This is a genomic window from Gordonia sp. NPDC003950, from assembly GCF_053605205.1.
In genome coordinates this window covers 114,228-301,151 of the sequence record NZ_JBSGIT010000002.1, presented here as the reverse complement: position 1 = coordinate 301,151, position 186,924 = coordinate 114,228, and the positions used below count along the sequence as shown (strand labels likewise).

Sequence of the window (186,924 nt, the reverse complement as noted above, 5' to 3'; positions counted from 1 at the left end):
TGCCGGATGCTCCGGGTCAAACGAGTGCTATCCCAGCGACCGCTACCAGTACTGAACCTGCCACACCGTAGACGATCCAGTAAGACCCATTAGGTTCGATCAGGCTGGGGTATTCGTTGATCCGGTTGAACCACGACATGATGTCCGCGTCGGGATCACCGTCGTGCTTCTCGGTGCGGTCGGTGTTCACGTGGCCGGTGCCCGGATGCACGCCCAGCCGGCCGGAGTTCCCCGGACTGTAGAACCAGAACTCTCCGAATGCGCTGCGCACCAACGGGAGTACCAGCGAACCGGTGGGCCAACCCGGCACCGTCACACCGCTGCAGATCGACCTCGCTCATCGTCGCGGCGCGGTCGGTGACGGGGTAGCGATCCAACTGGCCGAGCCACCGTTCGAATACCGCTCTCGTCTGCTCGACGGGGTGCTCTGGCTCATGAAACCTCCGCGGGTGTCGGCCTGTCGGGGTGAGTGACGGTGCGACGATAAACGCGCCCGGCGCGGCGGGTCGGGCCGCACGACGCCGACCGAATGACGGCGATCCCGGCTCTGCGGGTCCGTCGGGCCCTTTTGTGAGCGGTGTCATTCGGTAATCTCACGTGTGACATCGATCGGCAGGGAAAGGCGCATGACCCCATCACCGAGTTCCGCCGACGGGCCGCATACGCGGCCCCCTTTCGACGGCTTGCGGTGGTCGAATGCGCGACGCCGATACGCCGCCCGGGTCTGGGGAGTGGCCGGCGAGCCGACTGCGGCCGAGTGGGAGCAATTGGGGATCGACGGACGCCGGCGCCTGGCCCGCCGGGCGGTGGCCGTCTCGGTGGCCGCGATCGTCGGCAGCAACGCACTGATCGGTCTGGAGACCTTTCTTCTCGTCCAACTCGCCTACAACGGTGGACTGCTGACCGTGGACGCCACGATTGGTGCGCCCAACTTCCCGGCGATCGTGACCGCGATCGCGGTGTCGATCGTGGTGAATGTGGTTCTGGGTGTAGTGCTGCTCCGCCCGCAGATCGCCTGGTTTGTCGGCGGAGAGGTCGCCGATCACGCCAGACGCCTTGCCGTGCAACGTATCCCGATGATGCAAGTGATCGGGACGAGCGTCGCATGGGCAGCCTCGCTGCTGTGTCACGTGCTCCTGGCGGCGCGTACGCTCACCGTGTCGACACTCGTCGGGGTCACGGTGGCGTTCTTTCTGGCCGGCATGTCGAGTGCGTGTCTGACGTACCTGTTCGCCGAACGGGCGGCCCGCCCGCTGATGATGGTAGCCCTGGCCTCCGACCCCACCTCGCGTGTGGTGCACGGTGTCCGGGAGCGGATGTTCGCGGTGTGGGCGATCAGCTCGGCGGTCCCGATGATCGGCCTGATCATCCTCAACATCGGCCGGCGGATACATCTGCTGCCCGCTGTGGTCGGGGATGTCGACTGGGCATCGGTGGTGCTGGCGATCGTGGGCCTGGCCGCCGGAGCCCGGATCATCGCACTCGTCGGGCAGTCGTTGATCGATCCGCTCACCGAGTTGCGCGACGCGGTCGAGAAGGTCGATCAGGGCGAATTCGATGTCCACGTCGACGTCTACGACTCCTCGGAGCTCGGGGTGCTGCAGCACGGATTCAACGAGATGGTGGCCGGCCTCGATGAACGTGAGCGCATGCGAGAGCTGTTCGCCCGGCACGTGGGTGACACGGTGGCCGAGCTGGCCATCGAGAACGGGATGGGTCTGCACGGCACCAACACCGAGGTCGGGGTGCTGCTCGTCGACATCATCGGCTCCACCACGATCGCCCAGGAACGCTGTCCGCAGGACACCGCGGCGCTGCTCAACGAATTCTTCGAGATTGTCGCGCAGGTCGTCGACCATCACGCCGGCTTCGTCAACAAGTTCGAGGGGGATGCGGCCCTGGCCGTGTTCGGCGCCCCCGTCGCCATCGACAATCCGGCGGGCGCGGCGCTGGCCGCCGCCTGCGACCTTGCAGCGGGGCTGACCGAAGCACTCGATGTTCGGTGGGGGATCGGGGTGTCGTTCGGGATGGTGTTCGCCGGAAACATCGGCGCCGAACGCCGTTACGAGTACACCGTCATCGGCGACCCGGTCAACGAATGCGCCCGACTGTCGGAGATGGCCAAGACCAGTCGGGTACCGGTGCTGGCCAGCGGGCCCGCGGTGACCGCTGCGGGCGACGAAACGCAGAGGTGGACGCTGCTGGACCGGCGCGTGATGCGCGGCCGCAGCGAACCCACCGAGATCTTCGCGCCCGCCGATCTGGTCGCCCGGAACGCGCCGTCGATGGGCGAGATGTTGTCGGGTTTGTTGCGTCCGACCAAGTGGCTGGGATCGGCCGGACTATTGCGCCTGCGCTGACCCGGCCCGTCCGACGCCTACGCTGGGCGACGAACGTCACGTTCGTCCACGAAGGGACTCGCATATGAGCGGATGGTCAACCGCAGACATCCCGGATCAGTCCGGCAAGACCTACATCGTCACCGGTGCCAACAGTGGACTCGGCGCCGAGACCACCAAGGCCCTCGTGGCCGCCGGCGCGAGCGTCGTCATGGCGTGCCGTAACACCACCAAGGCCGATGCGATCGCCGCCGGACTCGGCAACCGCGTGCGCGTCGCGTCCCTGGACCTCGCCGACCTCGCGTCGGTGCGGGCCTTCGCCGACGCGGCGCCCGCCGCCGACGTGCTGATCAACAACGCCGGTGTGATGGCGCTGCCGTTACGGCGCACCGCCGACGGTTTCGAGATGCAGATGGGCACCAACCATCTCGGACACTTCGCGCTGACCGGGCTGCTGCTGCCGAAGATCTCCGAGCGGGTGGTGACGTTGTCGTCGGGCCTGCATCAACTCGGGCGCATCGACCTCGGCGATCTGGACTGGCGGTCGCGCCGGTACAAGCGGTGGCAGGCGTACGGCGATTCGAAGATGGCCAACCTGATGTTCGGGATGGACCTCGCCGACCGTTTCGACGCCGCCGACGACGGCCGACTGTCGCTCATCGCCCACCCCGGATACGCCGCGACCGAACTGCAGGGGCACACCGAATCGCTGATGGATCAGGTGATGAAGGTGGGCAATCTGTTCGCGCAGTCGGCGGCGTCGGGAGCCCTGCCGACCCTGTACGCCGCCACCTCGCCCGACGTGGTGAACGGCACCTTCTACGGACCGACGGCGCTCTTCGGGATGCGTGGGGCGCCGGGGGTGTCGTCATACTCCGGGCGCGCGAACGATCGGGCCATCCGGGACGGGCTCTGGGCCGCGTCGGAGAAGCTCACCGGGGTCACCTTCGCCGTCTGAGGGGCGCTGCGCCGAAGCACTTGACCACGCCGTCACCAGACCCCGGGTGGCCGGAACTGCACACTGATGCGGGCACCGGCGCCCGGGCTCTTGGGAACCGCGTGTTCCCACGTGCGTTGGCAGCTGCCGCCCATGACGAGCAGGTCTCCGGAACTCATCACGAAACGCAACGATGCGCCGCCTCCGCGCGGACGCAGCGTCAGTGCACGCGGTGAGCCCAGCGAGAGGATCGCCACCATCGTGTCGTGGCTCGCCCCACGTCCGATCCGATCACCGTGCCAGGCAACCGAATCCGAACCGTCGCGGTAAAGGCACAGTCCGGCGGTGGCGAAGCCCTCTGGGAGTTCGTCGCGGTAGTGGCCGGTCAACGTCAAACGACATTGGGCGAGAAGAGGATCGGGGAGCGGTTCGTCGGCCCGGTAGGTGGCCAGCAGACGTGGGACGTCGACCACCCGGTCATACATCCGACGTCGCTCGGCGCGCCAGGCGGCCTTCTCCCGCAGTGCATCGAACAGGGGTTCCGAACCGGTGATCCAGCCGGGACGCACGTCCACCCACGCGCCGTCGGTGAGTTCGCGGCGGGTCACTCCGGTGGCCACGGCCCCGATCTGCGGCGTGGTATCGGTGAGGTCGAAGATCGAACCCTGCATGCCGACGGTCATTCGTCCAGCGTAGCGTCGATCGAAAGAATGTTCTAGATGCGACCGCGGCATGACGCGGGCCGGCCAATACCTGTGTGCGTGGGTTCGCCCACATTCCCGATCCGGCCTGGCTGTCGCGAAGAAAGTGGAGTAAACATTGTCAAGTGTTAGTCACTCACACTTTCGTGGGTGGCGGCCGTCGCGGAGAACTCCCCGGCGGCCGAGACTCGTCCGCACACACCGCCCGTTCGCTCGTCTTTCGAGGACTCCCTGATGGCATCCATACTCTTCCGGCTCGGCCGGTTCTCCTTCCGGCACAAGTGGTGGGTGATCGCCACCTGGCTGATCCTGCTCGTCGTGGTCGCTGGATCGGTCGGCCTGCTCAAGCCGAAGTTCGCGCAGGATTTCGATCTGCCGGGAACCGACTCCGGGACGGCGACCAGCCAGCTGCAGGAGTACTTCCCCAAGGTCATGGAGCAGCAGTCGCAGGGGTCGGCGACGGTCGTGGTGTACGCCGCCGACGGTCTCGACGCGCATGCCGAACAGCTGCAGAAGCTGGCCACCGACCTGCGTGGGCTCTCCGACATCGCCGATCCGCAGGCCGTGGTCAGCCCGCTCGCGGTGGCCCAGGCGAAACCGGAGATGGCCGCGTCGGTGATCGGCGACAACGGTCATGTCGGACTCATCTCGGTGCAGGTGACCACCAACATCCAGGATCTGACGGTTGATCAGAAACAGCAGCTGATCGACGTGCTGGAGAAGAACCGGGCCGGTGGACTGCAGGTGGAGGCCACCGGGTCGCTCATGCAGGTTATGGAACAGGGTGGCACCGCCGAGCTCATCGGCTTCGCCGTCGCCTTCGTGGTGATGATCGTGGCCTTCGGGGCCCTGGTGGCGGCCTTCATCCCACTGATCACCGGCGTCGTCGGGGTCGCGTTGACGATGATGCTGGTGACGTTGTCGGCGGAGTTCATGACCGTCAACCAGACCGCCACCGGCATCGTCACGATGCTGGGTATCGCGGTTTCCATCGACTACGCGCTGTTCATCGTGTCGCGGTTCCGGACCGAACGGCACCGCGGTGGTGACCCGGCCGATGCCGCCGGACGTGCGGTGGGCACGGCCGGCACCGCGGTGGTCTTCGCCGGTCTGACCGTGGTGATCGCGGTCGTGGCCCTGACCGTCGTCGGCATCCCCCTGATCACCCAGATGGGTGCCGGTGCGGCGGTCGCGGTGATCATCGCGGTCCTCGCGGCGCTCACCCTGATCCCGGCGCTACTCGGAGCCACCGGACGGTTCGCCTTCACCCCGAAGATCCCGTGGATCAGGCACGCCGAGGAATCGACGACCGCCGACACCAACGGCGTGCGCTTCGGTAAGCAGGTGGTCAAGCGGCCGCTGCCGTTCATCATCGTCGGACTCGCCGTCCTGGTCCTCGCGGCGATCCCGGTGGGCAAGCTCGAGCTCGGCATGGACCTGTCCAACGCCGACGAGGCGCGCGCATCGGCGTTGCTGCAGAAGGGCTTCGGCGAGGGCATCAACGGGCCGCTGCTGGTGATCCTGCACGACGACGACGGGCAGGTCGCCACCGCGGCCGACGAGGCCGTCGCACACATCAAGACGCTGCCCGGTGTGGCCAACGCGGCGTCGCTGGCCTGGACGGGCAACGGCACCGGTGCCAACCCGAACGTCGGTGCCAACACGGCGTTGATCATGGTCACGCCCACCAGTGCGCCGTCGGATCAGGCGACGCACGACCTGATGGAGACGATCCGTGACTACGGGCCGCAGGTCGACAAGGCCGGCGTCGAGATGCACGTCGGCGGGCAGACCGCGATCATGTCGGACCTCTCGGCGAAGCTCGACAAGGCGCTCATCCCGTATCTCATCGTGGTGGTGGGGCTGGCATTCCTGATCATGATCGGTGTCTTCCGATCGATCTGGGTGCCGCTGGTGGGCACCGTCGGATTCATCTTCTCGGTGCTGGCGACCTTCGGTGTCACCGTCGCGATCTTCCAGGAGGGTTACCTCGGGATCATCTCCGACACCCGCCCGACACTGTCGTTCCTGCCGATCTTCCTGATCGGCGTGGTCTTCGGTCTCGCGATGGACTACCAGGTGTTCCTGGTGACCCGGATGCGCGAGGAGTACGTCCACGGCATGAGTGCCAAGGACGCGATCATCGCCGGCTACCGGCACGGTGCGCGAGTGGTGACGTCCGCCGCGATCATCATGATCAGTGTCTTCGCCTCCTTCATGCTCGCCCCGGACACCACCTCCAAGATGCTCGGATTCGCCCTGGCCATCGCGGTGTTCTTCGACGCCTTCATCATCCGGATGACCGTGGTGCCCGCAGTGATCGCGTTGCTCGGCGATCGCGCCTGGAGTCTGCCGAAGTGGTTGGACAAGGTGGTGTTCGACTTCGACATCGAGGGCGGGGCCGTCCGCGATCGGGGTGTGCCCTCCGCCGAGGATGAGAAGGCTCTGACGACGGCGCCATGATCGACCTGCCGGATACGGTGGCGCCCACCGTTCGCCCTGCCGGGCTGCGTGAGAAGCACAAGCAGCGCACCCGGCAGGCGATCCGGGATGCGGCCATGCGCCTGTTCGCGGCGCAGGGATACACGCAGACCACCGTCCAGCAGATCGCGCGCGAGGCTCAGATCTCCCACACGACCTTCTTCCGGTACTTCGCCTCGAAGGAACAGGTGGTCATCTCCGACGGGCTCGACGATGAACGCGACGCCGCCGCGGCGGCCATTCCGAAGGAACTCGGGCACTTCGACCTGCTCCGTGCGTTGATCACCGCGCAAGGGCGGATCGCCCTCGAGGATCCGTGGGCATCGAATCCGCAGCGGTTGCAGCTCATCCGGTCCGAACCGGCGCTACGGACGGCTTATCGGATCGAGGCGGATGCGTCGATCTCTCAGGGTGCCGCGTACTTCGCCGCGTATCTGGATGTGCCGGTGGATGATCCGTGTCTGCGGGTGTTCATCGCCGCCACCAGCGGGGTGATGTTCCACATCGCCGAATCCGTCGTGGACCCGAGCGACGGCGACGTTCTGGGCACCCTGCTCGACGCCGTCGATCTACTGGAACAAGGACTACCGCTCGATCGCGGCCGATAGTGTTGGTCCGCGGCGACGACGCGGCGGGGAAGGATGTGCATCGTGGGACGTTTGAGTGGCAAGGTCGCCTTCATCACCGGTGTGGCGCGCGGTCAGGGACGCGCGCATGCGGTTCGGCTGGCGAGTGAAGGCGCCCAGATCATCGGGGTCGATCTGGCCGGACCGCTGCCCGGGGTTCCCTATGACTCGGCGACGCCCGAGGATCTCGCCGAAACCGCCCGGCTGGTCGAAGAACAAGGCGCCACAGCCCTTCTGGCGCAATGTGATGTGCGTGATCTCGAGGGTATGACCGCAGCCGTGACACGGGGCGTCGAGGCACTCGGCGGCCTCGACATCGTGGTGGCCAACGCCGGCGTCTGTATCCCCGAGACGTGGGATGAGGTGACCCCCAACAGCTTTCGCGACACCATCGACATCAACGTCATCGGCGTGTGGAACACCGTGACCACCACCGCCAATCACCTCATCTCGCGCGGCGGCGGGTCGATCGTCATCATCAGCTCCCTGGCCGGAAAGAAGCTGCAGCCGTTCATGGTTCACTACACCACCAGCAAGCATGCGCTGGTCGGGATGGCCCGGGCATTCGCCGCCGAGCTCGGCGCCCACGACATCCGGGTCAACACGGTGCACCCGGGGGCGGTCGCCACCCCGATGGGTTCGGGTCAGATGGTCGCGCGCATCGAGCAGACCAATGCGGCCAACCCGCGGCTGGCGGGCATGGGCATGACCTTTGTCAATCAGTTCGTGGCCGAGGCGGAGGAGATCTCGAACGCGGTGGCGTTCCTGGCCTCCGATGAATCGAAGTTCATCACCGCCGAATCGATCTCCGTCGATGGTGGGGCGCAACACTTCTGATCCTGCCGCGGATTCATCGGCGACGCACCTCGGTCGGTGCCGCGCTCAGTGTCGCGATCGCCGCGTCGATGGTGGCGCAAGCCGCATCGGCGTCGACGCGGGCCAGTGAGAGCGCGGCGATGCTCGCCGCCACCGTCATCCGGGTCAGGCGATCCCACGTGGTGGCGTCGGCGTCGGGCAGATGAGCCTGCACGCCACGTGCGATCGCCGTCGACAATTCCCGGTGATAGGCGGCGACGACCTGCGCGACGGCGTCATCGCCGCCGATGTTGCCGGCCGCGGTGGTGAGCAGGAGGCAACCGGCCGGTGCCGCGCCGTCGCGGTCGATGACGGCGATCGCATCGCCCAGGCCGCGCAGGTAGTCGATCACGGCGTCACCGTCGACCTTCTCGACGGTCATCGGTCGCAGCCGGGGGCGCACGATGGTGTCGAGATAGTCGGTCACCGCGGCGTCGAACAGGCCGCGCATGTTGCCGAACGCGTGGTAGATGCTGGATCGTCCGACCCCGGTGGCCGCCTCCACGTCGGCCACGGATACGGCGTCGAAACCTTTGCGCCAGAATAGGTCACGCGCGTCGCTGACAAGCCTGCCGCGATCGTGGGTCACTGCGCGGCCCATGGCCTCCTCGATTCCCTGTTGACAATTTGTGCAACGATCATTCTAGTATAGTACTGGAACGTTCGGTTCACAAAGGAGTTGCCGTGGGTATCGTCGCCATCGTGTTCGCCGCTCTGGCGGCCGCCCTGCACGTCTACATCTGGGTGCTGGAGTCGTGGCGCTGGACTCACCCGTCGACCCGCGCCACATTCGGCACCACCGCCGACGAGGCGGTCGCGACCCGCGAGATGGCCTTCATCAGGGCTTCTACAACCTCTTCCTGGCGTTGATCGCCGGGATCGGTGCGGTGACCTGGTTCGTCGACGAGGCCGTCGGCGCCGCGTTGATCTACGCCGGGGCCGGATCGATGCTCGCCGCGGGTCTCGTGCTGCTGATCTCCTCGCCGGACAAGGCGCGGGCAGCCATCACCCAGTCGGCGCTTCCGCTGATCGCGGTGGTCGCCCTGAGTATCGCGCTTCTCTCATCGGTGAACTGACATCATTTCCGCTGAATCAAGGAGGATTTCATGACCGTCACCAGCACGCAGGTTCAACTCGTGTCGCGACCCGTCGGCTGGCCCACCGCCGACGACTTCCGTGTGGCGACAATCGAACTCGACGACCTCGCCGCGGGTGAGGTGCGCGTCGCCAACGAGTTCGTCAGCGTCGATCCGTACATGCGCGGCCGGATGATCGACACCCGAAGCTACATCCCGCCCTTCGCGCTGGGGGAGACGATGACCGGCGGTGCGGTCGGCCGGGTGAGCGAGTCGCGCGCCGACGACCTCCCGGTCGGCACATTGGTCAGCCACCAACTGGGGTGGCGCGACGTGGCACAAGCCCCCGCAACGGCTTTCACCCGGTTGCCGGAGCCGCCCGATGGTGTGGCCTCCTCGGCGTATCTGGGCATCTTCGGGTTGACCGGACTCACCGCCTACGTCGGGCTCACCGAGATCGCGAAGCTGAAAGACGGTGACGTGGTGTTCATCTCCGGCGCCGCGGGCGCGGTGGGTACCGCCGCCGGACAGATCGCCCGACTCCTCGGCGCGAAGGCGGTGATCGGTTCCGCGGGCGGGCCGGCCAAGGTTGATCTGCTGACCTCCCGCTACGGTTACGATTCGGCGCTGGACTACAAGGCCGGTTCGGTGCGAAAGCAGTTGCGGGAGCTGGCCACCGACGGTATCGACGTGTACTTCGACAATGTGGGCGGCGAGCACCTCGAGGCCGCGCTCGACGTCTTCAACGACGGTGGGCGCGCGGCCCTGTGCGGTGCGATCTCGGCCTACAACGCCACCGAGGCGCAGCCCGGCCCCCGCAACATGAGCAACATCATCACCCGCGGACTGACCCTGCGAGGTTTCACCCTCGGGCACTACCTCGGCTTCGCCGCGGAGTTCAACGAGAAGATGTCGCAGTGGTATGCGGGCGGCGACATCGTCTTCGACGAGACCGTGGTGGACGGGGTGGACCATGCCGTCGACGCCTTCCTCGGCATGATGCGCGGGGAGAACATCGGCAAGATGGTCGTGCGTGTCTGAGATGTGTTCAGAGACGCCGTAACCGGTCGGCGGCCTCGGCAATCACGTCGTCGCGTTTGGCGAAGGCGAAGCGCACCATGTGATTCCACGGGTCCTTGTGATCGGCGAACACACTGACCGGCACGGCGGCCACCCCGATCCGCTCGGGCAGCGACCGGCAGAAGTCCTCGCCGTCGGAGTATCCGAGCGGGCGCGGATCGGCGCACACGAAATAGGTTGCCTCGCTGCGGTGCACGGCGAACCCGGCATCGGAGAGCGCCCGGGACAACAGGTCCCGTTTGTTCTGGAGTTCGCCGGCGCTGCGGGCGACCCATGCCATCTCCTGCTCGAGTGCCACCGCGACGGCGGGCTGGAACGGTCCCGAACCCACGTAGGTCATGAACTGTTTGGCCGCACGCGCGGCGGCGACCAGTTCGCGCGGACCGCTGATCCAGCCGACCTTCCAGCCGGTGCAGTTGAATGTCTTTGCCGCACTCGATATCCGGAGGGTGCGCTCGCGCATCCCGGGCAGTGTGGCCAGTGGCGTGTGGGTGCGTCCGTCGAACAGCAGATGTTCGTACACCTCGTCGGTCACCGCGATCACGTCGTGCTCGACGCACAGGCGCGCGATCTCGGCGAGGTCGTCGTCGGAGAGCACGGTCCCGGTGGGATTGTGCGGCGAGTTCACCAGGATCAGGGCGGTGTCGGGTCCGAACGCGGCGGCCAGCCCGTCGCGGTCGAGGCGGAACCCGTCGCCGTCGGGGATCAATGGCACGGTGCGGCGTACACCGCCGGCCATCGCGACGGTCGCGGCATACGAGTCGTAATACGGCTCGATCATGATCACCTCACGGCCGGGTTCGGTCAGCCCGACGACCGCGCTCGCGATGGCCTCGGTGGCGCCGACGGTGATCAGCACCTCGGTGTCGGGGTCGTAGTCGAGGCCGTAATGTTCGCGCTGGTGGCCGGCCACGGCGTGGCGCAGGTTCGGGACCCCGATCCCCGGCGGGTACTGGTTCTGGCCGGTCGAGATGGCGTCCCGGGCCGCCTCGAGCATCGCCTCGGGTCCGTCGGTGTCCGGGAAACCCTGACCCAGGTTCACCGCGTCGTGACGCAGTGCCAGTGCCGACATCTCGGCGAAGATCGTGGCGGAGAACGGGCGCAGACGCGTGACGGTGGCCGGAGAAGGAGGCATGGGTTCAGGCTGTCACACCCCGGTCGGGTGAATTCCGACGATTGCCTCGGTTGTCCGGAGTAACCTCCCCGGCATGGGAACGCAAGTGAGTCAGATCACATCTGCATGGGCTCGGCGTCTCGGCGTCGCATGCGCCTGCCTGGCCTTCGGCCTGCTCACCGCCTGCAGCACCTCGGTCAGCGTCGGCAGCGACACCGTCGACTCGGCCGACGACGTCAACGTTGGCGAGTGCGTGTCCGTCGCAGACAGTTCCGACGGCAAGGTCGAGGCCACCAAGACCGACTGCGAGACCACCGAGTCCTTTGCCTTCTACGTGGCGTCGACGACCGCGACCACGTCGGAATGCCCGGGTCAGGAGTCCAGACTGACGTTCGAGGAGGGCGACCAACAGCTGTGTCTCACGCCGAACATGGCGCAGGGCAAGTGCTACGAGGTGCCCTCGGGCGGCGCCGGGTCGTTGACCGACTTCAAGGCCGTCGACTGTGGCGCGACGGCGGCCGACGGCACCGCCGTGGTCGAGGTCGTCACCCGCTCCAACAGCACGGTGACCTGCGATGCGAGTCTGACCGCCCTGGAGTTCACCGAACCTCAACCGCTCGGCTACTGCCTTCGGGTGAGCTGAACGACCGACGCCGTCCAAGCGTTTGTCAAGTGCGCGACAAGCCACGACGACGACCGTGTCGGCAGCACACCACCGCTGCCGAAAGGACCCGCCATGTTCACCACCGATCGCCACGACCACGACCACAACCACGACCCCGAAGTCGAGGGCCGGCCCGCCCGGCCACTGTTGCGGCTCGCCTACAACGGTGCCGTCATCATCGGCTGCCTCGGGTTCATGCTCGTCGCTGCATGCAGCGTCAGCCTCGGCACCGACGCCATCGAATCCCCGAACGACATCGAAGTCGGCGAATGCTTGTCGATCGGTGCCGACGACGAGCAGGGCAAGGTGAACGCCGCCAAGGTCGACTGCGAACGCACCGATGGGCTGACGTTCTACGCCGCGTCGACGGTGGCCGCCGAATCCGGTTGCGACGCCGCCAACACCTCCACCCTCACCTTCGGTGAGAATCGCGAGAGTCTCTGCCTGACACCGAACTTCACTGAGGGACGGTGCTATCAGATCCCGATCGGCGGCGACCTCGTCGACTACCGCGAGGTGACCTGCGATGCGCAGGCCGCCGAGCAAACGGTGGTGGCGCGCGCCGTCGAGCGTGGCGACGCGTCGATCACCTGCGACGCCGACGACACGATGTGGTCATTCGCCCGGCCGCAATCGGTGGGCTACTGCCTGAGGACTGTCGTCTGATCCGGGGAAAGCGCAGGGAGCAGGTAAGGTTACGGACCTGACGTGCCGCCGGTGTCGAGGAGGGCTGAGGTGGTCTACACACCGGGTGATGCCTTCGCCGGGTACACGATCGAGCGGCTCGTGGGCCGCGGCGGCATGGGTGAGGTCTATCTGGCCCGCCACCCCAAACTGCCCCGCAAGGAGGCCGTCAAGATCCTGCCGGCCGATCTCAGCCGGGATCCGATGTTCCGGCAGCGTTTCATCCGGGAGGCCGAGTTGGCCTCCAGCATGGTGCATCCGGCGATCGTCACGATCTACAACTCCGGTGAGGACGACGGCCACCTGTGGCTGGCGATGGAGTTCATCGACGGCGTCGACGGCAGTGAACTGCTGCGTCGTCACCCCCGAGGTCTCGACCCCGCACTGGTGTCGGTGATCGCCATGTCGGTGGCGTCGGCGTTGGATGCGGCGCACGCCCGCGGCCTGCTGCACCGGGATGTGAAACCGGCCAACATCCTGGTGCAGGGCGCCGACGGCGCGGGTGCCACACGCGTCGGCCGGCAGCCGCCGCGGGTGCTGCTCGCGGACTTCGGGATCGCCAAGTCGACCGCCGACGTCACCAACCTGACCTCGGCGAACATGTTTCTCGGGACGGTGGCCTACGTCGCTCCCGAGCAACTCCTCGGTACCGAGGTCGACGGGCGGGCCGACCAGTACAGTCTCGCCGCCACCCTGTTCCAGTTGCTCTGCGGGGTCCCGCCGTTCGAGGGCAGTACCCAGACCAGTGTGATCGCCGCGCACCTGAATTCCGATCCGCCTGCGCTCTCCGGGCTGCGGCCGGGAACCTCGAGCGCCGTCGACGAGGTGTTGCGGCGCGGACTCGGCAAGACCGCCGACGAGCGGTATCCGTCGTGTGGCGATCTCGCCGCCGACCTCGATCGGGCCTTGCGCGGCGCCCAGTCGGGACCACCGCAGGCGGGGCCGCCGCCGGGTCCCACGGAGGTCATCCCGGCACGGGCGTCGGTACCGCCGCCGTATGCGCAGCCGATCCCGTCCTCACCGGTTCCGCCGGCGCCCGCGGGCCCGTACACCGGAGCGTCGTATCCCGGCGCCGCGGCGCCCGGTTCGGTTCCGCCGTACGGCCCGCCCAGTGCGCCGCTGTCGGTGGGGTCGTATCCGAGTCAGCCGGGCGGCACCGGCGGTTATCCGCTGCCGCCGGCACCTCGACGCGGATCGTCGTCGAAGACCGCGTTGGCGGTCGTCGGTGCCCTGCTGGTGCTGGGCCTGGTGATCGGCGCCGGTGTCTGGGTGGCGAATCTGCTGTCCGGGTCGGATTCGGGCACCTCGACCGCCGCCGGCAACTCGGTCACCACCACGGCGGTCGCGGGTACGCCCACCTCCACGCCGTTCACCCGCCCGCCGGTGACCGAGCAGCCGACGCAGATCTCCGGTCCCGGCCAGATCGCGGTCGGTGATTGTGTGCAGATCGGTCGGCAGCCCGACTCCGCCGGCAATGTCGACACCAGTCGCGTCGATTGCGCCACGTCGGCGATGACGTTCTACGCCGCCGAATTCGTCGCCGCCTCCGCGGAGTGCCCCAACGACCACAACGCCAGTCTGTCCTTCGGTGGGACCGCCCAAAAGCTCTGTCTGGCACCCAATTTCACGCCAGGGCAGTGCTACCAGATCCCCAGTTCGGGTGGTTCACTCGCCGACTACCACGAGTTGAGTTGCGGTGCGGCCGCGGCGGCGGGAACGGTCGCATTCCGGATCACCAACCGGTCGACGAGCGCGGTGAGCTGCGCGACGGGGGAGTTGCGGTGGATCTTCGCCCAGCCCGAATCCCTGGGGTACTGCCTGACCCAGGAATCCGGTTCCTGATCTGAGGTTCGCCCTCGACGGACCGTTCTCGGAGGCCGGGGCCGTCAGCCCGCCGATTCCTCGCCGATGGTGGGTCCGAGCAGGTCGTCGGCATCGGTGATGCGGTAGGCGTACCCCTGTTCGGCGAGGAACCGCTGACGGTGCGCGGCGTAGTCGGCGTCGAGGGTGTCGCGGGAGACCACCGAGTAGAAGTGCGCCTGTCCGCCATCGGCCTTGGGACGTAACAGCCGGCCGAGGCGCTGCGCCTCCTCCTGCCGGGAACCGAACGTGCCCGACACCTGAACCGCCACCGACGCCTCGGGGAGATCGATGGAGAAATTGGCGACCTTGCTGACCACGAGCGTCTGGATCTCACCGGACCGGAAGCGGTCGAACAGGATCTCGCGTTCCTTGTTCTTGGTCGCTCCCTGGATCACCGGGGCGTCGAGTTCACGGCCGAGTTCCTCGAGCTGATCGATGTACGCGCCGATCACCAGCGTCTGGGATTCGCTGTGGCGGGCCAAGATCGACCGCACCACGTTGACCTTGGTGTGGGCGGTCGAACAGAGCTTGTATTTCTCCTCCGCCTCGGCAACCGCATACTGCAGGCGTTCCTCGTCGGTGAGGGTCACCCGCACCTCGATGCACTCGGCCGGCGCGATCCAGCCCTGCGCCTCGATGTCCTTCCACGGCGCGTCGTACCGCTTGGGGCCGATGAGGGAGAAGACATCTCCCTCGCGGCCGTCCTCGCGGACCAGCGTCGCGGTCAGGCCCAGACGGCGACGGGACTGCAGATCGGCGGTCATCCGGAACACCGGAGCGGGCAGCAGATGCACCTCGTCGTAGATGATCAGGCCCCAGTCCCGGGAATCGAACAGATCGAGATTCTTGTACTCGCCCTTGGATTTCCGGGTCATCACCTGGTAGGTCGCGATCGTCACCGGCCGGATCTCCTTGCGCTCACCCGAGTATTCACCGATCTCGTCCTCGGTCAGCGTGGTGCGGGCGATGAGTTCGCGTTTCCACTGGCGGCCGGCCACGGTGTTGGTGACCAGGATCAGGGTGGTCGCGCCCGCCTTGGCCATCGCCGCCGCGCCGACCATCGTCTTACCGGCACCGCACGGCAGCACGACGACACCCGAACCACCCGCCCAGAACGAGTCCGCGGCCATCTCCTGATAGTCGCGCAGATGCCAGTCGCCCTGATCGAGTGCGATCGGATGAGCCTCACCATCGACGTAACCGGCGAGGTCCTCGGCCGGCCAGCCGACCTTCAGCAGCACCTGCTTGAGGCGTCCCCGCTCCGACGGATGCACCACGACGGTGTCGTCGTCGATGCGGGCGCCGAGCATCGGCGCGACCTTCTTGTTGCGCAGGATCTCCTCGAGGACCGCGCGGTCGAGGCTGACCAACGTCAGGCCGTGGACCGGACTCTTGACCAACTGCAGCCGACCGAACCGGCCCATCGTGTCGACGATGTCCATCAGCAGCGGCTGCGGGACCGCATACCGGGAGTAGGTGACCAGGGCGTCGACGACCTGCTCGGCGTCGTGCCCGGCCGCCCGCGCGTTCCACAGCGCGAGTGGGGTCACCCGATAGGTGTGGACGTGCTCGGGTGCACGTTCGAGTTCGGCAAACGGGGCGATCGCACCACGAGCCGCCGCGGCGTCGGGGTGGTCGACCTCGAGCAGCAGCGTTTTGTCGGATTGCACGATCAGGGGTCCATCAGTCACCCGATCCATTGTCCAGATCGGTGCAAGTCCCGTCGAGCCAGACCCCGCACGGCCGTTGACAGCGCTCTGTACCTCGCTGACAGCGCTTGCCGGGACGTTGACAGCGCCCAGCCGACCGCAGTCAACGTGGGTGAGGGCGCTGTCAACGTGGGTGAGGGCGCTGTCAACGTCGACGGTGGGTGCGCCCTCACCCCTTGACGCAGACCACCTGACGCAGGTGCGCCACCACCTCGACGAGGTCGGTCTGCGCGGCGATCACGTCGTCGATGTCCTTGTACGCGGCCGGGATCTCGTCGACGACGCCCGAATCCTTGCGGGATTCGACACCCCGGGTCTGGGCGACGAGGTCGTCGGCGGTGAACTGTCGACGTGCCTGCGACCGGCTCATCCGACGCCCCGCACCATGCGACGCCGAGTAGAACGACTGCTCCGAACCCAACCCCCGCACCACGTAGGAGCCGGTACCCATCGATCCCGGGATGAGACCGAGGTCGCCGGCGCCGGCGCGGATCGCTCCCTTGCGGGTCACCAGCAACTCCAGACCGTCGATGTGCTCGGTGGCCACGTAGTTGTGGTGGCAGCTGATCGGCTCGTCGAATCGGACGACGCGGTCGGCGAAGCTCTGCCGGACCGCCTCGCACACCAGTGCCAGCATCACCCGGCGATTGCGTGCCGCGTACTCCTGCGCCCAGTCGAGGTCACGACGGTAGGCGTCCATCTCCGCGGTCCCTGTCAGGAACACGGCGAGATCACGGTCGGGCAGCTCCGCGTTGTGCGGCAGGGCGGCCGCCACCGTCATATGCCGTTCGGCGAGTTCCTTGCCGATGTTGCGGGACCCGGAGTGAAGCATGATCCACACCTGCTGCTCGTCGTCGAGACAGATCTCGATGAAGTGGTTGCCGCCACCGAGTGACCCCATCTGACGCTGCGCGCGGGTGTCGAGCTGCCGAACCCCACGATGCAGGCCGGCGAAGCGCTCCCAGAAGCTGTCCCAGCCGCCGCCGAGGCGGTGGCGGACCACGTTGACCGGCTCCGCATGACCCCGGAATCCGACCGGCACCTTGGCCTCGATCGCCGAACGCAACCCGGACAGATCGTCGGGCAGGTCCGAAGCGGTCAGGTCCGTGCGCACGGCGGCCATGCCGCAACCGATGTCGACGCCGACCGCGGCCGGGCACACCGCATCACGCATGGCGATCACCGATCCGACGGTCGCGCCCTTCCCGACGTGCACGTCGGGCATCACACGGACCCCGTACACCCAGGGCAGCGTCGAGACCCGGCGCAGCTGATTGCGCGCCTGATGCTCGATCGACTCCTCGTCGGCCCACATGAGGGTCGATGCGGTGGTGCCCGAAAGGGATACGGGGAACTGCGGTTCCATGGCTTCTTCCATTGCTCGTGTCTGTTGCCCAGGAGGTTTCCGGGGCGTGGCAAAGGTACGTGCGAATCCCGGCGAGGGCGAACCATTTTCGGACCGGGACGCCGGAAACCGGACACCCCGACGTGGGCTACGTGTCGAGCAGTTCGACACTGGTGATGCGGTGCAACGAGAACCGTTGTTCGTCATCGGTGCCGTCCTCGACGCCGATCAGCTGGCCCGAACCCAAGGCCTGCGGGGTGACGACGTGTTGACTGGCCGACCCGTGTGCGTCGACGTAGCCGACCCGCAGTCTGCGATGGGCGCGTAGCGCCAATTGGATGAGGGCCGTGGCGGTTTCACCGTTTCCGCCGGCCCGTACCGACGCCGACGCCGACGCCGGGCGTGCGGTCGCGGCCCGATCGCCGGATCGGACACGGCCGATCACCGCCAATACCTGGTCGTCGTTCAGCGCGGACCGCCGCGGCGGGATGGCGTGACGTCGTGCGCGGGTGACGGGGACCCGGCTGCCGCGTTCACGCATGTCCACCAACTCGCCCGAGGAATCCTCCCCGCTGGGCGCGAACCCGGCAGCACGCAAGGAGTCGAGCACGTCGCGGATCTCGCTGGGGGACACCGCAACCGTCGGTGCGAGCGCCCGCATCGACAGGTGCGCGGCGGCCTCGCTGCGCAACACGGCGGCCAGGGTGGCCGCATCCTCGCAGCGAATGAACGACGAGGCGATGCCGACGCGCAACTGTCCGTGCCGACGGGCCACGTCCTCGATCAGATATGTCAGTGATTGTGGTACTGGCGTACGGGAGTGTGTGGTGAACATCGCGATGAGTTCGCTGCTGGAGCGACCGGCGTCGAGGGCGCGCCGCACACTCACCTCGCTGACGCGGTATACCGATGCGGCGCCGCCGGATTCGAGATCGGCCACCATCTCGACCTGTTCGGCGAGTTCCGGGGTCATCGGGCCGGGGACGGTGATCGTGAGGTCGGCCTGGGTGAGGAAGTGATCCACCGGTTCCGGCAGTGCCGTGCGCATCGCGGCGACGATCGGTGCGTCGTCGGCGCCGGCATCGGCCTCGAGGATCGCGCGTCCGACCGAACTCAGGGCGTGGTGGGCGACGAGTCCCATCTCGCGCGCTTCCCGAAGCGTGTGTTCGACGACATGAGAACCCAAGCGCCGCATCTGATGTGGGTGTTGCCAGGCCAACAGGGAGACCAGGCCGGCCACCGACACCGGTGCCGCCGCCGGGCTCAGGGACATCGCGGAGAGGATGGTGCGCCGTTGGGCGGGTGCGTGGGCGTCGTAGTTGTCACCCGACAGTGCCGGGATCGCGGTGCCGTCGCGGTCGGGCTCGCCGACCTGCCAGGCGCGTCGCGGCATGGTCAGCCAGGCCTCGACGAGCGTGTACCACTGGCGTTCTCGTGGTTGGTGCAGCCAGGTGTCGACGGTGGTGGTCGGCGCGAACACGTGCTCACCGGTGTCGCCCGGCGGTGGCGGATCGGGGAATCCCGCGTCGATCAGTCGTGCATGTCCGAGGATCTCGATGAGCAACGCCACCCGCTGCTGATCGAGACCGGTGGCCTTGGTCAGGCGGCGCAGTTCCCGTACCCCGAGCGCGCCCGACCGCAGCACCGCCGCGGGTGTGGCGCCGAGGATCCGCAGCAGGGTTGTCGTATGCCGGATGGCCTCGAGTGCCTCGCCGCCGGCAGCCGCATCGACGTCGCGGGCGGAGAAGCGACGTGAGCCGGAGTCGTCCTCGGGCCGCGGGCGACTCAGATCGTCGGTCCGCAGTGGGGGCTCGTCGCGCAGCAGTTGGCCGAGTTGAGGTGGGAGCTCGACGGTCTGATGATCGATGCGGGCGAGCATGCCGTCGGCGATGAGACGGGCGACCGGCGCGGCGGGATCGGCGTCGGGAGCGGCATCACGGCTGCGTCCGAGCGCGGGACCACGCGACAGTGCGCCGAGCAATTCCCGCTCCCGTTCGTCGAGCGCGGCGAGCCGCTGCGCGAGTTCGGCCGGTGCGAGCGTCGCCGACGGGCCGGTGAGGTGCAAACCGCGCCACGGCATTGCGGATGCGGCGTGCGCCCCGATGTGCAGCGCATCGTCGGGTCCCCAGATCAGCGCGAGCCGTCGCAGCTGATCGACGCGCACCTCGACCTCGTCGGCATCGGCGCGGTCGGCGAGCGCGGACCGGATGGTCGGCAGCGATACCGTGTCTGACTCCGGGGGGCCGTGCTCGATCAGCGACTCCAGGACGGCGAGGCCGAGTAGATCCAGGCTCTCACCCGCCAGGGCCACCGACGCCGGGGACAGTGCGCGTTGGGCGAGCACCTGTGTGCCCTGCGGTGGGGGTGAGGCGAGATCCGGCCGCAGCGTGATGAGATCGGCCAGCTGCGCATCCGAACGCGACGCCAGGTCATCGGCGAGTGCACTCGCGCGACTGTCCGGACTCATTCGACCGATTCTACCGAGCGGGTCTTCCGATCGGGATCAGCCCGGGCCAGGGGCACGTTCTACGACGTGGTGATGTTGACTCGGAACGGAGTGGCGACGACGTTGTTCTCCCCGCTCGCCCCGTTGCCGACCTGACCGGCGACGTTATAACCCCAGCAATAGACGTCGGTGGTGTCGACCCGCGCGCACGTCGTACCCGAGTTGGTGGATACGGAGTCCACGGCACCGGCCAGGGTGACCTGCTTTGGTGCCGACGAATCCGACGTCGAACCGTCACCGAGCTGCTTGTCGGAATTGTCGCCCCAGCACCGCAACTCGGCACCGGCGACTGCGCAGGAGGTACCCCAGTCGGTGGCGACATCGGTGACATCGGTCAGTCCGACCACCTCGGTCGGGGTCTGTCGTGCGGCGGTGGTTCCGTCGCCGATCTGACCGTACGCGTTGTCTCCCCAGCAATAGGCCTTGCCCGCCGCGGCCGCACATGCGGTCTGCGGGTATGTCGACCCGGTCCCGCTCTGCTTGTAGGTGCCGATCGCGATGTCGGTGGCGTCGGTGAGGGAGAGCTTCACCGGAGAGGGCTGGCGGCTCGTCGAGCCGTTGCCGATCTGCCCGCTGTCGTTGTTGCCCCAGCAGTACACGGCGCCGTCGGCGATCGCGCAGGTGGTGCCGCGTGCGGTGGTCACGTCGGTGGCTGTTCCGGTCACCCCGGTGACCTTGGTGGGTGTCGTGGAGTCCGTGGTGCCGCCGGTACCGAGCTGGCCTTGATCGTTGTCGCCCCAGCAGTACACGTCGCCGGCCGAGATCGCGCAGGTTGATCCGAATCCGGTGGAGATGGCGGTGACGTCGCTCAGCGTGGAGATCTTCTTCGGCGTCTCACTGGAATCGGTGCTGCCGTCGCCGATCTGACCGTAGTTGTTGGCGCCCCAGCAGTAGGCCTGCCGGTCGGAGACCGCGCAGGCGGTGGTGACGTACTTGTCGTCGGTGTTGACGTAGTTGCCGATGCTGACCGAGGTGACCGGTGTCAGATTCACCGCGACCGGCGTGGTGGTATCGGTCGACGTCCCGTTGCCCAACTGGCCGTTGGCGTTGTTGCCCCAGCAGTGCAGCGCCTCGTTGGTGACAGCGCATGTCGTATTACCGGATGTGGCAACGGTATTGGGCTGCGCGACGACTGCCGCGGGCTCATCGCTGCCACCGAACAGGCCGGTGGCGAAACCGATTCCGACCACCGCCACGACGACGACCACGAGCGCCGCGGCGATTGCCCCGATGATCAGACCCGTGCGCTTCTTCTTCGGCGGAACCGTACCCGGCTGCGACGGGTAGCCCCCACCGCCGAGCAGTGAATTCGGTTGCGCCGGATTGTATCCGGGCGGAGGTGTGCCACCACCGAATCCGGCTGTCGCCGGGGTGGTTGCCGAGGGCGGAGCGCCGAAGGGCACCGACGGATTCGGCTGCGACGTGTAGGGCATCCCCAGGTTCGGCTGGCCCACACCGGGATACGACGGAGCCGAGGGCGGCGGGGTCGGAGCGATCGGGGCGTGCCCGGGGACGGTGGCGCCGACGGGGGAGAACCCGGCCGGGGTCGGCTGTGACGGTGGCCGGGTCTGGTGTCCGGAACCGTAGGACGGTGGGTTGGTGACGCCGGTCGGCCCGGCGCTCAGACCCGGGCCCGGGCTGGGACGGGCGTCGAGCGCCTGCTTCAGCGCGGCGGCAAAGGCGCGGCAGTTCGGGTAGCGGTCGGCGGGATTCTTGGCCAGCGCCTTGTGCAGCACCGGGTCGAAGGCGGCGAGATCCGGCCGCAGCGAGCTGATCGGCGGGATCGGTTTGGTCAAGTGCGCCATCACCAGCGCCGACGGCGTCGTCGTGGTGAACGGGGCCTGGCCGGTCAGGAGTTGAAAGACGGTGCACGCCAACGAGTATTGATCCGACATCGCGGTTGCGTCATGACCCTCGATGACCTCGGGTGCGCAATAGGCCAGGGTCCCGATGAAGGCGCTGGTGGCCGTCAGCGACGTGGAGTTGACCAGCTTGGCGATACCGAAGTCGAGGACGGTGACCCGCTCGACATCGCCGGTCGACGGATCCCGACTGACGATGATGTTGGCGGGTTTCACGTCTCGATGGATCACGCGGTGCCGGTGCGCGTAGTCGAGGGCATCGGCGACCTGCGCCGTCACCGCGACGACGTCGGCCGGCGAGGTCGGGCCGCTGCTGAGATCGCGTCCGTCGAGGTAGCTCATGGTGAACCACGGCGTGCCCTCGTCGTTGATCCCGTACTGATGGATCGAGATGATGCTGGGGTGATCCAGCGACGCGGTGGTGCGAGCCTCGTTGGTGAATCGCTTCTGGAAGTCGGGATCGTGGGCGCCGGCCAACGAGATGACCTTGAGTGCCTCTTTCCGGAGCAGGTGCGGATTCTCGACGAGGTACACCTCACCCATCCCGCCCGATCCCAGCAGCGAGATCACCTTGTATCCGGCGACCTGTGAACCTGGACTGAGCGGCACGTCTAACCCCTTCGACTGTCTCCGGACGATGGTGTGTGACCTTACCGAAGTGCCCTCCGAATTGGTCGTCTTATCATTCGAACGGTGGGTGGGTGACCGGTCGAAGTCGGTGTCGTCGGCCACCCGGTGCGAGCTCGATCACGTGGGGGCGGCGATGGCATGGCACAATACATCCGTGGCTGAGAGCACTTCGAAGAAGCATTACGTCGACAACGGCTGGCCGAAGGCGGCCGAGGGCGACGGACCCGAGCACGCGGTCTCCGAATTCGCGGCCGAACTCGCCGGTGCGTTGTCGCCGTTCGGCGACGTGGAGTTCCCGTTGCCGGCCGACGAGGTCCACTACATCAATCCCAAGACCGTCATCAACCGCTGACACGCGGTGACCGACGTCGATCCGGACGTATCGCGGACCGCAGACCGACTCTCACACGTCGATGACTCCGGCACGGCGCGGATGGTCGACGTCGGCGACAAACCGCGTACCCGTCGCCGGGCGGTCGCCGGTGGGACCTTCCGCACGACCCGTCGAGTGATCGAGTTGCTCACGTCCTCGTCGCTGCCGAAGGGTGACGTCCTGGCCACCGCACGCATCGCCGGGATCATGGCCGCCAAGCGCACCGACTCCCTCATCCCGCTGTGTCACCAGCTCGCCCTGTCGTCGGTCGACGTGGACTTCGAGATCGGTGAGGACACCGTCGACGTCACCGCCACGGTGACCACCGCCGGACCGACCGGTGTCGAAATGGAAGCGCTCACCGCCGTCGCGGTCAGCGGACTCACCTTGCACGACATGGTCAAGGCCGTCGACCGGCATGCCCAGATGGACGCGATCCGGCTACTGGCCAAATCCGGTGGCCGCTCGGGCGACTGGACACGAGATGCCACCGGAGACACCGGCACCCGAGACACCGGCAGCAACGACCCGGCGATCGGTCGATGACAGGTCAGCGGGTGGCGCGCGTCGTGGTGGCCTCCACGCGGGCGGCCAACGGTGTCTACACCGACCGCACCGGACCGTTGATCTCCGCCTGGCTGGCCGATCGCGGCATCACCGTCGACGAGGTCGACGTGGTGGTCGACGGGCCCGCCGTCGGCGATGCGATCCGCGCCGGCATCTACGCCGAGGTGGATCTGGTCGTCACCACCGGGGGTACCGGGCTCTCACCCACCGACCGCACTCCCGAACAGACCCGGCCAGTGCTCGACGTCGAGTTGCCGGGGCTGGCGGACGCCATCCGCACGGCGGGCCTGCCCGAGGTGCCGACGGCGATTCTCTCGCGCGGTATCGCCGGCGTGGCCGGCCGGACCCTGGTGATCAATCTTCCCGGCTCCACCGGGGGCGTCCGGGATGGCCTGGACGTCCTGGGCACCGTCCTCGACCACGCGCTCGACCAGATCCGGGGCGGGGATCACTAGATGGCGCAGATCGTGCGCGCCGAGATCTCCGAGGCCCCGATCGGTCTTGCCGATCACGAGGCGCTGGTCACCGACGCCGCGGCGGGAGCGGCGGGAGCCGTGGTGGGATTCGTCGGCGCGGTCCGCGATCACGACGGTGGCAACGGCGTGACCCGGCTGTCCTATTCGGCCCACCCGAGTGCCGCGCAGGTGCTGCGCCGCGTCGTCGCGGAGGTCGCCGAGGATGCCGACGGGGTTCGGGCGGTGGCCGTCTCGCACCGGATCGGCGACCTGGCCGTGGGTGATGTCGCCTTCGTCGTCGCGGTCGCCGCCGATCACCGTGGTCCGGCATTCGCTCTGTGCGCTCGGCTCGTCGACGAGGTGAAGGCCCAACTCCCGGTATGGAAGCACCAGTTCTTCACCGACGGTCGCGACGAATGGGTTGGGTCGGCCTGAGTGGTGACACGAGCATGAAAAGGCCCCCGCACGGCGCGAAGCAGCATGCGGGGGCTCTTTGCTCAGGGGCCTTTATCAGGCTCAGGGGAGATTCGGGATCTGGCCCTGGTGCTCGTTGAACAGCTTCAGCTGATCCGGGGTGAGCTGGTAGCCACTGTTCTGGGCGGCATCGAGCAGAGCCAGCAGGCTCGGGTCGGTGGTCTTGTCGCGGAGCGTGGTGAGGGCGTCGTCGGTGCTCGTGGCGCCACTGCTGCCGGTGCTCGGCGCCGACGGTGCCGGGACGGCGGGCAGGCTCGGGGTGGTGGTCGGAGCGGTGCGCGGGGTGGCGCCCGACAGCCCGGTGCCACAGGTCGGCCATGCGCCGGGACCCTGGCTGGCCAGGACGCGCTCGGCGACGACGATCTGCTGCTCACGGGTGGCCTGGTTGGCGCTCGGTGCGAACTCGCCGCCACCGTGGCCGGACCAGGTGCTCGGGCTGAACTGCAGCCCGCCCTGGTAGCCGTTGCCGGTGTTGATGGCCCAGTTGCCGCCCGACTCGCACTGGGCGACCTGATCCCATTCGGCGTCGGTGGCCGCGTGTGCGGAACCGGTGCCCAGGAGGGCCGCGCCGCCGCCGAGGACGGCTCCGGTCAGTGCGACCTTCGCGAAGGTCTTGGTGGCAGTGGTGGTCGTCGGCTTGCGATGACGTCCGGACATGAGTGTGTTACCTCTCTCCACGCGCCTGCGAAGTCAGCTGTCGGGTTCGAGCGAGAGGTGCTCGGTCGCGTCGGCCGTAGCCGTCGGACTTAACCCCAAGAACGTCGTTGACGTCCGTTCTTCCGTGCGGAAGGGTGGGTCCCCCGTCCTCGTTCCCAGATGTTGCTCGTCATTCCACCGGTGGAACGAGGCTCGGCGCGACCGGTGAAAGTTGTGTGTCTTGGTTGCTGTGCTGTGACCTTCTTGGAAGGACGCTTCGTACAGTACGGCCTCGACGCCGACGAATCACACCTTCTTCCACAACGGTTTTCGTGTCTGCGAGTGGGACTTTCGGCCCCATTCGATCGTCGCCGCAGTTCACGGGCATGATGCCCTTCTCGTGTCCATCTCGTTATCGGCTCGTTATGTGATTAAGCTCACAGGGGCGTGGCGGCGTTTCAGCCCCCGGCGAAGGGCGGCAGGACGTCGACGGTGCGCGTCGCGCCGAGGTCTCGACCGCGGTCGCACACCGCGACCTCGTCCCAGAGATACGACGACCGATCCAACACATGCCGCAGGGCCGGATTGTCGGCTGCCAGAATGTGTTCCAGCTCACCGAGGGTGATCTCGTCGGGGACGTCGACGACGTCTGTTTCCCGGCCCGCGGCGGCCCGCGCGGCCGCGAAATAGCGGATCGTCAGACGCACCGATCAGCCCCCGATCGCCGACATCGGACGCGTGGGCTGACGGAAGTCGCCGGAGTTGACCGAGTGCCCGGCACGTTTGGCCCAGGTGTTCTCGCGCCACAGCCGGGCGATCGCGGCGTCGACGTCGGCGCCGCCGCCACGCAGGACCGGCAGCAGAGAGGTCTCGGTCTCGGCGAACAGGCAGTTGCGCAGAGCGCCGTCGGCGGTGAGGCGGGTGCGGTCGCAGTCGCCGCAGAACGGGCGGGTGACCGAGGCGATGACGCCGACCCGCGCGGGACGACCCGCGGCGTCGGTGTGGCCGGCGACCAGCCATGTCTGGGCGGGCGCACCGGCGCGCGGTACGTCGTCGGGCGTCAGCCGCGCGACGTGGCGCAGCGCCTCGAGGATCTCCACCGCGGTCACCATCGCCGAGCGATCCCAGCGATGATCGGCGTCCAGCGGCATCTGCTCGATCACCCGCAACTGATATCCCTCACGCAGACAGAACCCGAACAGCGCCGCGAGTCCACCGAGATCGCTTCGGTCCGGGACGACGGCGTTGACCTTGACGGGATCGAGTCCGGCCGCGCGGGCGGCCGCGAGTCCCTCGAGGACGTCACCGAGACGATCGCGCCGGGTGATCTCGGCGAATCGGGCCGGGTCGATGGTGTCCAGCGACACGTTCACCCGGGTCAGCCCGGCCTCGGTGAGTCCCTGCACCCGACGGGACAGGCCGAGGCCGTTGGTGGTCATCGCGATCCCGGGACGTTCCGGCAGCCGGGACACCCGGGCGATGATCTCCTCGAGATCCCGGCGCAGCAGTGGTTCACCGCCGGTGAAGCGGATCGTCCGGATCCCCAGGTCACGGACCGCGACGGTCAGGACACGAACGAACTCGTCGGTGCTCAGCACCGCGTCGGTCGGTAACCAGTCGAGACCGTCGGCGGGCATGCAATAGGTGCAGCGCAGATTGCAGCGGTCGGTCACCGAGACCCGCAGGTCGGTGGCCACCCGGCCGAAGGTGTCCCGCAGCGGGCCGTCGACCGGTGCCGGGGCGCGCGACGCCGGGATCAGCGACGGCAGCGGCAGTCCGAGGTCGACGGCGGTCATCAGCGGTCCCGGGTTTCGATGACGTCGGCCCGGGTCGCCAGGGCGCGAAAGGTGCTCGCGTGGAAGACGAGTGGTTCGACGCTGGGGTCGGCCTGCAACTGTTCGATGCGCAGCAGGACGAGGATGTGGTCGCCGGCGGGGATCTCCTGCTCGATACTGCAGGACAGGTGGGCAGCCGCGCCGGGGATGAACAGGGAGCCGTCGCCGGCGGCGAGGGGATCGATGTCGTTGAATCGGTGTGCCGCGGGACCGGCGAGCTGACGACACTGCCGCGATTGATCGTGGGCGAACACGCTGACACCGAGCATGTGGGCGTCGCGCAGCCGCGGCCACGTCGTCGAGGTGTTCTGGACGCAGACACTCACCAGCGGGGGATCGATGGAGACGGCGGTGAAGGCGCTCGCCGCCATCCCCACCGGCTCGGTGCCGTGATGATGACTGCAGACCGCCACCACACCGGACGGGAAGCAACTGAAGGCGCGTTTGAGCGCGCCTTCGTCGGAGGCCGGTGACAGATCGGGCCGACGATCGATCATCGCCGGGACCGGGTCGTAGGATGCCGACACCGCGTCACCGGGTCCGTCGACCCGAGCGCAGCGCGTAGACCAGGCCGAGGAGGAAACCCAGCGGTGCGCACATGGTCAGCAGGTAGACGGCGGTCGGTGCGGTGTCACCGTCGGTGACCAGCGGCGTGACGAACAACGCGACGATGGCCAACAGTCCGATCGCGAAGACCACGCCGGCCACCGCCAGCAGGCGCGAGGAACGATTCTGATCCATAGCCTTCCACGGTAGAGCACGTCGGTGGCCCGACGGGTGGTCAGAAACCGCTTGGCCCAGTGTTTAGAATGGTGGATACCAGGCGCGGAAAGGCTCAAGTCGTGTGTCTCCGCGCCTTTTATTGTGACCGATTTCGACCATCAGATGAGGGTGAGCACAGTGCCGAGCGGCAAGGTGAAGTGGTACGACGCCGAGAAGGGCTTCGGTTTTCTCGCGCAGGAGGACGGCGAGGACGTGTACGTCCGCTCGTCGGCACTCCCGGAGGGTGTCGATGCGCTCAAGCCCGGTCAGCGCGTGGAGTTCGGCATGGCCGCCGGACGCCGCGGCCCGCAGGCACTGACCGTCACCGTCCTCGAACCGGCGCCGTCGGTGGCGAAGAACACCCGCGACCGTGATCGCGAGGCCGCGCGTAAAGAGGTCAAGCGCCACAGCCCCGACGAGCTGCACGGCATGGTCGCCGACCTGATCACCCTGCTCGAGGGCAAGGTGCAGCCGGACCTGCGCAAGGGACGGTATCCCGATCGCAAGACCGCGCAACGTATTTCCGAGGTTGTGCGGGCGGTCGCCCGGGAACTCGACCGCTAGGCCACGCCGGGTCGTCGTTCACGCGGGTCGTCCATGCCGACGCGGCACCCGCGCGCTCACGCGCGCTGTGCAATGACCACGCGAGGGTGGGCGTGCCGCGCGGGCGAGCACGACCCGCGTGAACGACGCCGACGCCGCGTCAGCGGATCTGCGGCACGTCGGCCGGTAAGGTGTCGACGGTGAGCACCCCGCGAGCGAAGCTGGTGGTCCCGTCGTCGGAGGCCACCACCGACGCCGCGGTGATGGTGATGCCCAACAGGATGTGCTGGGGCTCGGTCTGCAGCGGCACGGTGAACGTGGTGCCCGACGCGAACGGCGACTCGTTCTCGGCCAGACCCTCGGGGGTCCAGTAGAGCGTGGTCAGATTCCACGGCCCCTCGGCGATCTCGCTGGATACCGACAACAGGATCGTCTGGCCCGTCGCGATGGGGAGGTGCGGGGTCTCTCGTTGCGGGCTGAGCAGTGGCGGGTCACATTCCTTGAGGTAGACGTCGCACCACTTGACCGGTTCGACGGTGTGCAGTTCGTCGCCGACGGCGAGCTGCAGATACGCCTCGTCCTTGTGTGAGGTACCGGTCGCGGCGAGGATCCCCACCGTCGTCCCGACCACCGCCACGAACACCACGACGACCGCGAGGACGATCGCGATGGCCTTCTTGTCACCGGAGTTGAGCACGCTCTAGTGATATCCCATCCGCTTGGTCGAGGCGTCACCCGGTCCGGAGGGGTACCGCGTCGTGGGTGCCTCGGAGCCCGGCTGTCCCGGTTTCGGTGCCGAGGGGTTGGGGTGCGGGTTCGGCTGGTGTGGCGTCGATGCGTGGGGGTTCTGGGGCCGCGGGTTCTGGGACTGTGGGTTCTGGTGCTGTGGGTTCGGGGTCGCACCGAAGGGCATGGTCGGTGCCGCCTGCTCGGGACGTTCGCCACCGAGCCCGGGCACCAGCGACCGGCCGCGGTCGGTCATGACGGTCTGGATGAGCCCGAGACCGAGCAGCACCGACACCACCGTGAAACCGATCCACAGGGTCGTCGGCAGCAGTACACCCAGCGCGGCGCCGAGCACCCAGCACAGCTGCAACACGGTCTCCGACCGGCCGAACGCCGACGCCCGCGATTCCTCCGGAAGGTCGTCCTGGATGGACGAATCCAGACACACCTTGCCGATCGCGCTGGTCCCGGAGGCGACGAATGCGGTGAGGACGGCGAGGAGGATGTTGCCGAAGATGGCGGCCAGCACGGCCATCGTGAAGCAGGCGGCCGTCGCATAGACGACGATCTTCGCCGGGTTCTTCAGCTCGAGCCGGGTGCCGGCACCGTTGCCGATCATGTTGCCGACGCCCGCCGCGGCACCAACCGCTCCGAGCATCGCCAGTTGCCGCCAGTCGGAGTGCACACCTTGCTGGGCCTTGGCGTAGAAGGCGATGTAGAGCGTCAGGAAGCCGGTCAGGATGCGGATGGTGCCGTTCCCCCAGAGCGCGGCGACCACCCGCCGGCCCAGCGGCTGGCGCATCTTGGCGGCGATGGCCTTCGCGCCGCCCCGCACACTGCCGCGGGTCGAGGTGTGCGAGTCGGGTGCGTGATAGGTCAGCGTCGTCGGGATCTCACCCTCGGTGACCTCCACCCACGACGGAATCCGCATGCACAGGTAGGCGCCGATCGCGGCGACGATCGCCAGCCACAGCATCGCGCCCGGGAGGTGGAAGGGCAGCACCTTGGCGAGCAGCAGCTCGAACAGGGCGGCCACCGCGCCGCCGATCATCGTGCCGCCGATGAGGCCGAAGGTGGTCAATCGCGAGTTGACCCTCGGCAGGTCGATGGACGGTGGCACCACACGGGGCGTCACCGCCGATTTGAGCACCCCGAACGATTTCGACAGGACCAGCAGCCCGAGCGCACACGGATACAGCACCCACGGGTCGTAGGTGAGCTGCTGTGCCGCGACGTCCCACGACACATTCGCCATGATCAGCAGCGCGAGCACCACACGCGCCGCGAACGTCGCGGCCATCGCGACCCGCCGTCCGTGCTGGAGGCGGTCGAGGGCCGGCCCGATCAGCGGGGCGATCAGGGCGAAGGGCGCGATGGTCAGGGCCAGGTAGAGCGCGACGCTGACCTTGGACTCGGCGGTGGCGGCGGAGAAGAACAACGTATTCGCCAGGGCGACGGCCATGGCGGCGTCGACGGTGAAGTTGGCGATCACCGGCAGGGTGAGGGCGGTCAACCCGGACCGGTCGGCGCCGTCGGCGGTGGCGGCCCGGTGGATCTTGCCGATTCCCTTGGCCGTCAGTTGCCTGCTGCGCATGGCGGCGACGCGGGCAACGGTGATCTTCTTGGGGATCTGCGCTTGCTCGGGGTCGGTGGGCAGTGCCGCGGTCGAGCCCGACGGGCGGTGCGAGGTCTCCTGGGGATCGGTGGGAGCGTCGTGGAGCGGCGGCAGATGCGGATTGTGGGTCCGTGGCGGCAGGTACGCCTCACCGCGGTTTCCGCCCGGCGGGTTACCGTGCGGACCGGCGCCGTTGCCGCCGCGGCGACGCGGACCGTCGGCGGGGTAGTTGGCCGCACCGGGATGGTCGACGGGGTTGCGTCGGGTACGCGCAGCGGGCTGCGGGGTGTCGTTCCCCCCAGGCGCGGTGGCGTTGTCCTTCGGCGTCCGTCCGATCACGCGTCAATTGTTCCTCATCGGTGGCCGGGCCCGCCGCATGCCGTCATCCGGTGGTGTCGTGGGCGACCTTGTGTGCCTCGACGTGGGCGAGTGAGGCACACTGGAACGGTGACTGGAGTAGTGGACGGGCCGCGGTTGCTCGACGCCGTGGACATCGCCCGGGGCGCGCTCATCGATGATGGACACGAGCCGGGGGCGCATCGTGCGGCGGTGGCGGAAGGGGAGTGGGCGGCTGCCCACTATTTCGACGCCGACCTGGTCGGATACCGCGGTTGGCAGTGGTGCGTGGTGGTGGCGGGGGCTCCCGGTGCCGACACGGTGACCGTCAGCGAAGTGGTGCTGCTGCCGGGCGAGGGCGCGCTGCTGGCGCCGGAATGGGTGCCGTGGAATGAGCGGGTCGCCGCCGGTGACCTGTCCGCGGGTGACCTGCTGGCCGCCGACGCCGACGATGTGCGACTGGTCCCGGGGTATGTGGACACCGCCGACGGTGTGGACCTCGCCGACGGTGCCGATCCCGATCAGGTCGCCGAGGTCGCCGGCGAACTCGGTCTGGGCCGCGAACGTGTGCTGAGCCGGGAAGGTCGTGACGAGGCCGCCACACGGTGGTACGAGGGCGACCGCGGTCCCGATTCCGAGATGGCGCAGGCGGCACCGTACGCGTGCTGCACCTGCGGTTTCTACATCCCGCTGTCGGGGACGCTGCGGGTGGCGTTCGGTGCCTGCGCCAACGCGTACGCCGCCGACGCCCAGGTGGTTTCCGCCGAATTCGGTTGCGGGGCACATTCGTCGGTCGTCGCGCCCTCCGGTGAGGGATCACCGGCCTACGACGCCTTCGATGACGGGGTTCTCGAGATCGTCGCGGTCGGTGCGGGAACCGGCGCCCAGGCGGACCCGTCGTCCTGAACCGAGACGAGAGTGGTGCCGGCGATCGCGGCGCCGCCGCCGACGATCCCTTCGCGACGGCGTCCCTGCGCGCGGCGACCCTCGCCGCGTGGCGTGATTCGCCGACCCGGATGGCCGAGGACCGCGCCGCCGAGGCGGACCTCGCCACCGTCGGATACCGGGATCGGCTGTTCGTCGAACTGATCGCCAACGCCGCCGACGCGGCCGGGGCCGTCGGGGTCGGCGGTGTCGTCGGCGTCTGGGCCGACGATGACGGTGCCCTGCATGTGGCCAATACCGGTGCGCCGCTGACGGATTCGGGTGTGCGATCGTTGCTGGCACTGCGCGTCTCGGCGAAGGGCGATGCCCACGATCCCGATGTGATCGGGCGGTTCGGTGTCGGGTTCACCGCGACCGCCACCGTCGCCGATCGGATCGAGATCCGGTCGCGGAGTGGATCGGTCGTCTTCGACCGGGAGCGTGCGGCGAATGCCGCAGCAGCGGGCATCGAGACCGCCGCCGTCCCGGTCCTGCGCCTGGCCTGGCCCACCGATGTCGCGCCGGCACAACCCTTCGACACCGAGGTCGTCCTGCATCTGCGACCCGACGTCGACGTCGGAAAACTCCTCGAATCCGCCGCTGATCAGGCGCCCGGGCTCCTGCTCGCGCTGGCCGGTGTCGATCGGATCACGGTGGCCGACAACGATGTCGAGATCGAACGCACCGCTGTGCCGGAAACCGATCCGGCCATCGGGTCGACGATGCGCAGACTGGTGATCACCCGGACGGCCGGCCCGGAGACCCGGACACCACAGGTCTGGACGGAGGTCGCCCGCCCGCCGTCGCGATGGCTCATTTCGCGTCGCGCCGACGGGGAGTCGGTCGAGCCGATCGCCCGCGACGTGCTGTGGGCGCCCACGCCCACCGAGATCGAGTTGTCGCTGCCGTGCCGGTTGATCGCCGACCTGCCGCTCACCCCGGACCGTCGGCACCTCCACCCGGATGCCGACATATCCTCGGCCGCAGTCGGATACACCGATGTGATGCGCTGTATCGCCGGTGCGGAACGGTTGTCGCTGGTGCCCTCCGCGCACCGGGCACGCGGACGTGTCGACGCGCAGTTGATCGAGGCGGTACTCGACGAACTCCGGGTGACGTCGTGGCTGCCCGGCATCGACGAGTCATCGCTGGTGCCTGCGCGTGCCGTGGTGCTGATCGGCCTCACCGATGCCCTCGCGGAACTGCTGGGTGACGCATTCGCCGATCTGGTGTCCCCGGAACTGTCTCTGGCGCAGCATCTTGCGTTGCTCGAGTCGCTCGGCGTCGAACGGCTGGGTCTGGCCGGTCTGGCGGAACGCTTGGCCGGCCTCGAGCGTGAACCACGCTGGTGGGGACGGCTCTACGAGGCGCTCGCACCGTTGGTGGCCACCCCGCTCGACGTCGAAGAACTTGCCGCACTGCCGGTTCCACGCGCCGATGGCCGGACGAACTTCGGTGTGCGCGGCCTGTTCTCGGCCGGTGCGGTGAGTATCCCGCTGCGCTGGATTCACACCATCGCGCCCGACGCCGACCACCCCCTGCTGCTGCGTGTCGGCGCGCAGCCGCTCTCGATCCCGGAGGCACTCGCCGATCCGGCGCTGCGAGCCCTCGTCGAGGCGGCCGTCGACCTCGCCGACAGCGGCGAGGATGACGACGAGGTCACCGGTCTCGCCGAGGAGGTGCTCGCCCTGCTCGCCGCCGATCCGGACGTCCCGACCCCGGAGTGGTTGTCCCGGATTCCGTTGCGCGACAGCGAGGGAGAGTTCCGCAGTGCCGACGAGATGGTGCTCGCGGACTCGCCGCTGCTGGCCGTGCTGGTCGAGGATCATCCGTTCTCGCTCGTCGCCGACGAGATGGTGGGACGTTTCGGCGTCGGGACGCTGCGCAGGCTCGGCGTCGGCTGGGGGTTCGCCGTGGTGCGTGACGACCTTCCGACCGGTCCCGATCACGAGCTACCCGACGAGGAACAGTGGTGGGACACACTCTCCGCTGCACCCGAGTCGATCTGTGCGGTAAGAGATCTCGATCTCGTGGATCCCGACAAGTGGCTGGCGGCACTCACCCTGCTGGCCACCGACCCCGACATCGCCGCAACGCTCGACGACCGGGCCGGTTACACCGCCTGGTGGCTGCGGAACTTCGCCGAGATCGACGGACTGCTCCTCGGTGAGTACCGGGCACCCTCCGACACGTCGCTCGACGGTGTCCTCGATCAGTTGGATCATCCGCACGCCGACGCCTTCGCCGCCGCGGTGGCGTCGCTGCCGCCCGCGTCCTCTGACGAGGCATCGCTGCTGATCACCCGGGTGGGCGATCCGCGACGGCAGGTCAGCCCCGGCGTGGCGCGCGGGGTGTATGCCGCCGTCGTGGACGCCTGCCGCGCCGGTGCGGTGGACTGGCGCGACGTCGCCGAACCCGAGGGGGTCCGGGCGGCATCAGGTGCCGCGACCGGATCGGCGATCCTCGATGCCCCGTGGTGGGCGCAGGCAATCGACCCGGACGACCTCGTCGTCGGACCGGCCGATGCCGACGGTGCCTCCCTGCTGGCCGATATCCTCGACCTCCCCACGGTCGGGGAGGCCTTCTCCGCCCGCGTCGACGATGAGGGGCGACCGGCCACCGGGTCGTCGACGGCGGCGGTGCTGTTCACCGCGGAGACCGGCCGCGCACTCCTCGGACAGGTCCGGGTACACGATGAGCTGTGGATCACGCTGTCGCGCAACGGGACCGATCACAAGATAACCGTGCGGGTGCGCTGGTGGGTCGATGATCGGGGTATCACCCATCTCGGCGTCGGGCGCTGATCAGCGGGCGTCGATACCGGTGGTGAGAATGGCCGCCAGCTGCCGGTAGGCCTGCGCGTCGTCGAGACCGGTGGTGGCCGCGACCTCGCGGCGCTGGATGCGGCTCATCATCGAGGCGGCCAGATCGGCGGCGAAAGCGGCGTTGACATCCCGGAACTCACCGGAGGTGACGCCGGCATCGATCAGCTCGCGGACCCGGGACGCCGCGGCGGCGGTGTTGCGTTCGTAGAGTTCGCGGGTCGGTGTGAAGGCGTGCAGATCCGCCATGAACCTCGGCGATGCGGGCGTGAGGGCATCGCCGACCGCGATCAGGTAGGTGATCACCGCGTCCCGCGCCGACGACGCCTGAGCGACCTTCTCCTCGACGGAATCGGTTGCGGTACGGAAGAAATGGGCCACGGTCTTGGTGACCAGCTGCTCCTTGCTGTCGGCAAGGGTGTAGAGCGTCGACTTCGAACAGGTCAGCCGGGCGGCGAGATCGGCCACCGACAGGTGCGCGAACCCTTCGTCGAGCACCAGGGTGAGGAGCGCGTCGAACAGGGCACTGCGACGTCGGGTCGCGAAGTCGGTGGCGGCGGGGCGGGGCATGCTGCCTCCTCTTCGTCGACGGGGTTGATGCCTCTCGTCCGAGAATAGTACTGTCAGGCGTACTTGAGTACTATTTGTGAGCCCGAGAGGTGATGACATGGCGGTGGACCGGCTACTTCCCGACGACGATGCCCGCGACCTGATCGCCCTGACCCGCGACATCGCCGATAAGCGACTGGCGCCGATTGTCGACGATCACGAGAAGCGGGAGGCCTACCCCGACGGCCTGTTCGCGGAGCTGGGGGAGGCGGGCCTGCTCGGATTGCCGTATCCGGTGGAGTGGGACGGCGGTGGGCAACCGTATGAGGTCTACCTGCAGGTGCTCGAGGAACTCGCGGCCCGGTGGGCGGCGGTGGCCGTGGCGGTCAGTGTGCACGGCCTCGCCGCGCATCCGCTGTTCACCTTCGGCACCGAGGAACAGAAGCAGCGCTGGCTGCCGGATCTGTTGAACGGCAGACTGATCGGCGCCTACAGCCTCAGCGAACCGCAGGCGGGCTCCGATGCCGCGGCACTCGTGTGCCGGGCCCGACCCGCCGATGGTGGCTACCGGGTGACCGGCACGAAATCGTGGATCACCCACGGCGGGATCGCCGATGTGTACAACGTCTTCGTCCGCACGGGTGAGGGGTCCAAGGGCATCTCGTGTCTGCTGGTCGCCCGCGACACCGACGGGCTGAGCTTCGGCAAGCCCGAGGAGAAGATGGGTCTGCACGCCGTGCCGACGACGTCGGCGACCTACGACGACGCGTTGGTGCCCGCCGACCGGCTGCTCGGGGTCGAAGGTCAGGGTCTGCCGATCGCGTTCTCCGCACTCGATTCCGGCCGGCTCGGTATCGCCGCGTGTGCGACGGGGCTGGCGCAGTCGGCGCTGGATGCCGCGGTCGAGTACGCGCAGGAGCGGACCACGTTCGGCCGCAAGATCATCGACCATCAGGGCCTGGGATTCCTGTTGGCCGACATGGCCGCCGCAGTTGACTCGGCGCGCGCCACCTACCTCGACGCGGCGCGCCGGCGCGATGCCGGACAACAGTATTCGCGTGCCGCAGCCACCGCGAAGCTCGTCGCCACCGATGCCGCGATGAAGGTGACCACCGACGCCGTGCAGGTGCTCGGCGGCAACGGCTACACGCGTGACTTCCGAGTGGAACGCTACATGCGGGAGGCGAAGATCACCCAGATCTTCGAGGGCACCAACCAGATTCAGCGCCTGGTGATCAGCCGGTCACTGGCCACCGCGTGAGTCGCCTACGGTGAGGGCATGACCGCACCCCTGGCCTTCGGCGAACTCCGGATCGATGACGGCGTGACGGAATGGATGGTGCAGGGGCGTTCTGAGCCCTGGATAGGCGTCGCGCACACCATCACCTTCTTCGGCAACTCGCTCACCATGACCGTGATCTCCGCCGTCGTGGTGGCGTTGCTCGCGTTTCGCCGTCACTACGCCGAGGCCGTTCTGCTGGGCGTCGGCGCGCTGATGGGATCGGTGGTGATGGTCGCGCTCAAACATCTCTTCGCCCGGACCCGTCCGCCCGTCGACGACCGTCTCCTGCACATCGAGAGCTACTCGTTTCCCTCCGGCCACGCGATGATGTCGATGATTGTCTACTGCCTCCTCGCGGTGGTCGCCTACCGGACCATTCCGTGGGTACGCGATCACCCCTGGATCATGCTCGCGGCACCGATCCTGTCGTTCGCGATCGGCGTCACACGCGTGTATCTCGGTGTTCATTGGACCACCGACGTCCTGGCCGGCTGGGTGTGCGGCGCACTGTGGGTACTGCTCTGCGTGTGGTTGTCCACCAGGGTGACGTTACGGCCGTCGACCTCCCGGACGTGAACCACCCAGATTGATCCACTCGGACGATGGGCACGGACATCGACGATGCGATTAACTGGGTCGATGTCGGATTCGGATTGGCCGCCGGGACAGCCTGAGCCGGGGCGCAACGACTCGACCGAATTCATCCCGCGACCCGCGCCACCCACCAACATGGCCCCGATGCCACAGTCGCAGCGGCCCCCGGATCCGACGACTCCACCGCCTCCGGTCGGCAACTACGAACCGACCATGGCGCGCCCGATCCCCACGGGTGGCTTTCCGGCGCAGGATCAGTACCCGCAACCCGGCCAGTACCCGCAACCCGGCCAGTACCCGCAACCCGGCCAATACCCGCAGTCCGGCCAATACCCGCAGTCCGGCACCGGGTTCTACGGGTATCCGCCGCAGCCGCCGGGATCACCGGCGCCGCAGATGCCACCCCAGCCACGACGCCGCCGTATCTGGCCGTGGGCGATCGCCGGCGTCGCCCTGCTGTGCGTGGTCGGTCTGGTGGTCGGTGGCGTCATCCGCTGGGTGGCGGGCGACGACAATGACGCCGAACGCCAAGCACTGCTGCCGGGGCAACTCACCGGCGCCTACCCCAGCGCGCCGAGTGCGGCGTGGACGGTCAACGCCTCCGACGCGGGTGGGGAGCAGTTCCTGTCGGTCGATCCGAGCCGGTCCGCTTACGGCACCGTCGGCGCGGTCAGCGACGGGACCCACCTGGTGACGATGGTCGGGTCGACATCGTCGAGCGAGGGTCGGCGGGTGGTGGGAATCAACCCGGCCACCGGTGAACACTGGACCGCGGCCCGCGCCGTCACAGGATGCGCGGATGCGATCGTCGGCGGCCAGATCGCCTGCTACGACGAGAGTACGGTGACCTTCTTCGACGCGGCGACCGGACGGGTCACCGCCACCGCACCCAGTTCCGCTTCCACCTCGTACGAGATCGCCCTCAACGGCGACGCCGCCTACCTCCGGGACTTCGGCGGCGGGAGTGGAAGCATGCGGATCAGCAAGATCTCCCGGCAGGGACAGGCCGAGTGGACCAAGGCGTACACGCTGACCGACGGCGCGCCGGGCGGCGACTCCTCGTCGTTCACGGCGACGCCCGCGCTGGTGGCGAGTGCGCAGACCTCCCTGGTGGTGGTCTCGGCGGTCGACGGCCGCGAGATCCTCAACCGACCCGGATTCTCCACCCTCGAATCACTCCCGGACGGATCCATCGCGGCGGTGTCCGGAACCGGCTCGGGCGGGACGTTCCAGGCGGGCCCGGTCGTGGTGGTGCGCCCCGACGGCACCGTCGTCGAGATCCCCGGAAGGGCGGTGGCGGCCGCGACGGTGGTCACCCCGGAGCAGCGAGATCACCTGCTGGTGGCCGGCAAGTGGACCTCGGCGAGCACGGCCCAGAGTTCTTGGGCCACGTCGCTTTCCGGGGAAAGCTACGAACTGAGCGCCGCCGAGGTGATCGTCGCGGACAACCGCGAGATCCTCACGCGGGTGGGGCAGCAGATCGTCGCGAGCGATACCGCGACCGGCCGCCAGGTCTGGACCGCCGAACTCGGCACCGGATCGGGTTACCAGAACACCGGCGTCACCGACGGCGCCCGGCTCATCGCCGGCGATTCCGCGTCCGGACTCCAGGCGTTGAATCTGACGGACGGGTCGTCCGCGTGGAGCCTGCCGTCATCGGCGCTCGGCGCGACGTCGAATATGGCACCCCGGGTGTTCGCGGTCGGGAAGAGTTTGGTGACCCTGACCAGCACCACCATCACCGGCTTCGCCCCCACCGGCGGCGACGCCACCGTCCCGGGTGCGCCGACCACGAAGGCCCCGGCCCCGGAAGGTTCGGTGACGCACTGTAGATCGGCTCCGACGTTCACACCGGAGAAGTTCCGGACCACCTCCGCCGGGCTGGTGGCGACGATGAAGGTGGTGGCGACGTGTCCCGACGGAGACGTGATGTCCGGTGCAGCGACCCGCATTTCGATCTCGGACGCCGGAAAGCTGGTGGCGTCGGGGTTGTTTGATTTCTCCCGTGCCCCGACGGCCATCCCGTCGAGTGATGACGACGCGAGCATCACGATGGACCTGACCTATCCGCCGGGGTCGTTCTATCGGACGCCGGACACGCTCGGTCAGGCAAATGGCACCGCGAGCGGCCAGTTCACCGTCGACTGCGACCCGGGTGCGCAGACCACCAACCAGCTACCCGCGCCGCAGTCGGGGTCGACGGCGCCCCCGATCACCGCGACCGGCCCGGCCGTACCCGCAGGCACCGACATTGTCGCCACCACGGGCGACGCGTTGCGGGCGCAGGCGGACTCCGACCGCGCCTTCATCCTCGCGAACCTCAACAATCGGTGGGTCGCGCAACTCAGTTCCAAACGACCGGGCCTGTACGCGGACGGCAAGACGTGGGACAACCAGGCGATCCTGGACGAATTCCTGGGTCTGCGGCTCCGATTCAACGACGTCCGTCTGCTCTATTCGACCGAATGGAGCGTGTTCAGTCAGCCGGGGTGGTGGGTCACGGTGGCCGCGCTGACGTTCCCCGGACCCGATCAGGCCAACGCGTGGTGTTCGGCGCAGGGCTTCGACGGCGATCACTGCTTCGCCAAGCTCGTGTCGACGACGGCGCCGGCCGACGGTTCCACGCGCTACCGCTGAGCGCCCCGGACAGCAGTCACCCTCAGAGGGTTGCGTGACAGAGCTCACCCCGCTACGGTCAAGTTTCATATTTGATACACGGATGACTTCTCGGGAGGGTCGAAGTGGATGGTGTGACGGTGGCGGGAATCGTGGTCGGGGCGGTTCTCGCCATCGGCATCCTCGGAGTCCTCGGGCTCCTCGTGGCGCGCGCGATGGCGAAGCGTCCCGATCGGGCGAAGTTGCGGAATGTGCCGGTGGCCGAACTCGATTCCTTCTTCGCCTCGCAGGCGAGCTTTGGTACCTCGGTGGAGGTGACCACCGCGCTGTCGCGGCCCGAGGTGTGGCAGCGACTGACCGAGAGCCCCTACCTGTCCGCGCTGCCGCTGTTCACCGGCCCCGTATGGAACGCCGGCCGTGCCGGGGTGTCGGCCGGGGATTGGTGCACCGCGTCGGGCACCTTCGTGTCGGCCGAGCTCCGCGTCGTCGAATCCGTTGCGGGCGAACGGCTGTCCCTCGTGGGTTCGGGTGTCTCGATTCCGCTGGCGGTACGTGACGCGGCCGAGCGGTTCACCATCGCCGACGGTCCGCGAGCAGGGACGCTGACGGTCCGGTGGGAGGTCGGCGGCTCACCGAAGTGGATCGGCTTCCTGCCCTGGCGTTGGGGCGCATCGTTCGCCAAGCCGGTGCTGTCGGGTGGGCTGAGTCACGTCCTCCAACTCGAATCCGCGGGCCAGACGGCCTGAGAACTCGCGGCCGACTCGGCTACGGCTGGTAGTCGGCCACCCGCTCGGGGATCACGAGCGACGGAAGCATTAGGCGCAGTTGACTTTCGGTGTACGCATCGATGGTCAGATGTGGCGCGAAGTGCCAGTGTTTGAGCGCCCAGCCGTGGGCCAGCATCATCAGATCGAAGACCACGAGGTCGGCGTCGACGTCGGCACGGATGAGTCCGGCCGCGACGCCGGATTCGATGGCGTCCCGCATCGGAGCCGATGTCTCGACCTCGAGTTGTTTGATCGCCTCGCGGCCGTCGGCGTCGAGGGTCCGGCTCTCCCGATAGGTCAGGACGACGGCGTCGCGGTTCTCGTCGACGATCTGTAGGTACTGCCGGAAGCCCGCGATGAGTTGACGCACCGGATCGTCACCTGCGACGTCCATCGCCGGTTGCAGGCGGTCGCGGAACTTCTCCAGGATGTCGACGATCGCGGCGAGCAGGATGTCCTCCTTGCCGCCGAAATACTTGTAGAACAGTCCGACGCTGACGCCCGCCTCCTCGGCGAGGGCCTGCATCGACATCTGGTGAAAACCGGTGCGCTCCATGACCGCCACCGCGGCGTCGAGAAGTTGCCGCTGGCGTGAGGACACCCGGACCGCCCGCACCGCATCCTCGACCGCGGTGTCGGCCACCGATCGGGCCGCGGCTGTCTTGGCCATCCGTGTCTCCTCTGCTGGTTGGGCCGGTGAATCGTCGTTCACAGTGTATGCGACGACGACGAACGCCTCAGATGCCGAGGTCCTTGGCGATGATCGTCTTCATGATCTCGGTGGTGCCACCGTAGATCGTCTGGATGCGGGCGTCGACGAACGCTTGCGACACTGCGTATTCGCGCATGTAGCCGTAGCCGCCGTGCAACTGCAGGCAGCGATTGGCGGTGCGGAACTGCAGTTCGGTGGCCCACCACTTGAGTTTCGCCGCCCGTGCCGCGGTCAGCTCACCCGTCACGTGCTCGGCGATGCAGTCGTCGAGAGAGGTTCGGGCGATGTCGAGTTCGGTGGCGATCTCGGCGAGCACGAACTGGGTGTTCTGGAAGGAGCTGATCGGCGAACCGAAGGCGGTGCGCTCCTTGACATAGTCCATCGTTCGGGCGAAGACACCCTCCGCGGCCGCGACCGCTCCGATGGCCAGACTCAACCGCTCCTGCGGAAGATTGTGCACGAGTTGGTAAAAGCCCTGCCCCTCCTCGCCGAGCCGATTGGCCACCGGCACACGCATGTCGGTGAAGCTCAACTCGCTGGTGTCCTGCGCGTGCAGACCGATCTTGTCGAGGTTGCGGCCGCGTTCGAAGCCCGGCGTGTCGGCCTCGACGACGAGCAGGGTGAGCCCCTTGTGCTTGTCCGGGCTGGTGCGGGTGGCCACCACGAACAGATCACCGTTGCGGCCGTTGGAGATGAAGGTCTTCGACCCGTTGACGACGTAGTCGTCGCCGTCGCGGACCGCGGAGGTGCGGATGCCGGTGAGGTCGCTGCCGGTGCCGGGTTCGGTCATCGCGATGCCCAGCACCGTCTCACCCGACACGACGCCGGGCAGCCACCGCGCCTTCTGCTCGTCGGTGGTCATCTCCACCAGGTACGGCAGCACCACGTCGTTCTGCAGCGAGAAGGAGATGGCTTCCGCTGCGGCACCGGTTTTCGCGGTTTCCTCGATGACGATGGCGTTGTATCGGAAGTCGTCGACGCCGGGTCCGCCGAACTCTTCGGCCACCGGGAATCCGAGCAGGCCGTTCTTGCCGGCCTCGGTGAACATGCTGCGATCCCACAGGCCCGCGGACTCCCAGTCCTCGTGGTGCGGCGTGATCTGTTCGGCGACGAACCGTGCGACGGTCTCGCGGAAGTGCTTGTGCTCGATGTCGTGGGTGAGGGATGTCATGGTGGGTCTCCTGGGATAGGGGGTCTCGATACGCCCCTTGTTCCTCGGGGCTACTCGACCGGCGGGGGTAGGCGCCGGCTCAGCGGAAGGCGTTCTCGCCGGTGAAGGCCTGGCCGAGGACGAGTTGATGCATTTCCGGGGTGCCCTCGTAGGTGAGCACCGATTCCAGGTTCACCATGTGCCGGATCACCGGGTACTCCAGCGAGATGCCGTTGCCGCCCAAGATGGTTCGTGCCGTGCGGCAGATCTTGATGGCTTCCCGGGTGTTGTTCAGCTTGCCGAAGCTCACCTGGTCCGGGCGCAGGCCGACGGTATCCTTGAGACGACCGAGATGCAGGGCGAGCAACTGGCCCTTCTGCAGTTCCAGTGCCATGTCGGCGATCTTGGCCTGCGTCAGTTGGAACCCGGCGAGGGGCTTGCCGAATTGCGTTCGCTGCGCGGCGTAGTCGACGGCTGCCTGCCATGCGGTGCGTGCCGCACCGATGGAGCCCCAGATGATGCCGTAGCGGGCTTCGGTGAGGCTGGACAGGGGTGCCTTGATGCCCTTGCCCTTGTGCAGGTTGTCGTCGCCGGGCATCAGTGCATCGGCGGGCAGGCGCACATTGTCCAGGACGATTTCGCCGGTGGTCGAGGCTCGCAGGGACAACTTGTGCTTGATCTCCGGTGTCGAGACCCCCGGCGTGTCGGTCGGCACGATGAATCCGCGGACGCCCACCTCGCCGTCGCCGAGATCGGTCTTGGCCCAGACGACGGCGACGTCGGCGATGGGCGAGTTGGTGATCCACATCTTCCGGCCGTCGAGAATCCAGTCGCCGCCGTCGCGGCGCGCACGTGTCTTCATCGCCGCGGGATCGCTACCGGCATCGGGTTCGGTGAGGCCGAAGCATCCGATCGTGGTGCCCTCGGCCATCGACGGCAGCCACCGGTTCTTCTGTTCCTCACTGCCGTTGTTGTAGATGGAGAACATCGCCAGCGAGCCCTGCACCGACACCATCGAGCGGATACCGGAGTCGCAGGCCTCGAGTTCGAGACTGGCGAGACCGTAGTGCACCGATGATGCTCCGCCGCAACCATATCCATCGAGGTGCATGCCGAGGACGCCGAGCTGGCCGAACTCCTTGAAGAGGTCACGGGCGCCGGGGATGCCGCCGGCCTCGAACCAGTCGGCGATGTGCGGGGTGACGTGTTCGGCGAGGAAGCCGCGGACCGAATCACGCACCGCGAGTTCGTCGTCGGAGTAGCCGAGGTCGAGGTTGAGGGGATCGATCGCGGAGAACTTGGGTGCGGAGGTGGTGGCGCTCATCGGGTGGCTCCTGTCGAGGATGAGAGTGCGGAGTCGGGGGAGGTGAACTGGCCGGCGGCCATCTCGGTGGCCGCGGATTCGGTTGCCTTGTAGTGCAGCTTCTTTCCGGTGGCAGAGACGGGGAGGGATTCGATGACCCGGTAGGCGCGGGGCCGCTTGAACTGCGAGAGCATCGGATGGGTGCGGCAGTAGGCGTCGAGTTCCTCGGGTGTGGGGTGAGCGCCTTCGACCGGCACGACATAGGCGACGACGAGTCGGCCCCACCGGTCGTCGGGGACGCCGACGACAAGGGAATCGGCGACCTGCGGGTGGCCGTTGAGGGCTTCCTCGACCTGCACCGGGTGCACGTTCTCGCCGCCGGAGATCAGCATGTCGTCCTTGCGGCCGACGATGGTGACGAATTCGTCGGCATCCCAGGTGGCCAGATCGCCGATATGCAGCCAGCTGCCGTTGTACTTCGCCTTCTCCTGAAGGGGAGAATCGTAATAGGCGGCAGCGCACTTGGGTGAGCGGATGATGACCTCACCCACCTCGGAGCCGTCGCGGGCGACCATCTCGTCGGGATCGGCGAGGTGACCGTCGTCGTGCACCACGACCACCCGGACATCGTCGTCGATGCAGGCGCGGCCGGCGGTGCCGGCGTGATCGGGCAGGTCGGTGGGTCGCAGAAAGGTGTTCCAGAATCCCTCGGTGGAACCGTAACCGTTGAAGATCCGCGGGGTGAGGATGTTCTGATAGTGCAGTGCGGCTTCACGTTCCAGTGGTGCGCCCATGGTGACGATACCCCGCAGGCTCGACAGGTCGCGAGGCTTGGCCTGCTGCGCGGTGGCGAGCATGGCGAGGTTCGTCGGGGCGCCGATCAGGAAGGTCAGCTGGTACTTCTCCACCCAGTCGAGCACCACCTCGGGGTCGAAGGCGCGCATCGGCACCAGCGAGGAGCCCAGGTAGAAGGTGGGATTGGGTCCGGCGCAATACAGTCCGCCGCGGTGGAACCACGGGGTCATGTTGAGGGTGCGGTCCTCCGGCGAGAGCGGGAAGGCCATGATCACGTCGTGTGCGGAGAAGATCTCGATGGCGCTGTTCATCGGCACGGCCTTGGGCATGCCGGTGGTGCCCGAGGTGTAGAGCCGCGTGGTCTCGTCGAAGACGCCTCTGTCCGATTGCGGCACAGCCGAATCCGAGGGTAGGTCATCGAAGCGGATGGAGACGGGTCCGTCCACCAGTGACCCGGTGCCGACGCCCACCAGGATCTCCGGTGTGTGGTCGGCCAGTGCGATCGCCTCGGTCACCATGGTGGTGTAGTCGGTGTCGTAGATGTACACCTTGGGGCGGCTGACGTCGAGGATGACGGCGGTCTCGCCGGCGGCGAGCCGGAAGTTCACCGGAGATCCGACCGCGCCGGCGACCTGGGTGGCGAGGTAGAGTTGCGCGAACTCCGGGCCGTTGAGCAGTTGGTAGGCGACGACGTCACCGGTGTTCACGCCTACCGCGGCCAGTCCCGCCGCCACCGTGTCGACGTCGGCGCCGAGTTGCGCGTAGGTCCAGGTGGTCTCGGTCACCGGGTCGATCATCGCGATCGCGTTCGCGTAGCGGGAGACGTTGCGGCGGAAGCCGTTCAGATAGGTGAACTCGTTCTCGAAGAACGAGCGGTAGGCGTGTGCGTCGTAGACGTAACTCATGGCGGATCTCCAGTGATCTCTCGGGTGACCGTTGGCCTAGCCGGCCATGGTGAGTCCGCCGCTGACGCTGATCACCTGTCCGGTGATGAACGACGCTGCGGGGGAGGCGAAGAACAGGACGGGTGCGGCGACCTCGTCGGGGCGGGCGAGGCGGCGGAACGGGATCGCCTTGACGAGAGCGGCCTTGAGCTTCTCGTCCTGCGCCTGGAACAGCGGGGTGTCGGTGGGGCCGGGGCAGACCGCGTTGACGGTGATCTGGTAGCGGGCCATCTCACGCGCGAGGGACTTCGACAGTGCGATGACGCCGCCCTTGGCGCCGGCGTAGATCGACTCACCCGAGCTGCCGACGCGTCCGGCGTCGGAGGCCAGGTTGATCACGCGGCCACCCTGCCAGTCCTCGACCTTGGATGCCTCGACCATGCCGGGCAGGAAGGCGCTGGCCATGTGCACTGGGCCGAGGTAGTTGATGGCGACGACCTTTTCGGCGAATTCCGGTGTGGCGTTGAGGAACTGGTCGGTGCGGTCCCAGCCGGCGGCGTTGACCAGGATGTCGGGCACACCCACCTCGGCGTTGACGGCGTCACGCAGGGCGTCGACCTGGGTGCGGTCGGAGACATCGACGCTCATCGGGACGATGTTGGTGTTCTCGGCGGCGGTCTGCTTGGCGGCGTCAAGGTTGAGGTCGGCGGCGATGACCGTAGTGCCCTGTTCGGCGAACGCGAGGGCGATGGCCTTGCCGATGCCGGATGCGGCTCCGGTGACGACGGCGATGTTGTTGCTGCTCATGGTTTCTCCGGTGTGGTGAGGTGGGATCGGGGCTCAGGCGCCGACGTACTTGTTGAATTCGGGCATCCGCTTCTCGGCGAATGCGGCGGCACCTTCGAGGCCCTCGGGGGAGTGGGTGAACAGATCCAGCGAGCTCATCGCGAGATTGGACAGGCCGGCCTGGTGGTCGGTGTCGGCGTTGAAGCTCTGCTTGAGGAAGCGGATGGCGGTGGGGCTCTTCTCGGCGATCTCGGCGGCGACCTTCTTGGCCTCGTCGAGCAGGTCGGCGGCGGGGACGACCCAGTTGACCAGGCCCCAACGCTCGGCGGTCTCGGCGTCGTACTGGCGGCACAGGTACCAGATCTCGCGGGCCCGCTTCTCGCCGACGATGCGGGCGAGGAAGGCCGAGCCGAATCCGGCGTCGTAGGAGCCGACCTTGGGGCCGGACTGGCCGAAGCGGGCGGTGTCGGCGGCGATGGTCAGGTCGCACAGCACGTGCAGCACGTGGCCGCCGCCGATGGCCAGGCCGTTGACCGCCGCGATGACCGGCTTGGGGATGTCGCGGATGGTCTTGTGCAGGTTTCCGATCTCGAACATGCCGCTTTCGGACGGGCCGTAGTCACCGGTCTCGGCGCGCTGCTTGACGTCGCCGCCGGTGCAGAAGGCCTTCTCGCCGGCGCCGGTGAGGATCACCGCTTGGACGTTCTTGTCGGCCCAGGCGCGACGGAAGGCGTTGATCATCTCCTCGACGGTCTTGGCGCGGAAGGCGTTGTAGCGCTGCGGCCGGTTCATCGTGATGATCGCGGTCGGTCCCTCGACGGTGTAGTCGATGTCTTCGTAGTTCATCTCGGTGCTCCCTGTGTTCGGTCCCTGATCGCCGGGCGGTGATCAGCACTTCATGGTGAATGAACGTACATTCACTCCGACGGCGTGTCAAGGGTCACATCGAGTATTTGGAGAGGGTAGGCGTAGAAACCCACCTGCCGCCGACCGGCTGTTCATGTGCTCCTGGGGATATCGTTCGAGTGATATCGGCGGTGGTTAGGTGTGGCCATGACCATTGCCGAGTTCGAGCGAGGTGTGGCCGCCGGAGAGCGAGCCGATCAGGTCAGGGAGCAATACAGCGCCGCTGGTGTGAGGAGCGGGTTGGTGCATTCCTGGCAATCGCTCGGAGGCACCATCCGGATGTCGATCATGTTCGCCGGCGTCGATCGCGGAATCCGCAACATGGATGCCACGCCACCTCGACATCGTCGACGCGATCGCCGCCGGCGATGCCGGCAAGGCTGCGAAAACCGATGCGGAGCGTATGGACGCTGCGGCGAATACTTTGATTGCGTGACCGGGAGCGGCCGACCGCTGTCGGCGGATCGCGCCACCCGGTCACTCGGTGAGCGGTAACGCCGCGTGCCGCAGAAACCGATCGACGAGTTCGCGGCAATCGGCCGCCGACTCGTCGATCCGCGCGGCAACGGCGGCGGCCATCGCAGCGCGGTCGACGTCGCCGGAATCGTGATGGCTGCGACGGATGAACCCCTGATACCAGGAGGTCAGCACCTCGGGAGTGACCTCCGGATGAAACTGAACCCCGAGGTGTGGGCCCGAGACGAAGGCCTGAACACCTGCGTCATTGGTGGCGATCACATCGACGCCGTCGGGCACGGTGATGGTGTCGATGTGGGATTCGAGCCACGGTCCGGGGCCGATGAGATCGGGACGGGTGCTCTCGACCTCGACGAAACCGTGTTCGGGGTGTGTGCTGCGGGCCACCGACCCGCCGAGTGCGATCGCCAGCATCTGCGCGCCGAAGCACACCCCGAGGGTGGGTACTCCCTGATCGACGGTGTCCGACATCAGTTGTCGCGCATCGTCGATCCAGGGCAGGGTGTCGTCGAAGGCGGATTCGGGTGAGCCGGTGACCAGCACGGCGTCGAAGTCGGAAGGATCGGGGCTCGGCTTCGGTGCATCACAATCGAAGCAATGGATGGCTACGTCGTAGCCATGCTCGGTGAACGCCGGAAGCAGTGTCCCCAAAAGGGATTCGCGATAGTCCGATCGGAGCGCGAACTCCACCACCAGCAGTCGATGCGGCATGGACCGTCCCCTTCAGTATCCCGATGACTCTGCCGATCCTAACCGCCACCGTTCAGATCGTGTTCACCAACTCGGTCAGGTGCGCGGCCACCGTGGTGGGCGCGTCGAGTGTGAGTAGCACTGCGGCGCCGCCGATCTCGCGATAGCCGGCGTGAGGAAGAAGGTCGGCCAGGGCGCGTCCGTGCGTGGTGGGCATCACCTTGTTGTCCGGCGACCAGACAACCACGGCGTTCCCGTCGAACCCCGACAGTGCCTCGGTGTCACGGATCAAACTCGCCGGGTCGAAATCGGTTGACGCGTACTTCGCAAGATCGCGGGCGATACCGGGAATGGTCAAGACCGGATCGGTCCACCTGCGGGCGAGGTCGTTGTCGAGGGGGCGGGCCGTCATCCAGCCAAACACCATCGGTGTCCGCCGGAACAGGGAACTACGAATCTGGCGAGCCGCGAGGGTGAGCCCGCCGGGTAGCCGGGCGGCGATGGATGCCATTCGTCCGGGCAATCCCGGAGGAAAGTTGTCGAAGGCCTCGCACGGCAGGATCATCATCGAGCCCACGCGATCGTCGCGACCGATCGCGGTCAGGAAAAGCGCACCGCCCCAATCGGTGTGGACGACCGTGACGTCGTGGAGATCAAGAGCGTCGAGGAAGTCGGCGACCAGATGGACGAGTCCGGTCAGCGACAGATCGGCGTCTGTGTTCATCGGAATCCGGTGGGCGCCGAGCGGTAGTACCGGGCGGAGGTAGTGGAACCCGTCGGGCAGGAGTGGCATCACCGGATCCCATAGGGCTCCGTCCATGAACAACCCATGCAACAGCACGACGGGATGGCCTGCGCCCTGGTCGAGGTACTCGATGGTTCCCGCCGGGAGGTCGACGCGGCGGCGTGTGGTCGTGGTGGGCATCCGGCCTCCCATGGGTGATGGAGTGATTGCTCTAGAGTAACCACTCTGGAGCGTGTGGTCTAGAGTGAGATCATGCGAAATGACGAGCGGATCACCGTAGCGATGGGTGAGTCGCTGCGACGCAACGGTTACGCCGGAACCCCGATCAGCCAGGTGATCGCCGCGTCCGGGATGCCGAATGGGTCGCTCTATCACCACTTTCCGGGTGGCAAGCGCGAACTGGCCGGCGTGGCACTCCGGCGAATGGGCGCCGCCTACGGCGAACTCGTCGGTGGGCTGCTCGCCGAGGGCGACGATCTACCCGCGACGATCGAGGCCGCCTTCACCGCGGCGGCCGACGACATCGAGCGGTCCGACTGGATCAACATGTGCCCGGTCGGCACGGTCGCGGGGGAGACCGCGGACTCCGAACCCGCGTTGCGTGAGGTCGCGGCCGCGATCTTCGGTACCTGGATCGACGGGGCGACGGCTCTCTTCGCGTCGCGGGGCCTCGCCGACGCCGAAGCCCGCGCCTTGGCCTTTGCCGTGATCTCGGCGCTCGAGGGCGCCTTCGTTCTCGCGCGAACGCTGCGCTCCGGCGAACCACTGATCGCGGCGGGCCGCGCGATGGGTGCGGCGGCCCGCGAGAGGCTCGACGCTCACCGCCGCTGAAAGTGTTGGGCGAGTACGAAAGTGGGGAGGAGTAGTTCGTACCCCGGGTATGTGGTCATCCATGGGAAACTGTTGGGGGACGAACCTGCCGGTGGGGGAGGAATTCTCAGGGAAACCGTGGTCCGCCTCCAGATCCGAACGGCCGCGACACTGCTGAGGCGGCCTTCCGGTCGCATGTCGGGCGCGGCGACCCGCGAACCCGGGGGCGCGCGATAGCGTGACCACCATGGCGCAACGAGCAGAACCGGACTGGGTGCAGCACGTCATCTGGTGGCAGATCTATCCCCTGGGGTTCACCGGCGCCCATCCCGATCCCCACGGTCACGACGAGCACCGACTGCTGCGGATCCTCGGATGGCTCGACCACGCCATCGAATTGGGCTGTTCCGGGATCAAGTTGGGCCCGATCTTCGCCGCGGAGAGCCACGGTTACGACACCGTCGACCACTTCCGGATCGACCCGCGGCTCGGCACCGACGACGACTTCGACCGACTCGTCGCCGAGGCCCACGGTCGCGGACTGAAGATCCAACTCGACGGCGTGTTCAACCACGTCGGCCGCGGTCATCCGCTCGCCGCGGCGGCACTGCGGGACGGGCCGGACAGTGACGCCGCGCGGCGCCTGCGTACCACCGGCAGCGGTGACGACCGGCGATTCGTGCCCTTCGAGGGCCACGACATCCTCGTCACCCTCAATCACGACGACGACGAGGTCCGCCGCATCACCGTCGACGTCATGCGGCACTGGCTGGACCGCGGTGCCGACGCCTGGCGCCTGGATGCCGCTTACGCGGTACCGACCCGATTCTGGGCGCAGGTGCTTCCCGAGGTGCGCACCTCTCATCCGGACGTCTGGTTCGAGGCCGAGGTCATCCACGGCGACTATGCCGGGTTCGTCGCCGACAGCACCGCCGACACCGTCACCCAGTACGAACTGTGGAAAGCAATCTGGTCGGCCATCAACGACCGCAATCTCTTCGAACTCGCCTGGGCCATGACCCGCCACAGCGAGATGCTCGAGGCCTTCGTGCCGGCCACCTTCATCGGCAATCACGACGTCACCCGCATCGCCAGCCAGATCGCCGATGCGCGCCACCTCGACCACGCGATCGTGCTGCTCGCTGTCCTCGGTGGGACACCGTCGGTGTACGCGGGCGACGAATACGGCTTCACCGGCGTCAAGGACGAACGAGTCGGCGGAGACGACGAGGTCCGGCCGCCATTCCCATCGACCCCCGGCGAACTCGAGTACCCGGACGAACGGATCTACCGACTTCACCAGCGGCTCATCGGATTTCGCCGACGCTATCCGTGGCTACACCGGGCCACCACCGAACAGCTCACGCTGGCCAATGAGCATGCCACCTGGGCGGTGACCGCCGACGGACAGCGTCTGGAGTTCACCCTCAACCTCGGCGACCAACCCGTCGGCATCGACTCCGCGTCATTGCTCGACTCCGACGACGCCACCCGCGACACACCCGGGTCCGTCGCACCGCACGGATGGGCGATCTGCGGGGGCTGAGAGGCGCGATGCGCAGGCGCGTGTCAGTCCAGCCCGCGCTGCGCCGTGCGATCCCCACGACGGGACGCGGCGCGCTGGATCAGGAAAATCGACGTCCCGAGCACGCCCACACCCAGACCCACCAGGCAGACGGCGAGCGTCCGTCCACCGCCCCACCCGGTGACACCGACGACGATGGCTGCGATCAGCCACGCGGTCATCCCGACCGCGATCACCGGTTCGGGCGCACGCAACGATCGCGGCAGTTCGGGAACGTCGGCTGCATCGGACATGTGCTCAGGGTAACTTTCGGGTGTGTCCACCGAATCGTCGAGTGAGCCGAACCCGCCGGACCTGAGCAAGTCAGACCTGAACACGCCCGCGCCACCACAGGGCGAATCGGGATCGCCGGCCCCGAACCCGCCGACCAACGTCATCGACCGCTTCTTCAAGATCAGCGAACGTGGATCGACGATGACCCGCGAGATGCGTGGCGGTCTTGTCACCTTCTTCACGATGGCCTACATCGTGATCCTCAACCCGATCATCATCGGTGGCATCCCGGGTGAGCCGCACAACGCCGACGTCCTCGGCAATGTGCTCCCGCTCGCACAGGTCGCCGCCGTCACCGCGCTTGTCGCCGGCGTCATGTCGATCATCTTCGGTCTGGTCGCCAACTACCCGTTCGCCATCGCCACCGGTCTCGGCATCAACAGCCTGCTCGCGGTGACCATCGCGCCGGAGGTGACGTGGCCCGAGGCGATGGGCCTGGTCGTCATCGACGGCATCATCATTGTGGCGCTCGCGGTCACCGGCTTCCGGACCGCGGTGTTCAATGCCGTTCCCGCGGAACTGAAAGCGGCGATCGCCGCCGGCATCGGCTGCTTCATCGCCTTCGTCGGATTCGTCGACGCGGGCTTCGTCAAACGCATTCCCGACGCCGCCGGCACCACGGTGCCGGTGCAACTGGGCTTCGGCAACTCGATCACCACCGTGCCGACCCTGATCTTCGTGATCGGTGTCCTGCTCATGGGGGTGCTGGTGGTCCGGCGCGTACCCGGCGGCCTGCTGATCGGCATCGTCGTCACCGCCATCGTGTCCATCATCCTGGAGTCGGTCCTCGATCTCGGTTCGAGCGCGACCAACCCCGACGGCTGGGGATTGTCGGTGCCGGCGATCCCCGATTCCTTCGGTGGCCTGCCGAATCTGGGTCTCGTGGGTGACGTCGACCTGTTCGGGGCGTTCACCCGTATCGGTGTCCTCGCCGCCTGCGTGTTCGTCTTCGCGCTGGTCCTGTCGAACTTCTTCGACGCGATGGGCACCATGACCGGACTCGGCAAGGAAGCCGGCCTCGCCGACGAGAAGGGCAACCTGCCCGGCATCGGCAAGGCGCTCGTCGTCGAGGGCACCGGTGCGATCGCCGGCGGTGTCGCCTCCTCGTCGTCGAACACGGTGTTCGTGGAGTCCGCCTCCGGTATCGCCGAGGGCGCCCGCACCGGTCTTGCCAACATCGTCACCGGCGTGCTGTTCCTGATCGCGATGTTCCTCACCCCGATCTACGAGGTGATCCCCAGTGAGGCGGTCGCACCGGCACTGGTCATCGTCGGTGGCCTGATGATCGCGCAGGTCCGCAGCATCGACTTCACCAACTTCGCGATCGCCCTGCCGACCTTCCTGACCATCGTGACGATGCCGTTCACCTACTCGATCGCCAACGGCATCGGCGTGGGCTTCATCAGCTGGGTGGTGATGGCCACCGCGGCAGGTAAGGCGCGGACCATCCATCCGCTGATGTGGCTCGTCGCGATCGTGTTCGTCGCCTACTTCGCCCGGCAACCGATCTCTGACTGGATCGGATGATCACACAGAAAGTATGAGACGCGATTCGGCGTGGTCCGGACGATGGACAATACGGCCGAGGAAGCTGCGAGGAGCCTGAATAGAATCTAATATTCAGCCCGTGGAAGCAACTTTGCCGAGCGATGAACGTCTCGCCGGATCGCTGGCCCTGGCCATCGTCCGAATGGCACGTCGGCTGCGTCTGCGCCGCGACCACGAACTCGTGTCGCTGACCCAGCTGTCGGCGCTCAACACCCTCTATCAGGAGGGCTCGATGTCGCCGGGCGCACTCGCGGCCGCCGAACGCGTCAAACCCCCGTCGATGACACGGGTCATCGCCTCCCTTGCCGACCTGGGAATGGTGCGCCGCGAGGCGCACCCGACCGACGGCCGGCAGGCGATCGTCACGCTCGCATCGGCCGGTGAGAAGGTCATCACCGACGAGGTGGCCGCCCGCAAGGCCTGGCTCAACGGTCGTCTCGACGAACTCTCCGACGACGAACGCGCGACCCTGTGCGCCGCGATCCCGGTGCTGGAGAAGATCATCGTCAACGACATCTGACCTCCGGCGGACGTCAGAAGAAGGTGCCGGCGAACGGTGCCCGTCCGGTGGCGAAGGACTGCTCGAGCGCCGTCAACGTCTCCGGGGAATCGGTCCACAACCGGTCGGCGGCAGCAAACTCCCGCGCCGGGATCCCGCCGAGGTAGATGCTCGACAGCACCGAGATATCAAGTCGCACAGTCGGTTTCTCGTCGGTACGAATCACCGCGGCCGCGCCGCTTCGAACACTGACCGCGAACACCCCGCCGCGGTCGACAAACGCGTCGGTGACCTCGATGACGACATCGAGATCGGCGGCATAGCGACGCGCCGACAGTGCCGCCGGCACATCGAGGATGCGCAGCCACATGGTGTCGGCGATGCCGGTGACCTCCGCCGACCGCAGGTCGACCAGCTTGTACGGCAGCGGATCGTCGGTGGGGATCGAGGCGGTCAGCGACGGCACCAGATCGAGGGAGATGAGCACGCGCCACAGTTCGGTGTGCGCGTCATCGGTGACCGCGACGACCTCCGACACCTCCGCACGCACCTCGCCGTCGGCGACACCCTTGAGGATGCGATAGGAGGCATATCCGTCCTGGTGGAGCAGATAGTGCAGGCCGCTGGCCGCCGGTGCCCGCTCGGAGTCGCGATCGGCGAGGATCGGCGCCCACCACTGTGTGGTGCGGCCCAGGGCGCCCGGCCGGGTGGCACACCAGCGGTCGTGGATGTCGGCGACCGCCGCGGCGACCTCGTCGGGCCGGGCGAATCGCACGCCGGTGCGCTTCGGTGCCGCGGCCCGCATCCGGGGTGATCCGCCGACGTGAATCCGGTGGGCGAACGTCGCCGGACCGAATCCGTAGCGTTCGTAGATGGTGCCCTCCGACGCGGTCAGGATGGCGAAGACCTGCCCTTCGTCGAGCCATTGCGTGAAGAGCTCGGTGATCATCCGGCGCAGGATGCCGCGTCGACGATGCGTCGCGGCCACCGACACCCACGACAGGCCGGCCGCATCTGACCGCGCGCCCCCGGGCAGCGTCATGGTCATCCGATAGAACATCGACACACCCACCAGAGGATCCCCGGGTGTGTCGTCGTCGCGCACGACGACGATGTCGGCGTCGGATACCTTGCCGCGCAAGTCATTTCGCTCGTCATCGGGGAGCGGATTGCGCATCGCGAATGCGCGGGCGTCGGCGTCGATGATGTCGTCCCAGTCGTCATCGGTCGCCCGGGCCAACCTCAGTCCGTCGATGGTCGTATCTGCGCTGCTCACGCCATCCACCGTGTCACATCGTGGTCGCCGTGGTGCACATCGGCCCACATCGTTTGGCGATGATCCCGCCGACGAAGGGTTTTGGCAGACTGGACTGCCGTGTCCGATGCACCCGTGACCTCCGTACGTGCACCCGGCGATGGGCCGCTGCCGGTGCGTGTCGTCGACATCGAGGATCCCGACGATCCGCGTGTCGACGATTTCCGCGACCTCAGTTCGGCCGACCGCCGTCCCGACCTACCCGCGATGCCCGGGGGTGGCCGGGGCCGCGGTCTGGTGATCGCCGAGGGCGTGTTCGTCGCGCAGCGGATGATCGCGTCCCGGTTCGCGCCGCACGCCTTTCTCGGGGTGGGTAGACGTCTGGACGAGCTGGTCGGCCACATCCGCGTCGACCCGGACGCACCGGTCCCGTTCTATCGCGTCGGCGCGGAGGTGATGGCGCAGATCGTCGGCTTCCACCTCAACCGCGGTGTGCTCGGCGTGGCGCGGCGGCCCGCGGCACTCGGCGTCGACGAGGTCCTCGCCTCGTCACGGACCGTGGTGATCCTCGAGGGCGTCAACGATCACGAGAACATCGGTGCCATCTTCCGCAACGCCGCCGGACTCGGCGTCGACGCGGTGCTCTTCGGTGCGGGCTGCGCCGACCCGCTCTACCGGCGCAGCGTGCGGGTGTCAATGGGACATGTCCTGCTGGTTCCGTTCGCCCACGTGGATGGCTGGCCTGCCGATCTCGACATCGTCCACGATCGCGGCTTCACCACCGTCGCCCTGACCCCCGATGCCGAGGCCGTCCCGCTCGCCGAGGTCGTCGATGCACCACGGGTGGCGTTCCTGGTCGGGGCGGAGGGACCCGGGCTGAGCGCGGCGACGATGCAGGCCACGACCCGCACCGCCCGGATCCCGATGAGCCGCGGAACCGATTCGCTGAACGTGGCCACGGCCGCGGCCATCGCCTTCTATGAACGGGCCCGATCGGGCACGATGGACGCGTGAGCGAACCCGAGCCACCCGCATGGACCATCTACGCGCGCGAACCCGAGCGGGTCGTGGCCGGGTCGAGTTCCGGCGCCGATCTGGAGGGCTGGCGGCACACCGAGTCGACGCCGTGGGTGCTGGGGCTGATCGTCAGTGCGTTCGGTGTCGCATTCGGGGCGGTGCTGATGCTGGGTCTCTACGCCCTGATCGGATCGTTCGCCCGATGGGCAGGATTGGTCGCGGTGTTCATCGTCGGTCCGGCGATCGGCTGGACACTGTGGGACTTCCGCTTCCGCCCGGTGTGGCGCTGGATCGTCTGGGGATCGCTGACCGGTCTGTTGGCCGGGATCGGCTCGGCGGTGGCGCTGTTCGTGCTGGGACGCTGAGCCGCCGGGCAGCCGGCCCGTCAGTCCTTCCCGAAACCGAAGTAGCGGGCCAGTCGACCACGACGACGTGGCTCCACCGGCAACCCGGTGTCGGGATCGAAGTCGGCCGGTCCGGCCTCGGTGGTCGGTTCGGTACGCGCGGATGCCGAGTGATAGCGCGCCAGATCGTCGGGCGTCGGTTGGTAGTCGGCCGGGTGGATCGCGAAACCGGTCACCGGGATCAGTGACGGATCGGTGTCGGTCGGTGCGAGCGGGTGGGTGAACCGGAATCCGAGCCAGGCGCGGTTGGCGTCCTCGGCCATCTGCTGCGGATGGAACGGCAGCGCGAGGGGATCGGGTGCGGCGCCCTCGGCGTAGCGAAGCGGGCGCTCACCGGCCCAGAAGGGCCGTTCGAACGGCTCCGGCAGGCCCTGATCGTCGAAGAGGTCGACCGGGGTCGCCGAGAACGACCGCTTCAAGGTCCCGTTCTCCCACCGCGCGAACGTCCCGGTACCGGTTTCCGGGTCGGTGGAGAGCAGGACCGCAGCCGCGCTGGGCTGGATACCGGCGATGGTGCGGGTGAGGTCGGTCGGCCGTTCGGTGGCGAACAGTGAGCAGGAGATCACGCTCAGCGGGCCGTAGTGGCCGGCATAGACGTGCGAGTCGTCGGCCGTCATCGCCGAAGCCAGATCCGTGTCGATTACCGGGAGCAGCGTCGCATCGCCATAGAGGGCCGTTGCCAGGCGCCCCGCCGCGGTGACGTCGTTGACGATGCCGGCGCGGATCATCGCGGCCGGATCGTCGGTGTCGATGAACCACAGTGTGACAGCGCGCGCCGACATCGTCCCCCTCTAGTTGTTCGGATGGCTTCGGACGCCGAGGAGGACGTCCTCCCAGGCGGGTACCGCTGGTTTCCGCGACTTACGGCGCCGCGGCGCATCCACCGGGGTGGGGGCCGGTGGCGCCGGTTCCGGTTCGGGTGCCTCGTGGGCGCCGGTGTGGGTGATTGCGGTGTCCGCGGACTCGGTGTTGCCGCCGGCCGTCTCATCGGTCTCGGTGCGGTAGGTCTCGTTGCGGTCGATTTCGGTGTGATCGATCTCGACGACCTCTGCCTCGACGATCTCCGGTTCGCGCGACACCTCGGGACCCGTGGATTCACCCGTCCCGGCCTCGTGACCCGACGCCTCGAAGTCGAGTGCGTAGGTGCCGAATTGGTCGAACGGTGCACGTTGCGGATCGCGCCGGGTGGTCTGTTCGCCGATGAGGGAGTCGGCGTCAAAGGTGACCTGCTCACGCCCGGTGTCGTCGAAGTCGACGGTGGGCGCGATCGGCGGTGCGGCCACCGGGGTGAGTCGGCGCCGCGGTTCGATGAGTTCGGGGTGGGTGAGTTCCTCGGCGAGATCATCGAGGGGTTCGGCGGTACCGCCGTGCGAACCGGGCAGGTAACGCCAGTGCGCGCGGTGCTCGGAGTGCCCGACATGCCAGGACACCTGCACCGCCCAGTAGCCGTCCTCACCCTTCCAAGCGTCCCAGGAGACCTCGTGCGGGTTCTGTGCGAACGCGACCAACGACTCGGCGACGACCTCGCCGAGCGTGGCCGCAGCCGGACCGTCGTGGCGGATCGGGTGGGACTGCCCGGCGAGTTCGGCGGCACGGGAACGTTCGAGCAGCACGGGATGGGCGAAGCGCTCGATCTTGTCGACGCCGACCCCGGCGATCGCGGCGACCTCGGCGACGGTTGCGCCGGCGCGGATCCGTGATTGGATCTCGCGAGGTCGCAACGTGCTGGTCATCTCGATCTCTATCTGACCGAGTCGGGAGAGGTCGCCACGTGCGGCGGCTCGCAGCCGTTCGTCCGCGGCAATCGTGAACTTCTCACCCGACTCGGCATCCTGGCAGATGACCTGGGAGCCGTCGGCGCCGACGCCGACCACTCGGAGCTCGCGCATCTGCTCCTCCTCTGGTTGACCACGAGTGCGGGCATTGGAGCCAGGGTAGACCACCGCGACACGCGCACACCGCGGGACACGCGGGATATTCGCAGTTCAGCTTGACAGCGCTCACCTGCGCACTGACAGCGCCCGATCAGTCCTCAGAGGTGTTCGACGACGTAGTCGATGCTCTCGGTCAGTTTGCTGATGTCGTCGGGATCGATCGCCGGGAACATGCCGATGCGGAGCTGGTTGCGCCCGAGCTTCCGGTACGGCTCGGTGTCGACCACCCCGTTGGCGCGCAGGGCCTTGGCGACCGCGGCGGCGTCGACGTCGTCGCTGAAGTCGATGGTGCCGACCACCTGGCTGCGCAACGCCGGATCAGTGACGAAAGGTGTTGCGAATTCCGACTTTTCGGCCCAGTCGTACAGCCGCGAGCTGGAGTCGGCGGTCCGCGCGACGCACCAGTCGAGCCCGCCGTTGCCGAGCATCCACTGGATCTGGTTGTCCAGCAACAACAGGGTGGCCAGCGCCGGGGTGTTGTAGGTCTGGTTCTTGCGGCTGTTGTCCACCGCGGTGGGCAGCGACAGGAACTCGGGGCACCAGCGATCGGTCTGAGCGATGCGCTCGATCCGCTCGATGGCCTGCGGGCTCATCAGTGCGAGCCAGATCCCGCCGTCTGCGGCGAAGCACTTCTGCGGTGCGAAGTAGTAGACGTCGGTGTCGGCGGCGTTCACCGGCAGTCCGCCGGCGCCGGAGGTCGCATCGATCGCGATGAGAGCGTCATCAGCGCCCTCGGGCCGCAGCACCCGGACCGCCACGCCGGTCGAGGTCTCGTTGTGAGCCCAGCCGATGAGGTCGACGCCACCGAAGTCGTCGGCGGTCAGGGCGGCCGGGTCGGGTGCGGTACCCGGATCGGTGGAGATGACCGCGGGGGAGTCCAGGAAGGGTGCCTTCTTGGCGACGGTGGCGAACTTGGAGCTGAACTCGCCATAGGTCAAATGCAGCGAGCGGCGCTTGATCAGGCCGAATGCGGCGGCATCCCAGAAAGCGGTGGTGCCGCCGTTGGACAGCACGACCTCATATCCCTCGGGCAGGGAGAAGAGTTGGGCGAGTCCGTCGCGGACCGAACCGACGACGTTCTTCACCGGCGCCTGGCGGTGGCTGGTGCCGAAGACCGACGCGCCGACATCGACGAGGGACTGCAACTGTTCGGGGCGCACCTTGGACGGGCCGCATCCGAAGCGCCCGTCGGCGGGCAGCAGGTCGGCGGGAATGGTGATCGGGGTGGCGGCGTCGCTCATGGGCGCAATTCTAGGGATGTGGCGGTGGCCACTGCGGGTCACCCCTGGTCTGAACGCGCGATCACGCGGCCCGCGTCCCATCCGGGTGCGTGGCATCCCGCGGGTGGGAGCGGTGGATCGATGCCTGCGGTGACGAGCAGCCAGGCGGCGACCGAGTTCGAATTCCACATCTGGGTGGTGCCGGGTGCCCGACGGCCCCAGGTGAAGGCCGGTACCCGCGCCGTGGCGTCGATGATCCGTTGCGCGGTGCGGTCGTCACCGGGGATCGGGCACCGCGCCAGTTCGGCGGCCAGGTCAGGAATGAGACCGTCACGCCAGCAACGGATCTCGTACCGGAAATAGCGAGACCGGCCCAGCAACCGGAGTCCGACGGGGCCGGTGACCCGCACACCACGATCGCCCGGCGGTGCTCCCCACACCGGCGCCTGCTCGATGATGTACCGCGAGCCGGCGGTGACGACGGTGAGTGCGGCGTGCACCGGTTGCGCGGGCCGCTCGTGGCGGGTCCGGGCGGAGACCGATTCGTAGACGCGCCCACATCGGGCCACGACCCGACCACCCGCGCCCAGCGGTATCCAATGCAGTGTGACGCTCATTGTCGACTCCTCATCCATGGGGCGCCGTTCGCAGTAATACTGACCGATGACCCGGTGCCCGACGAACCCGGTGCCCGACGCCGTTCTCGCCCCGAGAGGAACCACATCATGACCGATGCGGTCGATCACATTGTCGACGTGGCAGGCCTGACCAAGCACTTCGGTCATTTCCGGGCGCTCGACGGCCTGGATCTCCGCGTCCGCGCCGGTGAGGTTGCAGGTTTCCTCGGGCCCAATGGTTCGGGGAAGTCCACCACGATCCGGGTGCTGCTGGGTGTGTACCGCCGCGACGGCGGCACCGTGCGCGTCTTCGGCCTCGACCCGCACTCCGATGCGGTCGCCATCCATCGTCGACTGGCGTATGTGCCCGGCGACGTCAACCTCTGGCCGCAGCTGACCGGTGGTGAATGCATCGACGTGCTGCTCTCGTTGCGTGGTGTCCGCGTCGACAGTGGGATGCGGAAGACCGATCTGATCGAGCGTTTCGAACTCGATCCGACGAAGAAGGCGTCCACCTACTCCAAGGGAAACCGGCAGAAGGTCGCGCTGATCGCCGCCTTGGCCGCCGACGCCGAACTGCTCATCCTCGACGAGCCGACCTCCGGGCTCGATCCCCTGATGACCCATCAGTTCACCGAGTGCGTGCGGGAACGCGCCGCTGCCGGGTCGGCCGTGCTGATGTCGAGCCACGTCCTCGCCGAGGTCGAGCAACTCTGCGACACGGTGACCATCATCCGCGATGGCGCGACGGTGCAGGCGGGCACCCTGACCGAACTTCGTCATCTGCGCCGTTCCCGCGTCACCGCGGTGATCGACGGCACCGCAACGGATCTCGCGGATGTCGCCGGCGTGCACGACTTCGCGGTTCGCGACGACGAGGTCACCTTCACCGTCGACGACACCGGCCTGGCCGCGGTGACGCGGGCGCTCGCGTCGCACGACGTGCGGTCGCTGTCGGTCGCCCCACCGAGCCTGGAGGAATTGTTCCTCCACGCCTACGGCGAGGAGGTGTGACGCCGATGACCGCCGCCACCTCGTCGCACACACGCCGGGCCGACTCCCGAACCTCGGTCACCGCAAGGCATTTCAGCGGCTACCGACTGCTGCTGCGGCTCGCCGTCCGGCGTGAGCGGATCATTGCCCCGGTCACCGTGGTCATCTTCGTGGTCCTGGACCTCGCGACCGCGGCCTCGATCGCATCGGCGTACCCGACGGCGGAGAAACGCCGCGAACTCGCCGCCGGCCCCGGCGCCAACTCCGCCTTCCGCTTCCTGCTCGGTGACACGATCCACCTCGACGCGACGGCGTCGGCGGTGGTGTGGCGCGCCGGGCTGTTCATGATCGCCGCGGTCGGGGTGTGCGCCGTGTTGATGGTCGTGCGCGGCACCCGGAAGGAGGAGGAGCTCGGGCGCGTCGAGCTCATCCGCGCCGGCGTCGTCGGTCCGCTGGCGCCGCTTGCTGCTGCGGCGACGGTCGCCGCTGCGTTCAGTGTTGTTGTGGGACTGGCGATGTCGTTGGTGCTCATCCCGTTCGGCGGGGGTGGCGTGGCGTTGCTGGTGGTTTTTGCGCAGTACGCCGGCACCGGTCTGGCCGCGGTCGGGCTGGGGATGCTCACCGCGCAGGTGGCGGCGACGAGTCACATCGCCAATCTCGTCGGATCGGCGATAGTGGTCCTCGGCTACCTGCTGCGCGGTGTCCCCGACGCGACGGGAGGCTGGGCCTGGCTGCGGTGGGTGTCGCCGGTGGGCTGGGCCGAGCTGGCCGATCCCTTCGGCGCGGACAACCTCGTGCCGTTCATGGCGTCGCTGGGTCTGCTCGTTCTCGGTGCCGGATCGGCGGCCTGGGTGTCGATGCGCCGTGACCTCGGCGGCGGAATCATCGCGCCACGGGCCGGGCCCGAGGGCACCGCACGGATTCCGACGGTGGAGGCACTCGCCGCGCGCCTATCCGCCCCGCTCCTGCGGTCATGGGCGGCCGGACTGGCGACCTACGCGCTCATCGTCGGATTCATGCAACCGTCGGTGGAACAGCTCGCCGAGGGAAACGACCTCATCCAGCAGGTCCTCACGGCACAACCCGGTGACATCGGGCTCGGCACCGTCTTCGCGGTCACGATGTTGTCGGTGCTGGGCGTCGTCGCGAGTGCCTGGGTGGTCAATCTCGCCGAACGTCTCCGCGCCGAGGAAGCCGGCTCCCGCACCGAGGTGATCCTCGCGACGCCGACGTCACGAGGCCGGTACTTCCTGGCCTACGCCGCGGTCGCCGCGCTGGGGCTCGTCGTCGTGATCGCCGTCGCCGCCGCGGGCATGGTGATCGGCAACGGCATCGCCGGGGGCGGCTGGGTGACACCCACCGTGCACATCGCGCAGACCGCGGCGGTGCTGCTGCCCGCGGCACTCGTCATCGGTGCGCTGGTCCTCGCCCTGTACGCGTTCCGGCCTGTGCTGGTGCACCTGGGGTGGCCGATCGTGGTCGCCGCGCTGTTCCTCGGCCCGCTGTCGGGAATGTTTGAGCTGCCCCAGTGGGTGTGCGACATCTCGCCGTTCACCCACGTGCCGCTCGTGCCGGTGGAACCGATGCGATGGCTGCCGATCGTGGTGATGGCGCTCGTATCGGCAGCCATCGTGGCCGGTGGATGGTCTCGGTTCCGGTGGCGCGACGTGGGGTGAAGCGTCAGCCGACGAGGCTGTCCTTGACCTCGAGCGCCTTGTCCTTGGCCTCGATACCCAGCCGTGCAACCACGGCGGCCCGGGCAGCCGGGTCGAGTTCGTCGATGGTGTCGGCGATCTTGTCGGTTGCCGCGTCGACGATGGTCTTCTCGCGCTTCAAGAAGACCGCCACCGCGATCACGAGGCCCAAACCGAGGACGATGAGGGCGATCTTGACGTTCTTCGACATGAGTGAAGGTCCTTCCAATCGTGGGGGGTCACGGCCATCGTGTCCTGAGTTCAGCATGCCCTATCCGGCGGCGGGAGAGGTGGAGGTGCGATTTCGTGACACGCGCCGACCATTTCGGGGACGTGTTGGCATACCGGTCACTCTCCGCTGTCGGGTTGTTGCCGGCCGCATCGTCAAGATCGGGACCGGATGCCGACGAGTTTGTGACATCCGAACAATCGGGGCGTGCAGTCATGATCCACTCATAGAGGTTCGATGTATTGGTCGACAGGACCGGGAATCCTGAATTCCCGATGATTCCTGCCGCACCACGATCGAACCTTTTCTCGTGCTCACAAGGAGTGCGAGTACGGGAGAAATCCCAGGATAACTGGTCCTGGGCAATGTCGTCATCGTGGCAGTTCGATGACCCGTATTGCCGCATCATGTCTCAATTTGAGATGAGTCCGGGTATAGGAACAAAGGTCCCGAGTAAATGGACAATTTTGTGACACCGCGTCTATCATTTGGACCATGGGAAATTCGATGCCGGCCGATGCTCGGACGGTTATCCGCAACGTCAAGGTATTCGATGACATTCGTGATGGTCTCGTCGAGAATGCCGATGTCATCGTCGACGGTTCACATATCGGCGCGGTGTCGACCTCACCCGTCGGGGACGCTCCCGGTCACGGCACCGTAGAGATCGACGGAGGGGGCCGATTCCTCAATCCGGGCATGACCGATGCCCACGTCCATCTCATGGGCAATGCGAGCAACTATCTCGACTTCACCATGCGCGCAACGGGTTTGCTGTTCGTCGACGGTTCCCGATCAGTGATCTCTCCGTCTTCGCCGACGCGGACAAGAACATTCCGCTGATCATGAAAGACATTGTCGCCGTTAAGAACTCGCTCTGAATCGACGCCACATCCCAGCAGTAGTACATCTCAGAAAATCAGCGAGCAGCGCCCGGCGCGGCCGCCATGCCGAAATGGAGACACTGACGTGACGATCTCCGAAGGGGACGATGCGGTCACCGGACCGATCGATACCCGATCACTCGGGACCGACGTCCCCACACCCGCGGGTCAGGATGAACCCATCATCGTGGCCGAGGGTATCGGGGTGAAGGCCTCGTGGGGCCACATCTACGGCCCCGTCGACGTCACCGTCCGACCGGGAGGTGTCACGCTGCTGGTCGGTTCCGGTGGTCGTGGCCGGACCGCGTTGTTGCTCACCCTGGCCGGACGGATGAAGCCGACGTCGGGGCGCCTCACTGCGTTCGGGCGCACCAACAAGGCCCACCACCTGTTCTCGCAGGCGGCCGTCGCCGACATCGACGAGGTCGACGAGATCGAGCAGACCATTCGCGTCCACGATGTGGTGACCGAACAGATCCGTTGGGCCGCACCGTGGTACAAGTGGGTGCCGCAATCCCGGCAGGATGATCTCGAGCGGATCTGCCGCCCGATCTTCGGTGAGTACTCACTGCCGTCGATGGACGCCTACGTCGAGGAACTTCCGGAGCTGACCGCTGCACTGTTCCGGATCGCGGTGGCCAACATCCGGCGGCCACCGCTGCTGGTGGTGGGCGGGGTCGATCGACTGACCCGCGTCGACAGCGCCCACAAATTGTTGCAGCGACTCGTCGAAGTGGGTCGCGACCAGACCGTGATCACCGCCGACGTCAACGGCGGCTTCCAGGATCTGCCGCTGCGCGATGTGATCAACGTCGACAACCTCACCGACGACGAATTCGTCCGTCTCGACCCCTCAGAACGGATCTGACCATGCTTGCCGCATTCTCGCCGGGCAGCGATTTCAAACGGTATTACCGGGGTCGCATGCCTCGCCTCGCGCTTCTCGTCATCATCCTCATGCCCCTGATGTACGGTGCGCTCTACCTGTGGGCGTTCTGGAATCCCTTTGACGCGGTGAACAAGTTGCCGGTCGCACTGGTCAACTCCGATCAGGGTGCCACCGTCGAGGGGCAACCACTCAAGGCGGGCGATCAGGTGGTCTCGGGGCTGATCGACTCCAAACAGCTCGATCTGCACGTCGTGTCCGAGGAGGAGGCCGCCCGCGGCGTCGCCGACGGCAAGTACTACTTCTCGATCACTCTGCCGGAGAACTTCAGTTCGTCGCTCGCATCGCCGACGAGCGGAGATGCGCATTCCGCACAGCTCATCTTCACCTACAACGATGCGACCAACTACCTCGCGACGGTGATGGGTCAGGACGCCGCGCTGCAGGTCGTCGAGCAGGTCGGCGCGCAGGTGGGGCAGCAGACCTTCGACATCGTCCTCAACGACGTCACCAAGTTGCTGCCCAAGCTCAAGCAGGTGCAGAGCGGCGTCAACCAGCTCAACACCGGTATGAAGCAGGCCAACACCGGCGCCCATGAGCTCTCGACCAATCTGGTGACGGCGAAGAACGGTGCCGCCGAACTCGCCGGCGGCCTCGGCGAACTCAACACGGCCGTCGACTCGGCGACCACCCCGTTGCTCAATGCCCTCAACGGACAGGGCGGGCTGAGTCCCGCCGAACTGGGTGCGCTCACCAACCGGCTGGCATCCAACACCACTGCGGCAACCGATGCTCTCAACAGTGCGGCCTCGACCCAGTCGCAGGCCTCGACCGCGCTCACCTCGGTGATCAACCAGTTGCGCCAGAGCGGCGACCCCAACGCGGCGGCCCTGGCGAATGCGCTGGCGCCCGTGCAGAGCTTTGTCAGTACCCAGGGGCTCGGACCCGACGCGACGACACAACTGGCACAGGTGCGGACCGACGCCAACGTGCTCAACGCCCAGTTATCCAATCCGCAGAGCACCTTGCGCACCGCACTCGATCTGTTCCAGAGCGGTCAGTTGCGCAGTGACGTACAGGCGGCGCGGGCTGCGGCCGGGGAACTCAGTTCCGGCGCAAACCAACTGAGCACCGGACTGGTGGAGCTGAGCGACGGCGCCAACCAACTCGCGGACGGCACCACGCAATTGGCCACCGGCACACAACAACTCGCGACCGGTGTCGACGAGGGGGTCAAGGCGGTGCCGTCCTGGTCGCAGGAGCAGAAAGATGCCCTGGCGAAGACCCTGGGACAACCGGTGGCGCTCAAGGAGGTCACCCTCAACGAGGCCAAGACCTTCGGCACCGGGTTCACGCCGTTCTTCTTCGGCCTCGCCCTGTTCGTCGGATCGATCATCGTGTGGATGCTCTTCAAGCCACTGCAACCGCGCCCGATCGCCCAGGGACTCAACTCGTTCCGTGTGGTGCTGGCCTCCTATGCGCCGGCCTTCTTCGTCGGGTTCCTGCAGGCGAGCATCCTCTACCTGGTGGTCGTGTTCGCCATCGGTCTGCGGCCGACGCATCCGATAGCGACGTTCGCCTTCATGTTGCTGATGGTTGCGATGTTCCAGGCGATGATCCAGATGTTCAACGCCGTCTTCGACGTCGCGGTGGGACGTGTGGTGACGCTTGCCTTCCTGATGATCATGTTGACCTCGGCGGGTGGAATCTATCCGGTGCCCACCACCACCAAACCGTTCCAATACATCCACTGGGTGGATCCGATGACCTACACCGTCACCGGTTTGAGACAGCTGACGGTGGGCGGGGTCGATGACAGATTCTGGTGGGCGCTGCTCGTCGTGATCTCGATGACCGTCGTCTTCCTCGCGATCTCCACACTGGCCGCGCGAAGAAACAGGCAATACAACATGGATCGCCTCTATCCGCCGGTCGAGGTATAGGGAGGTCCGCGACGACACGACCGATCACTGTCCGACATCCGACCATCGACCCGCTCGACACGTCTGACCCCATATCTGGAAGGAAAGAGCAATGACCGCACAGCACACCAATGCGCGGACCACCACCAACGAGACCGAATCCCTGACCCTGAATCCGGTGTTCGTTCGTCCGGGTGAGTCGACGGAGTACCCGAAGTTCACCATTCCGGACGGAATGAGCCTGCCGGAGACGGCGTATCAGATCGTTCATGACGAGGCGATGCTCGACGGCAACGCCCGGCTGAATCTGGCGACGTTCGTGTCGACGTGGATGGACCCCGAGGCGCGTCAGCTGTACTCGGAAACCTACGACAAGAACATGATCGACAAGGACGAGTACCCCCAGACCGCCGCCATCGAGGATCGGTGCTGGAAGATCATCGCCGACCTCTGGCATGTGCCGGATGTGGACAACTCCATCGGCACGTCGACGATCGGGTCGTCGGAGGCGGCAATGCTGGGTGGGCTTGCGCTCAAGCGGCATTGGCAGGCGCGCCGCAAGGCCGAGGGCAAGCCGATCGACAAGCCGAACCTGGTCCTCTCCACCGCCGTCCAGGTGTGCTGGGAGAAGTTCCTCAACTACTTCGAGGTCGAACCCCGCTGGGTGCCCGTCTCCGAGGATCATTTCGTGTTCGACGGACACGAACTCGAGAAGTACGTGGACGAGAACACGATTGGCGTCGTCGCCATCCTCGGTGTCACCTTCAACGGCCTGTACGAGCCGGTCAAGCAGATCGCGGAGAAGCTCGACGAGATTCAGGAGAAGACCGGACTCGACGTCAAGATCCACGTCGACGGGGCGTCGGGCGCGATGGTGGCACCGTTCTGCCAGCCCGACCTGGAATGGGATTTCCGGGTCGATCGGGTCGTGTCGATCAACACCTCCGGACACAAGTACGGCCTCGTCTATCCCGGCCTGGGATGGATCGTGTGGCGCAACACCGACGCGCTGCCGGAGAGCATGGTGTTCCACTGCAGCTACCTGGGCGGCAACATGCCGACCCTGGCGTTGAACTTCTCGCGCCCCGGCGCGCAGGTGCTGTTGCAGTACTACAACTTCCTGCGGTTGGGACGTGACGGATACCGGGCGATCCAGCAGGGGTCGATCGATGTGGCGACGTTCCTGTCGTCGGAGATCGCCAAGCTCGGGCCGTTCGATCTGGTCAGCCACGGCGACACGATCCCGGTGTTCGCCTGGAAGCTGAAGGACGGCTACACCGACAAGTGGAATCTGTACGACCTGTCGGATCGCTTGCGGCTCAAGGGCTGGCTGGTACCGGCGTATCCGATGGCCGACGGTCTGGCCGACTGGACCCTGCAGCGCATCGTCGTGCGTGCAGGACTCAGCCACGATCTGGCCGTCGCGTTGCTGCGCGATCTGGAGGGCGAGGTCGCCTTCCTCGACAAGCTCGAATCGCCGTTGCCGCGCGAGGGCACCGGGTCGCACTTCCACCACTGAGTTCGGTATCCGGAGTTCTCCTCCACCGAGTTCTCCACCACCGAGTTCCCGCCGGTTCCCCGGGCATATGTCCGGGGGACCGGCACCGAAACGGAGCAAGCAACAACACGAAGGAGTGCGGGGCGACATGACCACGACGACGGAGATTGCCCGCTGGCGGCGAGCCGTCCTGGTGCCGACACTGACCAAGCAGTGTTCAGGATTCATGATCGGGTCCAGCCTGTTCGCGCTCGGATCGGCGCCGTGGATCGGTCTGTGGATGGGCGCGGCCAACGCGAACATCTGCTTCTTCATCGGCGCATGGTTTTTCACCACCGCCGGTCTCATCCAGCTGTTGCTCAGCGGTGCCGTGACGGTTCCGGTCTCCTACGCGCCGGGCACCATGGTCCGGGCCGAATGGTTGGCCGCATCCACCCAATTCTTCGGAACCCTGATGTTCAACGTGAGTACCTCGGCCGCGCTCACCGCACATACGCTCGCCTCCCAGAAGCACCTTGTGTGGTCCCCGGACGCCGGCGGGTCGGTGGCCTTCCTCATCAGCGGAGTGTTCGCCATCGTGGCCTACACCCGGGTCAACACCTTCTGGAATCCGTCCGATGTCGGATGGTGGTCTTCGCAGATCAACTTCATCGGTTGCGTGGCCTTCGGTGTGTCGGCGGTGGGTGCCTACATCACCCCGGGTGGCGCCACCGTCGACGCCGTGCTCGCCAACTGGGGAACCTTCATCGGCGCGGTGTGCTTCCTGGTCGCATCCCTGATCGTGTTGCCGCAGTGGTCTTCTGGCGACGGACGCGGTAGAAATCCGGCCCAGGGCCTCGCCTCATCGAGTGGGAAGTGACACCATGTCTGCCGGTGATGACCACCCCGGACTGACCGCCGACTTCGTCCGGTCGTGGCAGTCCCGCATCGGTGCCTTCGATCCGCTCGGGAACAACCCGACCCGGCACATCTACCGGGCCGGACGCGATGGACTCGCCAATTACATTCCGGCCCTGGAGATCACGCCGATCGGAGATCCGGACGACTTCGAGGAGATCGCCTACTGGCGTCCACTCTCGCAAATCCTGGTCTTCGTGATCCTGACGACTCCGCGAACCACCGCACGCACTGCCGCGACCAACCGGGACTTCCCGTCGCCGTATGTGATGGCGGGAACCCAGACCCTGCCGGGCACCGGCGTGGTTCGGCAGGGGGGTCACACCTACACCTATGACGACCCGCAGGGCCTGGTCATGGTGAACAACGAGGACATCTACGCCCACACCTGCCTGGACGTCGCCGACATCGTCGGTGTCTGGATTCCGGTGGAGTTGCTGTACCCGGATCGTGGTCCGACCGTGCAGATGCCGATCATCTCCGCGACGCCTCTCGCTCGTGCGACGGCCCAATTCCTTCGGACCTTCGCCTTTGATGTGGCGGTGCGTGGCGCCGACGTCGACCTCAAGGCCGAGATGGCCGCCGTCGACCTGGTGCGTTCCACCATGCTCGATCAGAGTTGTAGTGGCGGCGACGAGGTCGACCGCACCGAGCAGGTGCTGGCGAGCGCTCGCGAGATCGTCGACCGGCATTACCGCGACCCCGCGTTCTCCACCGAGACCCTGGCCAGTCTCCTTCATCTGAGTCGTCGTCACCTGTATCGCTACTTCGCCGACACCGACGAATCGCCGTCGGATCTGATCGTGGAACGACGGCTGGCCAGGGCCCGTGAACTCCTCGAACGCACCGAGGGGCTCGGTCTGGCCAACGTTGCGGCCTCGTCGGGGTTCACCTCGGTGGCAACGCTGCGCAACAGGTTTCGGACCACCTACGGCGTCACCCCGGACGAGTATCGGCGAGCGAAGACGGGTCACTCCTCCGCCGATCAGACCTCGTGATGAGCGGCCCCCTCGGCGGGGTCGACGGTGTCGGGCAGGAGGGCGAGAAGACCGCCCAGAAAGGGCTTTCGCTGCGCAGCGGTGGGCGGGGGTTCACATTGCGGGGGCGGCAGGGGCTGGCGGCCTTCCTGCCTGACCTCCGGGTGACCGCGGAGCCCCCCGATCAGTGGTCCGCAGTCATGCGTTACCGCAGGTTGAGCGCGCTCGACACGTTCTCGGCGTCGTTCACCCCGGATGTGACCTCACGAACCGATGCGATGATCCGCGACTCCGCTGATCGGCGACTGGTGTTCGCGGTGTGCTCGACGGGGCCCATGGAGTTCACGATCGATGGCTTGGTGACCACCTTCATGCCGGGGCAGTTGATCGCACTGAGCGGGTCGACGCCGTTTGACTGCGTCGTGCGGGCGCGCGTTGATCCGGCCGGCCTACTCATCCCGAGTCAGACCATCGGCTCGTCGTTCGATCACATTCGTCAGCCGCTCGTCCCACCCGATCGGCATCAACTGCTGACCCGTGCAACCGCGCAGTTCATCCGTCGCTTCGCCATCGACGCGTCCACCGGATCGCGGACCGTCGACCCGCGCACCGAGTGGGCGGTGATCGGTCTGGTCCGGTCGATGTTGGATGAGTGTGGCGGCTCCGGCCGCACGCTTGCCGATGATGCCATCCTGGTCCGGGAGGCGACGTGTCAGCTCGTCGAACGGCACTTCGCCGACCCGGAGTTCACCTCGGATGTGATCGCTGCCGAGCTCTACATGAGTCGCCGACAGCTGTACCGCCATTTCGACGGCGCCGAGGCGACGCCCGCCGCGTTGATCGCCGCCCGTCGCCTGCAGGAAGCGCGGCGGCTCCTGTCGGGGCCCGGGCCGATCAGTATCGACGACGTCGTGGTTCGCTGCGGCTTCACCTCGGCGGCGACGCTCCGCAACCGGTTCCGAGCCGAATTCGGTGTGACGCCAAGCGCTTTCCATGCGGCGCAGAACGCCGGGGACGTGTCGGCCGACAACCCGTCGATGCGGCGGATCGATCGCCCGGGCCGCCCGGTACTCGACGCCCACGACGAGCCGCGCAACCCCTTCGAGCGTGAATGAGCGTTCGGCACGAATCGCGTTGTGCGGCGGTCACAATCCCGGCTTGACCAGGTCACCCCACCCTGCCACGTCCTCGGGCCGTCGAGGCGCGGCACCGGTGTAGACCGCGGCGGGGCGCACCAGCTTGCCGAGTCGCTTCTGTTCCAGGATGTGGGCACACCATCCGGCGGTGCGGCCGCAGGTGAACATGGCGGGCATCATGTGGGTGGGGACCTCGGCGTAGTCGAGGATGACCGCCGCCCAGAACTCGACGTTGGTCTCGATCGCCCGGTCCGGTCGCCGTTCCCGCAACTCGGTGAGCGCGGCCTGCTCGAGAGCCGCGGCGACCTCATATCGTGGAACTCCGAGATCGGCTGCGGTGCGGCGTAATACACGGGCCCGCGGGTCCTCGGCCCGATACACCCGATGGCCGAATCCCATCAACTTCTCCTTGCGATCGAGGATGCCCTTCACCAATGCCCGCGCATCCCCGGTCCGCTCCACCTCCTCGATCATCGGGAGGACGCGCGCCGGAGCGCCGCCGTGCAACGGACCCGACATCGCGCCGATGGCACCGGACAGGGCCGCGGCGACATCCGCACCGGTGGACGCGATGACGCGGGCGGTGAATGTCGACGCATTCAGGCCGTGCTCGGCCGCACCGACCCAATAGGCGTCGATGGCCGCGATGTGTTTCGGATCCGGATCGCCCTTCCACCGCGTCATGAAACGTGCTGTCACGGTGTCACATTCGTCGATGACACGCTGGGACACCGCGGGCTGGTGGATACCCCGGGCCGACTGCGCCACATAGGACAGCGCCATCACCGAGGCGCGGGCGAGATTCGCGCGGGCGGTGGCGTCGTCGATGTCGAGCAGTGGGCGGTAACCCCAGATCGGGGCGAGCATCGCCAGGGCCGCCTGCACGTCCACCCGGACGTCGCCGGTGTGGATCGGCAGCGGGAACGGTTCGGCGGGCGGCAGTCCGTCGCCGAACTGTCCGTCGACGAGCAATGCCCACACGTCGGCGAAGGTGACCTTGTTCTCCACCAGGTCCTCGATGTCGACGCCGCGGTACCGCAGGTTGCCGCCGTTCTTGTCGGGTTCGGCGATCTCGGTGGTGAAGGCCACCACGCCCTCGAGGCCGGGGACGAAGTCATCCGGAACGGTGTTGGCCATGCTGCGCGCACCTTTCTGGCACTGTCGCTGTGCCGAATCGTGCGATGCCGGGCTGGGGCATCGTTCGTCAAGCCGTCGGTCGTTCAAGCCGGTCGTTCAAGCCGTCGGTCATTCAGCACTGTAGGACAGCCCATCGGCTGTGGCATACCGGGGAGCGGCGGGGGTTACCGACCGCCGCTCATCCAGTGACGAACTCGTCCCGGGCGTCCGCTGGACCCGGCGGTGGTCACAGACCAGGAACTCGGCGTATCGTCGCCGTGATCCTGGAGTAGCGTTCTCCGCGTGAGCGACGCTGACGGTTTTTCGGCTGAGGGTTTTCCGGTGGAAGGGGGTTTTCCGGCGGAAGGTTTTCCGACGGCGAGTGTTCCGGCGGGGGGTATCGGGGGCGGTCGGGCGCCGATCGATCTGCCCAACATGCGTGTGGGCTACGGCGGCGGAATCCCGCCCAACGTCGGCGACGGCGATCGTGCCGCCGGTGCCGACGGCGTCCGGGAGAATCTCGATCCGAGCTGGCTGCGCGGCGACCCGCCCTGGCTGGATCTGTTCCACGTCTGGCTCACCGAGGCCGTCGACGCGCGGATTCCGGAGCCGAATGCGATGGTCGTGGGCACCGTCGACGCCGAGGGCCGGCCCGCCACCCGGACAGTGCTGTGCAAGGGTGCCGACGCGGCAGGAGTGGTCTTCTTCACCGGCTACGACTCCGACAAGGGTCGCGACCTGGAGGCCAATCCCTTTGCGTCGGTGACCTTTCCGTGGATTGCACTAGAACGTCAGGTGCATTTCCGTGGTCCGGTGGTCAAGGTGTCGCCGGCCGAAACCGAGGCCTACTGGCGGATGCGGCCACGGGGCTCGCAACTGTCGGCGCTGGCGTCCGCGCAGTCGCGGCCCATCGGCAGCCGCCATGAGTTGGAGGCGCACGCCGAGCAGGTGGCCGCGGAGTTCGGCGGTGTCGACGGGAGTGTGCCGGTGCCGGTGCCGCCCGCGTGGGGTGGGTATCGCGTGGAACCGGTCAGCGTGGAGTTCTGGCAGGGCCGGGCGAATCGGCTGCACAACAGGGTCCGGCTGACCCTGACCGACGGGGTCTGGGAGGCGTCGCGACTCCAGCCGTGACCACAACTCACGACCTTCGTGAGTTGTATGCCGAGGTCGCCGATTCCGGCATATCGGCCGACCGGCCGTCGGCGACCGAACCCGATCGTGAGCCCGGCTAAAATACCTCGGTGCGTAGCCTTCTCGCCGACACCACGTCGCTGCAGAACCCGTATTTCCGGCGGCTGTGGCTGGCCAACATCGTCACCGTCATCGGTGCTCAGCTCACCATCGTCGCGGTGCCCGCGCAGATCTACCAGATCACGGGTAGTTCCTGGTATGTCGGTCTGACCGGTGTGTTCGGGCTCGTCCCGCTGGTGGTTTTCGGCCTGTGGGGTGGTGCCCTCGCCGACGTCCTGGACCGTCGTCTGATCCTGGTGTGCACCACGGTGGGTCTCATCGGGTGCTCCGCGCTGTTCTGGCTGCAGGCCGCCCTCGGCATCGAGAACGTGTGGATCATCCTGGTGCTCTTCGCTGTTCAGCAGGGCTTCTTCGCGGTCAATCAGCCCACGCGCACCGCGGTGCTGCCGCGTCTGCTGCCCAGCGGGCAGCTTCCCGCAGCACTGTCACTGAACATGACGGTGATGCAGGCCGGTGCCATCGCCGGACCACTCGTCGGCGGGGCGTTGATCCCGGTGCTCGGATACCCGGTCCTCTATCTGCTCGACACCCTCTTCCTGATCCCGACCCTGTGGGCGGTGATCCGGCTGCCGAAACTGCCGCCCGAGAGCGACCTGGCGCCCAAGGTCGCCGGCCTGCGGTCGGTCATCGAGGGCCTGCGCTACCTGGCCGGACACCGCGTGCTGATGGCCTCGTTCCTCGTCGACCTGATCGCGATGGTCTTCGGTATGCCCCGCGCACTGTTCCCGCAGATGGCCCACGAGAACTTCGGTGGACCGTCCGGCGGCGGATGGGCGTTCGCATTGCTGTTCATCGCGATCTCCGCGGGAGCCGTGGTCGGCGGTGTCTTCTCCGGGTGGGTGAGTCGGGTGCAGCGGCAAGGCCTCGCAGTGATCGTCTGCATCCTCATCTGGGGTGCGGCGATTGCGGTGGCCGGCGTGGCGGTCGGCTTCGCGGGCGGTGCGGCGCTGCCGATGCTGCCGATCGTGCTGGTGCTGCTGATGATCGGCGGTGCCGCCGACATGGCCTCGGCCGCCTTCCGTCAATCGATCCTGCTCGCCGCCGCCAACGACGAGGTCCGCGGCCGGCTGCAGGGTGTCTTCATCGTCGTCGTCGCCGGCGGTCCCCGGATCGCCGACGTGCTGCACGGTGCGGCCGCGGCCACCGCGGGTGTCGCATTGACGACCGCGCTCGGCGGCGTCGGCGTGATCATCGCGACGCTGATCGCCGCGATCGCGATCCCGTCCTTCGTCCGCTATCGCGTCGGCCAGCACGCCTGAGGCGTGCTGCGGCGTTGACAGCGCTCTCTCACGCGTTGACAGCGCTCAACACACCGTTCACGGCGCTCAGCGAGGCTCTCGGTTCGGTGCGACCATGGGAGCCATGACTGCGACCGTCGAGTCCTCGGTGGATTCCTTCCATGTGCCCGTCATCGACATCACGGCGTACACGGCCAATGGTGATCCGGCCGATCGTGCGGTGGTGGCCGCGCAGATCGACGACGCGGCCAGTTCGGTGGGTTTCATGCAGATCGTCGGCCACCAGGTCCCGGCGGTGGTACTCGACGAGTTCACCGCGGTGATGGACGATTTCTTCGCGCTGCCGCTCGAGGAGAAGAAGGCCTATCGGACGCCGCCGGAGATCAACCGTGGCTATGCCCCGCCCAAGTCGGAGTCACTGTCGTTGAGCCTCGGAGTGGAGTCCGCGGGACGGATGAACGACTTCTTCGAGGCGTTCAACGTCGGGGTGGAGGCCCGCGAGTATCCCGCCCTCGCACTGCCCGATGATCACTACGCCGACAACACCTGGCCGTCGGTCGATCACTTTCAGGCGGCGGTGTCCGCGTACTTCGCGGAGGCGCGACGGGTCGCGCGCACCCTGACGCGCATCTTCGCCGATGCCCTGGACCTGCCGCCGGAGTTCTTCGACGCCTATACCGACCACTCACTCGACGTGCTGCGGATGAACAACTACGCACTGCCACCCGGCGAGGTGGACATCGACGGAGAACTCACCGGCATGGGGGAGCACACCGACTACGGGATCGTCACCGTGCTGTGGGCCGATCAGGTCAAGGGGCTGCAGGTCCTTGATCACCACGGAAACTGGCACGACGTGGCCCCGGCCGACGGTGCGCTCCTGATCAACCTCGGCGATCTCATGGCGCGGTGGACCAATGAGCGGTGGATGTCCACGCTGCATCGGGTGAAGCCGCCGATCGTCGACGGCACCATCGAACGGCGACGGTCGGCCGCGTACTTCCACGACGGCAACATCGACGCCACCATCTCCACCCTGCCGAGTTGCGTCGGCGCCGGCAGTCGATACTCACCGATCACCGTCGGCGAGCACATCGGCGCCAAACTTGCCGGATCTCGTGCCGGACAATCCAATCCGTATGCGCAACGTGACGCCGCCCGAGTGCGACAGGCGATGGTGCGCGGACGCGGGCAACAGTAGGTCAGTCGCCGGTGACCATACCGGGGTACGTTGCCCGACGTGCGGCGTGCACCGGGCAGTAGTGAATCGGGTTGTCGCGCTGGGATTCTGAGGGGAGATTGCGCGCCGGGGTCTGCACGAGTGGTGCGTCCTTCGGGACGCGGCCGTTGACACGGTCCCACGCATCGCGTGGACGCGGGTGGCGCAGATACCGTTTCGCGGTGAGCCGGTTCATGACGAGGTTGATCGCCTTGCCCAGCAGCCGGAACAGCTTCTCGTCGCGTTCGGTCCACGGCAGATTCATCATCTCGCGGATCGGCTCGTCGTAGAACCCGGTGGTCAGCCAGAGGAAGGCCTTCGCGTTCCGTGGCGCGATGTGCCGGCGCCAGAGCCGTTTCGGGATGAACGACAAGAACGGCGGCGGGGGCAGCGTGGAGATGTCGAGGACTGTCCGGACCGACTCGTGATCGCGAAGAACATTGCGGCACATGTGGTCCCAGTACTCGAGGAAGTCCTCGTAGGTGTCCGGTACCGGACGCATCGAGACGCCGTACTGTGCGTACCAGGCCTTGGATTCCTCGAACAGTTGCCGCTTGTCATCCTCGGTCAGCCACGGCCCGAAACGTTCACACAGACGGACATTGCCGTACCAGAAGGTGGCATGCGCCCAGTAGAAGACGTCCGGGTCGAGTGCGTGGTAGCGCGAACCGTCGGGCATGGTGCCCTTGATCGTGCGGTGATAATCGCGGACCTCGTGGCCGGTCTCTGCGGCGCCGTCGGTGGCAACGGGATCGAAGATGACACCGCTGATCGGATACAACGAGCGCATCAGGCGTTCCCAGCGTTCGCCGAAGAAATCCGAGTGATCCCAGACGGCCTGGCCGAGTTTCGGATGCATGTTCTGCATCGACCCCGCCCACAGTCCCTGGAACATGCCCGTCCAGGTTCCCCAGGTCTCCCACGTCTTGGATCCTGGTCCCAGCGGGGCGTACTCGTCGCGTGCGGTGTCGGAGGAGGTGGTATCGGCGACCGCCGAGGCGATGGTGTCACTCGCGTCGGTGGCGGGGGCGGGCGAAACCTGCGTCATGAGACGAAAGTTTAGAAGCGTCTCATTTGGGTGTCAATGTCGGCGCGCACCGCCTACGGGTATCCCCAGATTCTGGGGTGGTCGTGCTCGTCAGAATTCTTTGTCGGTGTCCGTCTTTGCAATGATGGTGAGATCGAATAGTGCTTCGACGGTCATCTTGTACGAGGGGGCGACGGTGAGCAGCATTCCATGGAGCGCGCGGATTCGTGGGGAACACGCCCGCATCGCCGACGGTGTCTACCCACTCACCCCGCCACGCCCGAAACGACGCAAGAAGCGATACCCCGTCGTGCCCGACGACGGCGCACCACCACCCTTCTGAGGTGTCGGCGTTGACGCCCGCGGTATCAGCGCGCCCGGAAACGCAGGAGGTCTCCGGCTACGAGTTGTGCTGCCTGCGACAGCGCCGCCGCCGTCAGCACGGCGACGACGGGATAGCCGCCGGTGACGGGATGGTCGGCGAGAAAGATCACCGGCCGTCCTCCGGGCGGGATCTGGATCGAGCCGTGCGCAACGCCTTCCGACAGCAGTTCCGGCAGTTCGGTCCGATGCTCCAGAAGCGGTGCGGCACTGGGCTCCGGCCGAACCAATCGCACCCCGACGCGGTCGGCCTCGGCGCTCGCCTCCCACACCCCGGTGAAGAGAATCTCGTGGCTCACCACATGCGCATGCCGTGGCCCGGTGACCGCATCGAGTTCCACCACCTGGTGATGATGGTCCGTGCGGACTGGCGCGAAGGTGGCCGCCGGCCACGCCGACGCGGCGTTCCCGACGGTCAGGGTGTCGCCGGCGACGATGGCGGGTGGGCCCAACCCGGACAAGGTGTCGGTCGACCGGGACCCGAGGACCGCCGGTACGTCGATCCCGCCCCGCACCGCGAGATAGTTCCGGCATCCCCAGGTCGGTGTAGAAATACTCAGTACCGCACCGGGTTTCACGGTGGCCATGACACCGAGGCCGATGGGAGAATCATCGATCATGACCCGTGAGGCGGCGCCGGTGACCGCGATGATCGTCTCCCGGTCGGCTCGAATCCGCAACCCGCCCAGTGTTGTCTCGATTACCGCGGCCGACTCATGGTTTCCCACAAGGCGATTGGCCAGACGTAGTGACACGCGGTCGGCGGCACCGGACACCGGGACCCCGAGATGGGCGTACCCCGAGCGTCCGAGATCCTGGACCGTGGCCAGCGGACCGGGGGAGATGACCTCGAGTGTGCTCATCACCGGATCTCGTCCGCCTCGAACCGCACCAGCGTGCCCGGCGCGAGGAGCGACGGTGGTGTCGCGCTCTCGTCCCACACGGTGATACCGGTGTGCCCCAGCAGGTTCCAGCCGCCCGGACTCGACCGCGGATACACCGCGCTGTAACCGGCCGCGACGGCGACGGCCCCGGAGGGGACCCGGGTGCGTGGCTCGCTGCGGCGGCGCACCCGGGTGAGGGGATTGTCGGCATCGTCGTCGGGAACCAGATAGGCGAAACCCGGGGCGAATCCCATGAACTGCACCCGCCAACGGGTGCGCGTGTGCAATGCGATCACCCCGGCAACCGTCGTGCCCACCTGTTGCGCCACGTCGTCGAGGTCGGCGCCGTCATAGCGGACCACGATCCGTACCTCGTCGACCGGATCGCCGGAGCCCACCTCATCGCGGCCCGCGCCCCGTAGTACGCGGGCGATGCCCAGCGAATCCGCGCCGGAACCCCCCTCGAACTGCACCAGGACGGTCGTCGCACTGGGCACGATCTCGGTGAGGGTTGACAGGGCTCCGGCCGAATGCGCTTGCCGGAGAACGCTCTCGGCGTGCCGTACCGCGAGGGTGGGGTCGTCGTCGGCGGAGAAGTCGAGCAGCACCGCATCGGGACCCGCGGGCAACTCGTTCATGTCAGCCGAATCTAGCACCCCGGGATGGCACACTGGGCCTGCAGTGAACGGGTTGGCGGGCGAGGTGAACGCGGGAGTGGCTGGATGAGAGAGATCGTCGTCTGCGGCGAAGCGCTCGTCGATGTGGTCGCCACCGGCGCCCCGGCACCGAGCGGTCGGCTGCCCGCCCTGCAACCCGCGCTCGGCGGCGGCCCGTTCAACGTCGCCGTCACGCTCGGCCGCCTCGGGAGCGCGGTGTCGTTCTGCTCGGCGGTGTCCACCGACGACTACGGCGAGGCGATCGTCTCGGCGTTGGGACGCAGCGGTGTCGGCACCACCCTCGTGCAGCGTCGCGCCGAGCCGACGTCGCTGGCGCTGGCCACGATCGGCACCGACGGGGCGGCGCACTACTCCTTCTACATCGACGGCACCGCCGACCGCCTCGTCGCCGACCCCGGCTCGTTCGCGCCGACGGTGTCGGCGGTCTGCTTCGGCACCCTCTCGCTGGTCCTCGAGCCCGGTGCGTCGGTCTACGAGCAGGTGATGCGGCGCAGCCACGGCGAGGATCGCCTCGTCGTGCTCGATCCGAACATCCGTGCCGCGGTCATCGACGATCCGGACGCCTATCGGCGGCGGTTCGCGTCGTGGGTCGAGGCCGTCGACATCCTCAAACTCTCCGACGAGGATGCGCGGTGGTTGGCGCAGGGTCCGCACGGCACCGGTCCGCAGGATTGGCTTCGTGCGGGGGTGAGCGTGGTGTTCGTGACGGCGGGTTCGGCCGGCATCGACGTCGTCACGGCCACCGGGCAGTCGCGCGTCCCGGCTCCGTCGGTGGCCGTCGTCGACACCATCGGTGCAGGTGACAGCATCATGGGTGCGGTATTGCATCAACTCGACCGGTGGGGTGCGTTGGCGCCGACGGCGGTCGCCGAACTCTCCCCGCAGCAGTGGGAGGACGTCGCGCGGTACGCCGTGGAGGTGGCGGGAATCACGGTGTCGAGGCAGGGGGCAGACCCTCCGTGGGCGAGCGAGCTGCGAAGCGACTAGGTTAGGTTACCGAGAGTCCTGAAATGGACGAGTTCTAGAGATCTCGCATCTGAGCGAAGGGGTCCACGAGTGTCCGCTGAAACAGTCCCGGCCGATAAGCAAAGCGAATCGGACTCGGCAACATTCACCTATCCCGGTGGGCAACTTGAGCTCCCGATCCTGAAAGCCACCGAGGGCAGTGACTCGGTGGCATTGGGCAAGTTCCTCTCCGAGACCGGTCTGACCACCTTCGACGGTGGTTTCGTCAACACCGCGTCGACGAAGTCGGCCATCACCTACATCGACGGCGATGCGGGCATCCTGCGCTACCGGGGCATCCCCATCGATCAGCTGGCCGAGAAGTCCACCTTCATCGAGGTGAGCTACCTGCTCATCTACGGTGAGCTGCCGACCCCGTCGCAGCTCGAGGAGTTCACCACCAAGATCCAGCGGCACACCCTGCTGCACGAGGATCTCAAGCGGTTCTTCGACGGCTTCCCGCGGAACGCGCACCCGATGCCGGTGCTCTCCAGCGCCGTCAACGCATTGAGCGCCTACTACCAGGACTCGCTGGACCCGAAGGACCCCGAGCAGGTCGAACTGTCAACGATCCGCCTGCTGGCCAAGCTGCCGACGATCGCGGCCTACGCGTACAAGAAGTCGGCCGGTCAGCCGTTCCTGTACCCGGACAACTCGCTGAGCCTCGTCGAGAACTTCCTCCGGATGACCTTCGGCTTCCCGGCCGAGCCCTACGAGGTCAATCCCGAGGTCACCAAGGCACTCGACATGCTGTTCATCCTGCATGCCGATCACGAGCAGAACTGCTCCACCTCGACGGTGCGCCTCGTCGGATCGTCGCAAGCCAACCTGTTCACCTCGATCTCCGGTGGCATCAACGCGCTGTGGGGTCCGCTGCACGGTGGCGCCAACCAGGCGGTCCTCGAGATGCTCGAGGACATCAAGAACTCCGGTGGCGACACCAAGGAGTTCATGACCAAGGTCAAGAACAAGGAAGCCGGCGTGAAGCTGATGGGCTTCGGACACCGCGTCTACAAGAACTACGATCCGCGTGCGGCGATCGTGAAGAAGACCGCCGACCAGATCCTCACCGACCTCGGTGTGCACGACGATCTGCTCGACATCGCCAAGGGCCTCGAAGAGGTGGCGCTGTCCGACGACTACTTCATCGAGCGCAAGCTGTACCCGAACGTCGACTTCTACACCGGCGTCATCTACCGGGCGATGGGCTTCCCGACGCGCATGTTCACCGTGCTGTTCGCGCTCGGCCGTCTGCCGGGCTGGATCGCGCACTGGCGTGAGATGAACTCCGACCCGAGCGGCAAGATCGGCCGTCCGCGTCAGCTCTACACCGGCTACACCGAACGCGATTACGTCGGCCTCTCCGATCGCTGAACGATCTCCGATCGCGCAACGATCTCTCTGACCGACACCCACCAGACCGACGACTCAAAGGAGAGTCCCGTGACCAGTGCCGAGAAGCCCGAAGTCGAATTCCCCGAGGGTGAGGCCCCGGCCGAACTCGAGGTTGTCGATCTGATCGTCGGAGACGGTGCGCAGGCGGGGCGCGGCGACGTCGTCGACGTGCACTACGTGGGTGTCGATTTCGAGTCCGGTGAGGAGTTCGACTCGTCGTGGGATCGCGGGCAGTCGGCGCGCTTCCCGCTCGAACGGCTCATTCCGGGCTGGCAGGAAGGGATTCCGGGGATGGCGGTCGGCGGTCGTCGTCGCCTGACGGTGCCCCCGAACCTCGCCTACGGACCGGCCGGGGCGGGCCACCGGTTGTCGGGGCGCACCCTGGTGTTCGTCATCGACCTGCTGGGCGTGGGATAGATCCCGACGCACACGCGGAATCGCGACGGGTCGGAGACGGCCCCGTCGGCGCTTCTGTGGCTTCGGCGAGATCTCCGTCTGAACGACCTTCCCCCGCTCGGCGCCGCATTCGACGGTGCCGAGCGGGTTCTCGTCTGTTTCGTCCTCGATCCGCGGCTGGAAAGCTCGTCCGGGCAACGGCGATTGGCGTTCCTCTACGACTCGCTCCGCGAGATCGATGACAAACTCGACGGCCGGCTGTTGGTGGTGCGCGGACGGCCCGACGAGCAGATCCCCCGACTGGCCGACACCATCGGTGCCTCGTCTGTGCATGTGAGCGAGGACTTTTCGCCGTTCGGGCGGCGCCGCGACCGCTCCGTCGAGAAGGCCCTCGGCGATGTCGGCGACGGCGTACCGTTCGAACCCCTCGGCTCCCCGTACCTGGTGTCACCGGGCCGGGTCACCAAGTCCGACGGGTCGGCCTACAAGGTCTTCACCCCGTTCTTCAAGCAGTGGCGCGATCACGGGTGGCGCACACCCGCCGCTACGTCGGTGGACGTCGCGCGACTCATCGATCCCGCCGACATCACCAAGTCCGGACGAATCCGAATCCCCCAAGCGCCCACCGAGATAGATCTCGCTGCCGGAGAGGATGCGGCGCGAGAACGGTGGCGGGACTTCGTCGACGACGACCTGGCGGGGTACGACTCCGACCGCGACCGGCCCGACCTCGACGTGACGAGCCGGATGTCGGCCTACCTCAAGTTCGGCAACATCCATCCCCGAACCCTGGCGGCCGACCTGGACGGCCGCAGTACCGGTGCCCGGGCGTACCTGCGCGAGTTGGCTTTTCGTGACTTCTATGCCGATGTGCTGTTTGGATGGCCGGATTCGGCGTGGCACAACTGGAATCGGCAGTTCGACGACATCGACCTGGACACCGATGCGGATGCGGAGCGTCGATTCGAGGCGTGGACGAAGGGCGAGACCGGCTTCCCGATCGTCGACGCGGGGATGCGTCAGCTGGCGCAGACCGGGTTCATGCACAACCGGGTCCGGATGGTCGCCGCGTCGTTCCTGGTGAAAGACCTGCACCTGCCGTGGTGGTGGGGTGCGCGATGGTTCCTCGATCAGCTCCTCGACGGTGACATGGCGTCGAATCAGCATGGCTGGCAGTGGGCCGCGGGCACGGGAACCGATGCGGCCCCGTACTTTCGGGTGTTCAACCCGGAGGCGCAGGCCAAGAAGTTCGATCCCGACGGCCGCTACGTCGCGGCCTGGGTGCCCGAGTTCGGCACCGACGACTACCCCGACCCGATCGTCGACCACAAGGCCGAACGCGAGGAGGCGCTGCGACGCTACGGCGAGATCTGAGCGCTGTCAACGGTGAGGTTGGCGACGTTTCGCCGATGCCGCCGGCGGCGCGAGGCGGTCTCCGCTGACCAGCGCCCCGGCGTGCTTCACTCTGCGCAGCAACGGCACCAGTTCGTACCCGGTGATGCCGTCTATGGTCGAAAGTGTCTCGGTGACAAAGGAATAGAGATCGTCGGCACCTGATCCGATGATGTTGGCGGTCAGGTTCGCCCGTCCGGTGACCGCTGCCGCGAAGGGGATGCGGGGATTGTTGCCCAGGGTCTTGCCGACGGCGGCCAGATCGCGGGGCGCCACGGTCAGCCACAGCGCGGTGGTGCGTAGCCCGATGGCCGCCGTCGCCAGATCCACGTGGAAGTAGGCGACGCCCGTGGCGATGAGGTGCTCGACGCGGCGGGTGACCTTTCCGTGGGTGCTGCCGATCGTCCGGGCCAACGAGGAATACGGCGTCCGGCCGTCGCGGCTGAGTTCGTCGATCAGGATGCGATCGGTGCGATCCGGTATCGGCGGTGACACGGCCGAGCCGCCGGTCCGGATCGACGTTGTCAGCAGGGCCTCGCTCTGCTCCGCGGTGAGGACGTCGCTCCACGTGTCCTGATGCTCACCCGCGCCGCCGATGAAGGTGTGCAGGATCTCGGCCGACATCACGTCGAGCACCGGCGCGGTCTGGGGCAGTGTTCGGGTCAGCAGTTCGTGGGCGTGCGCGTCGGGGTCGGTCCGCAGGTTGAATGCGACCTCCCAGCCGGCGCCGTAGATCGATACCCAGGACACGTCGTCCCGTTCGGCGACGGCATGCGCGATGGTGTCGGCGCCCTCGGGCCGGCATCGCACGCGGACCAGCCACGCCGGACCGCCATGTCCGCCCAGTGAGGCATTCAGTGTGACGCGCAGCAATCCGTCGCGGCGCATCCGCCGATACCGTCGCGCCACCGTCTGCTCGGCCACCCCGAGGATCTCCCCGAGTTCGCGAAACGAGACCCGCGGAGAGATCTGTAACGAACGAGCGATTTTCGCGTCGACTTCGTCCAGAGTGGAGGAATTCAGCGCCACGCGAGAGGTCATGATCAATAATCTACACCGCGAACCTCACGCCGTGACCGTGAGTGAACTCCTGCAGGACACTGAATTCAGCAGGCCCGCATGGCTTTTGACGTCAGGAACGGGCAATCGACGCGAAAGGTGCATTTCATGCAGAGAAAATGGTGGACGCTGGTCGTCGTCTGTGCCGCGACATTCATGTTGCTGCTCGACGTGACCATCGTCGTCGTCGCGCTTCCCGACATCCAGCGCGCCCTCGGCGCAAGCTTCAGTCAACTGCAGTGGGTCACCGACGCCTACGCGCTGGCGCTCGCATCGCTGCTGCTCACGTCCGGGTCGATCTCGGACAAGTTCGGCCGACGCCGGATCTTCTCGATCGGGCTGGTGATCTTCACGATGGGTTCGCTGCTGTGCGGCGTGGCGCAGGACCCGACGATGCTGATCGTCTCCCGGGCCCTGCAGGGTATCGGCGGTGCGATGCTCTTCTCCACCTCGCTCGCCCTGCTCGCGGCGACCTTCCACGGTCGGGAGCGCGGAGTCGCGTTCGGCGCGTGGGGAGCGGTCACCGGGGTGTCGACCGCACTCGGCCCGATCCTCGGCGGTGTCCTCACCACCGGACTCACCTGGCGGGCCATCTTTCTGGTGAACCTGCCGATCGGGATCATCGCGCTGCTGATCACCCTGCGCATGGTCGACGAGTCACGTTCGCCGCATGCGCGTCGCATCGACCGGGCGGGCGTGCTCACCTTCACCGCCGGGCTCGTCGCCCTGATCTACGGCCTCACCGAAGCCGGGCAGCGGTCGTGGACCGATGGTTTCGTTGTCGGCTGCTTCATCGCGGCCGCGCTCCTGTTGGTGGCGTTCGTCGTCGTCGAAATGCGGGTGGCCCAACCGATGTTCGATCTCTCGCTGCTGCGTACCCCCACCTTCACCGGGGGACTCATCGCGGCGTTCACGATGAACGGGTCGCTGTTCGCGATGCTGCTCTACATCGTGTTGTATCTGCAGAATTCGTTGGGCTACTCCGCTTTCCAGACCGGACTCCGTCTGCTGGTGATGTCCGGGTGCACGATGGTCGTGGCAACCATCGCCGGTCGTGCCTCCGACGCCGTCCCGGTGCGCTGGCTGATCGGTCCGGGATTGCTGATCGTCGGGGTGGGACTGTTCGTGATGGCCGGCCTCGACGCCGACTCCTCGTGGACGCATCTGATCCCCGGCTTGATCGTCGCCGGCATCGGCAGCGGTCTGGTGAATCCGCCGCTGGCCGCCACGGCGGTCGGCGTGGTGGGAGTGCACCAGTCCGGAATGGCCTCGGGTATCAACACGACCTTCCGGCAGATCGGAATCGCCGTCGGTATCGCGGTCTACGGATCGATCTTCAGTACCCGGATCGCCTCGTCCCTGCACGACAACCCCGCGGGCGGTATCCACGCCGCATATGCCAGTGGCCTCGACCTGCTGTTCCTTGTCAGCGGGGCCGTCGCCGTCGTCGGTGGGGTGTGTGCGCTCATCCTGATCCGGGGCAGAGATTTCGTTCCCCACGGGCCGTCGGCACCCGCCGCCGCGGGTGCCGATGCGGCCGTCACCGGGTCATCGACAGCATCTCCGACCACGTGACCCGGCTGCCGGTGCGCAGGATGGATCGTTGATAGATGCGCGCCGCACCCCAGGTGGCGATCGCGCACGCGGCCACCATGAACAGCAACGACACGACGATCTGGACGGTGTCGGTGTCGCCGGTGGCGATCCGGATCGGGATCAGTACCGCAGAGAAGGGCGGAATCCAGGTGAGCACACTGATGAAGGTGGAGTCGAGAGCCTGGATGCCGAAGATCCCCGCGTACATCACCGCCAGCGACAGCACCGTGAGCGGCATGATGGTGGAGCCGAGTTCCTCCTGCCGCGACACCAGCGCGCCGGCCGCGGCGTACAGCGTGGCGAAGAACAGGAATCCGAGGACGAACCAGATCAGTGTGGCCCCGAACATCCCGATCGCGGTCCCGGCGATGGTCAGCATGCCGGTGGCGATCCCGGCGATGAGTGCGGTGGCACCGAGGATGACCACCTGACCCAGTGCGACGATCCCGATGCCCAGGATCTTGCCCCACATCAGGTGCAGTGGTTTGACGGTCGCCAGCAGCAATTCGACGATACGGGAGGTCTTCTCCTCGACGACGCCGACCGCGATCATGTTGCCGCCCAACATGATCGCCATGATGAGCAGCATCGAACCGACCAGTGCCACGACGATGCGTTGCGCGGTGTCGGGTGTCTGGGGTTCGGTGTCGACGGTCTGGATCACCGCGCGTGGCAGATCCGCGGCATCGACGCCGCGCTGCGCCAGTCCGTCGGCGAGGGTGGCCTGCTCGATCGAGGTCCGAAGCACGCTCGAGAGGTCTTCGGACAGACCGGTTTTGCTGATCAGGGTGTAGGAGTTGTCCGGGCCGACGACGACGGCGGCGTCGACATCGCCGGCCGCGACCTGGTCGCGCGCCTGCGCATCGGAATCGAGCGCCACCACCGACATCGGGGTGCCGACGGCCTCGCCGATCTCGGTGACGGTCACCGACAGTGAGCGATCCGCGCCCACCATGCCGATGCGTTCGCTGTCCTCGCCGCCGCCGCTGAACGCCTTCCAGACGATCAGCCCGACGACGATGACGAGCATCAGGGCCACCGTGCTCAGTACGAAGGACTTCGTGCGGGCGCGGGTGGAGATTTCTCGCTGGGCGATCAGCCAGACCGACGTCATGGCACCGGCACCGGCACCGGCGTCTGCGGACGTGGGCGTGGGACGAGTGGGTGTGGGGGTGTTCATGCCGATACCACCTCTCGGAACATGTCGGTCAATGACGGTGTGGACGTGGCGAATCGGTGCACGGGTCCGGTGCGCAACGCGGCGGCCAGGACGGCCTGGTCGTCGATCGTCGCGGGATCGACGCGCAACAGCGTGGTCTGTCCGTAGGTCGCCTCGAGCACCCCCGGAATCCCGTCCGCCCAGGGCGTGTCGATACCGGGTCCGGCGACCTCGAGGGTCATCCCACCCCGTGCACGCAGATCGTCGACGGTGCCCAGCGCACGCATCTCGCCGCTCGCCACGATGCCGACCCGATCACACAGTCGTTGCACCAGGTCGAGCTGATGGGAAGAGAAGATCACCGGGATGCCTTCGGCTGCTTTCTCTTTCAGGACGTCACTCATCACGTCGACGGCCACCGGGTCGAGACCGGAGAACGGTTCGTCGAGAACCAGGACCGCCGGATCGGCGATGAGTGCGGCGGCGAGCTGTACGCGCTGCTGATTGCCGAGCGACAGGTCGGACACGTTGTCGTCGAATCGTGCTGCCACACCGAGACGTTCGGTCCAACGTCGGGCGGAGTCCGCGGCGTCGGCCGCGGTCAGTCCGTGCAGCCGGGCGAGGAATCGGAGCTGCTCGCCGACCTTCATCTTCGGGTACAGGCCGCGTTCCTCGGGCATGTAGCCGATGCGGCGCCGGGTCGCCAGGTCGATCGGACGGTCACCGAGTGTGACGGTTCCGGAATCGGCGGCGAGCACACCGAGGATGATGCGCATCGTGGTGGATTTTCCCGCACCGTTGCTGCCGACGAATCCGAAGATCTCGCCGGGCCGGACGGTGAAGGTCATGTCGCGCAACGCGATCACGTCGCCGTAGCGTTTGTGCAGGCCATCGATGATCAATGAGTCGGTCATCGCAGCCCTCCCTCCTGGTTGATGGTGGACGAACCTTGCGTGGACGAACTGGGCGTGGACGAACTGGGTGTGGGTGGCTCGGCTGTAGGTGGTTCGGCGAAGTCCTCGGGATCGGGGTCGGCCATCCACCAGGCGGTCAGCATCGACGGCAGGACCGCGGCGGCCAGCATCAGCGAGATCAGCAGTATCGCAACGCCATAGATCGCCTGCGGATCGACGTTGTTGAGATTGGACAGGCCGATGAGGACGAAGTACGGGATGAACATCAGGCTGAACAGGACGATGAAGGCGATGGATCGGGCCGAATTGCGTTGGGCCAGCTGGATCTCGTCGAGTGCGGTGATCGGGGCGTCGCCGATCGACCCGGTGATGATGCGCAGGATGCGCTGACATGCCAGGGTCGTCGCCGCGCCGATGAAGAACGGGATGAGGAACCAGTCCGAGGTGAAGAACGCGATGACGGATCCGACGATCATCACGACCACCGCCGCCGCCTGGGCCGCCACCACCAGGCGATAGCTCTTCCGGTTGCGCCAGCGGGGCAGTTGGTGGGCGGTGCGGGCGGCGAAGCGACGGTGCCGCCGGCCGCGCCACGCGTCATAGCGTCGCCACGCCGCGGGCTTCGCCGCTTCGGGGATCGCCGAGTTCGGGTCGTACATCGTGCACCTCCGGGGTCGGTGGCAGCTCGTGTTCAGCGGGTCGGGTCGGCCGGCCGCCGTGCGTAGAGTTCGGCCGACATCGCGCCGAACTCGGTGCGGCTGAACACGGCCTCGACCGGAAGATCGAAGACGTCGCAGATGCGAAACGCCAGGTCGAGGCTGGGATAGTGATCGCCGCGTTCCAATGCGCCGACCGTCTGGACGTTGATGTCGACCAGTTCGGCCAGCTGAGCCCGGGACATCCGTCGCTCGGCGCGCAGTACGCCGATGCGGTTGAAGATCGGGAGTTTCTCACCCCGTCGGACCGGACTCATAGAACCAAGTGTTGGGAAAACACAACAGATTGTCAACCCTGTATGTCGGAAAGTTGCCGAGTCAGCCGCGTCGGAGGTACTCGACGACGTTGCGGGCGGCCTCGCGTCCGGCCCGATTGGCGCCGATCGTCGACGCCGACGGTCCGTATCCGAGTAACTGGATACGCGGATCGGCGGCCACCGTGGTGGCCAGGCGTCCGGTCATCGTGATGCCGCCGCCCGGAGCCCGTAGATGCAGGGGCGCCAGATGATCGAGGGCGCTGCGGAATCCGGTGTTCCAGAAGATGACGTCGACGTCGAGATGCTCACCGGTCGGCGTGGTGGGTGAGGCAGTGGTGGCCGACGCGCAGTCCCAGCACACCCCCGTCTCGGTGATCCGGGTGAACATCGGACGCCACGCCAGGATGCCGTCGCGTCGCGCCGCCTCGATCGCCGGGGTCGACGACAGCCCGGTGACCGACACCACCGAGGTGGGCGGCAGTCCGGCGCGCACCCGGCGTTCGACGCGTGCGACGGCCTGTCGGCCCTCGTCCGGGGTGAACGGTCCCGGACGGAAACGTGGTTCGGTGCGTGAACACCAGAACGTCTGTGCGCCAGGGGCATTGCGGGCGATCTCGATGAGCAACTGGATGGCCGAGATCCCGGCACCGACGACGAGGACGCGGGTGCCGGCGAACTCGTCCGGCCCGGTGTAGTCGTGAGTGTGCAGTTGCCGGCCGGCGAAGTCGGCGATCCCGGGAATGAACGGGATGAACGGCCGATCCCAGGTACCGGTGGCGTTGATGATCACCCGTGAATGAACCACGCGCCCGTCGCCCAGCGTGGACACGAATCCATCGTCGTCGCGTTCGACGCTGCGGACGTGGACGGGACGTCGAACGCAAAGGTCGAACTTCTCTTCGTAGCGGCCGAAGTACTCCGGCACCGCCGTCGCCGCCGGATACTCGTCGCAGTCGACGCCGAGTGCCTCGGTCAGGCCGTATCCGGGCAGGTCGTGGACGTGATTGGCGCCGGCCAGGGTCAGCGTCGGCCAGCGGAACTGCCACGCCCCGCCGGGGCCGGGTGCATGGTCGAGGACCTCATATCGCCCCGACAATCCGAAGCGTTCCAAGTAGTACGCGGCGGATAACCCCGCCTGGCCGCCGCCGATGATGACAACGTCAGCGTCGAGGCGGTTGCGGCCGGTATCCGGGGCCGAGTCTGTCACAGGCACGACGTCATTCTGCGCCTGTCGGCATTGTCAGGATGCGGGGCGTGTTGAGAACGCGTCCCCGCTGGTACGCGACACCTGTGATCATGGCAGTTCTCGCCGTCGCCGGATGCGGGCTCTTCGACGATGGCATCGAAGATGTCTCTGATGTGTCGTTGCCGCGGCCACCCGCGGATTGTGCGCTCACGGCATCGGGAGCGACGATCACGTTGATGTTCCGCATCTGTACCCGGTGGGTGACGACGGTGGTCTCGCCAATTCGTCGGCGGTGTCGAACAGTACGTGCGATGTCGCGATCGACGATGAGGCGTCCTCGGATCTCGGCCGGCTCGTGGTCGGGAAAACCTACCCGGATGCGTGCATCGGTTTCATCGGTAATCCGGGCTACAAGGGCGTCGAACCGACGGGGGTCGCGTTCCGCTACGACGGCTTTGCCGATCTCTCGGACAAGCCGGTGTGGTGGCAGTCGTAGCAGGCGGCTGTCGGGTCTCGGTTGGGTAGGCTCTGTGGTCATGATTGCAACCAGTGCAGACGGTGCGGTGACCACCATCGAGCTCGATCGTCCCGACAAGCGCAACGCACTCAACGACGAGCTCCTCGACGCGCTCGCCTCGGCGTTCGAGGCGGCGTTGGACTCCGGAGCCCGCGCCATCGTGCTGACCGGTCGTGGCAGCGTGTTCTCCGCCGGTGCGGACCTCTCGGGCCCGGTCTACGACCCGGGCTTCCTCGATCATCTGGTGGGCACTCTACAGAAGATCGAATCGACGCCGGTACCGGTCATCGCCGCGGTCAACGGTCCCGCCCTCGGCGGGGGACTGCAATTGGCGATGGCTGCCGACCTGCGGGTGATGGCGCCGGACGCCATGGCCGGTATTCCGGCGGCGAAAATCGGTGTGGCGGTGGATGAGTGGACCATCCGTCGACTGGTGTCGCTGGTCGGTGCCGGCCAGGCCCGTGGGATGCTGATCGGCTGCGATCCGCTCTCGGCCGACCGCGCCCACGCCCTCGGATTCGCCAACCGCATCGGCGATCTCACCGACGCGCAGCACTGGGCGGCGATAATCGCCGAACTCGCGCCGCTGACACTGCAGCACTACAAGCTGGTGCTCAACGGAGACGGTGCGCGTGCGGCCGCACCCGCGGAACGCCACGAGGCGATGCTACGGGCCTGGAACAGTGCCGACATGGCCGAGGGACGCGCGGCCCGATCCGAGAAGCGCAAGCCGGTCTTCACCGGAAAGTAATTCGGACACAGAGGTATTCGGGTTTCCCCACGTCGGGCGCGTGTAACGCGACCGATACGTGAGTGATCGCTGGGAGAAACATGGCCACCCTAGGTTGGCGGAATCCATGTCCGATTGGGCGTCCGTCCACCAAGGAGTACGTGTGTCCCCAGAACCCCACCATCACCACGGCGTCGAGGAGTTCACCGCCGAGATCGGTGAGATCGAGAACGCCGAGCACGGCATCATCGCCACCGGTGCCGCCGCCGCGGCCGCTCGCGAGTCCCTGGAGGACTACACCCTGCGTTTCGCGCCCCGCAGCTACCGCAAATGGGGCCCGGGCGTGGTCGCGATCTCCGCACTCGGCGGTATCGCCTATCTCGCCGACTTCGCCATCGGCGCCAACATCGGTATCGCCAACGGCACCGGAAATGCGTTGTGGGGCATCCTGTTCTTCGCCGTAGTGATCGTGCTCACCGGCTATCCGCTGGCCTACTACGCCGCGCGCTACAACATCGACCTCGACCTGATCACCCGCGGCAGCGGCTTCGGCTACTACGGTTCGGTGCTGACCAACGTGATCTTCGCGTCGTTCACGTTCATCTTCTTCGCGCTCGAGGGTTCGATCATGGCCCAGGGCCTCAAACTCGGCCTGCACATCCCGTTGTGGCTGGGCTATCTCGCATCGTCGGTGCTGATCATTCCGCTGGTCATCTACGGCATGAACACCCTGGCCAAGCTGCAGGTGTGGACCACCCCGCTGTGGCTGATCATGATGGTCGCCCCGTTCCTGTACCTGGTGATCAGCCACCCCGAGGCCGTCGGGCAGTTCCTGGCCTTCAGTGGTGGTACCGATGCGAACAATCAGGCCGGACACGGTGTCTCGTTTGCCGGCACCATGCTGGCCGCCGGTGTGTGTCTGTCGTTGATCGCGCAGATCGCCGAGCAGATCGACTACCTGCGTTTCATGCCACCGAGGACCCCGGAGAACAAGCGCAAGTGGTGGACCGCGGTGCTGACCGCCGGCCCCGGTTGGGTGTTCTTCGGTGCCATCAAGCAGGTCGTCGGTCTGTTCCTGGCCGTCTACATCATCATGCATTTCGCCGAGCAGGCCGGCGTCGCCAACGAGCCGGTGCATCAGTTCCTGGCGATCTACGACGACTTCATGCCCTACTGGCTGGCGCTGACCCTGGCCGTCATCCTGGTGGTCATCAGTCAGGTCAAGATCAACGTGACCAACGCCTATTCCGGCTCGCTGGCCTGGACCAACAGCTTCACCCGTGTCACCAAGACCTACCCGGGCCGCTTGGTCTTCCTGATCTTCAACGTCGCCATCGCGATCGTGCTGATGGAGGCCGACATGTTCAGCTTCCTTAACGAGCTGCTGAACTTCTACGCCAACTGCGGTATCGCCTGGATCGTGGCCGTCGCCTCCGACATCGCCATCAACAAGTACCTGCTGAAGATCTCGCCGAAGGAGCCGGAGTTCCGCCGCGGCATGCTCTACAACATCAACCCGGTCGGTTTCGTGTCGGTCATCGTGGCGGCCGGTGCGTCGATCCTGGTGTACTTCCACGCCTTCGGTGACAGCATTCAGCCGTACTCACCGCTGGTCGCGTTGATCCTCGCGCTGGTGCTCCCGCCGATCCTGGCGGTGGCCACCAAGGGCAAGTACTACCTGCGCCGCACCGACGACGGCATCGACATCCCGATGTACGACGAGCACGGCAACCCGACCGACGAGCGTCTGCTGTGCTGCGTCACCGGAATCGAATTCGAGCGTCCCGACATGATCGCATCCGCGGTTCCGGGACCGAACGGGGAGAAGCAGTACATCTCCTCGCTGGCACTGTCGTGCGACAAGAGCGGCAAACACGTTCTGCCGGCTCAGGATTCGTCGACGATGACCTCCGATATCTCCGTCGACACCGATTCACCGTCGGTGGATGGGTCCACGACGGCGGACAAGAGCGACGCCTGAGGCGTCATGCCGTGCGGCGATGAGTTGCGCGGCGATCGAGACCGCGACCTCGGTGGGCGTGTGCCCGCCGAGGTCGAGTCCGAGTGGGGACCGTAAGCGTCCCAACTGTTCTGCCGTCACGCCCGCCTGCCGCAGGCGGGTGGTGCGGTCGGCGACGGTCCGGCGGGAGCCGAGCGCACCGACGAACCCGATGTCCGAACCCAGCGCCACGCGCAGCGTGGGCACGTCGAACTTCGCCTCGTGGGTCATCACGCACACCACGGTGCTCTCATCGACGCCGCCGTGAGCGATCTGGGCCGACAGGTACCGGTCCGGCCACTCGATCACCACCTCGTGGGCCGCGGGAAACCGTGCGGCGGTGGCGAAGACGGCGCGCGCATCGACGACCGTCACGTGGTAGCCGAGGTCGGCACCCAGCGCACTGAGTGCACGGACGAAGTCGTTGGCGCCCACCAGGATCAGCCGCGCCGGCGGTGCGAAGGTCTGCACAAAGGTGCGTGGCCGGGAGCCGGCCTGGCCCGGGTCATCGCAGTCGTCGACGCCGATGATGCCGCTGCGCCCGGTGGCCAGCAGGTCGTCGACGTCGTGATCCAGGCGCAGCCATGGGCCCTGTCCCGGGCGGGACGCCAGATGCCAACGGGGTGTGGCGGTCAGCGTTGTGGCCCAGGCCAGTGGGGCCCCGGCGTCGGCGGCGGCACGGATTCGGCGCAGGTCGTCGAGGCGATCACCATCGAGTCGTTCGATGAACACCTCGACCTCGCCGCCGCAGGTCAGGCCGACGGCGATGCCGTCGGGGTCGGCGTATCCGAATCGTTCGACGACCGCGCATCCGGTGCTCAGCACGTCCGCCGCCGATTCGATGACCGCCGATTCCACACACCCTCCCGACAGCGACCCGATGACCTCGTCGTCGGCGGTGACGACCATGGCCGTGCCGGCCAGGCGGGGTGCCGAACCGGTGGTCGCGACCACCCGTGCCAGCGCTACCGGTGAGTGCTCGAGGCGCTCGATCAGGGTGGGCAGGACATCACGCATGCGTCCAGTCTGAGCGTGCCCTCGCGGCTTCGCCAGTTCGGCGACCGAACTCAGCCGCCCAGAACCCGCTCGAGATACGGATTGGTGAACACCCGAAGCGGGTCGAATCGCTCTCGCACGGCGATGAATTCATCGAATCGGGGATATACCGACCGCAGATACCCCGCGTCGCGGGTGTGCATCTTGCCCCAGTGCGGCCGACCGCCGTGGGCGACCATGATGGCCTCCACGTCGGCGAAGTACGCCGCCGAGTCGGCCGCGTCGTCGCCGTGATAGCGGTGCACCGCGATGTAGCCGCTCGCCCGCCCCGACGCCGTGGACAGCATCAGGTCATCGGCGGCGGCCGCGCGCACCTCGATGGGGAAACTGACCCGATATCCGGTGCGCTCGATCATCGTCCGCACCTCCCGCAGCGCATCCGGGACCGCCTCGAGAGGCAGGGCGTACTCCATCTCGCGGAACCGGACCGTGCGTGAGGAGATGAACACCTTGTCGCTGCGGTCGGTGAAGGTGCGCGCCGACAGCACCCGCCCGGACACCTGGCTCAGGGTCGGTACCACCGCGGGCACCCGCGCACCCATGGCGCACATCACCCGAAATGCGCCGTTGGACAACAGTTCGTCGTCGATGTACCGACGCATCGACCCGGCGCCGGATCGTTCGACCTGCCCGTGGAGTCGGGTGTTGCTCTTGGCCAGCGTGCAGCGGGTGTGCGGAAACCAGTAGAACTCGTGATGATCCTGGGAGGCAACACGATCGAGGAAACCGTCGATCGCGTCGTCGACATCGAGGGGATACTCCTGCGCGCGGATGGAGAAGGCGGGGACGCACTGCAGGGTGAGTTCGACGACGATGCCCAGCGCGCCCAGGCCGAGGGCGACGGCGCCCAGTTCGGGATCCGCGGCATCGACCGTGATCACCTCACCGCTGCCGGCAACCAGTGTGGCGGAGACGATCTGAGTGCTGATCCCGCCGAAGCGGCCGCCGGTTCCGTGCGTACCGGTGGAGGTCGCCCCGGAAATGGTCTGGCGGTCCACGTCGCCGAGGTTGGCCATCGCCAGTCCGTGATCGGCGAGGAGCCCGTGGAGCTCGTGCAGATGGGTTCCGGCCCGCAGGGTCACCCGGCGGGTCTCGGTGTCGACGGCGACGAGCCCACGCATCCCCGACATGTCCAGCTGCATACCGGGGGCAAGCGCCACCGGCGAGAAACTGTGCCCGGCGCCAACGGCTTTCACCGTCGAGCCCTCATCGGCGGCGCGGGCGACGAGCGCGGCGACCTCATCGACGCCGGTGGGTCGCTGCACCGACGACGGCACGCACTCCACGGTGCCGCCCCAGTTGCGCCAGGTGGCGGGAGCGTGTGCAGAGCCGCGCGTATCCGACCTCGTCACAGAAAGCACTTCCCTTCTCCGCGGTAGGTGGGGACCACGGCGTCGACGGTGGCGGTGCCCGATGCGTCTCGGGTGATCATCGCGACCCGGGCAGATCGTTCGCAGATCTCGCCGGACTTGGTGTGCCGGAACCAGACCCGATCACCGATGGTCAGTGCCGAGGTGCCGGGTCCGTGCAGCGGGGTCTGCACCTCGCCGGCCGCTTCGGTGCCCACGTACTCCAGTGCGGTGGGCCACACCGGCCGGGGCAGACGGTCCGGACCGGGCGGGCCGGAGGCGATCCAGCCACCCCCGGCACATGTCACGAAGCCGGGGGCGGGGACCCGCACGACGTCGAGGCCGAAGGCCATCGCCGGCGCCGGATGAAAATGCCGGTAGGTGTCAAACAGATGCCCGCCGAACACCCCACTGCCGGCAGCGATGTCGGTGATCGACTGATCGCGTGCGGTGGCCTCCAACGATCCGGTGCCGCCGGCATTGACGATCTCCAGGTCGGCGACGTCGCGCAGCGCGGCGACGACCCGGCCACGGCGACGCCGGATCTCGGCCATCGACGCCCGCTGCATCGCCCGGACGATCCGATTTGTGAGGGGTTTGCCGTCGACCGCATTGCCCACACCGGCGACCTGCGCCTCGTACGACATCACCCCGACCAGATCGAAGCCGGGCCGCTCGGCGATGTGACGACCGAGGGCCAGTGCCTCGTCGAGGTCATGAATCGGCGAGCGGCGCACCCCGATGTGGATGCGTCGGCCCAGTCGCAGCGACGCGTCGAGGTCGACGGCCACCCGCACCGGGGGCCGGGTGCCGGGTGCGGCGACGGCGTCGATCGCGTCGAGGTGTGACACCGAGTCGACCAGGACGGTGACCCGCGTGGTGGCGACGTCGTCGGCGAGGAATCCCGCGAGGGCTTCCCGGCGCAGCGTCGGATATCCCATCAGGACGTCATCGATCCCGGATTCGGTTGCCAGCCACCGTGCTTCGTCGATGTCGTAGGCGAGGACGCCGGCGAATCCGGGGCGACCGACGATGTCGGCGATGACCGACCGGACCCGCAGCGACTTGCTCGCCAACCGGATCGGGACACCACCGGCGCGGCGCAGCAGATCGGCCACATTGTGTTCGAGGGCCGCGACGTCGATCGCGATCACCGGGCTGTCGAGGCCGGCGGCGTCGACAGCGCCGGAGAAACCCTCCCAGTAGGCGGCCGGATCACGCCGCCACAACCCGGGCTGCTCCGGACCCATCTCAGTCGGCGACGGCATAGGCCATTGTCTGTCGCACCAGGTAGTCCATCAGGGTGCCGACGACGGCATCGTCGGCGGTGCTCAGGTAGATGAGGGTGATCGAGATGAGCGACCCGACCATCACCGGGGCGATCTCACTGGTGGGGTGGGACCAGCGGATTCCCGCCTGCCGCGCGGAATGGGCGAGCCCCTCGGCGGCGACCGCGTACAGGGTTTCGTACATCCGTTTGCCGTCGCGTTGCAGTTCGGGGTGATTGTGCGCGTAGATCCCCAGCGAGATGGTCGCCTGCAGGCGACCAGGGTCGGCCTTGAGCATCGAGTAGAACGCGTCGAGCTGGGCGCGCATGGTGGTTTCCATCAACGCGAGCGTCGACCCGCTGCCGACGTCACCGGTGGACTGGATGATCCGCAACATCTGGCCGATGTCGGTGGGGACCGCGGTCTCCATCACCGCGCACAACAGTGCGGTGCGGGACTCGAAGGCGTAGTGGAAACTCGCCAACGGCATGTCGGCGTGTGCGCAGATCCGGCGGGTCGTCGCACCCTCGACGCCGTGGTCGGCGATCACGCGATAGGCGGCCTCGACGAGCGCTGCGCGCCGCTCGGTCACCGACATCCGTGCCAACGTGGTGTTCGCTTCCTTGCTCGCATGCGTACCGGCGGGATCGTCGGTGAGTGCAGGCCAGAATATTAGCAAGCGGGGGCCTCGGGCGCCTCGGTGTGTCGCCTTCAGGGGACCGCACGAGGAGATGTCCTACGCTGGTTCTCGTGACGACGCCCATCGAATGGATTCCGGCGGACGCGCTCGGACGAGCGGTGAGCTCCGCTGGTGCTCTCGGTGTCCGTGCGGTCGGTGCCGCCGTCGGTGGGCTCGCGTCGGCCGGTTTTGCCTCGGCCCGCGCCATCGGTGCCGATCCGGACAGTATCCGGCCCCTGGTGGTCGCCTCACCCAACTTCAACGGCACCGCCTTCACCAACCTCGAACCGCCGACCGCGGGAGTGGCGCCGGATTGGAGGTCGATGGTCGATATGGCCCGCCGACCGGGTCGCCCCGGAGCCGAGATCCGGGTCGAGCGACCGGTCTTCGCCGACGAACCGCGGACGCTGGCCGCGACCTGGCTCGGACATGCCTCGGTCCTCGTCGAGGTCGACGGCATGCGTGTCCTCACAGATCCGGTGTTCTCCAAGCGGTGCTCGCCGAGCCAGGCGGTCGGACCGGCCCGCATGCACCCGTCTCCGGTCACCGTCGCGGATCTGCCCGCCCTCGACGTTGTCCTGATCAGTCACGACCATTACGACCACCTCGACATGGCCACCGTCGTCGGGATCGCCGCCGCACAGCCCGACGCGGTGTTCGTCGCGCCGCTCGGGGTGGCCGCGCACTTGCACGCCTGGGGCATCTCCCACGACCGTATCCGGCAGGCCGACCTGTGGGGCTCCGTCACCCTGACCGGCCGCACCGGCACCACGGTGCGTTTCGTCTGCGGACCGGCTCGGCATTTCTCCGGCCGCATGTTCACCCGCGACCTCACCCAGTGGGCGAGTTGGGCGATCGTCGGACCCACCCACCGCGTCTTCTTCTCCGGCGACACCGGCTTCACCGAACGGTTCGCCGACCTCGGCGACCGGCTCGGTCCCTTCGATCTCACCCTGATCGCCGTCGGTGCCTACGATCCGTTGTGGCCGGACGTGCACGTCGATCCCGAGGAGGCCGTCGCCATCCACCGGATGGTGTCCGGATCGGCCGGCGCCGACGCGGTGATGTTGCCGATCCACTGGGGAACCTTCTCCCTCGCCCGGCATGCGTGGGCCGACCCGATCGTGCGGCTGCTGCCCGCCGCCGGCCGGAACGCGACGACGGTGATGGTGCCCCAGCCGGGTGGCTCGATCGATCTGACCCACCGCCAGGGCACCGGACTCACCGACCCGCAGTGGTGGGAGCGCTCCGCGTGAAGCCGACGAAAACCGCGCCCGGCGACCGGGCGCACATCGGTGGGCTGTCCGCCGACGAGGTCGCCCAGCGCGTCGCGGCCGGTCAGGTCAACACCATGCCGGACCGATCCGGCCGCAGCGTCGGCGACATCGTCCGCGCCAACGTGTTCACCCGCATCAACGCGATCCTCGGGGTGCTGTTCGCCCTCGTCGCGGCCACCGGCTCGTTCATCAACGGACTGTTCGGGCTGCTCATCGTCGCCAACAGCGGAATCGGCATCATCCAGGAGATCCGCGCCAAACGCACCCTCGACCGTCTCGCCATCGTCGGGCAGACCCACCCGAAGGTGCGCCGCGACGGGGTGGTCGCCGAACTCGTTCCCGGTGAGGTGGTGCTCGACGACATCATCGAGGTCGGCGCGGGTGATCAGATCGTCGTCGACGGTGAGGTGGTCGAATCCCTCGCCCTCGACGTCGACGAATCCCTGCTCACCGGTGAGGCCGACGCGATCGACAAGTCGCCCGGCGACAAGATCCTCTCCGGCAGTTTCGTCGTCTCCGGGTCCGGTGCCTACCGGGCCACCAAGGTGGGCGCCGACGCGTACGCCGCGCAACTCGCCGCGGAGGCGTCGAAGTTCACCTTGGTGTCCTCCGAACTGCGATCCGGCATCGACCAGATCCTCAAGGTGATCACCTGGCTGCTGATCCCGGCCGGCATCCTGACCATCGTCAATCAGGTGTTCATCAGCCAGAATGGTTGGCGGGCCTCGCTTCTCGGCATGGTGGCCGCGCTCGTCCCGATGGTGCCCGAGGGTCTGGTGCTGATGACCTCCATCGCCTTCGCGGTCGGCGTGGTGCGACTGGGCCGACGCCAATGCCTGGTCAACGAACTCCCCGCGATCGAGGGTCTGGCCCGCGTCAACGTGGTCTGCGCGGACAAGACCGGCACCCTCACCGAGAACGGGATGCGGCTGTCGGAGGTGCGGGGACTGCCGGATGACGCCGACAATGCCGACGAGGAGGCTTCGGACACCTCCCGCGCCGAGCAGGTGCTCGCAGCGCTGGCCGCCACCGACCGCAGTCCCAACGCCAGCGTGGCGGCGCTCGCCGAGGCCTACCCCAGCGCACCCGACTGGCAGCTGAGTGCGATCGAACCGTTCACCTCCGCCAAGAAGTGGAGCGGGATGTCGTTCGTCGACGCCACCGGCGCCGATCGGGGCAACTGGATTCTCGGTGCCCCCGACGTGCTGCTCGATCCCGACAGTGCCCCGGCCCGGCAGGCCTCCGAGATCGGTGAGTCGGGACTGCGGGTGCTGCTGCTCGGCCACACCGACGTCCCCGTCGACACCACCCCCGCCGACGGCGCGAACGTCCCGGGCACCCTGGTCCCGACGGCGCTGGTGGTCCTCGAACAGCGGGTGCGCGACGACGCCCGCGACACCCTCGACTACTTCGCCTCCCAGCACGTCGACGTCAAGGTCATCTCCGGCGACAATGCCCGTTCGGTGGGAGCCGTTGCCCAGTCCCTCGGCCTCGGATCACCGGACGCCGCCGTCGACGCGCGGACCCTGCCCACCGACATCGACGCGCTGGCCGACGTCGTCGAGAACGGGGTGATCTTCGGGCGGGTGCGCCCCGACCAGAAGCGGGCGATGGTCGCCGCGCTGCAGTCGCGTGACGACACCGTGGCGATGACCGGTGACGGCGTCAACGACGTCCTCGCGCTCAAGGATGCCGACATCGGGGTGGCGATGGGATCGGGTAGCTCGGCGGCCCGGTCAGTGGCACAGATCGTGTTGCTGGACAACAAGTTCGCCACCCTGCCCTACGTGGTGGGTGAGGGTCGCCGGGTGATCGGCAACATCGAGCGGGTCTCCAACCTGTTCCTCACCAAGACGGTGTACGCGGTGCTGCTCGCCTTGTTCGTCGGCGTCGCCGGACTGGCCGGCAAGATCTTCGGCTTCGATTCGCTCAGCTATCCGTTCCAGCCCATCCACGTCACCATCTCGGCGTGGTTCACCATCGGCATTCCCGCGTTCATCCTCTCGCTCGCCCCCAACAACGAGCGGGCCCGCACCGGTTTCGTCAAACGTGTTTTGCGGCAAGCGGTTCCGAACGGCATTATCGTTGGGCTGTGTGCCTTCATCACCTACGTGATCGTCAATCCCGGCGGTAAGGGCGTGACGCTGGGCGGTGACGGCGTCGATCTCCCTCCGGCGCAGACCCAGGCCGCCACCGCGACGTTGATCTGTCTCATCGCGGTCGCGCTCTACGTGCTGGCCGTCGTCGCGCGCCCCTATACCTGGTGGAAGCTGCTGCTGCTCGCGGTGTCGGTGGGCGCCTACGTGATCATCTTCGCCTGGCCGTGGACGCAGACCATGTTCAAACTCGACTCCTCGAACTGGCAGATGAACAGTGTGGCGTTCATCGCCGCGGCGGTCGGCATCGTCTGCGTGGAGATCGTGTCGCGGGTCATGCCCCGAATCATCGTGTCCGATGGCGGCGGACACCATCACGACCTACACTCGGTGGCCGCCGTGCACGACTCGACGATCAAGGAGTGATCTGATGGATCTCAAGGGACTGGTCGACAAGGCCAAGGCCGCACTCAGGGGAAACCCGAGCCTGATCGACAAGGGTGGCGACGCCATTGACAAGGCGACCGGCGGAAAGTACGCATCGCAAGTCGACAAGGCGCAGGACGCCGCCCGCAAGGCCGTCGGCGCCCCGGATGCCCCCAAGCCTGCCGATGCCCCGAAGCCTGCCGATCCGAACACCTCGGGCGAGCAGCCGAAGTAGCCCGCTCACTGCGCCCGCGGATGTCGGCGATAGGCCGACACCGTCGGATCGTCGGCGATCCAGAATCGCCACGCGACATCGGCGGCGCGGCGGACCCCCACACGGGGTCCGCTGTGCAGCCGCGCCGCGGAGACCGGCTGCGCAGGAAACCGCAGCGCGACCGGCTCCGGGCCACCCAGATCGGCACCGAGGTCGGCGGCGGTGATACCCAGTGCGCGGGCCAGATTGCCCGGCCCGCGGGCCAGGGCGGCATCGGCGACGCCACCCCGACGTTCCCGCGCCACGTCGAACCCGGCGATCACCTCTCCCGCGCGCACGAGCACGGCCGACGCCTCCCCGTCAGGGCCGGTCACCACATTCGCGCAGTGATGACCGTGGATGCGGTAGACATACAGCCGTCCGGCCGGCCCATACATGATCTCCGATCGGGGAGTCCGCACGTACGCGTGTGACGCCGGATCCCGTGGTCCCGCATACGCCTCGACCTCGGTGATCCGGACGGTGACACCGTGACCGACCAGCAGCGCATCCAGCAAGGACATCGCGACGACGTCGACCGGCGCCGTGGTGAGGGTGAGGCCCGGGTGCACGTGATCGCCTCGGACTGACTCTCCAGTAGGCTTTCGCACCATGGCCAAAACGAGTGACTCCATCGAGGTCGAGCTGTCACCGGAGGATACCTGGATCGCCGCGTCGGACCTGTCGCGGTTCGACGAGTGGCTGATCCTGCACGACGGCTGGCGCAGCGCCCTGCCTGCCCCGCACGAACTGCGCAAGGGCACCGCGGTGAGCTCCGTCGTCAAGGTCAAGGGCACGCGGGTGCGTTTCGACTGGGTGATCGACCGGTTCGTCGAGGGCAAGGAGGTGCGGCTCAAGGGTTCCGGCAAGGGCGGGGTGAAGTCCACCCTCGACCTCGCGATCGCCTCGACTGCGACGGGGTCGACCATCACCTTCACCGTCGAACTCGGTGGGCTGCCGTTGCTGGGCCCGATAGGCAAGGCCACCGCGATGGCGGTGTCCGGTGATCTGCACAAGTCACTGGACCGATTCCGCGAGGTGTTCGCCTGAGCGTCCCGCTACACTCAGCGGGCGATTTCCACATCCTCAGGGGGATATGACGTATGGGCCGGCACAGTTCGGAATCCGCTGACTCCGATTCGGGTGAGAACTCGACCGGTCCTCGCCGGCGGGTCGATCCGCCTCCCGTCACCGGGCCGACCCCTGCGGCGAAGCCGGGCGACTCGTTCGGCTTCGACCATCGTGAGGTGAAGTCCTCCCATCGGGGCGCATGGCTGTGGGGGCTGGGTGCGCTCGTGGTGATCGCGGCGCTGGTGGCGGGTGTGATCATCTGGCGCACCGTCGGCTCGTCGGAATGCGATGACCGGCAACGTGTCACGGTCGCCGCGGATCCGACGATCGCCGCCTCGCTGCGGGAAGCCGCCGCCACGGTCTCGGCGCAGGGCTGCTACGACTACACCGTCAACGCGGTGTCCGGTGCCGACGCCCCGGGTGTGCTGACCAGTGGTGATCAACGCCCCGACCTGTGGGTGCCGGATTCGCAGACCCAGGCCCGCCGGGTGTCCACGCAGGTGCGCCAGGATCTGAACCTGACCTCCGAGTCGCTGGTGTCCACCCCGACGGTCGTCGTCGGCAAGAAACTCCCGGAGCTGACCGGCTGGCAGCAGGTGATGACGCTGCCGGATCTGCGCACCGGCAGCCCGATCGTCACCAGCACGGGTGACGCGCCGATCGTCGGGGCCCTCGCCGAGGTGGATGCCGGCAAGCTGACCCAACCGGAACTGGTCAACGCCATGACCACATTGGCGGTGCAGCAGAACAATTTTCGCACGGTCAACGACAGCGAGGGTATGCGACTGAACCTCGCGAACACCTCCGACGTGCCGGTGGTGACCACCGAACAGCAGTACATTCTGTTCATGCGGACGCATCAGGGGTCGGACCTGAAATTCGCGATCCCGTCCGACGGCACCGTCCTCCTCGACTACCCGCTGGTCAACATCGCCCCCACCGCACGCGGTGCCGCGGCCGACGCCGCGGGCAAGGAGTTGGCGTCGGCGATCGCCGGAAGCGCCGGGGAACCGTTGGCTCAGGCCGGTTTCCGTGAGCCGGGCGGACGGGCTGCGCCCGGGGAACACCCGTACGGCACCGGTCAGCCGGTGACGGTGCTGACGCTGCGTGACCCGGCCGCCGTCGACAAGGCGCTGCGGCAATGGCAGGTGCTCGGCGTGCCGATCCGGACACTCGTCGTCCAGGACGTGTCCGGCTCGATGGAGGAATCGGCCGGATCCGGTTCCTCGACGCGGGCCGAGTTGCTCACCGAGGCGTCGCTGACCGGGCTCACCCTCTTCCCGAATAACGCCATGATCGGTGGGTGGGCGTTCTCGGTCGACCGTGGACCCGACGGCCAGGACTGGGAACAGCTCGCGGCCATCAAACGGCTCGACGCCCCCGCCGACAACGGACGCACGCACCGTGACGTGCTCGCCGCCGCGGTGAAGGCGGGTCTGGCGCCGGACAACCTCGGCGGCGGCACCGGCCTGTACGACACCACGCTCGCCGCGTTCAAGCAGGTCCAGGACACCTACGACCCGAACTACTCCAACAGCGTCATCATCATGACCGACGGACAGAACGACGACCGCGACAGCATCAGCCTCGACGACTTGCTCTCGCAGCTCAAGGAGCTCGAGGACCCGGCCCGGCCGGTGCTGATCCTGACCATCGCCATCAGCGACGACGCCGACACCGACGCGCTCAAGCAGATCGCCGACGCCACCGGGGGTACCACCTATGTGGCGACCACCGCGGACGACATCAGGTCGGTCTTCGTCAACGCCATCGCCGCGCGGGTGGAGGCGGCCGGACGGTGAGGCCGGGCCGGGGAGATTGCTGCGAGCTTTCTTAGGATCAGCTAAAAATATCTCCTCGGGGGAGGCGAAGCGGGTCCGTTTTCTCCAAAATGGGGAGCCATGACCCCAGCAATCCGGACCATGGTCCGCAAAGATGAGATCCTCACCATGACCCGCGCGGCGGGCGTGGTGGCCGCGGTCGCCGCCGTCGGACTGGCGACGGCCGCCTGCGGCAGTGACGACAGCTCCGCCTCCGACACCACCACCACCGGCGCGGCGGCCTCGGAGGCGGCGGGCGCATCGGGCACCGCATCGGACCCGGGCGCCACAACGGGGGAGTATCGCAACGGCACCTACACCGCCACCGGTCACTACACCACTCCCGGTGGTGAGCAGCAGATCGGCGTGACGGTCACCCTCGACGATTCCACGATCACCGCCGTCGAGCTCGATCGCAGTCAGACCCGGGGTACCTCCGCGGAATTCCAGCAGAAGTTCGCCAGCGGGATCGACGCCGAGGTGGTCGGCAAGAACATCGACGACCTCGACGTCAGCAAGGTTTCCGGATCGTCGCTCACCTCGGGTGGCTTCAACGATGCCATCGCCCAGATCAAGACCCAAGCCGCCGGCTGAGTGCGAGTGGGCGTTCGAGGCGCTCGGAACCCGCTGGGAGATCACCACCGACGTTCCCCTCGACGCCCACCGCCGCGACCTCGTCGTCGCCGAACTCGACCGCATCGACCGGTACTGGTCACGGTTCCGCGCCGACTCCACCGTTGCCGAGATGGCGCGGACACCCGGCCGATACGCCGTCGCCGCCGAGGACCGGGCGCTGCTGGACTTCTATCGGGAGCTCTACACGGTCACCGGGGGCTCGGTGACCCCGCTGGTCGGGCAGATCCTCGACGATGCCGGATACGACGCGCAGTACTCCCTCACCCCGGCGGCGACGGTGTCCGCGGCTCCGGAGTGGGATGACGTGATCGGTTGGAATGGAACATATCTCGACGTTCTCACTCCCGCCGTGGTGGACGTCGGCGCGGCCGGCAAGGGATTCGCGGTGGACCGGGTGGCGGCCATCGTCGCCGACGAGCTCGATCGCTACATCGTCGACGCCGGCGGGGACATGGTGATCTCGCCGCGCGACGAACCGGTGCGGATCGCCCTCGAGCATCCCCTCGACCCGACCAAGGCGATCGGTGTGGTCGCATTGTCCGGTGGTGCGCTGTGCGGTTCGGCGTCGAATCGTCGGACGTGGGCGGACTGGCACCACATCGTCGATCCCCGTACCGCCCGGCCCGTCGACGATGTGCTCGCCACCTGGGTCTACGGCCCGGATGCGATGACCGCCGACGGCCTGGCCACGGCGCTGTTCTTCACCGCGGCACGGCGATTGGTGGGTTGCGGCGGGCCGGCCATCCCTGTTCCGGCCGCTGCCACGCTCAGCGTGGGCAGCGATATCGCGGGATTCCGGTTGGAGCGCAATGACATCCCCACCCACATCCCGCAGCACGTGACCATTCGCAGCAACGGAACCGTCGACCACACCATGATCCCCGGATTGGAGCTCTACCTGTGACCCGCCTGACGCCCCGATGGCTCACGGTGCACCGTGCGGTGCTGCTGGCCTTGCTCGCCCTGGCCGCCGCGGCGTTCGTCGTCGGAGCCGTCGACGACGACTTCGCCTATACGCCACCAGAACTGGCGTCGACGCTGATGATCTCGCTGGTGGTCAGCGGAGTGGTGACCTACCTGTGTGCGGCCATCGTGCGCGTGCCGCCGAACGCGGATTCGTGGGCGATCACCGGGCTCATCCTGTTCTTCCTGATGCCCGGGGTCACCGACACCGCGTCCGCGGTGTCGGTGGTGATAGCCGCGGCGGCGGCCGCGATCAGCAAGTACGTCCTCGTCTGGCGACGGCGGCTGATCATCAACCCGGCGGTCGCCGGGGCCGTGGTGTCTTACGCCGTCGCCTACACGGGCGCGAGTCTCGGTGGGGTGCCGCTGAGTTCACCGTTCTGGTGGATCGCCGCCGAACCGCTGTTCTGGCCGATGGTGATCATCGGAGCGATGCTGGTGACAGTGCTCCGCGAATGGTGGCTCGTCGGGGTTTTCCTGGTGGCGACGCTGGCCACCGTCGGGGTGCTGGAGGCGACGCAGGGCGGTCAGGACCTGCAGTTCGTGTTCGTCTCCGCACCGACCCTGTTCCTCGCCGCGATCATGTTGCCCGAGCCGCTCACCGCGCCGACCACCCGAATCCATCGCGCAGTGTGCGCGATCATCGTTGCGGTCCTGATGAATTGGCAGCAGACCTTCGAGATCACCGACTCCTACACCCTGGAGTTCGTGCCGCAGATCGCGCTCGCGGTGGGCTGCGTCTATGCCTTCGTGGTGCGGCTGCTCGCCCAGCGTGGTGCGGGGCGGGTGCGCCTGGACACCACCGTCGAGCCGATCGCGGCGAACACCTACCGGGTACGCGCACAGGCGTCGTCGCCGTTGGCGTTCCGGCCCGGCCAGTGGGCGATGCTCAGTGCCCCGCGCTGGTCGGCGCCACTGTGGCACCGCACGCGCCGGGTGTTCTCCTACGCCTCGGCGCCGGGGGAGAACCCGGGCGAGTTCGCCTTCACGGTGGCCTCCACGTCGATGTCGTCGTTCAAGTCGGAGCTCATCGAGGCCGGCGGCGGTCGGCTCCACCTCGACGCCACCGGCGGTGATTTCGTGCTCCCACGCCGGCTCGGTGCCCACCCGACGGTGTTGCTGGCCTCCGGTATCGGTATCACGCCGTATCGGGCGATGCTGCGGAGCCTGACCGCGGGCGAGGCCCGGGATCTGTCGTGGCTGACCGTCATCCACGTCGTCAGCGTCGCCGAACGATCCGTCTACGACGACGACCTCGCCGTCATCCGCGCGGCCGGTGCAAGGGTGGAGGTCTCACCCGCGGTGGAGCTGACGACGGGGATCACCGAGCCGGGGCGTCTGGCCGATCTCGTCGGACCGGCGTTGTCGTCGGGCGACGCGCACTATCTCCTGTCGGGCAATCCCCAGTTCGTCGACCGCACCGCGGCCGCCATCCGGCGCGCCGACCCGTCGACGCGGTGGAAGCTCTGGCGCATCCACACCGATGCCTTTCTGGGGTACTGAGTTTCCGGATGCGGAGAACGGCGATGCGATTCACTCCGGTTGTGGCGCAATGCGATGCAGCACCGTGAGCACCTGATCGACGATCGGTGAGTCGGCATCGGCCCGGGCGGCCACCAGATCGATGGCGGCGTGCGGGACGAGGTCGGCGTAGCGGGCACCGGCGATGTCGAGAGCGGCGGTCGGTGCGGGCACGATGGCCACGCCCAGCCCGGCGGCGACCAGGGTGACCAGCGTCGAGGTCTCGGCCACCTCGTGCCGGATGCGCGGCACGATGCCGGCGTCGGCGAAGAGCCCCGCGATCACCGAGTTCATCACCGACCGGCCGTGCCCGGCATGTGCGATGAGGTCATCGTCGGCAAGGTCGGCGAGGGTGAGCGCATCGCGGTCGGCGAGCCGATGGCTGTCGGGGAGTGCGACGATCAGGCGATCGGAGCGGATCGGCTCGATCACCATGTCCGGCTCGGTGATCGGCGGACGGAGCAGCGCGAGGTCGATGCGCGCGTCGCGCAACGCGGTGAGCAGATCCGGCGCCAGCATCTCGCCGCGCACGCTGACCTCGACGCCGGGGAGTTCGTCGCGCAGTGCACGGACGAGACGTGGGAGCAGCGAGTACGTCGCCGACCCCACGCAACCGATGGTCAGATGGCCCTCGAGGCCGTCGGCGACGCGACGGGCCTGATCACCGGCCGCGTCGACGGCCTCGAGGATCGCGACCACCCGGGGAAGGTAGGCCGCGCCGGCCGGGGTCAGTTCCACCCGGCGGGTGGAACGGATGAGCAGGTCCACCCCGAGCTCGTCCTCGAGCCGGCGGATCTGCTGCGACAGCGGGGGCTGTGCGATGTGCAGCCGTGCGGCGGCGCGCCCGAAGTGCAGTTCCTCCGCGACGGCACGGAAGTAGCGCAGGTGACGAAGCTCCATGAGCTGCAAGAATACCCTCATTGAGACTCTGTGCATATCAATGCCTGTGAAATGGATACTTCCCAATATGAGATGCGGGTCATAACGTCGAGGTATGAGTTCAGGCACCGATGTCGTCATTTGTTCGCCGTTGCGCACCCCGGTGGGTCGCATGGGTGGTTCGCTGGCCGCGCTGACGGTCACCGACCTCGCCACCACATTGCTGCGTGAACTGGTCGGCCGCACCGGCCTCGGCGAGGGCGACGTCGACGACGTCATCCTCGGACAGGGATACTCCAACGGCGAATCCCCGGCCATCGGACGGATCGCCGCCCTCGACGCCGGCCTCGGCATCGGGGTCCCGGGAATGCAGGTCGACCGACGCTGCGGATCGGGCCTGCAGGCCGTACTCAACGGCGCCTCGCAGATCGCCTCGGGTGGCGCGGATCTCGTCATCGCCGGTGGCGCCGAATCGATGTCGAACGTCGAACACTATGCGCTCGGCCTGCGCACCGGGGTGCGCCAGGGCGGGGTGGAGCTGATGGATCGTCTCGACCGTGGTCGGCTCACCGCCGGCGGCACCTCCCACCCGATCGCCGGTGGCATGATCGAGACCGCCGAGAACCTGCGTCGGAAGTACTCGATCAGCCGGGCCGAACAGGATGAGCTCGCGGTGCAGTCGCATCAGCGTGCCGTCGCCGCCCAGCAGGCCGGACGTTTCGACGACGAGATCGTGCCCGTCACCATTCCCGGTCGGCGTGGCAAGCCCGACACCGTCGTCGACCGGGACGAGCATCCCCGCGTCGACGCGAGCATCGAATCGATGACCAAGCTCCGACCCATCCGCGGGCGCCTCGACCCCGAGTCCACCGTCACCGCCGGCAATGCGTCCGGACAGAACGACGGCGCCGCCATGTGTGTCGTTGCCACCCGAGCCGCGGCCGAGAAGGCCGGTTTGACACCACTTCTCGCACTCAAGTCGTGGGCGGTCACCGGCTGCGCACCCGAGGAGATGGGCATCGGCCCGGTCGGCGCCACCGCCGCCGCCCTCGGTCGCGCCGGACTGACCCTCGATGAGATCGACCTCATCGAACTCAACGAGGCCTTCGCCGCACAGGTGCTCGCCGTGCTCGCCGAATGGAAGGTCGATCCCACCGACGAACGCCTCAACCCCAACGGATCCGGGATCTCGCTCGGTCACCCGATCGGCGCCACCGGCGGCCGCATCCTGGCCACCGCCGCCTACGAGGCGCGGCGCCGCGACGCCCGCCACGTCCTCGAGACCATGTGCATCGGCGGCGGGCAGGGGCTGGCCGCAGTATTCGAGGTGATCCGATGAGCGCCGTCGAGGTCGCCGCCTACGTCAGCGGTCGCGACGACGCCCCCGTGGTGGTGCTGTCGAATTCGCTGGGGTCCGACCATCGCATGTGGGACGCGCAGCTTCCGGAGTTGGAGAAGCACTTTCGGGTCGTTCGCTACGACACCCGCGGACATGGCGCCTCGCCGGTGCCGGCCGGACCCTACTCGATCGACGACCTCGCCGACGACGTGGTCGCCCTGCTCGATCGCCTCGGTGTCGCCTCTGCTCACGTGGTCGGGCTGTCGCTCGGCGGGATGACCGCCATGCGACTGGCCGTACGCAACCCGGACCGGGTCAACCGAATCGGATTGCTGTGCACCGCAGCGTATCTCCCGCCGGCAACGGGGTGGACAGACCGCGCCGCCACCGTTCGCGCCGGCGGTTCCGGTGCGGTGGCCGACGCCGTGCTGACGCGCTGGTTCAGCCCCGGATTCCTTGCCGACGATGCGAACTCGGATCGGTTGGATCATTTCCGGGAGATGATCGCCGCAACCCCCGGCGAGGGTTACGCCGGATGCTGCGAGGCCATCGCCGCGATGGATCAGCGGGCCGACATCTCCGCCATCACCGCGGCGACCCTGGCCATCGCCGGTGCCGACGACCCGGCCACCCCGCCGGAGATGCTGGCCGCCCTCGCCGATTCCGTTCCGGACGCGAAGCTGCTCGTCGTCGACGACGCCGCCCACCTGGCCAATGCCGAACAGCCCGACATCATCACCCCCGCCCTCATTGAACACCTGGAGTACTCATGAGCCTCGACAAAGTAGCCGCATCGGCCGCCGACGCGGTCGTCGACATCCCTTCGGGCGCAAGCATTGCCGTCGGCGGCTTCGGATTGTCGGGTATCCCGAAGTTCCTCATCGACGCACTGCTCGCGCAGGGTGCCGGACAGCTCACCATTGTCTCCAACAACTGCGGCGCCGACGGTGCCGGACTCGGACTTCTCTTGGAGGCCCGGCGAATCGACAAGGTGATCGCCTCCTACATCGGGGAGAACAAGGAATTCGGCCGGCAGTTCCTCGCGGGTGAGGTGACCGTCGAACTCACCCCGCAGGGGACGCTCGCCGAGCGGATGCGTGCCGGTGGCAGTGGCATCGGTGCGTTCTTCACACCGACCGGGGTCGGAACCCTGGTCGCCGAGGGTGGGCTGCCGTGGCGGTATCACGCCGACGGTTCCGTCGCGCTCGCGTCGCCGCCCAAGGAGGTGCGGACCTTCCACGGTCAGGAGATGGTGCTCGAGGAGTCCATCGTCACCGACTTCGCGTTGGTGCGTGCCGCCGTCGTCGACAAGGCGGGCAACTGCTGCTTCCATGCCGCCGCCCGCAACTTCAATCCGCCGGCCGCAATGTCGGGACGGGTCACCATCGTCGAGGCGGAGAAGGTCGTCGAGGTCGGTGAACTGGGTCCCGATCAGATCCACCTGCCCGGGATCTTCGTCAAGCGGGTCGTCGAGCTCACCCCGGAGCAGGCCTCCGACAAGGGGATCGAGCACCGCACCATCCGACAGCGGCCGGACGAGGCCGCTGCGCTCGTCTGAGTGCGCCGCCGATCACCCACGATCCATCACCACGTTCGAGGAGGACACCATGACCTGGACCCGCAACGAGATGGCCGCCCGCGCGTCGCGCGAACTGCGGCCCGGCGACTACGTCAACCTGGGTATCGGCCTGCCGACACTCATTCCCGATCACATGCCCGACGATTCCGACATCGTGCTGCACGCCGAGAACGGCATCCTCGGTGTGGGTCCGTTCCCGTACGACGATGAGGTCGATCCGGACCTCATCAACGCCGGCAAGCAGACGGTGTCGGTGCTCCCCGGCGCGTCATACTTCGATTCGGCCACCAGCTTTTCCATGATCCGTGGTGGTCACGTCGACGTCGCCGTCCTGGGCGGGATGCAGGTGTCGGCGGGTGGCGACCTGGCGAACTGGATGGTGCCCGGCGCGATGGTCAAGGGTATCGGCGGCGCGATGGATCTGGTCAACGGTGCCGGTCAGGTGATCGTGCTGATGGAGCATGTGAGCAAGAAGGGTGATCCAAAGCTGGTCGCCGAATGCTCGTTGCCGCTGACCGGGCGGTCGGTGGTCAGTCGTGTGATCACCGACCTCGGCGTGTTCGACGTCACCGGAACGGGATTCGACGTCGTCGAACTCGCCCCGGGTGTGGACTTCGCCACGGTCGAATCGAAAACCGGTGCGCCGGTGGTTGATCGGACCGCCGAGGGGCTCGGCGGTCAGGACCGCGAGGCGGCCAGCTCGGCGCGGGATCGCAGTCCGAGCTTGGCGTAGATCCGGGTGAGGTGGTACTGCACCGTCTTCGGGGAGATGTAGAGTTCGGCGGCCACCTCTCGGTTCGACAGTCCGCGGGCGACCAGCGGGGTGACCGCCTCCTCCTGCGGGGTGAGATCTGTCGCGTCGTTGTCGGTTCGGGTGGTGGCGCTGCGGGTAGTGCTGAGGCCGCCGGCCTTCAGTTCGCGATCACACCTGTCGACATAGGTTGTGGCACCCAGAGATTGGAATATCTCGCGGCCGGTGGCCATCACCGTGTCGGCGGCACGACGTTTTCCGGCGCGGCGTAGTGTCTGCCCGTAGGCGAAGTTGACCCGGGCGAGGTCGTATCGGAGTGGGAGTCCGTCGAGCAGTTCGAGCGACTCGTCGAAGGCGCGCCGCGCGGCATGGATGTCGCCGGTGGCGCCGAGGTATCGCCCACGCGCGTAGCCGATTCGCGCGGCTGCGGACCGGTGTTTGCGTTGCGCGGCGAGTTCCTCGAATGGACGCAGAAGTGCGTCGGCGGCGTCGAGTTGTCCGTCGATGACCAGGGCGTTGGCCAGCACATCCACCCACGGCCACCAGCCGGGCTCCACCAGTGCCGGTGTCGTGTCCGCCATCCGTCGAAGCGGTTCGAGGATGCGAATCACCCGGCCGTAGTCGGCGTCCGCCTCGGCGACGTGTGCGCGGGCCAACAGGAGTGGGATGCGCATGATCTCGTAGTCTCCGGCGGGCAATGTTGCCGCGGTGATGTGGAATTCGGCGCGTTCCCGATCGCCTCGCATCGAGTGGATGTGTGCGGCAGTCCAGTTGAGCAGTGGCGTGGCGACTTCGATGCCACCCTTGCGGGCGAGTTCGCGTCCCTGATCGACGGTGACGAGCGCCGAATCCCAGTCGCCGGTGAGGAACTGAACGCGGGCGAGCCATCCGAGTGCCCAGAGGGAGATGCGGTTGGAACCGCCGAGTTGGGCCATGGAGACCGCTGTTTCGAGGCTACTGCGCGCCGCGCCGATCTCATCAATGCCCAGTTCCAGCCACCCACGCCCCATGGTGACGCGCTGCGCCTGCGGACCGAATCGGACGCGCTCGGCGAGTTCGGTGTAGGAGGCGAGTGCGCCGCCCGGATCACCGGACCACGCCTGTCCGAGACCGCGGATGGCGGCGGCTTCGATACCCGCCGACGAGGTGTCGCCGGCCATCGCGATTGCGCGGTCGGCCCAGGCGACGAGTTCATCGCCGCGGCAGCGCACCAGATTGTGCAGGACGTAGCGTTGCGCGATGAGTGCGGCGACGTCGGGTTCGCGTTCGAAGTTGACGATGCCCCAGGCACGTTCGAGTCGGAGGGCGGCCTCGGCGGAACGACCACGCAGGATTGCGAGGTAGGCGAGGGTGGCGTCGCGCAGCGCGGTTTCACGGAGGCTCTCCACGGTCGGGACGAGGGCGGCCGCGCCGACGCAGTCACCGGCTGCGAGCAACGCGTCCACCGACAGGGTGGTCCGTAGTTCGCTCTGCAGTCGGTCGGAGGTGAGGCGGCCGGCCTGCCGGTACAGGTCGGCCGCCGCGGCCCATTCGCCGTCGGCGGCGCGGGTTCTGGCAAGGGCGTCGAGTTGGTCGGCGAGTTCGGCGTCGGGGACAGGGGATGCCGCCACGCGATGTCCGAGACTGCGGACCGGGTCCTCGATGAGGTCGGCTGCGCGACTGTGCATCTCACCGACGCGCCGAATGCCCATGACCTGCAGCACCGCCGTGTGGATGAGTGGATTGGTCGGCCGGGGTCGGGCGTCGGCGGGTGTCAGTGCGACAGTTGTCTGAATCAGGCCGCTGTTCAGTGCATCATCGAGAGCGGCCATGGCATCGTCGATGTGCGCCAATTCGATTGCTGTTCCCAGGGAGTCACCGTCATCCAGGATGCAGATTGCCTGAATGAGTTCTACGCCGGCAGCTGGGATCTGCCGCAGCCTGGTCCGGACTTCGTCGACGATATAACGCGGGGCAGGCAGTGCCAGATCGGCCCGCGACCACGCGCTGTTGGGTAGCTCTCCGAACAGGGCGATGACGTCTCGCGCGTTGCCGGCCGTGTGGTCGGCGAGCCGTTCGAGCACTGTGGGGTGGACGACGATGCCGCGTGACGCTGCGAGTTCTGCGATGGCGTGACGGGGCAGCCCGTCGAGAGCGATCGTATCGGCGAGCAGTGCCATCGTGGCCGGGGTGTGGGTGGTCACCGCGATCACGACAAGCAGTGGATTCCCGGCGGTATCGGTTCCGAGTTCGCGTATCGAATCGGAGTCGATCCCGTCGGCGTCGTCGAGAACACGTAGGGGGAGATGCTCGGATTCGGCACGTGCGGCGACGCGACGGAGCACGGTGCTCTTGCCGACGCCCGGCGGCCCGGTGATCACCAGAAACGCCGGATCGGTGAGGCCATCGGTGCGTTGCAGGATCTCGCCGATCTCGTCATCGCGACCGATGCAGCTGGCCTCGATGATCATCGCTCCATGGTAGGCGTTCGAGAGGAATGTGGGGTTCGGATCCGATTGCCGCAGCACCTCCATCTTTGCTGCTCATCGTCGGCTCGAGAACCCCATGGCCGTTGTCACTGTGGAATTGTCAAGGTACCGATGCGGTCCCGGCAGGCCGGGTGCGGGTTGGTTGGTCTGTTATCTATCGGTGAGGCAGGGCTGCTGGGTCACGTCGCTGGTTGCTACCCCGCAACCGGCGATGGGGACGCGTCCCCGCTGGCCGAGCCCCTTTGCCCGTTGGTCGAGCCCTTACTCCAGTGGTCGAGCCACCTTGCCCGCTGGTTGAGCCAGACGGAGCGCTAGCGGAGTCCGTGTCGTTTCGACGGAGCTCAACGCAAGGAGACCTCGCAAGGTAAGGCTGGAACTCGAATCCTCATGCCGCACCCGGCAATCCATCCAAGGTCATGGTCCTGCGGTGATAGGACCGCAACCACCTGCGTTGTGGGTCAACACTTTCCGGTGGGATCAACCACGGGTGGTGGTCGGCTCCCATGACGACGTCCCATCCGTTATGGTGGACATCGTCATGACAGGCTGTGCAGAGCAAAGCGCCGTTCTCCAAACAGGTTTCGCCGCCGTCGATCCAATGCACGATGTGGTGCGCCTGGCAGCGTGAGGCGGGTGCACCGCACTTGATGCACCCCTTATCCCGGTGCGTCAACGCTCGTCGTTGGGCCCGGTTGAACAACCGGATGGTGCGTCCGAGCGACAGGGGTACTTCGTCTTTGCTGACGATCATGACGCCGACGGTGGCGTCGCAGCACAGTTTGCGGGCGGTGGCTTCGGTGACCGATCCCATGAACTGCAGGGATGCCATGGAGGGTGTGCCGGTGGGGATGGTGAGGTTGATCAGTTCGGTGGGCATACGTGGTCCGTCGTCATCGCGATGCTCACCTCTGGCGGCGCGGGCTGCGGTGTCGAGGATGTTCTCCAGGGCGTCGGCACGCATCTGACCTGCGGTGCGCGGATCGCGGGACCCGTCGGGCTGGGGCCGTGGCGCCGACAGGACTTCGATCGCGGTCTTCAACTTCTCACCGAGCACGGCATGCAGGTTGCCGGTGACGGTGAGGCGTCCGTCGTCAGAATCCCGGAAGTCCAGAGTGTTGATGGAACGGTCCTCGCCGGCCGGTAAACCGTCGGTGTCGTCGGCCTGCTGGTTCCCGCGACTCTTGGCGTAGTCACGGATCTCGGCGGGGGTGAAACCGGCGGTGGCATGCCCGAGCAGGGCAATGCTGTGTGCGTCGCGTTCTTCGGCGGTGACAGGTTGTCCAGATCGCTTCTCGATGTGCGTCAATCCTCTCACGATGGCGTCGGCGTGTTCGGCGGACAGTGTGCCCAGTGAGGTGTGGCGGTGCACGCGGTCGATGTCGGGTGTGGTGCCCAGTCGGATCATGCGGGACGCGGAAGCCGGGGCGACACCCCACTCGTGCAACAACTCGTGGAGTCTGCGGCCCTCCTTCTCTGCGACCTTCAGGTGATCACAGAGTCCGACAAGCACACTGGCGTGGTGATCGACCAGATTGCGGATCAGCAGGATGGCGTGCAGCGCACTTTTTGCATCCTCGTGGGTGAGGCTGCCGGTGGTGAAGTCGAGTTCCGACAACAAGTCGATGGTGATGTCAAGTTCCCCCGATGTCATGTACACCACAATACGCCTCGTTGGCGGTCGGCGCAAGGGCCAGCTTTCCGAATCCTGTTGCTGTGCATAACTTTTGGTCTGTGGATAACGTGTTGTCGGCGCGATTATCTTGTCGGTGGGGTGTGGTATGGGGCGACACGTTCGTGGGAGATGTTGTGGTGGTGGGGGTTCCAGCCTCTCCTCACCTGGTCTCGACACGACCCTCCGCTAGCGCTCCGGGTCGGCTCGACCGGCGGGATGGGTCGGCTCGACCGGCGGGATGAGGTCGGCTCGACCGGTGTCACCGGTGGTCGAGGTGTAAGGAGCGCTAGCGACGAGCATCGAGACCTGTTGTGGTGGTGCTGGTTCCATAACAGAGTTGCCTTGCGTGGTCTGACCTCGACAAGCTCGGCCCGGCGGACGCGACCCTCCGTTTCGACGGAACTCAACGCGGCGGCTATCGCTCCGGGGCGGTTCGGCCGGCGGATGGGGTTGGCTCGGCCGGCGGGCTGGGGCCCCTCGACTCGCGGAAGGTCTGCTCGACCGGCGGGAGAGGAGTTGGCTCGACCCTTATCAAAGCGCTGTCAACGGAAATCAGAGCGCTGTCAACGTAATTCAGAGCGCTGTCAACGAAGGGATGAGCGCTGTCAGTGAGGGTGAGGGATGTCGGCGGGGTGGCGGTGCTTCAAGACGGCATCACCGCCGGACGTATGCCGTCCGGCGGTGATGGCGCTATTGAATTATGCAGCGTGGCAGACTATCCCAGGTCTCCACCGGCCACCGGCAGCACGCTGCCGGTGATGTAGGACGCCTCGTCGGAGGCGAGGAAGCAGATGGCCGCGGCCTGTTCGTCGAGGGTGCCGTAGCGCTTCATCAGTGACGATGCGACGGTTTGCTCGATGTGGGCATCGAACCATTGCTGCTCGGTCTCGCCGGTGGGGGTCGGCGTGCCGCGGGAGATTCTCCGCGGCGGTGCCTCGGTGCCACCTGGCGCGGTTGCGCATACTCGAATCCCGTTGTCGGCGTACTCCATGGCGAGGGAGGCGGTGATCGCGTTGATACCGCCCTTGGCCGCCGAGTACGGAATCCGGTTGATACCGCGGGTCGCCGCCGACGACACGTTCACGATCACGCCCGAGCCGTGTTCCACCATCGACGGCAGAACGGCGCGGCAGGCGTACAGCGTGGTCATCAACGACCGGTCGATCTCGGCGCGGATCTCGTCGTCGCTGAACTCGACGAACGGCTTGAAGTTGATCGCTCCACCGACATTGTTGATCAACACATCGACGCGACCGTAGGTCTCGATGGCCTTCGTCACCACCGATGCGGCACCGGAATAGGACTCCAGGTCCGCGATGGCCTCCACAGCCCGGCCGCCCAGTTCGGTGACGTCGGAGACCAACTCGGCGACGAGGTCGGATCGGTCGGCGCACACCAGCTTGCCGCCTTCGGCGGCGATGCGGCGTGCCGTCTGTGCACCGATGCCCTGAGCAGCGCCCGTCACCACGACGACCTTTCCGGCGAATCGGCCCGGCGTGATGAACTTGGGCCGCTTGGACGACATCTCGTCGGCCATCGCCCGCCGCATGGTCTGCTTCGATCGGTCGGCGTGGGCGGCGATGAGTCCGCGTGCCTTGGCACGGTTGCCCGAGGCGAAGGCGTCGACGATATCCACATGATCGCGCGCGCACAGCGGGTGGCACCAGGTGGCATTCCGGAGCACCTCTCCCATGCGGCCCTTGACACCCAGAGCCGTGTACGCGGCGAGCAGATGCTCATTGCCGGTCAGCGAGAACAGATAGTCGTGGAATGCGGCATTGGTCTCGGTGTACTCGGCCGCATCGACGAACGAGTCGCCCTTCACGTAGGGGAGGGTCGCCTCGGCGAGAAGCTGATAGCCGGCGAGCTGGCCGGTGGTCAGTCTGCCGAAGGTCAACTCCAGCGCTCCGAGTTCGAGTGCGGCGCGTGCCTCGAACAACGCGTCGGACTCGTAGATCCCCGGATGCTCCTCCCCGATCTCGTACCCCTGATCGGTGACAGTCGGCGCTGCAGGGGAATCCATCTGCGGCGCAGGATATTCTGCCACAAAGACTTCCACAGTCGAGGCCACTACCGCAGCAGGTTCGCCGAGTACGGGCTCGATCGACTCACCCGCGAACACGGTCTGTCCGGCGATGGCCCGCGCTCCGTCGACGGGTACGATCGAACCGTCGTCGGCGTCGAGGCCGATTCCGTTGCCGCTGTCGGTCCAGACCTGTTGTCCGGCAATGCGTCCGATCGCACCCGCGTCGTCGAGGTGGCCGGAGCCACCCGGCAACGCCCCAAGCGTGCTTTGCGGCAATACTTCCTGTCCGGCGATCGCGCGGGCGTCGCCGACCTCGAACACCGCTTCGTCGGTGATCTCGACAGGTGCAGCCGCATCGATGTCGGCATCATCCTCGCCCGCCACGGAGGCGGCGGGCTTCGCCGGTACCGCCAGCGCGAATTTCTCGTAGTAGAAGCCGACGGGTTCGATCCCGGCGTCGGACACGTGGGAGCGCACCGATTCCACCATCGGCGGCGGCCCCCACAGATAGATCGCCACATCACCGTCGTAGAGATGGTCCGGCGTGATGAGCGACATCACGTAACCCTTGTTGGCCGCGGTGCTCTTCGGGTCCGAGACGCAATGATCCCAGGTGAATCCGGGCAATTCCTGTGCGAAGTACTCGATCTCGTCCAGGGCGACGAGATCGGTGTCGGTGGACACCCCGTAGATCAGGTGCACCTTGCGGGAGGTGCTGTCGTCGTGCATCTTTCGCAACATCGACAAGATCGGTGCGAGACCGGTCCCGCCGGCCAGCAACAGCACCGGCCGAGTGGCCTCCCGCAGGAAGAACGAGCCGTGCGGTCCGGTGAAGGTGATCTCGTCGCCGCGCGCGGCCCGATCGGTCAGGTAATCTGACATCGCGCCACCGGGAGTCAGCTTCACCATGAAGACGAGTCGCTCCTCGTGCGGACCGTTCGCGAAGGAGTACGACCGGCGCAGCGGATTCCCGTCATCGTCGGCGGTGCCGGGCACCGCGATGTTGACGTACTGACCCGCAAGGAACGCCAGGTCACCACGATTGGAGATCTCGATACCGACCCGCATTGTCGACTCGGACAGCCGTTCCAGGCTCACGATGGTGCCGGTGAAATCACCGGCCGCGGTCTTGGCGATGTCCGACGTCGCGGCGATCTGCAAAACGAGATCCGACTGCGGCTTCATGCAGCAGGGCAGGGCGTACCCGTCGGCGGATTCGGCCTCCGACAACGCATCCTCGATGTAGGTGCCACCGTCGTACTCGCCGGATTCGCAGAACGCCTTGCACGTTCCGCACGCACCGTCACGGCAGTCCAGCGGGATGTTGATACGCGAACGATACGATGCGTCGGCGACGGTCTGATCCTCGCGGCAGGTGATGAAGCGAGTGACGCCGTCCTCGAAGGTCAATGCGACCTGATGGGTCGGCTTGCCGGTGGGCGCGCCGGCTCCGATTGACCCGGATGTCGTGGTGGGCGAGCCCTTCTCAGTGGTGACGGTCATGAGTGCCTCACCTGCTCAGAAGTGGTAGACATCCACCACGTGGTGAATGTAATCGTTCTTGAGCACGATCGTCTTACGTCGGATCAGCGGCGACTCCCCGGAGAAGTCGATCGTGTAGAAGGACGTCCCGTAGTACGGGTCGACGGTGTGATACCGGAAATACATGGTGTGCCAGTTGAATCGGACATCCACCAGGTCTCCGCGCCGTTCGATGACCTCCACGTTGTTGATGTTGTGACTCGTCCGCGGTTCGGGGATGGAGGTGGCCGACGACCGTTCGGTACGAATGCGGAAGACGCGATCCTCGAGCCCGCCCTTGTTGGGGTAGTAGATCAGGGAGATGTCCCGCTGGGGATTCTCGACGAGACGATCGTCGTCGTCCCACGACGGCATCCAGTAGACGACGTCGTCGGCGTAGCATTCGAGCCATTTCTCGAACTCTCGGTCGTCGAGATAGCGCGCCTCGCGGTAGAGGAACTGCTCGATCATGTTCTGCGTGATCAGCTTTGAGCCGGCCGCGTCGGTGGTGGTTGCAGTGGGAGTGGATGCAGTGGGAGTGGATGCAGCGGGGACGGATTCGGTGGTCATGAGGGGATATCCCTTCTGGGGAGGTGGGCTGGGGAGAACTCGGGCGGACCGATCAAACCGGATCGGCGTCCTCGGACTCGACGGCCGCACGCATCGTGTCGAGCCAGTAACCGTGCTGCACGGGATAGAGGCCCTCGTCCTCGTTCTTCATCCCGGCCGAGATGATCTCGTGCATCCCCAGGCTCTCGGCCACCGGATCGGGTCCGGTCAACCAGTGCTCGGCACCGCGGCTCATGTCGTTCCAGGGGGCGGCGGTCGCGCGGAAGGTCAGCTGGCAGGAACGGAATTCCTCCAGGTCGTCCGGGGTGGCCATGCCCGAGGCGTTGAAAAAGTCCTCGTATTGGCGGATGCGGTGTGCGCGCGCGGAATCGCTCTCACCCTTGGGGGCGATGCAGTAGATGGTGACCTCGGTCTTGTCCGGGGCGATGGGCCGGAAGTGGCGGATCTGCGTCGAGAACTGGTCCATCAGATAGACATTCGGGTACAGGCACAGGTTGCGCGAACCCTTCACCATGAATTCGCCCTTGGCGTCGCCGAATTGCTTCTTCAGGTCATCCATCTTGTCCCAGAGCGGGCGGTCCTGCGGGTTGGCGGCCCACGTCCACAGGCACAGGTGACCATGCGGGAACGACCAGTATCCGCCGCCGGACTTGCCCCAGCCGCCGGCGTCGAGGGCCTTGGTGTCGTTCTTCGACTCGCCGGTGTTGCGGCGCGAGGTGGTGGCGGCGTAGTTCCAGTGGGTGGCGGTGACGTGATAGCCGTCGGCGCCGTTCTCGGCCTGCACCTTCCAGTTGCCGTCGTAGGTATAGGTGGACGCACCGCGCAGCACCTCGAGGCCCTCGGGGGACTGGTCGACCAGCATGTCGATGACGACGCGCGTGTCGCCGAGGTGCTCCTCGAGGTCGACGACGTCGGGATTGAGGCTGCCGAACAGGAAGTCGCGGTAACTGCCGAACTTCGCGACCTTGGTCAGGTTGTGTGAACCGTTGACGTTGAAGGTGTCCGGGTAGCCGGCGTCGTCGGGATCCTTGACCTTCAGCAGGGTGCCGTCGTTGCGGAACGTCCAGCCGTGGAAGGGGCAGGTCAGCGTCATCCGGTTGTCGGTCTTGCGGCGGCAGATCATCGCCCCACGGTGGGCGCACGCGTTGATCAGGCAGTTCAGCTCGCCATCCTTGGAGCGGGTGATGACGACGGGCTGGCGGCCGATGTAGGTGGTGAAGTAGTCGCCGGGATTGGCCACCTGGCTTTCATGTGCGAGGTAGATCCAGTTGCCCTCGAAGATGTGGCGCATCTCGAGTTCGAAGATCTCCTCGTCGGTGAAGATGCGTCGGTTGGCGCGGTAGACGCCGGCCTGACGGTCATCGATGACGGCGTCGGAGAGCACCTTGCGGACGCGCTCCGACGGGGCAGACGAGGGAATGGTCGGCGCCGACTGGTTGGGGCGGTCGGTGACGGTCATGAACTACCTCCTATGTGGGCTGTATTTCAGACTCTGGCACGACGTGTTGGCGCTCACACTAGGGCTAACCCGAGTCCTGACCAGGTGTCCGATTGATCGATACTCGCGATCAATCGACCGAATATCGGTACTTGTGTGGTATGGATCAGGGTCCTACCGTGATTGATACGTGGCGTCGATCACAAGGGCCTCTTCCAGTGATCTGACCGAATGATCGAGGAGGTGGAGACATGGAACTACGGCATCTGCGGTACTTCGCAGCGGTGGCCGAGACCTGCCATTTCGGCCAGGCCGCGGCGACTTTGCATGTGGCGCAACCGGCCCTGTCCTACGCCATCCGCCAACTGGAGTCCGAACTCGATGCCACCCTGTTCAACCGCACCACCCGTCAGGTCTCGCTGACCCCGGCCGGTGAGTACCTCAAGGGCGAGGCGCACCGCATTCTCTCCGATGTCGACGACGCGGTCGACGGGGTCCGCCGCATCGCGGCCGGCCGCAGCGGAATGGTCCGCATCGGTTTGACCGGAATCGCGGCGTTCTCCCACCTGCCGCGAATCGCGCGCGCGGTCAAGGCGGCGCTGCCCGATGTGGAACTGCGCATCGTCTCCGACCTGCTGACACCGATGCAGTGCGCCGCGCTGGAAGCCCACGAGATCGACCTGGGTGTGCTGCGACCACCGGTGGTCGGCGAGGGCATCGAATTGCGCACCATCGACGTCGAATGCATGGTTCTGGTGGTCGCCTCCGATCACCGGCTCGCCATCGAACCGGTGGTGGCCACCTCGGACCTGCGCAACGAACCCTTCGTCATGTACGACAGTCGCGACTCCGCGGTCAACGATGCGACGTTCCGCACCTGCCGCCGAGCCGGTTTCGTTCCGCAACGAGCGCATGAGGCCTCGGGGACACCGGTCCTGCTCGCCCTCGTGGCGGCCGGCCTCGGCGTCGCGGTCCTGCCCGCATCGGTGCGCGCACTTCCCTTGGCGGGATTGGTGATCCGTGATCTCGTCGATGCCGGAACCACCGAGATCGCGCTGGCGTGGAATACCGGTGACGACAATCCCGTCGTCGAGTCCGTCGCCCGGGTGATCGGCGAGGCCTTCGACATGTCCTCAGCAACTCCGTCCTCCGCAGCACTTCCGTCCGCCACCGCTCTGCCGTCCTCCACAGCCCTGGGAGAGAATTCGTGAAAATCACTGAGATAGAGGCGATTCCGTTCGCCATCCCGTACCGCAAACCCTTGCGGTTCGCGTCCGGCGAGGTGTCGGTCGCCGAGCACGTCCTCGTGCGGGTGCACACCGACGAGGGCATCGTCGGTGTCGCCGAGGCACCTCCGCGTCCGTTCACCTACGGCGAGACCCAACGCGGCATCGTCGCCGTCATCGAGACCGTGTTCGCGCCACAGCTCGTCGGGCTTACCCTGCACGACCGCGAGGTCATGGTCGCCCGGCTGAACCGCACCGTCGGCAATCCCACCGCGAAAGCCGCTGTGGACATGGCGATCTGGGATGCGCTCGGCAAGACCCTCGAGCTTCCGGTCAGTGAACTCCTCGGCGGATTCACCGACCGCATGCGGGTCAGCCACATGCTCGGGTTCGACGATCCGGCGAAGATGGTGGCCGAGGCCGAGAGGATGCGCGATACCTACGGCATCTCCACGTTCAAGGTGAAGGTCGGACGACGCCCGGTGTCCCTCGACACCGCGGTCGTGCGTGCCCTGCGCGAACGTTTCGGCAACGAGATCGACCTCTACGTCGACGGTAATCGCGGGTGGTCGGCGTCGGAGTCGTTGCGCGCCATGAAGGAGATGGCCGACCTCGATCTGCTGTTCGCCGAGGAACTCAACCCCGCCGACGATGTGGTCGGAAGGCGATGGCTCGTCGAACAACTCGACGTCCCGTTCATTGCCGACGAGTCGGTGCCCACCCCGGCAGACGTCACCCGGGAGATCCTCGGCCGCAGCGCCACCGCGATCTCCATCAAGACCGCCCGCACCGGATTCACCTGGTCGCGGCGCGTGCATCACCTCGCCGAGGGCCTCGGCATCGAGGTCGTCATGGGCAATCAGATCGACGGTCAGGTCGGAACCGCCTGCGCACTGGCCTTCGGCGCGGCCTTCGAACTCACCTCGCGGTACGCCGGTGAACTGTCGAACTTCCTCGACATGAGCGACGACCTGCTCGTCGAACCCCTGCAGATCCATGACGGACGCCTGCACACGTCCCACCGCGCCGGCCTCGGCATCGAGATCGACCCGGACAAGCTCAGCCGCTACCGGATCGGATAGGAGAACGACACGACATGCTTTTCCACGTACGGATGGATGTGCGCATCCCGCACGACCTCGACCCGGATGTCCGGGCGCAGACCGTCGCCCGGGAGAAGGCCTACTCGCAGGATCTGCAGCGATCCGGCAAATGGCCCCACATCTGGCGGATCGTCGGTGAGTACTCGAACTACTCGATCTTCGACGTCGAGAGCAACGACGAACTGCACGCCATTCTGTCCGGTCTCCCACTCTTCCCCTACATGGACATCGCGGTGACCCCACTGGCCACCCATCCGTCCGACATCGCCGCGGGTTGATCACGCCGATCACCCCTGCGGAACCCGACGTTCACAGCCCGATCACGTTTCAGCACAAAGGAGTACCCATCATGACCAGCACCACCGACACCAGCTTCGACGCCGAGGTCACCGCCAAGGCCGCCGAATCCGGTGCCAACGCGTCCGCCCAGTTCGCCGAGCGGATGGCACATTCCGGACGGTCCGGCGTGGTCGACACCGCCCGCGTGGATCACCTCGCCTCCAAGGTGATCAAAGCCGTCACCGACATCGTCCTCGAGGACAAGGTCAGCTACGAGGAGTACAACGCCCTCAAGGCATGGCTGATCAAGGTCGGCACCGACGGCGAATGGCCGCTGTTCCTCGATGTCTGGATCGAGCACGCCGTCGAGGAGGTCGCCAGCGAGCACCGCGAGGGTTCCAAGGGCACCATCGAGGGCCCGTACTACATCCCGGATTCGCCCGAGGTGGCGTGGAACGGCACCATCCCGATGCGCGACGACGAGCCCGGTGACCCGCTGGTCTTCTCCGGTCAGGTGCGCGCGGTCGACGGCACCCCGCTGTCCGGCGCCAAGCTCGAACTGTGGCACGCCGACGATCTCGGCTTCTACTCACAGTTCGCTCCGGGACTGCCGGAATGGAATCTGCGCGCCACCTGGATCGCGAACGAGGACGGCCGTTTCGAGATCCACACCCTGCGTCCCGCGCCGTACATGATCCCGACCGACGGTGCCTGCGGTCAGCTCATCGCGGCGGCCGGCTGGCACGCGTGGCGTCCGGCGCATCTGCACTTCAAGGTGAGTGCCCCCGGCTACGAGCTGATCACCAGCCAGCTGTACTTCCCCGGCGACCCGCACAACGGTGACGACATCGCCTCGGCGGTCAAGCCCGAGCTGATGCTCGACGTCACGGAGAACCCGAACGGCGAGGGCTTCGTCACCGAGTACGACTTCGTGCTCGACCCGGAAGCCTGATCCGCCTCACGGCCTCCCCGCCGGTCGAGTAGGCCCGAGGTACACCGGCCGTATCGAGACCCCGCAAGCCGACAGCGATCTCGATCCGTCACCTCGCCCGCACTCGATCCGCGGAAGCCGTAATCCACACTCCCGAAAGGTGATTCCCATGCTCGTCGCACCCACCACGGTGGTGGCCGGCACGTCCTCGGACGATCTCGCCGCCGTCCGCACGCAGGCACGGTCGTGGCGTTCACCCGAGATCGGGATCACCGACCGCGACCTGACCGACGCCGCCCTGGCCGACCTCGTGGCCACGGCGTCGTCGGCGGGCGCGGAGTCCTTCGCCCGCGCGGTCACCGCGATCGCCTCGGCCCGGTCGGGGAGTTTCCCGGCGATCCCGCACATCGACGCCGCCGTCGAGATCATGCGGGAGTTCCTGCGGCACAACCTCATCGACGGATGGCTCTACGTCCGGGAATCCGACGGATACCTGCATCCATATCTGGTCATGGATCTCACCCTCGAACATGCCGATCGCACGCACGGTCCGCGGATCAAGTTCACGATGGAGGCCGATAACGCCACCGTCAAGCGCCCGTCGCGTAAGCCGCGGGTGCTGTACTTCGAGGAGACCGAGGTCGTCGGCAAGTCGCCGGGCGATGTCCTCGTCGCCGGCGGTGCGTACAAGGAAACCGCAGAACTGAAGGAGGAGTACGAGACCCGGCGTGCGCGCTACCAGTCGATCATCGACGACGGATTCGGGCGGCAGTACCGCTTCACCGGCCGGGTGATCCGCACCGACGACTACCGCTCCCCGAACAAGCGGGAGAACCGCAAGGTGGTCCACGACGTGGCGCCGGGGGAGATCGCGTCGCTGCGGATGGTGGCACCGTCGATCCTCTTCGGCGGTGACTCCTACGGGCCGGTGCCGGTGATCACCGCCGTGCGGGCCTTCGATCTCGGCGCCCAGGACTTCCTCGACGTCAACACCGGCGACCTCACCGAATACGTCTACGACGCCCACCTGCAGGACAAGCTGGTGCTGCCCGATGATCAGCGGGAACTGCTCAACATCCTCACCACCGACATCTCGGTGTTCACCGGCGACATCATCGACGGCAAGTCGGCGGGCAACGTCATCCTCGCGAAAGGCCGTCCCGGCGTGGGCAAGACGCTGACGGCCGAGGTCTACGCCGAGGTCACCGGCAGACCGCTCTACTCGATCCACTCCGGCTCGCTCGGCATCACCGCCGAGTTGGTCCGCAAGAACCTCGAGGTCATCTTCGACCGCGCCAAACGATGGGATGCGGTGCTGCTGCTCGACGAGGCCGACGTGTTCGTCATGGAACGCGGCCTGGATCTCTCACAGAACGCGATCGTCGCCGAATTCCTGCGCACACTGGAGTATTTCGACGGTCTGCTGTTCCTGACCACCAACCGCATCGATGGTGTCGACGAGGCCATCCTGGCCCGCTGCGCGGCCGTCATCGAGTATCAGCCACCCGGTCCGAAGGACGCGCGTCAGGTGTGGCAGATCCTGGCGGCGGGCAACGACGTGACGCTCGAGGAGAGCCTGCTCGATGATCTGGTCGGCGGCTTCCCCGACATCACCCCGCGCGACATCAAGATGCTTCTGCGGTTGGCGCTTCGGATGGCCAAGCACCGCGGTACCGACCTCGATCCCGAAGTGTTCGCGAGCAGTGCACGGTTCCGCGGGCTGCACTACGTGCCGGCTGCCGACCGCGAATAGTCACTACCCTGGATGTGTGGAGTACCGCTTCGAGATCGTGACGTTGCTGCGTTCACCGCGGCACGCCTACTTCGGTCGCCCGAAGGACGGTCCGGCCGACGACGTCGACACCGAGACGCCCCAGTCGGTGGAGATCGTCGCCGACAAGGGCATCGTCGGCGACCGATTCTTCGGTGTCCGCGCGCACACCGAGGCCGCGGTCACCTTTCTGGCGATCGAGGCGTGGCAGGCCGCTGCCGGTGACGCGAATCCTGTACTGGCGCGCCGCAACATCCTGGTCCGCGGACTCGAAATCGATCCGCTACGGGGACGGGAGTTCACCATCGACTCCGGCGACGGGCCCATCCGTTTTCGCGGTGGACGGCCGGCGCACCCGTGTGCGTGGATGGACACCACCGCGGGCGACGGCGTGCGCAAGGCGCTGATCGGCCGGGGCGGGCTGCGGGCGCAACCACTGACCTCCGGTGTGCTGCACGTCGGTTCGGCCGTCATCGACTGCGACGTCGCACTCGATCCGGCACGGGCGGCGGATCAGGTGCGGCGTGCGCAGCCTCTGACGTAGGCGAGCCTGCCGTCTCGGCGTGAGGTAGCGCGCGTCCGGACCGTGCTGAGCCAGAACGGGCACCGTGTGCGCGACGATGACGATCCATGTGGTTCCGCCCAGCAACAACGGTTTCTCGTTGAAGCCGATCAACAGTCCCAGGCCGATCGCCACCGACGGCACCGCGATCGGGAAGTGGAAGACCGTGTCGGCGAGGTGATCGAGCGGACCCGATGCCGAGCGGCCGTCAGCGCGGCCCAGGGACCCAACACCAGCGCGAAAACACCGGCGATGAACGCGGTTCAAAGACTCACCGACACGTCTCCTCGAATCGACCACGGCGATGCCGATGATCCTGCTCAATCGGCGTTCCCTGGACACCGGGGAAGGCCGATCGAGAGGGTGCGATCGCTGTATCGCGGCGACCGGGTGGCCTTCCGTGCCATCCTGCGGGCGTGACGCCCGGGGTCAACCGGCCAAAGCGCGCAGGAAGAACCCGAGATTCGCCGGCTTCTCGGCCAGGCGCCGCACGAAGTAGCCGTACCATTCCTGACCATAAGGGATGTACACACGCACGCCCTCGCCGTCGGCGGCGAGGCGTCGCTGCTCGTCGGTGCGGATGCCGTAGAGCATCTGGTGTTCCCAGGATTCGGGTGCCCGCCCGAACTCCGCGGCCATCAGTTGCGCGGCTTCGATGATCGTCGGATCGTGGCTGGCCACCATCGGATACCCGTTGCCCTTCATCAGGATTCGCAGGCACCGCAGGTACGCCTCGTCGATCTGTGTACGCTCCGGATAGGCCACCGAGGCGGGTTCGGCATATGCCCCCTTGCACAACCGGATTCGTGCCCCCGACGCCGCGAACTCGGTGCAGTCGTCCTTGGTGCGGCGCAGATACGCCTGCAGCACGGTACCGAGGCCAGGAAATTCCCGACGCAGCGATCGCACGATCTGCAGCCGTTCGTCGACGGTGGTGTGGTCCTCCGCATCGATGGTGACCAGGACGTCGCTGCGTGCCGCCGCGGCGCAGATGGTGTGAGCGTTCTCCTCGGCGATCTTGGCGCCGTGCTGCGGCAACGACTGCCCCAGGGCGGTCAGTTTGAGCGACACCTCCAGTTGGCCGTGTTCGTGTGGCAAGCGTGACATCGTCTGCAGTAGAGCAAGATACGCCTCGACGGTGGCGGTGGCCTGCGCCTCATCGGTGGTGTCCTCGCCGAGAAAGTCGATGGTGACCGACAGTCCGTCGTCGAGGGAGCGGCGGATGGCGGCCTCCACCTCGGGGAGGGTTACGCCGGGCACGAATCGGTTGACCACCCGCTCGGTGACCGGCAAGCGTCGCGAGGTCTCCTTGATGCGGTCGCTTGCTGCAGCCTTCATGATGACCGGCCGCAGGACGGAGTCGAAGAGGGTACTCATGGATGCTCCAAGTCACTCGGACCGCATGTGCGGATAGCCGGATTCGGTTGGTGGGACAAAGGTTTCCTTGATGGTGCGGGTGGAGGTCCAGCGCATCAGGTTGGCCTTCGAGCCGGCCTTGTCGTTGGTGCCGGATGCACGTCCGCCACCGAACGGTTGCTGGCCGACGACGGCGCCGGTGGGCTTGTCGTTGATGTAGAAGTTGCCCGCGGCGTTGCGCAGCACATCCGACGCGGTGGCCACGGCGGCGACGTCGGTGGCGACGATCGATCCGGTGAGAGCGTATCGGGCGCTGGAATCGACTGCCCGCAGTGTCTTCTCGAAGTCGGCGTCGTCGTAGACGTGTACCGACAGGATCGGACCGAAGTATTCGGTGGTGAACGCCTCGTCGGTCGGGTCATCACCGAGCAGGACGGTGGGTCGGACGAAGAAGCCCTCTGAGTCGTCGCACTGGCCGCCGACGGCGACGGTCATCGTCGGTACGGTCTTGGCCCGGTCGATGGCCGCCACGTGCTTGTCGAAGGCCCGGCGGTCGATGACCGCGCCGCCGAAGTTGCTCAGGTCGCGGACGTCACCGTAAGTGAGTTCGGCTGCCTCGGTGAGGAAGTCGTCACCCATCTGCGCCCACACCGAACGTGGGACGTACGCCCGCGATGCGGCCGAGCACTTCTGCCCCTGATATTCGAAGGCGCCGCGAATCATGGCGGTGCGCAACACATCCGGATCGGCCGACGAATGGGCGACGATGAAATCCTTGCCGCCGGTCTCGCCGACGAGACGCGGATAGTTGCGGTAGGTGTCGATGTGCGTGCCGACCTCGCGCCACAGATGCTGGAAGGTGGTCGTCGATCCGGTGAAGTGGATGCCGGCGAGGTTCGGATCGGCCAGTGCCACATCGGACACCGCGATACCGTCGCCGTGCACGAGGTTGATGACCCCGGCCGGAAGTCCGGCGGCCTCGAGAAGCGCCATGGTGAGGTGGGCGGAGTACGCCTGCGTCGGGGACGGCTTCCACACCACCGTGTTGCCCATCAGCATCGGTGCGGTGGGCAGATTGCCGGCGATGGCGGTGAAGTTGAACGGGGTGATCGCGTAGACGAAGCCGTCGAGAGGGCGATGGTCGAGGCGATTCCACACACCCGGTGAGGAGACCGGCTGCTCGGCCAGGATCTCGCGGGCGAAGGCGACGTTGAATCGCCAGAAGTCGACCAATTCACACGGTGCGTCGATCTCGGCCTGCTGCACCGTCTTCGACTGACCGAGCATGGTGGCCGCGGCGATGCGTTCGCGCCACGGCCCGGAGAGGAGATCTGCGGCGCGCAACAAGACCGCGGCTCGGTCGTCGAAGCTGGTGCGAGCCCAGTCGCGGCCGGCCTTGAGCGCGGCGTCGACGGCGTCGCGGGCGTCATCGTGCGTGGCGTTCGCGATGGTGGCGAGTACCTCGCGGTGAGCGTGGGGCTGGACGACCGGAGTGCGGTCACCGGAACCGGTGCGCGTGGCCCCGCCGATGACGTGGGGGAGTTCGACGGGGCTCGCCTGCGACTGGCGGTCGAGTTCGGCGACGATTCTGCCCCGTTCCGGCGTGCCCGGGGCGTAGGTGTGTACCGGCTCATTCGCCGGGCGTGGGGGTGTGGTGATGGCGTCCATGGAGCCATTTCACGTGGGCGCGCCCACAAAATCGATGGAGCATCAGACGAAGGATGTCGTCTGTTGTTGTCCGATCGGACAAGTATCGCCGCGGCTGGGTTGTGCGCGCGCGTTCGGCCCCGACGTTGGGGCACCGACGTAGGGGCACCGACGTAGGGGCGTGTTGGGGAACCTGGATGCTGTAGCGCCCAGCTTCTCCACCAGGACCAACTGGCCTCCGGGGACTGTTCGAGAAGCAGGCTCACCGGGGTGATCGGCGCCTACCGCGATGCCATGCTCGCGCGGAGGGTCAGGGCGACCACCAATCGGGTGGCGGGATCGTCGAGATCCATTCCGGTGAGTTCCTGGATGCGTCGCATGCGGTAGCGCAACGTGTTGGGGTGCACGTGGAGTGCGTCGGCGGCGGCGCGGACGTCGCCGAAATGGTCGAGGTATGCCCGCAGTGAGATCGTCAGGTCGCCACCCGATCGGCGATCACGCTCGGCGAGATCGATCACCCGCGAGTCGATCAGTTCCGGATTCGACTCGATGAGGGCGATGATCTCACCGAGGAGCACACCGGTTTTCGACTCACTCACCGTCGTCACCGGGTGGATCAGTCCGGCCTCGCGGTGCGCGGCGTCGAGTACCCGGTCGGCCTGGGCGCGAAGACTCGACACGCTCGCGACCTCGGTTCCCGGTCCCGCGATCACCGCTCGGGCATCGACGCCGAACTGCCGGTGCGCCGCGGTGACGGCCGAGGTGGCCCAGTCGACGGTGGCGTCCAGTGTGGTACCGGGGAGCACGACGTAGGCGCGGCCGGCAAGCGTGGTGGTCACCGACAGCGGGCTGAATGCACTGGCGTGCAAGGTCAATGCCGACACCACACCCGCCGCCGAGAGTGGTGCCCCCGCGTCGGCCTCGGCGCCGGACAACCCGTCGAACGCCACCACGACCACACTCAAGGACGGCGAGATGCCGAGTTGCGCACAGAGATACGGGACATCGACGACATCGCCGCGGGCCCCGAGCAGACGCCGCACCAACTCGTCGTGTCCGGTTCCGGCGTTGCGGCGTCGGACGATGATCCGGGCGGCCACGGCGGCGGCACCGGTCAGCACCTCGGCGGCGTCGTCGGACAGCGGCTCACGTCCCTGCTGAATCCACATGGTGCCCAGGTGTTCTCCGTGGATCTGGTCCTCGTGTGGGGCGCGGATGCCGACTGCGAGTCGGGGGCGCAGTGCGAGGTCCGCCCGTTCGTCGACGGACACCACCTCGGTGGTGGTGCGCAGCGCATCCATCACACCCCACTGCCGAAGCCACGCAAGCATATCCGGCGGCCCCTCGCGTCCCAGGATGGACAATCGCCGGAGCTCGTCGGCCTCGTCCCCGGTGCTGCTGTAGGCCAGAACGTGGGAATGATCGTCCTCGATGCTCACCAGCCCGTGGGTGCGGCGGGCGACCTCTGCGGCGAGGTCGAACAGATCGCCGACGGTGCCCGACCGCATGGATTCGGCGTCGGCGGATGGCGTGGTCGCGGCCCCGACCACGTGGGTCACCAGGTTGTAGGCGCGCTCCCACCGTGCGTGCGGGTCCACGGAGACCACGGCGACACCGAGATCGGTCAGATGCGCGGTGAGTTCGGGGGTGGGGGACTTGATCATCACCGCGGCCGGACGGGCGCTGTCATAGGTCGACAGCCAGGCGATCAGGGCCTCCGGTGTGGCCCCGACCAACAGGAACAGATCGGCGGAGCGGGTCGAGGCCCGCAACGGGAGATGGAGATCGTCGGGATCGAGCAACGAGACGGAGTCGATGGGGACATCGAGGCCGCGGGGCGCCGCATCCAGCGACACCAGGGTGCGGTCGAGTGCGAGTACCAACTGCCCCAAGCCGATCCCGCCTTTGTCCATGTCGACAAAGATACTGTCCGTACAGACAAAAGAGCGGAGTCCGCCGGGAAGTGATCCCGGCGGACGCCGTCAGGGCTGCAGAGTGGCTCAGAGGATGGTGAGCATCTCGTTGTAGGTGGGCAGCGGCCACAGATCGTCGGCGACGACGGTCTCGAGCTTGTCGGCGACCTCACGGACCGCGGTCATCGCCGGGATCAGCGACTTCAGTGCGTACTCCGACTCCTCCTCGACACCCTCGCCGTGGAATCCGTCGATGGCCTCCTCGAGGGCGTCCATCACCTTGTTGAGCGCCTTGACCGAGGTGGTCATGGTGTTCAACGCGGGGGTCTCCATGTCGATGCCTGCGGCCTTCAGGCTGGCCGCGGTGCTCGCGAGCTCACCCATGTACCGCGTGGCGGCAGGCAGGATGAGAGTCTTGGCGATCTCCAGGGTCTCCTTGGCCTCCACCAGCAGTGCCAGTGCGTACTGCTCCAGCACAACGTCCTTGCGCGCCTTGAGTTCCCGCTCGGAGAGAATGCCGTACTTGCTCAGCAGTTCGATATTCGCCGGCTCGTCGAGCTGGGCCATCGCGTCGACGGTGGTGCGCAGGTTGAGCAGACCGCGGGCTTGCGCCTCTTCCTGCCAGGCGTCGGAGTATCCGTCGCCGTTGAAGACCACCTTGCCGTGCTCGGTGATGATCTCCTCGAGCAGCTTCTGCACCGCGTCGTTGAACTCGGCGCCGTCTCCGATCGCCTTCTCCAGGTAGGTCGAGACGTAGTCGAGGGACTCGGCCAGGATCGCGTTGATCGCGATCATCGGGTCGGCGATCGACTGGTTGGAGCCGGGTGCGCGGAACTCGAAGCGGTTGCCGGTGAAGGCGAACGGGCTGGTGCGATTGCGGTCGCCGGCATCGGCCTTGAGCGGCGGCAGGGTGTCGACACCGAGCTCGATGACGCCGGCCTGCTTGCTCTCCTTGGCACCACCCTTGGCGATCTGATCGAACACGTCGGCCAGCTGCGCGCCGAGGAAGATCGAGATGATCGCCGGCGGGGCCTCGTTGGCACCGAGACGGTGATCGTTGGAGGCCGAGGCGATCGAGCTGCGCAGCAGCCCGCTGTACTTGTGCACACCGCGGATGATGGCGGCGCAGAACACCAGGAACTGCACGTTGTCGTGCGGGGTGTCGCCCGGCAGCAGCAGATTGCCCTGGTTGGAGTTGCCCAGCGAGAAGTTGACGTGCTTGCCCGAACCGTTGACGCCGGCGAAGGGCTTCTCGTGCAGCAACGCGACCATGCCGTAGCGCTCGGCGACCTTCTTGATGGTCGTCATCATGAGCTGCTGGTGATCGTGGGAGATGTTGGACCGCTCGAAGACCGGGGCGATCTCGAACTGTCCCGGCGCGACCTCGTTGTGGCGGGTCTTCGACGGGATGGCGAGCTTGAACAGCTCCCGGTCCAGCTCGATCATGAAGGCCAGCACGCGGTCGGGAATCGCGCCGAAGTAGTGGTCGTCGAACTCCTGGCCCTTGGACGGCTTGGCGCCGAACAGGGTGCGGTTGGTGGTCATCAGGTCGGGGCGCGCGAAGTAGAAGTGGCGGTCGATCAGGAAGTACTCCTGCTCGGGGCCGGCGAAGGACACCACGGTGTCGACGTCGTCGTGGCCGAAGAGCTTGAGCAGACGCATGGCCTGCTTGCTCATCGCCTGCTGGCTGCGCAGCAGCGGCGTTTTCTTGTCGAGGGCCTCACCGGTCCACGAGATGAAGATCGTCGGGATGCACAGGGTGTTCCCGTTCTTGTTCTCCAGGATGTAGGCGGGGCTGGTGACGTCCCAACCGGTGTAGCCGCGTGCCTCGAAGGTGCCGCGCAGACCGCCGTTGGGGAACGACGACGCGTCGGGCTCACCCTGCAGCAGCGTTTTGCCCTGGAACTCGGCCAGCGAACCGTCCGCGCCGTCGGGCTCCAGGAAGGAGTCGTGCTTCTCTGCGGTGAAGCCGGTCAGCGGGTAGAAGACGTGTGCGTAGTGCGACGCCCCCTTCTCCATCGCCCAGTCCTTCATTGCGGAGGCGACGTAGTCGGCCAGGGTCGGATCGAGCGGTGCGCCCTTGTCGATGGTGGCCGCAACGGCCTTGAACACATGCTTGGGGAGACGAGACTTCATCACCGACAGGCTGAAGACGTTGCGCCCGAAAGTGCCGGCCAACGGCTCATCGAAGCCTTCGGTATCCATCTCGTAGGTGGTCACGGCCTCGATGGCCTGACGGCGCGACATGCTGCCACTCATTCAATACTCCTGGGGTGTGGGTCCCCGGCGCGTAAGCGCTTGACGGTGCGCTGATCACATTGACCGGGACGTTGGTCGAGCGATACGACGCTATGAGTGGCAGGTACCCGCATCGTTGCGTGAATGTGACGCCCGTGAAAACTCAGTTCACTGGGCCGGACGGGTCAGATCGGCCGGCGTGATGGTGATGGCCGCGACGACGATGCCGAGCACGATGCCGATCACCGTATCGCCGACGCGGTCGAGTGCCATCTGCGGCGACAGTCCGGCGCCCAGTCCGGTCAGCAGCAGCGCCATCGGTGTCACCGCCGTTGAACACAAGGCGTAGTTCACCGTGGAGAAGATCTCCGCGAGGGTCTGGAAGACAATGATCGCGGCGACCGCACCCCAGTATCCCAGCGGCAATGCCAGCAACGCCGCCGCGATCACGGCACCGGCGACGTTGCCGAGGAGTCGGGCGAACCCGCGGCTCACCGTGTGGTGATACGAGACCCCCTGCATCGCGGCGATCGCCCCCATCGCCGCCCACATCGGATGCGCCAATCCGACCCCGGCCGCGATCGCCGCGGAGATGGCCGATGCCGTCGTCATCCGCCCGGCGATCACCAGCAGGTGACGGTGCCCGACAGCGGAACGGCCGCCGACCAGGCTGCGCCACAGGGATTCGCGCGTGGCCGAGTCGGGCGCGGTGGTGGAGCGGGCCGACCGCAACAACCAGGGCGCCAACGCCGCGGCGATGCCGATGACAGCACCGACCACGGTGGCGGTGACGGCTCGTCCCACGTCGGCGGCATCGTGGGCGAAGCCGGCCGCACCGGTCGCGGCGAACACCAGGATGACCGCGCCCGGGCCGACGATGTGCAGTGCCGAGACCAGATAGGACGCCACGCCGGCCAGCAGGGAGATGACGACGATCTCCACGACCAGGGGTGCCGACGACGCGCCGAGCGTCGCACCCACGGCGATGGCCCCGGTGATCGCGACACCGAGGGTCACCAGTCGAGTCGCGCGAACGGGGTAGGGGTCCGGGCGGCAGAACGCCGACACCAGCGCGCCGAGGGCGGCGAGGCCTGCGGTGTCACGGTGTCCGAGTGCTCCCCCGGCGACCAGGACGACCCCGACGGCGATCCCCACGCGGATCGGAGCGGCCACGCCCGCTCGGCTCAGGTCGACTCGTATCGCATCGCGCCACGCCTGGGCGCTCACCGCATGCCGAAGGGCGGTGCGGCGGTGGGATACGGGGTGTTGCAGGGGATGAACAGTGGACGCCATGGAACTAGTTTATCACTATTTTACTAATGAAATAAATGATGGCCACTACGATGGCGAGGTGACCGAAGATGCCGCCCACCCGTCGGATCTGGTGGACCGCATCATGGGCGAGTGGGCGGCGGCCTATCCCGATCTGGATGTCTCACCGATCGAGATCCTCGGGCGGGTGCAGCGGATCGCCTCGGTGACCAGTGCCCAGCTCGATCGCAACCTCGAGGCACACGGGATCAGCCGCTCGGAGTTCGACGTCCTCGGCGCACTCGTCCGTGCCACTCGTCCGCTGCGCGCGAGCGAGGTGGTGTCGACGACAATGCTCAGCGGGGCGTCGGTCACCAAGATCAGTGACAGTCTTTCTCGCCGGGGCCTGCTCGAACGCCGCAAATCCGATCGGGACGGACGCGTCGTGCTACTCGTGGCCACCGAGGAGGGGCGGCGCCTCGTCGACGCGGAACTTCCCCAACGGCTGGGCGACGACCGGCGGGTGTTGTCGGTGCTCAGTGGTGCGGAGCGGAGCGTGCTCGCCGAACTGTTGCGGAAGATTTCGATGACACTGGGGGAATGAGTGCGGGGGGTGAGAGAAGTGTCGGTGGGCAGGCTACGTCCGGCGCAACTGCGTGACGCCTTCTGGCTCGTGCCGATGTCGCCGGGATCGCACTGGCCCAGATTCTCGTTGCCGTCGACCGGAAGGTACGGTTCGCGGCTCGTACACCGCCCATAACGCCCTCGACGAACTCGCGGCGTTGTTGGTGCTGTTGGCCCGGCGCCGCGCACCGCAACTGGGTCGCCGAGGCGAGGACGGGACCCTGCGGCCGGTGGTGCCCCGATTGTCGCTGACCGAACACCCGCCGACACACTCATCGACGACGTGTTCGGGGCGGTGCGCACCTCTGCGATCGGCCATCCGATCGCGATGACCGCGGCGATCCTCATCATCCGCCGGCTCGGTGTCGCGGCGGTCGAACCCGATGTCCGTGCCGATGTGCTGACCCATCTCGAGCTCATCCATGGTGCTCTCGATCGTGTCGACGACCAGGTCGACGCGGAATTCTGCCGTGGCGAGATCGACGAGGCGCGCACAGCGATTGCGGCGGCCTGGGCGGTGTGACCAGGCCCTGGGGGTGTGTCGCAGGTCATATCAACGTCAGACATTGACACATACCACTCGAGGTGTCTAGTTTGGGGGCGTTGTTTCCCGGCCGGGCGCGGTGCGGGACGTTCCGTTGCTGACGTCGTATTGACTTGTCGTACAGCGGGTTTCATGTTCATCGTTCACGTCGACTTGTTCATGTCACGTGCGCCCTCGTGCGGTGCGTCGACTCCCAGGGGGATCTTCTTGATGTCATCACTCGTCACATCGTCGGTGTCGCGCCGCGGATTGCTGATCGGTGCCGCATCCGCGGGTGTCGCCGGTGTCGTGGCTGCGACTGCCGGCGTCGGCCGCGGTTTCGGTGCGCCGACCCGCGCCACCCCCGTCACCAGCGAAGAACATCGCGTCGTCGTGATCGGGTCCGGATTCGGCGGTGGGGTCGCGGCACTGCGCCTCACCTCCGCCGGTGTGCCGGTGACACTCCTCGAACGCGGTCGACGCTGGGTGACCGGACCCAACGCCACCACCTTCCCGAACGCGACCAACCCGGACAAGCGCATCCTCTGGCACCAGTCCACCCCGCAGGTGTTCGGCAGGCCGCTGTCGGTCGATCCCTATGTCGGTCTCTTCGAGTCGATCGGCGACGAGAACATGACCGTCATGGTCGCGGCCGGGCTCGGTGGCGGATCGCTTGTGTATCAAGGCATGACGCTCAAGCCGATCGAGTCCGTGTTCACCTCGCACTTCCCCTCGGGCATCGACTGGCGTGCGATGGACACCATCTACTACCCCCGGGTCGCCAGAATGCTCGGCGCCGCGGTGGCGCCCGACTCGCTGATTCGGAGTCCGAATTATCGTGCCGCAAGGGAATTCGCCGCCCACGCCCGCCGCGCCGGGCTGCCCGTCCAGAAGATCCCGATGCCCATCGACTGGGACTACGCCCTCGCCGAACTGGCCGGAAAGATGCGTCCGGCCTACACCGACGGTAGCGGGGCCATCGGCGTCAACAACGGCGGCAAACACAGCGTCGACGTCACCTACATCGCGCAGGCCGAACGCACCGGATTGCTTGACGTCCGAACTCTGCACGACGTCACCGACATTCGGCGGGCGCGCGACGGGCGTTGGGTCGTCGAGGTGCACCGAACCGACGAGACCGGACGCGTCCTGGAGACCAGGGTACTGACGACCGGTGCGCTGATCCTGGCCGCCGGAAGCATGAACACCACGCGAATGTTGATGCGCGCCAGGGCGACCGGTGCCGTCGGCGACCTGCCCGACGCGGTGGGGCAGGGGTGGGGGACCAACGCCGACCGGATCTACATCTGGAACAGTCCGACGTCGGATTTCGGTGCGACACAAGGCGGTCCGGTGGTCTACAGCAGTCTGAACTGGTCCGATCCGGCGAACGCCGTCACTCTCATCCAGGCATCCATCCCGCCGCTGCCGGTGGATGCGCACAGCACGATGATGGTCGGCTACGGGGTGAGCAACGCTCGCGGTCACTTCATCTATGACTCAGCGCGACACCAGGCGGTCCTGCGTTGGCCGCACGAGGGCGACGCATCGATCCAGACCCGCCACCTGCATCCGGCCGCCACCCGGATCGCCGGTCCCGGATCGACACTCGTCGATACCAATGCGATCGTGCCGTCGACGTGGCATCCGGTGGGCGGCGCGAACATGGGGTCCGTCTGTGATCTCGACGGACGCGTCCTGGGACAGCGAGGGCTCTATGTGGTCGACGGCGCGCTCATGCCGGGCAACTCCGCGGCGTGCAACCCGTCGATGACGATCGCGGCCATCGCCGAGCGGGCGCTGGACCGCATCGTCACCACTGACGTCGGATCAGTCATCTGAGGGTTGTGACATCGCATCGAGGGCAGGTCGCAACCAGCGGGCGAGAAAGGCGCGCAGCTCGTCGTCGGATCGCTGGCCGTCGTCGACGGCGACGAGCGAGACGCTCAACAGTGCGGTCATGTCGACGATGTCGGCGAAGTGCGGTCGGTACTCGGGTTGGTCGGCGAGGGCCGGTCGCAGGATCTCCGCGGCCACCTCCCGGGTGCGTGCCATCGCGCCTTCGTCGAAGAACGGGTGACTTTCCTGCGAGTTCAGCAACACCGACAGGGCCGGGTCGGCGATGGCCATCGAACGACCCGCGATGATGAACTCGATCAGGAAGTCACCGAAGTCGGTGATGCCCTCGAGCCGATCGTGGATCTCGCGCATGGCGGAGATGGCGAGTTCGCCCATGGCCTGGGACACCATGTCCTCGCGGGAACCGAAGATCGAGTACACCGTCTGCCGGGACACGCCGGCCTTCGTGGCGACCGCAGCGATGCTGGCGGCTGCGAAGCCCTCGGTGGAGATCAGGTCGAGCGTTGCCTCGATGATCTTGCCTCGCGATCGCATACGTCATTATGGCTCGGATGGCGGCGACCGAAGGCCGTGACGGGGTACATACCGTCGGCCATTGTCTCAGTGCGTAGTGTGGCGCGTGAGCCGGCGCACGTGCCGTGCGCCTCGGCGAACCGACAGGAGGGTCCGTCATGGGCGTTGTCAGGCATTCGTCCCAGATCTCCGTGCCGCGCGCTGCGGTGTTCGAGTACATCAACGACTACACCAACGTGCCCGAGTACATGTTCGGGGTGCACAAGTTCGCGCCGACCACCGAGGTCACCAGCGGTGTGGGGTCGGTCTTCGACGTCGAGTTGAAGGCCGGGCCGAAGACCCTGAAGTCGGTCGTCGAGACGATCGAGTGGGTAGAACACGAGTTGATCGTGCTCAAGGCGATTGACGGGTTCCAGGCCAACACCGCGTGGAGGTTCCGCGATACCGACGGCGGCACCGAGGTCCATGCCGAATTCGAGTACATCCTGCCCGGTGGGCTGCCCGGCCGAGCGCTGGGCGCGATCATGGAGCCGTTCGCGGCCCAGGCCGTCAAGTACACGGAGAAGAAACTGCGCGACGAATTGGAGTGATTCGATGGTCTCCCTCTCGCCTGGCGCCGTGTCGGCGACGGTTTTTGAGATCATGCAGCGTCGGACGATGCTGCCCTCCGTCATCGAGGACACCCTCACCGGTCGGGGACGAGACGTCGCCGGCCTGCGGGTGGTGCTGACCGGCGCGTCGGCCGGCATCGGCCGGGTGGCCACGCAGCAACTCACCGCCCGCGGGGCGCAGGTGATCGCCGTGGCGCGCCGCGAGGCGGAGTTGGCCTCGCTGGCCGACGAGACCGGCTGCGACTACCTGATGGCCGACCTGTCCGACGAGGCCGACACCGACCGGCTGCTCGGTGAGCTGTCCGGGCGGGAGATCGACGTCCTCGTGAACAATGCCGGCCGGTCGATCCGGCGGTCCATCATCGATTCCACCGACCGGCTCCACGACTACCGCCGCACCATGGCGATCAACTACTTCGCCGCCGTCCAACTGAGCCTGGGACTGCTGCCCGGCATGGTCGAGCGCGGTCACGGCCAGATCGTCAACGTCTGCACGTGGGGACTGATGGCCGGAACCTTCCCGCGGTTCTCCGCCTACGCGGCGTCGAAGAATGCGCTGTCGATATTCGGCCGCAGTCTCAACGCCGAACGACCCCATCCCGGAGTGCGTGCCACCAGTATCTACTATCCGCTGGTGCGGACCGAGATGATCTCGCCGACAACCGAATACGACGATGTGGCGGCACTGTCGGTGGACGAGGCGGCGAATTGGATCGTCCGGGCGATCACCCACCGGCCCGAACGCATTGCTCCCGCCGCCCTGCGGACGGTGCTGCCGGTCCTCGATTACCTCTCGGCACCCACCGCGGACCGCGCGATGGGCTCCATCACCTGAGAGATCAGGCCGCGAGGTCGTGTGACAGCCGATCGATCGCCGCCCGCGCGAACACCTGTTGCTCGGTGACCGCCAACTGATCACGGTTGCGGGAGGTGAAGGCCAGGGTCCAGTCGATGAACGTGATGAACCGATTGCGGAATCCCACCAGGTACAGCAAATGCAGGAACAGCCACCCCAGCCAGGCGAAGAAGCCGGAGAACTCGACGGCCCGTGAGGTGCCCGGGATGGGTACCCGTGCGACCGCGCAGTGCCGGGCGACGGTCGCCATCGACCCCTTGTCCCAGTAGGCGAACGGCTTTCGGTCGCGGTAGGTGCCATTGATCCGGGCGACGACGGCGTCGGCGGCGTACCGCCCGGACTGATTGGCGGCCGGGGCCTGACCGGGGACGCCGTCGACGGCCATCATGTCACCGATCACGAACACCTCGGCATGGCCGGGGATGGTCAGGTCGGGTTCGACGCGCACCCGACCCGCGCGGTCGAGTTCCACCCCGCACTGCTCGGCGAGCTGTCGGCCGAGCGGACTGGCCGCAACCCCCGCCGACCACACCTTGCACTGACTCTCGATGCGACGCGTCGAACCGTCGGCATGGCGCACCACGAGTCCGTCGTAGTCCATGTCCACGACCATCGCACCGAGTTGCACATCGACTCCCAGTGCGCGCAAATGCTTCTCGGCCCGGGAACCCAACCGTTCACCGAACGGCGGCAACACCGCCGGTGCGGCGTCGAGCAGGATCACCTTGGCCTGCGTCGAGTCGATGGACCGGAAGGCGCCGCGCAGCGTCGTGCCGGCCATCTCCGCGATCTGACCGGCCATCTCGACCCCGGTGGCCCCGGCTCCGATCACCACGAACGTCAGCAGGCGATCACGCTCGATCGGGTCGGTGGACAGTTCGGCCTGCTCGAACGCCCCGAGGATGCGGCCGCGCAACTCGAGTGCGTCGTCGACGGTCTTGAGGCCCGGCGCGAACTCCGCGAAATGGTCGTTGCCGAAATAGGATTGGCCCGCACCGGCGGCAATGATCAGACTGTCGTACCGAGTGGTGGTGACACGTCCGAGCATGCGCGAGGTCACCGCACGATTCTCCAGGTCGATGGCCTCGACATCGCCCAGGGCCACCGTCACATTCCGTTGGTTGCGAAGAATCACCCGCACCGGCGGTGCGATCTGGCCCTGTGAGATCACCCCGGTGGCGACCTGGTACAGCAACGGCTGGAACAGATGATGAGTCGTGCGTGCAATCAGGGTGATGTCGACGTCGGCATGCTCGAGTCGACGAGCGGCGGCCAGCCCGCCGAACCCCGATCCGATGATGACGACATGGTGCCGGCGGGTCCTGCCGCCGGTAACCGGTACGCGCTGGGTCATGGCACGTTTCCTTCTGGTATGGAATCGACACCCAGGCGGACGATGTCGGGAAACGGTGCTCCTTGCCGGTGGACTCCGGCTGCGCCAGTCGCACAACCGACGATAGCCCATCGAGCAACCGGTGGCGAGGCCGATTTAAATTCTTCGGCGCGAGATAATCGTCGCCGCATTCGGGCGTGGACGGCGCCCGTCTCGACATTCTCTTTGCCTGTCTCAACATCACGGGCCTACGGTGAATCGACCATCTGGAGCGACCGAGAGACCCGGCTCGTCGACGTCGCAGCAACCCGCCCCAGGGTGCTAACGCCGGGATCGATGGGAGACCCCCGTGACGTTTCGTGACCATGCCCCGCTGTCGGTGCTCGATCTCGCACCGATCAGCGAGGGTGCCGATCCTGCTGCTGCGCTGCACAATACGATCAATCTTGCGCAGCACGCCGAGCAGTGGGGGTACCACCGCTACTGGGTGGCCGAACACCATTTCGCGGCCGTCGCGAGTTCGGTGCCGGCGTTGCTCATCGGTCAGATCGCGGCCGCGACCCGATCGATCCGCGTCGGGTCGGCGGCGGTGCAGGTCGGGCAGACGACGGCGGTGTCGGTGGCCGAGTCCTTCGGGATGCTCGACGTGTTCCACCCGGGCCGAATCGATCTGGGGCTCGGCCGATCCGGACAGCGACGCGCTGAGGCGGTGGCAACACCCGCGGGCCCGGTCGCGATTCCCGCACCGAGCGCGAGTCGGCTCGTCGACGGGGTGGTGATCCCTGAACCTGTCGATGTGACTGCGCTACTGGCACATTCGCCTCTCGCACGCAGCTTCGAGGTGTTGACGCAGCCGGGTGCGCAGCCACCGCACTTCGACGAGCAGGTCGACGACATCCTGTCGCTCCTCGACGGCACCTACACCAGTCCGTCGGGTCAGCAGCTGCATGCGGTTCCGGGTGAGGGAGCCGACGTGCAGGTGTGGATCTTCGGCAGCAGCAAGGGGCAGAGCGCTCACGTCGCCGGTGCCCGCGGACTCCCGTTCGCGGCCAACTACCACGTCAGCCCCGGCACCACCCGCGAAGCGGTCGCGGCGTACCGGCAGGCGTTCCGCCCGTCGTCGGTGTTGGACGAACCCTATGTGGTGGTGTCCGCCGACGTGGTGGTGGCCGACGACGACGACACCGCGCGGCATCTGGCCAACGGCTACGGGCGGTGGGTGCACAGCATCCGCACCGGCCACGGCGCCATCGAGTACCCCGACCCGGCGACGGCGCAGCCGCTGCCCGCCGACGAGCTGGCACTGGTCGCCGATCGGCTCGAGACCCAGTTCGTCGGCTCACCCGACACCGTCGTGCAGCGGCTCGCTGCACTCGGGCGCCTCACCGACGCCGACGAACTCGTCATCACCTCGGTCACCCATGACCATGCTGACCGGCTGAGGTCGCATGAGCTGCTCGCCAAGGCGTGGGGGCTGATCTGATGAAGCGCATCGCTGTCACTGCGAAACCGGCCGTCTCCACACTCGCCGTGGTGGCCGTGGCCGGTGTGCTCACCGCCTGCGGTTCTGGGTCCTCGGGCTCCGACGACGCCGGACCGCCGGTGCCGGGAGGCACCCTGCGCTACGGACTCTCCGACGCCCCCACATGCTCGGACCCGGCCCAGAGCGGCACCAACCAGACGATCTATGTCACCCGGCAGGTCGTCGATTCACTCACCGATCAGGACCCGGGTGATGGCAAACTCAAGCCCTGGCTCGCCCAGAGCTGGGAGGTGAGCCCGGATGCGCGGACCTTCACCTTCCACCTCAAGCCCGGTGTCACCTTCAGCGACGGCACCCCGCTCACCGCCGAATCCGTCAAGGAGAACTTCGACGCCATCGTCGGGCCGCTCGGCGCGGCCAAGGCACCGTTGGCGGCGACCTACCTCGGCGGATACGCCGGCACCACCGTCGTCGCTCCGCTGACCGCGCGGGTGGCGTTCGGTGCCCCCAATGCGCAGTTCCTGCAGGCCACCTCGACTCCACAGTTGGGGATTCAGTCCGACACCACCGTCGCCGCAACGCCGGAGGAGAGGTGCCAGGGCACCAACATCGGATCAGGACCGTTCGTGTATTCGGGCTGGGCGCAAGGCAAGTCGGCGTCACTGCGCAAACGCACCGGATACCGCTGGGGATCGTCGGTATTCGGTCACGCCGGTGACGCCTACGTCGACGGCATCGACTTCACGGTGATCGGGGAGTCCGGGGTGCGCACCGGATCGCTCGCCTCCGGGCAGCTCGACGCGATCAGCGACGCCCTGCCCAACGACAAGCCGCAGATCACCGCGGCCGGTGGACAGGTCCTCACCGCGGTGAACCCGGGTGTACCGTTCGGGTTGCAGCCCAACGTATCCCGTGGTGTCCTCGCCGACGCCGCGGTGCGGCGCGCACTGCTGCCGGCGATCAACCGGCAGGAGTTGGTGACCACCGTCCTCGACGACGACTTCCATCCCGCCACCGGAGTCCTGGCGTCCAACACCCCCGGATACTCGGACTCCTCGGCCGAGTTGCGCTTTCAGCCGGACACGGCGAAGAAGATTCTCGAGGACGCCGGCTGGAGGGCCGGCGCCGATGGAATCCGGACCAAGGACGGACAACGCCTGAGCTTCTCGGTGCTCTACAGTCCGGTGTTCGCCGGCAACCAGGCCATCCTCGAACTCGTCCAGCAGCAACTGAAGAATGTGGGCGTCGAACTGAAACTCGACGTCGTGCCGGCGGCCACGGCCACGGTCCGGCAGAACTCCGGTGACTACGACGCGGTCTACTACAATGTGACCCGTGCCGACGGCGACATCCTGCGCACCCAGTTCGGGCTCACCGGACGAAACCTGAACCGGCGCGGACCGATTCCCGCTCTCGATGTGGCCCTGGCCGGGGAACAGTCCACCACCGACACCGCGCAACGCAATGTCCACCTCGCGACCGCACAACAACAGATCCTCGACAACGGATTGTTCGTCCCGACCATCGAGTTGTCGCAGGCCATCGGTGCCGCGGCCACCACCCATCAGGTGACGTTCGACGCCTCGTCGCGGTTGCAGTTCCACGACACGTGGTTGTCCGGGCGGTGAACGCGACGATGCTGCGTTATCTCGGAATCCGGTTGCTCTCCGCCCTCGGGGTGCTGTGGGCGGCATTCACCGTGGCGTTCGTCATCCTGATTCTGCTGCCGTCCGATCCGGTGGCCATCGCCACCTCGGGCGATGCGTCGACACCGGTGGATCCGGCGGCGGTCGAGGCCCTCAGGGCCCGCTACGGCCTGAATCAGTCGGTGGGGCAGCAGTATTGGTCGGCGTTGACCGGCGCGGTCCACGGTGACTTCGGTGTGTCGATCTCTCAGGGCCGGCCGGTCACCGCGGTCATCGCCGACGCACTGCCGAGCACCGTCGCCCTGACACTCACCTCGGTGCTGCTCGCCGTGTGTCTCGGCGTGGGATTGGCCGTCACCGCCACCTACACCTCGTGGTCAGGGCTGCGGCGCGCACTGCTGTCGGTCCCACCGCTGGTCGTGGCCCTGCCCACGTTCTGGGTCGGTCTGATCCTGCTGCAGATCTTCGCTTTTCGGCTCGCCTGGTTGCCGGCGTTCGGTGACACCCGGTCCGGTTCACTGGTCCTGCCCGTGGTCACCCTGGCGATCCCGTATGCCGGAGTCATCGGTCAGGTTCTGGCCACGAGCATGAGCGCCACGGATGCCGAGCCATTCGTGCAGACGGCGACCGCCAAGGGGGCGAGTCGGATTCGGGTCATCACCCACCACATCCTGCGGATCGCCTCCTTGCCCGCGTTGACCGTGGCCGGTGTCGTGGTGGGCAACCTCCTCGGCGGTGCGGTGGTCGTGGAGACCGTCTTCTCCCGGCCCGGCGTCGGCAAGCTCGCTCAGAGTGCCGTTCTGGCGCAAGATATCCCGCTGGTCCTTGCCCTGGTGACGTTCTCCGCCGCGGTCTTCGTCACCGTGAACCTGCTGGTGGACATCGCCTATCCGTTCATCGATCCTCGAGTGGTGAGGCGGTCCGCCCCGACACCGACCACCGCGTCCGTCGACGATCGCAGCCCACGTGAGGTGGTCAATGTCTGAGCAGTCCAGTGCCCCGTCCTCGGTGTCGTCCGCGTCGTCGTGGTCGTGGCCGGTCTGGCGTGCGCGCCCCGACGCGATCGGGGTGTGGTTGCGCCGCAACGCCACCACGGTCCTGAGCGTGGCCGTGATCGCGCTGGCACTCGGATTCGCGGTCGTACCATCGGTGTTCGCCGATGGCGATCCACTCCTCGCGGTGCCCGCCGACAAGCTCCGGGCGCCGAGTGCCGAGCACTGGTTCGGCACCGACAATCTTGGTCGGGATGTTTACACGCGATTCGTCCACGGCGCGGCGTTGTCGCTGACCGCCACGGTCTCCGCCGTCGCGATCGCACTGGCGATCGGTGCCCTGCTCGGGTTGATCGCCGGCACCGCGGGTGATCTCACCGACGGTGTGATCATGCGCGCCATCGACGTGATGCTCGCGATTCCGCAACTGCTGTTGGCACTCGCGATCATCGCCGCACTCGGATTCGGCACCACCAAGGTCGCCATCGCCGTCGCGGTGGTGCTCATCGCGGGATTCGCGCGCGTCATGCGGGCCGAGGTGTTACGGGTGCGTCATGCACCGTACGTGGAGGCCGCCCGGGCGTTCGGGGTGCCGCGACCGGTGATCCTCGGCCGTCACGTGCTGCGCAACTCGTATGCTCCCGTACTCGCGCTGGCCGCAGCCGAATTCGGCATGGCGATCCTGCTGATCTCCTCCCTGTCGTTCCTCGGGTTCGGAGCCACCCCACCGGCTCCGGAGTGGGGTTCGTTGATCTCCGAAGGCCGCAACTATCTGGCCACCGCGTGGTGGATGACCACCCTGCCGGGGTTGGCGATTGTCGCGGTCGTGCTCGCCGCGCACACCATCGGCCACCGCATCGCCGAGGGAGAACAGCGATGAGCACGCTACTGACAGTGTCGGATCTGCGGGTGCGCTATCGGGTCGACCATTCCGAGACCGACGCCGTCGCCGGGGTCGACCTGAGGATCGAACCGGGCGAGACCGTGGCGGTGGTGGGGGAATCCGGGTCCGGCAAATCGACGCTGGCCCACTCCATCATCGGGTTGCTGCCGCGCAACGCATCCGCGTCGGGACGCGTAGAGTTGACCGGCGATCGGATCGACGGCCTGTCGGTGCGGGCCCTCAACCGGATCCGCGGGGCACGTATCGGTTTCGTTCCCCAGGACCCCGGCACCGCGCTCAATCCCGTACATCCGGTGGGTGATCAAGTCGCCGAGGTGTTGCGGATTCATGGTCGTGCTGCACGCAGGACCGCCCGTGCGCACGCCGTCGAGCATCTCGTGGAGGCCGGCCTCCACGATGCCGAACTACGCTACGGTCAACTCCCGCACCAGCTCTCCGGCGGACAACGGCAACGCGTGCTGATCGCCATCGCCGCGGCCTGCGAACCGGAGTTGATCATCGCCGACGAGCCGACCAGCGCGCTCGATGTCACGGTGCAACGACGCATCCTCGATCATCTCGAGGAGCGGACGAGCAGTGGGGTGACGGCACTGCTGCTGATCACACACGACATCGGCGTCGCCGCCGACCGTGCCGACCGCATCATCGTGATGGCGGGCGGACGTATCGTCGAAACCGGTACGGCACAGCAGATCCTCGGTGATCCGCAGCACGGATACACCCGACGCCTGATCGCCGATGCGCCCGGGCTCACGTCGCGACGGCTGGTCGCCCCGATACCGCCGGAGGCGCCGATCGTCGCACGCGCAGAACATGTCTCGAAGACCTTCCGGGTCGGGCGCGCCGGTCGGATCGCGGCCGTGAACGACGTCTCGCTGCGGGTGCGGTCCGGGGAGACGCTCGCGCTCGTCGGGGAGAGCGGGTCGGGCAAGACCACCACCGCGAGAATCCTGGCCGGCCTCGAATCGAATGACGCCGGCCGGATCGAGGTGGGTGACCGACGCGGTGACGTGGGGTTCGTCTATCAGAATCCCTACGCCGCGATGAACCCGAAACTGACGGTGGCGCAGATCATCGCCGAGCCGCTGGGCCGGACACCGCGCGCCGAACGAGATCGCCGGGTGCGGGAACTGCTGATCGCGGTGGCGCTGGATCCGGCTCTGGCCACCCGTCGCCCGACCGCGCTGTCCGGCGGCCAGCGTCAGCGGGTGGCGATCGCCCGGGCACTGGCCACCACACCGCGCCTGCTGATTCTGGACGAACCGGTGTCCGCGCTCGACGTCACCGTGCAGGCGCAGGTGCTGGCATTGCTCGCCGACCTGCAACGCGACCACGGCATCGGGTATCTGTTCATCTCCCACGATCTGGCGGTCGTCCGTCAGATCAGTCACCGCGTCGCGGTCATGCGGGCCGGTGACATCGTCGAAGAGGGCGACGTCGCAGACATCTTCGGCGATCCACGTCACGACTACACCCGCCAACTCATCGCGGCCATCCCCGGAGAGGGTCGCGCCCATCGCCCCACGGAGGCCACTCATGGCTGATCACATCCACCTCGCCGTCGCCCTTGCCGATGCCGGATGGCATCCGGGGGCGTGGCGCGAACCGGCCGCGCGGCCCACCGAACTGCTCACCGGCGGCTACTGGGCGGACCTGGTGGGCGAGGCCGAGGCCGGAGTGCTCAACTTCGTCACCATCGATGACGGACTCGGTCTGCAGCGTGATCATCCGTTCGTCCCGGACCGACGTACCGACCGGGTACGGGGCCGGCTCGACGCCGTGCTCATCGCCAATCGGATTGCCCCGACGACGCGGGCGATCGGTATCCTCCCGACCGCGATCACCACCCACACCGAACCTTTCCACACATCCAAAGCGGTTGCGACACTGGACTTTGTCAGTTCCGGGCGTGCGGGCGTGCAGTTGCGGGTCGACGGCAGCGCCGCCGATGCGGGACTCTTCGGCCGCCGTACCCTGCCGGACCTGGTGCCCGGTGACCTCGATCCGGTGGTCGTCGACGCGCTGTTCACCGAGGCCCGCGACCACGCCGAGGTCCTTCGGCGCCTGTGGGATTCGTGGGAGGACGACGCCGAGATCCGTGACGTGGCGACCGGCCGGTTCATCGACCGGGACAAGCTGCACTACATTGACTTCGAAGGTGAGTACTTCCGCGTGCGTGGTCCCGCGATCACGCCACGGCCGCCTCAAGGGGCACCTCCGATCGCGATCCTTGGGCACAACAGTGCCGCCTACGCTCTGATCGGGGCGTCGGCCGACATCGGATTCATCACCCCGAACTCGGCCGCGGAAGCCGTCGCGTCGGTGGCCGAGATCGCTGCCACCCAACGCGCGTCCGGCGGCGATCCTCCGGTGCGGGTCTTCGCGGACCTGACGGTCATCCTCGCGGAGACGGATGCGGCCGCCGCAGCGCGGCAAGCGCATCTCGATGATCTGGCCGGGAGCGAATTCGTCAGTGACGCGCGGATCTTCGTCGGCACCCCAGCCGGACTTGCCGATCTCATCGAGGAGTGGGTGCCGCGCGGCGACGGCGGCCAGGCCCTTGCCGGGGTGCGGTTGCGGCCCGCGGTACTGCCCGACGATCTGCTCGCTATCAGCCGCGACCTCACCCGGGAATTGGTGCGTCGCGGCCGATTCCGGGATCGCTACACCGCCCCGACACTCCGCGGCCACCTCGGCCTTGCTCGACCCGCCAATCGCTACGCAGCCTGATCGGAGAGCGCCATGACCACGCCACGCAAGGAGATCCATCTCGCCGCCCACTTTCCGGGCGTCAACAACACCACCGTGTGGAGCGACCCGACGGCGGGCAGCCACATCGAATTCGAGTCCTTCCGGCACTTCGCGCAGACTGCCGAACGCGGCAGGTTCGACTTCCTGTTCCTCGCCGAAGGGCTGCGACTGCGCGAGCAGAACGGCCTGATCTACGATCTCGACGTCGTCGGACGACCCGACACCTTCTCGATCCTCGCCGCACTCGGCGCGGTGACCGGGCGACTCGGGTTCACCGGCACCATCAACTCCACCTTCAACGAGCCGTACGAGGTGGCGCGGCAATTCGCCAGTCTCGATCACCTGACCGCCGGGCGGGCCGCGTGGAATGTCGTCACCTCCTGGGATGAGTTCACCGGTGAGAACTTCCGTCGCGGCGGCTATCTGGCGAGCACGCAACGGTATTCACGCGCCAAGGAGTTCCTCGACACCGCCGTCGAACTCTGGGGATCGTGGCGTGGTGACGAGATTGTCGCCGACAAGGAATCCGGCCGATTCCTGCGTGACGGCGACGTCGGTGAATTCGTCCACACCGGAGAGCAATTCGACATCGCCGGCCAGTTCGCTGTGCCGCGCAGTCCGCAGGGGCGCCCGGTGATCTTCCAGGCCGGTGACTCCGAGGAAGGCCGCGAGTTCGCCGCCGCGAAGGCCGACGCCATCTTCTCCCGGCACAGTGCATTCGACGAAGGACAGAAGTTCTACCAGGACGTGAAATCACGGCTGTCGAAGTACGGGCGTCGCCGCGAGCAACTGCTCATCCTGCCGGCGGCCACCTTCGTCCTCGGTGACACCGACGCCGAGGCCGCCGAGTTGGCGCACGAGGTGCGACTGGCCCAGGTCAGTGGGGCCACCGCGATCCGCTTCCTGGAACAGGTGTGGAATCGCGACCTCTCCGACGTCGATCCCGACGGGCCACTGCCCGACATCGACCCCGACCTCGGTGAGCACACCGTTGCGCGCGGCCGGGCCAGCGTGCGCTCCTACCGCGACCCGCTCGAGACGGCCCGCGAGTGGCGGGAACGCGCGCAGTCCCACGGGTGGTCCATCCGCGAACTCATCATCGAGGTGACCGGACGGCAGGCGTTCGTGGGCAGTGCTCGGACCGTGGCCGACACGATCGATCGATTCGTGCAGAACGACGTCAGCGACGGTTTCATCCTCGTCCCGCACATCACCCCGGGCGGTCTGGATCGGTTTGTGGACGAGGTGGTTCCGCTACTGCAGGAGCGGGGCAGTTTCCGCACCGAATACGTCGGGACGACCCTGCGCGAGCACTTGGGACTGGATCGGGTAGCCGACGCCGGCCGAGCGGCGTCGTGACGCTCACAACGTCCACGGCGGGATGATCCGCTGCCCCTGCGCGGTGGTCGCCGTCAGCCCCACGGGCGCGGACACCCACACCTGGCATTCGTCTGCTCCCGGATTGTCCAGGCGGACAGAGCTTCCCGCGGGCACAAACACCACGTCACCGACGTGGGCGTGGGTGACCAGGCCGTCCAGCGTGATCCGTGGAGTGCCGGCGAGTACCAGGAACACCTCCTCGTGGTCGACGCGGTGGTCGGCTCCGGGCTGAGCGGGGCCCAGCGTCGTCCGCCAGGCGCACAGTTCGCGACTCCCGGTGGACGGGCAGACGTAACTGCTGAAGGTGGCCCCGTGCAGGTCGTGGTGGCGGGGCGAATCGATGAGCGGCATGCCGGACTCCCAGATAGACAGTGTGACTGTCTTTATAGGACAGCTAGACTGTCCATATGTCAAGTGTTCCGTCGGTCGAACCGATGCTGCCGTTCTTGCTGATGCAGGCGGAGTCCGGGGTGAACGAACGCATCAACCGTCGCGTCGTCGAGGCCGGTCACCACGGGCTGCGTCCCGTCCACGGGCTGGTCTTCGCCCGGATCGCCGGCGGCGGGGCATCGATCAACGACATCGCCCGGCACCTCGGGATGACCAAGCAGTCGGCGGCGGCCATCGTCGAGGCGCTGGAATCGAACGGGTACGTCGTGCGGACGGCGCATCCGAGTGACCGCCGGGCGCGACTGATCGAACTGACCGATCGGGGCGAGTCGGTGATGCGGCTGGCCGGTGCGGCCGCCGCGGCGGAGATCTCGGCGCTGACCGCCGTCATCGGCGAGGCCGCCACGCGCGTGGTCGTCGACGCATTACGCATCCTCGGCGAGGGTGCCTCACCCCGCCCGTCATGGTGAGGAGCGCGATCAGCCCGTGTGTGACGTTCCGGACCCGCGCCGCCGAACTCGTCGTCGGCGAAGCGTCGGCGGGCCTCGAGGGCGGCGACGCGCTAGCCCTTCTCGGTGAGCCGCAGGGCCGCGACCGAACCGCAGAAACCGGATCCGATGACGACGACGTCGTAATGGTCGGGGGAATCGGCATCGGTGGAGACGGTCCGGGATGTCGGCATGGCTGAGATGCCAGCCATAGAAATGCGAACAGTCCACACTGCTTGGGTATTCGTCAGGGAAGGTCGAGAAGTTCCTCGTAAAATCCGCCGAACCGGCGGTCGGTGGTCACCAGGTGAACCTCGAGAATCCAATGGCACATGTTGCCGCGCTTGTCCGTTCGGCGCATCGGCCCGTCGGAACCGGGGGCGATGTAACTCTCGATCTCGGCGGCGTCGATGGTCTCGTGGGGGAACTCGCCGACGAGATGTCCGGCGATCTGACCTCCGAAGATGAAGCCGGCGTCCTCGCTCAGCGCGACGACGTGGTCGAACAGTTGAGCGCCGGTGATATCCGGAGTGATCCGGAAGAACTCGCGGCCGGCCGTCCATATGGTGGGAAGCGCCTGGGCCAGGGCATGTTTGGCCGGATCGTCGCCGAGAACGAAGGTGCGCCCGAAATCGGCTTCCCACTCCTCGAAGATCGGTCCGAAATCGAGGAAGGCGATCTCGTCGTCGGCGATGACCCGGTCGGGGGGATTGGCCCGGTAGGTCTCCAGGGTGTTCTCGCCGGCCCGAACGATGCGTTTGTGCCAGTGGCGGGTGACGCCGAACATATCGGCGGCGAGGTCGCGGATCTCGTTCGAGAGTTCACGCTCGGTGACGCCGGCCCGGATCATGCCGCGGTCGGTAACCTCCTGGAACAGGCTCTCCGCCTTGGCCTGCGCATCGAGCAGGCGTGCCGCGCGTTCGGTTTCGGGGGTCGTCACACAGTCATGGTCGCACGGGCGAGCGGTCGGGTGAATTCGGCGGCGCGGGTGGGCGGGGTGTCGTGCCGACGGGCTGCGGCGGGCAGGGCACGGTCCGTGGCGACAAGGCGCGGGCCGCTGCCGCCTCGTGGGTGGTGTCCGCGGCCGGCGGGGCCGAGCCGGCGCCTCCTGCGGGGACTGCAGCCGCCGCGTCGGGAGTCGCCCGCACGACCATCTATCGTCGCTACGCCGACCGCGGCGAGATGCTGGGTGCGCTCGACGTTCGTGATGGTGCCCAGGGTAGGGAGCGCGTGGCGCCAGTCGCGGGAGATGACCGACCGAATGCTCGACCTGTCGCGATTCGAATGCGCGGGAGCGTTGGCTGGTTGTGAGGGCGTCACCTCACCGGCGTGAGGTGTATTGCCATGTCCATATCCGGCTGCCGTAGACTCCACACGTCGGCAGCCGGAGCGCGCGCGGTCACCGACATGGGCTGGACGAAGAAACACCAGGTAGAAGCTCCGCGAAAGCACGACATCGCGGGAACTCCTCCATCACTTCACCCGGTCCCCGCCTCAGTAGCTCAGGGGATAGAGCATTCCTCTCCTAAAGGAAGGGTCGCAGGTTCGAATCCTGCCTGGGGCACTGTGATGTTCCGGCCGGGTGTGCGCCCACTGTGTGGTTTGAAAAAGATCTACGAAGGCGCACAGTGCACTCTTGCCGGGCACTCTTGCCGGCTTCCGTCGGATCCCACGCAACTCCACTCAGAATCGGTGCTCGTCGATGGTTCCGCCGGGCATGCACGAGGACTCGCAGACCTGCGCGTCGTCGGTGTGGGCGGAGATGTAGTGCAATGGGAGTGCTCGGATGTCGGGTGAATCGATGGTGTACGTGGTCGACGCGCCGTTCACCTGCACGGTGACCGGGCCGCGGTCGCTTTGTGGGCCATCCTTGGTGATGTAGAACCAGGTCTGCCGCGTGTCGTTGGCGGCGACGTGACTGTAGATGTGGACGCCGTCGGCTTCGGTCGACGACATCGCGTACTTGGATGTCGAGGTGACATCGATGGACTCACCCAGCTCCGCGCCACGCGGTCGAGCCACTCGGTGCGTAAGTGTCACCTGCAGGTGGCCGGCAGCGGGATCGTAGGTGACCTGGGCGCGCGTCAGCGCCAACTCGGGCTTCACCCAGAACGGACTCAGACCGTTGACGGTGCCCGTCGACGGAGCAGCGGCCGCGGAGGGCGAACCTGCCACAAAGCCGACGCCGATGAGGATTGCCGAGACGGCCGCCAGAAGGCAGCCTCGAAACGTACGTCGTGGGTGACTCATGAACTTCTCCTGTCTCGATAATCCTTTCACTTGCTAATAAGCCGGTCTGTCGGACTCGTTACGCGCAGGAGCCGATCGGCGACGGAAACGTCTGGGTTGCCGCATTATTCGTGTTGCGATGTCCCACGCTCGATATCACGCGAAGGCGGTGCGCGGGCCGTATCTCCCACCCCGGTCATCGGTGCTCGGTTAGGCGATACGGTGGGCGGGTGACATCAACACCAGCTCCGCTCACCGTCCTCGTCACCGGCGCGACCAGCGGCATCGGCGCCGAGGTGGCCCGCCAGATGGTCGCACGCGGCCACCGCGTGTACGGAACCAGCCGCCATCCCGACACGGTGGCCGACCCGATCCCCGGCGTCACCTACGTCCGGCTCGACAATGCCGATTACGATTCCGCGACCGCGGCGGTGGCCGAGGTCGGCGCCGTCGACATCCTGATCAACAACGCCGGCGAATCACAGGCCGGTGCCCTTGAGGACACCACGATGAGTGCCATCGAAGATCTGTTCCGCGTCAACGTCTTCGGGCCCGTCGCCATCACCAAGGCGGTGCTGCCCGGTATGCGCGAGCGCCGCCACGGCACGGTGGTCATGGTCGGGTCCATGCTGTCGAGCTTCCCGGTCGCCTTCCGCTCCAACTACGCCGCCACCAAGTCGGCGCTCAAGGCCTTCGCCCTCGCCACCCGCAGAGAGGTTGCGCCGTACGGCATTCGGATGATCAGCGTCGAACCGGGCACCATCGCCACCGGGATCGGCGACCGCCGCAGCATCCACATCGCCGACGGCTCACCGTATGCGCAGGAATACCAGACACTCGCCGCGGCCACCCGCCGCAACGAGGAACAGGGCATCGACGCCGAGACCATGGCCACGACCATCGTCGACGCCTCCCTCGCCGAGCATCCGAAGCCGTTCTACGCCAAGGGAAACAGCGCCGGAATCGTCTTTCTGCTGCGCCGCCTGGCACCTCGTCAATTGATCCTCGACATCACCGCGCGCAAACACGGCCTGCCGCGCGTCAAGATCTAAGGTATGCACGTCACCATCCGCGTCATCGGTATCGGACCCGGCGACCCACGACAGATCACACTGCAGGCCATCGAGGCCATGGCCGACGTCGATGCCTTTCTCGCTCTCGACAAGGGCACGAGCAAGGGCGGCCTGCTCGATGCGCGCCGCAACATCCTGGAAAGGCATGCGCCACAGGGCTATTCGCTCATCGAGATCGGTGATCCGCCGCGCGACCGGCACCCCTCCGACTACGACGCCGAGGTCCGCCGGTGGCACGCCGCCCGCGCCGAGGTGATCGCCGGCGCGATCGGTGAGCACGTTCCCGACACCGGAATCGCCGCATTCCTCGTGTGGGGCGATCCCGCCCTCTACGACTCGACGCTGCGCATCGTCGACGATCTCGCCGCCCGCGACGACCTCGCGGTCGCCGTCGAGGTCATTCCCGGCGTGACCAGTGCGAGCGCCTTGACCGCCGCGCACCGAATCGTCGCCAACCGCGTGGGCGAACCGATCCACTTCACCACCGGGCGTCGGCTTGCCGACACCCCGCCGGGTGCCGACACCAACCAGATCGTGATGCTCGACGCCGATCTCGCGTTCCGGTACACCGCCGATGCCGACGACCACATCTGGTGGGGTGCCTACCTCGGCACGGCCGACGAGATCCTCATCTCCGGCCGCGTCGGCGACGTCACCGACGAGATCGTCCGCGCGCGTGCCGAGGCACGCGCGCGGATCGGCTGGATCATGGACATCTACCTCATCCGCAAGGGCTGAGTGGTCTCACCACCAGGTCTCACCCATGATGTCGAGGATGGGCGCGGCGAGCTCGGGCCGGCAGATGACGAAGTCCGGCATGTACGGCTGCGGCCGGTTGTAGACGATCTCCGACCCGTCGAGGCGACTGCAGTGCAGACCGGCGGCCAGCGCGACCCCGACGGGTGCGGCGTTATCCCACTCGTACTGCCCGCCGGAGTGCACGTACGCATCGGCGTCGCCGCGGACCACGGCCATCGCCTTCGCCCCGGCGGACCCGATCGGCGTCGTGTGCAGATGTAGACGCTGCGCCACCACCGCCACCTCGTAACTGGTTCCCCAGCGCGACGTCGCGATCCGGCCGGAGGGCTGCGTCGGCGGGGGATCGACGGTGTCGGTGCGGAAGAGTTCGCCGGTCGCGGGCAGGGATACGGCCGCATCGGTCACCACGCCGTGCCGGGTCAGGGCGACGTGCACCGCGAAGTGACTGCTGCCGGCCGCGAATTCGCTGGTGCCGTCGAGCGGGTCGATGATCCAGACACGATCGGCGCTCATCCGGTCGCCGACGTCGACGGCCTCCTCGCTCAGCACCGCATCGCGCGGCCGGTGACGCTGCAGCACCGTCCCGATCCACGCCTGTGCCAGCGCATCACCCGCATCACCGAGAAGCCGACCACCGAGAAGACCGCCGGACCGCACGCCGAGCAGGATCTCACCGGCACCCGCCGCGATACGAGCGGCCAACTCGGCGTCGGAAAGAGCGGAACTCATCTGATTACTAGAGCACACTGGAGCCATGCCCGAACTGCCCGAGGTTGCCGCGATCGCCGATTTCGTGGACGGTCGTGCCGCCGGACTGCCGATCCGCCGCGTCGACGTCGCGTCGTTGTCGGTCCTCAAGACCGCCGATCCGCCGTACACCGCCCTGGTCGGCCGGACCGTGGAATCGGTGGGCCGAGTGGGAAAGTACGTCATCATCCGCACAATCCCGGGCACGCCCGACGACCCCGAACCGGTGATCAACCTGGTCATCCACCTCTCCCGGGCGGGCTGGCTGCGCTGGAGTGACGACCTCTCGCCGCGGCCGCTGCGCCCCGGCGGCAAGAGCCCCATCGCGCTCCGGGTGCACTGCGGCATGCCGGCCGCCGGTGGCGGTGGGGAGGGCTTCGACGTCACCGAGGCCGGAACCCAGAAACGTCTCGCGGTGTGGATCGTCCGCCACATCACCGACGTCGAACGCATCTCCACCCTCGGGCCCGACGTGCTGGCGCTCGACCGCGACGAGTTCGCCGACATCCTGGCGGGCGCGACGGGACGCATCAAGAACGTCCTCACCGATCAGCGGGTCATGGCCGGCATCGGCAACGCCTACTCCGACGAGATCCTGCACGCCGCCAAACTGTCACCGTTCGCGTCGGCGAAAACCCTGAACGCAGAACAGGTCGACACCCTGTACGCGGCCATGCGGGACGTCCTCACCGACGCCATCGGCCGGCTCGAAGGTCAGGGCGTGGCGAAGCTCAAGTCCGAGAAGCGAACCGGACTCAAGGTGCACGCACGTACCGGTCTGCCCTGTCCGGTGTGTGGTGACACGATCCGCGAGGTGTCCTTCGCGGATCGCTCCTTTCAGTACTGCCCGACCTGCCAAACCGGCGGCAAGATCCTCGCCGACCGTCGCATGTCCCGACTACTCAAGTGAGAGCCGGCACGACAGTGGCGGCGCACCAACGGGATTCGCTGGTCGCCGCGTTGCGTCGGGCGGGATGTGTCTTCGCCGAGGAGGAGGCGACGATACTGCGCCAATCCGCCCGCGACACCGGAGAACTCGAGCGCTTCGTCGCGCGTCGCATCGCCGGTGAACCACTCGAGCACATCGTTGGCTGGGTGGAATTCGCCGGCCGACGCCTCTCGGTGGGCCCCGGTGTCTTCGTGCCGCGCAAGCGATCCGAGGTGCTCGCGGCGGTGACGATCGCGCGCGGGGCAACCGTCCGGCACCCCCTCATCGTGGAGGCGTTCAGCGGGGTCGCCCCGATCGCGGCAACCGCGCAGGCGTGGCTGCCCGAGGCCGACGTCCATGCGACCGACATCGACGACCGGGCGCTGCGGTACGCGCGTCAGAACCTGCTGGGACACGGTCACGTTCATCGAGGCGACGGCCTGTCGGGGCTACCCACGGGCTGCGTCGGAGCCGTCACCGTGATCGCGGCCGTCCCGCCCTACGTCCCGGACGCGGCGATCGACCTCATGCCCCGCGAAGCGGCCGACCACGAACCCCGTGCCGCGTTGACCGCGGGCGCCGACGGCCTCGATCACATCCGCGAGCTCGTCTCCGCCGCGTCCGGATATCTCGCCGATGACGGCGTGCTGGCGCTGGAGATGAATCTCGCGCAGGTCCCCGCGGCCGCCGCACTCGCCCCGGACGCACGAACCGAGGTGATCGAGGGACCCGACGGCCAGACCGCGGTACTCGTGATGCGGTGGTGATCGGTAGGTTGGCCGATGTGAGTGCACGCAACAAGATCATCATCACCGGCGCGAGTTCGGGACTCGGCGAGGGGATGGCCCGCGAGTTCGCCGCGAAGGGCCGGTCCCTCGGGCTCGCGGCCCGCCGCATCGATCGGCTCGAGACCCTCGCCGACGAGTTGCGGCCGGCGGCCGCGCATGTGGCGCTGACCGAACTCGACGTCACCGATGTCGACACCGTGGCCGTGGCGTTCGGGAAACTGCGGGACGACCTCGGCGGCCTCGACCGCGTCATCGTCAACGCCGGCCTCGGCAAGGGTGCGCCACTGGGCACCGGAAAGATGCACGCCAACATCGAGACCATCCAGACCAACCTGATCGGCGCGCTCGCGCAGGCCGAGGCCGCACTCGAGATCTTCCGCGCACAGAATCACGGCCACCTCGTCCTGATCAGTTCGATGAGCGCCATCCGCGGCATGCCGAAGGCACAGACCGCGTACTCGGCGTCGAAGGCGGGACTGACCGCGATCGGACAGGGCCTGCAGGCGGAGTTCGCGAACTCACCGATCACGGTGTCGATCGTGCTGCCCGGCTATATCGAAACCGACATCAACCGGGGCGTGAAGACCTCACTGATGGCCGACACCGACGACGGTGTGCGCGCCATGGTCGCAGCCGTCGAGGCCGAGAAGGCTTACGCTCCGGTGCCGTCGTGGCCGTGGGTGCCGATCGCCGCGGCCCTGAAGTTCCTGCCGTCGGCGATCACCCGCCGGATGATCTGAGGTTCGAACTGGCCACCGACCTCCCGGCCGGAGAAGTGCTCGGCGGAGCGGGGGTCGACGCGGCGTTCACCGGTGACGACTGGCGGGCGACGGCGTATCTGCTGCCGGCGACCGGCGACGTCGTAGTGCTCGGAATCGACGACTGAGCTGTCAGGCGGGCGCCGACGGTGCCGTCGAACTGCCCGACGGGACGACCGGCGTCCCCCACAGCACCGGCGAGGACTTGAAGTCGAAGCCCTCATCGCCGGTGGTGTCGGCCCAGTAGATGACACTCGTCAGTTCCTGGTCGGCGTCGGCGTAGGCGACCAGGCAGGTGGCGTACGAGTCCCCGCGCTTCATCGTCTCCGGCGGTTCCGGGTTGGCGCATGCCGTCAACGGCACGGGTGGCGGCAGCGTCAGCGCGGCGGTATGGCCGTCCGGGCTGCCGGCGAACCCGACCACCCCGGGAGCGGGCGACGGACGCGCCGCCAGCGACGTGACGGTGAGGTAGACGAAGTACGCCTTACCGCCCTGCGTCGAGGTGTCCGGGACGCCCTCACCGGGCGTGATCCCGGTGACCGTGTACATCGCGGTCGCCCCGGACGGTGCGAAGGCGTTGACGGGAAGCACCGCGGAGTCGCCGAAGTCCAGCGTCGTGCCGGGCCCGGTACGTGCGGGGGCACCGGCGGGAACCGACACGGGCACCGATGTCGGGAACGACGATGTGCCCGGCGCCGACGAGGGGGTCGACGACGAGCAGGCGGTCGCGGTCACGGCGAGCGCGGCAGCGGCCAGTACCGTGCCGAGGATGCGTGAGCACCCCCGGGAAGGGGACGGCGCAGACGTGGTCACCTGCGTAAGGTAGCCGATGTGTCGAATACGACGAGTCAGGTGGTGGCCCATGGGGTGTTTCAGGTCTTCGGTTCGTCGGAGGTGACCGGGAGCGTGAACGAATTGCTGCGCGATGTCTTCGGGCGCGAGGACCTCGCCGCCTTCGCCGCCGACTGGCGCGGCATCGTGTACTTCACCCTTGCCGACGACGAGACACTCGACGCCGACACGGTCGTCGGATTCGACGCCTCCAGCGGGAGTTCGGGTCCGCTGGCCACCGTCGACGAGGTGCTGGCCGCGATCGCCGACGGTGACATCGCCGAGGCGGTGGATGGTGAGAGTTTCGACGCGTGGCGGGAGGCCACCGGTGTCGACGATCTCGCGCTGGGTCAGTGTGTGCCGCCCACCGTCCCCGAGTTCATCGGTGGTGACCCGGCCGAACGTGCCGCCGAACCCGCCGATCTGATTTCCCACATCGCCTCGTGCGCCGCCCTGATGGCGCGGATCGAGGCCCTCGATCTGCAACCCGGTGACGTCATTCCCGACGAGGTCTTCGATTCGGCTAGCTGGGACTGAACCGGGCGGGAGCGGCAAGTCTCAAACCTTCCGGCCCCGGTGCGTGCGGTACCAGCGCACCAGCTCGTCGGTCGACGAATCATCTAGTGCCGCAGGCGCATCGGACTCGGTGATCACGCCGAGGAGTTCCATCGCCTGGGTCTTGCCGAGTTCCACGCCCCACTGGTCGAAGGGATTGATCCCCCAGATGGCGCCCTCGACGAACACCTGATGCTCGTACAGAGCGACCAATTGGCCGATGACCGACGGCGTCAGTGTCGGCGCCATGATCGACGTCGACGGCCGACTTCCCGGCATCACCTTGTGCGGCACCACTTCTGGTGCGACACCCTCGGCGGCGATCTCGTCGGCGGTCTTGCCGAAGGCGAGAACCTTGGTCTGTGCGAAGTAGTTGCTCATCAGCAGGTCGTGCATCGAACCGGTGCCGTCCGCGGTCGGCAGATCGTCTGTGGGATCGGCGAATCCGATGAAGTCGGCCGGAATCATCCGCGTACCCTGGTGCAGCAGTTGATAAAACGCGTGCTGGCCGTTGGTGCCCGGCTCGCCCCAGAACACCTCGCCGGTGTCGGCGGTGACGTGATGGCCGTCTGCGGTCACCGATTTGCCGTTGGACTCCATCGTCAGCTGCTGCAGATACGCCGCGAATCGCGCCATGTCATTGGAGTAGGGCAGCACCACCCGTGACTGGGCATCCCAGAAGTTGGAGTACCACAAGCCGATCAGGCCGAGGATGACCGGGGCGTTTTGCTCGAGTGGCTGGGTGCGGAAGTGCTCGTCCACCAGGTGGAAGCCGTGCAGGAACTCACCGAATCGGTCCTTGCCGATGGCCGCCATCACCGACAGTCCGATCGCCGAGTCGACCGAGTACCGGCCGCCGACCCAATCCCAGAAACCGAACATGTTGACCGTGTCGATACCGAACGCCGACACCCGATCGGCGTTGGTGCTCACGGCCACAAAGTGCTTCGCGACCGCATCCTCGCCGGCGCCGAGCGCCTCGAGCAGCCACCGCTTGGCCGCGGCTGCGTTGGTCAGCGTCTCCAGCGTGCTGAAGGTCTTCGACGCCACGATGAACAGAGTGGTCTCGGCGTCGAGGCCGTCGAGGGTGGCCACCATGTCGGCGGGATCGACGTTGGACACGAAATGGCACCGGATCGGCGAATCCACATAGTGCCGCAACGCCTGATACACCATCACCGGCCCCAGATCGGAGCCGCCGATACCGATGTTGACGACGTCGGTGATGGCTTTTCCGGTGTGGCCCTTCCATTCTCCGCTGCGTAGCGTGTCGGTGAAGGCGCCCATCGCGTCGAGGACCTGGTGGACGTCGGTGACCACGTTCTGACCGTCGACGACGAGTTCGGCATCGGCGGGCAGGCGCAGTGCGGTGTGCAGGACCGCGCGGTCCTCGGAGGTGTTGATGTGCACGCCGGCGAACATGTCGTCGCGCTTGTCCTCGAGGCCGGCGTCGCGGGCGAGGCTGAACAGCAGTTCCAGCGTCTCGCGCAGCACGCGATGCTTGGAGTAGTCGATGTGCAGATCGCCGACGTCGACGACGAGTTCGCGACCGCGGTCCGGGTCGGCGGCGAACACCTCCCGCAGATGCATGGACGCGACGTGATCCTGATGTGCGGTCAGGGCCTGCCAGGACGGGGTTGCGGTGATGTCGTGCTCGGTGCCATCGAGGTCACTCATGGACACCACCCTATGTGCTGATGCCGAGCCCCGCGACACCTCCCGAGGAGGAGACCTCAGCGGCCGAGCGGGCCCCGTCCGAGGCGCAACAACAGCATGGCGAGGGTGTGCCCCTCCTGGCCGAGTTCGGCGAACCGGTCGAGGACCTTGACCTCGCGACTGTGCACCAGACGCGGTCCGCCGGAGGCCATCCGCGCGGCGCCGATCTTCTTCGACACCGCCGAGCGACGTTTGACCGCGGCCAGGATGATCGCGTCGAGACGATCGATCTCGCCCCGCAGCACATCGATGTCGTCGGAGAGTTCGGAGACATCGGCGGACAGCTCGTAGTACGACAGGTCGATCGAATCGGCGAACGAAGCGCCCGTGCCGCTCGACTGGGCTCCGGGCACCCGGGGTCCGGGCGACGGCTGGCTGCTGGGGTCGGTCATCGTGCCGATTTTGCCACGCGCTCGCCGCGCCAGGGACACTGGTCGCCATGCCGAGTGCCGTGACGTCGCCGTCCGCCCCCGCACCTGCCACCGCTGCGCGGTTGGCCGCCCTGGTGATGCCCGCCGCGTTCACACTGATCATCGCGCAGCTCGTCGTGCGCGGCTGGCTGGTCGCGACCGGGAACTTCTACTGGGACGACCTGATCCTCATCGGGCGCGCCTCGACCATGCCGATCCTGTCGTGGGAGTTCCTCGGCAACAGCCACGACGGTCACTTCATGCCCGCGGCCTTCCTGGTCGCCGGGATCTCCACGGTCGTGGCGCCGGTGCAGTGGGTGGCGCCTGCGCTCACCCTGGTGATCCTTCAGGCACTCGCATCGCTGGCGGTGTGGCGGATGATCCGGGTGCTGCTCGCATCCGCCGACGGACCGCGCGATGTGACACGCGACCTGGCGGGGCTGGGCGCGTTGGCCTTCTACCTCGTCACCCCGATGACCGTGCCGGCCTTCATCTGGTGGTCGGCCGGGCTCAATTCGCTGCCGTTCCAGGCGGCGATGGCGTGGATCATCGCCGACGCGGTGATCGCCGTGCGCGACGATCCGACTCCACGTCGCCGACGGCTGATCGTCATCCGCTCCGCGGTGATCTTCGTTGTCGCGTTGGCGTTCTTCGAGAAATCGCTGTACATCGTGCCGGTGGCGTTGGTGGTCGCGGTGCTGGTCGCCCGGTTCGCTTCGCCGACATCGTCACCGGCGCCGACCTCACCGGGGCCGACATCACCGCCGACGACGCCCGACGACGAACCGGATCGCGACGCCCACCTGGGGCCACTCGGGATCGCAGTCGTCCGGGCCCGCGCATTGTGGGCCGCTCTCGGCGCGATCTTCGTGGCGTGGGTGTTGTTGTTCTTGTCGGTGTCGGATGCCACCGCCGGCGCGCACTCCCTGTCGCAGACCGCCCAGCTGGTCTGGCGTTCGATCAACCGGGCCGTCGTCCCGTCGCTGGTCGGCGGCCCGTGGGACTGGGAACGGTGGATCCCCAGCCCGCCGATGGGCTTCCCCGCGGTGTGGATGATCGTGGCCGGGTGGGTGGTGGTGGCCGCCTTCACCGTGTGGGCGGTGCGCGCCCGTCGCGGTGTTATCGCCGTGCTCGTCTGTGCCGCGCTCTACGTGGTGATCGCGCAGGTCCCGGTGATGTGGAACCGGTCCTCGGCCAACACCGCCCTCGAACTGGCTCAGACGATGCGGTACCTGCCGGACTCCGCGCTGGTGATCGTCGCCGCGCTGGCCTTGGTGATCGCGGCACCGGCCCGGTCGACCCGTCGGCACCGACACGAGGCGGCGACAACCGACCTCGACCGGGATCGGCACTCCGAGCGCGGGCCGATCCTGGCGGTCGGGGTGGCCGTGCTCGCTGCGCTGGCCGTCGCGTCCTCGCTCATCTCGACGGCGTCGTACCAGTCGTCGTGGAGCGACGACCCGACCGGTCCGTACCTGGCCAACGCGAAGAAATCGCTCGCCGCCAACCGCAACCATCCGATGTTCGATCAGGCACTACCGCTGGAAGTGCTTCTGCCCGTTGCCTATCCGTACAACCAGATCAGTGCGACGTTCGGGCGGCTGGCCGACCGCCCGGACTTCGGCTCGTGGACCGACAAGCTCTCGGTACTCGACACCGCGGGGAACCTCACGCCCGGCGCGGTCACCCCGCGCCGCACATTCGCGGCCGGGTCGGGGACCTGCGCCCGCCCGGAGCTCACCGGTGCCGACCGCCTGCAACTCGACGGCCCGCTCATCCAGTGGCGCTGGACCGTCGCGCTCGGCTATTGCGCCAACGCGGCGGGCACGGTCGAGTTGTCACTGCAGGGCGGCCCGGCGGTGCGGGTCCCCGTCCAGGCCGGACTGCACGTCGTCTACGTCCAGCTCGACGGACGGGGCACTGCCGTCGCGATCGCACCGATTACCCCGGGGCTGGCACTGCATACCGGCGACGGCCGGGTCGGTGAGGTCGTCGACGCCCGGCTGCTGGGGCAATAGGCGAGTCGGTCAGTCCTCCGGCTCGCTGTAGAACACGAGGATCTTGTCGCCGTACCCGGCCTCGGCCACCATCGCCTTGAGGGCATCGGTGGTCGACTGCTCCGCCGCGTAGTACGCGATGGTCCCGTTGTCACCGGCGGCCTCGACCTGCCGGCGCATCTGATCACGCAACGTCTGCGTACCCGGCCAACTCGAATCGAAGGTCGTTCCGGTGACGTGCTGGGCATACCCCTCGGCGAAGGACACCAGGTAGTCGCCCGCCGGGCCGTATCCGTCGAACAGATAGTCGCCGGCCTTGACCGCGTAGCTGCTCGGCAGTGCGGCGACGCTGAAGCCATAATCGGCGGCCTCGGGCTTCTTCGCCCCGGTGCGCACCATCGTGAACTGGCGCTGGGTGGCGGTGCTGTTGTCATCGATGTATGAGTTGAGCCGGTCGGCGGTGTAGTCGAGGAACGGCAGGTATGTGTAGGTGACGTTGGGCCGGATGCTGCCGTCGCCGCTACCGAGGTTGGTGGCCGTACACCGGGTTCCCGCGGTGCGGTCGAAGTCGGTGCGGACCACCGGGGTGCAGGTACCGCCGAGCGCACCTGCCGGCAGATCGTTGACCTCGAAGTTGACCTTCAATCCGTAGTTGACGTGGCCCGGCCGGCCGTCGGAGCCCGCCTTCGGGGTACCGCCGACGGTGAAGTCGTATCCGCATGCGGCGGTGGTGCAGCCACCGGTCTGCTTCCAGCCCACCTGACCGGCCTGACCGCCGGGCACGTCGTCGATCCGCAGGCCCGGAATGGGCACCGAGGTCAGATCGGCCACCAGGGAATGTTGTTCGGTGAACACCGAGGACACCTCGGCAAACGGCAACGGTGTCACATCGGCGTCGATGGCGGTGGTCGTCGATTCGACCTTGTAGGAGCCCTTGATGTGGGTGATGGCCTTGGTCGACGGATCGAAGGTGATGGTCCACTCGCCGGTCTTCACCTGGTTGTCACCGATGGCGGTGATCGGCGGATCGGAGGTCGGCCAGAACCGCGCGTCCGGGGTGTCCTTGTTCGGCGTCGACAGTTGTGCGCCGAGGTCGGGGGCATCGACGAGGTCGGCGTTGAGACGCCCGGCCAGGATGTTCGGCGACAGCACGTATCCCAGCTTCGGCAACGCGGCCTCGGCGCTGGCCCACTTGTTGTCCACCGGACCGAGGTCGAGGTTCTCCTTCTGCTGCTCGGTGAGGATGCCGTTCCAGAAGGCCGTCGGCCCCTTGGCGAAGTAATAGTTGCCGATCTGGGTGTACTCGGCCTGCTGATTGTCGACCGTGATCGTCCCGCTGGCGTTCTCCGACAGCGTGACGATCAGATCGGTGAACTCCACCTTGACGACGTCGCCGTCGGAGTAGGTCCGCGTCAGCGAACCGCTGTACTTGGCTCCCGGGCTGGTGCCGTACTGGAACGCGGTGTCGTCCAGGTCGTTCTGTGCCGCGAAGGCCGCGGTCGGGCCGCCGGAGCCCTCGATACCCCACGGGATGAACGACAAGATGAGCGCGATGATAACGGCGACTGCGCCGACGGCGGCGAGTACCAGGCCAGTGATCTTCGAGGTGTTCATAGCTCGCTTCCCTGTGCAGTCGGCATCGGCCGGCGGACGGGTGGACCATCCAGAGTCATTCGGGTGGAGTCAAGCACGAGTTGGACATCACCGGCACCCGGCATGCGACGACCGAATGACTGCCGCAGCCCGGCGACGGGTGGATCCGGATGCGACCACATTCCTGCTCGTACCTCCCTGGCGGTGGCAGAAGGTGACCGATCTCGCATCGACGCCCCCCGCAGTGCTCCGTCATCGTATCCGCACCGACCGGTGTCCGGTTTGCCGCATGGCGAATCGGCGGGATCGTGACGATTTCGCCCCCGCGAGTCCTGTCGGAGCCCCGGAGTAGCCTGAACTACCGATGACCACCAGCTCTGTTCCCCCCGCCCGAGTCGCTCCCGGCCGGCCCGATTCCGCGGGTGCGGCCGCCGACGACCGTGTTGCCCGTCTGCTCGACGGGCTCAACCCACAGCAGCGGGCCGCGGTCCTGCACAGCGGCCCGCCGCTGCTCATCGTGGCCGGTGCCGGTTCGGGCAAGACCGCGGTGCTCACCCGCCGCATCGCCTACCTGCTCGCGGCCCGTGACGTCACCCCGGGGCAAGTGCTCGCGATCACCTTCACCAACAAGGCCGCCGCCGAGATGCGTGAGCGGGTGATCGATCTGGTCGGACCGCGCGCCGCCTACATGTGGGTCTCGACATTTCACTCCACCTGTGTGCGCATCCTGCGCGCGCAGTCCGGGCTCCTGGAGAACCGCAACTCCAACTTCTCCATCTATGACTCCGATGATTCCAAGCGCCTGCTCGGGATGATCATCCGCGATCTCGATCTGGACCCGAAGAAGTTCAGTCCCCGCGGGGTGGCGGTGAGCATCTCGAATCTGAAGAACGAGTTGATCGCCCCCGACGACGCGCACGCCGCAGCCGGGGACGAACCCACCGCGCGCACGATCGCCGAGATCTACGCGGAGTATCAGCGGCGCCTGCAGACCGCCAACGCCTTCGACTTCGATGACCTCATCGGCGAGACGGTGGCACTGCTGCAGAGTCACCCGTCGGTTGCCGAGTACTACCGTCGTCGATTCCGGCACGTACTGGTCGATGAGTACCAGGACACCAACCACGCACAGTATGTGTTGGTCCGGGAATTGGTCGGGCGTGACGACGACGAGTCGGCTGTGGGGCCGTCGGAGTTGTGTGTGGTGGGCGACGCAGATCAGTCCATCTACGCCTTCCGCGGTGCCACCATCCGCAACATCGTCGAATTCGAGCGCGACTTCCCCAATGCCGAAACGATTCTGCTGGAACAGAATTACCGTTCGACCCAGACGATCCTGTCGGCGGCCAACGCGGTCATCGCGCAGAATCCGAACCGTCGTGACAAGCGACTGTGGACCGACTCGGGTGACGGTGAACTGATCGTCGGCTATGTGGCCGAATCCGATCGCGAGGAGGCGATGTTCATCGCCACCGAGATCGAGCGGCTCACCGATCACACCATCGGCGGCGCGCAGTCCAACACCTACTCCGACATCGCCGTCTTCTACCGCACCAACACCGGCTCCCGCGCCCTGGAAGAGGTGTTCGTCCGCCACGGGATCCCGTACAAGGTGGTCGGTGGCACGAAGTTCTACGAGCGCAAGGAGGTGCGCGACGTCGTCGCCTACCTGCGCGTGGTGGCCAACCCGGAGGACTCGGTGAGTCTGCGCCGCATTCTCAACACGCCGCGTCGCGGGATCGGCGATCGCGCCGAGGCCTGTGTGGCGGTGCATTCGGAGAACCGGGGGATCTCGTTCTATCAGGCACTCATCGAGGGCGCCCAGGGCGGGGTTCCGCTTCTCAACACCCGCGCGGTCAAACAGATCGGTGGATTCGTCGACCTCATCGAGGGACTGCGCAACGACTTCCTCACCACCTTCGGTGACGCCGAGTCGGACGACCCGGACGCCGCTGTCGTCGACGCGACCGGCGACGGAGCCGACATCGGCGAGTTGGTGGACGCCATCATCGACCGCAGCGGCTACCGCACCGAGTTGGAGGGTTCGAACGATCCGCAGGACGCGGCCCGGCTCGACAATCTCAACGAATTGATCTCGGTGGCAATCGAATTCAGTCGCGATGCAGCCGAGGCGGACGACCTCGACGACGATGACGACTCCGAGCGCGCGCAGTTGCGTGAGGGTGAGCCGGCACCCGGATCGCTCGCGGCGTTCCTGGAGCGGGTGTCGCTGGTCGCCGACGCCGATCAGGTCCCCGACGAGGGTGAGGGCGTGGTCACCCTGATGACGCTGCACACCGCGAAGGGCCTCGAGTTCCCGGTGGTCTTCGTGACCGGTTGGGAGGACGGGCATTTCCCGCATCTGCGGGCACTCGGCGACCCGGACGAGCTCAGCGAGGAGCGCCGCCTGGCCTATGTGGGGATCACCCGCGCCAAGGAGCGGCTGTACCTGAGTCGTGCGCTCACCCGGGCGTCCTGGGGCCAACCGGTGTCCAATCCGGAATCCCGTTTCCTGCAAGAGATTCCGCAGCACCTGGTGGATTGGCGCAAGACCGAGAAGAAGCGGGGCGGCCGTGGCTTCGGCTCCTCCGGCGGCGTGTTCGGCCGGGATGAGGGACGCAGTGGCCTGGGCCGGTCGTCGTTCTCCGCCGACCCGAATCGCGGGCGTAACAAGCAGATTCACCTCGAGGTGGGCGACCGCCACAATCATCCCAAGTACGGGATGGGCAAGGTCGTCGCCAAGGAGGGCAGTGGCGCCACCGAGCGTGTCGTCATCGACTACGGCGGCAACACCGGACGGATGACCCTGCTGACCATCGGTGGGATACCGGGGGAGAAGCTATAGCCGCGCCCCGTTGACCGCGCTCTACAGGACGTTGACGGCGCTCGGCCTTACGTTGACGGCGCTTTGGTGAGCGCTGTCAACGTTCCGGTGAGCGCTGTCAACGTTCCGGTGAGCGCTGTCAACACGGTAGAGAGCGCTGTGAATGGTGCAGAGAGAGCTGTCAGTGATGTGGTGGTGCTGACGTCAGCCGGTGTAGGCGGACATCCGCACACCGTGCGCCGCGAGCCACGGGGCCGGATCGATCTTGGTGGTGCCGTTCAGCCACACCTCGAAGTGGCAGTGCGGGCCGGTGGACTGGCCGTCGCTGCCGACCAGGCCGATCACATCTCCGGCCTCGACGTGCTGTCCCTTGTGGACGAGGACGCCGTTGGAGTACATGTGCCCGTACACGGTCACGGTGCCGTCGGCGGCCTTGATCTTGATCCAGTTACCGAATCCCGACGCCGGTCCGGCCGCGATCACCTCACCGTCGGTGGCGGCGTGGATCGGGGTACCCAGTGGGGCGGCGAAGTCGACGCCGGCGTGGAAACTACCCCAGCGCATCGCGTAGGTCGACGTGAACTGGTAGGACCCCAGCGGAAGCGGCGAGGCGAACAGCGGCTTGCTGGCGGCGGCGACGCGGGCGGCCTCGGCAGCGGCGAGTTGCTTGCCGACCACGAGTTGGTCGGCGTACATGCTCATGTCCTGATCGGGGGTCGACGGTGCGATTCCGGGGCCGGTGACGGCCGGTCCGGCTGCGGCATCGCCGGTGGCGGCCGCGGGTATCGGCGACGTGGCCGGTGCGGCGTCATCGGAGGCTTCGGAGTGCGTCACCGCGGCGGCGACGGCGGCGCCCGCCGCCATGGCGACAAATGCGGCGCGACCGCCACGCAGGGCCTTGGGGGGCGCACTGATGCGGTGCTTGCCGCGGGAGCGACTCGGAGCGCTCGCCGGGTTGCGACGGAACGCGGGCTCATCGGAGAGGGCGCCGCGGTCGGCGTCGTCGAAATCGTCGGCGGCGGCACCGGTGACGTCGAACGGTTCGTCATGGCGGTACTCGTCGAATTCACCCTCGGGGATGAGGATGTCCTGGGTGATCTCCGAGGTCGTGGTCCGGCGGGTGCGGCGCGAGGAGCCCGGCTCGTGGTCGACGTCCCAGTCGAGACCGGCGGCGTCGGACTCGTCGATCGGGATGATCATGGTCATCTCACCGGCGGTGACGTCGTCGAATCGATCGTCGAGACGCCTGCGACCGCCCGTCATGGTGCTGCCGGCAGACGACCCGCCTGGAAAACCACGTCCCGCCAAGTCGTCCACCTCGCTTACCTGTGTGAGTTCAGGGCTTCGAAAAACCTTGTGTCCCGCGGGCGTTTGTACCCCCTGAATGCCCCTGACTGCCTGCCGACGGTAACGAAATGATTGCGACAAGTCCAACCCTGCGCACAAGAAACGGCACCTAAAGTGAGCTGGGTCACATGATGTGTTGCAGAATTGAGATCTGGCGAAGCGTCGATGCGATGAGATGTAGATCGGGCGTCGAGGATATCGGGGTGACCGACCGAGTGATCTGTCACACAAGCTGAGGAGGTCTCCGAAACGCCGGTCTGCGGCAGGTTTAAAGTCCGATATGGCCCGCGTTACACCCAGACCAGCGGGCAAATCTACGAAATGGTGAGCTGAATGGATCTCTTCGAATACCAGGCGAAGGAACTGTTCGCCAAGCACGGAGTTCCGACCACACCCGGTCGTGTAACCGACTCTGCCGCCGACGCGCGCACGATTGCCGAGGAAATCGGCAAGCCCGTCATGATCAAGGCGCAGGTCAAGGTCGGTGGACGTGGCAAGGCCGGCGGCGTGAAGTACTCCAAGGACGCCGACGAGGCGCAGGCGAACGCCGAGAACATCCTCGGTCTCGACATCAAGGGCCATGTCGTCAAGAAACTCCTCGTCGCCGAGGCCAGCGACATCGCCGAGGAGTACTACATCTCCTTCCTCCTCGATCGCGCCAACCGCACCTACCTGGCCATGTGCTCGGTCGAGGGCGGCGTGGAGATCGAGGTGACCGCCGAGCAGAACCCCGACGCGCTCGCCCGCGTACCGGTCGACGCCGTCAAGGGTGTCGACCTCGCATTTGCCCGTGAGATCGCCGAGAAGGGCAAGCTGCCCGCCGAGGTGCTCGACGCCGCCGCCAATACCATCCAGAAACTCTGGGAGGTGTTCATCGCCGAAGACGCCACCCTCGTGGAGGTCAACCCGCTGGTCCGTACCCCCGACGACCAGATCCTGGCTCTCGACGGCAAGGTCACCCTCGACGAGAACGCCGACTTCCGGCATCCCGATCACGAGGCCTTCGCCGACCGCGACGCCACCGATCCGCTGGAGCTCAAGGCCAAGGAGAACGACCTCAACTACGTCAAGCTCGACGGACAGGTCGGCATCATCGGCAACGGCGCCGGACTGGTCATGAGCACCCTCGACGTCGTCGCCTACGCCGGTGAGGCCCACAACGGCGTCAAGCCCGCCAACTTCCTCGACATCGGTGGCGGTGCCTCCGCCGAGGTGATGGCCGCCGGTCTCGACGTCATCCTGGGCGACGAGCAGGTCAAGAGCGTGTTCGTGAACGTCTTCGGCGGTATCACCGCCTGCGACGCTGTCGCCAACGGCATCGTCGGCGCGCTGAACAAGCTGGGTGACGAGGCCAACAAGCCTCTGGTCGTCCGTCTGGACGGCAACAAGGTCGACGAAGGCCGCAAGATCCTGGCCGATGCGAATCACCCGCTGGTGACGCTCGCCGAAACGATGGACTCCGGCGCCGACAAGGCCGCCGAACTGGCGAGCAAGTGAGGGGCTAGAGAAACATGTCGATCTTCCTGAACAAAGACAACAAGATCATCGTGCAGGGCATCACCGGCGGTGAGGGCACCAAGCACACCGCACTGATGCTCAAGGCGGGCTCCAACATCGTCGGCGGTGTCAACGCCCGCAAGGCCGGCACCACCGTCGCCCACACCGCCAAGGACGGCTCCGACGTGGAGCTGCCCGTCTTCGGCAGCGTGTCCGAGGCCATCAAGGAGACCGGGGCCGACACCTCGATCGCCTTCGTGCCGCCGAAGTTCGCCAAGGACGCCATCATCGAGGCCATTGACGCGGAGATCCCGCTGCTGGTCGTTATCACCGAGGGAATCCCGGTGCAGGACAGCGCTTATGCGTGGGCCTACAACGTCGAGAAGGGCAACAAGACCCGCATCATCGGGCCGAACTGCCCCGGCATCATCACCCCCGGCGAGTCCCTCGTCGGCATCACCCCGGCCAACATCACCGGCAAGGGCCCGATCGGCCTGGTCTCCAAGTCGGGCACCCTGACCTACCAGATGATGTACGAGCTGCGTGACCTCGGCTTCTCCACCGCCATCGGCATCGGTGGTGACCCGGTCATCGGCACCACCCACATCGATGCCATCGAGGCGTTCGAGAAGGATCCGGAGACCAAGGTCATCGTGATGATCGGCGAGATCGGCGGCGACGCCGAGGAGCGCGCCGCCGACTACATCCAGGCCAACGTCTCCAAACCGGTCGTCGGCTACGTCGCGGGCTTCACCGCGCCGGAGGGCAAGACCATGGGTCACGCCGGTGCCATCGTCTCCGGTAGCTCCGGAACAGCGCAGGCCAAGAAGGAAGCCCTCGAGGCCGCCGGCGTCAAGGTCGGCAAGACGCCGTCCGAGACCGCCAAGCTGGCCCGGGAGCTGTACGAGGCGCTGTAGTCTCACCCGCACACACGCAAAACTCCCACTTGCACACTATGTTTCTCGTGCAGGTGGGAGTTTTTTTGTGTTCCTGGGTACTCAGGCCTTCTCGCTGACGGACTTCAGCTGCGCCAACCCCTTCTCAAAGTCCTTGCCGATCAACTTGTCGAAGAAGCCGAGCGGTGCGGCCACCCGGCTGAACAGTGAGTGCCTGCCGGTCATCGTCCAGGTGACCTCGCTGTGGCCGTCCCCGTCTGCGCCGACGATGTCGAACGAACTGATGCTGGTCGACTTCATCGGCTTCTCGAACCGCACGTCGACCGCGACGCGCGACGGTTCGGTGGCCTCGATGATCTCCATCTCGCCGGCTCCGGCCTTGCGGTTGCCCGACCACGCGTAGCGTGCGCCGACCCCGGCCTCGGATCCCGAAAAGGTGCGCTGCAACTCGGGATCCAGCCCCTCCCAGGGTGACCAGTCGACCCACCGGTGCAGATCGTTGATGCGCGCGAAGATCTTCGACGGTGGTGCGGCGATCGTCGTGCGGCGGGTCACGGAGTAGGAATCGGCCACGTCAGGGCTCCTGTCATCGGTGCGGTGTTGTCGGCGATTATGACTGCCGGGTCGCTGAAAAGTCATCGGTGATCGTCGGATTCGACGCGTGGCGCGTGCGATAATCCGTCGGTGAGTGACGATGGATCTGCGCGGCCCGGCGTGTTCGCCGTGCTGGGCATTCCGCGGCAGATCGCGTCCGCCGCCGCCGACATCGCGGAGCGGGTCCCGGTGGCCGGTGGTGCGGTGGCATCGGTGCGCCGTAGCGTCCACGACGTCCTCGACGGTGCGGGCGCCGCAGCGCTCGAGGCGTCTCGGGCGTCGTTGCGTGCCACTATCCGGACCGTCGTCGAGGAGGTGACCGCGGCCGTCGACGTCACCGAGGTCATCGTCGACAACGTCGACCTCGATCAACTCCTCGGGGCGGTCGATCTCAACGCCGTCCTCGCCCAGGTGGATCTCGATGCCCTGCTCTGGCGCCTCGACCTCAACGCGATCCTGGCGCGACTGGATCTCGACGCCCTGCTCGCCGGTATCGACCTCGACGCCCTCATCGGGCGACTCGACGTTGCGGCCATCGTCGACAAGGTCGACATCGGCGCCGTCGTCGAGACGGTCGACATCGACGCGATCGTGGCCCGGGTGGACCTCGACCGGGCGGTGACGCGCGTCGACATCGACGCCATCATCAACCGCATCGATCTCATCGGGCTGGCCGACGAGATCATCGACGGCGTCGACCTCCCCGACATCATCCGGGAGGCGAGCACCTCGGTCACCGCCGACGTGATGACCGACGTACGCGGCACCAGTGAACGGGCCGACGACGCCGTCGCCGAACTCGTCAACCGCATGCTCCGCCGCAAGAGTGTGGAGGAACGCCGAAATGGGTGAACCTCAACCGCATTCGGCATCCCCGACTTCGGAGCCGGACGACCCCACGGACGATCCCACACCACCGGCCACGGTGACGCCCCTGCATCCGGGGCGCCCCGCATCGTCTGCCACACCGGGTGCCGGACAGTCGCACGCGCACCACGTCCCGGTCTCCGAGCCCGGTTCCAACCAGATTCTCGACACCGACCGACCGGCCGGAATCGTCAGTCGCGGAATCGGGGCCATCGTGGATGTGCTGGTGGTCGTTGTCATGATGGGTGGGATGTACGTGGGTTTCATCGTTGCCCGGCTGATCTACAACGTGCAGAGTTTCTCCCTGCCGGAGGCCAACCCGTTCTTCACCGTCGGTGCCTTCGTCCTGGTGTCGTTGCTGTATCTGACCTCCTGCTGGGCGATCTCCGGACGTACTGCCGGCTCGGTGGTGATGGGCTTGCGTCTGGTCAGCCGAAAAGGGAAACCGCGGGTTCGTCCGTCGGTCGCCTTCGTCCGTGCACTGATCTGCGTGTTCTTCTCCGTCGGGCTGCTGTGGGTGGCCGTCGACAGGAATCGGCGTTCGGCGGCCGACCTCGTCGTACGCACCCGGGTGATGTACTCGCGGTGACCAGGGAAACCAATGGGCACAAGGGTTCCCGTGCTCTTGATCTGATCGACGGCCTCGTCGACACGGGCACCTGGACGGCGTGGAACGACACTCTCGACGACATCCCGCAGCACGGCGATGCCGAAGCGTTACGCCGTGCCGCGACCAGATCCGGCACCGACGAGTCTGTGATCACCGGCCGGGCCGAGATCGCCGGCGAATCGGTCACGCTCATCGTCAGTGAATTCGCCTTCCTGGGCGGCTCGATCGGCCGGGTGGCCGGCCATCGCATCGCAACCGCGATCCGACGGGCCACGGCCGATGGACTGCCGGTCGTGGGCCTGCCGTGTTCCGGCGGCACCCGAATGCAGGAGGGCACACCGGCATTCCTGGAGATGGCCGCGATCACCGGCGCCGTCGTCGATCATCGGGCCGCCGGGTTGCCCTACCTGATCTACCTCCGTCATCCCACCACCGGCGGAGTGTTCGCGTCGTGGGGCTCGCTCGGCCACGTCACCTGGGCCGAACCCGATGCGCTGGTGGGGTTTCTGGGCCCACGAGTGGTGGAAGGGCTGACCGGTGAACCCATCGCCGACGGCGTGCAGCGCGCGGAGAACCTCCTGCGACACGCCCTGATCGACGACGTTGTGCCGGCGGACGAACTACGTGATCGGCTCGCAGGGCTGGTAGCGGCCTTGATGCGGCCCATCGGAGAAAACGCGAGCCCGTCTGTGCCGCAACAGGTGTCATCGGCCGCTGCCGCCGGTACCGGCAATCCGCTGTCCGCATGGGACGCGATCACCGCCACCCGTCACCCGGGGCGCCCCGGGGTTCGTGAGCTCCTGCCGGAAGACGCCGTGATCATCGCCGATCATGGTCCGATCATGCTGGCGCTGAGTCGCTTCGGTGTCCGCACCGCAGTGGTCGTCGGCCAGGACGCCGACCGGCAGCGGACCGGAGAGTTCATCGGACCCGAACATCTCCGGATGGTCCGACGGGGACTTGCCCTCGCCCGGGACCTGCGGATTGCCGTCGTGACCGTCATCGACACCCCGGGAGCCCAGTTGTCGGCGTCCGCCGAGGAGGGTGGCATCGCTGGCGAGATCGCCCGGTGCACAGCCGAATTGATCGCGCTGCCGGCGCCCACGGTATCGGTGCTGCTCGGCCAAGGTGGTGGTGGTGCGGCGCTGTCACTGTTCCCGGCGGATCGGCGCATCGCGACCGTCGACTCCTGGTTGTCGCCGCTGCCACCGGAGGGTGCGAGTCTGATCGTGCACCGAGATATCGAGCACGCCGCGGAAATGGCTGCACAACAACATGTTCTGTCGGTTGACCTCGCGCGCAGGTCGGTGATCGACACCATCGTCGACGCGCCGTCCCCGTCGTCGATGCCCGGGATTCGGGCGGCGATCGGAGCCGCACTCGACGGGATCGCGCGGCCGTCACCGGCGGCACGGACGCGAGTACCCGTCGCCCCGCGAATCCCCGCGGTCGGTGCCATCGTGCGCGACGACGCGGGTAGATTCCTGCTCGTGCAGCGTGCACACGAACCGCAAGCCGGTCTGTGGACGGTCCCGGGTGGCAAGGTCGAGCCCGGAGAGTCGTTGCAGCAGGCGGTGATCCGGGAGATCGCCGAGGAGACCGGGATCGTCATCGAGGTGCTCGACGAGGCGTGGGTGGTCGACATCCCGGATGGGATGGGCGCGGTCTTCGAGGTTCACGACTTCGTGGCGACGCCGCTGACCACTGATGTGACGGCCGCCGACGACGCCGCGGACGCCGGGTGGTTCACGACCGAGCAGATGCGCGAGTTGCCATTGACGCCGGGACTCATCACCTACCTCGACCGGCACGGACTCATGGACTGAGGCTGCTGGACTGATAGGCTCGCGGGTCGCGAACGCGAACGGATGGGAGTGGGGGATGGACAAGCGTCGGTGGATGTCGGCGGTGTTGTTGACGGCAGGTCTGGCGATCGGGGTAACCGCCTGCGGCAGTGACGCATCGGAACCGGTGTCGGGTGATTCCAACTCGATCGACGTGCCCGCATCGAGTGCGTTGTCCGGATCGTGGACCGGGACCTGGAAGGCCGGTGGACGCTCGAGCGAGGCGCACCTCGGAGTGGTCTCCGACAACCCGTTCCTCGCCACGGTCGACGTCGCCGGCTCGTGCGGCGCCACCTGGAAGGAGACGTCGCGTGAGGGCTCCACCGTGACCGCGACGTCGACGGTGACCTACGGGAACTGCCCGGCCGGTGACTGGACGATCACCATCACCGACACGTCGATCACCGCCACCGGAGGCGATGTCACCGCGCAGTTCCACCGCGACTGACCTCCCGGGCCGGCACCTCGCCTCGGGCGTGCAAGATGGGGAAGACGGCCACCGCGTCGTCGACCATCCACCACCCGAGGAGTGAGATGACCGAGTTACTGCCACTGAATCCCGACGAACTGCTCACCACCACCCGGTCGGTGCGCAAACGCCTCGACCTCGAGCGACCCGTCCCGATCGACGTGGTGCGGGAGGCCCTGGAGGTGGCGATGCAGGCGCCCACCGGGAGCAACAGTCAGACCTGGCACTGGATCGTGCTCACCGATCCGGAACTGAAGAAGAAGGTCGGCGACTTCTACGCCCGATCCTTCGCCGCCTACTCCGCCGCCAAGACCTTGCCCGATGACACCGCACGTCGGGTGGCGTCGAGTGCCCAGTACCTCGCCGACGTCATGGGGGAGGTTCCGGTGCTCGTGATCGGCGCGATCTACACCGGTGGTGACCTGCCGGCCGGCAATCAGGCCGGAGTGTGGGGATCGCTGCTGCCCGGGGCGTGGAGCCTGAGCCTCGCGCTGCGCGCCCGCGGGCTGGGTTCGGCGTGGACGACGCTGCACCTGACCTACGAGAAGGAGATCGCCGACCTGCTCGGCATCCCGTCGACCGTGCACCAGGGGGTGCTGCTGCCGGTGGCCTACACCAAGGGCACCGACTTCAAACCCGCCGGTCGCAAGCCGCTCGATGACGTCCTGCACATCGACGGATGGTGAGCCGTTTCAGGCGGCTACCGGACCCGTACGGTTGTGGCCGGTAGAGTTCACAGACACCATGGCCGACTCCGAGACCCCGCGCCCGCCTGCCGATCGCCCGCCCAATCGGCGATCCGCGGCGAAGGCGGCACGTCGCGCCGATCTGCTGACCGCGGCCGCCCGGCAGATGGCCGAACGTGGATTCGCGAGCGTGCGGCTCGAAGACATCGGCGGCGCCGTCGGGATCAGTGGACCGGCGATGTACCGTCACTTCGCCTCGAAATCCGAACTGCTCGACGAGATGCTGCTCGACATCAGCCGGCGGCTCTACGCCGGCGGTACCGAGGTGGTCGAGCGTGGTGATCCGCCCGCCGCAACCCTCAACGCGCTCATCGCATTTCACATCGACGTGCTGGTGACCAAGCCGGATCTCATCGCGGTGCAGGACCGTGACCTGTCGTCGTTGACGCCCGAGGCGAACCACGAGGTCCGCAGTCTGCAGCGTCGGTACGTCGAGCGGTGGGTGGATGTGCTGATGGCCGAATCCGCGCAGAGCATCGACGGTCTGGAACGAGACGAGGCACGGGTGCGTGTCCATGCGATGTTCGGTCTGCTGAACTCCTCACCGCGACTTCCCGAGTTCGATCCGTGCCGCCTGCGCCGGCTGCTGGCTGCGATGGCGTTGGCGGCGTTGCATGTCCCGGCGACCCCGCCCCGAGACGAGACGGGTCGACCGTGACGCGCCGCCTGTCGTCACCGATCCGGGCACTCCGCGGGGCCGGGGTTGCCGTGTTCGTCGCCCTCGCCGTCGGTGTCACCGGCTGTTCGGTCTCGGGGTCGGCCACCAGTGAGGACGATGCCGCCGGTGGTGGGAACGCCTCGGCGCCGTTGCCGGTGACCCCGCAGTTCTCCGGGGCCGCGATCGTGTGTTCGGGTGGATCGGTCGTCGGGACCACCGACATCACCCATCCGGGTTGGGGACCGACCCGGATCTTCGCGATCAGCACCGCCGGCGGCTCCGGTGGCGGTCAGGCCTGCCTCGTCGCGCAGAACGCGGCGGGCGTGCAATGGACCCACGCCGAGGACTCCGGCCCGACCACCGTGAAGTGGCGGTTCGCCAACCCGGCCACCGATAACACCGGCAACACCTTCGTCATCTACAACCCCGGCCGCTACGACGGGGTGATCGTCCTCGTCCCCACCGCGGACGGCTTCGCGCCGATCGAACGGTCCTATCAGACCGGCCAAAACCGTTACTACTACGCCGAATTGGTCGGCCCGCAGGATGGCCGCTATGCGATTGAGGCGAGCGCCAACGACTGCGAGCCGGATTGCGCGAGCGGCACCATCACTCGTCGCACGTTGCAGTGGAACGGGTCGACGTACAGCTGAGACGCGGCCTAACAGATCTGCCGGTTCATCGTATCGCCCGCGTAGGTGACAATGATTCGAATGCAGGTGTTGGCGGGCGCGTACACCGCCGGCGTGAAGAACTGTTGCGGCGCAGCCGAATAGGAGGGTGACGCCTGCCATCCGGATGTCTGCGACCAGATGCGGGCACTACCGGCCAGGCCGCCCGGTGTGGCGACCTCGAGCCAGTTATACCCCGACGGGGACAGATACAGGATCACCACCGCATTGCCGAGGGGCATCCGCCAGACCTGTCGACCGTTGGCGGGCAGGACCGGGGCCGACGGCGCGGCCGACAGCGGTGGAGGCACCTGCGACGGCACGACGGACGGCGCGGCGGCCACCGAGGATTCGGGGAGGGACGGCGCTGCCGCATTCTCCGACGGCTCGTCGGAGGCCGTGGTCGTGAGGAACCATCCGCCGACGCCGAGCAGGGCGATCGCGAGAACCGCGATGACGGCGATCAAGCCGTAGGTCGACGCTCGGGAGGCTCCCCGGACCGGTTGCGTCGGTATCGGTGCCACCGGACCGCGGGCGGTGCGCACCACCGTGGGGTGACTGAACTCCGTCGTGGGTCGCGCTATGGGTACCTGGGTCGGGGTAGTGACGACACCAGCCGGATGGAGCCCCGCCGGATTGGCCGCGGTTGGCATGGCTGCCGCCGGGGGCTGGTGCACAGCGCGCCGGGCATCGGCCACGAGCGTCGCGGCATCGGGATGGCGATCCGCCGGATCCTTGGCCATGCCCCGCCGGATCACCGCGTCGACCGGTGAGTTCAGCGACGCCGGGAGCTGATGAAGGTGAGCGGAGATGATCTGTTCCGGATTCGTCAGCTGCGCGAAAGGTGCTTGGCCGGAGAGGCATTCGTAGAGAACGCCGGTCAGCGCGTAGATGTCGGCGGGCGGGCCGACGGTGTCGTCGGCGAATCGTTCCGGCGCCATGTAGCGAAACGATCCGATCGCATGGCCCGCTTGGGTGAAGCGCGTATCCGAATAGGTCACCGCCAGTCCGAAGTCGACGAGGTAGGCGAAGTCGTTCCGATCCACAAGGATGTTGTCCGGCTTGACATCCCGGTGGGTCAGGCCCTCATGGTGCGCGGCATCGAGGACGGCGCCGATCTGCTCGACGATGTGCAGGGCGCGTTCGGGAGGCAGCGGGCCGTCCTCGGCGAGCACCTGGCGTAGATCGCGGCCGTTGGCCAGCCGCATGTCGATGAAGAGCTGCCCGTCGATGGTGCCCCAGTCGTGGATGGGGATGACATGCGGATCATTGAGCGCCGCAGCCATGTGCGTCTCGCGAATGAAACGGTCCCGAGCGGTCGGGTCGTCGTTGACCGTGCGGCTGAGGAGTTTGATCGCGACGACACGGCCGCGTCGTGTGTCGGTGGCCCGGTACACCTCGCCCATCCCGCCGCGACCGAGCAATTCCTCGAGCCGATACGGCCCCAGCATGGTTCCCGCGCGGTCGGTTCCTGACGGGAACATATCGGGGTGTCGCTCCTGGAGTCATCTCGGGCACAGGGCGGCCGGCTGAGCTTCGGACACTACCACTGAGGGCCGTGCATGGGGATCGTCCAATCGGACGAAAAGGACGGGTCGAGGTGAATGAATCTCGCGTTCGGGGTGCACTCGAACGGCACGTGGCCTCTACTCTGACCACCACGTGAAGGCCGTGCCATGTAAGGGCCGCGACAGAGGCGAAGGGAAGACGACGACGTGAATCCAGGCGATCCGAACCAACCGCAACAGACCTGGGCTGCCGGGCAACCGGCCGGGGCACCCGAGACCGCCGCGCCGGGGGTCCCGGGTGCGGTGCCCGGTCAGTACGCCGCCCCTGGTCAGTACTCCAGTCCCGGACAGGTGCCCTATCCGCCCTCGCAGCCGGTGCCGTCGCAACCCGTGCCGTCGGGACAGTGGGGTGCCCAGCCCGGTCCGCAGGGCTGGGGTGCGACGCCACCGCCGGCCCCGGCACGTCAGTTCGACGCGCGGGCACAGATGCCGTCACTGTTGCTGATCGCGTCCAGCGTCGCCGGTCTGATCACCTACTTCATGGGCTTCGTCAGCTGGGTGGTTCCCGACAACTCGATCCCGGACTCCGAAATCGAGAACTGGGCGGAGAATTACGAGAACGGAAGCTCCGGCATCCCGGGATTCGCGTCGTATGAGATCGTGCTCAACCCGGGCAAGTTCCTGATCGTGTTGGGCGCCATCGCGATTGCCGCTGCGCTGGTCCTGATACCCCGATTCCGCAAGGCCGTGCCGTTCCTCGCGGTGGCCGCCGCCGGGGCATGGCTGGCGCTGTTCTCCGCCGCGGTGACGACGACGTCGGTTCCGGTCATCGGCATCGGCGCCGGTGCCATCGTGGCGTTGATCTTCGGCTTCCTCCAGGTGGGGTTGCTCCTCGGAGCGGCGGTTCTGGGCGGCTTGCGCAAGGAGTGAGGCAGGGTCGCGGGGGACGGGGTGGAGTTCGGCCGGCGAGCGGGGGCCGGCGGGTGGGGTGTTGTGCGGGTGGTGGGCACCGAGCCCACCACCCGCGTTGGTCAGATCCCGAGAGCATCGCGTCGCTCTGCCATCGCCTCCCGGTACCTCTCCACGTTGGCCATCTTGATGTGCTCGTAGCCGCGCACCATGTCGGGTAGGTCGGCCAGTTCAACGAGTGCCGGAAGTTGCTGCTGTTCAACCATTCCGGTCTCCCACGCGTCGTCGATCGCGTCGAGCAGCTCACGATATTCGACGATCAGCGCGCGTTCGGTGCGTCGGATCTCGTTGTGGCCGAACGGGTCCAGCTTGGTACCGCGCAGTTTCTTCATGCGGCTCAGCGTGGTCATCCCGGGCTTCGCCCATGCGCCCAGCGACATCTTCTCCTTCATCCCCAACGCCCGCAGCGTCGGCGGATGCAGCCGGATGGCGACCTTGGCGTCCGGGCCGTACTGGTCGGCGATCTGCGCGGCGAAGGCCGGATCGGCGGACAGGCGGGCCACCTCGTACTCGTCCTTGTAGGCCATCAACTTGTACAGATTGCGGGCCACCGTATCGGTGAGCGCTTCACCGGCGCCGAGACGATGCACCCGCGCGATGTCGTCGACGTAGCGACGCGCGTAGCGCTCGTCGGCATAGTCGACGAGATCGTCGGCGCGGAGTGCGATGGTTCGCGCCAACTCGTCGGTGATGGTGCCCAACGTCGAAACCCATGCGCGCGCACGATCGCTGGGCTGCGTCGACGTCAACTGCGGATGCAGCCGGGCGATCTCGGTGCTCACCGCATCCGGATCGGCGACGGCCTGGCGGCCGCGCCGGAAGGCCTGGATGTTGGCGGCCACCGCGACGCCGTTGAGGCCGATCGCGCGCTCGATGGAGGCCGCGGTGATCGGCAACGCCCCGGACTGATAGGCGGCACCGACGGCGAGCATGTTCGCGTACTGTTCATGCCCGAACAGGTCCGTCGACAGTGCTCCCGGGTCCAGATAGACGGTGCGGGCCACCCGTGGCTCGATGACGTCGTGAATCTGCGTGTCGGTGGGGAATCCGACGGAGGTGTCGACGACCATCGACCCGGTCGGGATGCGGGTGGTGGAGACGACCGCGGTGGTGCGCTCCGGCGAAGTGACCTTGAGATTGGTGGCGTCGGCACCGACCAGCGAATCGCAGGCCAGATACAGATCGCAGGTGCCGCCGGCCACCTTGGCGGCCAATTCGATGGGCCGGGAAGAGATCTTGATGTCGCTGACCACCGCGCCGCCCTTCTGCGCGAGCCCGGTCATATCGACCGTGCGGGCGGCGTGACCGTCGAGATTGGCCGCGGTCGCCAGCACCTGGGACAGGGTGACCACGCCGGTGCCGCCGATACCGGTGATCCGGATGGTGGCGACGTCGGTGTCGACACCCAGGCGTGGGCGCTGAAGTGCCGGTGGGGCAACGGTATGTGCGTCCAGGTCGGCGGCCACTGCCCCGACGGCGCGCGTCGCGGTGCCCGGCGTCACCGTGACGAACGACGGACAATCACCGCTCAGGCACGAGTAGTCCAGGTTGCAGGAACTCTGATCGATTCGGGTCTTGCGGCCGAACTCCGTCGGAACCGGATGCACCGATAGGCAATTGGACTTCTCACCGCAGTCACCGCACCCCTCACAGATGCGTTCGTTGATCATCACCCGCGTCGTCGGGGTCTCGACGGTGCCGCGCTTGCGCTTACGGCGCTTCTCTGCGGCACACGCCTGATCGTGGATGAGGACGGTGACACCACTGATCGCGGCGAGTTCCCGCTGCACCTCGGCGAGATCGGCCCGCGGACGCACCTCGACGCCATGGGCGAGACCGGCCTTGCGGGTGCGCGTCACGTCATCGGAGGTGACGACGATCTTGGCGACATTCTCGGCGGCGAGTAGTGCGGTGATGCGCCCGAGGCTGAACTCGCCCACCGGATCTTGACCGCCGGTCATTGCCACCGTGCCGTTGTACAGCAGCTTGTAGGTGATGTTCTCACCCGCGGCGACCGCCGCGCGGATGGCCAGTGAGCCGGAATGGGTGAACGTGCCGTCGCCGAGGTTCTGCACGAAGTGGTCGGCGGTGACGAACGGTGCCATGCCGATCCACTGTGCACCCTCGCCGCCCATCTGGGTGACGCCGGCGACATCGCCGACCTGGTGCGGGTCCATCATCAGAACCATGGCGTGGCAACCGATTCCGGCGCCGACGAGGGTGTCCTCGGAGACCTTGGTGGAGCTGTTGTGCGGGCACCCCGAGCAGAAGTACGGGGAGCGCACGGCCAGTGGCAACTCGATGCGGGTACGTCGACGGGACGAGCGGTCGAGCCAGTCGATGGCCTCGTCGACGTGATGATGGCGCGCCAGGCGCATCGCTAGTCCGCGGGTGACCGCGTCGACGTCGAGTTCACCGAAGCGGGAGAACAGCGTTGAGCCGTTCTCGTTGACCTTGCCGACGATGTGCGGGGCGATCGGGTCACGAAACAGGATGTCGCGCATCATCGTCTCGACGAAGTCACGCTTCTCCTCGACGACGATCACCTCGTCGAGGTGTCCCGAGGCGGTGTCGGTGATGAAGCGCCGCAAGATGTCCTGCTCGAGCGGGTAGACCATGCCGAGTTTGAGAATCCGGATACCGAGGCGATTGAGGTCGGCCTCGGTCAACCCCATCAGATGCAACGCCTCGCGGACGTCGAGATAGGTTTTGCCCGCGGCGACGATCCCGATGCGATCATCGCTGCTGCGCACCGTGATCCGGTTGAGGCCGTTGAGGCGGGCGTACTCCAGGGCACGGGGGAGGCGGGTGGTGAGCTGATTCTGTTCCAGCTCCATGAGATTCGCGCCGAGCAGGCGGCCGGACGGGACGTGCGGGCTGCGTCCGAGGGCGCCGTGGCGGGGATCGAACCGGGTGGGATCGAGCTGGACGGTCGACGCGCCGTCGGCCACATGTGCGGAGATCTTCAGCGAGGTCCACAGACCACTGGCCCGGCTCATGTGCGCCGCGTGCACCCCGAGATCCAGGATGTCCTGCGAATCGGCGGGATAGAGGATCGGGATGTAGAGATCGGCCAGGGCCATCTCCGATGCGCATGGCACCGTGGAGCTCTTCGCGCCCGGATCGTCGCCGACCAGTGCCACGGCGCCGCCGTCGGGATGCGTGCCGATGATGTTGGCGTGGCGCAGGGCGTCGGATGCGCGGTCGAGGCCGGGTGCCTTGCCGTACCAGTAGCCGACGATGCCCGATCGGGCCTGACCGGCGGCGTCCGGGGCGAGGCCGGTGACCTGCGCGGCGACCTGCGATCCCATCACCGAGGTCGCGGCGAGCTCCTCGTTGAGGCCCGGGCGGTGGACGATGTCGAGGGGTTCGAGGAGTGCCCGGCGCTTGGCGAGCTCGAGGTCGTATCCGGCCAGGGGTGACCCTTCGTAGCCGGAGATGAAGGAGGCGGTCCGCTGATTCATGCGTCGATCGACGAGAGCGCGATCGCGCACCATGCGGACGAGGGCGGCGATGCCGCCGAGGAAGACGGTGCCCGACTCGCGGACGTAACGGTCTTCCAGACCGCTGGTCGCGGGGGCATGCGGGGCGAGGGTCATGGGTTTACCTGGCCTTCTGTAGTTGTGGCGCGCGAACCGTGGGTGTCGGTCCGCCGTCGTGCGTGATGGGCCCGGGGGTGGTGGGCTCACCCACACCATACGAAAAATCGTGATGGCCGTCACGTCCGGGTGGAGAATGGTCGAGGCGCAAGCAGAGCCGAGGAAAAAACGGCGGGCGCGTGACAGTGGGTAGTGACGTACGCTACAGTCGCTTCAGTTAATTGTCACTAACTGAAAGGGAGCTGGTGGGTCCGACAGTCACAACCTCCGCCCCGACCACGGGTCCTCGCGCCGTCCACCTCGACAATGTCGCCAAACTCCGCGAGAAGCTCCGGGTGGCTGCCGCCGGGGGCGGCGAGCGCGCCCGGGCGCGCCACGAATCCCGCGGCAAACTCCTCCCGCGCGCCCGCGTCGACGGACTCCTCGACGTCGGATCGCCGTTCCTCGAGGTCGCCCCACTCGCCGCGATCGACATGTACGACGGCAAGGTGCCCTCCGCCGGTGTGGTCGCCGGGATCGGGCGGGTGGCAGGCCGCGAATGCATGATCATCGCCAACGACGCCACCGTTTCCGGCGGCACCTACTACCCGATGACGGTGAAGAAGCACCTGCGTGCCCAGGAGATCGCCGCCGCCAACCGGCTGCCGTGTATCTATCTCGTCGACTCCGGTGGCGCGATGCTGCTGCAGCAGGACGAGGTGTTCCCCGACCGCGAGCACTTCGGCCGGATCTTCTTCAATCAGGCGAACATGAGCGCCGCGGGCATCCCGCAGATCTCGGCCGTTCTCGGATCGTCCACCGCCGGCGGCGCATACGTGCCCGCCATGAGCGACGAGACGGTCATCGTGCGCAACCAGGGCACCATCTTCCTGGCCGGCCCGCCCCTGGTGAAGGCGGCGACCGGCGAGGACGTCACCGCCGAGGATCTCGGTGGTGGCGCCATGCACTCGTCGGTGTCCGGGGT

General features: G+C 67.1%; 169 protein-coding genes, 1 tRNA gene, 3 pseudogenes and 3 riboswitches (1 of these 176 cut by a window edge). Of the genes and pseudogenes, 101 read left to right on the top strand and 72 right to left on the bottom strand.

The window, feature by feature from the left end; all coding sequences use genetic code 11:
* Window positions 1-16: 16 nt before the first annotated feature.
* Window positions 17-271: a hypothetical protein gene (locus ACWETB_RS03105; RefSeq protein WP_452209196.1), complete on the bottom strand. Its 255-nt coding sequence runs from the start codon at window positions 269-271 to the stop codon at window positions 17-19.
* Between the two features lie 355 nt (window positions 272-626).
* Between ACWETB_RS03105 and ACWETB_RS03100 the strand changes: the two genes are divergently transcribed.
* Window positions 627-2,360, top strand: coding sequence for an adenylate/guanylate cyclase domain-containing protein (locus tag ACWETB_RS03100; protein ID WP_452209194.1), 1,734 nt, complete (start codon window positions 627-629; stop codon window positions 2,358-2,360).
* Window positions 2,361-2,424: 64 nt separating this feature from the next.
* Entirely contained in the window at window positions 2,425-3,297 is an 873-nt protein-coding gene (locus tag ACWETB_RS03095; protein WP_449742013.1) for an oxidoreductase, read from the top strand.
* 32 nt (window positions 3,298-3,329) lie between these two features.
* Here the strand turns inward: ACWETB_RS03095 and ACWETB_RS03090 are convergent, their stop codons facing one another.
* On the bottom strand, window positions 3,330-3,959 hold the full coding sequence (locus ACWETB_RS03090; RefSeq protein ID WP_449742012.1) for an alpha-ketoglutarate-dependent dioxygenase AlkB: 630 nt from the start codon (window positions 3,957-3,959) through the stop codon (window positions 3,330-3,332).
* Between the two features lie 252 nt (window positions 3,960-4,211).
* On the opposite strand from ACWETB_RS03090, the gene ACWETB_RS03085 reads away from it, so the two are divergent.
* Genes ACWETB_RS03085 through ACWETB_RS03075 form a run of 3 tightly spaced genes read left to right on the top strand, consistent with a single transcriptional unit; the run spans window position 4,212 to window position 7,921 of the window.
* On the top strand, window positions 4,212-6,440 hold the full coding sequence (locus ACWETB_RS03085) for an MMPL family transporter (RefSeq protein ID WP_452209191.1): 2,229 nt from the start codon (window positions 4,212-4,214) through the stop codon (window positions 6,438-6,440).
* Window positions 6,437-7,066: a TetR/AcrR family transcriptional regulator gene (locus ACWETB_RS03080; RefSeq protein WP_449742010.1), complete on the top strand. Its 630-nt coding sequence runs from the start codon at window positions 6,437-6,439 to the stop codon at window positions 7,064-7,066. The genes ACWETB_RS03085 and ACWETB_RS03080 overlap by 4 nt, the downstream gene beginning before the upstream one ends.
* A gap of 42 nt (window positions 7,067-7,108) precedes the next feature.
* Window positions 7,109-7,921, top strand: a complete 813-nt coding sequence (locus tag ACWETB_RS03075; RefSeq protein WP_452209189.1) for a mycofactocin-coupled SDR family oxidoreductase — start codon at window positions 7,109-7,111, stop codon at window positions 7,919-7,921.
* A gap of 13 nt (window positions 7,922-7,934) precedes the next feature.
* Here the strand turns inward: ACWETB_RS03075 and ACWETB_RS03070 are convergent, their stop codons facing one another.
* Window positions 7,935-8,540: a TetR/AcrR family transcriptional regulator gene (locus ACWETB_RS03070; protein WP_449742009.1), complete on the bottom strand. Its 606-nt coding sequence runs from the start codon at window positions 8,538-8,540 to the stop codon at window positions 7,935-7,937.
* 83 nt (window positions 8,541-8,623) lie between these two features.
* On the opposite strand from ACWETB_RS03070, the pseudogene ACWETB_RS03065 reads away from it, so the two are divergent.
* Window positions 8,624-9,015: pseudogene (locus ACWETB_RS03065) on the top strand (DUF1304 domain-containing protein).
* Between the two features lie 30 nt (window positions 9,016-9,045).
* A complete protein-coding gene (locus ACWETB_RS03060; protein WP_449742007.1) occupies window positions 9,046-10,056 on the top strand; it encodes an NADP-dependent oxidoreductase in 1,011 nt (336 codons plus the stop codon).
* Window positions 10,057-10,063: 7 nt separating this feature from the next.
* Here the strand turns inward: ACWETB_RS03060 and ACWETB_RS03055 are convergent, their stop codons facing one another.
* Window positions 10,064-11,230: a pyridoxal phosphate-dependent aminotransferase gene (locus ACWETB_RS03055; RefSeq protein WP_449742006.1), complete on the bottom strand. Its 1,167-nt coding sequence runs from the start codon at window positions 11,228-11,230 to the stop codon at window positions 10,064-10,066.
* A gap of 73 nt (window positions 11,231-11,303) precedes the next feature.
* Between ACWETB_RS03055 and ACWETB_RS03050 the strand changes: the two genes are divergently transcribed.
* From ACWETB_RS03050 to ACWETB_RS03040, 3 genes are all read left to right on the top strand, one after another.
* Window positions 11,304-11,852, top strand: coding sequence for a hypothetical protein (locus tag ACWETB_RS03050; RefSeq protein WP_449742005.1), 549 nt, complete (start codon window positions 11,304-11,306; stop codon window positions 11,850-11,852).
* Between the two features lie 93 nt (window positions 11,853-11,945).
* The gene (locus ACWETB_RS03045) at window positions 11,946-12,539 is read left to right on the top strand and encodes a pyridine nucleotide-disulfide oxidoreductase (protein WP_449742004.1); all 594 of its coding nucleotides are present in this window, start codon (window positions 11,946-11,948) and stop codon (window positions 12,537-12,539) included.
* Between the two features lie 69 nt (window positions 12,540-12,608).
* The gene (locus tag ACWETB_RS03040) at window positions 12,609-14,399 is read left to right on the top strand and encodes a protein kinase domain-containing protein (protein WP_449742003.1); all 1,791 of its coding nucleotides are present in this window, start codon (window positions 12,609-12,611) and stop codon (window positions 14,397-14,399) included.
* A 44-nt stretch (window positions 14,400-14,443) separates the two neighbouring features.
* On the opposite strand, the gene ACWETB_RS03035 is transcribed toward ACWETB_RS03040, so the two are convergent.
* From ACWETB_RS03035 to ACWETB_RS03020, 4 genes are all read right to left on the bottom strand, one after another.
* On the bottom strand, window positions 14,444-16,111 hold the full coding sequence (locus ACWETB_RS03035) for a DNA repair helicase XPB (protein ID WP_348804837.1): 1,668 nt from the start codon (window positions 16,109-16,111) through the stop codon (window positions 14,444-14,446).
* A 187-nt stretch (window positions 16,112-16,298) separates the two neighbouring features.
* Entirely contained in the window at window positions 16,299-17,495 is a 1,197-nt protein-coding gene (locus tag ACWETB_RS03030) for an RtcB family protein (protein ID WP_452209186.1), read from the bottom strand.
* A 127-nt stretch (window positions 17,496-17,622) separates the two neighbouring features.
* Window positions 17,623-19,941 carry a helicase-associated domain-containing protein gene (locus tag ACWETB_RS03025; protein WP_452209184.1) on the bottom strand — a complete coding sequence of 773 codons (2,319 nt, stop codon included), beginning with the start codon at window positions 19,939-19,941 and terminating at the stop codon, window positions 17,623-17,625.
* 59 nt (window positions 19,942-20,000) lie between these two features.
* Window positions 20,001-22,451 carry a protein kinase domain-containing protein gene (locus ACWETB_RS03020; RefSeq protein ID WP_449742000.1) on the bottom strand — a complete coding sequence of 817 codons (2,451 nt, stop codon included), beginning with the start codon at window positions 22,449-22,451 and terminating at the stop codon, window positions 20,001-20,003.
* Window positions 22,452-22,605: 154 nt separating this feature from the next.
* Here ACWETB_RS03020 and ACWETB_RS03015 point away from each other — a divergent pair, with 154 nt between their 5' ends.
* Genes ACWETB_RS03015 through ACWETB_RS03000 form a run of 4 tightly spaced genes read left to right on the top strand, consistent with a single transcriptional unit; the run spans window position 22,606 to window position 24,302 of the window.
* Window positions 22,606-22,824: a hypothetical protein gene (locus ACWETB_RS03015; protein WP_449741999.1), complete on the top strand. Its 219-nt coding sequence runs from the start codon at window positions 22,606-22,608 to the stop codon at window positions 22,822-22,824.
* 6 nt (window positions 22,825-22,830) lie between these two features.
* A complete protein-coding gene (gene moaC, locus ACWETB_RS03010; RefSeq protein ID WP_452209181.1) occupies window positions 22,831-23,391 on the top strand; it encodes a cyclic pyranopterin monophosphate synthase MoaC in 561 nt (186 codons plus the stop codon).
* Window positions 23,388-23,867: a MogA/MoaB family molybdenum cofactor biosynthesis protein gene (locus tag ACWETB_RS03005; RefSeq protein WP_449741997.1), complete on the top strand. Its 480-nt coding sequence runs from the start codon at window positions 23,388-23,390 to the stop codon at window positions 23,865-23,867. Before moaC ends, ACWETB_RS03005 begins: the two co-directional genes overlap by 4 nt.
* Window positions 23,868-24,302, top strand: a complete 435-nt coding sequence (locus ACWETB_RS03000) for a molybdenum cofactor biosynthesis protein MoaE (protein WP_449741996.1) — start codon at window positions 23,868-23,870, stop codon at window positions 24,300-24,302.
* Window positions 24,303-24,383: 81 nt separating this feature from the next.
* Here ACWETB_RS03000 and ACWETB_RS02995 read toward each other — a convergent pair whose 3' ends face one another.
* The 5 genes from ACWETB_RS02995 to ACWETB_RS02975 form a co-directional block, all read right to left on the bottom strand.
* A complete protein-coding gene (locus tag ACWETB_RS02995) occupies window positions 24,384-24,998 on the bottom strand; it encodes a transglycosylase family protein (protein WP_449741995.1) in 615 nt (204 codons plus the stop codon).
* A 6-nt stretch (window positions 24,999-25,004) separates the two neighbouring features.
* Window positions 25,005-25,175, bottom strand: a riboswitch (cyclic di-AMP (ydaO/yuaA leader).
* A 260-nt stretch (window positions 25,176-25,435) separates the two neighbouring features.
* Window positions 25,436-25,684: a MoaD/ThiS family protein gene (locus tag ACWETB_RS02990; RefSeq protein WP_452209178.1), complete on the bottom strand. Its 249-nt coding sequence runs from the start codon at window positions 25,682-25,684 to the stop codon at window positions 25,436-25,438.
* 3 nt (window positions 25,685-25,687) lie between these two features.
* Window positions 25,688-26,773, bottom strand: a complete 1,086-nt coding sequence (moaA, locus tag ACWETB_RS02985) for a GTP 3',8-cyclase MoaA (RefSeq protein WP_449741993.1) — start codon at window positions 26,771-26,773, stop codon at window positions 25,688-25,690.
* Window positions 26,773-27,309, bottom strand: a complete 537-nt coding sequence (locus ACWETB_RS02980; RefSeq protein WP_449742426.1) for a flavin reductase family protein — start codon at window positions 27,307-27,309, stop codon at window positions 26,773-26,775. The genes moaA and ACWETB_RS02980 overlap by 1 nt, the downstream gene beginning before the upstream one ends.
* A 34-nt stretch (window positions 27,310-27,343) precedes the next feature.
* On the bottom strand, window positions 27,344-27,553 hold the full coding sequence (locus tag ACWETB_RS02975) for a hypothetical protein (RefSeq protein WP_449741992.1): 210 nt from the start codon (window positions 27,551-27,553) through the stop codon (window positions 27,344-27,346).
* 159 nt (window positions 27,554-27,712) lie between these two features.
* On the opposite strand from ACWETB_RS02975, the gene ACWETB_RS02970 reads away from it, so the two are divergent.
* Window positions 27,713-28,138, top strand: a complete 426-nt coding sequence (locus ACWETB_RS02970) for a cold-shock protein (protein ID WP_449742425.1) — start codon at window positions 27,713-27,715, stop codon at window positions 28,136-28,138.
* A gap of 139 nt (window positions 28,139-28,277) precedes the next feature.
* Here the strand turns inward: ACWETB_RS02970 and ACWETB_RS02965 are convergent, their stop codons facing one another.
* Both ACWETB_RS02965 and ACWETB_RS02960 read right to left on the bottom strand, forming a co-directional pair.
* On the bottom strand, window positions 28,278-28,814 hold the full coding sequence (locus ACWETB_RS02965) for a DUF2771 family protein (protein ID WP_452209176.1): 537 nt from the start codon (window positions 28,812-28,814) through the stop codon (window positions 28,278-28,280).
* A 3-nt stretch (window positions 28,815-28,817) separates the two neighbouring features.
* Entirely contained in the window at window positions 28,818-30,797 is a 1,980-nt protein-coding gene (locus ACWETB_RS02960; RefSeq protein ID WP_452209174.1) for an MFS transporter, read from the bottom strand.
* A gap of 108 nt (window positions 30,798-30,905) precedes the next feature.
* On the opposite strand from ACWETB_RS02960, the gene ACWETB_RS02955 reads away from it, so the two are divergent.
* The gene (locus ACWETB_RS02955) at window positions 30,906-31,700 is read left to right on the top strand and encodes a DUF3027 domain-containing protein (RefSeq protein ID WP_449741989.1); all 795 of its coding nucleotides are present in this window, start codon (window positions 30,906-30,908) and stop codon (window positions 31,698-31,700) included.
* Window positions 31,701-31,810: 110 nt separating this feature from the next.
* Window positions 31,811-34,522, top strand: a complete 2,712-nt coding sequence (locus ACWETB_RS02950; RefSeq protein WP_452209171.1) for a sacsin N-terminal ATP-binding-like domain-containing protein — start codon at window positions 31,811-31,813, stop codon at window positions 34,520-34,522.
* Here the strand turns inward: ACWETB_RS02950 and ACWETB_RS02945 are convergent, their stop codons facing one another.
* Window positions 34,523-35,110: a TetR/AcrR family transcriptional regulator gene (locus ACWETB_RS02945; RefSeq protein WP_449741987.1), complete on the bottom strand. Its 588-nt coding sequence runs from the start codon at window positions 35,108-35,110 to the stop codon at window positions 34,523-34,525.
* Window positions 35,111-35,207: 97 nt separating this feature from the next.
* On the opposite strand from ACWETB_RS02945, the gene ACWETB_RS02940 reads away from it, so the two are divergent.
* The 4 genes from ACWETB_RS02940 to ACWETB_RS02925 all read left to right on the top strand — a co-directional run bounded on the left by ACWETB_RS02940 (window position 35,208) and on the right by ACWETB_RS02925 (window position 40,327).
* Window positions 35,208-36,350: an acyl-CoA dehydrogenase family protein gene (locus ACWETB_RS02940; RefSeq protein WP_449741986.1), complete on the top strand. Its 1,143-nt coding sequence runs from the start codon at window positions 35,208-35,210 to the stop codon at window positions 36,348-36,350.
* An 18-nt stretch (window positions 36,351-36,368) separates the two neighbouring features.
* Window positions 36,369-36,947 (top strand): phosphatase PAP2 family protein, encoded by a 579-nt coding sequence (locus ACWETB_RS02935; protein WP_449741985.1) that lies wholly within the window; start codon window positions 36,369-36,371, stop codon window positions 36,945-36,947.
* A 162-nt stretch (window positions 36,948-37,109) separates the two neighbouring features.
* Window positions 37,110-39,602 carry an outer membrane protein assembly factor BamB family protein gene (locus tag ACWETB_RS02930; protein ID WP_452209168.1) on the top strand — a complete coding sequence of 831 codons (2,493 nt, stop codon included), beginning with the start codon at window positions 37,110-37,112 and terminating at the stop codon, window positions 39,600-39,602.
* Between the two features lie 119 nt (window positions 39,603-39,721).
* Window positions 39,722-40,327 (top strand): hypothetical protein, encoded by a 606-nt coding sequence (locus ACWETB_RS02925; protein WP_452209166.1) that lies wholly within the window; start codon window positions 39,722-39,724, stop codon window positions 40,325-40,327.
* Window positions 40,328-40,346: 19 nt separating this feature from the next.
* Here ACWETB_RS02925 and ACWETB_RS02920 read toward each other — a convergent pair whose 3' ends face one another.
* The 8 genes from ACWETB_RS02920 to ACWETB_RS02885 all read right to left on the bottom strand — a co-directional run bounded on the left by ACWETB_RS02920 (window position 40,347) and on the right by ACWETB_RS02885 (window position 48,976).
* Complete coding sequence (locus tag ACWETB_RS02920; protein ID WP_452209164.1) at window positions 40,347-41,018, bottom strand: TetR/AcrR family transcriptional regulator; 672 nt, start codon at window positions 41,016-41,018, stop codon at window positions 40,347-40,349.
* Window positions 41,019-41,085: 67 nt separating this feature from the next.
* Window positions 41,086-42,231 carry an acyl-CoA dehydrogenase family protein gene (locus ACWETB_RS02915; protein WP_452209162.1) on the bottom strand — a complete coding sequence of 382 codons (1,146 nt, stop codon included), beginning with the start codon at window positions 42,229-42,231 and terminating at the stop codon, window positions 41,086-41,088.
* Window positions 42,232-42,310: 79 nt separating this feature from the next.
* On the bottom strand, window positions 42,311-43,534 hold the full coding sequence (locus ACWETB_RS02910) for an acyl-CoA dehydrogenase family protein (RefSeq protein ID WP_348808804.1): 1,224 nt from the start codon (window positions 43,532-43,534) through the stop codon (window positions 42,311-42,313).
* Entirely contained in the window at window positions 43,531-45,213 is a 1,683-nt protein-coding gene (locus ACWETB_RS02905) for a class I adenylate-forming enzyme family protein (protein WP_452209160.1), read from the bottom strand. Before ACWETB_RS02905 ends, ACWETB_RS02910 begins: the two co-directional genes overlap by 4 nt.
* Before the next feature lie 36 nt (window positions 45,214-45,249).
* Window positions 45,250-45,999: an SDR family NAD(P)-dependent oxidoreductase gene (locus tag ACWETB_RS02900; RefSeq protein ID WP_452209158.1), complete on the bottom strand. Its 750-nt coding sequence runs from the start codon at window positions 45,997-45,999 to the stop codon at window positions 45,250-45,252.
* A 33-nt stretch (window positions 46,000-46,032) separates the two neighbouring features.
* Entirely contained in the window at window positions 46,033-46,824 is a 792-nt protein-coding gene (locus tag ACWETB_RS02895; RefSeq protein WP_348804863.1) for an enoyl-CoA hydratase-related protein, read from the bottom strand.
* A gap of 537 nt (window positions 46,825-47,361) precedes the next feature.
* Window positions 47,362-48,072, bottom strand: a complete 711-nt coding sequence (locus ACWETB_RS02890) for a type 1 glutamine amidotransferase (RefSeq protein ID WP_449741978.1) — start codon at window positions 48,070-48,072, stop codon at window positions 47,362-47,364.
* Between the two features lie 52 nt (window positions 48,073-48,124).
* Entirely contained in the window at window positions 48,125-48,976 is an 852-nt protein-coding gene (locus ACWETB_RS02885) for an alpha/beta fold hydrolase (protein WP_452209155.1), read from the bottom strand.
* Window positions 48,977-49,048: 72 nt separating this feature from the next.
* On the opposite strand from ACWETB_RS02885, the gene ACWETB_RS02880 reads away from it, so the two are divergent.
* The gene (locus ACWETB_RS02880) at window positions 49,049-49,627 is read left to right on the top strand and encodes a TetR/AcrR family transcriptional regulator (protein WP_449741976.1); all 579 of its coding nucleotides are present in this window, start codon (window positions 49,049-49,051) and stop codon (window positions 49,625-49,627) included.
* A gap of 226 nt (window positions 49,628-49,853) precedes the next feature.
* Window positions 49,854-51,152 carry an alpha-amylase family protein gene (locus ACWETB_RS02875; RefSeq protein ID WP_452209153.1) on the top strand — a complete coding sequence of 433 codons (1,299 nt, stop codon included), beginning with the start codon at window positions 49,854-49,856 and terminating at the stop codon, window positions 51,150-51,152.
* Between the two features lie 23 nt (window positions 51,153-51,175).
* Here ACWETB_RS02875 and ACWETB_RS02870 read toward each other — a convergent pair whose 3' ends face one another.
* A complete protein-coding gene (locus tag ACWETB_RS02870) occupies window positions 51,176-51,424 on the bottom strand; it encodes a DUF2530 domain-containing protein (protein WP_449741974.1) in 249 nt (82 codons plus the stop codon).
* Window positions 51,425-51,605: 181 nt separating this feature from the next.
* On the opposite strand from ACWETB_RS02870, the gene ACWETB_RS02865 reads away from it, so the two are divergent.
* Window positions 51,606-52,991: an NCS2 family permease gene (locus ACWETB_RS02865; protein ID WP_449742424.1), complete on the top strand. Its 1,386-nt coding sequence runs from the start codon at window positions 51,606-51,608 to the stop codon at window positions 52,989-52,991.
* A gap of 163 nt (window positions 52,992-53,154) precedes the next feature.
* Window positions 53,155-53,532 carry a MarR family transcriptional regulator gene (locus ACWETB_RS02860; RefSeq protein ID WP_452209222.1) on the top strand — a complete coding sequence of 126 codons (378 nt, stop codon included), beginning with the start codon at window positions 53,155-53,157 and terminating at the stop codon, window positions 53,530-53,532.
* 13 nt (window positions 53,533-53,545) lie between these two features.
* Here the strand turns inward: ACWETB_RS02860 and ACWETB_RS02855 are convergent, their stop codons facing one another.
* Window positions 53,546-54,787, bottom strand: a complete 1,242-nt coding sequence (locus tag ACWETB_RS02855) for a GNAT family N-acetyltransferase (RefSeq protein ID WP_449741973.1) — start codon at window positions 54,785-54,787, stop codon at window positions 53,546-53,548.
* Between the two features lie 153 nt (window positions 54,788-54,940).
* On the opposite strand from ACWETB_RS02855, the gene ACWETB_RS02850 reads away from it, so the two are divergent.
* On the top strand, window positions 54,941-55,780 hold the full coding sequence (locus ACWETB_RS02850) for a TrmH family RNA methyltransferase (RefSeq protein WP_449742422.1): 840 nt from the start codon (window positions 54,941-54,943) through the stop codon (window positions 55,778-55,780).
* A complete protein-coding gene (locus ACWETB_RS02845) occupies window positions 55,777-56,148 on the top strand; it encodes a DUF2537 domain-containing protein (RefSeq protein WP_449741972.1) in 372 nt (123 codons plus the stop codon). The genes ACWETB_RS02850 and ACWETB_RS02845 overlap by 4 nt, the downstream gene beginning before the upstream one ends.
* A 20-nt stretch (window positions 56,149-56,168) precedes the next feature.
* Here ACWETB_RS02845 and ACWETB_RS02840 read toward each other — a convergent pair whose 3' ends face one another.
* The 4 genes from ACWETB_RS02840 to ACWETB_RS02825 form a co-directional block, all read right to left on the bottom strand.
* Complete coding sequence (locus tag ACWETB_RS02840; RefSeq protein ID WP_452209150.1) at window positions 56,169-56,969, bottom strand: DUF6928 family protein; 801 nt, start codon at window positions 56,967-56,969, stop codon at window positions 56,169-56,171.
* Window positions 56,970-56,978: 9 nt separating this feature from the next.
* On the bottom strand, window positions 56,979-58,076 hold the full coding sequence (sepH, locus tag ACWETB_RS02835) for a septation protein SepH (protein ID WP_452209148.1): 1,098 nt from the start codon (window positions 58,074-58,076) through the stop codon (window positions 56,979-56,981).
* 143 nt (window positions 58,077-58,219) lie between these two features.
* On the bottom strand, window positions 58,220-59,362 hold the full coding sequence (serC, locus tag ACWETB_RS02830) for a phosphoserine transaminase (protein WP_449741969.1): 1,143 nt from the start codon (window positions 59,360-59,362) through the stop codon (window positions 58,220-58,222).
* Window positions 59,363-59,400: 38 nt separating this feature from the next.
* Window positions 59,401-59,958, bottom strand: a complete 558-nt coding sequence (locus ACWETB_RS02825) for a hypothetical protein (RefSeq protein WP_452209145.1) — start codon at window positions 59,956-59,958, stop codon at window positions 59,401-59,403.
* Between the two features lie 108 nt (window positions 59,959-60,066).
* On the opposite strand from ACWETB_RS02825, the gene ACWETB_RS02820 reads away from it, so the two are divergent.
* Both ACWETB_RS02820 and ACWETB_RS02815 read left to right on the top strand, forming a co-directional pair.
* Window positions 60,067-60,972, top strand: a complete 906-nt coding sequence (locus tag ACWETB_RS02820; protein ID WP_452209143.1) for an ABC transporter ATP-binding protein — start codon at window positions 60,067-60,069, stop codon at window positions 60,970-60,972.
* Between the two features lie 5 nt (window positions 60,973-60,977).
* Complete coding sequence (locus ACWETB_RS02815; RefSeq protein WP_452209141.1) at window positions 60,978-62,627, top strand: ABC transporter permease; 1,650 nt, start codon at window positions 60,978-60,980, stop codon at window positions 62,625-62,627.
* 4 nt (window positions 62,628-62,631) lie between these two features.
* Here the strand turns inward: ACWETB_RS02815 and ACWETB_RS02810 are convergent, their stop codons facing one another.
* Window positions 62,632-62,856, bottom strand: a complete 225-nt coding sequence (locus tag ACWETB_RS02810; RefSeq protein WP_348810077.1) for a hypothetical protein — start codon at window positions 62,854-62,856, stop codon at window positions 62,632-62,634.
* A 513-nt stretch (window positions 62,857-63,369) separates the two neighbouring features.
* On the opposite strand from ACWETB_RS02810, the gene ACWETB_RS02805 reads away from it, so the two are divergent.
* From ACWETB_RS02805 to ACWETB_RS02775, 7 genes are all read left to right on the top strand, one after another.
* Window positions 63,370-63,717: a hypothetical protein gene (locus tag ACWETB_RS02805; RefSeq protein WP_452209139.1), complete on the top strand. Its 348-nt coding sequence runs from the start codon at window positions 63,370-63,372 to the stop codon at window positions 63,715-63,717.
* Window positions 63,718-63,849: 132 nt separating this feature from the next.
* Window positions 63,850-64,626, top strand: a complete 777-nt coding sequence (locus tag ACWETB_RS02800) for an ATP-binding cassette domain-containing protein (RefSeq protein WP_449742421.1) — start codon at window positions 63,850-63,852, stop codon at window positions 64,624-64,626.
* Between the two features lie 2 nt (window positions 64,627-64,628).
* A complete protein-coding gene (locus ACWETB_RS02795; protein ID WP_452209137.1) occupies window positions 64,629-66,587 on the top strand; it encodes a YhgE/Pip family protein in 1,959 nt (652 codons plus the stop codon).
* Between the two features lie 91 nt (window positions 66,588-66,678).
* On the top strand, window positions 66,679-68,085 hold the full coding sequence (locus ACWETB_RS02790; RefSeq protein ID WP_449741962.1) for a glutamate decarboxylase: 1,407 nt from the start codon (window positions 66,679-66,681) through the stop codon (window positions 68,083-68,085).
* A 127-nt stretch (window positions 68,086-68,212) separates the two neighbouring features.
* Window positions 68,213-68,923: a hypothetical protein gene (locus ACWETB_RS02785; protein ID WP_452209134.1), complete on the top strand. Its 711-nt coding sequence runs from the start codon at window positions 68,213-68,215 to the stop codon at window positions 68,921-68,923.
* Window positions 68,924-68,927: 4 nt separating this feature from the next.
* Window positions 68,928-69,959, top strand: a complete 1,032-nt coding sequence (locus tag ACWETB_RS02780; RefSeq protein ID WP_449741960.1) for a helix-turn-helix domain-containing protein — start codon at window positions 68,928-68,930, stop codon at window positions 69,957-69,959.
* The gene (locus tag ACWETB_RS02775) at window positions 69,959-71,053 is read left to right on the top strand and encodes a helix-turn-helix domain-containing protein (RefSeq protein ID WP_452209132.1); all 1,095 of its coding nucleotides are present in this window, start codon (window positions 69,959-69,961) and stop codon (window positions 71,051-71,053) included. Before ACWETB_RS02780 ends, ACWETB_RS02775 begins: the two co-directional genes overlap by 1 nt.
* Before the next feature lie 30 nt (window positions 71,054-71,083).
* On the opposite strand, the gene ACWETB_RS02770 is transcribed toward ACWETB_RS02775, so the two are convergent.
* Window positions 71,084-72,211, bottom strand: coding sequence for a citrate synthase 2 (locus tag ACWETB_RS02770; RefSeq protein WP_449741958.1), 1,128 nt, complete (start codon window positions 72,209-72,211; stop codon window positions 71,084-71,086).
* Between the two features lie 414 nt (window positions 72,212-72,625).
* Here ACWETB_RS02770 and pdxH point away from each other — a divergent pair, with 414 nt between their 5' ends.
* The 3 genes from pdxH to ACWETB_RS02755 all read left to right on the top strand — a co-directional run bounded on the left by pdxH (window position 72,626) and on the right by ACWETB_RS02755 (window position 75,880).
* Window positions 72,626-73,321 (top strand): pyridoxamine 5'-phosphate oxidase, encoded by a 696-nt coding sequence (gene pdxH / locus ACWETB_RS02765; protein ID WP_452209219.1) that lies wholly within the window; start codon window positions 72,626-72,628, stop codon window positions 73,319-73,321.
* 110 nt (window positions 73,322-73,431) lie between these two features.
* Window positions 73,432-74,700, top strand: a complete 1,269-nt coding sequence (locus ACWETB_RS02760) for an MFS transporter (RefSeq protein ID WP_452209129.1) — start codon at window positions 73,432-73,434, stop codon at window positions 74,698-74,700.
* A gap of 94 nt (window positions 74,701-74,794) precedes the next feature.
* Window positions 74,795-75,880: an isopenicillin N synthase family dioxygenase gene (locus ACWETB_RS02755; RefSeq protein ID WP_348803159.1), complete on the top strand. Its 1,086-nt coding sequence runs from the start codon at window positions 74,795-74,797 to the stop codon at window positions 75,878-75,880.
* A gap of 1 nt (window position 75,881) precedes the next feature.
* Here the strand turns inward: ACWETB_RS02755 and ACWETB_RS02750 are convergent, their stop codons facing one another.
* Window positions 75,882-76,946: an oxygenase MpaB family protein gene (locus tag ACWETB_RS02750; RefSeq protein WP_452209127.1), complete on the bottom strand. Its 1,065-nt coding sequence runs from the start codon at window positions 76,944-76,946 to the stop codon at window positions 75,882-75,884.
* A 175-nt stretch (window positions 76,947-77,121) separates the two neighbouring features.
* Here ACWETB_RS02750 and ACWETB_RS02745 point away from each other — a divergent pair, with 175 nt between their 5' ends.
* A complete protein-coding gene (locus ACWETB_RS02745) occupies window positions 77,122-77,268 on the top strand; it encodes a hypothetical protein (RefSeq protein ID WP_452209125.1) in 147 nt (48 codons plus the stop codon).
* Window positions 77,269-77,293: 25 nt separating this feature from the next.
* On the opposite strand, the gene ACWETB_RS02740 is transcribed toward ACWETB_RS02745, so the two are convergent.
* Complete coding sequence (locus ACWETB_RS02740; RefSeq protein ID WP_452209123.1) at window positions 77,294-78,169, bottom strand: 5-oxoprolinase subunit C family protein; 876 nt, start codon at window positions 78,167-78,169, stop codon at window positions 77,294-77,296.
* A complete protein-coding gene (locus ACWETB_RS02735; protein WP_452209121.1) occupies window positions 78,169-78,828 on the bottom strand; it encodes a 5-oxoprolinase subunit B family protein in 660 nt (219 codons plus the stop codon). Before ACWETB_RS02735 ends, ACWETB_RS02740 begins: the two co-directional genes overlap by 1 nt.
* Before the next feature lie 84 nt (window positions 78,829-78,912).
* Here ACWETB_RS02735 and ACWETB_RS02730 point away from each other — a divergent pair, with 84 nt between their 5' ends.
* The 4 genes from ACWETB_RS02730 (at window position 78,913) to ACWETB_RS02715 (ending at window position 83,037) form a co-directional block, all read left to right on the top strand.
* Window positions 78,913-79,854, top strand: a complete 942-nt coding sequence (locus ACWETB_RS02730; RefSeq protein ID WP_452209119.1) for a carbohydrate kinase family protein — start codon at window positions 78,913-78,915, stop codon at window positions 79,852-79,854.
* Window positions 79,855-79,923: 69 nt separating this feature from the next.
* Window positions 79,924-81,246 (top strand): citrate synthase, encoded by a 1,323-nt coding sequence (locus ACWETB_RS02725; RefSeq protein ID WP_348803153.1) that lies wholly within the window; start codon window positions 79,924-79,926, stop codon window positions 81,244-81,246.
* A gap of 69 nt (window positions 81,247-81,315) precedes the next feature.
* Window positions 81,316-81,684, top strand: a complete 369-nt coding sequence (locus ACWETB_RS02720; RefSeq protein ID WP_348803151.1) for an FKBP-type peptidyl-prolyl cis-trans isomerase — start codon at window positions 81,316-81,318, stop codon at window positions 81,682-81,684.
* A 54-nt stretch (window positions 81,685-81,738) separates the two neighbouring features.
* Window positions 81,739-83,037: a cryptochrome/photolyase family protein gene (locus tag ACWETB_RS02715; protein ID WP_452209217.1), complete on the top strand. Its 1,299-nt coding sequence runs from the start codon at window positions 81,739-81,741 to the stop codon at window positions 83,035-83,037.
* A 6-nt stretch (window positions 83,038-83,043) separates the two neighbouring features.
* Here ACWETB_RS02715 and ACWETB_RS02710 read toward each other — a convergent pair whose 3' ends face one another.
* On the bottom strand, window positions 83,044-84,096 hold the full coding sequence (locus tag ACWETB_RS02710) for an Lrp/AsnC family transcriptional regulator (protein ID WP_452209116.1): 1,053 nt from the start codon (window positions 84,094-84,096) through the stop codon (window positions 83,044-83,046).
* Between the two features lie 126 nt (window positions 84,097-84,222).
* Here ACWETB_RS02710 and ACWETB_RS02705 point away from each other — a divergent pair, with 126 nt between their 5' ends.
* Window positions 84,223-85,689, top strand: coding sequence for an MFS transporter (locus ACWETB_RS02705; protein ID WP_452209114.1), 1,467 nt, complete (start codon window positions 84,223-84,225; stop codon window positions 85,687-85,689).
* Here ACWETB_RS02705 and ACWETB_RS02700 read toward each other — a convergent pair.
* From ACWETB_RS02700 to ACWETB_RS02680, 5 genes are all read right to left on the bottom strand, one after another.
* Window positions 85,655-86,890, bottom strand: a complete 1,236-nt coding sequence (locus ACWETB_RS02700; protein WP_452209112.1) for an ABC transporter permease — start codon at window positions 86,888-86,890, stop codon at window positions 85,655-85,657. The two genes, ACWETB_RS02705 and ACWETB_RS02700, sit on opposite strands and share 35 nt — an antisense overlap.
* Entirely contained in the window at window positions 86,887-87,783 is an 897-nt protein-coding gene (locus ACWETB_RS02695; RefSeq protein WP_452209110.1) for an ABC transporter ATP-binding protein, read from the bottom strand. The genes ACWETB_RS02700 and ACWETB_RS02695 overlap by 4 nt, the downstream gene beginning before the upstream one ends.
* A complete protein-coding gene (locus ACWETB_RS02690) occupies window positions 87,780-88,442 on the bottom strand; it encodes a hypothetical protein (protein ID WP_452209108.1) in 663 nt (220 codons plus the stop codon). The genes ACWETB_RS02695 and ACWETB_RS02690 overlap by 4 nt, the downstream gene beginning before the upstream one ends.
* 32 nt (window positions 88,443-88,474) lie before the next feature.
* Window positions 88,475-88,756, bottom strand: a complete 282-nt coding sequence (locus ACWETB_RS02685; RefSeq protein WP_452209106.1) for a helix-turn-helix transcriptional regulator — start codon at window positions 88,754-88,756, stop codon at window positions 88,475-88,477.
* 61 nt (window positions 88,757-88,817) lie between these two features.
* Window positions 88,818-89,969: an NAD(P)-binding domain-containing protein gene (locus tag ACWETB_RS02680; RefSeq protein ID WP_452209104.1), complete on the bottom strand. Its 1,152-nt coding sequence runs from the start codon at window positions 89,967-89,969 to the stop codon at window positions 88,818-88,820.
* A gap of 229 nt (window positions 89,970-90,198) precedes the next feature.
* Between ACWETB_RS02680 and ACWETB_RS02675 the strand changes: the two genes are divergently transcribed.
* The 3 genes from ACWETB_RS02675 (at window position 90,199) to ACWETB_RS02665 (ending at window position 93,170) form a co-directional block, all read left to right on the top strand.
* Complete coding sequence (locus ACWETB_RS02675) at window positions 90,199-90,438, top strand: hypothetical protein (RefSeq protein WP_452209102.1); 240 nt, start codon at window positions 90,199-90,201, stop codon at window positions 90,436-90,438.
* Window positions 90,439-90,478: 40 nt separating this feature from the next.
* Window positions 90,479-91,210, top strand: coding sequence for an enoyl-CoA hydratase (locus ACWETB_RS02670; protein WP_452209100.1), 732 nt, complete (start codon window positions 90,479-90,481; stop codon window positions 91,208-91,210).
* A gap of 202 nt (window positions 91,211-91,412) precedes the next feature.
* Window positions 91,413-93,170 (top strand): purine-cytosine permease family protein, encoded by a 1,758-nt coding sequence (locus ACWETB_RS02665; RefSeq protein ID WP_452209215.1) that lies wholly within the window; start codon window positions 91,413-91,415, stop codon window positions 93,168-93,170.
* Here ACWETB_RS02665 and ACWETB_RS02660 read toward each other — a convergent pair.
* Genes ACWETB_RS02660 through ACWETB_RS02645 form a run of 4 tightly spaced genes read right to left on the bottom strand, consistent with a single transcriptional unit; the run spans window position 93,123 to window position 97,459 of the window.
* Entirely contained in the window at window positions 93,123-94,205 is a 1,083-nt protein-coding gene (locus tag ACWETB_RS02660) for an XdhC family protein (RefSeq protein ID WP_452209098.1), read from the bottom strand. The two genes, ACWETB_RS02665 and ACWETB_RS02660, sit on opposite strands and share 48 nt — an antisense overlap.
* Window positions 94,206-94,255: 50 nt before the next feature.
* Complete coding sequence (locus ACWETB_RS02655; RefSeq protein WP_452209096.1) at window positions 94,256-95,596, bottom strand: D-arabinono-1,4-lactone oxidase; 1,341 nt, start codon at window positions 95,594-95,596, stop codon at window positions 94,256-94,258.
* The gene (locus ACWETB_RS02650; RefSeq protein ID WP_452209094.1) at window positions 95,593-96,861 is read right to left on the bottom strand and encodes an alanine racemase; all 1,269 of its coding nucleotides are present in this window, start codon (window positions 96,859-96,861) and stop codon (window positions 95,593-95,595) included. Before ACWETB_RS02650 ends, ACWETB_RS02655 begins: the two co-directional genes overlap by 4 nt.
* Window positions 96,845-97,459, bottom strand: coding sequence for a TetR/AcrR family transcriptional regulator (locus tag ACWETB_RS02645; RefSeq protein ID WP_449742419.1), 615 nt, complete (start codon window positions 97,457-97,459; stop codon window positions 96,845-96,847). The genes ACWETB_RS02650 and ACWETB_RS02645 overlap by 17 nt, the downstream gene beginning before the upstream one ends.
* Before the next feature lie 152 nt (window positions 97,460-97,611).
* Between ACWETB_RS02645 and ACWETB_RS02640 the strand changes: the two genes are divergently transcribed.
* The 3 genes from ACWETB_RS02640 to ACWETB_RS02630 are packed head-to-tail and all read left to right on the top strand — an operon-like array spanning window position 97,612 to window position 101,574.
* Window positions 97,612-98,796 (top strand): MBL fold metallo-hydrolase, encoded by a 1,185-nt coding sequence (locus ACWETB_RS02640; protein ID WP_449741950.1) that lies wholly within the window; start codon window positions 97,612-97,614, stop codon window positions 98,794-98,796.
* Window positions 98,793-101,339: an HAD-IC family P-type ATPase gene (locus tag ACWETB_RS02635; protein ID WP_452209092.1), complete on the top strand. Its 2,547-nt coding sequence runs from the start codon at window positions 98,793-98,795 to the stop codon at window positions 101,337-101,339. The genes ACWETB_RS02640 and ACWETB_RS02635 overlap by 4 nt, the downstream gene beginning before the upstream one ends.
* 4 nt (window positions 101,340-101,343) lie before the next feature.
* On the top strand, window positions 101,344-101,574 hold the full coding sequence (locus ACWETB_RS02630) for an antitoxin (RefSeq protein WP_449741948.1): 231 nt from the start codon (window positions 101,344-101,346) through the stop codon (window positions 101,572-101,574).
* Between the two features lie 5 nt (window positions 101,575-101,579).
* On the opposite strand, the gene ACWETB_RS02625 is transcribed toward ACWETB_RS02630, so the two are convergent.
* Window positions 101,580-102,227, bottom strand: a complete 648-nt coding sequence (locus ACWETB_RS02625; RefSeq protein ID WP_348803133.1) for a DNA-3-methyladenine glycosylase — start codon at window positions 102,225-102,227, stop codon at window positions 101,580-101,582.
* On the opposite strand from ACWETB_RS02625, the gene ACWETB_RS02620 reads away from it, so the two are divergent.
* The 5 genes from ACWETB_RS02620 (at window position 102,205) to ACWETB_RS02600 (ending at window position 107,585) form a co-directional block, all read left to right on the top strand.
* The gene (locus ACWETB_RS02620; RefSeq protein WP_449741947.1) at window positions 102,205-102,642 is read left to right on the top strand and encodes a type II toxin-antitoxin system Rv0910 family toxin; all 438 of its coding nucleotides are present in this window, start codon (window positions 102,205-102,207) and stop codon (window positions 102,640-102,642) included. The two genes, ACWETB_RS02625 and ACWETB_RS02620, sit on opposite strands and share 23 nt — an antisense overlap.
* 53 nt (window positions 102,643-102,695) lie before the next feature.
* On the top strand, window positions 102,696-104,465 hold the full coding sequence (locus ACWETB_RS02615; protein ID WP_452209089.1) for a VWA domain-containing protein: 1,770 nt from the start codon (window positions 102,696-102,698) through the stop codon (window positions 104,463-104,465).
* A gap of 99 nt (window positions 104,466-104,564) precedes the next feature.
* Window positions 104,565-105,077 (top strand): FMN-binding protein, encoded by a 513-nt coding sequence (locus ACWETB_RS02610; RefSeq protein ID WP_348810065.1) that lies wholly within the window; start codon window positions 104,565-104,567, stop codon window positions 105,075-105,077.
* Window positions 105,040-106,023: an FAD:protein FMN transferase gene (locus ACWETB_RS02605; protein ID WP_452209087.1), complete on the top strand. Its 984-nt coding sequence runs from the start codon at window positions 105,040-105,042 to the stop codon at window positions 106,021-106,023. The genes ACWETB_RS02610 and ACWETB_RS02605 overlap by 38 nt, the downstream gene beginning before the upstream one ends.
* On the top strand, window positions 106,020-107,585 hold the full coding sequence (locus ACWETB_RS02600; RefSeq protein WP_449741945.1) for an FAD-dependent oxidoreductase: 1,566 nt from the start codon (window positions 106,020-106,022) through the stop codon (window positions 107,583-107,585). Before ACWETB_RS02605 ends, ACWETB_RS02600 begins: the two co-directional genes overlap by 4 nt.
* Before the next feature lie 30 nt (window positions 107,586-107,615).
* On the opposite strand, the gene ACWETB_RS02595 is transcribed toward ACWETB_RS02600, so the two are convergent.
* Window positions 107,616-108,503: a LysR family transcriptional regulator gene (locus ACWETB_RS02595; protein ID WP_449741944.1), complete on the bottom strand. Its 888-nt coding sequence runs from the start codon at window positions 108,501-108,503 to the stop codon at window positions 107,616-107,618.
* Between the two features lie 94 nt (window positions 108,504-108,597).
* On the opposite strand from ACWETB_RS02595, the gene ACWETB_RS02590 reads away from it, so the two are divergent.
* Genes ACWETB_RS02590 through ACWETB_RS02575 form a run of 4 tightly spaced genes read left to right on the top strand, consistent with a single transcriptional unit; the run spans window position 108,598 to window position 112,133 of the window.
* Window positions 108,598-109,821 carry an acetyl-CoA C-acetyltransferase gene (locus tag ACWETB_RS02590; protein WP_452209084.1) on the top strand — a complete coding sequence of 408 codons (1,224 nt, stop codon included), beginning with the start codon at window positions 108,598-108,600 and terminating at the stop codon, window positions 109,819-109,821.
* Window positions 109,818-110,594 carry a 3-oxoadipate enol-lactonase gene (gene pcaD, locus ACWETB_RS02585; RefSeq protein WP_452209082.1) on the top strand — a complete coding sequence of 259 codons (777 nt, stop codon included), beginning with the start codon at window positions 109,818-109,820 and terminating at the stop codon, window positions 110,592-110,594. Before ACWETB_RS02590 ends, pcaD begins: the two co-directional genes overlap by 4 nt.
* Window positions 110,591-111,379, top strand: a complete 789-nt coding sequence (locus ACWETB_RS02580; RefSeq protein WP_452209080.1) for a CoA transferase subunit A — start codon at window positions 110,591-110,593, stop codon at window positions 111,377-111,379. Before pcaD ends, ACWETB_RS02580 begins: the two co-directional genes overlap by 4 nt.
* Window positions 111,380-111,428: 49 nt before the next feature.
* Window positions 111,429-112,133 (top strand): 3-oxoacid CoA-transferase subunit B, encoded by a 705-nt coding sequence (locus ACWETB_RS02575; protein WP_452209078.1) that lies wholly within the window; start codon window positions 111,429-111,431, stop codon window positions 112,131-112,133.
* Here the strand turns inward: ACWETB_RS02575 and ACWETB_RS02570 are convergent.
* The 5 genes from ACWETB_RS02570 to benA form a co-directional block, all read right to left on the bottom strand.
* Window positions 112,079-114,601: a LuxR C-terminal-related transcriptional regulator gene (locus ACWETB_RS02570; protein ID WP_452209076.1), complete on the bottom strand. Its 2,523-nt coding sequence runs from the start codon at window positions 114,599-114,601 to the stop codon at window positions 112,079-112,081. The genes ACWETB_RS02575 and ACWETB_RS02570 overlap by 55 nt on opposite strands.
* A gap of 403 nt (window positions 114,602-115,004) precedes the next feature.
* Window positions 115,005-116,270, bottom strand: coding sequence for a DUF222 domain-containing protein (locus ACWETB_RS02565; RefSeq protein ID WP_452209074.1), 1,266 nt, complete (start codon window positions 116,268-116,270; stop codon window positions 115,005-115,007).
* A gap of 736 nt (window positions 116,271-117,006) precedes the next feature.
* Window positions 117,007-119,820 (bottom strand): benzoate 1,2-dioxygenase electron transfer component BenC, encoded by a 2,814-nt coding sequence (gene benC / locus ACWETB_RS02560; RefSeq protein WP_452209072.1) that lies wholly within the window; start codon window positions 119,818-119,820, stop codon window positions 117,007-117,009.
* 15 nt (window positions 119,821-119,835) lie between these two features.
* Window positions 119,836-120,408, bottom strand: a complete 573-nt coding sequence (gene benB / locus ACWETB_RS02555; RefSeq protein ID WP_348809419.1) for a benzoate 1,2-dioxygenase small subunit — start codon at window positions 120,406-120,408, stop codon at window positions 119,836-119,838.
* Window positions 120,409-120,460: 52 nt separating this feature from the next.
* A complete protein-coding gene (gene benA, locus ACWETB_RS02550) occupies window positions 120,461-121,867 on the bottom strand; it encodes a benzoate 1,2-dioxygenase large subunit (protein WP_452209070.1) in 1,407 nt (468 codons plus the stop codon).
* Window positions 121,868-122,097: 230 nt separating this feature from the next.
* Between benA and ACWETB_RS02545 the strand changes: the two genes are divergently transcribed.
* From ACWETB_RS02545 to ACWETB_RS02520, 6 genes are all read left to right on the top strand, one after another.
* Window positions 122,098-123,057, top strand: a complete 960-nt coding sequence (locus ACWETB_RS02545; protein WP_452209068.1) for a LysR substrate-binding domain-containing protein — start codon at window positions 122,098-122,100, stop codon at window positions 123,055-123,057.
* The gene (locus ACWETB_RS02540) at window positions 123,054-124,154 is read left to right on the top strand and encodes a mandelate racemase/muconate lactonizing enzyme family protein (RefSeq protein ID WP_452209066.1); all 1,101 of its coding nucleotides are present in this window, start codon (window positions 123,054-123,056) and stop codon (window positions 124,152-124,154) included. Before ACWETB_RS02545 ends, ACWETB_RS02540 begins: the two co-directional genes overlap by 4 nt.
* 14 nt (window positions 124,155-124,168) lie before the next feature.
* On the top strand, window positions 124,169-124,453 hold the full coding sequence (gene catC, locus ACWETB_RS02535; protein ID WP_452209064.1) for a muconolactone Delta-isomerase: 285 nt from the start codon (window positions 124,169-124,171) through the stop codon (window positions 124,451-124,453).
* Between the two features lie 71 nt (window positions 124,454-124,524).
* Window positions 124,525-125,406 carry a catechol 1,2-dioxygenase gene (catA, locus tag ACWETB_RS02530; protein WP_452209062.1) on the top strand — a complete coding sequence of 294 codons (882 nt, stop codon included), beginning with the start codon at window positions 124,525-124,527 and terminating at the stop codon, window positions 125,404-125,406.
* A gap of 148 nt (window positions 125,407-125,554) precedes the next feature.
* Entirely contained in the window at window positions 125,555-127,138 is a 1,584-nt protein-coding gene (locus ACWETB_RS02525; RefSeq protein WP_452209060.1) for an AAA family ATPase, read from the top strand.
* Window positions 127,139-127,154: 16 nt separating this feature from the next.
* Window positions 127,155-127,700, top strand: a complete 546-nt coding sequence (locus ACWETB_RS02520; RefSeq protein WP_452209058.1) for a molybdenum cofactor biosysynthesis protein — start codon at window positions 127,155-127,157, stop codon at window positions 127,698-127,700.
* Between the two features lie 48 nt (window positions 127,701-127,748).
* Here the strand turns inward: ACWETB_RS02520 and ACWETB_RS02515 are convergent.
* Window positions 127,749-127,981, bottom strand: a pseudogene (locus ACWETB_RS02515) (ABC transporter permease); the annotation flags it as partial.
* 20 nt (window positions 127,982-128,001) lie between these two features.
* Here ACWETB_RS02515 and ACWETB_RS02510 point away from each other — a divergent pair.
* Window positions 128,002-128,138 (top strand): annotated as a pseudogene (locus tag ACWETB_RS02510) (UTRA domain-containing protein); the annotation flags it as partial.
* 9 nt (window positions 128,139-128,147) lie between these two features.
* Here ACWETB_RS02510 and ACWETB_RS02505 read toward each other — a convergent pair.
* The 5 genes from ACWETB_RS02505 to ACWETB_RS02485 form a co-directional block, all read right to left on the bottom strand.
* Window positions 128,148-129,095: a proline dehydrogenase family protein gene (locus tag ACWETB_RS02505; protein WP_452209056.1), complete on the bottom strand. Its 948-nt coding sequence runs from the start codon at window positions 129,093-129,095 to the stop codon at window positions 128,148-128,150.
* Between the two features lie 12 nt (window positions 129,096-129,107).
* Window positions 129,108-130,742, bottom strand: coding sequence for an L-glutamate gamma-semialdehyde dehydrogenase (gene pruA / locus ACWETB_RS02500; protein WP_452209054.1), 1,635 nt, complete (start codon window positions 130,740-130,742; stop codon window positions 129,108-129,110).
* 260 nt (window positions 130,743-131,002) lie between these two features.
* Window positions 131,003-132,634, bottom strand: a complete 1,632-nt coding sequence (locus ACWETB_RS02495) for a PucR family transcriptional regulator (protein WP_452209052.1) — start codon at window positions 132,632-132,634, stop codon at window positions 131,003-131,005.
* An 87-nt stretch (window positions 132,635-132,721) separates the two neighbouring features.
* Window positions 132,722-134,893, bottom strand: a complete 2,172-nt coding sequence (locus ACWETB_RS02490; protein ID WP_452209050.1) for a glutamine synthetase III family protein — start codon at window positions 134,891-134,893, stop codon at window positions 132,722-132,724.
* 147 nt (window positions 134,894-135,040) lie between these two features.
* Window positions 135,041-136,165 carry an FUSC family protein gene (locus tag ACWETB_RS02485; RefSeq protein ID WP_452209048.1) on the bottom strand — a complete coding sequence of 375 codons (1,125 nt, stop codon included), beginning with the start codon at window positions 136,163-136,165 and terminating at the stop codon, window positions 135,041-135,043.
* Window positions 136,166-136,268: 103 nt separating this feature from the next.
* Between ACWETB_RS02485 and ACWETB_RS02480 the strand changes: the two genes are divergently transcribed.
* From ACWETB_RS02480 to ACWETB_RS02470, 3 genes are all read left to right on the top strand, one after another.
* Complete coding sequence (locus ACWETB_RS02480) at window positions 136,269-136,727, top strand: MarR family winged helix-turn-helix transcriptional regulator (protein WP_452209213.1); 459 nt, start codon at window positions 136,269-136,271, stop codon at window positions 136,725-136,727.
* 315 nt (window positions 136,728-137,042) lie between these two features.
* Window positions 137,043-137,270, top strand: a complete 228-nt coding sequence (locus ACWETB_RS02475) for a hypothetical protein (RefSeq protein ID WP_452209046.1) — start codon at window positions 137,043-137,045, stop codon at window positions 137,268-137,270.
* A 231-nt stretch (window positions 137,271-137,501) separates the two neighbouring features.
* Window positions 137,502-139,112, top strand: a complete 1,611-nt coding sequence (locus tag ACWETB_RS02470; protein WP_452209044.1) for a GMC oxidoreductase — start codon at window positions 137,502-137,504, stop codon at window positions 139,110-139,112.
* Here the strand turns inward: ACWETB_RS02470 and ACWETB_RS02465 are convergent.
* Window positions 139,101-139,664 carry a TetR/AcrR family transcriptional regulator gene (locus tag ACWETB_RS02465; protein WP_452209042.1) on the bottom strand — a complete coding sequence of 188 codons (564 nt, stop codon included), beginning with the start codon at window positions 139,662-139,664 and terminating at the stop codon, window positions 139,101-139,103. The genes ACWETB_RS02470 and ACWETB_RS02465 overlap by 12 nt on opposite strands.
* Before the next feature lie 137 nt (window positions 139,665-139,801).
* On the opposite strand from ACWETB_RS02465, the gene ACWETB_RS02460 reads away from it, so the two are divergent.
* Together ACWETB_RS02460 and ACWETB_RS02455 are read left to right on the top strand one after the other, a co-directional pair.
* A complete protein-coding gene (locus ACWETB_RS02460; RefSeq protein ID WP_452209040.1) occupies window positions 139,802-140,233 on the top strand; it encodes an SRPBCC family protein in 432 nt (143 codons plus the stop codon).
* 4 nt (window positions 140,234-140,237) lie between these two features.
* Entirely contained in the window at window positions 140,238-141,089 is an 852-nt protein-coding gene (locus ACWETB_RS02455; RefSeq protein WP_452209038.1) for an SDR family NAD(P)-dependent oxidoreductase, read from the top strand.
* Between the two features lie 4 nt (window positions 141,090-141,093).
* On the opposite strand, the gene ACWETB_RS02450 is transcribed toward ACWETB_RS02455, so the two are convergent.
* On the bottom strand, window positions 141,094-142,464 hold the full coding sequence (locus ACWETB_RS02450; protein ID WP_452209035.1) for an NAD(P)/FAD-dependent oxidoreductase: 1,371 nt from the start codon (window positions 142,462-142,464) through the stop codon (window positions 141,094-141,096).
* Between the two features lie 22 nt (window positions 142,465-142,486).
* A riboswitch (ZMP/ZTP riboswitch) is annotated at window positions 142,487-142,566 on the bottom strand.
* 136 nt (window positions 142,567-142,702) lie between these two features.
* Window positions 142,703-142,786: riboswitch (SAM riboswitch) on the top strand.
* A gap of 6 nt (window positions 142,787-142,792) precedes the next feature.
* Here ACWETB_RS02450 and ACWETB_RS02445 point away from each other — a divergent pair.
* Genes ACWETB_RS02445 through ACWETB_RS02415 form a run of 7 tightly spaced genes read left to right on the top strand, consistent with a single transcriptional unit; the run spans window position 142,793 to window position 151,578 of the window.
* Complete coding sequence (locus ACWETB_RS02445; protein WP_452209033.1) at window positions 142,793-143,926, top strand: LLM class flavin-dependent oxidoreductase; 1,134 nt, start codon at window positions 142,793-142,795, stop codon at window positions 143,924-143,926.
* Window positions 143,926-145,554, top strand: coding sequence for an ABC transporter substrate-binding protein (locus tag ACWETB_RS02440; RefSeq protein ID WP_452209031.1), 1,629 nt, complete (start codon window positions 143,926-143,928; stop codon window positions 145,552-145,554). The genes ACWETB_RS02445 and ACWETB_RS02440 overlap by 1 nt, the downstream gene beginning before the upstream one ends.
* Window positions 145,555-145,562: 8 nt before the next feature.
* Window positions 145,563-146,558, top strand: a complete 996-nt coding sequence (locus ACWETB_RS02435) for an ABC transporter permease (protein WP_452209211.1) — start codon at window positions 145,563-145,565, stop codon at window positions 146,556-146,558.
* Window positions 146,551-147,444, top strand: coding sequence for an ABC transporter permease (locus ACWETB_RS02430; protein WP_449741913.1), 894 nt, complete (start codon window positions 146,551-146,553; stop codon window positions 147,442-147,444). Before ACWETB_RS02435 ends, ACWETB_RS02430 begins: the two co-directional genes overlap by 8 nt.
* Window positions 147,441-149,012: a dipeptide ABC transporter ATP-binding protein gene (locus ACWETB_RS02425; protein ID WP_452209028.1), complete on the top strand. Its 1,572-nt coding sequence runs from the start codon at window positions 147,441-147,443 to the stop codon at window positions 149,010-149,012. The genes ACWETB_RS02430 and ACWETB_RS02425 overlap by 4 nt, the downstream gene beginning before the upstream one ends.
* Window positions 149,005-150,198, top strand: a complete 1,194-nt coding sequence (locus ACWETB_RS02420; RefSeq protein WP_452209026.1) for an LLM class flavin-dependent oxidoreductase — start codon at window positions 149,005-149,007, stop codon at window positions 150,196-150,198. Before ACWETB_RS02425 ends, ACWETB_RS02420 begins: the two co-directional genes overlap by 8 nt.
* Window positions 150,199-150,210: 12 nt before the next feature.
* Window positions 150,211-151,578: an NtaA/DmoA family FMN-dependent monooxygenase gene (locus ACWETB_RS02415; RefSeq protein WP_452209024.1), complete on the top strand. Its 1,368-nt coding sequence runs from the start codon at window positions 150,211-150,213 to the stop codon at window positions 151,576-151,578.
* Window positions 151,579-151,581: 3 nt separating this feature from the next.
* Here ACWETB_RS02415 and ACWETB_RS02410 read toward each other — a convergent pair whose 3' ends face one another.
* On the bottom strand, window positions 151,582-151,950 hold the full coding sequence (locus ACWETB_RS02410; protein ID WP_452209022.1) for a cupin domain-containing protein: 369 nt from the start codon (window positions 151,948-151,950) through the stop codon (window positions 151,582-151,584).
* A gap of 56 nt (window positions 151,951-152,006) precedes the next feature.
* Here ACWETB_RS02410 and ACWETB_RS02405 point away from each other — a divergent pair, with 56 nt between their 5' ends.
* Window positions 152,007-152,459, top strand: coding sequence for a MarR family winged helix-turn-helix transcriptional regulator (locus tag ACWETB_RS02405; protein WP_452209020.1), 453 nt, complete (start codon window positions 152,007-152,009; stop codon window positions 152,457-152,459).
* 265 nt (window positions 152,460-152,724) lie between these two features.
* Here ACWETB_RS02405 and ACWETB_RS02400 read toward each other — a convergent pair whose 3' ends face one another.
* Window positions 152,725-153,417 (bottom strand): M24 family metallopeptidase, encoded by a 693-nt coding sequence (locus tag ACWETB_RS02400; protein ID WP_452209018.1) that lies wholly within the window; start codon window positions 153,415-153,417, stop codon window positions 152,725-152,727.
* A 551-nt stretch (window positions 153,418-153,968) separates the two neighbouring features.
* Here ACWETB_RS02400 and ACWETB_RS02395 point away from each other — a divergent pair.
* A tRNA-Arg gene (locus ACWETB_RS02395) sits at window positions 153,969-154,041 on the top strand.
* Between the two features lie 119 nt (window positions 154,042-154,160).
* Here ACWETB_RS02395 and ACWETB_RS02390 read toward each other — a convergent pair.
* Complete coding sequence (locus tag ACWETB_RS02390) at window positions 154,161-154,727, bottom strand: hypothetical protein (protein WP_452209016.1); 567 nt, start codon at window positions 154,725-154,727, stop codon at window positions 154,161-154,163.
* Window positions 154,728-154,936: 209 nt separating this feature from the next.
* Between ACWETB_RS02390 and ACWETB_RS02385 the strand changes: the two genes are divergently transcribed.
* Entirely contained in the window at window positions 154,937-155,758 is an 822-nt protein-coding gene (locus tag ACWETB_RS02385; protein ID WP_452209014.1) for an SDR family oxidoreductase, read from the top strand.
* A 3-nt stretch (window positions 155,759-155,761) separates the two neighbouring features.
* On the top strand, window positions 155,762-156,517 hold the full coding sequence (gene cobF, locus ACWETB_RS02380; RefSeq protein WP_452209012.1) for a precorrin-6A synthase (deacetylating): 756 nt from the start codon (window positions 155,762-155,764) through the stop codon (window positions 156,515-156,517).
* A 6-nt stretch (window positions 156,518-156,523) separates the two neighbouring features.
* Here cobF and ACWETB_RS02375 read toward each other — a convergent pair whose 3' ends face one another.
* The gene (locus ACWETB_RS02375) at window positions 156,524-157,267 is read right to left on the bottom strand and encodes a 3'(2'),5'-bisphosphate nucleotidase CysQ (protein WP_449744223.1); all 744 of its coding nucleotides are present in this window, start codon (window positions 157,265-157,267) and stop codon (window positions 156,524-156,526) included.
* 25 nt (window positions 157,268-157,292) lie between these two features.
* On the opposite strand from ACWETB_RS02375, the gene ACWETB_RS02370 reads away from it, so the two are divergent.
* From ACWETB_RS02370 to ACWETB_RS02355, 4 genes are read left to right on the top strand one after another with little or no spacing between them, the layout of a single operon-like run.
* Entirely contained in the window at window positions 157,293-158,195 is a 903-nt protein-coding gene (locus ACWETB_RS02370; RefSeq protein WP_449744224.1) for a DNA-formamidopyrimidine glycosylase family protein, read from the top strand.
* A 14-nt stretch (window positions 158,196-158,209) separates the two neighbouring features.
* Complete coding sequence (locus ACWETB_RS02365) at window positions 158,210-158,980, top strand: N5-glutamine methyltransferase family protein (protein WP_452209009.1); 771 nt, start codon at window positions 158,210-158,212, stop codon at window positions 158,978-158,980.
* Between the two features lie 17 nt (window positions 158,981-158,997).
* The gene (locus ACWETB_RS02360) at window positions 158,998-159,741 is read left to right on the top strand and encodes an SDR family oxidoreductase (RefSeq protein ID WP_452209007.1); all 744 of its coding nucleotides are present in this window, start codon (window positions 158,998-159,000) and stop codon (window positions 159,739-159,741) included.
* Complete coding sequence (locus ACWETB_RS02355; RefSeq protein ID WP_452209225.1) at window positions 159,678-159,887, top strand: hypothetical protein; 210 nt, start codon at window positions 159,678-159,680, stop codon at window positions 159,885-159,887. The genes ACWETB_RS02360 and ACWETB_RS02355 overlap by 64 nt, the downstream gene beginning before the upstream one ends.
* 4 nt (window positions 159,888-159,891) lie before the next feature.
* Here ACWETB_RS02355 and ACWETB_RS02350 read toward each other — a convergent pair whose 3' ends face one another.
* Window positions 159,892-160,572: a hypothetical protein gene (locus ACWETB_RS02350; protein WP_449744227.1), complete on the bottom strand. Its 681-nt coding sequence runs from the start codon at window positions 160,570-160,572 to the stop codon at window positions 159,892-159,894.
* A gap of 18 nt (window positions 160,573-160,590) precedes the next feature.
* On the opposite strand from ACWETB_RS02350, the gene ACWETB_RS02345 reads away from it, so the two are divergent.
* Entirely contained in the window at window positions 160,591-161,127 is a 537-nt protein-coding gene (locus ACWETB_RS02345; protein ID WP_452209005.1) for a hypothetical protein, read from the top strand.
* Window positions 161,128-161,148: 21 nt separating this feature from the next.
* On the opposite strand, the gene pgi is transcribed toward ACWETB_RS02345, so the two are convergent.
* Both pgi and ACWETB_RS02335 read right to left on the bottom strand, forming a co-directional pair.
* Window positions 161,149-162,822, bottom strand: a complete 1,674-nt coding sequence (gene pgi, locus ACWETB_RS02340) for a glucose-6-phosphate isomerase (protein WP_452209003.1) — start codon at window positions 162,820-162,822, stop codon at window positions 161,149-161,151.
* A 56-nt stretch (window positions 162,823-162,878) separates the two neighbouring features.
* The gene (locus tag ACWETB_RS02335; RefSeq protein WP_449744230.1) at window positions 162,879-163,253 is read right to left on the bottom strand and encodes a chorismate mutase; all 375 of its coding nucleotides are present in this window, start codon (window positions 163,251-163,253) and stop codon (window positions 162,879-162,881) included.
* A 47-nt stretch (window positions 163,254-163,300) separates the two neighbouring features.
* Here ACWETB_RS02335 and ACWETB_RS02330 point away from each other — a divergent pair, with 47 nt between their 5' ends.
* Window positions 163,301-165,289: a hypothetical protein gene (locus ACWETB_RS02330; protein ID WP_452209000.1), complete on the top strand. Its 1,989-nt coding sequence runs from the start codon at window positions 163,301-163,303 to the stop codon at window positions 165,287-165,289.
* Window positions 165,290-165,298: 9 nt separating this feature from the next.
* Here the strand turns inward: ACWETB_RS02330 and ACWETB_RS02325 are convergent, their stop codons facing one another.
* The gene (locus ACWETB_RS02325) at window positions 165,299-166,882 is read right to left on the bottom strand and encodes a hypothetical protein (RefSeq protein WP_452208998.1); all 1,584 of its coding nucleotides are present in this window, start codon (window positions 166,880-166,882) and stop codon (window positions 165,299-165,301) included.
* A 343-nt stretch (window positions 166,883-167,225) separates the two neighbouring features.
* Here ACWETB_RS02325 and ACWETB_RS02320 point away from each other — a divergent pair, with 343 nt between their 5' ends.
* Window positions 167,226-169,706: a UvrD-helicase domain-containing protein gene (locus tag ACWETB_RS02320; protein WP_452208996.1), complete on the top strand. Its 2,481-nt coding sequence runs from the start codon at window positions 167,226-167,228 to the stop codon at window positions 169,704-169,706.
* A 183-nt stretch (window positions 169,707-169,889) separates the two neighbouring features.
* On the opposite strand, the gene ACWETB_RS02315 is transcribed toward ACWETB_RS02320, so the two are convergent.
* Window positions 169,890-171,002, bottom strand: a complete 1,113-nt coding sequence (locus ACWETB_RS02315) for a M23 family metallopeptidase (RefSeq protein ID WP_452208995.1) — start codon at window positions 171,000-171,002, stop codon at window positions 169,890-169,892.
* Window positions 171,003-171,365: 363 nt separating this feature from the next.
* On the opposite strand from ACWETB_RS02315, the gene sucC reads away from it, so the two are divergent.
* A complete protein-coding gene (sucC, locus tag ACWETB_RS02310; RefSeq protein ID WP_452208993.1) occupies window positions 171,366-172,529 on the top strand; it encodes an ADP-forming succinate--CoA ligase subunit beta in 1,164 nt (387 codons plus the stop codon).
* A 14-nt stretch (window positions 172,530-172,543) separates the two neighbouring features.
* The gene (gene sucD, locus ACWETB_RS02305; protein WP_452208991.1) at window positions 172,544-173,446 is read left to right on the top strand and encodes a succinate--CoA ligase subunit alpha; all 903 of its coding nucleotides are present in this window, start codon (window positions 172,544-172,546) and stop codon (window positions 173,444-173,446) included.
* An 81-nt stretch (window positions 173,447-173,527) separates the two neighbouring features.
* On the opposite strand, the gene ACWETB_RS02300 is transcribed toward sucD, so the two are convergent.
* Entirely contained in the window at window positions 173,528-173,998 is a 471-nt protein-coding gene (locus ACWETB_RS02300; protein ID WP_452208989.1) for an SRPBCC family protein, read from the bottom strand.
* A 111-nt stretch (window positions 173,999-174,109) separates the two neighbouring features.
* Between ACWETB_RS02300 and ACWETB_RS02295 the strand changes: the two genes are divergently transcribed.
* The 7 genes from ACWETB_RS02295 to ACWETB_RS02265 all read left to right on the top strand — a co-directional run bounded on the left by ACWETB_RS02295 (window position 174,110) and on the right by ACWETB_RS02265 (window position 179,866).
* On the top strand, window positions 174,110-174,871 hold the full coding sequence (locus tag ACWETB_RS02295; protein WP_452208987.1) for a hypothetical protein: 762 nt from the start codon (window positions 174,110-174,112) through the stop codon (window positions 174,869-174,871).
* Window positions 174,864-175,475, top strand: a complete 612-nt coding sequence (locus ACWETB_RS02290) for an RDD family protein (protein WP_452208985.1) — start codon at window positions 174,864-174,866, stop codon at window positions 175,473-175,475. The genes ACWETB_RS02295 and ACWETB_RS02290 overlap by 8 nt, the downstream gene beginning before the upstream one ends.
* Window positions 175,472-177,322 carry a carboxyl transferase domain-containing protein gene (locus ACWETB_RS02285; protein WP_452208983.1) on the top strand — a complete coding sequence of 617 codons (1,851 nt, stop codon included), beginning with the start codon at window positions 175,472-175,474 and terminating at the stop codon, window positions 177,320-177,322. Before ACWETB_RS02290 ends, ACWETB_RS02285 begins: the two co-directional genes overlap by 4 nt.
* Window positions 177,323-177,377: 55 nt before the next feature.
* Complete coding sequence (locus ACWETB_RS02280) at window positions 177,378-177,788, top strand: hypothetical protein (protein WP_449744235.1); 411 nt, start codon at window positions 177,378-177,380, stop codon at window positions 177,786-177,788.
* Between the two features lie 86 nt (window positions 177,789-177,874).
* Window positions 177,875-178,495, top strand: coding sequence for a nitroreductase family protein (locus ACWETB_RS02275; RefSeq protein ID WP_348809385.1), 621 nt, complete (start codon window positions 177,875-177,877; stop codon window positions 178,493-178,495).
* Window positions 178,496-178,553: 58 nt separating this feature from the next.
* Window positions 178,554-179,213 (top strand): TetR/AcrR family transcriptional regulator, encoded by a 660-nt coding sequence (locus ACWETB_RS02270; RefSeq protein ID WP_449744236.1) that lies wholly within the window; start codon window positions 178,554-178,556, stop codon window positions 179,211-179,213.
* Window positions 179,210-179,866: a hypothetical protein gene (locus ACWETB_RS02265; protein WP_452208981.1), complete on the top strand. Its 657-nt coding sequence runs from the start codon at window positions 179,210-179,212 to the stop codon at window positions 179,864-179,866. The genes ACWETB_RS02270 and ACWETB_RS02265 overlap by 4 nt, the downstream gene beginning before the upstream one ends.
* A gap of 8 nt (window positions 179,867-179,874) precedes the next feature.
* Here ACWETB_RS02265 and ACWETB_RS02260 read toward each other — a convergent pair whose 3' ends face one another.
* Window positions 179,875-181,368, bottom strand: a complete 1,494-nt coding sequence (locus tag ACWETB_RS02260; protein ID WP_452208979.1) for a protein kinase domain-containing protein — start codon at window positions 181,366-181,368, stop codon at window positions 179,875-179,877.
* Between the two features lie 231 nt (window positions 181,369-181,599).
* Between ACWETB_RS02260 and ACWETB_RS02255 the strand changes: the two genes are divergently transcribed.
* Entirely contained in the window at window positions 181,600-182,322 is a 723-nt protein-coding gene (locus ACWETB_RS02255) for a DUF5336 domain-containing protein (RefSeq protein WP_452208977.1), read from the top strand.
* Window positions 182,323-182,423: 101 nt separating this feature from the next.
* On the opposite strand, the gene ACWETB_RS02250 is transcribed toward ACWETB_RS02255, so the two are convergent.
* On the bottom strand, window positions 182,424-185,960 hold the full coding sequence (locus ACWETB_RS02250) for an indolepyruvate ferredoxin oxidoreductase family protein (protein ID WP_452208975.1): 3,537 nt from the start codon (window positions 185,958-185,960) through the stop codon (window positions 182,424-182,426).
* A 245-nt stretch (window positions 185,961-186,205) separates the two neighbouring features.
* On the opposite strand from ACWETB_RS02250, the gene ACWETB_RS02245 reads away from it, so the two are divergent.
* Window positions 186,206-186,924 carry the start of a carboxyl transferase domain-containing protein gene (locus tag ACWETB_RS02245; RefSeq protein ID WP_449744241.1) on the top strand. It continues 877 nt past the right edge of the window, so only the first 719 of its 1,596 coding nucleotides appear in the window; it begins with the start codon at window positions 186,206-186,208; its stop codon lies off the right edge, out of view.

What these genes read in the sequence shown, in the direction of transcription:
- ACWETB_RS02415 (WP_452209024.1), top strand. Translation starts at nt 150,211, where the DNA reads ATGACCACGCCACGCAAGGAGATCCATCTCGCCGCCCACTTTCCGGGC.
- ACWETB_RS02895 (WP_348804863.1), bottom strand. Translation starts at nt 46,824, where the DNA reads ATGAACTACGAAGACATCGACTACACCGTCGAGGGACCGACCGCGATC.
- ACWETB_RS02825 (WP_452209145.1), bottom strand. Translation starts at nt 59,958, where the DNA reads ATGAGCGTCACACTGCATTGGATACCGCTGGGCGCGGGTGGTCGGGTC.
- ACWETB_RS02870 (WP_449741974.1), bottom strand. Translation starts at nt 51,424, where the DNA reads ATGTCCGATGCAGCCGACGTTCCCGAACTGCCGCGATCGTTGCGTGCG.
- ACWETB_RS02690 (WP_452209108.1), bottom strand. Translation starts at nt 88,442, where the DNA reads ATGTACGACCCGAACTCGGCGATCCCCGAAGCGGCGAAGCCCGCGGCG.
- ACWETB_RS02885 (WP_452209155.1), bottom strand. Translation starts at nt 48,976, where the DNA reads ATGCCCACCACGACCACACGCCGCCGCGTCGACCTCCCGGCGGGAACC.
- ACWETB_RS02695 (WP_452209110.1), bottom strand. Translation starts at nt 87,783, where the DNA reads ATGACCGACTCATTGATCATCGATGGCCTGCACAAACGCTACGGCGAC.
- ACWETB_RS02975 (WP_449741992.1), bottom strand. Translation starts at nt 27,553, where the DNA reads ATGGATCAGAATCGTTCCTCGCGCCTGCTGGCGGTGGCCGGCGTGGTC.
- ACWETB_RS03055 (WP_449742006.1), bottom strand. Translation starts at nt 11,230, where the DNA reads ATGCCTCCTTCTCCGGCCACCGTCACGCGTCTGCGCCCGTTCTCCGCC.
- ACWETB_RS02700 (WP_452209112.1), bottom strand. Translation starts at nt 86,890, where the DNA reads ATGAACACCCCCACACCCACTCGTCCCACGCCCACGTCCGCAGACGCC.
- ACWETB_RS02430 (WP_449741913.1), top strand. Translation starts at nt 146,551, where the DNA reads ATGTCTGAGCAGTCCAGTGCCCCGTCCTCGGTGTCGTCCGCGTCGTCG.
- ACWETB_RS02335 (WP_449744230.1), bottom strand. Translation starts at nt 163,253, where the DNA reads ATGACCGACCCCAGCAGCCAGCCGTCGCCCGGACCCCGGGTGCCCGGA.
- ACWETB_RS02565 (WP_452209074.1), bottom strand. Translation starts at nt 116,270, where the DNA reads ATGACATCGGGGGAACTTGACATCACCATCGACTTGTTGTCGGAACTC.
- catC (WP_452209064.1), top strand. Translation starts at nt 124,169, where the DNA reads ATGCTTTTCCACGTACGGATGGATGTGCGCATCCCGCACGACCTCGAC.
- ACWETB_RS02615 (WP_452209089.1), top strand. Translation starts at nt 102,696, where the DNA reads ATGGGCCGGCACAGTTCGGAATCCGCTGACTCCGATTCGGGTGAGAAC.
- ACWETB_RS03050 (WP_449742005.1), top strand. Translation starts at nt 11,304, where the DNA reads ATGGGAACGCAAGTGAGTCAGATCACATCTGCATGGGCTCGGCGTCTC.
- serC (WP_449741969.1), bottom strand. Translation starts at nt 59,362, where the DNA reads ATGAGCGACGCCGCCACCCCGATCACCATTCCCGCCGACCTGCTGCCC.
- ACWETB_RS02495 (WP_452209052.1), bottom strand. Translation starts at nt 132,634, where the DNA reads ATGGACAAAGGCGGGATCGGCTTGGGGCAGTTGGTACTCGCACTCGAC.
- ACWETB_RS02775 (WP_452209132.1), top strand. Translation starts at nt 69,959, where the DNA reads ATGAGCGGCCCCCTCGGCGGGGTCGACGGTGTCGGGCAGGAGGGCGAG.
- ACWETB_RS02460 (WP_452209040.1), top strand. Translation starts at nt 139,802, where the DNA reads ATGGGCGTTGTCAGGCATTCGTCCCAGATCTCCGTGCCGCGCGCTGCG.
- ACWETB_RS02670 (WP_452209100.1), top strand. Translation starts at nt 90,479, where the DNA reads ATGATTGCAACCAGTGCAGACGGTGCGGTGACCACCATCGAGCTCGAT.
- ACWETB_RS02435 (WP_452209211.1), top strand. Translation starts at nt 145,563, where the DNA reads ATGCTGCGTTATCTCGGAATCCGGTTGCTCTCCGCCCTCGGGGTGCTG.
- ACWETB_RS03060 (WP_449742007.1), top strand. Translation starts at nt 9,046, where the DNA reads ATGACCGTCACCAGCACGCAGGTTCAACTCGTGTCGCGACCCGTCGGC.
- ACWETB_RS02405 (WP_452209020.1), top strand. Translation starts at nt 152,007, where the DNA reads ATGTCAAGTGTTCCGTCGGTCGAACCGATGCTGCCGTTCTTGCTGATG.
- catA (WP_452209062.1), top strand. Translation starts at nt 124,525, where the DNA reads ATGACCAGCACCACCGACACCAGCTTCGACGCCGAGGTCACCGCCAAG.
- ACWETB_RS03015 (WP_449741999.1), top strand. Translation starts at nt 22,606, where the DNA reads ATGGCATGGCACAATACATCCGTGGCTGAGAGCACTTCGAAGAAGCAT.
- sucC (WP_452208993.1), top strand. Translation starts at nt 171,366, where the DNA reads ATGGATCTCTTCGAATACCAGGCGAAGGAACTGTTCGCCAAGCACGGA.
- ACWETB_RS02940 (WP_449741986.1), top strand. Translation starts at nt 35,208, where the DNA reads ATGGCGGTGGACCGGCTACTTCCCGACGACGATGCCCGCGACCTGATC.
- ACWETB_RS02275 (WP_348809385.1), top strand. Translation starts at nt 177,875, where the DNA reads ATGACCGAGTTACTGCCACTGAATCCCGACGAACTGCTCACCACCACC.
- benA (WP_452209070.1), bottom strand. Translation starts at nt 121,867, where the DNA reads ATGACCGTCACCGACCGCCCCAACCAGTCGGCGCCGACCATTCCCTCG.
- benB (WP_348809419.1), bottom strand. Translation starts at nt 120,408, where the DNA reads ATGACCACCGAATCCGTCCCCGCTGCATCCACTCCCACTGCATCCACT.
- ACWETB_RS02890 (WP_449741978.1), bottom strand. Translation starts at nt 48,072, where the DNA reads ATGCCGCATCGACTGCTGGTGGTGGAGTTCGCGCTCCGATCGGACTAT.
- benC (WP_452209072.1), bottom strand. Translation starts at nt 119,820, where the DNA reads ATGACCGTCACCACTGAGAAGGGCTCGCCCACCACGACATCCGGGTCA.
- ACWETB_RS03005 (WP_449741997.1), top strand. Translation starts at nt 23,388, where the DNA reads ATGACAGGTCAGCGGGTGGCGCGCGTCGTGGTGGCCTCCACGCGGGCG.
- ACWETB_RS02950 (WP_452209171.1), top strand. Translation starts at nt 31,811, where the DNA reads ATGGCCGAGGACCGCGCCGCCGAGGCGGACCTCGCCACCGTCGGATAC.
- ACWETB_RS02945 (WP_449741987.1), bottom strand. Translation starts at nt 35,110, where the DNA reads ATGCCCCGCCCCGCCGCCACCGACTTCGCGACCCGACGTCGCAGTGCC.
- ACWETB_RS03045 (WP_449742004.1), top strand. Translation starts at nt 11,946, where the DNA reads ATGTTCACCACCGATCGCCACGACCACGACCACAACCACGACCCCGAA.
- ACWETB_RS02485 (WP_452209048.1), bottom strand. Translation starts at nt 136,165, where the DNA reads ATGGCGTCCACTGTTCATCCCCTGCAACACCCCGTATCCCACCGCCGC.
- ACWETB_RS02930 (WP_452209168.1), top strand. Translation starts at nt 37,110, where the DNA reads ATGCCACAGTCGCAGCGGCCCCCGGATCCGACGACTCCACCGCCTCCG.
- ACWETB_RS02685 (WP_452209106.1), bottom strand. Translation starts at nt 88,756, where the DNA reads ATGAGTCCGGTCCGACGGGGTGAGAAACTCCCGATCTTCAACCGCATC.
- ACWETB_RS02440 (WP_452209031.1), top strand. Translation starts at nt 143,926, where the DNA reads ATGAAGCGCATCGCTGTCACTGCGAAACCGGCCGTCTCCACACTCGCC.
- ACWETB_RS02995 (WP_449741995.1), bottom strand. Translation starts at nt 24,998, where the DNA reads ATGTCCGGACGTCATCGCAAGCCGACGACCACCACTGCCACCAAGACC.
- ACWETB_RS02425 (WP_452209028.1), top strand. Translation starts at nt 147,441, where the DNA reads ATGAGCACGCTACTGACAGTGTCGGATCTGCGGGTGCGCTATCGGGTC.
- ACWETB_RS02545 (WP_452209068.1), top strand. Translation starts at nt 122,098, where the DNA reads ATGGAACTACGGCATCTGCGGTACTTCGCAGCGGTGGCCGAGACCTGC.
- ACWETB_RS02505 (WP_452209056.1), bottom strand. Translation starts at nt 129,095, where the DNA reads ATGAGTACCCTCTTCGACTCCGTCCTGCGGCCGGTCATCATGAAGGCT.
- ACWETB_RS02650 (WP_452209094.1), bottom strand. Translation starts at nt 96,861, where the DNA reads ATGCCGTCGCCGACTGAGATGGGTCCGGAGCAGCCCGGGTTGTGGCGG.
- ACWETB_RS02755 (WP_348803159.1), top strand. Translation starts at nt 74,795, where the DNA reads ATGGGAGCCATGACTGCGACCGTCGAGTCCTCGGTGGATTCCTTCCAT.
- ACWETB_RS02250 (WP_452208975.1), bottom strand. Translation starts at nt 185,960, where the DNA reads ATGACCCTCGCCCCGCATGCCCCCGCGACCAGCGGTCTGGAAGACCGT.
- ACWETB_RS02900 (WP_452209158.1), bottom strand. Translation starts at nt 45,999, where the DNA reads ATGAGCAGCAACAACATCGCCGTCGTCACCGGAGCCGCATCCGGCATC.
- ACWETB_RS02590 (WP_452209084.1), top strand. Translation starts at nt 108,598, where the DNA reads ATGAGTTCAGGCACCGATGTCGTCATTTGTTCGCCGTTGCGCACCCCG.
- ACWETB_RS02875 (WP_452209153.1), top strand. Translation starts at nt 49,854, where the DNA reads ATGGCGCAACGAGCAGAACCGGACTGGGTGCAGCACGTCATCTGGTGG.
- sepH (WP_452209148.1), bottom strand. Translation starts at nt 58,076, where the DNA reads ATGCGCGAGCTCCGAGTGGTCGGCGTCGGCGCCGACGGCTCCCAGGTC.
- ACWETB_RS02375 (WP_449744223.1), bottom strand. Translation starts at nt 157,267, where the DNA reads ATGAGTTCCGCTCTTTCCGACGCCGAGTTGGCCGCTCGTATCGCGGCG.
- ACWETB_RS02270 (WP_449744236.1), top strand. Translation starts at nt 178,554, where the DNA reads ATGGCCGACTCCGAGACCCCGCGCCCGCCTGCCGATCGCCCGCCCAAT.
- ACWETB_RS02625 (WP_348803133.1), bottom strand. Translation starts at nt 102,227, where the DNA reads ATGGAGTCACTCGTTTTGGCCATGGTGCGAAAGCCTACTGGAGAGTCA.
- ACWETB_RS03030 (WP_452209186.1), bottom strand. Translation starts at nt 17,495, where the DNA reads ATGGAACCGCAGTTCCCCGTATCCCTTTCGGGCACCACCGCATCGACC.
- ACWETB_RS03095 (WP_449742013.1), top strand. Translation starts at nt 2,425, where the DNA reads ATGAGCGGATGGTCAACCGCAGACATCCCGGATCAGTCCGGCAAGACC.
- ACWETB_RS02465 (WP_452209042.1), bottom strand. Translation starts at nt 139,664, where the DNA reads ATGCGATCGCGAGGCAAGATCATCGAGGCAACGCTCGACCTGATCTCC.
- ACWETB_RS02390 (WP_452209016.1), bottom strand. Translation starts at nt 154,727, where the DNA reads ATGAGTCACCCACGACGTACGTTTCGAGGCTGCCTTCTGGCGGCCGTC.
- ACWETB_RS02370 (WP_449744224.1), top strand. Translation starts at nt 157,293, where the DNA reads ATGCCCGAACTGCCCGAGGTTGCCGCGATCGCCGATTTCGTGGACGGT.
- cobF (WP_452209012.1), top strand. Translation starts at nt 155,762, where the DNA reads ATGCACGTCACCATCCGCGTCATCGGTATCGGACCCGGCGACCCACGA.
- pdxH (WP_452209219.1), top strand. Translation starts at nt 72,626, where the DNA reads ATGCGTGTGGGCTACGGCGGCGGAATCCCGCCCAACGTCGGCGACGGC.
- ACWETB_RS02790 (WP_449741962.1), top strand. Translation starts at nt 66,679, where the DNA reads ATGACCGCACAGCACACCAATGCGCGGACCACCACCAACGAGACCGAA.
- ACWETB_RS02490 (WP_452209050.1), bottom strand. Translation starts at nt 134,893, where the DNA reads ATGAGTGGCAGCATGTCGCGCCGTCAGGCCATCGAGGCCGTGACCACC.
- ACWETB_RS02740 (WP_452209123.1), bottom strand. Translation starts at nt 78,169, where the DNA reads ATGAGCACACTCGAGGTCATCTCCCCCGGTCCGCTGGCCACGGTCCAG.
- ACWETB_RS02705 (WP_452209114.1), top strand. Translation starts at nt 84,223, where the DNA reads ATGCAGAGAAAATGGTGGACGCTGGTCGTCGTCTGTGCCGCGACATTC.
- ACWETB_RS02860 (WP_452209222.1), top strand. Translation starts at nt 53,155, where the DNA reads ATGGCACGTCGGCTGCGTCTGCGCCGCGACCACGAACTCGTGTCGCTG.
- ACWETB_RS02810 (WP_348810077.1), bottom strand. Translation starts at nt 62,856, where the DNA reads ATGTCGAAGAACGTCAAGATCGCCCTCATCGTCCTCGGTTTGGGCCTC.
- ACWETB_RS02820 (WP_452209143.1), top strand. Translation starts at nt 60,067, where the DNA reads ATGACCGATGCGGTCGATCACATTGTCGACGTGGCAGGCCTGACCAAG.
- ACWETB_RS02915 (WP_452209162.1), bottom strand. Translation starts at nt 42,231, where the DNA reads ATGACATCCCTCACCCACGACATCGAGCACAAGCACTTCCGCGAGACC.
- ACWETB_RS02780 (WP_449741960.1), top strand. Translation starts at nt 68,928, where the DNA reads ATGTCTGCCGGTGATGACCACCCCGGACTGACCGCCGACTTCGTCCGG.
- ACWETB_RS02935 (WP_449741985.1), top strand. Translation starts at nt 36,369, where the DNA reads ATGACCGCACCCCTGGCCTTCGGCGAACTCCGGATCGATGACGGCGTG.
- ACWETB_RS02840 (WP_452209150.1), bottom strand. Translation starts at nt 56,969, where the DNA reads ATGTCGGCGCGCGCTGTCACACTGTGGTTCATCGACACCGACGATCCG.
- ACWETB_RS02630 (WP_449741948.1), top strand. Translation starts at nt 101,344, where the DNA reads ATGGATCTCAAGGGACTGGTCGACAAGGCCAAGGCCGCACTCAGGGGA.
- ACWETB_RS02920 (WP_452209164.1), bottom strand. Translation starts at nt 41,018, where the DNA reads ATGGCCAAGACAGCCGCGGCCCGATCGGTGGCCGACACCGCGGTCGAG.
- ACWETB_RS03100 (WP_452209194.1), top strand. Translation starts at nt 627, where the DNA reads ATGACCCCATCACCGAGTTCCGCCGACGGGCCGCATACGCGGCCCCCT.
- ACWETB_RS02750 (WP_452209127.1), bottom strand. Translation starts at nt 76,946, where the DNA reads ATGACGCAGGTTTCGCCCGCCCCCGCCACCGACGCGAGTGACACCATC.
- ACWETB_RS02660 (WP_452209098.1), bottom strand. Translation starts at nt 94,205, where the DNA reads ATGCGTGATGTCCTGCCCACCCTGATCGAGCGCCTCGAGCACTCACCG.
- ACWETB_RS02605 (WP_452209087.1), top strand. Translation starts at nt 105,040, where the DNA reads ATGCCATCGCCCAGATCAAGACCCAAGCCGCCGGCTGAGTGCGAGTGG.
- ACWETB_RS02735 (WP_452209121.1), bottom strand. Translation starts at nt 78,828, where the DNA reads ATGAACGAGTTGCCCGCGGGTCCCGATGCGGTGCTGCTCGACTTCTCC.
- ACWETB_RS02420 (WP_452209026.1), top strand. Translation starts at nt 149,005, where the DNA reads ATGGCTGATCACATCCACCTCGCCGTCGCCCTTGCCGATGCCGGATGG.
- ACWETB_RS02450 (WP_452209035.1), bottom strand. Translation starts at nt 142,464, where the DNA reads ATGACCCAGCGCGTACCGGTTACCGGCGGCAGGACCCGCCGGCACCAT.
- ACWETB_RS02575 (WP_452209078.1), top strand. Translation starts at nt 111,429, where the DNA reads ATGACCTGGACCCGCAACGAGATGGCCGCCCGCGCGTCGCGCGAACTG.
- pgi (WP_452209003.1), bottom strand. Translation starts at nt 162,822, where the DNA reads ATGAGTGACCTCGATGGCACCGAGCACGACATCACCGCAACCCCGTCC.
- ACWETB_RS02320 (WP_452208996.1), top strand. Translation starts at nt 167,226, where the DNA reads ATGACCACCAGCTCTGTTCCCCCCGCCCGAGTCGCTCCCGGCCGGCCC.
- ACWETB_RS02910 (WP_348808804.1), bottom strand. Translation starts at nt 43,534, where the DNA reads ATGAGCGCCACCACCTCCGCACCCAAGTTCTCCGCGATCGATCCCCTC.
- pcaD (WP_452209082.1), top strand. Translation starts at nt 109,818, where the DNA reads ATGAGCGCCGTCGAGGTCGCCGCCTACGTCAGCGGTCGCGACGACGCC.
- ACWETB_RS02410 (WP_452209022.1), bottom strand. Translation starts at nt 151,950, where the DNA reads ATGCCGCTCATCGATTCGCCCCGCCACCACGACCTGCACGGGGCCACC.
- ACWETB_RS02480 (WP_452209213.1), top strand. Translation starts at nt 136,269, where the DNA reads ATGGGCGAGTGGGCGGCGGCCTATCCCGATCTGGATGTCTCACCGATC.
- ACWETB_RS02905 (WP_452209160.1), bottom strand. Translation starts at nt 45,213, where the DNA reads ATGAGTTACGTCTACGACGCACACGCCTACCGCTCGTTCTTCGAGAAC.
- ACWETB_RS02525 (WP_452209060.1), top strand. Translation starts at nt 125,555, where the DNA reads ATGCTCGTCGCACCCACCACGGTGGTGGCCGGCACGTCCTCGGACGAT.
- ACWETB_RS03025 (WP_452209184.1), bottom strand. Translation starts at nt 19,941, where the DNA reads ATGAGTCCGGACAGTCGCGCGAGTGCACTCGCCGATGACCTGGCGTCG.
- ACWETB_RS02730 (WP_452209119.1), top strand. Translation starts at nt 78,913, where the DNA reads ATGAGAGAGATCGTCGTCTGCGGCGAAGCGCTCGTCGATGTGGTCGCC.
- ACWETB_RS02330 (WP_452209000.1), top strand. Translation starts at nt 163,301, where the DNA reads ATGCCGAGTGCCGTGACGTCGCCGTCCGCCCCCGCACCTGCCACCGCT.
- ACWETB_RS03080 (WP_449742010.1), top strand. Translation starts at nt 6,437, where the DNA reads ATGATCGACCTGCCGGATACGGTGGCGCCCACCGTTCGCCCTGCCGGG.
- ACWETB_RS02260 (WP_452208979.1), bottom strand. Translation starts at nt 181,368, where the DNA reads ATGTTCCCGTCAGGAACCGACCGCGCGGGAACCATGCTGGGGCCGTAT.
- ACWETB_RS02610 (WP_348810065.1), top strand. Translation starts at nt 104,565, where the DNA reads ATGACCCCAGCAATCCGGACCATGGTCCGCAAAGATGAGATCCTCACC.
- ACWETB_RS02325 (WP_452208998.1), bottom strand. Translation starts at nt 166,882, where the DNA reads ATGAACACCTCGAAGATCACTGGCCTGGTACTCGCCGCCGTCGGCGCA.
- moaA (WP_449741993.1), bottom strand. Translation starts at nt 26,773, where the DNA reads ATGACCGCCGTCGACCTCGGACTGCCGCTGCCGTCGCTGATCCCGGCG.
- ACWETB_RS02580 (WP_452209080.1), top strand. Translation starts at nt 110,591, where the DNA reads ATGAGCCTCGACAAAGTAGCCGCATCGGCCGCCGACGCGGTCGTCGAC.
- ACWETB_RS02710 (WP_452209116.1), bottom strand. Translation starts at nt 84,096, where the DNA reads ATGACCTCTCGCGTGGCGCTGAATTCCTCCACTCTGGACGAAGTCGAC.
- ACWETB_RS02785 (WP_452209134.1), top strand. Translation starts at nt 68,213, where the DNA reads ATGACCACGACGACGGAGATTGCCCGCTGGCGGCGAGCCGTCCTGGTG.
- ACWETB_RS02280 (WP_449744235.1), top strand. Translation starts at nt 177,378, where the DNA reads ATGGACAAGCGTCGGTGGATGTCGGCGGTGTTGTTGACGGCAGGTCTG.
- ACWETB_RS03070 (WP_449742009.1), bottom strand. Translation starts at nt 8,540, where the DNA reads ATGGGCCGCGCAGTGACCCACGATCGCGGCAGGCTTGTCAGCGACGCG.
- ACWETB_RS02620 (WP_449741947.1), top strand. Translation starts at nt 102,205, where the DNA reads ATGGCCAAAACGAGTGACTCCATCGAGGTCGAGCTGTCACCGGAGGAT.
- ACWETB_RS02290 (WP_452208985.1), top strand. Translation starts at nt 174,864, where the DNA reads ATGGGTGAACCTCAACCGCATTCGGCATCCCCGACTTCGGAGCCGGAC.
- ACWETB_RS02815 (WP_452209141.1), top strand. Translation starts at nt 60,978, where the DNA reads ATGACCGCCGCCACCTCGTCGCACACACGCCGGGCCGACTCCCGAACC.
- ACWETB_RS02805 (WP_452209139.1), top strand. Translation starts at nt 63,370, where the DNA reads ATGGGAAATTCGATGCCGGCCGATGCTCGGACGGTTATCCGCAACGTC.
- ACWETB_RS03090 (WP_449742012.1), bottom strand. Translation starts at nt 3,959, where the DNA reads ATGACCGTCGGCATGCAGGGTTCGATCTTCGACCTCACCGATACCACG.
- ACWETB_RS02795 (WP_452209137.1), top strand. Translation starts at nt 64,629, where the DNA reads ATGCTTGCCGCATTCTCGCCGGGCAGCGATTTCAAACGGTATTACCGG.
- ACWETB_RS02455 (WP_452209038.1), top strand. Translation starts at nt 140,238, where the DNA reads ATGGTCTCCCTCTCGCCTGGCGCCGTGTCGGCGACGGTTTTTGAGATC.
- ACWETB_RS03085 (WP_452209191.1), top strand. Translation starts at nt 4,212, where the DNA reads ATGGCATCCATACTCTTCCGGCTCGGCCGGTTCTCCTTCCGGCACAAG.
- ACWETB_RS02595 (WP_449741944.1), bottom strand. Translation starts at nt 108,503, where the DNA reads ATGGAGCTTCGTCACCTGCGCTACTTCCGTGCCGTCGCGGAGGAACTG.
- ACWETB_RS02570 (WP_452209076.1), bottom strand. Translation starts at nt 114,601, where the DNA reads ATGATCATCGAGGCCAGCTGCATCGGTCGCGATGACGAGATCGGCGAG.
- ACWETB_RS02770 (WP_449741958.1), bottom strand. Translation starts at nt 72,211, where the DNA reads ATGGCCAACACCGTTCCGGATGACTTCGTCCCCGGCCTCGAGGGCGTG.
- ACWETB_RS03000 (WP_449741996.1), top strand. Translation starts at nt 23,868, where the DNA reads ATGGCGCAGATCGTGCGCGCCGAGATCTCCGAGGCCCCGATCGGTCTT.
- ACWETB_RS02470 (WP_452209044.1), top strand. Translation starts at nt 137,502, where the DNA reads ATGTCATCACTCGTCACATCGTCGGTGTCGCGCCGCGGATTGCTGATC.
- ACWETB_RS02880 (WP_449741976.1), top strand. Translation starts at nt 49,049, where the DNA reads ATGCGAAATGACGAGCGGATCACCGTAGCGATGGGTGAGTCGCTGCGA.
- ACWETB_RS02645 (WP_449742419.1), bottom strand. Translation starts at nt 97,459, where the DNA reads ATGTCGGTGACCGAGCGGCGCGCAGCGCTCGTCGAGGCCGCCTATCGC.
- sucD (WP_452208991.1), top strand. Translation starts at nt 172,544, where the DNA reads ATGTCGATCTTCCTGAACAAAGACAACAAGATCATCGTGCAGGGCATC.
- ACWETB_RS02865 (WP_449742424.1), top strand. Translation starts at nt 51,606, where the DNA reads ATGACCCGCGAGATGCGTGGCGGTCTTGTCACCTTCTTCACGATGGCC.
- ACWETB_RS02980 (WP_449742426.1), bottom strand. Translation starts at nt 27,309, where the DNA reads ATGATCGATCGTCGGCCCGATCTGTCACCGGCCTCCGACGAAGGCGCG.
- pruA (WP_452209054.1), bottom strand. Translation starts at nt 130,742, where the DNA reads ATGGACGCCATCACCACACCCCCACGCCCGGCGAATGAGCCGGTACAC.